This window comes from Enterobacter cloacae complex sp. IR5401 (genome assembly GCF_049238425.1).
Taxonomy (GTDB): domain Bacteria; phylum Pseudomonadota; class Gammaproteobacteria; order Enterobacterales; family Enterobacteriaceae; genus Enterobacter; species Enterobacter hormaechei_C.
Genome location: NZ_JBMKHN010000001.1, coordinates 345,373 through 576,058, shown reverse-complemented (window position 1 = coordinate 576,058; position 230,686 = coordinate 345,373). Strand labels below are relative to the sequence as shown.

Here is a 230,686-nt window from a genome sequence, read left to right as displayed (position 1 = left end):
ATTGCTGGCGGTAGGTTACATGGTGCTGAAAAAAGAGATTTTTCGTCTGGTGGCGATGCTGAAAGATCCGGTGCTGGTCGCGTTTACCACCAGCAGCTCTGAAGCGGCATACCCGAAAACGCTGGAGCAGTTAGCGCGCTTCGGCTGTTCACGGAATATCGCCTCTTTCGTCCTGCCGATCGGCTACTCGTTTAACCTGGTCGGCTCCATGGTGTACTGCTCGTTCGCCTCAATGTTTATCGCCCAGGCGTACAACATTCACCTGAGTTTCACCGAGGTGACGGTGCTGATGTTAACGCTGATGCTGGCCTCGAAAGGCATTGCGGGTGTACCGCGCTCGTCGCTGGTGGTGCTGGCGGCAACCATTCCGAGCTTTAACATTCCGGTGGCCGGGATCCTGCTGCTGATGGGGATTGATCATTTCCTGGATATGGGACGGTCCGCCATTAACGTGCTGGGGAACGGGATTGCGACAGCGATGCTGTCGCAGAATGAAGGGGCGCGGGAAGCGGAGGCAGAGCTGGTGGAGCAGGAGGCGTAAGGATACAAAAGAGCCGGGTGGCGCTGACGCTTACCCGGCTTCATTTTATGCTACATGATTCGCCGCAATATCCAGCAGCGCCATCTCTTCACTGTTCAGCAGCTTCTCAATATTCACCAGAATTAGCATACGCTCGCCGAGCGCACCCAACCCCGTCAGGTATTCCGTCGACAGCGTGACCGCAAACTCCGGCGCAGGACGGATTTGATCTGCGGTCAGCGACAGTACATCAGACACGCCATCCACCACGATCCCCACCACGCGCTGCCCCAGATTCAGGACGATCACCACCGTGTTATCGTTGTACTCCACATCGCCCTGGCTGAACTTTACGCGCAGGTCCACGATAGGCACAATCACACCGCGCAGGTTGGTCACACCCTTGATAAACGCTGGCGTGTTCGCAATGCGCGTTACCTGGTCGTAACCACGAATTTCCTGCACTTTCAGGATGTCGATACCGTACTCTTCATCACCTAAAGTGAAAACCAGGAATTCCTGCCCCGATGGCTCGCCCGCCAGTTTCGTTACGTTACTCATACCGGTCATGTTATTACCTTTTACTTAATCAGGCGGCTGTGTTCGCCACACGTTGTTCACGATTTAATCCCTGAAGTGCCGATACATCGACGATCAGCGCGACGCTACCATCACCCAGGATGGTGGCAGCAGAGATCCCCGGCACTTTGCGGTAGTTGCTTTCCAGGTTCTTAACCACCACCTGATGCTGACCAATCAGCTGATCAACCAGCAGCGCGTAGCGGCGTCCGGCGCTTTGCAGGATCACAACGATACCCTGCGTGGCCTCGGTTTTTGCCCCGTCCACTTCGAACACTTTCCACAGTTCCACCAGCGGCAGATACTCGCCGCGTACTTCGAGCACGCGCTCCCCGCCCGCCAGCGGATGCAGATCTTCTTCACGCGGCTGGAGGGACTCCATCACCGCGTTCAGCGGCAGAATAAAGACTTCGTCCGCCACTTTAACGGACATGCCGTCAAGAATGGCCAGCGTCAGCGGCAGCAGGATACGAATCGTGGTGCCTGCACCCTGCTTAGACTGGATCTCAACGTGACCGCCCATCTCCTGAATGTTACGTTTCACCACGTCCATGCCCACGCCACGGCCGGAAACGTCGGTGACCTGCTCTGCGGTTGAGAAGCCCGGGGCAAAAATCAGCATGCCCACTTCTTCGTCCGTCATGTTTTCGTTGACCGCCATTCCCTGCGAGATCGCCTTCGCCAGAATGCGCTCGCGGTTCAGGCCCGCGCCGTCATCGGTCACTTCGATGCAGATGTTGCCGCCCTGATGTTCCGCTGACAGGATCAGGTTGCCCACGGGCGATTTTCCGGCTGCCACGCGATTTTCCGGCAGCTCGATGCCGTGGTCGAGGCTGTTACGCACCAGGTGCGTTAACGGGTCGATAATGCGTTCGATCAGGCTCTTGTCCAGCTCGGTGGAGCTGCCCATCAGCGTGAGTTCGATCTGTTTGTTGAGCTTGCCGGCCAGGTCGCGCACCAGGCGCGGGAAGCGGCTGAAGACATATTCCATCGGCATCATGCGGATGGACATCACCGATTCCTGCAAATCGCGGGCGTTACGTTGTAACTGGCCCATGCTGGTGATGAGATCGCCGTGAGTCACCGGGTCCAGCTCGTTGGAACGCTGGGCCAGCATCGACTGGGTGATCACCAGTTCACCCACCAGGTTGATTAGCTGATCCACTTTCTCCACCGCCACGCGAATGCTCGTGGACTCGCTGGAACGCGCCGCCGGTTTTTCACCGCGGGCCGGGGCAGCCGTCTCTTTTGGCACGGCTTTCAGTGCCGGGGCAGCGGCAACTACCGCAGGGGTATTCTCTGCCGGAGCTGGCGCTTCAACGGCCGCCGCCTCGGTTTCAAACGCAATCTGATCCGCTTCAATGACGAAGCAGAGCACTGCCACGATGTCATCCTGACCGATCCCGCCGTCAAGCGTCGCGGCCAGGCTGTCTTTGCCCTTCACCACGTTGCTGAGCGTCGCCAGGTTCCCCAGCTCCTCTTCCAGCAGGTTGACCTCGTTCTCCTTCAGACGTGACAGCACCACGCGCAGTTTTCCTGCGGGCGCGTCAGGCGCCGTAGCGGGTTCGGCCACGGCGTCAACAACGCTCAGTTTTGCCGCAGGGACAGCGGGCGCAGACGCCTCACCTTTGGCTTCCAGCGCTAACTGACGCAGCGCGTTGCAGATGTATTCAAAGCTGGCGGCATCAGGCTCTGCCGAACTTTTATAGGCGTCGAGCTGTTCCTGCATAATATCTTTCGTTTCCAAAAACAGGTTGATAATGTCGGTATTGAGCTGCATCTCACCGCGTCGTGCTTCATCCAGCAGGTTTTCCATTAAATGGGTGGTTTCCTGCAAAATGGTAAATCCAAACGTTCCGGCTCCGCCTTTAATGGAATGCGCCGCACGGAAGATGGCATTGAGCTGTTCTGAGTCCGGCGCCTCGGGCACCAGATCCAGCAAATGTTGCTCCATATCGGCCAACAATTCGTCGGCTTCATCAAAAAATGTCTGGTAAAAATCGGTAATATCCATGCTCACGCTATCACCTCGGATTGGCTGGTGGCGATGTTGGAACGGCAGCCGAAGGGACGGCCCCAGGCTGTTTTAAATCGTCCAGTGACTCATTCTGACTTTCGGCGTTTTCATGCAGGATGGCCTGCTCCGCCTGCTGGTTCAGCACTAAAAGACTGATACGACGGTTGATGGCGTCATCCGGTCCGCGGTCGGTAAGGCGCATGGTTGCAGCCATGCCGACCACGCGCAGGACCTTGCCATCATCAAGCCCACCCGCCACCAGCTCGCGACGCGAGGCGTTGGCGCGATCGGCAGAAAGCTCCCAGTTGCTGTATCCTTTCTCTCCCGTGGCGTACGGGAAATCATCCGTGTGTCCGGACAGGCTAATGCGGTTAGGAATACCGTTCAGTACCGGTGCAATCGCACGCAGAATATCGCGCATGTAGGGCTCGACATCGGCGCTGCCGGTTTTAAACATCGGCCGGTTCTGGCTGTCGATGATCTGAATACGCAGCCCTTCCTGTACCAGGTCAATTTTCAGATGCGGACGCAGCGCACGCAGCTTGGGGTCCGCTTCAATCAGCTGATCCAGGTCACCGCGCAGTTTTTTCAGGCGCGCCTGCTCCATCCGTTTTTTCAGCTCGTCGATGTTAGGCTGTTTTTTCACTTCGCCCTGCTGCTGGGTGTAATCGTCACCGCCGCCGGGGATCGGGCTGTCGCTATTCGAAATGCGCGGCCCGCCGGTGACCGCCGTCGCCAGCGGCGTCCTGAAATATTCCGCAATCTGGATAAGCTCTTTCGGGCTGGAGATGGAGATCAGCCACATCACCAGGAAGAACGCCATCATGGCGGTCATAAAGTCGGCGTACGCGATCTTCCAGGAGCCGTGAGAACCGTGCCCGTGCCCCTTATGCTTGCGCTTTTTTACGATGACGATCGGATGGGACTGGTTTTTCATGCGTCCTCAGTTGTCGTCTGTTGGTTGGGGTTTTTCACCGCGCGCACGTGCTCTTCCAGTTCGATAAACGACGGACGTTCGCTGGAGTAGAGCGTCTTACGACCAAATTCGACGGCGATCGGCGGAGCATAACCGTTGAGGTTTGAGAGCAGCGTAATTTTCACGCACTGCATCATTTTGGTGGTTTCGGCGCTCTTCTGGCGCAGCACGCTCGCCAGCGGGGAGATAAAGCCGTAGGCCAGTAAAATACCGAGGAACGTCCCCACCATCGCGTGGGCAATCAGCGCGCCCAGCTCAGCCGCCGGGCGATCCGCCGAGGCCAGAGCATGTACCACGCCCATTACCGCCGCCACGATGCCGAACGCCGGAAGCGAGTCGCCCACCAGCGCCAGGCTGTTGGCCGGCACTTCGGATTCGCTCTCATGGGTTTCAATCTCTTCGTCCATCAGGGCTTCAATTTCGAAGGTGTTCATGTTGCCGCTGATGATCAGGCGCAGGTAATCGACGATAAAATCGAGCATCATCGCGTCGGCCAGAATACGCGGGTAGCTGGCGAAAATTTCGCTCTCTTTCGGGTTTTCGATGTCCCGCTCCAGCGAGAACATCCCCTGCTGACGTGACTTCGCCATCAGGCGATAGAGCAGCGCCAGCAGATCCATATACATGCTTTTGGTGTATTTCGAGCGACGAAACAGCAGCGGAATCGCCTTCAGCGTGCCCTTGATCGATTTACCGTTGTTACCAACGATAAAAGCCCCTACCCCTGCACCGCCGATGATGACAAGTTCAGCCGGTTGATAGAGTGCTCCAAGGTGCCCGCCGGTCATCATGTAACCGCCGAAAACTGTACCGAGAACTACCAGGTAACCTAATAAGATAAGCACGACATCATCCTTCCGCTAGTGACTATGGCAGGACGTTCATTTCGAGCGCGAGACCTGAACGCAGGGTAAAAAAAAGCAGCGGTAATCGCTTACCGCTGCTGGAATCTTGCCCACAGGTTCGGGTTAAACAGCGTGTTCGATCTGTTCATCCAGCAGTTGTGGAATAATATCGGCAGCATCCCGGGAAAGTTTACGTCTTTTTACGGCTCGGGATGGAGGCTGGCACAAACTACAGGCGAAGCTGCCCGCAGGCTGATGCGCGTGGGTAATAAAATTGCCGTCACAGCAGTTGCAGCGCGACAATTCAAGCATGCCGCTTTCAACAAAACGCACCAGCGTCCAGGCGCGGGTCAGCGCCAGCAGAGGTCCCTCTTCCTGCTGCGGGCATTGCTCAAGGTAAAGTTTGTAGGCTTTGATCACGGCATCAACGCCGCTGCATAACCCCGTTTTAAGCAGGTACTGCCAGGCGTTACAGAACATGGAAGCATGAATGTTCTGCTCCCAGGTCATGAACCAGTCAGTGGAAAACGGCAGCATGCCTTTTGGCGGCGGGCTACCACGCAGTTCTTTGTACAGCTTGATCAGACGACCACGGCTCAACTGCGTCTCGCTTTCCAGCATTTGTAAACGCGCGCCCAGCGTGATGAGTTCCATTGCCAGCTGGATATCACGGGCTTCCTGAACAATGCTTTTTTCGCTCATTGTTAAGCCCTTTTCTTCCGGGCTACGTCATCAGGCTGGCTGATTTCGTTGAGCAGACGGGTGGAGAGAAGAATACCGGTGTGGATTTGTTGCAGATCGTCCACGCGAGATTCCTGAGTCAGACGCGTAATGGTCTGCGGGTTATCAAAACGGAACTGGCAGACAAGTTGATTGGTTTCAGCCAGCTTGACCATTTGCGGGAGGGTTAATCCACCCAGCATGGTTGCCATCTCTTCGTTAACACCCAGACGAAACATCGCTGACGGTTTGTCCTGACTAATCAAACGCTGCGCGAGCAATAAATACGACAAATTGATGTCATAAATATGTTTTAGCAACTCGGATGTATGCATTTTTCCCATCCCGAATAACCAACTATTATTTTTATGCGGAAAGACCGCACCCCGTGATGTCGCCGGGAAATCACCCGGTATAAAAAGAAAAGGCCAAATGCATAGTTGAATTTAGGTTTGTACGTCGTAAAGCGCGTGACCGGTTAACATGGCCAAAATGTCGGTTACACATTTTATCTTTTCTTACAAATAACTAAGATTTTTCCTAATTCGACGCAAACTCTACTCGTCAGTTTTGACACATACAATGCAGCCCCCCCTGGAATTTAAAAAAAATGTGATCTTCGTCACATAATTTACGCGAATGTAACCCATAAATCCATCAGCGTGACTTGTAATTTGACTATTTATTGAGCAACCGAAGCTTGGTTATATTCTTATGGAACGAATACTCATGCAGAGGGATGAGTGGATCGGGTATGAAAATTGCTATGTCGGAGAAGCGCTGCCCTTCCGCGTCTGAACGGGCGCGAACGTCAGGGAACAGCCAGAGTTAATTAAGTAAAAACAGCAGGTTAAGCTTTCAATTCGAGACAGGAGCTTCCAGGGGTCAGCATCACGCTTGCGTTGACGATCGGTTAACGCGATTTAACAGCACGGAAGGCTAAATGTGTGATTTACGTTAAGTTGTTAATTACTTTCATTTAGCGCCGCCATTTCGTTATTCTTCTTATAAGAATAATTAATGAATAATTATGATAAGGTTCACACTATTGTCGCATGTACCTCTTGCAGAAGCGGCAGATTCGCGGTAAAGCTTGAGAAACGTGTCATTCTGACATAAAAGGAGTGTGTGATGAGTTACTCTCATCTTCTTGTTTCTGTTGCGGTTTCCCCAGAAAGTCATCAACTCGTCGCCCGTGCCGTTTCCATTGCCCGCCCGAACAACGCCCGCATAAGTCTGATCACCCTGGCAGCTGAACCCGAAATGTATAACCAACTGGCAGCGCCTATGCTGGAAGATATTCGTGAGGTTCTTCAGGAAGAAACGCAGCAATTTCTGCGCGAGCTGGTTGAGCGGGCAAACTATCCTGTCCATCAGACGGTGATAGCCACCGGGGAATTAAGTGAACATATTCTCGACATTTGTCGGAAACAGAATATTGACCTGGTCATTTGCGGAAATCATAACCAGAGCTTTTTTTCCCGGGCGGCATGCTCGGCAAAATCCATCGTTTCGTCAAGCCAGGTGGATGTCCTGCTGGTGCCTCTCGGGGGCAATTAATGCCCCCGAAGGAAATCAGGCGAGTTTAGGGAAGGTCGCGATCTTTTTTTGCAGATCACCTTCCTGACTTTGCGGCTGGATCGCGCGCAAATCGTCAATAAAACGCGCCTGCCAGCGGTTGATATCATTCTTGACGATGGTCTCCATCATTTCCGAATGACGTGAAATGCGTTCCGCAAGCGGCATGGTTAACGCGCGATTCAGGGCATTTGCCACGTCATCGCGATCGTAAGGGTTCACAATCAGCGCTGAGGTTAACTCGTTTGCCGCACCGGCAAATTGGGACAGCACCAGCACGCCCGGGTCAGCAGGATCTTGTGCTGCGACATACTCTTTTGCCACCAGATTCATCCCGTCGCGCAGCGGCGTGACCAGCCCGACGTCCGCATAGCGGAACACTTTCATCAGGATTTTGCGCTCAAAATGCTGATTCAGATAGAAAAGTGGAGTCCAGCCGAGCTGGCCATAGCGCCCGTTGATGCGCCCTGCTTCGGTCTCAAGCTGGTGACGAATATCCTGGTAGGCCTGAACCTCACCGCGCGAGGTCGGCGCTATCTGGGTGTAGCGGATCTTGCCATGATGCTGCGGGAATTTATCCAGCAGGGTTTCATAGGCGAGGAATCGCTCCGGCAACCCTTTGGAATAATCCAGTCGTTCAACCGAAAAGATATTCTTAACGTGCTTGAGTTCGTCCTTGAGCTGGGCAAGCTTCGGCGGCAGCGGACCGGAGGCCTGCTCGGCAATTTCGTCTGGCTCAATACCGATTGGGTAGACTTCGGTATGGAAATTTCGTCCCCACGCAGTATGAGATTTACCGCCGTGAGTGACCAGCCGGGTTTTGCCCGACACGCTGTCGAGGAAGGCCAGCCTGTCATTTTCCGTCTGGAAACCGAGCAGGTCGTAATCTGACAGCGCCTCCAGGATCTCCTCGTGCTGCGGCAGCGCCGTAAAGATCTCCGGGGTCGGGAACGGAATATGCAGGAAGAAACCGATTCGGTTATTCACACCCCGTTTCCGCAACTCCCTGGCGAAGGGCAGCAGATGATAATCGTGGATCCATAAAATATCGTCTTCTTCGATCAGCGGCAGTAGTTTATCTGCCAGCAGCGCGTTGACGCGCATGTAGCCTTCATAGGATTCACGCTGGAATTTCACCAGATCCAGACGATAGTGAAACGCTGGCCACAGCACGGCGTTTGAGAACTCGGAATAATATTCATCATAGTCCTTCTCGCTAAGGGCGAAGGAGGCCCACGTGATATTGCCCCGTGACACCTTTTTTAGCGGTTTTTCTTCATTACTGATTTCCCCGCTCCAGCCAAACCAGAGACCACCCGCGGCTTTGAGGGCACCTAATACCCCGACCGCCAGGCCACCGGCACTGGCTTTTTTATCATCCGGCGGTGCGATGCGATTAGAGACGACGACTAAGCGACCCATAATGATTTCTCCCGTTGTTTTGCGCTATTTGTTGTTGTTGCTGGTTAGCGACGTCAGATATCCACTGCCAGACGCTGGCGACATTTTCCAGCCGCCATCCGGCAATGGTTTCACCAGATCCAACCTTGACAGACATGCCCTGGGCCTGGTTTACCACCCTGAACCCGGCCTCGTCGGTCAGGTCATCCCCAAAAAAGACTGGCGTACGCCCTTTGAACGGCGCTTCCGCCATAAACGCTGCAATGGCAGCGCCTTTGTTAATTCCTGCCGGTTTAATCTCGACCACACATTTACCCGGCTGTAACGCCAGCTCCGGATGGGCTTCGGCCACGCTTCTTGCTATCGAAAATATCGCCGCCTCATGATGGGGCGCCTGACGGTAGTGCAGCGCAAAAGCCATGCCTTTGGCTTCCAGTTCCGTACCGGGAAGCATTTCCAGAGCCGAAGAGAGTTGCGCATGCAGCGCCTGAATCAGCGTGTCGGGGAGTGAAACTATATGCAGTTGATCATGGATATCGCGGCGCTCCGCTCCGTGCACACCGGCCAGCGGAAAGTGATAAGGACTGGCGAGCACGTCCAGCTCGGCCATTGAGCGCCCTGAAATCAATGCCAGTGCCCCCTCGTTCTGTCGGGAGAGCTGCTGCAAATTCTCTAACACCGTGTCCGGTACAACAACGTCATCCGGATGCGGTTCAATCCCGGCGAGCGTCCCGTCGAGGTCAAAAAAGAAAGCAAATTTTCCGGGCAGTACAGGCGGTGCGGTTAACAAGTCAGCCACCCTAATCCTCCTTACAGTGAACAAAACAGCCATGTAAGTATAGACAGTGTGACGGTGCTCGCCATTTAGCAACCGGCCCGTCAACAAAACTGGCGGGCCGGTCAGGGGGTCAACTATGGTTAATAGTTGAGCAGGTTAGTGGCTAAAAATAAATCAGACGGTACGCTTCGCTTTTTGCTTGTAACGGTCGAAGATCACCGCTGCCAGCAGGATCAGGCCGCGTACGACGTACTGAGAGAACGGAGAAATATTGAGCAGGTTCATGGCGTTCTCTACGGTCCCCAGAATCAGGATCCCCGCCACCACATATGAGATTTTTCCGATGCCGCCCTTGAGGGAAACGCCCCCCAAAACGCAGGCTGAGATGACGATCAGCTCATAACCAATGGAGGTCATAGGCTGGCCGCTGGTCATGCGCGACGCCAGAATAATCCCCGCCGCCGCCGATACCAGCCCGGAAAGCACGAAGATAATGATCTTGGTCCGTACGACCGGGACACCCGCCAGACGCGCCGCCTCTTCATTGCCGCCAATCGCCAGGGTATTTCGGCCAAAGGTGGTGCGGTTGAGCAGGAAACCGAACAGGATCAAACAGCCTACCGTCAGCCAGATTGGCGCAGGCAGCCCCAGCCAGTTGGCATAGCCCAGCGTGAAGAAACGCTCGTCTTCGATCCCGACCGCTTTGCCGTCGGAGATGATATAGGCCAGACCGCGCACGATTTGCATGGTCGCCAGCGTCGTAATCAGGGCGTTAATCTTCAGGCGCGCAATGACAAACCCGTTCACCAGGCCGCTCAACACGCCGAGCAGCAGCCCGGCCAGCACGCCGATCCACAGGCTTTCGGTCATGTTGATCACCACGGCAGTGGTGACGCCTGCACAGGCAATCACCGAGGCGACCGACAGGTCAAAATCACCGGAGGCCAGGCAGAACAGCATTCCGCAGGCCACCATGCCGGACATGGAGATAGCCAGCCCCAGCCCCTTCATATTGATGAACGTGGCGAAGTTCGGCACAAAAATCGCGCAGGCGACGAAGAGGGCAGCAAAGACCACCAGCATGCCGTACTGGTCCCAGATGCGGCCAAAACTGAAAGCCGACTTCGGCGCTCCGGATGTAGTAACAGAGGACATCATTGACTCCTTACTCAGGCGACAGCCTGGCTAACTTTAGGCATGGCGAGACTCAACGCCTGTTGTTCATTCGCCTGTTCATGCAGCAATTCACCGGCAATTTCGCCTTCACGCATCACTACAATGCGGTCGGCGACGCCCAGCACCTCGGGCAGATCGCTGGAGGCGAACAGGACCGCCACACCACGTTTTGCCAGTTCATAGATGACGTTATAGATTTCGTGTTTCGCCCCCACGTCAATACCGCGCGTTGGTTCATCCAGCAAAATGACCTTCATATCTTCCGACAGCCAGCGCCCCAGAATGGCTTTTTGCTGGTTACCGCCGGACAGGTTCATGATCAGCTGTTCAGCGCCGGGGGTTTTAATGTTCAGCGAACGGATATGGTGATCCGCGTTGCTCGCCTCCCAGCCGTCGTTAATCAGACATCCCGCGCGGATGAACTTGCGCCGGGCAGAGATGTTGATGTTGTCGCGCACCGAGTGCACCGGAATAATGCCCTCTGCCTTTCGATCCTCCGGGCAGAGCATAATCCCCGCGTTAATCGCCTGCGCAGGCTTCTGAATATCGACCTTTTTCCCGTCGACGAAAACCTGGCCCTGGGTTATGCGCGTCCCGCCAAACAACCCTTTCATCAGCTCGCTGCGCCCTGCCCCCACAAGGCCAAACAGCCCGACGATTTCGCCGCTGCGCACCGAGAGTGAAATGGGCGTGCGCACGCCTGGGGCTTTGACGTTATCCAGACGCAGACGCTCCGGGCCATACTCGCGCGGTTTCCAGTGGTAAATGTCACCCAGATCGCGTCCGACCATCGCCTGCACCAGCTGATCGTGATTAACCTGCTGCATATCGGTGAAGGTGCGCACGTAGCGTCCATCTTTAAACACGGTGATGGCATCGCTTAAGGCAAAAATCTCTTCAATACGGTGAGAAACGTACAGAATGATGCGGCCCTCTTTGCGCAGCTCGCGGATCACGCGAAAGAGATTTTCTATTTCACGCGCCGAGAGCGAGCTGGTTGGCTCATCGAAGGCGATAATTTTGGCGTTACGCGCCAGCGCTTTGGCAATTTCCACCATCTGCCACTGGCCGATGGAGAGATACTTAAGGGGCGTTTGCGGATCGACATCCAGCCCAAGGTGCTTGAGCTGCAAGCCCGCTTCATAATTGAGCAGCGAGCGGTTGACCACGCCGCTTTTATGCGGAAGCTGGCCCAGATAGATGTTCTCCGCCACGGTCATTTCAGGAATGAGATGCAGCTCCTGATAGATGATGGCGACGCCCGCATTTAACGCTGCCGTGGTGTCGGCAAAGGCCACCTCTTCGCCGCGAATAGCCAGCGTGCCGGTGGTGGGCGTGTAGTTGCCGCTGAGAATTTTTAGCAGCGTGGATTTTCCCGCGCCATTCTCCCCCATCAGGGCGTGAACCTGGCCGGCATAGCAGTCGAAGCTGATATCGGTCAGCGCGTTTACACCGGGGAAAGTTTTACCGATGCCGCGGAAAGAGAGATACGGATCAGACTGTTGCATAACGACTCCGTGATTCCTGTAGTGTGTACGTCTGGCCCCTCACGGTGAGGGAGGGGCGCAATCACAGCGTATTACTTACCGCCCAGTCCTTTTTTCGCCAGCTCCTCTTTGAAGTTATCGCGGGTGATCAGCACCACATCGGTCACTTCAGTGAATTTCGGCGGTTCAGCCCCTTTGGTCACCCAGTTGTAGAGCATTTCGCTGGATTTATAGCCGTGGACATCCGGGCTTGGCAGCAGTGAGCCATAGAAGCCGGTCGCCTGCGCTTTAGACAGTTCGCTCACGGCGTCAACGCCGTTAATGCCGATCCCGATCACGTCCGGTGCTTTAAAGCCCTGGCCTTCCGTTGCACGCACGCCGCCCAGTACGGTGTTGTCGTTCATCCCCACCACCAGCCAGTGCTTCACTTCCGGATGCTGGACGAGCATGGAGTTTGCCGCATCAAAGGCGCCCGGAATATCGTTGGATTTGGTCGGGACTTTGTAGATCTGTTTTTCCGGGAAGCCAGCCGCTTTCAGGGCGTCCATGGACCCGGTGGTACGACGACGGGCGGTGTCCAGCTCGTCTGCGGTAATCGCCATCACGGCAGTCTCTTTGACATCCCAGCCGCGTTTTTGCATCTCTTTATAGAGCTCCTGGCCCTGACGCTCACCGATTTTAGTGGCCGCCATCATTACCAGCGGAACGGTATCCATCGGTTTGCCTTTGGCATTCACGAACTGATCGTCCACCGCAATCACTTTCATGTCGTAACCGCGCGCTTTCGCGGCAATCGCTGACCCCAGTTTTGGATCCGGCGTACAGATAACGAAACCTTTCGCACCGCTGGCCGCCAGGCTATCAATGGCGTTCAACGTTTTCTCACCGTCAGGTACGGCGATTTTAATTACCTCAAATCCCAAATCTTTTCCGGCTTTATCAGCAAATTTCCATTCGGTTTGGAACCACGGTTCTTCAGGCTGTTTAACCAGAAAACCGAGCTTTAAATTTTCAGCGATAGCGGATTGTGACATAACGGCAGCCAGGCCGATGGCCGCCAGCGCTTTAGTAAATTTGTGCATGGTAAACTCCAGCTTAAGCATTCTTATCTGTAGGGAATAATGGCGAACAACTTATTTAATCAGACTTAAAACAAGGCATTAGCGCTTACCTTGTTATAAGCGTTATTGCTGGAGATAGTTTTAGCGGGAAATTAATCATCCATAAGAGAGCGACATCACACCGCAGAATTACAGTAATTGCGTACATAAATTCAGCGAAAAATGACATAAAAAAGGACGTAATTGTCCTACAAATGGAAAGGAGTTAAGCAGGATTATCCATAAGGTCAGCTAAGAAATCCCTGTAAGCCGGACGCCTTAGCGTCCGGCAGAAAATTTACCAGCGGTAATAGATGTGTTCAGCATGATCGCGCACGGGGGCGTCGACACCCAACAAACGAGCAGAGAGCGTCAGCGCAAAGTCAAAAGCGTGCCCCAGCCCCTTGCCGCTGATGAGGTTATTATCCTCCACGACCGGCGCATCTACATATACTCCATCATCAACGCTCTGCCACAGATCGCCGGAACAGACGTAGCGGCGCCCCTTCAGTAGCCCGTTACCGCCCAGCACCCGCGCGGCCGCAGAGCAGATCGGGCAGATAAGTTTGCCGTGCTCGTCATGCGCGGAAACAAAGCGGATCACCTCCTGGTTAGCAGCAAGATTGACGCTCCCCTGCGGCCCACCGGGCAACACGACCGCGTCATACAGCCTATTAATGCGCTCCGTTAACGTACTGTCAGCCACCATGGGGATATTATGGTAACTCACTACCGCACGGGACTCCGCGCAGGCCAGCGTCTCCACCTCAATCTGTAAACGCCGCAGAATATCAATAGTGATAATCGCTTCTGCTTCTTCAAAACCAGGTGCCAGCAGCACCGCAACGTTAGCCATCATAAACCTCAAATAATGAAACAATGTAAAACATCGTTTCATTTTCCCGCGTTATCAGATCACAATCTTGCGCCGCGATCACAGAACCGTATATTGAGTGAAAATTGATTTAGCTCAAATTTGATACGACAGGATATATTTGCAAATATTATTTCTGATTTATCACTTTTACAGAATTTCCCGCCAAAGAACGTTTCCTGAAACGATAAAAATGAGCAAAATTGATTTTACACCCTTTTAAATCAACATGTTATATAATTACCAATCTCGTAACCTTCTTTCTATTCTGGGCTATATTTAAATTTGTAATCTATGGTAAACACAGCCCAATTAAGAGTTTTCTTAAGTCGAAGAGAAGCGTATGCTTATTTAAATCGAACACAGGAAGTGAATTTTCGAGTTTTTACCTTGCAGAAATCTATTTCCGCCATTCAATCGTGAATACCTGCCGGGTCAGGTTAAGTAGCGGACATCAAGTCCCACAGTCAATAAGGATATGAGAATGACTACCCAAACGATGATGCAAAAACTGAATGCCCAGATGAACCTGGAGTTTTATGCTTCAAATCTGCATCTGCATTTGAGCGCGTGGTGTTCCAGAAAAAGCCTCAACGGCACTGCCACCTTCTTTCGTACTCAGGCGCAAAGTAACGTCACGCACATGATGCGTGTCTTTAACTTTTTGAAAGCTGTCGGGGCAAACCCTACCGTCAAAGAGCTTGAAACGATTGAAGATAATTACACTTCTCTGGAAGAACTGTTTCAGAAAACGCTCGAAGAGTACGAGCAACGCTGTGCGAAGCTGAGCAAACTGGCTGACGAAGCCAAAGCGCAACAGGACATCATTACCCTCACGTTTTTACGCGATATGGACAGAGAGCAGCAGCAGGATGGCATGCTGCTGAAGACGCTCGCAGATGAAATCCGCAACGCGAAACGTGCGGGGATTTGTCTGGAGCAGACGGACCGCCATCTTCTCGACATAGCTACCGTGCAACACCACTAAGTCCCTTCACCCGCTCCCGTCAGGGGGTGGGTACCAACTCCCTGCTTTTGCTGACATTTAACAAATCAGATCTTGCTCCCAATGAATAACCACACATCGTGTAATGATTTGTTTAATTACATTCATTGACGAGGGAGCATCATGATCACCATTGAGTTTATTGTCATTATCCTCTGCCTGCTGATAGGCACCCGCTTCGGCGGGATGGGCCTGGGGCTGATAAGCGGTATCGGCCTGTTTATTTTAAGTTTTGTCTTTGGTCTGCAACCCGGTAAACCACCGGTTGACGTGATGCTAACAATCCTCGCCGTCATCGGCTGTGCGGCCACGCTACAGACCGCCGGTGGCCTGAATGTAATGATGCAATTCGCAGAGCGCCTGCTGCGTAAACACCCCCAGCACATCACCCTTCTCGCACCGTTTACCACCTGGATGTTGACCTTCCTCTGCGGGACCGGTCACGTCGTCTATACCATGTTTCCCATTATCGCGGATATCGCCCTGAAAAAAGGCATTCGCCCGGAACGGCCGATGGCGGTGGCCTCGGTGGCCTCTCAGATGGCGATCACCGCCTCCCCCGTTTCCGTGGCTGTCGTTTCGCTGGTCTCGATTCTGGGTGCGCAGCACGGCATCGGTCACGCGTGGGGGATCCTCGAAATCCTCGCCGTTTCCGTACCGGCCTCACTGTCTGGCGTCGCCATTGCGGCACTGTGGAGCCTGCGCCGGGGGAAAAACCTCGCAGACGATACTGAATTTCAGGAAAAGCTGAAAGATCCGAAACAGCGGGAGTTTATCTATGGAGGAACGGAGACGTTGATGGATCAGCGTTTCCCGAAACAGGCCTACTGGTCCACGTGGATCTTCTTCACCGGAATTGCCGTAGTGGTCCTGCTGGGTGCGCTGCCCGAGCTGCGTCCGGCGTTTGAGATCAAAGGGAAAATGACAGCCCTGTCGATGAACCTTGTCATTCAAATGATGATGCTGATCGCCGGGGCCATCATGCTGATGACCTGCAAGGTGAATGCGTCGGCCATTTCAAACGGGGCGGTATTTAAGGCGGGGATGGTCGCGATTTTCTCGGTGTTTGGCGTGGCGTGGATGAGCGATACCTTTTTTCAGGCGCATCTCGACGAGCTGAAAATGGCGCTGGAGGGGGTGGTGAAGAGTCATCCCTGGACGTATGCCATCGTGCTGTTCCTGGTATCAAAACTGGTCAACAGCCAGGCTGCGGCCTTGACCGCGGTCGCCCCGATGGGGTTGATGCTGGGCATCGATCCGAAAATGCTGGTGGCCTTCTTCCCGGCATCCTACGGCTACTTTGTGCTGCCGACCTATCCGAGCGATCTGGCCTGTATCGGATTCGATCGCTCCGGTACCACCCGCATCGGTAAATTCATCATCAACCACAGCTTTATTCTGCCGGGGCTGATTGGCGTCAGCTGTGCCTGCGTGGTGAGCTATCTGCTGGTGCAGACGTTCTTCTGATCCTTCTGCGGGCGACAGGTTTTGTCGCCCTTCGACGTAAAAGCAGAAAAGGGTTTCTAATTTTAAAACATCGGTTTATTTTAGTGTGACTCACCCTGCGGTGTGAAGCGGAGTTCAATCAGCGCAATCGCTTTCTGGATCGCGCGGAGCGTAACCGGGTCCGCCGCAGCAGGATGGTTGGTGAAATCGATGTTTTTCAGTTGGGTCGACATCTTTTCGCGTACCTCAACCGGCGCGATAACGTCAATCACATCAAGGATTTGTTTGATAACCAGCTGGCAGGCGACGACGTCAGATACCAGTTCCTGATCGGCGCTCAGGTTTTGTGACATGGGGTTCTCCTTATTCAAAGGCCGCCATAGTAGCAAAACAGACGCCCTTCCATCTCCCTCTCGTCGTCCGCAGACATAAAAAAACCTGCCGAAGCAGGTTTTTTTATCAGAACATCGCACCCGGTGGGACGTCTTTAAACGTTGTGCAGTAGTTTGCCCACATGCTTTTCAGGATTTTGCGCAGTTTCATTATGTTGCTCCAGTAACGTGTTATGCAGGTGTTATTGTCAATACGCTTATAATATGACCACCATCACAAAAATCAACCATTTTGTGACCTGCATCACGGTTATTAAACCCTCAGTGCTGCTGGTTTGTTAAAAAAAGCCATGATAAATCTGCACGTTACAGTCTTATAAATTCCAGTAAATGTTTATAAAATTTTTTGAGCGGGCAGGAAGAGAATGAGTGAAAACGTATCCGGCAAAGAGAGCCGTGGATTATCGCCTGCGGCGCTGCTGGTGGCCGGTGCTTTCTTTATGGAGTTTCTGGACGGGACGGTGATTGCCACCGCGCTGCCGGACATGGCAAAAAGCTTCGGTGTACAGGCCGTGGATCTGAATATCGGCATCAGCGCCTACCTGATCACCCTGGCCGTGCTGATCCCCGCCAGCGGCTGGATCGCCGACCGCTTCGGCGCGCGAAAAGTGTTTGCCCTCGCGCTGGCAATCTTCACGCTGGCCTCGGTATTTTGCGGCCTGTCCACCACGCTCGATCAGTTCGTCGCGATGCGCGTCCTTCAGGGCATGGGTGGCGCGCTGATGGTGCCCGTGGGTCGCCTGGCCGTGCTACGCACCACGCCAAAACATCAGCTCATCACGGCGATCGCCACCCTGACGTGGCCTGCGCTGGTCGCGCCGATCATCGGCCCGCCGCTGGGTGGGTTCATTACCAGCTATGCCGACTGGCGCTGGATCTTCTTTATTAACGTGCCGCTGGGGATAATCGCCATTTTGCTGGCACTGCGCATCATTCCAGACCTGCATGAAGATACGCGCCGACCGTTTGATTTACCGGGTTTTGTTGTCACCACCCTTGCCATGGTGAGCCTGGTTTATGCGATGGAGTTGATGGGCGGAGAGCCTCTGCGGACAGGATTAACCGCCACGCTGTTTATCGTTGGTATTGTCGCGTTGAGCCTGGCGCTGCGTCACTTTAAGCGGGCAACCTGGCCGATGATCAGGCTCGATGCGATGCAGGTGCCGACGTTTCGCGTCACCCTGTACGGCGGATCGCTGTTTCGCGCCTCCATCAGCGCGGTTCCGTTCCTGCTACCGCTGATGTTCCAGGTCGGTTTTGGCATGAACGCGTTCCATTCGGGCCTGCTGGTGCTGGCGGTTTTCGTTGGCAATCTCACCATTAAACCGGCGACGACGCCGCTGATCCGCAGCCTGGGGTTTAAGCGGCTGTTGCTGATTAACGGTGCATTGAATGTCCTGGCGTTGCTGGCCTGCGCGTTTCTTACGCCGCAGACGCCCGCGTGGCTCATCATGCTGATCCTCTATCTGGGCGGCGTTTTCCGTTCGATTCAGTTTACAGCCATCAGTACGCTGGCTTTTGCGGATGTGCCATCGGCGCAGATGAGCTATGCCAATACCCTGTTTTCAACCGCAACGCAGCTTGCCGTGGGGCTTGGGATCACGCTCGGGGCGATTGGTATTCGTATCGGGGAAAAAGTCAGTGAGGCGATGGGGATTGCCGGTATGCCGGGAATGAGCTTCCGGCTGGCATTTGTGGCAATCGCGCTGATCTGCCTGGTGGGAATGGTTGACACGCTGCGTCTGACCAAAGATGCAGGCAGCGCGGTCTCATCGAAAAAGTAACGCTATCTGCCGGGCAGGCAACGCACCGCCCGGCAAAGTAAATCAGCCAACAATACCGCGCACGAAGGCTTCGATCTCTTTGTCCTGGCAGTTCTCGAAGAAGCACTGCTGGAAGCGCTGGCCCGAGACGGCGGTTTTAACCAGCTCAGGATCGATTGCACGCAGGGTATCCAGATAGTTTTCTTTCACCACCGCCGCTTTCACCTGGTTCAGGATCCCGGCGTTACGCACCTGCGGCTCTTTACGCTCTGGTGGATAGCCTTCGCCATTGCGTCCGGTAAACGCTTTCTCAAAGATAAAGCGTACGTTCAGTTCTGCCCCCCAGCCGAAGCCCTTCGCAAACGGCAGAGAAAGCGCGTTACCGTTGTTGATTTGCGCAAACAGGAAAGCATCCGCAGGATCGATGCAGTAACCGCAAATCACACCCGGATGGATGTTCAGGGACATCAGCGCGCCCTGCCCGGTACCGCAGCCGGTAACAACAAAATCAACGGCTTTAGCGTTAAGCAGAATGCTCGCCATGATGCCCAGGTGAATATAGGTGAGATGATGATCGTTCTCATCACTCATACCGACGTTATAGACCGGGAAACCTTTCTCATCAGCAACGGCTTTCAGCTCATTAAGGATGATGGGATTTTTAGCGGCCTGGCTGTTTTCCATCATCAGTGCAATTTTCATCTTGTCTCTCCTGAATGCATGGCGGGCGATCCCGCTGTGGATACTTTTTCCACTTAACCTTACTATCAAACAAACACACTTTCAAATTAAGTGAAAACTTGTTTTAAAAAACAAAGATGCGCTCACAATTTCGCGCGGTGGCCCGGCTCGTTGCACAGTGAGAGGGCAGATCCTCCGGCTATTCCGGCCATTGCGTCACATCGCGTTGGTTACAATGGCGTATTTCCCGTCACGCAGAGTGAACCATGAAACGTATAATCATAGCCGGAACGATCCTGTTGCTCGCTGGGTGCAGTATCAACCGTCAGGCAGAAATCAGCAGTACGGATGCCCCAAACGGAATTGTGCGCCTCGACTATGGCCAGGCCATGCTGCAAAACGCCTGGTCTGATGAGTATGTTAATAACGGTACGGCAACCAAAGCCTGTCAACATATGGGCTACGCCACCGCGTCAGCCTACGGGCAGCCAATTAAAACCTGCACCCTGATCAGCGGTTCACTCTGTCTGAACGAAAGTGTGACCATTCAGTATAAATGTCAGGGATATGCTGTTACCTCTTCCAGCCAGAATCCGTGGTATTAACCGCTACTGCCAGTCACGCTGGCAGTTTATTTAATAAGAACTAAAACAATTCTCATTAATAAATATAAATAGCGGCAATGCGTTTTATTCCCATTCGTATTTTTAATAAAGAAATATTTATTTTACTTTTTGCAAATAATTAAATAACAAATTATAGTGTCGCTCATCGTGAACCAGAATTAATAAACCGGAGCTGCACCATGTTAAAAACTGAAATGATCGACAAGCTCAATGCGCAAATGAATCTTGAGCTTTTTTCTTCCCTGCTTTATCAGCAGATGAGCGCCTGGTGCAGCTATCACAGCTTTGAAGGAGCGGCCGCCTTCCTGCGTCGTCATGCCCAGGAAGAGATGACGCACATGCAGCGTCTGTTTGATTACCTGACGGACACCGGCAGCCTGCCGCGTATTGATAACGTGGCATCCCCCTTTGCCGAATACGGCTCTCTTGATGAACTGTTCCGCGCCACCTATGAGCACGAACAGCTGATCACCCAGAAAATTAATGAACTGGCTCATGCCGCCATGACCAGCCAGGATTATCCAACCTTTAATTTTCTTCAGTGGTATGTGGCTGAACAGCACGAAGAAGAGAAGCTGTTTAAATCCGTGCTGGATAAATTATCTCTGGCAGGTAAATCCGGGGAAGGTCTGTACTTCATTGATAAAGAGCTGTCGACGCTCGACACGCAGAATTAACAGAAAAGCGGTGCTGAGTTTTCAGCACCGTTTTATTTAATGACGGCAAATTTTACTTTCGTGAGTGGAAAATCCGTCTGCTGCCGGAATGAATTTTCCGCGCGCCGCCAGAAACGCCACCAGCTCCGCGGCCGTCATCTCTGAAGCTGAACAGGTATGGAAACGCGCCGCTTCGCCAAAGCGGGCATGTATCGCCTCAACCAGACTCTCCTCAGTATACCGCTCACCTGACTCAATCATCATATTCAGCACGTCGTGTCCGTGAATTGACATGGTTACCTCTCGTAAATAAAAAAGCAGACTAAACGCTCCCTCCACGGCACGCTTTGCGCTGGCTCAGGTTACCCTTTTCTTTTTGTAAATTAATTTTTACACCCTATGTAACGGTGATTTGACGAGACCGGGCTTTTCCCTTACTCTGCGCCGCAGAATGAGTCGCGGTATGGAAGCGTTGTAGAGGAAAGCGTGAAGAACAGAACTCTGGGAAGTATTTTTATCGTCGCCGGAACGACAATTGGCGCAGGAATGTTGGCCATGCCGTTGGCTGCCGCTGGCGTCGGGTTTGGGGTTACCGTAGTGCTGCTGGGCGGTCTGTGGGCCCTGATGTGTTACACCGCGCTATTATTGCTGGAGGTTTATCAGCATGTCCCTGCCGATACTGGCTTAGGCTCCCTGGCTGCACGCTATCTTGGACGCTACGGGCAGTGGATCACCGGTTTCAGCATGATGTTCCTGATGTACGCCCTGACTGCCGCTTACATCAGCGGCGCCGGGGAGCTGATTGCGTCAAGTATCAATGACGGCTTCGGTGCGTTGCTTTCACCGGAAACAGGCGCCATTGTCTTTACGCTGATTGGTGGCGGCGTGGTTTGTGCGGGCACATCGCTGGTCGATCTGTTTAACCGTTTTTTGTTCAGCGCCAAAATTCTTTTCCTTGTTGTGATGCTGGTGCTGCTGGCACCGCATGTTCACAAGATTAACCTGCTCTCCCTCCCGCTGGAGAAAGGTCTGGCGCTTTCGGCCATCCCGGTTATTTTCACCTCCTTCGGTTTTCACGGCAGCGTACCGAGCATCGTGAGCTATATGAACGGTGATATTCGCAAGCTACGCCGCGTCTTTGTTATCGGCAGCGCCATTCCGTTGATTGCTTACCTGTTCTGGCAGCTGGTGACGCTGGGCAGTATTGATTCCAATACCTTTATCGGCCTGATGGCAGAGCATTCTGGTCTGAATGGATTCCTGGTTGCCCTGCGTAACGTGGTGGCCTCTTCACACGTGGAGCTGGCGGTACATCTGTTTGCAGACCTGGCGCTGGCAACCTCCTTCCTCGGCGTGGCGCTTGGTCTGTTTGACTATATGGCGGATCTGTTCCAGCGTCGCAATACCGTTGCGGGACGCTTACAGACGGGGGCGATGACCTTCCTGCCGCCGCTGGCCTTCTCGCTCTTTTACCCGCGCGGGTTTGTGATGGCGCTGGGGTATGCCGGCGTGGCGTTATCGGTACTGGCCCTGCTGCTGCCTTCCCTGCTGGCGTGGAAGAGCCGCCAGCAACATCCGCAGCAGGGGTATCGCGTAGCGGGCGGTACGCCAATGCTGTGCGTGGTGTTTGGGTGCGGTGTGGCGATTATTCTGGTGCAGATTTTGATTGCAGCGGGGATGCTGCCGGAAGTGGGATAACTTATTTATACAGGTCCTGAGGTACTGTTCCGTTCACCTTAAGATCAACAGAATATAATTTTTTCACAGCATGTGAACGGGATAAGGGGGCCGCCGCGGCCCCCTTATCAATCCCCGCGGCCCCGCGGAAAATCGGTGCTTCGCACTGCGCTCACCTCCCGACCATCTGCCTGCGGTCGGCTCAACTCGACATCCTGTCTCGATTCGCCTCTGGCCGCCATCCATGGCGTCCAGCCCTTGTCATCTGGTCTCCGGTTCGCCGATTTTAGCGGGGACTCAACACCCGTGCCCCATTCAGGCCACAGTAATTAATGATTTAATGCAGGCAGCAGCTTTTAAACTTCTTCCCACTCCCGCACGGGCACGGGTCGTTACGCCCCACCTTCGACCCGTTCACGATCGGCTTTTTCGCTTCCGGCTGCTGCGGGTTAGCCACCCAGTAGTTATACAAGCGCAGCGCCGCAGGCTGAATGCTCTCGATGCTGGCCATATACTCCTCTTCGGTCAGCGCATCCAGCTTCTCGCTGTTCTCTTCCGTCCCGTGCAGGGCAATCACCGCCAGGTCCGCTTCCAGCGCTTCCGGCAGGGATGACCAGTCCGTCAGCGCCACGCCGCGCATGTAGCCATAGCACCACTCTTCCACCACGGTATAGCTCTGACCGTCAACGTCGTTATAGCCAAACAGCGGTTCAAACTGATCCGGGTATTCGCTCAAACGCTCGGCAATATCGTTCATGTGCTTAAAGCAGAGATCGATAAAACGGTTCATCTCACGATCGTTTTTCCAGCGAGGAATATATTTCTCACCACCCCAGACCGCCACCAGCCAGGTGTCGGGCTCCACCACAACGGGACCGGAAAGTACTGCGGTAAGCATGCCGTCCAGTTCGGACACGTCAATAACGGATGCATCGTCGTGACCGTAAGAGATTAATGTCTCTTCCAGCCACGCCATCTCGCTTTCATTTAATGGGCCTTCAGCCATTGCTGATACTCCTGATAAAAAAAACGATCCTGACATATATCGCCGCGCGTGCCTATCTGAAGTTTAGGTCTTTATTGCTGCAAAAACGTGCAAATCGTGACCGTTGCACAACTTATGGGCTTTGTTGTTAAGGAGATGTGATCTCCGCTGTAAATTCATATCATCCCGCAAAGGCGCATAAAACGGCGCTCTATACTCAACGTGTTGTGACCGGGTCAAGGGATTAACCATTCTGGCAACCTTTTTGCTTAATGTTCTGCGCGCTTCGCGGTGCGTGGGATCCTCGCCGTATTAAGCATGAGATTGCTTCTAAAGTGCATTTTGTTCTCGCTCTTGTTTTTGGATTTACGATGCCATCAGGCGTTCGGGTTTATACCTGGTGCAAAAACCTCTTTGCTAAGGAACATAATAATGTCGCTGAAATTTACCAAAACTCCCCTCTCCCTGGTGCTGGCCGGTTGTTTGGTGACGGCCTTTTCCGCGCAGGCCGATATCGTCATCGGCGTGGCCGGGCCGTTCACAGGCCCGAACGCAACCTACGGCGATCAATACTGGCATGGCGCTACGCAGGCGGCGGAAGACATTAACGCCGCCGGCGGGATCAACGGTGAGAAAATCAAACTGGTTCAGGGCGACGACGCCTGCGAGCCCAAACAGGCCGTCGCCGTTGCCAACCGCTTAGTCGATCAGGATAAGGTGAAAGCGGTCGTCGGCCACTTCTGCTCTTCGTCGACCATGCCCGCCTCCGAGGTCTATAGCGATGCCGGGATCCTCTCCATCACTCCCGGCTCAACGAACCCACTGATTACCGAACGTGGCATGAGCGACATATTTCGCATGTGCGGACGTGACGACCAGCAGGGCCAGGTCGCCAGCGATTTTATTCTTGATAAGCTGAAAGCCAAACGGGTGGTCATCATCCACGATAAAGACACCTACGGTCAGGGGCTGGCGGATGCCACTAAAGCGGCGCTGGCGAAACGCGGCGTTAAGGAGGTGATGTACGAAGGGTTGTCCCGCGGGGAGAAAGACTTTAACGCGCTGGTGACCAAAATCGGCGCACAAAAACCGGACGTGGTGTTCTTCGGGGGCTGTCACCCGGAAGCGGGCCCGCTGGTTCGCCAGATGCGTGAACAGGGCGTGCAGGCGAAGTTCTTCTCGGGAGACTGTATCGTCAATGAAGAGATGGTCACCGCCGCCGGTGGGGCACAGTACACCAACGGTATTTACATGACCTTCGGTAAAGATCCGCGCCTGATCCCGGACGGAAAAGCCGTCATCGAGAAATTCCGCACCGGTAAATTTGAACCTGAAGGGTACACCCTCTACGCCTACGCGTCTGTGCAGGCTATCGCGGCGGCATTCAAGGCCACGAAAGGGACGGATTCCGCAAAAGCCAGCGAGTGGCTGAAGGCCAACCCTGTCGACACGGTGATGGGTAAAAAAGCCTGGGACAGCAAAGGTGACCTCAAAGTCTCTGACTACGTGGTCTACCAGTGGGATGACAAAGGCAAATATAAAGAAGTGCCATAACGGGACGGAATCTGCTCAGCGCCGGCAGGTCTGACTGTCGGCGTAACCCTTTATTCAGGTGCGCGACCATGAGTACATTCTTTCTGCAACAATTAATTAATGGCTTAACGCTGGGGTCGGTCTACGGTCTTATCGCCATCGGCTACACCATGGTGTACGGCATCATCGGTATGATCAATTTCGCCCACGGCGAAGTGTATATGATCTCCGCCTATCTCTCGGCCATTGGCCTGGCCCTGCTGGCGTTTTTTGGACTCCACTCCTTTCCGCTGCTGATCCTGGGGACGCTGGTTTTCACCATCGTGGTCACTGGCGTTTATGGCTGGACGATTGAGCGCATCGCCTATAAGCCGCTACGCAACTCGACGCGTCTGGCGCCGCTGATTTCGGCCATCGGGATGTCGTTGATACTGCAAAACTACGTCCAGCTCAGCCAGGGCCCGCGCCAGCAGGGCGTGCCCACCATGCTTGATGGCGTGCTGCGTTTTCACCTTGGCGAAGGGTTTGTCCAGATAACCTATACCAAAGTCTTTATCCTCATCGCCTCGTTCGCGGGCATGCTGGTGCTGACCTGGATTATCAACCGTACCCGCTTAGGACGCATGTGCCGTGCGGTACAGCAGGATCGTAAGATGGCCTCCATCCTGGGTATCAACACCGACAGAATAATTTCGCTGGTGTTTGTTATCGGCGCAGCCATGGCCGGGCTGGCGGGCGTGCTGATCACCATGAATTACGGCACCTTTGATTTTTACGTCGGGTTTGTTATCGGCATCAAGGCCTTTACGGCGGCGGTGCTGGGCGGCATCGGCTCTTTGCCCGGTGCGATGCTTGGCGGGCTGATTCTGGGCGTTGCAGAAGCGCAATTCTCCGGGATGGTGAACTCGGATTATAAAGACGTGTTCTCGTTTGGATTGCTGGTCTTAATTCTGATCTTCCGTCCTCAGGGGCTGCTGGGCCGCCCTGTCGTGGCTAAAGTGTAAGGAACAACGCGATGACCTCTGACGGTTTTTCCCTGAAGCGCTGCATTCTGGACGCAATTTTTTCCGGAATGATCGCCCTGATTATTTTCGGCCCGATTGCGGGTGTGATACTGGATGGTTACAGCTTTACCTTTGACGGCCAGCGGCTGGCGTGGATTGTTGGCACGGTGATGGTGGGACGTTTTTTGCTGAGCGCCTTTTCAGCTACAGCGGCCGGAAGACGTTTACAGACGCGGTTTGAATCCGACAATGCGGGCGTGTATGTCCGGCCGCCGGCGTATAAAAGCCGCATGCGCTGGATCATTCCGCTGATTGTCACGCTGGCGATCTGCTTCCCGTTTGTAGCAACGAAATACCTTCTGACGGTTGCCATTCTCGGACTGATCTACGTCCTGCTCGGTCTTGGGCTGAACATTGTTGTTGGCCTGGCAGGGCTGCTGGATCTGGGTTATGTCGCCTTCTATGCCATCGGCGCTTACGGGCTGGCGCTCGGGTATCAGTATCTGGGGCTTGGGTTCTGGAGCATGCTGCCGCTGGCGGCGCTAATGGCCGCGGGCGCAGGCGCCCTGCTTGGCTTTCCGGTGTTGCGCATGCACGGGGATTATCTCGCCATCGTCACGCTCGGGTTTGGCGAGATCATCCGCCTGGTGCTGAACAACTGGCTCACCTTCACCGGCGGGCCAAACGGCGTTTCAGCCCCTGCCCCAACCTTTTTTGGCCTTGAGTTTGGCCGACGCGCCAAAGAAGGCGGCGTCCCCTTCCACGAGTTCTTCGGCCTGACCTATAACCCCAACATGAAGTTTATTTTCATCTATGCGGTACTTTTCCTGGTAGTCATGCTGGTGCTCTACATTAAACACCGGCTGACCCGAATGCCCATTGGACGGGCGTGGGAAGCGCTCCGTGAGGATGAGATTGCCTGCCGTTCCATGGGGCTGAATCACGTTCTGGTCAAACTCTCGGCCTTCACCCTGGGCGCATCGACGGCAGGTATCGCCGGGGTGTTTTTTGCCACCTACCAGGGGTTTGTTAACCCGACCTCTTTCACCTTTTTTGAATCGGCCCTGATCCTCGCCATTGTGGTCCTGGGCGGGATGGGCTCCACCGTCGGCGTCGTACTGGCCGCCTTTGTGCTGACCGTCACGCCGGAACTGCTGCGCAGCTTTGCGGAATACCGGGTGCTGCTGTTTGGCATGCTGATGGTGGTGATGATGATCTGGCGTCCTCGCGGTCTGATCCGCATCAACCGCAGCGGATTTACCGTGCGTAAAGGAGTGGCGCCATGAACGCAACGATTTTACGTGTAGAACATCTGATGATGCACTTCGGCGGGATCAAGGCCTTAAACGACGTCAATCTTGAGGTGCAGCGCGGCTCCATTACCGCACTCATTGGGCCTAACGGCGCAGGAAAAACGACCGTCTTTAACTGCCTGACCGGTTTCTACCGGGCCTCCGGCGGCAACATTCTGTTCAATGCACGAAATAAAACCACCAATGTCATTCAGGTGCTCGGCCAGAAATTCCAGCCGGGCGACTGGCTCAACCCGGCGCAGCTTGGTCAACGCCTGTTCTATAAAATGTTTGGCGGCACGCATCTGGTGAACCGCGCGGGTCTTGCGCGCACGTTTCAGAACATCCGCCTGTTCCGCGAGATGTCTGTTGTGGAAAACCTGCTGGTGGCACAGCACATGCGCGTCAACCGCAATCTGCTGGCGGGTGTGCTGAATACCCCTGCGTATCGTCGGGCAGAAAACGATGCGCTGGACCGGGCGTTTTACTGGCTGGAGGTGGTGGATCTGGTGGATTGCGCGAACCGTCTGGCCGGGGAAATGTCCTATGGTCAGCAACGACGCCTCGAAATCGCCCGCGCCATGTGTACCGGCCCGGAGATGATTTGTCTCGATGAACCTGCTGCCGGCCTGAACCCGGTGGAGACGCACAAGCTGAGTGAGATCATCCGGTTCCTGCGCGACCACCATGACATCACGGTTTTGCTGATCGAGCATGATATGGGGATGGTGATGGGCATTTCAGATGACATCATTGTGCTCGATCACGGCGATGTAATTGCCAGAGGTAAACCGGCTGAGATTCAGCACAATGAAAAAGTGATTGCCGCGTATCTGGGCACCGACGAAAGCGAGGTAAATCTGTGAGCGAACCGATGCTTCAGTTTCAGGATGTGGATGTTTTCTACGGGGTGATCCAGGCGTTGAAGCAGGTTTCGCTTGAGGTTAACAAAGGGGAAACCGTGGCCCTGATTGGCGCTAACGGCGCGGGGAAGTCAACATTACTGATGTCTGTCTTTGGTCAGCCCCGGATCCGCAACGGGCAGATCCTCTTCTGCGGCGAGGATATCAGCCACAAATCTACCCACTATGTTGCCACCGGCGGCATCGCGCAGGCACCTGAGGGACGACGCATTTTCCCGGATATGTCTGTAGAAGAGAACCTGCTGATGGGGACAATCCCCGTCGGCAATCAGCATGCAGCGGAAGATATGCAAAGCATGTTCGACCTCTTCCCTCGCCTCAAAGAGCGACGTAACCAGCGGGCGATGACGCTTTCAGGCGGTGAACAGCAAATGCTGGCTATCGCCCGCGCGCTGATGAGCCGTCCTAAACTTCTGCTGCTGGATGAACCCAGCCTCGGCCTCGCGCCAATCGTGGTTAAACAGATCTTCCAGACGCTGCGCGAACTGGCCCGTAACGGAATGACGATTTTTCTGGTCGAGCAGAATGCGCACCACGCGCTGAAGTTGTCCGACCGCGGCTATGTGATGGTTAACGGCCAGATTCGGTTAAGCGGCAGCGGCGAGGCGTTGCTGAAGGATCCGGAGGTGAGGAAGGCGTACCTGGGTGGAGTGTGAAACGAAAAGGCTATAGTGAGAAAAACTCACAGTGATTGCCATTATTAATCGTTTTTCTGATGCGACCGCATTCAAATATCATCTTCACGACCCGCCTTTGCGCGGGTCGATAAAACGTTCAGCCGCAAACTGAATAATAATGATAAGAGGATCCGGGGCAAATATGACACTTGATGCGTTATATCAGTTATTGAAAACTGTATTACCACCTGACACCGATTCAGCCGATGATTTACAGGATTTTATGGCCATGCTTATGGCGACGAAACATCACTCTGAGGCTCTGTCACCGTTTGCGCAGCGCGTATACATGCTATCCGTTGCCCATCGCGACCCTAAGCAAGCGGCTGCGCTGATTTCAGCCTGTCATCCTGAAGCAGGAAAGCCCCTTCCGCTGCTCGACTTCTCCGGCTGGCCGGACGTGCGTTACGCCACGTCGGGTGAATTACAGACGCCCGAGACTGAAGAATATTTTCACAGAATTTCGTCTGCCGCCACGCTATTACGCGCGGCAATCATTGACGCTGAGCAACAGAAAAACACGCCAGCATTTTATATTCTGGATAAGGTACTCAGCCTGAACAGCGCTTTGCCAGAACGTTATAAAAAGATGGCAAACATATCTTATTCATAACGGTATTAATAAACCCGACTGTCATCGTATTCCAGATAATCGATATCCAGCGCCGGAACGACCGGGGTATGGTTTTGCAGCCAGGCCAGAAGATGCTGAATGCTCTCTCTTTTGAGTGAATTTTTTGGCCAGACGAGGTACTAGCCATCCCCTGTCGCAATAGCTTCCCTGAACGGCAGGCCCAGCAGGCCGCTTTTCAGGGCATCAAGCGTGAGATGCAGGTCGGCGATAGCGATGCCGTGCCCGTTCATCGCGGCAATACTTCCCTGTTCAAGGGTATCGAACACCATACCGCTGCTCATATCGAGCCCCGGGAACAATCCTGTTCTTCGCAGCCAGCGCCGCCAGTCACGTCTGTCGGGTGAAGGATGGATCAAATCACATTGCGGAAGCCGTTGCCGGGCCGGTTCGATAAGTGATGGAGTACAAACCGGGATAAGCCATTCATGAAAAAGCAGCTGACTTTCCGTTGTGTCACCAAAACGGCCATTACCAAGAAGGATGGCGCAGTCGTAGGGCTCAAGATTGAAATCAACGGTATCAATGTCCATCCAGACGCTGGCAATCTCAACCTGTGGTTTTGCATGGTTGTTGCGAAAAGATCGCAGCACGTCGAGAAGCCATCTCATGGTCAGGGTGCTGGGTGCTTTTAACCGCAGCAGGTGGTTTTCACTGCGAAATGCCCGGCAGGCCCATTCAATGCTCGTGAAGCTCTCGTTCAGCTGTCCGGCAAGCACTCGCCCGGCTTCAGTGACCTCCACGCGAGGACCTTGCCTTTTGAAAAGCTCGCAGTCGAACCACAGTTCAAGGGTACGAACATGTCTGCTGACCGCACCCGGCGTAATATTGAGCGTTTCAGCGGCTTTACTGAAGGAGTTCAACCGCGCAGCAACTTCAAACGCACGCAGTGCATACAATGGCGGTAAAGACATAACGTCCCTTAAATGAAAATTTCATTATGCTAAAACTTGTTCCGGGGCAACGCCAGCAAGTAAATTATGGAGAAAAACAATGATCCCCAATATACCGAGTCATATCGATAGGGGTCAAAATCGATATGCAAAAAGCTGCGGACAAACTCGTAGCCATTAGCAAAGATGTTTATCTGAACGGCTGCAACAGCGATTACAAACACCATATATGCGATAAATAGCGGGTATTTATGCAGCCTGTTAACTTTTAGTTTCCCGAGATAAAGCAAGAAAAAAATTGCAAAAGATACAACAAAATAGACGATGGCAGGCCAAACGGGTGGATGAAGCGAAAATTCTAATTCTTGTGACATAATCAGTTCTCTTTAGCTATCTGGTACATCTGCCATCCCGTAATGCTCCCAGTGGTCAAATCCAGCGCCATTGCGGTTTTAGATGCCTCTTGCCAACCGTACTTCATATCCTGTACGTTCGAGAGCTTGTCGCCGGAGAACAATGTTTTGATCATTTGTTGATACCCTTGCCCAGCCTATTTGCAAGCTCTTCCACTTTTTCTAAGGAAAATCCAAATGAAGTTATCTGCGAAGCTGCCGCAGGGCAATCGATGAAACGGAGATATAAGAATTTACGCGATAAGGAAACGCCCTCAACGCATAATGATCGAAAAATTATGGTTGTGCATGGGTCAGGCACGAAAAATAAGATTTGTTGTCAGGAAGGGGGAATTGCAGGCACAAAAAAACCACCTTTCGGTGGTTTCACGACACTGCTTATTGCTTTGATTATTCTGCTTTTCCCATGGTAGCCGGAGTGGGACTTGAACCCACACAGCGCGAACGCCGAGGGATTTTAAATCCCTTGTGTCTACCGATTCCACCATCCGGCCAGGGAAGAAAGTGGAGGCGCGTTCCGGAGTCGAACCGGACTAGACGGATTTGCAATCCGCTACATAACCGCTTTGCTAACGCGCCTTAAATCTGTTGTCTTTCGACCTGCACCCGCAAACTGCCGATGCTTTAATCTGGAGCGGGAAACGAGACTCGAACTCGCGACCCCGACCTTGGCAAGGTCGTGCTCTACCAACTGAGCTATTCCCGCATGTCATCAAGTAACTATTTAACGACTTCCTAACCACTTGATTTCATTATCGTCCGGCTAACTGTGCCGCCGTTCGATGCGTTGCATTCTACTGATATGACGTTATGAGTCAACGTTATTTTTTGCATCTCAGGATCGTTTGCTGAAAATTAAGCCGAAACGATCACTGTTCAAGCAAATCACCGCGCGCAGCGTTCAAATATTGCAGCATTGACCACAATGTCAGCACCGCCGCAACCCACAGCAGACCAATGCCGGCCCACTCAACCCAGGCATTCGGACGCCACAGCATCCACACCAGCGCCGCCATCTGCGCAGTGGTTTTAACTTTACCGATCCAGGACACCGCCACGCTGCTGCGTTTACCCAGCTCCGCCATCCACTCGCGCAGGGCAGAGATAATAATCTCACGTCCAATCATGGTCGCGGCAGGCAGCGTCACCCACCAGGTATGATAATGTTCCGCCACCAGCACCATCGCGATTGCTACCATCACCTTATCCGCAACCGGATCGAGGAATGCGCCAAAGCGGGTGCTCTGGTTCCAGCGACGCGCCAGATAACCGTCAAACCAGTCCGTCACGGCAGCGATCAGGAAAATAAGCGCACAGGCAAAAGGCGCCCAGACGACCGGCAGGTAAAATGCCAGGACGAAGAATGGAATGAGCACAACGCGAAAGAGAGTGAGCAACGTAGGGATATTAAATCGCATGATGACGGTAACTGTCTGTTGTCAGTAAAATTTAGCTCTATGTTGCTACAGAGCCCTCAATGTTTCAACGAGTAGTAGATCTTTTCTGCCAGCCCTTGCGAAATACCCGGCACTTTTGCAATTTCTTCCATACTGGCGTTGAGTAATCCTTGCAATCCGCCCATATACTTCAACAGCATCTGGCGACGTTTTGGCCCGACGCCTTCAATCGTCTCAAGGGTACTGGTATTTTTCACTTTCGCCCGTTTTTTACGGTGCCCGCTGATGGCATGATCGTGCGACTCATCGCGAATATGCTGGATCACGTGCAGCGCAGGGGAATCCGGCGGCAGGCTAAAGCCCTCGCCTTCCGGCTCAAAGAACAGCGTTTCCAGGCCAGCCTTACGATCTGCCCCCTTCGCTACCCCTAGCAGCAGCGGATGGTTCTTGTCCCACTCTACGTCGAGCGATTCGAATACCGCCTTCGCCTGCCCCAACTGCCCTTTCCCGCCGTCGATAAGGATAACGTCCGGGATTTTGCTCTCTTCAATCGCTTTACCATAGCGACGGCGCAGCACCTGGTTCATGGCGGCATAATCGTCACCGGGCGTAATGCCGGTGATGTTATAGCGACGATACTCTGCCCGCAGGGGGCCATTCGCATCAAAGACCACACACGACGCCACGGTCTGCTCACCCATCGTATGGCTGATGTCGAAGCATTCCATGCGTTTCACTTCCGGCAGCTTGAGCAGCGTAGCAAGGGCGGTTAAACGCTGGCTGACGGTCGACTGCTGGGACAGTTTGGTGGTCAGCGCCGTGGCGGCATTGGTTCGCGCCAGCTTCAGATAACGTGCGCGATCGCCCCGCGGTTTCGTCTGGACATTCACCCGGCGGCCTGCCAGCTCTGAAAGCGATTCCGCCAGCAGGGTTTTATCGTCGAGCGTGAAGTCTAGAAGGATCTCCGAGGGCAGCGTACGCATCTGGCTGCCCTGCAAATAAAACTGGCCGACGAAAGTCTCCACCACTTCACCCAGCTCGGTGCCGCCAGGCACTTTCGGGAAGTAGCTGCGGCTGCCGAGCACTTTACCCTGACGAATAAACAGCACGTGAACGCAGGCCAGACCGGCGTCAAAGGCTACGCCGATAACATCGAGGTCGTCGCCCGTATTAGAAACAAACTGCTTCTCGGTCACCCTGCGCACCGCCTGGATCTGGTCGCGGATGCGTGCGGCCTCTTCAAATTCCAGCGCCGCGCTGGCTTTTTCCATACGAGTAATCAGTTGCGTCAGCACCTGATCGTCTTTCCCGGCTAAAAACAGGCGGACATATTCCACCTGCTGCGCGTACTCTTCTTCGCTTACCAGCCCTTCAACGCACGGCCCCAGGCAGCGGCCAATCTGATATTGCAGGCACGGCCGGGAACGGTTGCGGTAGACGCTGTTTTCACACTGGCGAACGGGGAAGATTTTTTGCAACAGCGCCAGCGTTTCGCGTACGGCATAACCGTTCGGGAAAGGGCCAAAGTATTCACCCTTCGCATGCTTAGCGCCACGATGCATCGCCAGGCGAGGATGGGTATCACCGCTCAGGAAGATAAACGGGTAGGACTTATCATCACGCAGCAGGACGTTGTAGCGCGGCTGATACAGCTTGATATAGTTGTGCTCAAGCAGCAGCGCTTCCGTTTCCGTATGCGTTACGGTGACATCAATGTTGTGTATAAGTGCGACCAGCGCTTCGGTTTTACGGGAGGCAAGGTTGCTGCGGAAATAGCTGGAAAGGCGTTTTTTCAGATCTTTTGCCTTACCGACATAGATAACCGTACCGCCAGCGTCGTACATTCGGTAGACGCCCGGCTGGCTGGTGACGGTTTTCAGAAATGCTTTTGAATCGAACGCTTCACTCACTGACTTATTAACGACTCCGCATTGCACAAACCATGGCGAATGGCCAGGTGAGTCAGTTCGACATCACCGTGAATGTTCAATTTACTGAACATCCGATAGCGATAGCTGTTGACCGTTTTCGGGCTGAGATTCAACTGCTCTGAGATCTCATTCACCTTCTGACCTTTAGTGATCATCAGCATAATCTGCAATTCGCGCTCAGACAAACTGGCAAACGGAGATTCCGTTTTTTCCGGTTCAATCTGACTCAGAGCCATCTGTTGAGCAATATCAGAAGCGATGTAACGCTGCCCGGCGTATACGGTGCGGATCGCATTGACAACTTCCTGCGGCGCGGCGCCTTTACTGAGATACCCGGCAGCACCCGCCTGCATAACCCTGGCAGGCAGCGGATTTTCGGTATGGACGGTCAGCATGATAACTTTGGTATCAACGAACATGCGCGCGATTTTGCGCGTGGCTTCAAGCCCGCCAATACCGGGCATGTTCATATCCATCAGCACCACGTCTGCGGAGTTAGCGCGACACCATTTGACGGCATCTTCGCCACAGCACGCCTCGCCGGCAACTTTAATACCCTTTATATCTTCAAGAATGCGTCGTATCCCTGCGCGCACCAGTTCGTGGTCATCAACAAGAAGGACGTTGATCAAAGGAAATGTCTCCAGAATAGGGATAACGCTACTGACTGCTAATTGGGTTTATATTAACGGTTTTCCATGCAAGATTAAAACGCTAAAAAATCGGCTATACGATTCTGGTCTCGTTTTTGGAAATTAGGCTGTACAGCAAGTGGAAAGAAAACCCTTGTCCGCTGGGCTTTTACCGCTATTTTCTAGCATCGATATTCAAAAAGTTACTAAAACAGTTGTTAACCCAAACGAAAAAGAGCGCGCGATTTTTTGTAACAACAATTAACGAATGACGAACCGGGGATAAACATTTAATTGCCGCTAACATATTGGACAGAGTACCTTCATAATCCGCGCCGCCCAATAATCACTGCGCGATAAGTATAAAAAACAACCACTGCATTTTTTGCCGTAGCTTGTGGTATACTCCGCCGCCTTAACTTTCATCGTCGCGCTCATGCGCTGTTTTATAATGAGGAAAATAAATGAGCACACCTGAATTTGCCACTGCCGAGAATAACCAGGAACTGGCACAGGAAGTAAACTGCCTGAAGTCGCTGCTGACGCTTATGCTACAGGCGATGGGCCAGGCTGATGCTGGTCGTGTGATCATTAAAATGGAAAAACAGATCGCGCAGATGGAAGACCAGGCGGAATCCGCTGTTTTTGCCAATACGGTTAAGCAAATTAAACAAGCCTACCGCCAGTAACAAAAACGGCTGGATGCAAAGCATTCAGCCGTTTTCTCGTCTGACACGCAGAACATGATATCAGTCAGATAAGTCCCGTCGCCGCGGCATAACACGCTATCTGGATCTTATTCGGTGCGTTGAATTTCTTCTGCATATTCTTCTGGTGGAAATTGACGGTATTTTCCGAGATGGAAAGAATGATGGCGATTTCTGCCGACGTCTTCCCTTCTGCGGTCCACTTCAGAATTTCCCGTTCACGCTTGCTGAATTTCATTTCAGGCGGCATCACCGTCTCATGTTCAAAGCGCAACAGCGTAGTGAGCGCCATCTGGACCAGCATTTGTAAACGCAGCTCAACTTCTTCACTGGATATCGAGTGTGCCTGTAAGCTGGTACATGACACGGAAAGGAAACCGAGCGCATGATTTGGCATCATCAGACACTGCGTTATTCCCTTGCGTAAACCGTGGTCCCGCGCGCCGTCCCATAATTGCTGGGCATCCGTGAATAATTCATCCGTCCAGGGCAAATGTCCCTGAATGAAATTCTCCGGCTTCAGTACCGGGTCAATGGCGAAATAATTCTCGGACTGATATTGCGCCATCCATTGTTGCGGATAACTGGAATGGACGGATGTTCGCGGGCGGGTAAATGGCACAGGGTGTCGAACACAAAGCGCATAATAATCGAATTCAAGCGCCTGCGTTTGTCGCTGAAGTTCCTGATATACCTCGTCAGCACAGGTCATTTGCTGAAACCGGAGGACGCATTCCCGTCGCCAGGTGAAAAAGTCTATATCCCTCATACTTGCCGAATGAAGCCTCTGATAAAGATAATCATTATTATGGTGAATATAACCTAACACATTTAGCATGATTATTTATATAAAATATCGGCCACAGGCAGATTATCTTTAATTTGGCGATGGCTTATCCACTTCAGGCGGAATAAAAAAGCAACAGAACGGAGTTTAAGGGAGGATAATTTGCTCCAGAAGCGACATCTGGAGCAAATTGAACGCTAAAATGCTACTGCATTAAGAATTTTTCAAGGAACTGACGGGTACGTGGCTGCTGCGGATTGGCAAACAGCGCTTTAGCTGGCCCCTGCTCAACTATTCTCCCCTGATCCATGAAAATAGCCCGATCGGCAACGTCGCGGGCGAAGCTCATTTCATGCGTCACAATCACCATCGTGCGTTTCTCCTGCGCCAGCTGTCGGATGGTGTTCAGCACTTCCCCGACCAGCTCAGGGTCGAGCGCGGATGTGGGTTCGTCAAACAGGATCACATCAGGGCGCATCGCCAGCGCGCGTGCAATAGCGACACGCTGCTGCTGCCCGCCAGATAAGCGACGCGGATAGCTCGTCTCCTTCCCTGCCAGGCCAACCTTCGCCAGCAGCTCGCGGGCGCGGACCGTGGCGTCTTCCTTAGGTTCCCCCTTGACGATGACCGGCCCTTCAATAATGTTTTCCAGCACCGTGCGGTGCGGGAAGAGATTAAAGCTCTGGAACACGAAGCCGACATGCTGGCGCAGGCGGCGAATCAGCCCTTTTTGCTGGCTGATAGGTTTCCCGGTATCAATGGTGATATCACCCACGCGGATCGTCCCGCCTTCGGGCTGCTCCAGTAAATTGATGCTGCGCAGCAGCGTGGTTTTGCCTGACCCGCTCGGGCCGATAATTGCCACCACTTCGCCCTGCTCAACCTCAAGATCAATGCCATGCAGCACCGTTTGCCCGTGGAATTTTTTCACCAGGTTTTTGACGTCAATTGCACTCATTTTGGATCACGCTCCTGGCGGTTAAGCTGGTTTTCAAAATAGTTTTGCAGAGCGGACAGCACCGTCGCCATCACCCAGTAAATCAGCGAGGCCGCCAGATACATAGTAAACACTTCCAGCGTACGCGAGGTGATCAGCTGCGCCTGACGGAACAGCTCCGGCACCTGAATGGTCGCCGCAAGGGAGGTGTCTTTCACCAGGCTGATAAAGCTGTTGCTCAGCGGCGGCAGCGCCACGCGCGCCGCCTGGGGCAGGATCGCCCGGCGCAGCGTCTGCCACGGGGTCATCCCGATACTGGCCGCCGCTTCCCACTGCCCTTTATCGATGGAGGAGATCGCCGCACGCAGCGTTTCAGAGGTGTACGCCGCTGTATTCAGCGACAGGCCAATCATCGCCGCCGGGATCGGATCCAGCTCGATACCGAACTGTGGCAGCCCGTAGTAAATCATAAACAGCTGGGCGATAAGCGGCGTTCCGCGGAACACGGAGATGTAAAACCGCGCCAGCCATCGCACCGGCCAGATGTTGGACATGCGCATCAGTGCCAGCACAAACCCGAGCACCAGCCCGAAGAACATCCCGCCGATACTGAGCTGTAAAGTAAACACCGCGCCTTTAAGCAAGAACGGCAGCGAATCAATAACCAGTTGAATACTTTCTTGCATTATTATTTTTCTACCTGATTTTTAGACATGAGGATGATAGGCAAACAGCGCAGGCGCTCCGCCAGTATGAACAAACAAAATGGGTCCTTCATCCTTAAAGCGCTTGCGGGCGATGCCGTCGATCAGGCCCGCCATTGCCTTACCGGTATAGACCGGGTCAAGCAGAATACCTTCGAGACGGGCCAGCAGCTTAACGGCCTCCATCCCTTCATCATTGGGGGTGCCATAGCCCGGCGCGAAATAGTCATCCCACAGCAATATTTCCGCCTTCGCCTGAAGCGCAAGCTGTTCAGCCACCGCCTGTTGCAGGGTGACGACTTTCGGCTTTTGGTCCGCAACGCTTCTGGAAACCGTCACGCCAATCAGCTCGACCTCCGGCATCAGCTGCTCAAGCCCGACCGCTAAACCGGCATGGGTCCCCGCACTGCCGGACGCCACCACCACCGAGGATAAACTTACCGCGCCTTCGCACTGCTGAGCGATTTCCAGCGCGCTCTCAACATAGCCGAGGGCACCCAACGCATTCGAGCCGCCAACCGGGATCACGTACGGACGAAAACCCTGCGCTTCCAGACGCGTCGCCAGCTCGTCGAGCTGTGCTGTCGGGTCGGTCAACGCGTCGACCATTTCAACCTGCACGTTGAACAGATCCAGCAGCAGACGGTTACCGTTAGTCAGGTAATTCTCTGCCTGCGTCCCGAGCGGGTTCTCCAGCAGGGCTACGCAGTGGAGTCCCAGCTTCGCCGCCACTGCCGCCGTCTGGCGAACGTGGTTAGACTGAATTGCCCCGGCGGTGATCAGCGTATCCGCCCCCTCGCGCAGGGCATCGGCGGCGAGAAATTCCAGCTTGCGCAGCTTATTCCCGCCCATCGCCATGGGCGTCACATCGTCACGCTTAATGAAAATATCGCGCCCCAGATAGTCAGAAAATCTCGGGAGAAACTCCAGCGGCGTGGGTGCGCCGATAAATTCCAGACGGGGAAAGCGCGTTAAATTCTGTAGTGACATGGTTCCTCCGGTCACGCAAACAATTGTTATTTCATTATGCACGCAGACGCGCGAGAAATAAAAAAGGCGCTTTTAAAAGCGCCTTTTTTTGTCAGTCAGCGACTTATTTCGTCACGTCTGCGCCGAACCACTTCTCAGAAAGCGCCTTCAGGCTACCGTCTTTCTGCATCTCAGCAATGGCACCATCGATGGCTTTCAGCAGTTCCTCGTTACCCTTACGCACCGCCACGCCGGACTCCTGACGGGAGAACGCATCACCAGCGACAGCCAGGGTATTGTTGGTTTTCTTCACCAGATCCAGCGCTGCCAGGCGGTCAACCAGAATGGCGTCAATACGGCCTACGCGCAGATCCTGGTATTTCGTCGGGTCATCATCGTAGGTACGGATGTCCACGCCCTGCACGTTCTGGCGCAGCCACTCTTCGTAGTTGGTGCCCAGACCGACGCCGACTTTCTTACCTTTCAGATCCGCTGCGGACTTGATGCTGCCTTCGTTACCTTTCTTCACCAGCGCCTGAATACCGGACACGGTGTACGGCGTGGAGAAGTCATACTTCTTCTTACGTTCGTCAGAAATGGTTACCTGGTTAATCACCACGTCAATACGTTTGGAATCCAGTGACGCCAGCATCCCATCCCATTTGGTGGGTTTCAGGGAGGCTTTAACGCCGAGGTGTTTTGCCAGCTCCTGCGCAAACTCCACTTCAAAACCGGTCAGTTTACCGTCGTCACCCTGGAAGCTGAACGGAGGATAGGTTCCTTCCAGCCCAACCAGCAGCGTGCCGCGCTCTTTAACTTTGTTGAGCAGATTCTCTGCCGCGAACGTTTTCACGCTCATCCCCGCGACCAGCGCAACGGCCATCATCCCCATCAGCGCCTGACGACCCAGAAGTGCTAATTTCATAAGTACTCCGATACAGTGGAATTTTTGAGTAGTGTAGAGAAATCGCCTGCAACGTCAAAGGCGGCTGCGCTACATCTTATTCTTTTTTAATATATATCAGAAGTTGTTCCGGCGCGGACTTTCTGCTTTATGACGCCCGGCATCTGGACTTTATATTGTGCATACTTTCGCAGCGCGATGCGGTAATTGTTGGTACTGGTGGCGGGCAGCCAGGGCTCCAGATTTTCATCCAGGTATCCGGTCGTCAGCAGATCGCGGGAGATATTTTGCATGGTCAAATGCTGACCCAGGCGGCGCAGGCGAACCACGTATTCACGCACGGTGCCGTGACTCATCTCGGTTTGTTCAAACAGGAACTGCTTGAAGCCGATAATATCGAAGAAGTCGCTTTGCTCTTTGCAATGGAGATCGCCACAGAAACGGCAAAGCGCTACCCACTCTTTTTGCTCTTCAAGCCAGGCGGCTTCATCCATCAGCGTATCGAGGCGGGAAATCGCAATCTTATTCACGATTTCACCGCGACGAACCAGCGTGATGCGGTCGAGTAATTTTTTACAGTGGGCGCAATGCGTCTGGCTGTGTTTAAAGTCTTTCAGGTAGCGGCTTAAAGGCCGTCTTTTAGATTGCTGCACCGTCATGATAACTCCTGGTTGTCAATACGTTGTGCGGCATTTCCAAGGCGAATGACTCACCTATAACTTACCCAGTTTTGTGCGCAGGCGTTTAATGGCCTGGCTGTGCAGCTGGCTCACCCGTGACTCGCCCACCTCCAGCACAGCGCCAATCTCTTTGAGATTAAGCTCTTCCTGGTAATAGAGGGTTAACACCAGTTGCTCACGTTCCGGTAAAGCTTCAATCGCTTCCATCACGCGCTGGCGTAAATTCCCTTCCAGTAAGTGGTGTAACGGGTTTTCTTGCTGATGTTCATCCGTCACCAGTTCGATGCTATCGCCATGCTCTTCGCGCCACTCATCATAAGAGAAGAGTTGGCTGTTATTGGTATCGAGCAACATCTGACGATATTCTTCAACAGGAATGCCCAGACGTTCCGCCACTTCGGTTTCCGTCGCGTTGCGCCCCAGTTCCTGTTCCAGCTGCCCCATCGCATGCGCCACTTCGCGGGCGTTGCGGCGAACGCTGCGCGGCACCCAGTCGCGGCTGCGCAGCTCGTCCAGCATCGCACCACGAATACGCTGCACTGCGTAAGTCGTAAATGCCGTTCCTTGCAGAGCGTCGTACCGGTCAACTGCATTCAATAACCCGATACCGCCCGCCTGTAGCAGATCGTCCAGTTCCACGCTCGCCGGCAAACGCACCTGGAGGCGCAATGCTTCGTGACGCACCAGCGGAACATAACGCTGCCACAGCGAGTGTTTATCCATTACACCTTCAGCGGTATAGAGTGAATTCACGATAAACAGCCCTGCGTTAGTTGAGTTATCGGCATGATTATCCGATTCTGGAGGGGTTTTAATCGGGTGAATAGTGGGTGAAATGAGGGGTTATTTGGGGGGTTACGCGTAAATACGGACAGAAAAAACCCCGCCGAAGCGGGGTTTAAGCGTAATCAGGCGATTAGCCTTGCAGCAGAGACAGAACCTGCTGAGGAACCTGGTTAGCCTTGGCCAACACGGAGTTACCGGCCTGCTGGATGATCTGCGCTTTAGACATATTTGACACTTCGGTCGCATAGTCGGCGTCCTGAATACGGGACTGCGCTTCAGACAGGTTGGTGGTGGTGTTGTTCAGGTTGGTGACAGCAGAACCCAGGCGGTTTTGGATGGCACCTAAAGAAGAACGGAACTTATCGATGGAGCTGATAGCATCGTCCAATGCTTTCAGTGGATCGGTAGTAGTAGCAGCTTTAGTCGCTGCGTCGGTAGTGAATTTACCTGCTGCGTCAGTGTAAACAGCTTTTCCAGAACCATTGGTCACGCTGCCATCAGTTTGCAGGAAGTAATCAACGGTATTGGTAGTAGTCAGAGTACCATCAGTCGCTGTATAAGTAGCCGCGCCCCCAGTGGTAACAACGCCAGTTGCGCTAATAGAAATATCGTCAGTACCATCAGCGTCATTATCTATATTGAGAGCAGTACCTTTAGCAGCGGATTGCAGAGCATCAGCGCTGATACGAACGTTGCTCAGTGTAATTGTACCTGATTGAGAACCTGTTGCTGCGTCAGCAGAACCCGCCAGAGCGATAGTTGCGCCATCAGCCGTAGTAATTGAAACACCCACTGCACCTGTAGCGTCATGGTTTTTAGTCAGACCATCAAGCGTTGCCGCGGCAACTGTACCGGCGCTGTTTTGAGTCAAGTTACCTGTTGAATCGATAAACAGTGCTGAACCATCTTTAGCAGTAATTTTACCATCACTCGCCAGCACAACATCAACAGAAGTACCACCAATCTTAACGCTCAGGTTAGCAGTATCCCCTGCTTTCGGCGTCAGGAAGGATTGCAGTGCAGCGCTATTGCTGTCACCAGCTGCCGCACCAGCAGCGATGGTCGCCCCGAAGCTGAAATCATTTGTTGCTTTGTTGTAGGTATAGTTAGTCGCTGTCGCTGTCCCAAAACCATTAGAAATTGTGGCATCGACAATTGCACCATCAGACAGATTTGCAAATACGTTTGCAGCAGTGGCTTTATTCAGACCTGCGTCTACAGTGTATTTGGTTACACCGGCAGCATCGGTGGATGGTGTTGTACCTGCTGTAGCTGCTGCCGCTGCCAGTTCATCCTTGGTAGCAGCAGTGTTTGCCACAGAGCCCTGACCATTAACGTTAAAACCGGTCAGACCAAGAGTTTTAGAGTCGATTTGTTTCAGGTCGATAGTGATGGTCTGGCCATCGTTCGCTCCAACCTGAATTTTCATGGAACCGTCTTTAGCCAGCACATTAACACCGTTAAACTGAGTCTGACCAGACACGCGGTCAATTTCGTCCAGACGGGATTTGATTTCATCCTGAATTGAGTCCAGATCAGACTTAGAGTTAGTACCAGTAGAAGACTGAACGGTCAGCTCACGAATACGCTGTAAGTTGTTGTTGATTTCAGACAGTGCGCCTTCAGTAGTCTGTGCAACAGAGATGCCGTCGTTAGCGTTACGTGCAGCCTGAGTCAGACCTTTGATGTTGGAGGTGAAGCGGTTAGCAATCGCCTGGCCTGCTGCGTCATCTTTTGCGCTGTTGATACGCAGACCGGATGACAGACGCTCAATGGCAGTAGACATTGAAGACTGGTTCTTGTTGATGTTGTTCTGAGTGATCAGCGAGAGGCTGTTGGTATTAATGACTTGTGCCATGATTTCGTTTCCTGTTGTTCATCAAATCTGTGGATTAGATTTGGGTTTCCACCCTTCGGCTTCATCGCCGTCAAAGGTGTTATCGTCTGGTCCAAAACAACCTTTAGATTTTTTTTCAGGATCGCATCATTTTTTTAGCCACAGAAATACTCTTCTCTATTAGCGCTATTCTCGCCATTAAAAAAAAGAATCTAACCGTAAACTTTCCTGAGTTGAGGCCGATAACCCCACTATTCGTTCTACGTGTCGTTACATTAAGGAATAAATATGGCAAGTATTTCTACGTTGGGAGTCGGATCAGGTTTGCAGTTAGGCGACATTCTGGACAGTCTGACCGCTGCACAAAAAGCACAGCTGACGCCGATCTCTAAGCAGCAAACTTCCTATACAGCAAAACTTAGTGCCTACGGCACGCTGAAAAGTGCATTGGAATCCTTCCAGACGGCAAATACTGCACTTAGCAAAGCCGATCTGTTTACAGCGACTACCACCGCCAGCAGCAGCACAGCCTTCAGTGCCACAACCAGCGGCAGCGCGATTGCGGGTAAATACACCATTAACGTATCGCAGCTTGCGCAGGCGCAAACCCTGACAACAGCTAAAACGCAAAGTGATAATAAAACGGCGATTGCGACAGCGGACAGCACCATCACCATTCAGCAAGGTGGTGACAAGAAACCTGCCACTATTAATATCAGTGCGGAAAACTCATCTCTGAGTGGTATCCGAGATGCGATCAACAAAGCGGATGCTGGCGTAAGTGCCAGTATTATTAACGTCGGTAATGGTGAGTATCGTCTGTCCATTACGTCGAAAGATACCGGTAAAGACAATGCCATGACTATTAGTGTCAGCGGCGATACGGCACTTCAGTCCTTCATGGGCTACAACGGTAATAGCGCAGATACCGCTAACGGCATGATGGAAAGCGTTACGGCCCAAAATGCGCTATTGAAAGTTAATAACGTTGATATTGAAAACAGCAGCAATACAATCAGTGATGCGCTGGAAGATATCACTCTCAACCTGAACGACGTGACAACCGGTAATCAGACCTTAACGATCACTACCGATAACACTAAAGCGACCAAAGCGATAAACGACTGGGTGACGGCGTATAACTCCCTGCAAGATACTTTCAGCAGCCTCACAAAATATACTGCTGTGGACGCGGGTTCAGACGCTCAGAATACCAGCAACGGCGCGTTATTAGGCGACAGTACGCTACGCACTATTCAGACTCAGTTGAGAAGCGTGCTGAATAACCCTCACACCAGTTCCAATATCAAGACCCTTGCTCAAGCTGGCATCACTACCGACCCAAGCACCGGTAAACTGGAAGTGGATGATGACAAGCTTAGCGCGGCAATGAAAAACAGCGCGGCTGGTATCAAAGACCTGCTGATCGGTGACGGGAAAACATCCGGTATCACCACCACCGTTGGAACAAACCTTACAGGTTGGCTCTCCAGCACCGGCATCATTCAGGCTGCCAAAGATGGCGTCAGTAAAACCCTGAACAATTTAACTAAGCAATATAACGCGGCCAGCGAGCGTATCGACACCATGGTAGCGCGGTATAAAGAACAGTTTACGCAATTAGACGTCATGATGAACTCGCTGAACTCTACCAGCAGTTACCTGACGCAGCAGTTCGAAAATACGTCCAGCAACAAGTAGTAAACGCTAATCAGACACTAGGGGGATAACATGTACGGCGCAAAAGGCACGCAAGCCTACGCAAAGATAGAAGTTGAAAGCGCGGTGATGAGCGCCAGCCAGCAGCAGCTGGTTATCATGCTATTTGATGGAGCCCTCAGCGCACTGGTACGGGCACGTCTGTTCCTTGCAGACGGTAATATCCAGGCAAAAGGGCTGGCGCTCTCCAAAGCGATTAATATCATCGAAAATGGCCTGAAGGTCGGATTGGATGAAGAGAGTAAAGACGAGTTAACACAAAACCTGATCGCTCTCTATGCCTATATGGTTCGTCGCCTGCTTCAGGCCAACCTTCGCAATGATGCCAGTGCCATCGAAGAGGTGGAAAATTTACTGCGCAATATTGCGGATGGCTGGAAGGAGGCAGCAGGTATACCAACTCTTGTCCAGGACGCCGTCTAATGAGTAACGCACCGCAACTTTATGCCCTTTATCAGCAACTCCTTGAGCAGAGCCAGTTGATGTTGCGACTGGCCCGGCAGGGACTATGGGATGATCTGATCATCTGTGAAACCGACTATGTTAATGCGGTGCACTCACTGGCTCGTCTCACTCAGGAAAGTGAACCTTCGACGCAGATTCAGGAGCAGCTTCGCCCGACGCTGCGGGTGATCCTGGACAACGAAGGCCAGGTAAAAACGTTGCTGCAAGCCAGAATGGATGAGCTGGCGAAGCTGGTCGGGCAATCTTCCATCCAGAAAACCGTTCTCTCCACCTACGGTAACCAGGGCGGTCATGTCCTGGTTCCGCAAAGTAATAGCGATATCAATTAGCCATTTAACTGGCGGGCAAACGTTAACCGTTTCGTTCGCCAGGCATTTCTGCCAAACCTGCTCCATACTTGAGTTTCGCGACCTCATGGAGATGGTGCATGCGCAACCCAACACTTTTACAATGTTTTCACTGGTACTACCCCACCGGCGGTGAACTGTGGCGAGAAGTCACGGCATTAGCCCCCAATCTGAACGAAATCGGCATCAATATGGTCTGGTTACCGCCGGCCTACAAAGGGGCATCCGGCGGCTATTCCGTCGGGTATGACTCTTATGACCTTTTCGACCTCGGTGAGTTTGACCAGAAAGGCAGCGTCGCCACCAAATACGGCGATAAAGCCCAGTTGCTGGAGGCCATCAACGCCTTAAAAAGTAACCAGATTGCGGTGCTTCTGGACGTGGTGGTCAACCACAAAATGGGGGCCGATGAGAAGGAACCCGTCCGCGTGCAGCGCGTGGATGCGCAGGATCGCACCCAAATCAGCGATGAGATCATCGAATGTGAAGCCTGGACGCGCTACACCTTCCCCGCTCGGGCCGGCCAGTATTCGCAGTTCATCTGGGATTACAAATGCTTTAGCGGTATCGACCACATTGAAAACCCCAATGAGGACGGTATCTTCAAAATCGTGAACGACTACACCGGCGAAGGCTGGAACGATCAGGTCGACGATGAGATGGGCAATTTCGATTACCTGATGGGTGAAAATATTGATTTTCGCAACCATGCGGTAACGGAGGAGATCAAATACTGGGCGCGCTGGGTGATGGAGCAAACTCACTGCGACGGCTTCCGCCTTGACGCGGTAAAACACATCCCGGCCTGGTTCTATAAAGAGTGGATTGAGCACGTCCAGGAGGTGGCCCCGCAGCAGCTGTTTATCGTGGCGGAATACTGGTCACACGAAGTGGATAAATTGCAGCACTACATCAATCAGGTGGACGGCAAAACCATGCTGTTTGATGCGCCACTGCAAATGAAATTTCACGAAGCCTCACGCCAGGGACGCGACTACGATATGAGCCAGATTTTCACCGGTACGCTGGTGGAAGCCGATCCGTTCCATGCCGTGACGCTGGTTGCCAACCACGACACCCAACCCTTGCAGGCGCTGGAAGCCCCGGTTGAAGCCTGGTTCAAACCGCTGGCCTACGCGCTCATCCTGCTGCGTGAAAACGGCGTGCCGAGCGTGTTCTACCCGGATCTTTTTGGCGCCAGCTATGACGACACCGGCGGGGATGGCGAGACGTATCACATCGATATGCCGGTGATTGAACAGCTCCACGAGCTTATCCTCGCCCGGCAGCGTTTTGCCCACGGCGTGCAGACGTTGTTTTTCGATCATCCAAACTGTATTGCGTTCAGCCGCAGCGGGACTGAGGAACACCCGGGCTGTGTTGTGGTGCTGTCGAATGGCGATGACGGCGAGAAGACGATCTGCCTCGGGGAGAATTACGGCAACAAGACCTGGCGTGATTTTTTAGGCAACCGCGAGGAAACCGTGACCACGGCGGCGGATGGCGAAGGGACGTTCTTCTGTAACGGGGGAAGCGTCAGCGTCTGGGTGATTGAGGACGCGCTGTAGTGCTGGAACAGTGCGGTCTGCGGACCCGCTCCCGAAGCGTACGCCATCCTCACAAAATAATGTCTGCACAGACGGCCCCCTCTCCCTTGAGGGAGAGGGCTGGGGTGAGGGGGAACATACGGCTCTGGTGGTCATTCCGTTCACGTTATGTTCCTTGCTACTCTGTCACGACATGGCCGGTGAACGTGCCAGGGTGGCTCAGTCGCCACCACCCTGGCGACCCGGGCTTCCGGCGGAAAATCGCCGCTTCGCGGTGCCTTCGGCTTATTCCTTCCGGCTTATCGGGGACGGGCGGAGGTAACATCCCTGTAAAGCCCGCCCTCTCGGCGCATCCCTGCGCCTCGCCCCGGCCTACAGGAAACGCCTCAGCGATTTACAGCCGGACCAGAGCATCGCTGAAAGCCTTCAGTCGTTCTCAAACAAGTTTTTTGCTTCGGGTTAAAAGTTACGGAAGCTTACTCTCCAGCGGATTCTTGCTCAGGTAATCTGCGCATTCCACCGTTGGGCGGTCAACCTTGTACAGTTCCATGCCGTCATACTCCAGCGCCGCCCCATCACGATCGAGCGGATAGACGTCTCGTTTTTCGGTCACGTTATAATAATCATCTGAACGCAGCATGATCTTACCCGGCACCGCGATAACGCGCTGCCACTGACGGCAATCCAGGGTATCACCCTCTGGCGTCACCACCAGCGTGGCAATCGCCTCCGGGCTCACCATCGCGCTCTGCGGCCCTTTCGACTGCCAGTAACCTGCCAGATGCGAAGGTGCCGGATGCTTAACCACTTCCTGATAGTTTTCGACCTGAACGCATCCCGCTAACGTCAGCATTGCAGCCACAATTGCTACTTTTTTCATCATCTTTCCTGCATGCGAAGAAAAAAATATTGTGGCATTAAAGCCATCAGGCTGCCAGCGTAAGATTGGAAGGTTTACACCTGCATCCCCATCACGTCCTGGTATGCCGACACCAGCTTATTACGCACCTGCAACCCCATCTGCAATGACACCGACGCTTTTTGCAGATCGGCCATCACATCGTTGAGCGCCACGCCGGGTTCGCCAAGGGTAAATCTCTCAGCCTGGGTACGGGCCGCGTTTTGCTTGTCGCTGATCCGGTCCAGCGCCGCATGCAGTTGACCGGCGAAACTGACGCCCGGCGGCTGGTCAGCCACGCTCTGATTACGGGCGGTCATCGCCGTTGCCTGTAACTGACTGAGTACCCCTTCAATGCCCTGTATAGCCATGACTCTCCCCTGGATGGTTTTTTACGAGGTCAAGACTAACAGCTTGTCAATAAGATAATGGCGGTAAATAGCGTTAAAAAACCAGGTTATTTGACGCATAGAAAATCCCGAATCATCAAATAATGGCAGGGCCATCAGTATGGAACTTTTGTCGTGTTTGCCGACCCGGGAGTCAGTTTTGTTTCTCTACACGAATAACGTAAACCACCAGGATTTAAGAGGTGCGCAATGAGTGCGACAGCAGCATCGACAGCGCCACAGAATAAATCACTCGAGTGGATGAACCGCCTTCGCGCCAACCCTAAGATCCCGTTGATTGTGGCAGGCGCTGCCGCCATTGCGATCGTTGTCGCGATGGTCTTATGGGCAAAAAGCCCGGATTACCGCACGCTCTACAGCAACCTTTCCGACCAGGATGGCGGTGCCATCGTCACCCAGTTAACCCAGATGAACATCCCGTATCGCTTTGCCGATAACGGTGGTGCGCTTGAAGTACCGGCAGATAAAGTGCACGAGCTTCGCCTGCGTCTCGCCCAGCAGGGGCTGCCGAAAGGCGGCGCGGTTGGGTTTGAGCTGCTGGATCAGGAAAAATTCGGCATCAGTCAGTTCAGCGAGCAGGTTAACTACCAGCGCGCGCTGGAAGGTGAGCTGGCCCGTACGATTGAAACCTTAGGCCCGGTGAAAAGTGCCCGTGTGCACCTGGCGATGCCTAAGCCGTCCCTGTTTGTCCGCGAACAAAAGTCCCCTTCTGCCTCTGTGACCGTTAACCTCGAACCTGCCCGTGCGCTGGATGAAGGGCAGATCAGCGCCGTCACGCACCTGGTCTCCAGCGCGGTGGCCGGTCTGCCGCCAGGTAACGTCACGCTGGTGGATCAGAGCGGTCATCTGCTGACGCAGTCCAACACCGCCGGGCGCGATCTCAACGACGCCCAGCTGAAATACGCCGCCGACGTGGAAGGCCGTCTTCAGCGTCGCATTGAAGCGATTCTGGGCCCGGTGGTCGGCAGCAGCAATGTGCACGCGCAGGTCACCGCGCAGATTGATTTCTCGAATAAAGAACAGACCGAAGAGCAGTACGCTCCGAACGGGGATGCCTCCCGCGCCGTGTTACGCTCGCGTCAGATCAATGAGTCGGAACAGGTCGGCGGCCAGTATCCTGGCGGTGTGCCGGGCGCGCTCTCTAACCAGCCTGCGCCTGCCAACGCCGCGCCAATCTCCACCCCGCCGGCAAACCCGCAGAACGGTCAGCAAACGAATCAGCAGACGACCTCGACTGCGAACAGTGCCGGCCCGCGTAACAGCAGCCGTAACGAAACGACCAACTACGAAGTCGACCGGACCATCCGCCATACCAAACTGAACACGGGCGATATTCAGCGTCTCTCTGTTGCCGTGGTGGTGAACTACAAAACGCTGCCGGACGGTAAACCGCTGCCGCTCACGGCGGAGCAGATGAAGCAGATCGAAGATTTGACCCGCGAAGCGATGGGCTTCTCTGAAAAACGTGGCGATACCCTCAACGTTGTGAACTCACCGTTCAACCCGGTGGATGAGACCGGTGGCGAACTGCCGTTCTGGCAACAGCAGGCGTTCTTCGATCAGCTGATGTCCGCAGGCCGCTGGCTGCTGGTGCTGATTGTCGCGTGGCTGCTGTGGCGTAAGGGCGTTCGTCCTCAGCTACAGCGTCGTGCTGAAGCCGAGAAAGCCGCGCTGGAACAGAAGAACGCGCGTCCGGACGAGGAAGAAGCGGTTGAAGTTCGTCTCAGCAAAGATGAACAGATGCAGCAGCGTCGTGCTAACCAGCGCATGGGCGCAGAGGTGATGAGCCAGCGCATTCGCGAAATGTCAGATAACGATCCGCGCGTCGTCGCGCTGGTCATCCGCGGTTGGATGGGTAACGAACATGAGTAATACGCTTACAGGCACCGATAAGAGCGTCATCCTGCTGATGACCATTGGGGAAGATCGCGCGGCGGAGGTGTTTAAACACCTCTCCCAGCGAGAAGTGCAGATCCTCAGCGCGGCGATGGCCAACGTGCGCCAGATCTCTAACAAGCAGCTGACCGAGGTGCTGGCGGAGTTTGAGCAGGAAGCCGAGCAGTTTGCCGCCCTCAACGTCAACGCCAACGAATACCTGCGCTCCGTGCTGGTTAAGGCGCTGGGCGAAGAGCGCGCCGCCAGCCTGCTGGAAGATATTCTCGAAACGCGCGACACCGCCAGTGGGATCGAAACGCTCAACTTTATGGAGCCGCAAAGCGCCGCCGATCTTATTCGCGACGAGCACCCGCAGATTATCGCCACCATTCTGGTCCACCTCAAACGGGGCCAGGCGGCCGATATTCTTGCGCTGTTCGACGAGCGCCTGCGCCACGACGTGATGCTGCGTATCGCCACCTTCGGCGGCGTCCAGCCAGCCGCGCTGGCGGAGCTGACCGAAGTGCTGAACAACCTGCTCGACGGCCAGAACCTCAAGCGCAGCAAAATGGGCGGCGTGAGAACGGCAGCGGAAATCATCAACCTGATGAAAACGCAGCAGGAAGAGGCGGTTATTACGGCGGTACGCGAGTTCGACGGCGAGCTGGCGCAGAAAATTATCGATGAGATGTTCCTGTTCGAAAACCTGGTCGAAGTGGACGACCGCAGCATCCAGCGCCTGCTCCAGGAGGTGGACTCCGAATCGCTGCTTATCGCCCTCAAAGGCGCCGAGCAGCCGCTGCGCGAGAAGTTCCTGCGCAACATGTCCCAGCGTGCGGCCGATATCCTGCGCGACGACCTGGCCAACCGTGGCCCGGTACGTCTGTCTCAGGTGGAAAACGAACAGAAAGCGATCCTGCTTATTGTTCGTCGACTGGCCGAAACCGGCGAGATGGTGATTGGCAGCGGAGACGACACCTATGTCTGATGAACTGTCGTGGAAGCGCTGGACGCCTGACGACCTCTCCCCTCCCAGCGCAGAGTTCACCCCTGCCGTTGTGTCGTCCGACGAGGGCGACGCCGGGGCGGGCGAACCCGAGCTGAGTGAAGAGGAACAGCGCGCCCAGTTGCTGGCCCAGATGCAAATGCAGGCGCACGAACAGGGCTTCAATGCAGGGATGAACGAAGGCCGTCAGACCGGGCACGCACAGGGTTATCAGGAAGGGCTGGCGAAAGGTTTAGAGCAGGGCATCGAGCAGGCGCGCCAGCAGCAGGCGCCGCTACATGCCCGCATGCAGCAACTGGTGAGCGAGTTTCAGCACACGCTGGATGCGCTCGACAGCGTGATTGCCGCGCGCCTGATGCAGATGGCGCTGGAGGCGGCCCGTCAGGTGATCGGCCAGACGCCGATAGTGGATAACGCCGCGCTGATTAAGCAGATCCAGGCCCTGCTCCAGCAGGAGCCGCTGTTCAGCGGCAAACCGCAGCTGCGCGTGCATCCTGATGATTTGCAGCGCGTGGAAGAGAGCCTCGGCGCGACGCTGAGCCTGCACGGCTGGCGGCTGCGCGGCGATCCGTCACTTCATCATGGAGGCTGTAAGGTCTCGGCGGATGAGGGCGATCTGGATGCCAGCGTCGCGACCCGCTGGCAGGAACTGTGCCGCCTGGCGGCACCGGGAGTCGTCTGATGACCGCTCGCCTTACGCGCTGGCTTAACACGCTTGATAATTTTGAAACGAAGATGGCGCAGCTGCCATCCGTTCGTCGTTATGGACGCCTGACGCGCGCCACCGGTCTGGTTCTGGAAGCCACGGGGCTGCAACTTCCGCTCGGCGCCACCTGCGTGATTGAGCGTCAGGACGGGGGCGACACGCGTGAAGTGGAAAGCGAAGTGGTCGGGTTCAACGGTCAGCGCCTGTTTCTGATGCCCCTTGAAGAAGTGGAAGGGATTTTGCCCGGCGCCCGCGTCTACGCGAAAAACATTAGCGGTGACGGCCTGCAAAGCGGCAAACAGCTCCCGCTCGGTCCGGCGCTGCTGGGCCGCGTCCTGGACGGAAGCGGCAAACCGCTCGATGGCCTGCCCTCTCCTGATACCACCGAAACCGGCGCGCTGATCACCCAACCCTTCAACCCGCTGCAACGCACGCCAATCGAGCACGTACTGGATACCGGCGTGCGGCCGATTAACGCCCTGCTCACCGTGGGACGCGGCCAGCGTATGGGGCTGTTTGCCGGTTCCGGCGTGGGTAAATCGGTCCTGCTCGGCATGATGGCGCGTTATACCCAGGCTGACGTGATCGTCGTTGGCCTGATTGGTGAGCGTGGTCGCGAAGTCAAAGATTTCATCGAAAACATTCTGGGTACGGAGGGCCGCGCCCGCTCGGTGGTGATCGCCGCGCCTGCGGACGTGTCGCCGCTGCTGCGTATGCAGGGTGCCGCCTACGCCACGCGTATTGCGGAAGATTTCCGCGACCGGGGCCAGCACGTGCTGCTGATTATGGACTCCCTGACCCGCTACGCGATGGCGCAGCGTGAGATTGCGCTGGCCATCGGCGAGCCGCCCGCGACCAAAGGCTACCCGCCGTCGGTCTTCGCCAAGCTCCCGGCGTTGGTTGAGCGCGCGGGGAACGGCATCAGCGGCGGCGGCTCCATCACCGCGTTCTATACGGTACTGACCGAAGGTGATGACCAGCAGGACCCGATTGCCGACTCCGCGCGCGCGATCCTCGACGGCCATATCGTGCTGTCGCGCCGTCTGGCCGAAGCCGGGCACTACCCGGCGATTGATATTGAAGCGTCGATCAGCCGTGCGATGACGGCCTTGATCACCGAGCAACACTACGCCCGCGTGCGTAACTTCAAACAACTGCTCTCCAGCTTCCAGCGCAACCGCGATCTGGTAAGCGTCGGGGCGTACGCCAAAGGCAGCGACCCGATGCTCGATAAAGCGATTGCCCTCTGGCCGCAGCTGGAGGCATTTCTGCAACAGGGTATTTTTGAACGCGCCGACTGGGAAGATTCCCTCCAGGCACTGGAGCTGATTTTCCCGCAGGTGTAACACAGGTGGAGGGCGAAGGTCATGGCGCAGAACAGCGCGTTATCAACGCTGAAAGATCTGGCTGAAAAAGAAGTTGATGATGCCGCATTGCAGCTTGGCGCAATGCGACGCGGGTGCCAGCAGGCTGAAGAACAGTTGAAGATGTTAATCGACTATCAGCATGAATATCGCACCAACCTTAACACCGACATGACGCAGGGCATTGGTAGCCAGCGCTGGATTAACTATCAGCAGTTTATCCAGACGCTGGAAAAGGCGATTGAGCAGCATCGCCAGCAGCTTAACCAGTGGACGCAAAAAGTCGATACCGCGCTGAATTTCTGGCGCGAGAAAAAACAGCGGTTGCAGGCCTGGCAAACCCTACAGGACCGGCAGATTGCAGCCTCGACCCTGGCGGAAAACCGTCTGGATCAGAAAAAAATGGATGAGTTTGCCCAGCGCGCATCAATGAGGAAACCTGAATGATCACACTGCAACAACTGCTGATGACCGACAGCGACCCGTCCGGCGGCACGCTTGCCGGGAAAGGCGCTGAGGGCGCGCAAGATTTTCTCTCTCTGCTGGCGGGCGCGCTGACCGAGACCACTGGCAAAGGCAAAGATGCCCCGCTGACGCTGGCGGATCTGAAAGCGGCGGGCAGCAAGCTCTCGACAGCGGCAAAGGAAAAAAACGGTGATACCACGCTCCAGGCCAAAATCGCCGAACTGCTCTCCCGTCAGGAGACTCTAACTGATGAAGATACCGCCGTCTCCCTGCAAAGCCTCGTCTCCGCCCAAAAACCCGCCGCGAATACGGATGCGCTGAAGGCGCTAACCCAGCCGGAGGCGAAAACAAACGGCGAGACCACGACTGAAGAAGAGGAGCTGGCCGGGTTAAGCGCGCTGATGGCGATGTTACCGCACCAGCAGACCACCACCCCGGTAGCGACGCAGCCTGCGAGCACCGGGGAGATCGCCCCCCGTGCCGCCCTCCCCTCTGCGCTAGCCCAGACGGATAACGGCCAGCATCAGCCGCTTAGCCATGCGTTAACGGGTCAGGAAAAAATGCCGGTTCAGGACAGCGACACCTCGCTGCCCGCCACGGCAGCCGTTACGCCAGCCGTCGCCGCCGTCGCGGAGAAGCAGGACGTAGCGAGCGCGGCATCGCCTGCCGCCAGCCCAACCGCGACGCTGGCCCCGATCGTCAGTCACCTGGCGCCTTCACAGCCTGCCGCTACAGTTGCGACAGCGCCGGTGTTAAGCCAGCCGCTGGGCACGCACGAATGGCAGCAGAATCTGAGCCAGCACATCACCCTGTTCACCAGACAGGGACAGCAGACCGCAGAGCTGCGTCTGCACCCGGAAGATCTGGGTCAGGTGCAAATTTCGCTTAAGCTGGATGACAACCAGGCACAGTTGCAGATGGTTTCGCCCCACAGCCACGTTCGCGCGGCGCTGGAAGCGGCCCTGCCGATCCTGCGCACGCAGCTTGCGGAAAACGGCATTCAGCTTTCCCAAAGCAGCGTCAGCAGCGAGGGCTTTGCCGGGCAGCAGCAGTCCTCATCCGGGCAGCAACAGCACGCTTCGCGTTCCGGCCAGCATGGCGGGTTTAACGATGAGAGTGAAGAGTTATTGCCTGCCCCTGCCGCCCTGCAATCCGCCGCGCGCGGCAGCCGTGCCGTAGACATCTTTGCCTAAACGCCAGAGGTAACGTGATTATCCCCGTCTTTTCCACGCTTTGACCTAAGCCGGACACGGGATAATCACCGTATTAAGCTGTACCGAAACAGGAAGCTCGTATCAGATGACAGACTCCGCTATCACCAAAAAAAGCAAGCGTTCCATCTGGATCCCGCTGCTGGTGTTGATTACCCTCGCGGCCTGCGCCACCGCAGGCTACAGTTACTGGCGTATGCAGCAGGAACCCTCCAGCGCGGCCGCCAAAGCTGAAGCGCCGCCTCCACCGGCGCCGGTCTTCTACCCGCTGGATACGTTCACCGTGAACCTGGGCGATGCGGATCGCGTGCTTTACGTGGGTATTACGCTGCGTCTGAAAGATGAAGCGACCCGTGCACGTCTGAACGACTACCTGCCAGAAGTGCGTAGCCGTCTGCTGCTGCTGTTTTCTCGTCAGGATGCCTCCGCGCTCGCCACCGATGTGGGCAAGCAAAAGCTGGTCGATGCCATCAAACAGACGCTGGCGACCCCGCTGGTAAACGGCCAACCTAAGCAGGAAGTCACTGACGTTCTGTATACAGCCTTCATTCTGCGGTAACGACATGGGCGACAGTATTCTTTCTCAGGCAGAAATCGATGCGCTGCTCAACGGCGACAGCGATAAGAGTGACGAACCGAAACCGGGTCTGACCGGCGACGATAATATTCGTCCCTACGATCCCAATACCCAGCGTCGCGTGGTGCGCGAGCGTTTACAGGCGCTGGAGATCATCAACGAACGTTTCGCACGTCAGTTCCGTATGGGGCTGTTTAACCTGCTGCGTCGTAGCCCGGATATCACCGTCGGTGCCATCCGCATTCAGCCGTATCATGAGTTTGCCCGCAACCTGCCGGTGCCAACCAACCTTAACCTGATCCATCTGAAACCGCTGCGCGGTACCGGCCTGGTGGTGTTCTCGCCAAGCCTGGTGTTCATCGCAGTGGACAACCTGTTCGGTGGCGATGGCCGTTTCCCGACCAAAGTGGAAGGCCGGGAGTTTACCCATACCGAACAGCGCGTGATTAACCGCATGCTGAAGCTGGCGCTGGAATCCTACAGCGACGCGTGGAAAGCGATTAACCCGCTGGAAGTGGAGTACGTGCGTTCCGAGATGCAGGTGAAATTTACCAACATCACCACCTCCCCGAATGACATCGTCGTGAATACCCCGTTCCACGTCGAGATCGGCAACCTGACGGGTGAGTTCAACATCTGCCTGCCGTTCAGCATGATTGAACCGCTGCGCGAACTGCTAGTGAACCCGCCGCTGGAGAACTCACGTCACGAAGATCAGAACTGGCGTGAGAACCTGGTGCGTCAGGTGCAGCACTCGCAGCTGGAGCTGGTAGCCAACTTTGCCGACATCTCCATGCGGTTATCGCAGATCCTGAAATTACAACCCGGCGACGTTTTGCCGATAGATAAACCCGACCGCATTATTGCCCATGTGGATGGCGTACCCGTGCTGACAAGCCAGTACGGCACGATTAACGGCCAGTATGCGTTACGCGTTGAGCACTTGATCAACCCGATTTTGAATTCGCTGAATGAGGAACAGCCCAAATGAGTGACATGAACAATCCGTCCGATGAAAACAGCGGAGCACTGGACGATCTGTGGGCTGACGCGTTAAACGAGCAGAAAACGACGCCGACGAAAAGCGCGGCAGACGCGGTCTTTCAGCAGTTAGGCGGCGGCGACGTCAGCGGCACGTTGCAGGACATCGACCTGATTATGGACATTCCGGTCAAGCTCACCGTTGAGCTGGGTCGCACCCGCATGACCATTAAAGAGCTGCTGCGCCTGACGCAGGGTTCCGTGGTGGCGCTTGACGGTTTAGCGGGTGAGCCGCTGGATATTCTGATCAACGGCTACCTGATTGCACAAGGCGAAGTGGTGGTGGTGGCCGATAAATACGGCGTACGTATCACCGACATCATTACCCCTTCCGAACGTATGCGTCGTCTGAGCCGTTAAGTATGAAAACCCAGGCAACACTGTCCGCGCCCTCCGCCGTACCCGGCTCACCGCTGCTCCAGGTGAGCGGCGCGCTGTTCGGTATTATTGCCTTTATCCTTATCGCCGCCTGGCTGGCAAAGCGTTTCGGTCTGGCGGGGAAAACGGCCGGTACCCGCGGGTTGAAGGTCAGCGCCAGCACCCCGCTAGGACCGCGTGAACGCGTGGTCATTGTGGAGGTGGAAGATGCGCGACTGGTGCTGGGCGTGACCGCCTCCAGCATTAACGTTCTTCACACGCTGCCCCCTGCGCCTGCCACGGTGGAGGCTAACGCCCAGGCCCCTGCGGATTTCCAGTCCGTTATGAAGAGTTTGCTCAAGCGTCCCGGGAGATCCTGATGCGCCGTTTGTTATTCCTTACGCTGGCAGGCCTGGGCCTGTTCGCGCCCTCTGTGTATGCGCAACTGCCGGGGCTGGTTTCCACGCCGCTGGCGAACGGGGGACAAAGCTGGTCCCTGTCCGTGCAGACGCTGGTGTTCATCACCTCGCTGACCTTTATCCCGGCGATCCTGCTGATGATGACCAGCTTCACCCGCATCATCATTGTGTTTGGTCTGCTGCGAAATGCGCTCGGCACACCGTCCGCACCGCCCAATCAGGTGCTGCTGGGTTTAGCCCTGTTCCTGACCTTTTTCATTATGTCGCCGGTTATCGACAAGATTTACACCGAGGCGTACCAGCCGTTCAGCGAAGATAAAATTTCCATGCAGGTTGCCCTGGAAAAGGGGGCTCAGCCATTACGTGAATTTATGCTTCGCCAGACGCGCGAAGCGGATTTGGCCCTGTTTGCCCGTCTCGCTAACACGGGCGAGTTACAGGGACCGGAAGCGGTGCCGATGCGCATCCTGCTGCCAGCGTATGTCACCAGCGAGCTGAAAACCGCGTTCCAGATTGGCTTCACCATTTTCATTCCGTTCCTGATTATTGACCTGGTGATCGCCAGCGTCCTGATGGCGCTCGGGATGATGATGGTTCCGCCCGCGACCATTGCCCTGCCCTTTAAGATCATGCTGTTCGTGCTGGTCGACGGCTGGCAGCTGCTGGTCAGCTCGCTGGCGCAGAGTTTCTACAGTTGAGGAGCGCGCAATGACGCCTGAGTCGGTCATGATGATGGGCACGGAGGCGATGAAAGTCGCGATTGCCGTCGCCGCGCCCCTGCTGCTGGTTGCGCTAGTCACCGGTCTGATTATCAGTATTCTCCAGGCCGCCACGCAGATTAACGAAATGACCCTGTCGTTCATCCCGAAGATCATTGCCGTCTTCGTGGCGATTATCGTTGCCGGGCCATGGATGCTCAATTTGCTGCTGGACTATATGCGCAACCTGTTCACCAATCTGCCTTACATCATCGGCTGACGGACGATGCTGCATTTCACCAGCGATCAGTTTGTTCAGTGGCTCGGGATCTATTTCTGGCCGATGCTGCGCATCATGGCGCTGATCTCCACCGCCCCCATACTCAGTGAAAAGTCGGTGCCTAAACGCGTCAAAATTGGGCTGGGCATGGTTATCACGATTATCGTTGCCCCTTCCCTGCCGGCGGTGGATATTCCGATTTTTTCCCCGAACGCCGTCTGGATTGCCCTGCAACAGGTGATGATTGGCGTGGCGGTCGGGTTCACGATGCAGCTCGCCTTCGCCGCGGTACGAACGGCGGGTGAACTTATCGGTTTGCAAATGGGCCTGTCTTTCGCGACGTTCGTTGACCCGGGCAGCCACCTGAATATGCCCGTGCTGGCGCGTATTATCGACCTGCTGGCGATGCTGTTGTTTCTCTCGTTCAACGGCCACCTGTGGCTCATCTCGATGCTGGTGGACACCTTCCACACGCTGCCGATTGGCGACAACCCGGTAAACAGCAACGCGTTTCTGGCGCTGGTGAGGGCTGCCGGGCTGATCTTCCTCAACGGGCTGATGCTGGCGCTGCCGATCATTACCCTGCTGCTCACCGTTAACCTCGCATTAGGTTTACTCAACCGAATGGCTCCGCAGCTGTCGGTATTCGTCATCGGCTTTCCGGTGACTTTGACGGTTGGCCTTTTATTAATGTCATTATTGATGCCACTTATCGCCCCCTTCTGCGAACATTTATTCAGTGAGATATTCAATCTGTTAGCGGATATTGTTAGCGAACTTCCACGCAAATAATAACCCGCAGTGTTTGCAATGTCTTCCTGAGGATATTCCTAAAAATAATCTCGAAAAACATCTACCAGGATATATCTGACGCGGTTTAAATGTTTCTAACCACCTCACAATACTTAATATTTACTTTACTTTAAGATGATTCCTGGCAAATTATACGTAACTTTACGGGATAGTGAGTTCGCCTGAAAGTCTTTGCCATGCTCACAGGTTTTATTAGATTTTTCCATCCCGTATGGCTGTTTATGAGCTCTCAGGCAGGTGGTGAATTATCGTTACGCATTGAGTGAGGGTATGCCATGTCAACGATCATTATGGATTTATGCAGCTACACCCGGCTAGGGTTAACCGGGTACTTAGCAAGCAGAGGGGTTAGAAAGAGAGACATCAACGATGCACACACCGTTGAAGAACTCGCAGCCGCTTGTGACGCCCACAAGCCCGGCGTGGTGTTTATTAATGAGGACTGTTTCATTCACGACCCCGCTAACAGTCAGCACATTAAGCAGATCATTAATCAGCATCCTAAGACCCTGTTCATTGTTTTTATGGCGATCGCCAATATTCATTTCGATGAGTATTTGTTGGTGCGTAAAAACTTATTAATCAGCTCGAAATCGATTAAACCAGAGTCACTTGATGACATTCTGGGCGATTATTTGAATAAAGAAGTTAAGAATGTAGGGGCGATTAACTTACCCACCCTATCATTAAGCAGAACTGAATCAAGTATGCTAAGAATGTGGATGGCTGGACAAGGGACAATTCAGATCTCAGACCAGATGAATATCAAGGCAAAAACAGTATCGTCACACAAAGGAAATATTAAAAGGAAAATTAAAACGCATAATAAGCAAGTGATATACCATGTCGTACGCCTGACAGATAATGTGACGAATGGGATTTTCGTTAATATGCGCTAATTTGCACGGCCATGTTGTACCCTACCTTGATCTCTGGCCTGGCCAGAGATTTTGCTTTTAAGCAGCCGGAGCCGGGGAGAAGACGCCCCCGACGCCGCCCTATTCCGCCGTTTCCACAAAGATCCCATCCGGGTGCCCCAGTTCGTTGAAGAACCAGATGCCGAGCGGGTAATCTTCCAGCGACACCAGATACATTGTGCCTTCATTAAACTCTTCTATTGCCAGAACCACGCCCGGGCGGCGCGGCCCACCGTCCGTTTTGACGGTTACCCGATCGTTGACCTTCATACATTCCTCCTGTGGTTTTGAGCCAGTGTAGAACAAATTACATTGCCTGGCATCGCCGCCTGGCGCGAATGGCGTTTTTGTGTGCGGTCTATACTTAGCTGTTGAGACGGTTAAATGAGGAGCCCGCCATGAAGACTGACAAAGAGTACAGCGACACCATTAAGCGTGAGGTTGAAGTGGATGTCGATGCCCTGCTTGCCGCCATCAATGAAATTAGTGAGTCCGAAGTTCATCGCGCGGAGGATAATTCAGACCGTGTCGTGGTCAATGGTCGGGATTACCATACCTACCGTGAACTGGCTGAAGCATTCGAGCTGGATATCCATGACTTTAGCGTCTCGGAGACGAACCGCTAAGACGAAAAAAATCCCGGTCATGGGGATGACCGGGATCAAACTTGCTTATGCAAGAAGCACTTGTAAATTCGTTACACCAGGAAATCTGATGCAGGTAAGACATTATCCCCAACAGAATTGTCTTACAAGCATATATTCTCTTAGCGAATATTATATTTTATACATGTGAATTTTGGTTATGAGTATAAACCTGCGCCGCGTGTGGGTTTGTCGGGATCGTTTCCACTTAAACGGCGCTTCAATGCCTATTTTTTTTAAGATTTTTCTTAGGAAAAATCACCATCCGGGAGACATTATGCCTTCGCTTGAGGAGACTCTTCTTGTCTTTACCGACCTCGACGGCACGCTGTTGGATTTTCACACCCTTGACTGGCAGCCTGCGGCCCCGTGGCTGGAAAAATTAATGGATGAACAGATACCGGTCATTCTGTGCAGCAGCAAAACCGCTTCCGAGATGGATGACATCCAGCAGGAACTGGGGCTTGGCGGGCTGCCCTACATTGCGGAAAACGGCGCGGTGATCCAGCCTGACGTACGGTGGGAAAACGCCGCACGGTTCATCTCAGAAAAGAAGCATGACGATATCCGGCAGTGTATTGCCCGGGTACGCCAGGAGATGCATCTGAAATTCACCACCTTCGATGATGTGGACGAGCACGTAGTCGCCGAATGGACCGGGCTGAGCCGTCCCCGTTCGGTGCTTGCGCGCAAGCACGAGGCTTCCGTGACGCTGATCTGGCGTGACAGTGATGAACAAATGAGATACTTTGCCGCCGAACTCGCCCGGCAGCGGCTGAAGATCGTCCAGGGTGCACGCTTCTGGCATATTCTGGACACCTGCTGCGGCAAAGACGTGGCGGTTCACTGGCTTGTGGACCAGTATCGCCTGCACGAGGGCTACGAACCGACGACGCTGGGCCTGGGCGACGGCCCCAATGATGCCCCGCTGCTGGACAGCGTAGGCTTCGCCGTGGTGGTGAAAGGCTTCAACCGGGAGGGTATCAGCCTTATAAACAACGATCCAGCCCGGGTTTATCACACTCAGCACACCGGGCCGACCGGCTGGTGCGAGGGACTTGATTACTTTTTGAGGTGATCTTGCCAGATGACCCGGTTACGCCCGCGCTGTTTCGCCTCATACAGACGCGCATCGGCGGTGGATTGCAGATTTTCGAAGTGATAATTGCCCTTCTCCTGCGCACCAGAGACGCCAAACGACGCACTCACGCGCAGGGTGGTACTTTTCTTAATCAGAATCTCTTTGCTGTCGATACGCTCGCGGATCTGCTCTGCGACTTCCGCCGCCTCTTCAAGCGTCATGCCGGGCAGCACCACACAGAACTCTTCCCCCCCGACGCGTCCGGCAATATCTTTAACACGAAGGGTGCTGGCAATCAGCCCCGCGGCATGGGACAACACCTTATCACCCGCCTGATGCCCGAACCGATCATTGATACTCTTGAAGCAGTCAAGATCGATCTGAATGACCGAGAAAGGCAGCGACTGCTGTTCACACTGCTTCGCCAGTATTTTCGCCTGATCAAACAGCGATCCACGATTATTCAGCCGGGTCAGAGGGTCATGCCAGGCCTGCCATTGCAGCGAGTTCTGCATCGAATACATATTAATGACCATGCGCCGGATCACCAGCCATGAGATGAGCAGCATCGCGGTGAACAGCGCCCAAAGCAATGCCAGCACAATGCTGATGCTACCGAAATCGCCGCGCACCCCTTCATCCAGGGTGTGCACGCGCAGGATGACGCCATCAAAATGGTCAAGACGCTCCCAGCTGACAAAACGACTCCCCAGACGAATGCCGCCTTCGGAATCCGATTCTATCGCGTGCGCTATCTGAGCTAATTCGCGCGCGTCAAAATGATTAACGTCCACAGCAGGTGACTCAGATGTCGCAAGCAGGGTAAGCCGGCTGTCATACAGCTGGTATTCCCCTTCCGGGTTATCGCCCACGGCTTCCACCAGCAGGCGACGCAGGGTGGCAAAGGTGAAATCCATCGCCACCACGCCATACCAGACGTGATGGTAATAAACCGGCACGCTGGCGGTAATCAGCGGCTTTTTGCCCACAAAGGAGGAAGGCGGCGAGATAAACCAGCGCACGGCACGCGCACGGTTTTCACGCTCGGACTGTTGGGTAAACCAGGGCTGAGTGACCAGATGATAATAGCGCTGCACGATATCGCTGGAATTTCCCGGCGTATCCGTTTCCAGAAAGAATCCGGCGCGAGAGACATAAATCACGCGCTCTTCGTTGCGGGAAGGGCTGGATGCCAGACGCAGTAAATACCCCACTTCAAGCGCCGCGGACAATTCATTATCAAGGTACTCATCATCACGGTTCAGAAGAGTGGTCTTTTCAACGAAGGCATCCGAAACACCGTTGATCGGTAATGTGCGCCGTTTATCAACCGCAATTTGCCAGGTGGGAGACGTGCGCAAATGCGCAAAACGCTTTACCGCATCATGCAGCGCGCCAAACGCCAGCGGCGTTTCCAGCGCATCATGCATGCTGTGGCGAAAAAACAGCATTTTATCGACGCTGAACTGAAGCTGTCTGTCCAGCGCACTGGCAACCGTTTCCAGATGGTTACGCTGGCTGGAGATATAAGCATCTTCCAGTACCACAACTTCGCGCCAGGTCAGGAGAGTGGAAAAAATCAGGACAACGATAAAACAGAGGTTAACAATCAAACTGGGATTGCTACGCTTATGCAGCCACTGCAAAAAAGATTGTTTTACAACAATGGTATCGTGCTGCACACACACTCCCTGATTGTCGCTCACCATCCGATATGATAAGTCTTCTGCCAGTAAAAACGCCCGGCAAGGCCGGGCGTTGTGTGATTAAGCCTTGTCGCGTTTTTGCCTTTTATTAGCAGGCTGAAGCTCGTCTTCACGAAAAGCCTCCCGCTTAATGCCGTATCCATCATGCCACCGACACTCCACCATTCCGCTGGAATACCCGGTGACGATCATGCCTGGACCACCATTTTTAGGCTTAACTTCATCACTGATCAAAAAGACCATACCTGCCTCCTGTATCAGGGTGAAACGTTTTCAATTTAGACGAGGAATAGTCTTTTTGCACCCGGGGTCAGCAATAATTAATGCGATTTCCCGCGTACTTTTTCAACCAGCTTAACAACGGCTACCACAATCAGACCGACGATAAAGCCCAGCACGAGGTTAAGCAGTGTGGGCAGGATCGCAGCGACTACCGCTCCCTGGGCTGACGCAAAATGTTCAATCATGTGATGCAGCGAAGCAACACCGTGCACGATAATTCCACCGCCGACCAGGAACATTGCCAGGGTTCCCACCACCGATAAGGTTTTCATCAGCCACGGCGCTACCACCAGCAGGCTTTTCCCGATGCCGCGCGCAATTGCGCTGGATTTTTTTTCCAGCCAGAAGCCGATATCGTCCAGCTTGACGATCAGCCCGACCAGACCATAAACCCCTATCGTCACGAGGATCGCAATGCCGGACAGGATCAGCACCTGGTTCATCAGAGGGGCTTCTGAGACGATCCCCAGCGTAATCGCCACAATTTCGGCCGAGAGGATGAAGTCAGTACGGATCGCGCCTTTGACCTTATCGCGCTCGAACGTTTTTGGATCCTGCGCGGCCAGCGCTTCCAGACGCTGCTGGCGCATTTCCGGGGTGTCTTTCTCTTTGCGTGCAGCGAACATATGCAACACTTTTTCGGCACCCTCGAAGCACAGGAACGCCCCGCCAATCATCAGCAGGGGCGTAATGGCCCAGGGTATAAAGGCGCTAATCAGCAACGCCAGCGGAACGAGGATCACCTTGTTAATAAAGGATCCTTTCGCTACGCCCCACACCACCGGCAACTCACGGTTCGCCCGCACGCCGCTGACCTGCTGCGCGTTCAACGACAAATCATCTCCCAGTACCCCGGCGGTTTTTTTCGCCGCCAGTTTTCCCATAACCGAAATGTCATCCAGCAAGGTGGCGATATCATCCAGCAATGTTAATAAGCTACTTCCTGCCAAAATCTCTATCCTTCTTTTTTTGCTAATTAAGTGAATAGTATGGAACAAAACTCACCGCCCGGAAACAGGCACCTCACGTCAACAAAAATTTCACATTAACTACACAATTAAAGCACTCGCCAGCCCGATAGTTTTGGCGTTAACTATGAGCGAACTTTTTATTTCGTCGTGAGGGACTATGCGTTTTCGGCATTTATTACCGCTCATTGGAGCACTCTTTTCTCTTTATATCATCTGGGGATCCACCTATTTTGTCATTCGTATAGGCGTGGAAAGCTGGCCCCCGCTGATGATGGCCGGTATTCGTTTCCTTACGGCCGGCGTGCTGCTGATGGCATTTTTATTGCTGCGCGGCCACAGGCTACCGCCGCTGCGTCCCTTGCTTAACGCCGCCCTGATTGGCCTGCTGCTGCTGGCGGTGGGCAATGGCGCGGTAACCGTCGCCGAGCACCAGAACGTACCGTCGGGCATCGCCGCCGTGGTCGTCGCGACCGTGCCGCTGTTTACGCTCTGCTTTAGTCGTCTCTTCGGGATCCGCACCCGTAAGCTCGAATGGCTGGGCATCGCGATTGGGCTTGTGGGTATCATCCTGCTGAACAGCGGCGGTAACCTGAGCGGGAACCCCTGGGCTGCCGTTCTGATCATGATCGGCTCCATGAGCTGGGCCTTCGGCTCGGTCTACGGTTCCCGCATCGAGCTGCCTTCCGGGATGATGGCGGGTGCCATTGAGATGCTCGCGGCAGGCATTGTGCTGCTGATGGCCTCCGCGTTGACGGGTGAAAAACTGACGGCGATGCCAGACCTTTCAGGTTTCCTGGCCGTCGGGTATCTGGCGCTGTTTGGCTCCATTATCGCCATTAACGCCTATATGTACCTGATCCGCAACGTCTCACCGGCGGTTGCCACCAGCTACGCCTACGTTAACCCGGTGGTGGCCGTGCTGCTGGGTACCGGTTTTGCGGGCGAAGTGCTGTCGACGATTGAATGGCTGGCGCTGGGCGTGATTGTCTTTGCCGTGGTGCTGGTCACGCTGGGTAAATATTTGCTGCCCGCGAAACCGATTGTTACGACGTGTGAGGTGGAGAAACCGTGATCGGGTGAATGCCCTGGGTATCGATCTGCGCGGCCTGACCGCCGCCGCAGATCCACTCTTCCAGCCGCTCCGTCAGTTCCACGTCATTCAGCTTCATTCTTCCGCGCAGCGCGCACTCCCAGACAATCATCACCCGCCAGCCCTGAGCGTAAAGCTGCGAAACATCGCGTTTATCACGCTCGACGTTCCTGCCAATTTTGTCCAGCCAGAAGTCGGTGCGTGTCGCCGGGACTTTAAACAGATAGCAGTCATGATGATGCCAGAAACAGCCGTGGGTAAAGATGATGCACTGGTACGCGTCGATGACGAAATCAGGACGCCCGGCAAGCGTGGCATCCTGAACCCTGAATTCAAACCCGACGGCGGTCAGGAGGCCCGCGATCCGTTTTTCGATCGCGGTATCACGCGTGCCGATGGCACGCATGTTTTTACTGCGCGTGGCCTTATTGTGAACGTCCGCCATTGACGGCCTCACTCTGACGAAGCTGAACGGCCTTGCTGATACGTGAGGCCAGCAGTTTAGCTACGGCGGCAAAGGCGGGCACTACCACCGAGTTGCCAAACTGACGATAGGCCTGGGTGTCCGACACGGGGATGCGAAAACTGTAGCCCTGCGGCGTCTCAAAGCCCATTAAGCGAGCGCACTCGCGCGGCGTTAAGCGCCGCGGTCGGTGCTGTTGGTTTTGTGGATCGTCGAAATCTTTTTCGCCCAGCGCCTTATCCCAGCCCCGATCGATAAGAATTTCCGCGCCATCTTTGTAATAGCGCGCCGACAGCGTACGCGTCACGCTGTCAGGATTAAGCGGATTGACCATGCCAAACCCAAAGCCATTGCCTTTGGCCTGATGCTTTTTGGCATAGCGATAGAGGTATTTCCACAGCACCGGGGTCAGAATGAATTTCGCATCGACGGCGGGCTCCAGCAGATCGGCCACCGTCGGGCGGCGCGCCGGATACAGCGAAGGCAAATCACGCAGCGTAAAATCGCCTTTCAGGTTGAGATCGCGGCGGAAGCCCACCAGCACAATACGTTCGCGGTGCTGTGGCAGGAAGTGTTTGCCGTCGATAATTTTCGGATCGTCCGGCCCCATATCCTCTGCATCCGCCACGTCGTAACCCAGTTCATCCAGCGTTTGCATGATAATGCGGAAGGTTTTGCCGCCGTCATGACTCTTTAAATTCTTGACGTTCTCCAGAACAAAAATTGCCGGGCGGCGGGCATCAATAATCCGGGCAACGTCAAAAAACAGTGTGCCCTGCGTATCACAGGCAAAGCCGTGTGCGCGTCCCAGCGCGTTCTTTTTCGACACGCCAGCCAGCGAGAACGGCTGACACGGAAAGCCTGCCAGCAGCACATCGTGCGCCGGAATGGTATTGCGAATGTGTTCGGCGGCCTCTTCATCGCTGACGCCAGTTTTGTGGCTCAGCGTGACATCACGAATATCCGCGTTGAACTGGTGCGCGTCGGGGTCGCAATACCAGTTGGCTTTATAGGTACGGACGGCATGTTTATTCCATTCACTGGTGAACACACACTGCCCGCCAATAGCTTCAAAGCCATGGCGAATGCCGCCGATACCGGCAAAGAGATCGATAAATCGAAAGGCATAATTCGGATGCGCAGCAGGAGGACGCGGCAGCAGGTTGCGCAGATAACGGAACTCGCCGTCGCTCAGGCGGTGCCCTGCCCTGTCGCTTATCAGCAACCGCTTGAGTATCGCCGGGCTCCAGTGACTCTCGCCATGGGCCACCAGCTGGTTTGCCAGCGTTTTAACATCATACATTTCCAGCAGCTGACGCAGGAGTGCCTGCACGGCTGCCGTTGATTTCTCAACCCGCTCAGGCGCGGGCACAGTCACTGATCGATTTTCCTGCATTCTCTTAACCGGACAATAAAGACAGAAAACAGAGTACCACAGTTCAGGATCGCACACTGCGACGGAAATGGGTCAATATCTGGCTGTCGGTTCCGAGGTAATCGCCCTGTAATTCGGCACTCAGCTTCGCCATAAACTGGATCAGAAAATCGGCATTGTGACGCGCAAGTTTGCGCCCCCGCGCGGTTTGCATAGTGTCCGGCAGGCGCAGGAGTTTGGTCTGAAAGTGGTCGAGCGCGAAGGCTTTATCATCCAGCCCTCGTGTTCCGGCGAACGGGTCGTCGGCATCAAACAGCGCGGCGCCCAGCGCACCGGAGACGGCAAAGACGCGCGCCAGGCCGATAGCGCCTAACGCCTCCAGCCGGTCGGCATCCTGCACAATTTTGGCCTCCAGGCTTTGCGGCGCGATACCGGCACTGAAGCTGTGCGCTTCAATAGCATGCTCAACGGCCGCATAACGATCCGGCGGAAAATCAGGAAAGTCGCGACTGAGGATCTCGCGCGTTTTTCGCGCTGCCAGCCGCGAGGAGTGGCTACGTTCCGGGTGATTTTTCGGCAGGCTGACAATGTCATGGAAGTAGCATGCGGTCAACACAACCAGCGGATCGCTATCCTCGTCAGCCATAATACCCTGCGCCGTCATCCAGACGCGGCGAAAATGGGCGATATCGTGCGCCGCATCATCAGTAAAATGATTTTCGTCGAGCCAGCGCTCATAACGGTGCTGCCACTGCGCAAGTTCCATCATCCCATCCTGTTGCTCAAAAGAGAGTGAATTATAATACATCCGAATCAAAATCTTTAATAAATAGAATTACGAAATACTTAATAATAATTACCCGCTATATTTTCAATTAATTAATTCACATGAAAAATAAAGAGATAAAAAGAAATATTTTGTAATATTTTTACCAGTTTAATTACATTTATTTTTGAACCTAAATAATAATCCATAGAATAGTATCAGCCATGTAGTTACGGAGGGTAATTACATATATTCAGACAATTTATATTTAAAGGGAATATATAATGAAAAGAAAAGTTCTGGCAATTCTCGTACCCGCGTTATTAATGGCTGGCGCAGCAAATGCAGCGGAAATGTATAACAAAAACGGCAACAAAGTTGACCTGTACGGTAAGGTTGATGCGCGTCATACCTTCTCCGACAACCCAGGCGACGACGGCGATGAAACCTATGTACAGGTGGGTTTCAAAGGCGAAACGCAGATCACGAACGACCTGACAGGTTACGGCCAGTGGGAATATAAAACCTACGCTAACGATAACGAAGGCGCAGGCGACACCTCTTTTAACCGTCTGGCCTTTGCTGGCCTGAAATACGGCGAATATGGCTCATTCGATTATGGCCGTAATTACGGCGTCGTGTATGACGTTGAAGCCTGGACCGATATGCTGCCGGTATTTGGTGGCGACTCCTATACCTGGACCGACAACTATATGGTTGGCCGTACTAACGGTGTAGCGACCTACCGTAATAATGACTTCTTCGGTCTGGTCGACGGCCTGAACTTTGCGCTGCAATACCAGGGTGCTAACGAAGGTGCTAACGCAAACGAAAATCAGGAAGGCACCAAAAACGGTCATGATGATGTTCGTTTCCAGAACGGCGACGGCTTCGGTATGTCTACCACCTATGACTTCGATTTCGGCCTGACGCTGGGTGCGGCTTATTCTTCCTCTGACCGTACTAACGACCAGGTCGCTTACGGCGCTGGCACCTATAACCGCTTCAGCAAATATGCTGGCGGTGAACGTGCGGAAGCGTGGACAATCGGCGCTAAATACGATGCTAATGATGTCTACCTGGCCATGATGTATGCGGAAACCCGTAACATGACTCCGTACGGCAACGGTGGCATCGCCAACAAAACCCAGAACTTTGAAGCCGTAGCACAGTACCAGTTTGACTTCGGTCTGCGTCCATCCCTGGCGTGGGTCTATTCTAAAGGCATCGATTTGGGTGGTAACGATTATCATCCAGGCAATGGTTATGACTATGTAGACCAGGATCTGGTTAACTATATCGACGTGGGCATGACCTACAGCTTCAACAAGAACTTCTCCACCTACGTTGATTATAAAATCAACCTGCTGGACGAAGATGATGCCTTCTACAATGACAACGGTATTGCTACCGATGACATCGTTGGCATCGGTATGATCTACCAGTTCTGATCCCCATAAATAGCAAAGCCCGCAACGCGGGCTTTTTTATTTGACGCTGAAATGTTATGGCGCTTCCTGCAAGGCCAGGCGAACAAACCCGTTATTCTGCGCCAGCAATTCATGCGCTTTCCAGGCATTCAGACCCGTCAGCACCATCAGTACCGCCGTTTTGCACTGGTGGTTACAGCTTTCCAGCGCGGCCTTCGCCTGCGCCCGGCTACATCCCCCCGCTTCCATCACAATGGCAATTTGTCGTTCGGCCCATCTGGTGTTGCTTGCCTCCAGATCAACGCGCAGGTTGCTGTACACCCGTCCTGTCCGTACCGCCAGACCGGTGGTGATCATATGCAGGATCATGCTTTGCGCAATGCCTGCTTTAGCGTTGGTATACCCGGCCACCACATCCGCGCCCAGATTGGGAGCAATGACCATACTCGCCAGCTGCGCCGCTTCACTTTGCGCATCCTCAGTAATGAGCGCAACCGTTGAGCCCAGAGACCACGCATGACGCATCGCGCCCCAAACCCATGGCGTTTTGCCGCTGACGGACAGCGCCAGCATCATGTCATGCTCGCCAAATTCTATCGTCTGAAGGTCGGCAACGCCGCGCGCGTAGCTTCCGGCGTTATCACCTGCTGTTAACGCAATGACGGGGTGTTTGCCCGGCGCAAACGCTTCTGCCGCCTGCTCAGCCATGCGTCCGGACGCGCCCGCGCCGGTCAGCACCAGACGTCCGCCGTGGCTAAGCGTCGCCGCCGCGTTATCCACCACGCGGGCCAGCATACTTAAGTGTGGGGTAAGTGCAGAAGAGATTTGCGCGTCATCCTGGTGTATGACGTTAAGCATATCCAGCGTCGATAATCTGTCGATGTTCATCGTGCTGGCGTGCCGTCTTTCCCTGGCCGTACCGGTAAGCATAATGCTCATAAACTGCCTCCTTATTATGAGTACCCACACACTATAAAGTGTTTTATATAGGTCACCTGAGAGGAGGCTCACGAAACGCCTCTCTTTACATGGCTTTATGAAACGCCCGTCATCAGCGATAATTAGCCCTTTCTTTTTCATCGCGGAGTGTTAATGAGCGATTTGCAGCCCTTCCCCCCGACGCGCAAGCGCCCTATGAAGCTGAATACGCTGGTTACGCTGATGGTGTGCGCGATTATCGGCTCGGTGCTGCTGGTGGTCTTCGCGCTCTACTCTGTGCAGATCACCCGCGCCACGCGCGATGACGTGAAAGATACCGCGCTGGGTATCGCCCGGACGCTGGCCGACAGCCCGGAGATCAAGCGTGGCCTGATGGAATCGCCGCAGGCTGGCATCATCCAGCCGATAGCCGAGGCGGTGACGAAGCGCAACGACTTGCTGTTTACCGTGGTCACCGACCTGCGTGGGATCCGCTATTCCCATCCAAACGAAGCGCTGTTAGGTTTGCATTTTATTGGCGACGATCTGACGCCCGCCCTGGAAGGGAAAGAGAACGTCTCCGTTAACCGCGGTGCGCTCGCGGAAGCGCTGCGCGTCTTTACCCCCGTGTATGACGACCAGCACGACCAGATCGGCGTGGTGGTGGTGGGTATTTCGCTGAATAAAGTTGAAGATCAGATTGCCCGCGGGCGGCTCAACGCCGTGTGGACCATCTTATTCAGCGTTCTGATGAGCTCGGTGGCGATATGGGGTCTGGTCCGGGTGCTGAAGCGTATCCTCTTTGGGCTGGAGCCTTACGAGATCTCAGCCCTCTTTGAGCAGCGCCAGGCCATGTTGCAGTCCCTGCGCGAAGGCGTGATGGCCGTGGATATGCACGGGCGCGTGACGATGATTAACCACACCGCCAGAGAGATTTTGCTCCTGAGCTCGGGTGAGCACTCCGAGAGCAGCGGCGAACCACTGCTGGCCAGCCTGCGGGAAGTGGCGAAAACCGGCATTGCTCGCCAGGATCAGGAGATCGGCTGTAACGGACGGCTACTGCTGTGCAACATGGTCCCCGTGAAAAGCCAGAATCAGGTGATCGGGGCAATCAGCACCTTCCGCGATAAGACCGAAATCAGCCAGTTAATGCAGCGTATCGATGGCATGGTCAACTATGTTGATGCCCTGCGCTCCCATACGCATGAGTTTATGAACAAGCTGCACGTGATCCTCGGCCTGCTGCACATGAAGCGCTACGATAAGCTGGAGGAGTACATCATCCAGACCGCGCAGAATTATCAGACGGATATCGGCGCGATACAGCGCAGAGTTAAATCGCCGGTCATTGCGGGTTTCCTGCTGGGTAAAATTAACCGCGCCAAAGAGGCTGGAGTGACCCTGACGCTGGCGGAGGAGAGTCAGCTTCCTGACACCGCCAATGAAGAGCAGGTTGCGGTGCTGATCACCGTGCTGGGCAATTTAATCGAAAATGCCCTGGATGCGATGGAAGGCCAGCCGGAAGGCGAGATCGGCCTGCTGCTGCATTATCAGAACGGCTGGCTGAGCGGTGAGGTCAGCGATGACGGTCCCGGTATTGATCCCGAGCGGCTGGAGGCTATTTTTACAAAGGGCTACTCAACAAAAGGTGAAAACCGCGGCGTTGGGCTGTTCCTTGCGCGTCAGCAGATCCAGAATCTGGGCGGAGATATTACCGTCGAGTCTGAACCTGGCGTATTTACCCAATTTTTTGTTCAGATCCCCTGGGATAGCGAGAGGAATATCGCGTGATAAATGTGTTAATTGTCGATGATGACGCCATGGTAGCCGACCTCAACCGTCTGTATGTTAACCGCGTTGAGGGTTTTAGCTGCTGCGGCGTCGCTTCCACGCTCAACCAGGCCGAGGCGTTGATCGCCAACCCAGGCCAGCCGATCGATCTGGTGCTGCTGGATGTCTATATGCAGCAGGATAACGGGCTGGATCTGCTGCCCATCATTCGCGCGTCGGGCCGCCCGATTGACGTCATCATGATCTCGTCGGCCTCCGACGCCGCAACAATCCAGACGTCCATGCACTATGGCGTGGTGGATTACCTGATTAAACCATTCCAGTTCCCGCGTTTTGAAGAGGCGCTGAACGGCTGGAAGGCAAAGCGCAGCCTGATGGGATCGCATCAGTATTATGAACAGGCCGACGTCGACAGGCTGATCCACGGCGGCGCGCCGGAGCTGGCTGACAGCAAAAAATTACCGAAAGGCCTAACGCCGCAGACGCTGCGCACCATTTGCCAGTGGATCGACAGCCATCCGGAGATAGAATTTTCCACCGACGATCTGGCGAATGCGGTGAACATTTCCCGCGTCTCCTGCCGCAAATACCTGATCTGGCTGGCGCAAATTAATATCCTGTTCACCAGCATTCATTACGGCGCTACCGGCCGACCGGTATATCGCTACCGTTTGCAGCCGGAACAGGTCGGACTGCTCAAACAGTACTGCCAGTAATTCGGTAGCTGTCGTCCAGAAGGGTAAAACGGAAGTGGTGCATCGAGGAGATCACCACTTCTTTTGTTTTGGTGACAAAGATGGCTTCAATATCGGGGCGCGAACGCAGCGCGGCGCAGCCCTTTTCCACACCCATGCCGTAGATCAGCGTGGTCCAGATATCGCCGTCGAGAGAGTCTGGCGAAATAATCGTCACGCTGTCCAGTTCGTTATCCAGCGGGTAGCCGGTGCGCGGGTCAAGTATGTGGTGATAACGTTTGCCGTTCTGCTCGAAATAGCGCTCATAGGTGCCTGACGTCACCACCGACCGGTTCTCTACCGTCATAGCGCCAATCAGCGCGTCACCGGCGAACGGTTTTTTCAGGCCGACGCGCCAGCCGCCCTCCGGCGAACCTAACGTCTGGACGTTGCCGCCAAGGTTGATCAACCCGAGTTCGGCGCCCTCTTTATGCAGGTAATCCCGCACCCTGTCGGCGATATAGCCTTTAGCAATAGCACCCAGATCGATCTCCATTCCCTGGCGAGTAAGAAACACGCTGCTGTTGGCTTCATCCAGTACCACGTCCGCAGGATCCGTGATGCCCATCAAGGCGGCGATCTCGTCCGCGGGCGGTACCGCGTCCCCCTTAAAGCCAATTTTCCAGCATTTCACCAGCGGGCCGATCGCCAGGTTAAAGGCGCTGTCTTTAAGCAGGCTTGCCGCTTTCGCGCAGCGGATCAGCTCAAACACCGGACGACTGACGGCAACCGGATGCTGGCCGGCCGCATGGTTGATGTCCATTACCTGGGAGTGCGCACGGTTAACGGTGAGCAGATCTTCGTACTGTTTGATCAGGCGAAACACGCGGGAGGCAAGCGCTTCGTCATGGGAAAAGAGTTTCAGGAGGATGGGCGAGCCCATCAGAACGGCGGAGTAGCTGTAAACGCGATGGCTATCAGGCATTGCATGAGTCCTCAGGTGTAGCCCCGGCAGGCACCGCGCCGCCGGGGAAACAGGAGCCTTACCGTGTTTTCGAACGCATAGCCGCCTGATGTCCTGCAAGCGTACCAAAAATAATGATATCTGCCACCGCATTACCGCCGATGCGGTTACCGCCGTGGATGCCCCCGACAACCTCACCCGCAGCAAACGCTCCCGGCAATACGTTGTGGTTGCTGTCCAGCACGCAGGTATCGGTATTGATGGTCACGCCGCCCATGGTGTGGTGAACCCCTGGTGCAATCTGAATGGCGTAGAACGGCCCTTCGTTGATTGGCGCACGCAGCGCGGTGGTACGTCCAAAGTCGTCATCGTGCTGTTTCTCCACAAAGACGTTGTAGCGTTCCAGCGTTGCCAGGAACTGGTGGTGATCCATCCCCAGCGCTTCCGCCAGGGCTTTTGGCGAGCTGGCGCTGGTAACAAACCCTTTCGCGATGTACTCATCCGCGGCTTTATTTTTGACGCGAACATGCTCGTCAAAGACGATGTAAGCGTATTTCTCCGGCAGCGCGATGATTGACGCCGAGACTTTATCGCGGGTCGACATTTCGTTATAGAAGCGGTTGCCCTGCTGGTTTACCAGAATCGCCCCGCCGCCGCGGATGGATTCGGAAATCAGATACGACGTTTTCTGCTCAACGGTTGGGTGGATCTGAATTTCGCCCATATCCACTGTGCCCGCACCGATACGCTCCAGCAGCGCGATACCGCCCCCGGTCGCCCCTTTGTGGTTGGTGGTAACGAACCCTGCCAGATCCGGACGGTATTTCACCACCATCTGGCTGTTGGCGCTGAAGCCACCCGTTGCGACAATCACGCTTTTGGTTGCCACGGTGAGGGTTTCGTTCTCTTCGGTGGTCAGACGCACGCCGGTCACTTCGCCGTTTTCGAAGATGATGTCGCTCACGGAGGTATCCAGCATCACCTCGATGTTGCGCTTGTTGACGTTACGCACCAGGCCGCTGATCAGATACCCGCCCACTGCGGAACCGTCTTTCGGACGGTGCGTACGGTCGATGCTCATCCCGCCGGTGGTGGTGATGTCGTTCAGCATAATGCCGCGCGTTGCCAGCCATTCGATGGCCTGCGGCGCGTTCTCGACAAAGCGACGCAGCAGTTCAGGGTTGTTCTTGTTGCCACCGCCTTTCAGGCTTTCCTGGTAGAACAGCTCTTTGCTGTCCTGAATACCTTTCACGCGCTGGAAGCGGGTCTCCGCCGCGTTCATCCCGGCCGAGGCTTTAATGGTGTTCCCGCCGATGGTTGGCATTTTCTCGACGATCAGCACGCTCGCGCCTTCGTCATGCGCCTGAATCGCCGCCGCAAGACCGGCGCCGCCGCTGCCGACCACTACAACATCCACGCTTTTAGTCTCATTCGGGTCAGCGCCCTCTTCCGCTGCCAGCGCTTTGCTGGATTTCAGCATCGCCTTCGAGACCGCTTTTTTCACCGCCTCGCTTTGGCTGGTCGCGCCGGTGATAGCATCCACGTGCGGAGTGTTGGCATCAAGAATACGGGAGCGGATCTCTTCGAAGCTGGTGACAAACTCGACGTCTTCACTCGGGCCGGAGGCCAGTTCGATATCGGCAATACGATCGGTTTCGAGGCTGACGTTAATCACCAGTTCGTTAGCATCGTCCTGCACTTTTTCAATAAAGGTGCCCGGTTTGAATTTAGATTCGCCCATGCTCATGTCGCGGATCATCGCTTCCACCAGCGAGAAGCGCCACAGCGGTTCCGGGATGCTCAGTTCTTCGCGTCGGGTACTGTCCATAAACAGCTCCAGGCTTTCGCCCGCCGCGATGCGATCGGTCCAGTCCGGATAGGCGATGGTGGCACGACCAACGGCAATCAGGTCGTAACCGTAATCCAGCGCTTCATTCACATCCGTGGCATTCACCACGCCGCCAACGCCCATCACCGGTACCTGAGCCAGCGTGTCTGAGCGCATGGCGCAGTATTTTTCGATAAGTGGCGTCGGGTCCTGAGTATCGACGATAGAAGGACGCAGGGCGTCGCCGAGGGAAAAGTGGAGATAATCCACCCCGCGCGCGGCCAGTTTTTCCAGCAGATACAGGGTATCTTCGAAGCGAATGCCCGGGACTTCCAGCTCTTCCGGAGAGAAACGGTAGCCAATGATAAACGCGTCGTCCGCGTACTGGCGCACCATCTTGTGGGTAATGTCCAGCACCGCCAGCGGGAATTTCGCGCGGTTTTCGCGGCTGCCGCCCCACTCGTCGTCGCGCTGGTTGGAGTTCGGGGAGAAGAACTGCTGGATCAGATAGGTATTCGCCCCGTGGATTTCGACGCCGTCGAACCCGGCCTGAATTGCGCGGCGCACGGCTTCGCCAAACTTGCCGATCATGCCTTCCACCTCTTCCGCGGTCAGGGCAACCGGCGTGGCGGCACCGTCACGCGGCGCGGCAACGGCGCTTGGGCTAACCGGCGTGCGACCGCCGATCAGTTTTGGGTCGACCATACGGCCGCCGTGGTAGATTTGCAGCAGGGCTTTGGAGCCTTTTGACTTGATGGCGTCAGCGATTTTTGCCAGCCCGGCGATTTTCTCGTCGTTATCAATGCCAATTGCGCCCGGGAACGCCAGGCCGAGATCGTCAACAAAACAGCACTCAACGATGATGGTGCCGATGCTGCCCGCGCGGGCGCGGTAGTACTCCACCAGCTCGCTGGTCACGGTGCCATCGTAATAACCGGTACAGGTTGTCATCGGGGCCATTAACAAACGGTTTTTCAGTTCAGTACCATTCGGTAATGTGAAGGGGCTTAAAATACGTTCGTTAGTGCTCATAATAGAAACTCCAAACTTTAAAAAATTAAGAATTCGTTATCGGGATGATTTTTTTATTTCGAGTCTTTTGCCGATGTCATGATAGTAATATAAAGCTTTTTTTAGTTTACAAAGCCATTACGTTAGTTAATAAACTATTTAATCCCTTCGATAACATTAATAACACATTGGTGTTAGCGGGAATGTTTCACTCGTTCACAATAATTTAAAAAAAGTTAAATCACAAAAGGTCAAACCAATACACCACAACTATCAAAAAACCAAATAAAACAACAACAAGCAAAAACACCAAAATTTAAATGTTATAGTTTTGATAAATAAAATGCGTAAAATCAGCGAATAACCACACTACTCAGAGTGGTTATTATAAAAAATATAAAAATAGCCATTCAGTTCCGTTTTTTTGATCGTGATCAATAGTTATGGCATTCAAAAGAGCAATATAAAAACATCATCATTTTTTATTTAGCGCAAACAAAAATGCGTTAAATCGCTATTACTGAAAACACAAAAACGCACCTTAAATAACTAAAAAAAGCAAAACGAATAAAGCAATCGAATTTGTGTTTTCGCTGTACGACGAATTTTTGACAACTTAAGACGTGAAACTATGAATACAAAAACTGCTGTAACGCCTCCTGCGGCGAATCTGGCATCAAATGGAACAGCAAAACGCCTGCTGATGATGGCCCTGCCCGTCATTGTTGCCGTCCTGCTGTTGTTTGTTCCCGTTCCGGACGGGCTGCCGCCTTATGCGTGGCACTACTTCGCCATCTTTGTCGGCGTCATCGTCGGGTTAATTTTCGAACCGCTGCCGGGCGCCGTGATCGGTCTTACCGGCGTCGTGGCGATTGCGCTGTGCAGCCAGTGGGTGCTCTTTAGCCCGGAACAGCTGGCTGACCCAAAATTCAAGCTGGCGGGCGCCTCCTTTAAATGGGCGGTCAGCGGGTTTGGTAACTCCACCGTGTGGCTGATCTTCGGTGCCTTTATGTTTGCTGCGGGCTACGACAAAACCCGCTTCGGCCGCCGCCTGGCGCTGATACTGGTGAAATATCTGGGCCGTCGCAGCCTGACGCTCGGTTACGCCATTACCTTCGCAGACCTGCTGCTGGCCCCGTTTACCCCGTCCAATACCGCGCGCAGCGGTGGGACCATCTACCCGATCATCGCCAACCTGCCGCCGCTGTACGGTTCAAAACCCAACGACCCAAGCGCGCGCAAAATCGGTTCGTATCTGATGTGGGTGGCAATTACCGCGGCCTGTATCACCAGCTCGATGTTCCTTTCCGCTCTGGCACCTAACCTGCTGGCGCTGGCGCTGGTAAAAAGCACGGTCGGAATTGATATCTCCTGGGGGACCTGGTTCCTCGCCTTCCTGCCGCTGGGTATTCTGCTGATCCTGACCATGCCGCTGCTGGCTTACTGGTTCTACCCGCCGGAAGTGAAGGTAAACAACGAAGTACCGTTGTGGGCGACCCGTGAACTGGAAAAACTGGGCAAACTGTCGCGCAATGAGATCCTGCTGCTGGTGTTCGTGTGCTGTGCGCTGCTGATGTGGATCTTCGCCGCGGCGTGGATTGAACCGGCCATGGCTGCCCTGCTGATCGTTGGCCTGATGCTGTGGACCGGCGTGCTGGAGTGGAACGATATCACCGGTAACAAAGCCGCGTGGAATACCTTCGTGTGGTTCGCCACCCTGGTGGCGCTGGCGGATGGCCTCTCCTCCACCGGCTTTATCAGCTGGCTGGGTAAAGAAGGCGGCCTGCTGATGAGCGGTATTTCTCCGGGTGTCGCCACCATCGTGCTGCTGCTGGCGTTCTACCTGCTGCACTATCTGTTCGCCAGCACCACCGCGCACACCACGGCGCTGCTGCCTGCGATGCTGACTATCGCCTCCACCATTCCGGGCATGAATATGGAAGTGTTCGTCCTGCTGATGGTGACCTCTCTGGGCGTGATGGGGATCATCACCCCCTACGGTACGGGTCCAAGCCCGATTTACTACGGTAGCGGTTACCTGCCAACCAAAGACTACTGGCGCCTCGGCACCATCTTCGGCGCCATCTTCCTGGCGGCCCTGCTGCTGATTGGCTACCCGTGGATGTCCATGATGTTCTGATTCCTGACCGCCGGACATATCCTCCGGCGGTTTTATTTTTGTGGAGCAAGCTATGTCAAACAAACCCTTTATTTACCAGAACCCCTTCCCTCTCGCGCATGACGACACCGAATACTATCTGCTGACCAAAGAGCATGTCTCCGTTGCCGAGTTCGACGGTCAGGAAATGCTGAAAGTGGAGCCGGAAGCCCTGACCCTACTGGCGCAGCAGGCTTTCCACGACGCCGCGTTTATGCTGCGTCCGTCTCATCAGAAGCAGGTTGCCGCCATTCTTAACGATCCGGAAGCCAGCCAGAACGATAAGTACGTTGCCCTGCAATTCCTGCGCAACTCCGAAATTGCGGCGAAAGGCGTGCTGCCCACCTGTCAGGATACCGGTACGGCAATCATTATGGGTAAGAAAGGCCAGCGCGTCTGGACCGGCGGCGGCGACGAAGCGGCGCTGAGTCAGGGCGTGTATAACACCTATATTGAAGACAACCTGCGCTACTCGCAGAATGCGGCGCTGGATATGTATAAAGAGGTGAATACCGGCACCAACCTGCCCGCGCAGATCGACCTCTACAGCGTTGATGGTGACGAGTATAAATTCCTGTGCATGGCGAAAGGCGGCGGTTCCGCCAACAAAACTTATCTGTATCAGGAAACCAAAGCGCTGATCACCCCGGCGAAGCTGAAAAATTATCTGGTTGAGAAGATGCGGACCCTGGGCACCGCGGCCTGCCCGCCTTACCATATCGCCTTCGTTATCGGCGGCACCTCTGCGGAAGCCACGCTGAAAACCGTCAAGCTCGCCTCTGCGCGCTACTACGATGGCCTGCCAACCGAAGGCAACGCGCACGGCCAGGCGTTCCGCGACGTCCAGCTCGAGCAGGAACTGCTTCAGGAAGCGCAAAACCTCGGCCTGGGCGCGCAGTTTGGCGGGAAATACTTCGCGCACGATATTCGCGTGATCCGTCTGCCGCGCCACGGCGCCTCCTGCCCGATCGGCATGGGCGTCTCCTGCTCCGCTGACCGCAACATCAAGGCGAAGATTAACCGCGAGGGGATCTGGATTGAGAAGCTGGAGCACAACCCGGGCCAGTATATTCCTGAATCCCTGCGCCAGCAGGGGGAAGGCGACGTGGTAAGCATTGATCTGAACAAGCCGATGCCCGACATTCTGGCGCAGCTTTCCGCGCACCCTGTCTCCACCCGCCTGTCGCTGAACGGCACCATTATTGTGGCGCGCGACATCGCCCATGCGAAGCTGAAAGAGCTGCTCGACAACGGGGAAGAACTGCCGCAGTACGTTAAAGATCACCCGATTTACTATGCTGGCCCGGCGAAAACGCCAGAAGGTTACGCGTCTGGCTCCTTAGGCCCGACCACCGCCGGGCGTATGGACTCCTATGTAGACTTACTGCAATCCAACGGTGCGAGCATGATCATGCTGGCCAAAGGTAACCGCAGCCAGCAGGTCACCGACGCCTGCCATAAGCACGGCGGCTTCTACCTCGGCAGCATTGGCGGCCCGGCGGCGGTACTGGCGCAAAACAGCATCAAGAGTCTGGAGTGCGTGGCCTATCCGGAATTGGGTATGGAAGCGATCTGGAAAATTGAAGTGGAGAACTTCCCGGTGTTTATCCTGGTGGATGACAAAGGCAACGACTTCTTCCAGCAGATCCAGAATAAACAGTGCAAAGGGTGCTCACAGCGCTGAGCGTTTCCATAACGCCGGAAGCTGCGAGAGCGTATCGTTGATCAACCCGCGCTTGTCGCTGCCCGGCTTCCAGATGGTGACCATCGTCTGGCTTATCCCCTGGCTGCCCACTTCGGTGGGCAGCCTTTTTACGTTTTTCCACTGCGTTGCGTGAAGATGGGTCGGCAAAAATCCCCAGCCGCAGCCCTGCTCCAGCAGGCCGCGCAGCATCTCCAGTTCGTTAGTGAAAAGCGTGTGCCCTGAAATTTGCAGGCGACGGGCAACCGGCTCGTCTGACGCGGCATGCATAACCACCTGTGGAACCAGAGAGAGATCGAGCAGCGACACCGGCGACGCAACCTCCGCAAAAAGCGCCGTTGCGGCGTAAAAATCCATTTCGATCGCCCCCAGCGCCCGCCACTCCATCTCATTGCCCACGCTGCGGTTGCGCGCCTGGCAGATCCCCAGATCGGCCTGACCGTTCGCCAGCATGGCTTCCGCCTCATCGCGCGATGCGCTGGTCAGGCTCAGGCGGATCTTTTTCGTCGCCAGCGTAGCGATCAGCGCCTGCAAAAAGGCTCTGGGGGTGAACGGATCGTAAACGAGGGCAATGTCCTGCGTCGCGCTGTCCGGCACCGTACGGGCAAACGCCTCAAACGCTTTGACCTGCCGCATCAGCAGGTGCGCCTGCCGCTGAAGCTGCTCCCCCTCCGGCGTCAGGCGCAGGCTACGCCCCTCCCGCAGGAACAGCGCGTAGCCCAGCCCATCCTCAAGGAAATCGATCAGATCCCGCAGGGTTGTACGATCTTTGCCGAGTTTACTGGCCGCCTTCATCAGGCTGCCGTGCTCAGCGACGGCGGTGAACGCCTCAAGCTGGGCAAAGGAATAGATCAGTGATGCCACGTCATTCTCCACGCGATTTTTCCGGGGGATTTTCCCCCATAACGCGTTTTTTATTATAGGCCTCAGGTTCTTAAACTGAAGTCCTTCCTGAGCCAAACGAGATAAATATGAAAATCAAAACAAACCGCACACTGCTCGCGGCGCTGGTTATCAGCAGCCTGCTCTCGCCCGCCGTCATGGCGGCCTGCAACGGTACCGAACTCACGACCTGTCCGGCGCCTTTCGATGCCAGACTCCCGGACGCACATACCATGCTCACCTGGAGCCAGGCCGATCGCGTGGTGGGCTTTCGCAATGACTACCGCAACTACGCGGGCGATGTGTTCCGCCACGGCAACGCTACGCCACTGCTGCCCGCAGAAAAACCGCTCACCGATGCCCGCTATCAGGTGAAGGGTAAGATTTACAATCTTCAGGATTACCTGAAACGCCAGAACGTCAGCGGCATGCTGGTGCTGAAAAATGGCAAAGTGGCCTATAAATATCTGGGAGAAGGCAATACCGACTCTACGCTCTGGACGTCGCGTTCCGTGGGCAAATCCGTGGTCTCCGCGCTGGTGGGTGTTGCGATTAAAGAAGGGAAAATCCACTCCCTGGACGACCTTGTCACCCAATACGAACCGGATTTAAAAGGCACCGCCTGGGAGGGCGTAACGCTGAAACAGCTCATCACCCACACCTCGGGCGTGGCGTGGACTGAAGATTACACCAACGGGCAATCTGACTTCGCCCGGCTTACCGAATGCGAAGCGAAACCGGGCACCTACGACTGTGTGCGCACCCTGGTGAAGGGGTTACACCGTGAACACCCGGCGGGCGAAAACTGGTCCTATTCCTCGGGTGGTGCCTGGCTGTTAGGCGATGTGCTTGAGCGCGCCACCGGCATGACGCTCGCGGCGTATCTTGAGAAAAGCATCTGGCAGCCGTACGGTATGGCGAGCGACGGCGTGTGGCATGCCTACAGCAAAGGCCAGCACGACGTGGGTGCGCATGGGTTCAACGCCACGCTGGAAGACTGGGGGCGTTTCGGGGAGTTTATCCTGCATAACGGTACCCTGCCGGACGGAAAGCAGATCCTCCCCGAGGGCTGGGTGAAACAGTCCTCAGCCTGGACACAGGCCAAAGGATCGGTGTCCGAGGCGCATCCGAAGGGGTTGTACGGCTACCAGTGGTGGAACAACGAAGTGCCAGCCATCGCCACAAATGTGGAGCCGAAAGTCGAAAATTCGCTGAAGGATTCCCTGTGGGCGCTGGGTATTTTTGGGCAGATGATCATGGTTAATCAGAAAGAAAATCTGGTTATCGTCCAGTGGTCCACCTGGCCGCAGGCAGAGCCGTCATTCAGCGCCCAGCCGCTGGAAGCGTCGCTGATGTTTAGCGCGATTGCGAACGCGCTGCGCTGATAATCCCAAGCCAGGCCCCGCCTGGCTTCTCATCTGCGCGGTGTCACAAAACTGATATATCAGCGACTTAGCGAAACGTGGTAAATAAAAGATCATCGAAATGTTAAGTTATTGTTGAATATGTAAATACTGGTCAACGCATTGTCATTAATGCACCACACGCATCGGTTTATGCGCTATTTGCGCTTATTAATTTCCACTTCCTGATCCAGTTTTCAGAAACAGACGAGCGTAACGTCGCTATAAAACTGGAGATAATCATGGTTTCCTCAACCTCACCTGCAACGGTTCGTGCGAAAGCGGGCGCGATTTTCCGCGTCACGTCGGGCAACTTTCTTGAGCAATTCGACTTCTTTCTGTTCGGCTTTTATGCCACCTACATCGCCCATACTTTTTTCCCGGCAAGCAGTGAATTTGCGTCACTGATGATGACCTTCGCCGTCTTTGGCGCGGGCTTCCTGATGCGTCCGATCGGGGCCATTGTGCTGGGGGCTTACATTGATAAAGTGGGCCGCCGTAAAGGGCTGATCGTCACCCTGTCGATTATGGCCGCCGGAACCTTTCTGATTGTGCTGATCCCTTCTTATCAGAGCATTGGCCTGTGGGCACCGCTGCTGGTGCTGACCGGCCGCCTGTTGCAGGGTTTTTCGGCAGGTGCCGAGCTGGGCGGGGTTTCGGTTTATCTGGCGGAGATCGCCACGCCGGGCCGCAAGGGTTTCTATACCAGCTGGCAGTCAGGTAGCCAGCAGGTCGCCATTATGATCGCGGCGGCGATGGGCTTCGCGCTGAATGTGGTGCTGGAAGAGAGTGCCATTCGCGAATGGGGGTGGCGTATTCCGTTCCTGTTTGGCTGTCTGATTGTGCCGTTCATCTTTTTCCTGCGCCGCAAGCTCGAAGAGACCGAGGAATTCAGCGCCCGTCGCCACCATCTGGCGATGCGTCAGGTCTTCACAACGCTGCTCGCCAACTGGCCGGTCGTCGTCGCGGGCATGCTGATGGTGGCGATGACCACCACCGCGTTTTACCTGATCACCGTTTACGCGCCGACCTTCGGTAAAAAAGTCCTGATGCTCAGCGCGTCGGACAGTCTTCTGGTCACGCTGCTGGTGGCGGTGTCCAACTTCATCTGGCTGCCGGTGGGCGGCGCGCTGTCGGATCGCTTCGGGCGTAAACCGGTGCTGATCGCCATGACGCTGCTGGCGCTGGCAACCAGCTATCCGGCGCTGACGATGCTGGCGGCAGCCCCGAGCTTCTCAATGATGCTGACCGTGCTGCTGTGGCTCTCTTTCCTCTACGGTCTGTATAACGGCGCGATGATCCCGGCCCTGACTGAGATCATGCCAGCAGAGGTGCGCGTGGCGGGCTTCTCGCTGGCTTACAGCCTGGCAACGGCGGTCTTTGGCGGTTTCACGCCGGTGATTTCGACCGCCTTAATTGAGTACACCGGCGACAAAGCTTCCCCGGGCTACTGGATGAGCTTTGCCGCCGTTTGCGCCCTGCTGGCAACGCTCTATCTCTATCGTCGTCGCACGTTAATCCTGCAAACTGCCGTTAAGGAGTGATCCCTCATGCTTACATTCAGAACGGTGATTGCCGCCCTGACCTTCGCCACCCTCAGCGCGGGCGCGCTTGCGCAGGATGTGACGGTGATGATTTCTGGCGGCTTCAAAGCGGCGCTGGAGAAGCTGACGCCGCAGTACGAAGCGCAAAGCGGCGACAGGCTCATTGTGATCTCCGGCCCGTCGATGGGCAAAACGCCGCAGGCCATTCCGGCCCGGCTCGCCCGGGGCGAAAAAGCGGACGTGGTGATTATGGTGGGCGATGCGCTGGCGAAACTGGAACAGGATCGCAGGACGGCGGCGGGCTCCCGCGTGGAGCTGGCGGATTCGCCCGTCGGGATGGTCGTCAAAGCGGGCGCGCCGGTGCCGGATATCAGTACGGTGCCTGCCCTGCGGCAAACGCTGCTGAAGGCGCATTCCATGGCTTATTCCGACAGCGCCAGCGGCCGGTATGTTGAGAGCCAGCTGTTCCGTAAGCTGGGCATAGACGGCCAGGTCCACGATAAAGCGCACCGGGTTGAGCGTATCCCGGTGGCGTCTGAAGTGGCAAAAGGGAAATACGACCTCGGCTTTCAGCAGGTGAGCGAGCTTCTGCCGGTCCCGGGGGTGACGTTTGTCGGTAAGTTGCCTGACGACATTCAGTACATTACCCGTTTCGCCGGAGCCGTAACGCAGAAGGCCGACCATCCTGAACAGGGAAAAGCGCTGCTGACTTTTCTCGCCTCGCCACAGGCCGCCAGCGTCATTACGGCAACGGGCTTAACGCCCGTCAGTGCACCTCGCGATACTGCTCGGTAATCAGCGTTTCGAGTTCGGCAGCAATATAGGACTGGATCCGACCGCGGCGGCGGATCAGCCCCACGGTTCGCCTGACTTCAGGCTCGGTTAAAGGTACCGACGTCAGCAGCGAATGCTCTGCGCGGGGCATTGACATGGCGGGAACGGCCGCAATGCCGATCCCGGCTTCAACCATCCCCAGCATGGTCGTCACGTGCCGCGTTTCGCAGATGCTGGGGCGCTCAGGCCGAATATGCCCGACCCGCTGGTCGAGAAGATTGCGGTTGCCGGAGGTCTTATCCAGACCGATATAATCCTGCTGATAAAAAGCCTGCCACGTCAGGCTTTTTCTTTTTGCAAGCGGGCTGTCGCGTCGGCAGGCGGCCACGTAGACATCCTCCACCAGCGGGACAAACTCGATGTCGGGCTGCAAACTCCGGGCAAAGCAGATACCAAAATCCGCCTGTCCGCGGGTGACGGCCTCGATAACATTTCCGGCGCTGCTGTCGATCAGTTTTATGCGCACGCGGGGGTAACGGGACTGAAAGCGGCGGATCACATCCGGCATAAAGTAACAGGCGGCTGACGGCACCGTCGCCACGGTGATCAGCCCCGTGCGCTCTTCGCTGGCCTTATCGATATCCGAAAGCATGGACTCCACGTCAGCAAGCAGTTGCCCGCACCGGTCGGCAAAGGTCTGTCCATACAGGGTCAGCGTGACGCGCCGGGTGGTTCTGTCGAACAGTTTTGTCCCCAGTGCCGCCTCCAGCTTTTCAATTCTGCGACTCAACGCCGACTGGGAAAGGCAGATAGATTCTGCCGCAAGCCGGAAATTGCCGTATTCCAGTAAAGCGCGGAAGGCATAGAGATCGTTGAGGTCAAAATTGACGGGCATACTGACGGGATCCTTAAGCATGGTAGGGTAAGAAGAGATTTATCATAGCCGCGCACGACATACTTCACAAAATGAAGGGGATACCCCTAAAGCGCTATCAACCTGACGGCACATAGTGATAGTTTATGCGGGCTGGATTCCTCTTAAACAGGCCGCCACTCTGCATGCAGCCGATGAGGAGTGTCATACTGCTTAACAGAGTATGTTGGCATGCTAACAGCCCCTGACCTTTCCATTTTGTTCACGTGCGAGTAACGAGCAAAGCGATGATTAAGTGGCCCTGGAAAACGAACGACGCTGGTCGAAATATGGCGCTCCCCTGGGATGAGGCTCTGGCGATCCCCGTGCTGGCGAATCTCTTGCCTGAAGAGCAATCAAAGCTGATTCAGCTGGCCGAGCGTTTTTTACAGCAAAAACGGCTGGTACCGCTACAGGGCTTCGAACTGGATCCGCTTAAAAATTCGCGCATCGCCCTGCTCTTCTGCTTGCCGGTGCTGGAGCTGGGTATCGAATGGCTGGATGGCTTCCACGAAGTGCTGATCTACCCGGCGCCGTTCATCGTCGATGATGAGTGGGAGGATGACATCGGGCTGGTGCACAACCAGCGTATGGTGCAGTCCGGGCAGAGCTGGCAGCAAGGGCCAATCATCCTCAACTGGCTGGATATTCAAGACTCGTTCGATGCCTCGGGCTTCAACCTGATCATTCACGAAGTGGCGCATAAGCTGGATACCCGTAACGGCGATCGCGCCAGCGGCGTGCCGCTGATCCCGCTGCGTGAAGTCGCGGGATGGGAGCACGACCTGCACGCGGCGATGGAAAACATTCAGGATGAGATCGACCTGGTGGGTGAAAGCGCGGCCAGCATTGATGCCTACGCCGCGACCGATCCCGCCGAGTGCTTTGCGGTGCTGTCCGAGTATTTCTTTAGCGCACCTGAGCTTTTTGCCCCGCGCTTCCCGGCGCTGTGGCAGCGTTTTTGCCAGTTTTATCAGCAGGATCCACTCCAGCGTCTGCGGCAAAGTGAGGACGCAGCCAGCACATCCTCTCATCCGTTCCACTAATGTTTAAGGGGTACGATCGGTCGATCGTACCCACACGCTCACCGCGAGAAACAGCAGTGCCAATCCCCATGCGGCAGTAATCAAAAACTGCTCACCGTAAAAGCGCGTCACCACGGGTACCAGCAGCGCGCTGGCCCCGTAGCCCAGCGTATGGCTGGTGGCGATCACCCCTGCGCCTTTGCCCGTCGTCAGCCGATCGTTGAGCAAAAGCTGGTATCCCGGCGTTGCCATGGCGGCCCCCAGCGAAGTGATGACAATGCCCACGTAGAACAGGGCTAAACTGGCGAGAGACATCAGCCCAAGACCCGCCACCATCAGCACTGCGGCAATTAAGAGTAAAACTCTCGGGATAAAATGCTGCGGGCGTACCACCAGAAACTGCGCCGCCAGGGTCGCCAGGGCGGCCAGACTTAGCAGCAGCGCGACATGATGGCTGATTTGCACGGCATCGCCATTGAATAACGGATGAAGATGCGGCGATAAGCCAAGCTGCATCAGGCTGACCAGCGCTGCCAGCAGCAGCGCCAGCACCAGGAAAGGCAGCATGGAGGCCTGTAACCGCGTCGACTGGTGCGCCACCGGCGGCAGCGGGGGATCGGCGGCTTCGCGCAGCACCAGCAGTAGCGCGATCAACGGCGCCAGCGCCATCAGCCAGAGCGGTGCGACCGGGCTGACGCCGAGCATCAGCGCGGCAAGAGGCGGTCCCAGCAGACGCCCGCAGCTCAGGCCAGAGCTTATCGTCGCCAGCGCCGCCATCCTTTTATCCAGCCCCGCGCGTTGAATGGCCCACGTCTGGGCCGCAGGCACCAGCCCTGATACCGTCAGGCCGTACAGCATGCGCGACAGAACCAGGCCCGCCATTCCCCAGAGGGCATTCAGCGCGCCGTTCGCCATCGCCCAGACTACCAGCGCCATCACGAGGAAGCTCGCCAGGTAGCCGCCCAGCGAGGCCAGCATAACGATCTTACAGCCGTGCCGCTCGCTCTGGCGTCCCCACCAGGGCGATGCGGGTAAAAAGAGCATCGAGCCGAACATCAACAGCCCGGCCCAGACGGAGAGCGACAATCCGGTCAGGGAGACCAGCTGCGGCAGCATGACCAGCAAACCGTTTTGTCCAATACCTAATAAACCGGCGCCCAGTGCCAGGGGCCAGTTAGCTTTGGGGGCCACAACGTCAGTGAGATTCTCGGTACGGGTGCGCATAAAATTGTGAAGATAATGTCAATAAATGTGTGGAAATTATGAAGTTTATGAAAACAAATATTGCAAAAATAGTTGCCACTGTAAACAGAATGAATATCATAACGAGAATTATTATCAGTCATGGAATGAGGTACAACTATGCGTACTCTGCTCCGCTCCGCCGGTACAGATGTTGCGGCCCAGTGTTTTTTGAACGCGCTGCTGCGCGAAACGAAGGACTGGCACTATCTTCCCGCAACCCGTGCGGATGAGTTATCACTGATTCATATCCCGCTCTCCCCAACCCAGGCCATTCGGGTTCCGGTACGCTATTTCTCCCCCACACAGCATCACCAGTATCTTTTCCCGGCAACGCTGATTCAGGCCGACAGCGACGGCGGTGACACGGTCACATTCCATCAACTGATTGATTTAATTATTGAAAAAGAGACGGTTAAAGGCGCTCTGGATGCCGATACGCTGGCTCGCTTTAAGCAGCGCGTCCTGGAAAGCCATACACACACCTGGCAGGCCATTGATTTACGCCACAACTGGGCAAACCTGCGCGATAAGCCGCTGACCTTTGCCGAAGCGGAACAGGCGCTGCTGGTCGGCCATGCTTTTCATCCTGCCCCAAAGTCGCACGAGCCGTTTAACGAGGCCGAGGCGCGTCGCTATCTGCCGGATTTCGCCTCCCGCTTCCCGCTGCGCTGGTTTGCGGTTGAGCATGAGCTGATTACCGGCGACAGCCTGAATGTCTCCCTGCGGGAACGTCTGCTGCGCTTTGCAGCGCAGAGCGCGCCGGCTCTTCTCGGTCACTTCACCGACACCTGCTGGCTGCTGCCGATGCACCCGTGGCAGGCCGACTATCTGCTGGAGCAGGACTGGTGCCAGCGTCTGGTAGAAAAAGGCGCCCTGCGCGATCTGGGCGAAGCCGGTGCGCCATGGCTACCCACCAGCTCTTCCCGCTCGCTGTACAGTGAAACCAACAGCGACATGATTAAATTCTCCCTGAGCGTGCGCCTGACCAACTCCGTGCGCACGCTGTCGGTGAAAGAGGTTAAGCGCGGCATGCGCCTGGCGCGGCTGGCGAAAACGGCACGCTGGCAGGAACTTCAGGCGCGCTACCCGACCATGCGTGTGATGCAGGAAGACGGCTGGGCGGGGCTGCGCGATGAGCACGGCGTCATTCAGGAAGAGAGCCTGATGGCCCTGCGCGTCAATCTGCTGTTCGATACCCCTGAAACGCAAACCAACGTGCTGGTGAGCCTGACCCAGGCCGCGCCGGACGGCGGCGACAGTCTGCTCGCCGCGGCGGTGCGTCGTCTGAGCCAGCGTCTGGACTTACCCCTCGCCCAGGCCGCGCGCTGCTGGCTGGATGCCTACTGCGACCGCGTATTGCTTCCGCTGTTCAGCGCCGAGGCGGACTACGGTCTGGTCCTGCTGGCGCACCAGCAAAATATCCTCGTTGAGATGCAGCAGGATTTCCCCGTTGGACTGATCTACCGTGACTGCCAGGGCAGCGCCTGGACCGAAGGGGCCGACGCGTGGCTGAATGAGGCAGGTGAAACCGAAGTTGAAAACCGCTTCGGTGAGAGCCAGCTGCTGCGCTACTTCCCTTATTACCTGCTGCTGAACTCTACCCTTGCCGTCACCGCCGCGCTCGCCGCTGCCGGTTTCGACAGCGAAGAGAACCTGATGTCCCGCGTGCGTGACGCGCTGGCCGAACTGCGCACGACGGCGAAGCAGACCCGCTGCCTTGATTATGTGCTCGACAGCCCGACCTGGAACTGTAAAGGCAACTTCTTCTGCTATCTGCACGATCGCAACGAAAACACCATCGTCGATCCGGCGGTGATCTATTTCGACTTCAGCAACCCGTTTTATAAGGAGAAGGCGTGATGGCAAACGCGAATATCGTCCATTCCGGCTACGGCTTTCGCTGCACGGTCACGGAACAAAACCTGCCGCTGACGCTGGGTCTCGACGGCAGCGCGGTGATGGAGCGGCTGATCGGGCTCCCGGACGGCTGGCTGGTGGACGCCCTCGACCAGCTGTTTGTTGCCGCGCCCGCCCTGACCGGCATTACCCTGCCGTGGGCAGCCTGGCAGGATGAACCTCAGGCGCAGGCGCTGTTTAGCCTCGTTCACGGAGATTATCTGGCGCGTGAAATTTTCTGGCAGCTGCCGCTGTGGCTGAAAGGCGAACGCCCGCAGGCGAGCGGCGGAATGCAGTTTGACGAAAGCCGTCAGCTGTACTTCCCGCTGCGCCCTCACCGCCCACAGGGCGAGGTGTATCGCCGTTACGATCCGCAGATTAAGCGCACCCTGAGCTTCCGCGTGGCGGACGTGGCGCTGGACGGCGAGCGTTTTACCCGCTGGATGAACACCCCACGCGTGAACGCTTTCTGGGAGATGGCCGGCCCGCAGGCCGAGCAGGAGAACTACCTGCGTCGCCAGCTCGACTCGACCTATTGCTATCCGGTGATCGGCTGCTTTGACGATCAGCCATTCGGCTATTTTGAACTCTACTGGGCGGCGGAAGACCGCATTGGCCGCCACTATCGCTGGCAGCCCTTTGACCGCGGGCTGCATATGCTGGTGGGCGAAGAGAACTGGCGCGGAGCGCAGTATATCCGCAGCTGGCTGCGCGGCCTGAGCCACTATCTGTATCTCGATGAACCGCGCACGGCGCGCATTGTGGCGGAACCGCGCTTCGACAACCAGCGTCTGTTCCGCCATCTGGCGTCCGCCGGTTTCGACACGGTGAAAGAGTTCGACTTCCCGCACAAACGCTCCCGTCTCATCATGAGCGAGCGTCATCGCTTCTTCCACGAGGTGGAACTGTGAACGCGCTCTGGCAGAAAGTGAACCGTGAGATGGTGGCGAAGATCCTCGCCGAACTGGAATATGAACGCACCCTGCGCGCCGAGCCGGTTTCGACGGACTACTGGCGCATCAGTATGGGCAACGCGTGCTGGCAGTTTCGCGCCACGCGTGGGATCTGGGGCTGGCTGCATATTGACCCTGATACCCTGACCACCACCAGCGGCGCGGCGGTCGAAGCGGAAAACGCGCTGCTGCAACTGGCCACCGTACTGGAGATGAGCGACGCGCAAACGGCGGAGCACATGGAAGATCTCTACGCCACGCTGCGGGGCGACATGCAGCTGTTGCAGGCGCGTGAAACGCTGGATGCCGATGCGCTGATCCACCTTGACCCGGACGAGCTACAGTGCCTGATGCGCGGTCACCCGAAGTTTATTTTCAATAAGGGACGCCGCGGCTGGGGGCTGGATGCCCTGCGCCTGTACGCGCCGGAATATCGCGGGCGTTTTCGCCTGCACTGGGTCGCCGTGCAGCGCGATCGTCTGGTCTGGAGCAGCGACGCCGATTGCGATATTAACGCCCTGCTCTCCAGCGCCATGGACGATGCCGAGCGCGAGCGGTTCGACGCCCGCTGGCAGGAGCTGGATCTGGATGATAGCTGGCTGCCGGTGCCGCTGCACCCGTGGCAGTGGCAGCAAAAAATTGCCATTCATTTCCTGGCGCAGCTCGCACGCGGTGAAATGGTGGAGCTGGGTGAGTTCGGCGATGAGTATCTGGCGCAGCAGTCCCTGCGCACGCTGACCAACGCCAGCCGTCGCGCGCCGTATGACATCAAGCTGCCGCTGACCATCTACAACACCTCCTGCTATCGCGGTATTCCGGGCAAGTATATTGCCGCCGGTCCGCTGGCCTCGCGCTGGCTACAGCAGCAGTTTGCCAGCGATGCCACGCTGATTCGCTCCGGGGCGCAGGTGCTTGGCGAACCCGCTGCCGGATATCTGTCGCATCCGGGTTATGCCGCATTGCCTGAGGCGCCGTACCGCTATCAGGAGATGCTGGGGGTGATCTGGCGCGAGAACCCATCCTGCTATTTACAGGATGGTGAACAGGCGGTGCTGATGGCGGCGCTGATGGAAACCGATAATCAGGGGCGCTCGCTGATTGACGCATGGATCAAACGCTCGGGGTTAACCGCTGACGCATGGCTGGAAAAGCTGTTTGAGGCGACGGTGATCCCCTTCTATCACCTGCTCTGTCGCTACGGGGTGGCGCTCATCGCCCACGGCCAGAACGTCACGCTGGTGATGAAAGATTACGTTCCGCAGCGCATTTTGCTGAAGGATTTCCAGGGCGATATGCGCCTGGTGGATGAAGATTTCCCGCAGGCGCAGAGCCTGCCGGAGCAGGTAAAAGCGGTGACGGCGCGCCTCAGCGCGGATTACATCATCCACGACCTGCAAACCGGCAACTTTGTCACGGTGCTGCGCTTTATATCCCGCCTCACCCTGCAATGCGGCGTGAATGAAACCCGCTTCTATCAGATCCTGGCGCTGGTGTTACATCGTTATATGGCCGCCCATCCGGATCTTGCGGCGCGCTTCGCGAAGTTCGACCTGTTTAAGCCGCAGATTATTCGCGTGATCCTCAACCCGGTCAAACTAACCTTCTCTGAACACGACGGCGGCAGCCGCATGCTGCCGAACTACGTCTGCGATCTTGATAACCCTCTTTTTCTGGTCTCCCGGGAGTCAGCGCAATGAAAACCTATGATTTCATCGGCATTGGTATCGGTCCGTTCAACCTCAGTATTGCCGCGCTGGCGGAGGGGCTGGACGGTTTTAGCTCGCTGTTTCTTGAACGCAAGCCGCACTTCTCCTGGCACCCGGGGATGATGGTGCCGGACTGCCATATGCAGACCAGCTTCCTGAAGGATCTGGTCAGCGCCGTAGAGCCAACCAACCGCCACAGCTTCCTGAACTACCTGGTACAGCGCAAAAAGTTCTACCGTTTCCTCACCACCGAGCAGCGCACCGTGTCGCGCGAGGAGTTTGCCGACTACCTGTGCTGGGCGGCGGATAACCTCACCAACCTGGCCTTCAGCCAGCAGGTACAGCAGGTCAGCTTTGATGAGCAAAACGGCCTGTTTGAGATCGTGACCCAGCGGGATCGCTTCCTGGCGCGGCACGTCTGCGTGGGGATTGGGAAGCAGATCAATCTGCCAGACTGCGTCACCGCGCAGGACGATACCTGCTTCCACGCCAGCGAAATGATGCTGCGCACGCCGGATTTAGCGGGCAAGCGCGTCACCGTCGTCGGCGGCGGCCAGAGCGGTGCGGATCTGTTCCTGAATATCTTCCGTGGGGAATGGGGCCAGCCGCTGAGCCTCAACTGGGTGTCGCGCCGCAACAACTACAACGCGCTGGATGAAGCCGCGTTTGCTAACGAGTATTTCACGCCAGAGTATGTGGACAGCTTCTCGACCCTCGGTGACGACGCCCGACGTCAGATGTTGCAGGAGCAGAAAATGACCTCCGACGGGATCACCACCGAGTCCCTGCTGGCGATTTACCGCGCCATGTACCACCGTTTCGAAGTGCTGCGTGAAAAACCCTGGGCGCACCTGATGCCGTCCCGCTCGGTGACGGCGCTGACGCGCCAGGAAACCGGACCTCGCCTCAGCATCCAGCATCACCTGGACGGCGGGCGCGAACAGCTTGAAAGCGACGTGGTGATTTTCGCCACCGGCTACCGCGCCGTGCAGCCTGCTTTTCTCGCCCCGCTCTCTTCCCGACTGCGTCTGGATGAGGATGAAGCCTTCTGCATCAACAACGATTTTACCCTTGAATGGGACGGCCCGCAGAGCAACCGCCTGTTTGCCGTGAATGCCGGGATGCACCGTCTCGGTATTGCCGAACCCCAGCTCAGCCTGATGGCCTGGCGCGCGGCGCGAATTTTGAATCGCGCTCACGATGACGAGCCGTTTGAGCTGGCAACCACCCCCGGCGTGATCCACTGGCGGAGCACCACCAGCCCGGAGAGCAGCCAGGTTATTAAATCATTAATAAAGACCACCGAGTACTGACACACACATTCAGGATCAACATAACAATGAAAAGTTCTCATCTTTGGGTTTTAAATCCGTGCTTGCTTACCATGCTTTCTACCTCTGCGTGGGCGGAAGAACAAAAGGAAGAAGATATTGTGGTCTCCGCCAGCCGGGCACATCGCAGCGTGGCAGAGATGGCGCAAACCACCTGGGTTATTGAGCGGGCGGAAATTGAGCAGCAGGTTCAGGGCGGGAAAGAGATTAAAGACGTTCTGGCCCAGCTGATCCCCGGCATGGACGTCAGCAGCCAGGGACGTACCAACTACGGCATGAACCTGCGCGGTCGCTCCATGATGGTGATGGTGGACGGCGTACGTCTGAACTCGTCCCGCAGCGACAGCCGCCAGCTCGACTCTATCGATCCGTTCAACATTGACCGCATCGAAGTGATCTCCGGCGCCACCTCGCTGTACGGCGGCGGCAGTACCGGCGGGCTGGTGAACATCGTCACCAAAAAAGGCCAGCCGGAGACCGAAGTGGAGTTCCAGACCGGGGCAAAAAGCGGGTTTAACAGCCATAACGACCATGATGAGAACGTCTCCGCAGCCGTGAGCGGCGGCAATGACAACGCCTCTGGTCGTCTGTCGGTCTCCTATCAGCGCTACGGCGGCTGGTATGACGGCAACGGCGACGAGGTGATTATCGATAACACCCAGACCGGCTTGCAGTATTCCGACCGTATCGACGTGATGGGGACAGGCACCATCAACATCGACGATCATCAGCAGCTCCAGTTAACCACGCAGTACTACAAGAGCGAATCTGACGGCAAGCACGGCCTGTTCCTTGGGGAGAATTTCGCTGCGGTCACGGGCGATGCCAAAGCCTATAACAAAGACAACCTGAACTCTGACCGTATCCCGGGCACAGAGCGTCACCTGATCAACCTGCAATACTCGAACACCGATTTCTGGGGTCAGGATCTGGTTGCGCAGATTTACTACCGTGACGAGAGCCTGACCTACTACCCGTTCCCGACGCTGAGCAAAGGCGCGGTGACCAGCATTGGCGCGTCCCAGCAGAAAACCGATTTTTACGGCGGCAAGCTGACGCTGAACAGCAAGCCGATGGACGACCTGACCCTCACCTGGGGCGTGGATGCCGACCATGAAACGTTCGATGCCAACCAGCAGTTCTTCGACTTAAGCAAAGCGGCGGCGAGCGGCGGCATGGAGCTGGACAATGCCTACAACGTGGGCCGTTATCCGGGTTACAGCATTACCAACCTCGCGCCGTTCCTGCAAGCCAGCTATGACATTGACGCCATCACCCTGAGCGGCGGCGTGCGTTATCAGTACACCGAAAACAAGGTGGACGATTTTGTCGGTTACGCCCAGCAGCAGGCAATCGCCACGGGCAAAGCCACCTCCGCTGACGCGGTGCCGGGCGGGAAAACCGACTACAACAACTTCCTGTTTAACGCCGGGATCCTTGGACGTCTGACCGAACAGCAACAGCTGTGGTTTAACTTCTCCCAGGGCTTCGAGATCCCGGACCTGGCGAAGTACTACGGCTCCGGCACCTATCAGCTGGTCGATGGTCACTATCGTCTGCAAAACAGCGTCAATGTGAACGACTCAACGCTGGACGGGATTAAGGTCAATGCTTACGAGCTCGGCTGGCGCTTCACCGGCGATAACCTGCGTACTCAGGTGGCGGCATACTACTCGCTCTCGGATAAAACCATCACCATCAACAAGAGCGACATGACCATCAACCTGGAGGACGACAAACGTCGTATCTATGGGGTTGAAGGCCAGGTGGATTATTTCTTCACCGACAGCGACTGGAGCACCGGGGCGAACTTTAACGCCATCAAGTCCGAAACGCGTGAAAACGGTAAATGGGAGAAGCTGACGGTCGACAGCGCCAGCCCGTCTAAAGCCAGCGCATGGGTCAACTGGGCGCCGGGCGACTGGACGCTACGCGTGCAGAGCACACAAACCTTTGACGTGTCTGACGCCGACGGTAAGAAGATTGATGGCTATAACACCGTTGATTTCCTGGGTAGCTACGCCCTGCCGGTGGGCAAAGTCAGCTTCAGCGTGGAGAACCTGCTGGACAAAGACTACACCACCGCCTGGGGCCAGCGCGCACCGGGGCTGTATAGCCCAACCTACGGCGCACCGGGTCTTTATACTTATAAAGGCCGTGGACGTACGTTTGGTCTGAACTACTCCGTTCTGTTCTGATCCTGCGCGCCGCCTGTCTGCGGGCGGCGCGATTTGCTGTGCAATTTGAAAGCAAATTTGCTATTAAATCATCGGTTTGCTGAAATTGTCGACAAACGAACAAAAACGGTGTTTTCCCCTTTGACAAGGCGCACGCAGGTCGATAATATGCGCCTCGTTCACACGATTCCTCTGTAGTTCAGTCGGTAGAACGGCGGACTGTTAATCCGTATGTCACTGGTTCGAGTCCAGTCAGAGGAGCCAAATTTGAAAAGCCTGCTTTTAAAGCAGGCTTTTTGCTTTTGTGGGTTCGGTAAGTTTGCCGGGTGGCGGCTGCGCCTTACCCGGCCTACTGATTAGCGACTAAATCTGATAATCAATCGCCACCTCTTCCGGCTCCATCACCTGGCGTTTGATCTCATCCACCGACAGCCCCGCGTTGCATAGCTCAATAAAACGCCACACGTAGTTACGCTGAAGCTGCCCGCGCTTTAGCCCCAGCCAGACGGTATTCGCATCGAACAGGTGACGCGTATCCAGACGCACCAGATTTCCGGCCTCATATTCTCCGCCAGACTGCTCGGCCACCAGGCCAATCCCCAGCCCTAACTCGACGTAGGTTTTGATCACGTCGGAATCCTGCGCGCTCAGCACCACGTCCGGCGTGAGCCCTTTACGCTTGAACGCTTCATCAATGCGCGAGCGCCCGGTAATGCCCTGCCGGTAGGTGATAAGCGGCCATTTGACGATCTCTTCCAGCGTCAACGGCGAAACCTGATTCAGCGGGTGATCGGCGGGTAACAGCAGGCTGTGGTGCCAGCGGAACCACGGGAACGCCACCAGCAGCGGGTCGTTGCTCAGCCGTTCACTGGCGATACCGATATCGGCCCCGCCGTTATGCAGCAGCACTTCGATTTCCTGCGGCGTGCCCTGGATCAGTTCGAGACGTACGTCCGGGAAGATCTCACGAAATGCTTTGATAACCGTCGGAAGACTGTAGCGCGCCTGTGTATGGGTGGTGGCGATAGTCAGCACACCGGAAGCGTCGTTGGTAAAGAGATCCGCCAGCCGGCGAACGTTGCTGGCCTCGTTGAGAATGCGCTCAGCGATGGTCAGCAATGCCTTGCCTGGCTCGGTCATACCCAGCAGGCGCTTGCCGCGACGGATAAAAATCTCAATGCCTAACTCCTCCTCCAGCTCGCGGATATGCCGGCTGACGCCCGACTGAGAGGTGTAAAGCATATTGGCGACTTCGGTCAGGTTGTAATCCCGCCTGGCCGCCTCACGAATAATTTTAAGTTGCTGGAAATTCACAATTCACTCCGGCGCATCTGACATAAGGCTATTGTTAGAGTCAGCCGGGCTGGAGAACAAATAATAAAAACCAGCATCTTATGCTTATTTGGAATATCAGCTGACCAGTTGCAGCTCGCGATTTTCCAGCGACGGCTTACTGACCAGAGACATCAGGATCTCTTTCACCGCCTGCGCCTGCGGTGACAGGGAGCCGCGCGCGGACATATTTAACGACAGCGGTAAGCTCATGGATGGCGTGGTGATACGCGCCATCCAGCCGTTTGCCGCGCTGCACAGTGAACGTGCGGCAGACTCGGGCAGAACCGTTACACCCATGCCGCTGGCAATGGCGGCAGTCAGCGTGGAGATGGAGTCGATCTCGCCGATGATCTTCGCCGTCAGACGGCGCAGCGAAAACGCTTCGTCAACGCGCACGCGCACGGCACTGTAGTCGCGCGGCAGAAACAGGTTCATCTCTGCCACAGCGGTTAAATCAATGCTCTGGCCAGGGCAATCACGGGTACCGACCAGATAAAGATCTTCCTTCAGCAGCGGCTGGCTGGTGATCCCGGCAACCGGGGAGCGATCGTACAGCACCGCCATATCCAGCTGACCGTTGAGCAGTTTGTCATTGAGCACGGAACCACTGTTCTCATGCAGATAAACCAGCACTTCCGGTAGCTCTGCTCGCACCGCCTGAAGCAGCGGCATGGTTACCGACGATGCGGCCGTTCCCGGCGCCAGCCCGATAGAGACATGGCCACTCAGGGTCTGACCCACATTGTGCACGGCCAGCTGCGCTTGTTCACACTGACGCAGGATCGTGCGGGCATGGGTATATAAAATTTTTCCCGCTTCGGTAGGCGTTACGCCGCGCTTGGTGCGGATCAACAGTTGCTGGTCCATTTCGCCTTCCAGAGTCGCGACCTGCTGGCTCAGCGCAGGCTGCGCGATATGCAGCACTTCAGCCGCCTGGGTCAGGCTGCCGATATCGACGATTTTTACGAAGTATTTCAGTCGTCTTAAGTTCATGTTGCCCCCTGTTCGAAAATAGCGTGCCGGTAACGGCTGTGTTGTTAAACAGGTTTTGCAATATAGATGCCAGTTTTTTGCAGCGGGTGTATGTCTCTGCTAAGCGGCTGAAAATAAGGAAAGCCAATCACTGATGCCTGTTTTGAGACGGGGACAACGGTTTCCGATCTGCCCCATTCGGGGTATATCTGCACAATAATGGTGCATTCCGTTGGCAAAAACGTCACTTTGCTGGTTTTGTCAGCAAACAGTCTGAAGTGGGCGATACATCCTTTGACAAGGCGTACGGAGGTCGATAATATGCGCCCCGTTCACACGATTCCTCTGTAGTTCAGTCGGTAGAACGGCGGACTGTTAATCCGTATGTCACTGGTTCGAGTCCAGTCAGAGGAGCCAAATTCAAAAAAGCCCGCTTTTTAGCGGGCTTTTTGCTTTTCTGCGTTTACCAGGCGCGAAGCGCATTCCCGATACGTATCTGCTTTTCCTGTACATCCGGCGTTTGGGCCATTTATGCCGATGACGCGATCATCCCCCTGATTTACAGCACAAACCCGTAGTGAGATCCGTCCGGAAGTTCAATATCCAGGCGTAGCTTGCCGCCTGTCGCCTCAACGTAGCGTTTGAGCGTGGAAAGCTTCAGGTCGCGGCCCGGTTTTTCCATTACTGCAACGGTAGGCTGTTTGATACCCAGCGCCTGCGCCATTTCAACCTGCGTTTTCTGTACTTTTTCCCGCAGTTCGGCAAGGTGAATGTTGAGCAGGATCTCCGTCGCCACCCTCTGTGCTTCGGCTACGACTTCAGGTTTTTCAGCCGCAATAAGCTGTTCCAGCGTTCTGCCCATCGCGTTACTCCTTCTTTTTTAATGTGTTCAGCCAGTGCGTCAATTCCCGCTCTGCGATCGGGAGCATCTCATCGTAAAAACGTTTCTCATTGCCAACCTTATTTCCGGCACAAAGCACAATGCCAGTACGGGTCGGGTCGAAAGCGAAAAACGCCCGTATGGCATCGCCCCGGCTCTGAATACGCAGCTCTTTCATGTTGCTGTAGCGAGAGCCTTTGAGCGTATCGGCATAAGGTCTGGACAAACCCGGCCCTTTTTCCCGCAGAACTAACAGTGCAGCCAGCACGCTTGCCCGTTCGGTATCATTGAGCGAGGTAAACCAGCGATCAAACAGATCCGTTGTTTTAATCGTCCACACGGGATCTCCTCATCAATATAGGTAAAAGACTATATAGGTGTAAAGCTATAAAAGTGATTATGAAGAGATAAAATGAGGGGGTCATGTGTCGTGACTGCAAAGCTGAAAGTACATTCAGATATTTCAGAGGATGGCATGCAAGGCATTCACCCTTTTACGACCTGTACCGTAAACCCGCTCAGGCAGTAAGGCAGTGTGGAGAGTGAACTTAGCTGCAGCGCAGTGCGATGCTTTCAGCTGTATTGTTGGAAGCAGAAACAATCAGCCAGAAATCGGGGCGGTGTTGCTGGTTATGAAGCCTAAGGGCTGCTCGTTTATTGTTCTTAGCGCAGAAAAGCTGATGTGAATATGACTGGCAGGTATTTGACATTGTTCCGCTGAGCTTACAAGAAATGCCGCATCCGATTTGTCGGTCATTGCGCGTTTTCCGCTCCATCCGCAAATAAATCGTTTCCTCCTGTCGCCTGTCGCGGTAGTCTCATTGCCTGCGTCGTTAAGACCCGCGCAGTGTGAGTAACCTTTCAATATTCTAATAACTAAAAAACTAAAGACAGGACAACTATGGACTCCACTCTCTCATCCGATCGCCTGGCCGAGGAGACCCTTTCGCTTAACCGTGCCCGCCGCGCTGCCCTGGGCAGCTTCGCGGGCGCCGTCGTCGACTGGTATGATTTTCTGCTGTATGGCATTACCGCCGCGCTGGTGTTTAATCGCGAATTTTTCCCGCAGATCGGCCCGGCTATGGGCACGCTGGCGGCATTCGCGACCTTTGGCGTCGGCTTTCTCTTTCGTCCGCTCGGCGGGGTGATCTTCGGTCATTTCGGGGACCGGCTGGGCCGCAAGCGCATGCTGATGCTCACCGTCTGGATGATGGGTATCGCCACGGCGCTCATTGGCCTTCTCCCCTCCTTTGCCGCTATCGGCTGGTGGGCGCCCGTGTTGCTGGTAACGCTGCGCGCCGTTCAGGGCTTCGCGGTGGGCGGCGAATGGGGCGGCGCAGCGCTGCTCTCCGTTGAAAGCGCGCCAAAGCATAAAAAAGCGTTCTACAGCAGCGGCGTCCAGGTGGGCTACGGGGTGGGGCTGTTACTCTCCACCGGGCTGGTCTCGCTTATCAGCGTCTATACCACGGATGAGCAGTTTCTGAGCTGGGGATGGCGGATCCCCTTCCTGTTCAGCATCGTGCTGGTGCTGGCCGCCTTGTGGGTGCGCAACGGCATGGAAGAGTCGCAAGAGTTCGAGCAGCAGAACAAGCCCGCAGCAAAACGGTCGCTTCCGGTGGTGGAAGCGCTGGTGAAACATCCCGCCGCCTTCGGGAAAATCATCGCCCTGCGCCTGTGTGAACTGCTGACGATGTATATCGTCACTGCCTTCGCGCTTAACTACTCCACCCAGAATCTCGGCCTTCCGCGTGAGCTTTTTCTGAATATTGGTCTGCTGGTGGGCGGACTGAGCTGCCTGACCATCCCCTGCTTCGCCTGGCTTGCGGATCGGTATGGCCGTCGGCGTGTTTATATTACCGGGGCGCTTATCGGCACCCTGAGCGCCTGGCCCTTCTTTCTGGCACTGGAGGCGCAGTCGCTGTTCTGGATTGTCTTTTTCGCCATTATGCTCGCCAACGTCGCCCATGACATGGTGGTCTGCGTGCAACAGCCAATGTTCACCAGCATGTTCGGCGCCAGCTACCGTTACAGCGGCGCCGGGGTCGGTTACCAGGTGGCGAGCGTGGTGGGCGGCGGCTTTACGCCGTTTATCGCCGCGGCGCTGGTCACTTTCTCCGGCGGCGACTGGCACAGCGTGGCACTCTACCTGCTGGTCGGCTGTCTTATCTCCGCCGCGACGGCGCTGCTGATGAAGGAGACGCCCTGAACTCTGACTTTTGTTTCACAAACGTGTGACATACTATCGGGTAAGCCGCACACCTGTGGAACAAGGAGACAGAGATGATTAACAAGGGCTCCGGCCTGACCCCGACTCAGGCGCTGGATAAACTGGAAGCGTTATATGAGCAGTCGGTCAACGCGTTACGCGACGCGATTGGCCGTTACATTGAGGAAGGTACGCTTCCCGAACAAGAGGCCAGAAACAACGGCCTCTTTGTCTATCCCTCCCTCTCGGTCACCTGGGACGGCAGCACCACCAATCCGCCCAAAACCCGCGCCTGGGCCCGCTTCACCCATCCCGGCTGTTTTTCCACCACTATCACCCGTCCGTCGCTCTTTCGTGCCTACCTTGAAGAGCAGCTGACCCTGCTCTACCGGGATTACGGCGCGCATATTGCGGTAGAACCGTCCCGGCATGAGATCCCCTATCCCTACGTGATTGACGGCTCGGCTCTGACCCTGGACCGCTCGATGAGCGCGGGGCTGACGCGCCACTTCCCGACTACGGAGCTGTCGCAGATTGGCGATGAGACCGCCGACGGGATCTACCACCCGGCAGAGTTCGCCCCGCTGTCGCATTTTGACGCCCGCCGCGTCGATTTCTCTCTCGCGCGCCTGCGTCACTACACCGGCACTCCCGCAGAGCATTTCCAGCCCTTCGTGCTGTTTACCAACTATACCCGCTACGTGGATGAGTTTGTGCGCTGGGGATGCAGCCAGATCCTCGACCCGGACAGCCCCTACATTGCCCTCTCCTGCGCGGGCGGGATCTGGATCACTGCCGAAACCGAAGCGCCGGAAGAGGCCATTTCCGATCTGGCGTGGAAAAAACATCAGATGCCCGCCTGGCATCTCATCACCGCCGACGGTCAGGGCATTACCCTTATCAACATCGGCGTTGGCCCGTCAAATGCCAAAACCATCTGCGATCACCTGGCGGTATTGCGCCCGGACGTCTGGCTGATGATCGGCCATTGCGGCGGGCTGCGTGAAAGCCAGCTGATTGGCGACTATGTGCTGGCCCACGCCTACCTGCGCGACGACCACGTGCTGGATGCGGTGCTGCCGCCGGATATTCCTATTCCAAGCATCGCGGAGGTGCAACGCGCCCTCTACGACGCCACCAAAGAGGTGAGCGCTATGCCTGGGGAAGAGGTAAAACAGCGCCTGCGCACCGGCACCGTGGTTACCACTGACGATCGTAACTGGGAGCTGCGCTACTCCGCCTCCGCCCTGCGCTTTAACCTGAGCCGCGCGGTGGCGATCGATATGGAGAGCGCCACCATCGCCGCCCAGGGCTACCGTTTTCGCGTCCCTTACGGCACGCTGCTCTGCGTCTCCGACAAACCGCTGCATGGCGAGATCAAGCTGCCGGGGCAGGCAAATCGCTTCTACGAGGGGGCGATTTCCGAACATTTACAGATCGGCATCCGCGCTATCGATCTTCTGCGGGCGGAAGGCGATCGGCTCCATTCGCGCAAGCTGCGCACCTTTAACGAACCGCCGTTCCGCTAACTAAAAGGCCACCCTATGCAAACCACTTCAGCTTTATCCTCGCTGCGCCGCTGGTTACAGGAAAACCGCCTGGACGGAATGATCGTCCCGCGCGCCGATCCGTGGCAGAGCGAGAACAGCGCGCCGCATGATGACAAGCTCGCCTGGCTGACCGGCTTTGACGGCTCCGCCGGGCTGGCGCTGGTATTACCCGATCGCGCCCTGCTGTTTGTGGACGGACGCTACCAGGTGCAGGCGCGCCTGCAGGTTAATACCGATGCGTTTGAGATCCACCATCTGCATAACGAGCCGCTGGCGCAGTGGTTGCAGGAGAACGTGGCTGCGGGCAGCCGAATCGCCTTCGAGCCGCTGCTGATGACCAACGCGGAATATGCGCTGCTGGCCGCCACGCCGTGCCAGCTAACCCCGCTTAAGGCCTCGCCCTTTGATACCCTCTGGCACGATCGCCCGGCGGCGCCCGCAGGAGAAATCCGCGAGATGACGCTGGCGGTGAGCGGGGAAAGCAGCGCGGAGAAGCGCCAGCGGGTGGCGCAGCGGCTGGCCGAGGCCGGCGTGGATTATCTGGCGATTACCCTGCCGGATAATATCGCCTGGCTGCTGAACGTTCGCGGAACCGACGTGCCGATGAATCCGGTTCCGCTCTCGTTTGCGCTCCTCAGCCGCAGCGGGGAGGTGGAATGGTTTGTAGCCCAGGCGAAGCTGCGAACGTTGCCCGCCAGCGTGCTGGAGGGGGTCACCGTCTCCCCACAGGAGGCGTTTGTTGATCGCTGCCGCGAACTCAGCGCCGGAAGGCGCGTCTGGCTGGATGAAAACGCCGCCCCGGTGGCGCTGCGCTTTGCTATCGAGCCGCAGGGCGAAATTCTCTGGCAGGCGGATCCCATCACCTTTATGAAGGCGATCAAAAACCCGGTGGAGCTGGCGGGATATCGGGAGTGTCACCTGGCGGATGGGGCAGCGTGGGTGAACTTCCTGGCCTGGCTGTCGCGGGAGGTTCCCCAGCGGGAGGCTGACGGCAATCCCCTTACCGAGCTGGAGGCAGAGGACCGCCAGCTGGCGTTTCGCCAGCAGCAGGCGGGCTTTATTGAGCCAGGTTTTTCTACAATCTCCGCGGCAGGCAGTAATGCGGCGATGTGTCACTACCACTCCAGCGAGGCGACCAGCCTGCCGCTGAACCGCGACCAGTTTTATCTGAACGATTCCGGCGGCCAGTACCAGAACGGGACTACCGACGCCACGCGCACGCTTGCCTGGGGCAAAGTGACCCCGCAGCAGCGCCTGCACTACACTGCTGTGCTAAAGGGGTTTTTAGCGCTGATTGGATTGCAGTTTCCTTCCGGCACCCATGGCCACCAGCTGGATGCATTTGCGCGTCAGCCGCTGTGGGCGCTGGGGCTGGATTATGACCACGGCACCGGCCACGGCGTGGGGCATCAGCTGTTGATCCATGAAAATCCGCAGCGTATCGCCAAAAAGGTCAATCCATGGCCGCTTGTGGCGGGCAGCATTATGACCATTGAGCCGGGCTATTATCAGGAGGGAAGCCACGGCATCCGCATTGAGAACCAGGTGGAGATTGTCGACAGCGCGCCGGGCTTTTGTCGGTTCGCCTCCCTGACGCTGATCCCCATCGACCTCAACCAGGTGGAATTAAACCTGCTGAGCGATCGGGAGAAACAGTGGCTGGATGAGTATCACCAGCGGGTGCGGGAAGCGCTGTCGCCGCGAGTGGAGAGCGATGCGCGACCATGGCTCTTTGCCGCCACCGCCCCGATACGGGTTCAGGGCAGTTAAGATTTGCGCCGGGCGGCTGAGGCGGCGGGAAACGCAGAAAAGCAAAAAGCCCGCTAAAAAGCGGGCTTTTTTGAATTTGGCTCCTCTGACTGGACTCGAACCAGTGACATACGGATTAACAGTCCGCCGTTCTACCGACTGAACTACAGAGGAATCGTGTGAACGGGGCGCATATTATCGATGGCACTCCCCGTTGTCAAAGGTTGAATGCGCAAAACCGATCGTTTGCCGATTTATTCTCCACCTTGCGCATTTGGCAGCCGTTCTGCCGGGGCCGCTGACGCCAGCGCGGGTTTAACCCGCGGATATTTCCACAGCCAGCGGCCGCTGACCATCCGCCAGTAGAAGAGCACGCCACGCACCGCCCAGTCGAGGAACATCCCCAGCCAGACGCCGACTACGCCCCAGCCGAGCACAATCCCCAGCGTATAACCGGCTACCACGCGACAGCCCCACATCCCCAGCATCGAGACCCACATGGCGAAACGGGCGTCGCGCGCCCCTTTCAGCCCGGCGGGCAGCACCCACGACGCCGCCCAGATGGGCATAAAGGCGGCGTTGAGCCAGATGAGGATTTTCACCACCTCTTTTACATCCTCTTCATGGGTGTAAAACGAGGCCATTAGCCCGGCAAACGGCGCCGTTCCCCAGGCGATAAGGGTCAGCCCGATGGTGGAGAGCCAGAAGACGTGGCGCAGCTGGCGCTCCGCCTGGCCTATCTGCCCTTTTCCCAGCCGTTTGCCGGTGATGATAGTGGAAGCCGACCCGAGGGCGTTACCCGGCAGGTTGATGAGCGAGGCAATGGAAAAGGCGATAAAGTTACCGGCGATAACGTCGGTGCCCATACCGGCCACAAACATCTGGGTGAGCAGTTTACCGCCGTTGAACAGTACCGACTCAATGCTGGCAGGAACCCCGATGCCCATCACCTCCCAGATAATGGCGAAGTTAAGTGGACGGAAATAGCTTCTGAGGGTGATGCGCAGCTCCGGCTTAAAGCCCACCATCAGCACCACTACGATTGCCGCCGCGCCGATGTAGCGGGAGATGGTCAGCCCGAGGCCCGCGCCGATAAAGCCCAGCCCATCCCAGGAGAAAATGCCGTAGATGAGCACGGTGCTGATCATGATATTGAGGATATTCATGCCGCCGTTGATCATCAGCGGAATTTTGGTGTTCCCTGCCCCGCGCATCGCCCCGCTGCCAATCAGCGCGATGGCCGCCGCCGGATAGCTGAGAACGGTAGTCTCAAGATAGGTCAGCGCCAGCGCTTTGACCTCCGGGGTCGCTTCCCCGGCGATAAAGTCGATAATCTCCTGACCAAAATAGTGAACCACTCCCGCCAGGATGATGGAAAAGAGGGTCATGATCATCAGCGACTGGCGTGCCGCCTCGCGCGCCCGCTTCGGATCGAGCTTACCCAGGCTGAAGGCGACCACCACCGTGGTCCCCAGGTCGATGGCGGCGAAGAAGGACATCACCACCATGTTAAAGCTGTCAGCAAGCCCCACGCCGGCCATCGCCTCTTTACCCAGCCAGCTTACCAGGAAGGTACTTAACACCCCCATCAGCAGAACGCAGGTATTTTCCAGAAAAATGGGGATCGCAAGCGGGGTGATTTCACGCCAGAAAAGCACACGATAACTTTTGCGTTTGGCATACCAGGGCGTGCGTGCGACGGCCCGGTGTAAAGCGGCAGTGACGTTCAAAATGGACCTTAGGGATAAAGTTGAAACTTCATTTCAAATGATGGGGCAGAAACCCATATCCTGCAAAGTATTTCCTTAAAAAAATTGTTGGGAATTACAACAAACTGCCGACAGAATCGGCAGTTGAACAAAAGTACGTAAGATGGGGTTTGACAAAACTTTTTTCGCCGCTAAGATTAGCCTCCACAACGATTCCTCTGTAGTTCAGTCGGTAGAACGGCGGACTGTTAATCCGTATGTCACTGGTTCGAGTCCAGTCAGAGGAGCCAGATTCAAAAAAGCCCGCTTTTTAGCGGGCTTTTTGCTTTTCTGCGCGGTCAGAAAGAAAATAAAAAAGCTCCCTGAAGAGGGAGCCTTTCTCTGGCACTGAAAAGGATTATTCGCCTTTGGCTTCGGCGCTTTTCATTTCGCCCATTACCTTCAGCTTCTTAGAGATGTCGCGACGCTCTTTGGAGAGCTCAGCGTTTTTGATGATGTAATCATCCACACGGTCTTCATAGTCGCTTTTCATGCTGGCGATAATGCCCTGGATCGCTTCCACGCTCATGCCCGGCTTGATGTAGTCGCTCAGGTTGTCCAGCAGCAGTACGCGCTTCTGGTTGTCACGGATCTTCTTCTCTACGTCCTGAATTTCACGCTGCAGTTTGTTTTTGCGGCGGAACAGACGCACGAACTCCAGAACATCCTGGAACGAAGGTTTAGTAGTTTCCATTTTTACACCCCTGATAATGTGAGATTCGGATTCGTTAAAGCAACCACTGTGGCCATCACCTTAACTGACAGCGGTTGCGAATGACAATGTCTATAGCGTTTGAATCTATCATAACCTCAAACGGTGCTGAATCGAAGCAGCCTGCATCACATCGGAAAATGGCTGCTTTTTATTTGCGCAACGCGCGGCAGATCAGATGGGAAAGCAGCTCCAGCTGACGCGCCAGCTCCATACTCAGCCAGACATAGCTGTGGATCGGTGTCTCCGCTACGTTATCCCCCTTATGCTCGCTGATAAGCTGCCGCAGCTCCACCACGATGTCGTTCAGACGCTCGGTATTGGCCAGCACCGGCTGCGGATTCCCCTCATACAAGGCGTGGGCGATAGTGAGCAAAGTTTGCTGCGTCATCTGCTGCGTCTCCCTGAGGGTATGCGCGTTAAGCAGTACAAAGTGGCTGGCGCGCGAGGCCCAGTGCGCGTTGATTTGCAGCTCCAGCATGCAGACCAGATTGCGGCTGACGGTCTGGATCGCCTCAAAGATGGCCTTCTGGACGTGGGTCTCTTTACTGGCGGGAGTGATTAAACCGCGCATTTTCACCACATCGTTGAGAATTTTTTGCAGATGTTTTTCCAGACGTGGCCGCTCGACCAGATTGGGCGAAAATCCCGCCTGATAGACGCGATTAAAGGCGGTAACGTAGCTCGCCATCTGAATGCGCCAGTGCAGAAAGGCCCGCTGTGGCCAGATGCCGGTAAAGAGCATCGCTAGTAACGATCCTAATATGACATCGCCGCTTCGCCAGAGGGCAGTTGCCATATCCCCCGCCGGAGCGCCGACCACCACCGCCAGGGTGATGCCAATCAGCAGCGCCTGGTAGGGCCTTTTTCCCAGCGCCAGAAAGCCGCAGAGAAACATCGCGGCGGCGCACCACACCAGCATAACCGGCATGGAGAATAGCTCCAGGCGAAGCGCGATCAGGCCGAGCGCGGAGCCAAATATGGTGCCGCCAATCCGCTCAAAGGCGCGGGGCACCACGTTTCCCCAGAAGGAGATGGGCCCCATCACCACCACCAGCGTAATCAGCGGCCAGGTGCCTTCGGGGATCGCCGCCATGCGCACCAGTACAAAGGTGATAATAAACGCCAGGGCGATGCGGCACCCGTGCACGATTCGATAGTGTTGATACAGCCTGATTTCGAAAGGGGTTAAAGATTTGTCCGGACGCACACCTGCTCTCCAGCAACACGGCAAACCACAATTGTACTGCGTTTTGTGTAAGGCGCATCACCTGCGCCGCTTAACCCTACGGAGATCAGGCACAAATCGCTTAAACCGCCCTGTTCTGCACCGGCACGTACATTTCGATCTGCCAATAGCCGTCCGCCTTGCCATCATTCAGATAGCGCTCAAAACAGGGCCGGGGAGCGATTTCATAGTGCGTATCTTGCAGCAGACTGTTGAAGAATTGATACCAGGGGGTGGCGAAGTCATGATCTTCGACGCGCGCGGTAGCCACGGCATATTCCCCGCCCGCCAGTTCAGTGAGGATGACCCCTTCGCTGTTTTCAGGAATAACGAAATCTTCCGGGACGGTTACCGAGGTATTACAGCGCAGCTTTTCAGCGGGAACCTCATCGGGATTATCATAGTAGACGGCCACCCACTCCAGCGGCTCAATGTGACGCCCGTCCACCCACATGACAAGCTGCTCAAAGCCCTGCGCAAGGGTTTGATCCCACGGCCCGACAAGATGAAAGCCAGCTATTTTACGTTTTTGCTGCGGTCTGATGTTGTAGTCCATATCGCCTCCCACGCATACTGTATGAATAGCCAGTGTAGAATGGGTACACCCGCCCGACAACAAGGTATTCGATAGTATGCGAGCAGACTCGCAGAACCGCCAGTCTGCCCGGGAGGTGTGTCTTACAGCTTCTGATGCAGATAGTCGCTAAAGCGGGAGAAGATGCCCCCTTTTTTCACGCTCTCCAGCGTGACCAGCGGCCAGTGGGCTAAAATCTTATCGCCATCGTAGAGCTCAATCTCTCCCACGCGCTGGTTAGCGCTGATGGGCGCATCAAGCTCTTTTTTGTCCAGCACATATTTCGCTTTGATTTTCGCCACTTCATTTTTCGGCAGCGCCATCCAGTAGTCACGATCGGTGCCGAGGGCGATTTTCTCTTTATCGCCATACCAGATCCGCTCCGTTCCTACCTGCTTACCGCTACGCAGGATCTGCACGGTGTCGAAATTCCGCTGTCCCCACAGCAGCAGCTTACGCGCCTGCTCTTCGCGCCCTTTAGAGCTTTCTGCGCCCATCACCACGGCAATCAGGCGACGCTGCCCGTCCACCGCCGAGGCGATAAGGTTAAAGCCCGCGCCTGAGGTGTGCCCGGTTTTCAGCCCGTCGACGTTCATCTCTTTGTCCCACAGCAGGCCGTTGCGGTTCTGCTGGGTAATGCCATTCCACGTCAGGCTTTTCTGGCTGTACATGTGATAAAACTCAGGCTCGCCGTGAATAATGGCGCGGGAGAGGACCGCCAGATCGTAGGCGGAGCTGTGCTGCCCCGGCGCGTCCAGACCATGCACCGTTTCAAAGTGGGTATCCTGCAGGTGCAGCTTCTGCACGTAGTCATTCATCATCTGCACAAACTGCGGCTGTCCGCCCGCCACATAGTCAGCCAGCGCCACACAGGCGTCATTGCCGGAATCAACGATCAGGCCACGGCTCAGATCGCGCACGGTGAGACGGTCGCCTGGTTTTAAGAACATCAAAGAGGAGCCGTCAAAGACCGGATTGCCCTTCGCCCAGGCGTCACGTCCGACGGTTACGACATCATCCGGGGTGATGCGGTGGCTGTCGATGGCGCGGTCGACCACATAGCCCGTCATCAGCTTGGTGAGGCTCGCTGGATTGCGCTGCTGATGCTCATTGCCTGCCGTCAGTATTTGACCAGTCGTGTAGTCCATTAGCACCCAGGAACCGGCCTGAATCGCAGGCGGTTGCGGTGTAAAATCCATCAGGTCAGCAGCTCGTGCGGATGAGAGGCTGAGAGTAAGTAAAGAAACAGCAATAAACAGGCGGCGTTTCAACGGTGTATCCTCGGGGTCGTTTAAAATCGCAGACCTTTTTACGGAACTTCCTGTGTCCTTACCTGAGTAAATTGCAAAGAAATGTGACAGACAGCAAGTTTTTACCGGAACAGGCCTCGCATTTTTGGTCTCCGGTCACGCTTTTCCTGCGCGTGTTGAGAGGGATGGTTTACCATAGAGGTGAAACTTTTTAACAGGATGGTATTACCGGTGTCTGATTCCGCCCCGCGCCCCACATTTCTCTTCCATGACTACGAAACCTTTGGCACCAGCCCGTCGCTGGATCGGCCCGCCCAGTTCGGCGCGATCCGCACCGACGCCGACTTTAACGTCATTGGCGAGCCGGAGGTGTTCTACTGCAGGCCCGCCGACGACTACCTGCCGCAGCCCGGCGCGGTGATGGTTACCGGGATCACGCCCCAGGAAGCGCGGGAGAAAGGGGTTATTGAGGCGGAGTTCGCCCGCCGCATTCACGACCTCTTCACCGTTCCCGAGACCTGCGTGGTGGGCTATAACAACGTGCGCTTCGATGACGAGGTAACGCGTAATATTTTCTACCGCAACTTCTACGATCCCTACGCCTGGAGCTGGCAGAACGGCAATTCGCGCTGGGATCTGCTGGATGTGATGCGCGCCTGCTATGCCCTGCGCCCTGAGGGGATCAACTGGCCGGAAAACGACGACGGCCTGCCGAGCTTCCGCCTGGAACATCTGACCCGCGCCAACGATATTGAGCACGGTAACGCCCACGACGCGATGGCGGACGTCTATGCCACCATCGCCATGGCAAAAAAGGTAAAGGCCGCCCAGCCGCGCCTGTTTGATTATCTGCTGAGCCACCGCAGCAAGCAGAAACTAATGACACTAATCGATGTGCCGCAGATGAAGCCGCTGGTGCATGTCTCCGGCATGTTTGGCGCCCTGCGCGGCAATACCAGCTGGGTCGCTCCGCTGGCCTGGCATCCCGATAACCGTAACGCGGTGATTATGGTCGATCTCGCGGGTGATATTACCCCCCTGCTGGAGCTTGAGAGTGCAGAGCTGCGCGAGCGGCTCTATACCGCGAAAGCGTCGCTGGGGGATCGGGCAGCCGTCCCGCTCAAGCTGGTGCATATCAACAAATGTCCGGTGCTGGCGCAGGCTAATACCCTGCGTCCGGAGGATGCCGAACGGCTGGGCATTGACCGGCAGCAGTGTCTGGAGAACCTGAAGATCCTCCGGGAAAACCCGCAGGTAAGAGAGAAGGCGGTCGCCCTCTTTGCCGAAGCGGAGCCTTTTGTTCCCCAGGATAATGTTGATACGCAGCTCTATAACGGCTTTTTCAGCGACGCGGATCGCGCCGCCATGAAGATTGTGCTGCAAACCGATCCACGTAACCTGCCGGCGCTGGATATCACTTTTGTCGATCCGCGTATCGAGAAGCTGCTTTTCAACTACCGGGCGCGAAATTATCCCGGCACGCTCGACGAGGCAGAGCAGGCGCGCTGGCTGGAACATCGCCGTGCTCTCTTCACACCAGCGTTCCTCGAGGCGTATGTGGGTGAGCTGGAAAGTTTGTTTGTCGAACATCAGGGAGATAGCGAGAAACAGGCGCAGCTGAAGGCGCTCTGGCAGTATATGCAGGAGATTGTTTAGCCCTCCCGGCTGGCGGGAGGGCGGCGTATTACGCTTTCTGAACGGTGATGCTCCAGGCGGCATCGCCGACCTGCTGATAGTCGGTAATGGCGTGGCCCTCTTCTGCCGCCCACTGCGGAATGGCTTCCGTCGCCTGGGTGCAGTCAAATTCAATAACCAGTTCATCACCGCTGGCCATCTCTGCCAGCGCCGCTTTTGCTTCAATCAGCGGAAAGGGGCACACCTGGGTGACCACATCGAGTTTTTTTACAGCCATAACAGCTCCTGTTTTCAGTTAAGCCGTCGCCGCCGCAAGTTTCGCCTTGCGCTGCGGACGAACATACAAGAACCATGACGCGGTCCATACGCCAAGGATCATAAATACCAGACCCACCCAGCCCTGCCAGGTCATCATAGCGGTCATCACCAGCCCGTTGCCGATAGAACAACCGCCCGCCATGCTCGCCCCGACGCCCATCAGCAGGCCGCCAGCCGCGCTGCGCAGCGTGGTTTGCGCATCCGCGGCGCGCACGCGAAACTCCCGGCTGGCTTTGGCGGCAATAAACGACCCGAGAAAGATCCCCAGCACCAGGAACACTCCCCAGTTGAGGAACTTGCTCTGCCCGGCCACCAGAAACTGCAGGATGTTTGCCGTCGGTGAGGTGATGCCTAAACCGAACATACGCCCGGTTGCCTCGCTAAGCGGCCACGCCAGCAGCGCAATCAGCCCGATCAGGACAGCGGTAACAAACGGATGCCAGCGTTTTTCAAACAGCAGGTGCGCCAGCCCGCGACGACGCGGCGGCAGCGTGGCGACCCTGAGCTTCGGTTTTTTCAGCTCTTTGCGCACCACCCACAGCGTTACGGCCACCAGCAGCGCGATAAGCGGCCAGACGGAGAGGCCCAGGGTTGCGGCAATAGAGTTATGTTCAGTGCTGTAGGTTTTCAGCACCTGATTCAGCCCCTCCGCATGCGGGGAGCGCATTACGGCGCTCATTACCATATAGGTCGCGAGCGCAATCCAGCTGCCGATCAGCCCCTCGCCCGCACGATACCAGGTACCGGTGGCGCAGCCGCCAGCATAGACAATACCGAGACCAAAAATGTAACCACCTGCGATCGTGCCGAGCCACGGAAATGCTCCCGCGTCATATTGCACCACGCCAAGCTGAATAAGGGTAAATACCCCTACACTCTGAATGGCAATAGCGATCAGCAGGGCGTAAAACATACGGTTGTTTTTAGCGATATACATATCGCGAAAGCCGCCGGTCAGACAGAATCGTCCGCGCTGCATAACAAAACCCAGCAGCGCGCCGCAGAACAGTCCGCTTAATATCATTGAAGGCATCATAATTAATAAGTGAGCAATATATCAGAATGCGAATTATTAATGAGGTGAACGCATGGAACCAATAACCAAATTGTCTAACATAGTCCATTTGGTTATTACTCTTTGTCAGACATGAAATTACAGGCATAAAAAAACCGGAGAATATCTCCGGTTTTTTCTTTAAGCGAAACGCTAAACGTTACGCGACATCTTCATATTGCGGAACCGGATTACGGAAGCTTTTGGTTACGCAGGCGAGATAGACCAGACCGATACCGGCCCACACCAGGCCGAGGATCATGGAGCTCTCTTCCAGGTTGATCCACAGCGCACCAACGGTCAGAGCACCGCACACCGGCAGAAGCAGGTAGTTGAAGTGGTCTTTCAGCGTCTTGTTACGCTTCTCGCGGATCCAGAACTGGGAGATCACCGAGAGGTTCACAAAGGTAAAGGCCACCAGCGCGCCGAAGTTAATCAGTGCCGTTGCAGTTACCAGGTCAAAGTTGATCGCCAGCAGCGCAATCGCGCCCACCAGCAGCACGTTCCAGGCCGGGGTACGCCACTTCGGATGAACATAGCCGAAGAAACGGGTCGGGAAGACGCCGTCGCGGCCCATGACATACATCAGGCGAGAGACGCCCGCATGTGCCGCCATACCGGAAGCCAGTACGGTGACGCTGGAGAAGATCAGCACGCCCCACTGGAAGGTTTTACCCGCCACGTAAAGCATGATCTCCGGCTGTGACGCATCCGGATCTTTAAAGCGCGAAATATCCGGGAAGTAGAGCTGCAGGAAGTAAGAGGCGCAGATAAAGATCAGGCCGCCAATCAGCGCCGTCAGGAAAATCGCGCGCGGAATCACGCGCTCCGCGTCTTTGGTCTCTTCAGAAAGTGAAGAGATACCGTCAAAGCCGAGGAACGAGAAGCAGAGGATAGTCGCGCCGGTAATCATCGGCACCACGTGCGCCCCTTCTGACCAGAACGGACGGGAGCTCACCAGGGTGCCAGCCCCTTCCCCATGCGAAACGCCATAGATGATAAGGCCGACAATCACCGCAACAATCCCCATCTGCAGTACGACAATCAGGGTGTTGAAGTTAGCTACGGTCTTGATGCTGCGCAGGTTAGAGATGGTCATAAAGGCCACCAGCGCCACAACGAAGATCCACGACGGCACGGACGGCACCAGCGCTTCGAAGTAAATTTTCGCCAGCAGAATATTGATCATCGGCATGAACAGATAGTCCAGCAGGGATGACCAGCCCACCATAAAGCCCACGGTCGGGCTGATGGATTTCTGCGCGTAGGTGTAGGCAGAGCCCGCCGACGGGAAACGGCGAACCAGTTTACCGTAGCTCAGGGCGGTAAAGAGAATGGCGACCAGCGCAAAGGCGTATGCCGTTGCGACGTGACCGTCAGTGAGGCCTGAAACGATACCAAACGTATCGAACAGCGTCATCGGCTGCATATAGGCGAGGCCCATCATGACAACCGGAATTAACGTAAGCGTTTTACGTAATTCCACGCGAGAGGTTTTTGGAGTTGCATTAAGCGACATGGTGATTCTCCTTTACGGTGAACTCCGCCGCGTAAGCGAAATATTGCCCCATTTTGTTTATTCCTCAGCGACAACAACTGTCGGTTTTTAGTAAATATCTATCCGGTACGAGCCCGGCCTCTTGGATTAGATGACATTTCTTACATGCAAAAAAAAATAACCGACGCCTTTTATATCGTCGATTATTCCTGTGTTTTGCAGCGGCGCATTCTGCATCATTTTTGATACAAAAGGCAATACTTTACGAAGCTGATTACAATTTTTTCTTTCCTAACCGACTGATTACTCACAGTCGGCCGGGGCGTAGACGGTGGAAATAGCACTATTTGCTAAAATCTCATCACGCCACCAGGCGCTGGCCAGCCCGGCGGTCTGTTCATTCCACCCCACCCATACCGCTTCGTTACGGTTTTGCGACTGCACCTGTTTTTCAACCAGCGCTCCGCTTTCAATAAACCGCTGCGCCAGATACCGCGGAAGATAACCGCATCCCAGCCCGCTTATCTGTAACTCAAGTTTAGTCTTAAAATCGAAAACCGTGATCGCTTCCTGATCGTCCAGCAGTTGAGACGAGACGGCACAGCCCGCCGCGGAGCTGTCGCCCACCACAATGGCGCGATGCTGTTTTATCAGACGGCGGTTCAGCGGCTCGGGCTCCTGGGCCAGCGGATGGTGCGGGGCGACGACAAAGACCTGCTCCAGCGTCCCCAGACGGGCAAAGCCGAAGGCGCTCAGCTCGGGCGGCTCATGCAGCGCGCCGACGATAATATCCGCCCGCCCCTGGGTTAACGCCTCCCAGGAGCCCCCCAGCACGCCGTTGATAAACTTGAGCCGGGTAACGCTGTGGCGCTGGTAAAACGCTTCAACAAGCGGCGTCAGCAGGGAGAAGGGAAAAGTATCATCCACCCCGATCACCAGCTCATTTTCCCAGCCCTGATGTAGCTTGACGGCCTGCTTTTCCAGCTCCCGCACCGTCTGCAGCACCTCCCGCCCCTTCTCCAGCAGCATCTGACCGGTGCGGGTAAAACGCGCCCGGTGACCGGAGCGGTCAAGAAGCTGGATATTCAGATCGTTTTCCAGCTTGTGCACGGTATAGCTCAGCGCCGAGGGCGTTTTATAGAGCCTGGCCGACGCCGCGGCGAAGCTGCCCTCTTTTTCCAGCGCATCGAGAATGATCAGAACGTCCAGCAGCGGTTTCATGCTCGCCCCCTCGCGGTGTGCGATCGCGCCCGCGGGTGACGTTACTCCATCGGCATCACCAGCGGATCGGGATATTGATACTCAAATCCCAGCTCATGGCAGATACGGCTGCCGTCGATCAGCTTGCCCTGCCCTTCCCCGGCCACATCACGGAACTGCGGCGGCTCCAGCCCCAGTTGCCGGGCCATGACGGGATAGAAGGCGCTGCGGGCCGGATGAACGGGTGCACATATATTATAGATGTGTCCGCCTTTTGGAGCCTGCAGCAGTAAGGTAATGGCGGCCACCACATCATCCAGATGAACCAGGTTCACCCCGTGCCCGCCGTTCGGCGCGCTTTTTCCGGCAAAGAAACGGCCAGGGTGACGCCCCGGGCCAACCAGCCCCGCCAGACGAAGGATATCCACCTGGGTGCCGGGAAGATTATGCAGCCAGTCCTCCAGCTCCTTTAGCACGCGCCCGCTGCCGGTCACCGGGTTGCGCTCGCTGCTCTCTTTAACGTTGCCCTCGGCCTCGCCGTAAACGGAGGTGGAGCTGGTAAAAATGATGCGCGGAATATGATGGGCTAACGCGCTATCAACAATCTCCTGCACCGCCTGCAGGTAAAAGGTCTCTCCCGGGCCGGTGCGCCGGGCGGGCAGCGTGATAACCAGCGCATCGACATTCATTAACGCGTCCAGATCGTCGGTATCGCATACCAGCTCCGGCTCCAGGCGCAGCTCCACGCTCTCGATGCCGCACATTCTGGCGGCTTCGACGCCATCCACCGTCGTTTTGCTGCCGGTTACCTGCCATCCTTTGGCCGAGAGCGACATCGCTAACGGCATGCCTAACCATCCTAAACCGACAATTGCGACCTTTTTCATGCGTTTTCTCCTGGCTTTCACGCGTCTGCTATAAGGCTACGCCAGCACTGCGGAGCTGACAATTCATAGCATCAATATGAAATGAATTAATGATTAAAAAAAGCCCTTGCTTTCTGCAGCCTAAGTGGTTTAGGTTAAAAGGCATCAAGTGAATAAGCATTCATCGAGAATTTATATGACACGCGTTCAATTTAAACACCACCATCATCACCATCATCCTGACTAGTCTTTCAGGCGATGTGTGCTGGGAGACATTCAGATCTTCCAGTGGTGCATGAACGCAAGAGAAAGCCCCCGGAAGATCTTCTTCCGGGGGCTTTTTTTTGGACCGCATTCAGACAGGCTTTAACAGGATTACGAGGATAAAAAATGTTAGATAACTCACGTTTACGCATAGCTATGCAGAAATCAGGCCGACTGAGCGACGATTCACGCGAACTGCTGGCGCGCTGCGGGATCAAAATCAACCTGCACACCCAGCGTCTGATTGCGCTGGCGGAAAACATGCCTGTCGATATTCTGCGCGTGCGCGATGACGATATTCCGGGGCTGGTAATGGATGGCGTGGTGGATCTCGGCATCATCGGCGAAAACGTGCTGGAAGAGGAGTTGTTAACCCGCCGCGCCCAGGGCGAAGACCCGCGCTATTTTACCCTGCGCCGTCTCGACTTCGGCGGCTGCCGCCTGTCGCTGGCCACGGCGGTGGATGAGGCGTGGGACGGCCCGGCGTCGCTGAACGGGAAACGCATCGCCACCTCCTATCCTCACCTGCTTAAGCGCTATCTCGATCAGAAAGGGATCCAGTTTAAATCCTGCCTGCTAAACGGCTCGGTGGAAGTGGCTCCCCGCGCGGGGCTGGCTGACGCCATCTGCGACCTGGTCTCCACCGGCGCGACGCTGGAGGCCAACGGCCTGCGGGAAGTGGAGGTGATTTATCGCTCCAAAGCCTGTCTGATCCAGCGCGACGGCGAGATGCCGGCGGCGAAACAGCAGCTGATCGATAAGCTGCTGACCCGTATTCAGGGGGTTATCCAGGCCCGCGAGTCAAAATATATCATGATGCATGCCCCTACCGAGCGCCTGGACGAAGTCATCGCCCTGCTGCCGGGCGCCGAGCGCCCCACCATCCTGCCGCTGGCGGGAGATCAGCAGCGTGTGGCAATGCATATGGTCAGCAGCGAAACCCTCTTCTGGGAAACCATGGAGAAACTAAAAGCGCTGGGGGCCAGCTCCATTCTGGTGCTGCCGATTGAGAAGATGATGGAGTGATGGCCATGAGCTTTAATACTCTCATCGACTGGAACAGCTGTACCGAAGCGCAGCAACGTGAATTACTGATGCGTCCGGCGATTTCCGCCTCCGACAGCATCTCCCGCACCGTGGCGGAGATCCTGGATAATGTGAAGGCTCGCGGCGACGATGCCCTGCGGGAGTACAGCGCGAAATTTGATAAGACCGACGTGGAGACGCTCCGGGTCACCGAACAGGAGATGGCCGAAGCCAGCGCGCGGCTGAGCGAGGAGCTGAAGCAGGCGATGGCGGTGGCGGTCAATAACATCGAAACCTTCCATAATGCCCAGCAGCTCCCGCCGGTGGATATCGAGACGATGCCCGGCGTGCGCTGCCAGCAGGTGACCCGTCCGGTTGACTCGGTCGGCCTCTATATTCCGGGCGGCTCGGCGCCGCTCTTCTCCACCGTGCTGATGCTGGCAACCCCGGCGCGCATTGCAGGCTGCCGCAAGGTGGTGCTCTGCTCTCCGCCACCGATTGCCGATGAGATCCTCTACGCGGCAAAACTGTGCGGCGTCCAGGCCGTCTATAAAGTGGGCGGCGCCCAGGCGATTGCTGCGCTCGCCTTCGGCACCGGGTCCGTACCGAAAGTGGATAAAATTTTTGGCCCGGGCAACGCCTTTGTCACCGAAGCCAAGCGCCAGGTGAGCCAGCGGCTGGATGGCGCGGCGATTGATATGCCCGCCGGGCCATCCGAGGTGCTGGTGATTGCCGATAGCGGCGCCACGCCCGATTTTGTCGCCTCCGACCTCCTCTCCCAGGCCGAGCACGGCCCCGATTCGCAGGTGATCCTCCTGACCCCGGACGCAGAGATGGCCAGACGGGTGGGCGAAGCGGTGGAGCGTCAGCTCGCCGCGCTGCCGCGTGCGGAAACGGCGCGTCAGGCGCTCTCCGCCAGCCGGCTTATCGTGACGCGCGATCTGCAGCAGTGCATCGCCATCTCTAATCAATATGGCCCGGAGCACCTGATTATTCAGACCCGTAACGCGCGTGAGCTGGTGGAGAGCATTTCCAGCGCCGGCTCGGTGTTTCTTGGCGACTGGTCGCCGGAATCGGCAGGCGATTACGCCTCCGGCACCAACCACGTGCTGCCGACCTACGGTTACACCTCCACCTGCTCCAGCCTGGGGCTGGCGGATTTCCAGAAGCGGATGACGGTGCAGGAGCTCTCCCGCGACGGGTTCGCCGCCCTGGCCTCCACCATTGAAACGCTGGCGGCGGCCGAACGCCTTACCGCCCACAAGAACGCCGTTACGCTGCGCGTTGCAGCCCTGAAGGAGCAAGCATGAGCATCGAAGAGTTAGCCCGGGAGAACGTCCGCCGCCTGTCCCCGTATCAGTCCGCCCGTCGTCTGGGCGGTAACGGCGACGTCTGGCTCAACGCCAATGAATTTCCGACCGCGGTTGAATTTACCCTGTCGCAGCAGACGCTGAACCGCTACCCGGAGTGTCAGCCCAAAGCGGTAATCGAAAACTATGCCCGCTACGCTGGCGTCAAACCGGAGCAGGTGCTGGTCAGCCGCGGCGCGGACGAAGGCATTGAGCTTTTGATCCGTGCCTTCTGCGAGCCGGGGCAGGACGCGGTGCTCTACTGCCAGCCGACCTACGGCATGTACAGCGTCAGCGCTGAAACCATTGGCGTGGAGTGTCGCAACGTGCCGGCGCGGGAAAACTGGCAGCTTGATCTGGAAGGCATTGCCGCAAACCTTGACGGCGTAAAAGTGGTCTTTGTCTGTAGCCCCAACAACCCGACCGGGCAGCTTATCGACCCGCAGGATATCCGTACCCTGCTGGAGATGACGCAAGGTAAAGCGCTGGTGGTAGCGGATGAAGCCTATATCGAATTTTGCCCGCAGGCGACGCTCGCCGGCTGGCTTACGGAGTATCCGCATCTGGTTGTCCTGCGCACGCTCTCCAAAGCTTTCGCCCTGGCGGGGCTGCGCTGCGGTTTTACCCTGGCGAATAAAGAGGTGATCGATCTGCTGTTAAAGGTCATCGCCCCCTACCCGCTCTCCACCCCGGTGGCGGATATCGCCGCCCAGGCGCTGACCCCGGCGGGCATTAGCGCCATGCGCGAGCGAGTGGCACAAATCCTGGCCGAGCGTCAGTATCTCGTAGAGGCGCTGAAAACCATTCCCTGCGTCGAGCGGGTATTCGATTCCGAAACCAATTACATCCTGGCGCGCTTCACCGCCTCCAGTACGATATTTAAATCGTTATGGGATCAGGGCATTATTCTACGAGACCAGAACAAACAACCCTCCCTGAGCGGCTGCCTGCGCATTACCGTTGGCACCCGGGAAGAGAGCCAGCGCGTGATTGACGCCCTGAAAGCGGAGAAAGTATGAGTCAGAAGTATCTCTTTATCGATCGTGACGGCACGATCATTGCCGAGCCGCCGAGCGACTATCAGGTCGATCGCTTCGACAAGCTGGCCTTTGAAGCGGACGTGATCCCGGTGCTGCTGAAGCTGCAAAAGGCGGGCTTTAAGCTGGTGATGATCACCAACCAGGATGGGCTGGGCACCGACAGCTTTCCGCAGGCCGACTTTGACGGCCCGCACAACCTGATGATGCAGATCCTTACCTCGCAAGGGGTGGTCTTTGATGAAGTACTGATCTGCCCGCACCTGCCAGCGGACGAATGCGACTGCCGCAAGCCGAAAGTGAAGCTGGTGGAGCGCTATCTCGCCGATGAGGCGCTGGATAAAGCTAACAGCTACGTGATTGGCGATCGCGTCACCGACATCACGCTGGCGGAGAATATGGGCATCACCGGGCTGCGCTACAGCCGAAACGATCTCACCTGGCAGCAGATTGGCGAACAGCTGACGAAGCGCGACCGCTACGCCCACGTGGAGCGTAACACCCGCGAGACGCAGATTGACGTGAAGGTCTGGCTGGATCGCGAAGGGAGCAGCAAAATCAACACCGGCGTCGGCTTCTTTGACCACATGCTCGACCAGATTGCCACCCACGGCGGCTTTCGCATGGAGATTACCGTCAAGGGCGATCTCTATATTGACGATCACCACACCGTAGAAGATACCGGCCTGGCGCTGGGGGAAGCGCTGAAGCTGGCGCTGGGCGACAAGCGCGGCATCAATCGCTTTGGCTTTGTGCTGCCGATGGACGAATGCCTGGCGCGCTGCGCGCTGGATATCTCCGGCCGCCCGCACCTGGAGTATAAGGCAGAGTTCACCTACCAGCGGGTGGGCGACCTCAGCACCGAGATGGTGGAACACTTTTTCCGCTCGCTCTCCTATACCATGGGAGTGACGCTGCACCTGAAAACCAAAGGCAAGAACGATCACCATCGCGTGGAGAGCCTCTTTAAGGCGTTTGGCCGCACGCTGCGCCAGGCGATCCGCGTGGAAGGCGATACGCTCCCCTCCTCCAAAGGAGTGCTGTGATGAACGTGGTTATCCTGGATACCGGTTGCGCCAATCTTCACTCCGTGAAGTCGGCCATTATCCGTCACGGCTATGAGCCTGTGGTCAGCCGCGACCCGGATGTGGTGCTGCGCGCCGACAAACTCTTTCTGCCGGGCGTCGGCACCGCGCAGGCGGCGATGGATCAGATCCACCAGCGCGATCTGGCGGATCTGATCAGAGCCTGTACCCAGCCGGTGCTGGGGATCTGCCTCGGCATGCAGCTGTTAGGGCGCCGCAGCGAAGAGACGCGCGGCGTCGATCTGTTGGGCATTATCGAGGAGGATGTGCCGAAGATGACCGACCACGGCCTGCCGCTGCCCCATATGGGCTGGAACCGTGTCTACCCGAAAGCGGGGGATCGGCTGTTCCGCGGTATTGAGGACGGCTCTTACTTCTATTTTGTCCATAGCTACGCCATGCCGGTTAATCCCTACACCATCGCCCAGTGCCATTACGGCGAGCCGTTTACCGCCGCGGTGCAGAAAGATAACTTTTTTGGCGTGCAGTTCCACCCGGAACGCTCCGGCGCCGCGGGCGCGCAGCTGCTGAAAAATTTCCTGGAGATGTGATGATTATTCCCGCGTTAGATTTGATTGACGGCACGGTTGTCCGTCTCCATCAGGGAGACTACGGCCAGCAGCGCGACTATGGCAACGATCCGCTGCCGCGCCTGCAGGCCTATGCGGACCAGGGCGCAGAGGTGCTGCACCTGGTGGATTTAACCGGCGCGAAAGATCCTGCCAGGCGCCAGATCGCGCTGCTGAAAACGCTGGTGGCGGGGGTAAACGTGCCGGTGCAGGTTGGCGGCGGCGTGCGCAGCGAAGAGGATGTGGCCGCCCTGCTCGCGGCTGGCGTGGCGCGCGTGGTGGTCGGCTCCACGGCGGTAAAAGATCCTGAGACCGTTAAGGGCTGGTTTCGCCGCTTCGGCGCCGACGCGCTGGTGCTGGCGCTGGACGTACGTATCGACGAACAGGGCAACAAGCAGGTGGCGGTGAGCGGCTGGCAGGAAAACTCCGGCGTCACGCTGGAGGCGCTGGTTGATACCTACGCCACGGTCGGGCTGAAGCATGTGCTCTGCACCGACATCTCCCGCGACGGCACGCTGGCGGGCTCCAACGTCGCGCTGTATGAGGAGATATCCGCCCGCTATCCGCAGGTGGCGTTTCAGTCCTCCGGCGGCATCGGCGGCCTTGATGATATCGCCGCCCTGCGCGGAACGGGAGTACGCGGCGTGATCGTCGGGCGCGCCCTGCTGGAAGGCAAATTTACGGTAACGGAGGCGATTCAATGCTGGCAAAACGGATAATTCCCTGCCTGGACGTGCGTGACGGCCAGGTGGTTAAAGGGGTGCAGTTCCGCAATCATGAGATCATCGGCGATATCGTGCCGCTGGCGAAACGCTACGCCGAAGAAGGCGCCGACGAGCTGGTCTTTTATGATATCACCGCCTCCAGCGATGGCCGCGTGGTGGACAAAAGCTGGGTGGCGCGCGTGGCGGAGGTGATCGACATCCCCTTCTGCGTGGCAGGCGGCATTAAGTCCGTGGATGATGCCGCCAAAATTCTCTCCTTCGGCGCAGATAAGATTTCCGTCAACTCCCCGGCGCTGGCTGACCCGGAGCTTATTACCCGCCTCGCCGACCGCTTTGGCGTACAGTGCGTTGTTGTGGGTATCGATACCTGGCACGACGCGGCAACCGGCAAATACCATGTGAATCAATACACCGGCGACGAGAGCCGCACCCGCATCACCCGGTGGGAAACACCCGACTGGGTGGAAGAGGTACAAAAGCGCGGCGCGGGCGAAATCGTGCTCAACATGATGAACCAGGACGGCGTGCGCAACGGCTATGATCTGGCGCAGCTGAAAATGGTGCGCGAGCGTTGCCATGTCCCGCTGATCGCCTCCGGCGGCGCAGGTACGATGGAGCACTTTCTGGAAGCGTTCCGCGATGCGGACGTGGACGGCGCGCTGGCGGCCTCGGTATTCCACAAACAAATTATTAATATTGGCGAGTTAAAAACGTACCTGGCAAGTCAGGGCGTGGAGATAAGGATATGTTAACAGAGCAACAACGCGCACAGCTGGACTGGGAAAAAACCAACGGGCTGATGCCGGTGGTGGTTCAACACGCCCTCTCCGGGGAAGTGCTGATGCTGGGCTATATGAACCGCGACGCCCTCGACAAAACGCTGGAGTGCGGCAAGGTCACCTTCTATTCCCGCACCAAAGCGCGTCTGTGGACCAAAGGCGAAACTTCGGGTCATTTCCTGAACGTGGTCAGTATCGCCCCCGACTGCGACAACGACACCCTGCTGGTGCTGGCGAACCCCATTGGCCCCACCTGCCACCTCGGCCACTCCAGCTGCTTTGGCGACACCAGCCACCGCTGGCTCTTTCTCTACCAGCTGGAGCAGCTGCTGGCAGAACGTAAAACGGCGGACCCGGCAAGCTCCTACACGGCGAAGCTCTATGCCAGCGGCACCAAGCGTATTGCCCAAAAGGTAGGTGAGGAAGGCGTCGAAACCGCGCTGGCCGCGACGGTCCACGATCGCGAGGAGCTTACTAACGAGGCCTCTGACCTGCTCTACCACCTTCTGGTTCTCCTGCAGGATCAGGAGCTCGATTTAACAACGGTAATCGACAATCTGCGTAAGCGGCATAAATAACAAAAGACCGGGGAGACCCGGTCTTTTTTGGATAACAATGCTGGTTTTGTTCATGTCGGTCGGGTGGCGGCTGGCGCCTTACCCGACCAACAATTAGAGCTTTTGTAAGCCCTCTCCTGGCAAGCGTAATTATCAGGCTCTTGCCTGGTAGTTACGCAGCGCGTTACGCCCCAGCACGACCCCGGAACCGATAATCCCGCCCAGCAGAACGGCAAGGATAAGGGTAATCGCTTTTTTCGGGCTATCGCGACGAATCGGCAGGTTCGGCTTCATGACATAACGATAGGCATGGATGGTTGCCGGATCGACCTTCAGCTTCTCGATATCAAGCAGGTTCTGTTTGTTCTGATAGTAAGCGCCCGAATAGGTGACCGGACGCGAAGCTTCATTTGCTATCATGGAGCTGAGCGCATCGCTCCCCAGCAAGAACATACTCTCCTGAGTCACATCCTGAGTCTGCTGGATACGTGGCGTAGTCACTTTGGCCGCTTCAGCATACTTCAGCGCTTCGGCAATCTGCTTGATGCGCAGATCTTTCTGCTCTTGCGACACCTTCTCCATGTTCTCGATAGAGTTGTTGAGCGTAGTGATCTGCTGCTTAATGTTATCGTTAAGGTCAACCACCAACTCTTTAGCGATCTGTTCATCCACCTGCTGAATATACTGGGCAAGCTGCTTTTGCGCCGCCTCGGCGGACTCCCCTACGTAACTAACATTCAGCGGCAGACTTTGTCCTTTAACAGCGGGTTCTATCGCTAGCTTTTCAGGAACTTCCTGATTATCCAGCGCTTCGGCAAGGGCGCTAAAGGCGGAGTTGAAACGCCCAATAGCTCGCCCTTGCACATCAGACATGCTGGGCGCAGCTCCACCATAAATAATGTTTAACGCAGTACTATAGGTGGAAATTTGCGCAGCATCGGGCTGGGTGATAATCGCTGTAGAGGTCCATTTCTCTTTGGCAACAGCCAGATAGCCTACAGCAAGAATAATAAAGGCGATGATAAAGGCACCGATTATCCACTTACCGCGCCATAACTGCATCACTAAATCAATCAGGTCGATCTGTTCGGGGTCATTATTGCGGCTGACCACATTATTGTTCTGCGTCATACGATCCTTAAAGAGAAAAAGCGCAAAAAGAAATTTATTCATCTAGTGTATCGCCTGATGAAGATTTTTCTATAGGAATTCGGTTAGTTATATCGAAAAGATTGGTTTGGTGAGGGGCGTGCAGCAGGCTATGATAACCGCCATCCTGGTACCCCTCAGGTACCCGTAAGATAGAGTATAAAAAGAGGATTAATATGAAATTTCTGGTCACCGGCGCGGCAGGTTTTATCGGCTCACACGTCAGCAAGCGTCTGCTGGACGCCGGGCATCAGGTCGTTGGTATTGATAACCTGAATGATTACTACGACGTCAGCCTTAAACAGGCGCGCCTCGATCGCCTCGCAGACGAGCGTTTTACCTTCCGTCAGCTTGATCTGGCGGACCGCGAAGGCATGGCTACGCTGTTCGCTGAAGAGCAGTTCGACCGCGTCATCCACCTGGCCGCCCAGGCCGGGGTGCGCTACTCGCTGGAAAACCCGCATGCCTATGCGGATGCCAACCTGGTGGGCCATCTTAACGTGCTGGAAGGCTGTCGCCACAACAAGGTGCAGCATCTGCTCTACGCCTCGTCCAGCTCCGTCTATGGCCTGAACCGCAAGATGCCCTTCTCTACCGATGACTCAGTGGATCATCCGGTCTCCCTCTATGCGGCGACCAAAAAAGCAAACGAGCTGATGTCACACACCTACTCCCATCTCTACGGTTTACCGACAACCGGCCTGCGCTTCTTCACGGTCTATGGCCCGTGGGGTCGCCCGGATATGGCGCTGTTTAAATTCACCAAAGCTATGATTGAAGGCAAGCGCATCGACGTTTACAACTACGGCAAGATGAAGCGTGACTTTACCTATATTGATGATATTGCCGAGGCGATTATTCGCCTGCAGGATGTGATCCCGCAGGCCGACGCCAGCTGGACGGTGGAAAACGGCTCTCCGGCCACCAGCTCTGCGCCGTACCGCGTCTATAACATCGGCAACAGCTCGCCGGTTGAACTGATGGATTACATCACAGCGCTGGAAGAGGCGCTGGGCATTGAAGCGGAAAAAAATATGATGCCGATCCAGCCAGGCGACGTGCTGGAGACCAGCGCCGATACTCAGGCACTGTATGAGGTGATTGGCTTTAAGCCGCAGACCTCCGTCAAGGAAGGGGTGAAAAACTTCGTGGAGTGGTATCGCGAGTTTTATAAGGTATAAGCATTAATATAAAAAAACCCGGTACGATACCGGGTTTTTTTGGCCTGATCAAAATCAGTCGCTGCCGAACAAATCGCGGGTATAGACCTTATCCGCCACGTCAGTTAAGTCGTCTGCCATCCGGTTAGAGATGATGACATCCGCCTCTTTCTTGAACGCATCCAGATCGCGCACCACGCGGGAGTGGAAGAACTCATCTTCGTTCATTGCCGGTTCGTAAATGATAACCTGCACGCCTTTGGCCTTGATACGCTTCATGATCCCCTGAATGGAGGAAGCGCGGAAGTTATCGGAGCCGCTCTTCATGATCAGGCGGTAAACGCCCACCACTTTCGGCTGACGTGCCAGAATGGAGTCAGAGATAAAATCCTTGCGGGTGCGGTTCGCATCGACAATTGCAGAGATCAGATTATTAGGCACCGACTGGTAGTTGGCCAGCAGCTGCTTGGTATCTTTCGGCAGGCAGTAACCGCCATAGCCAAACGACGGGTTGTTGTAATGGTTGCCGATACGCGGATCGAGACAGACCCCTTCGATAATCTGGCGGGTATTCAGCCCCAGGCTTTCCGCGTAGCTGTCCAGCTCGTTAAAATAGGCAACGCGCATCGCCAGGTAAGTGTTAGCGAAGAGCTTAATGGCTTCGGCTTCCGTAGAGTCGGTAAACAGCACCGGGATCTCTTTTTTGATGGCTCCTTCCTGCAGCAGCGCGGCAAAACGCTCTGCGCGCTCAGAGCGCTCGCCAATCACAATACGTGACGGATGCAGGTTGTCATAGAGCGCTTTACCCTCGCGCAAGAACTCCGGGGAGAAGATGACGTTGTCGATGCCGAGTTCTTCTTTGATCGCTTTGGTAAAGCCGACCGGAATGGTGGATTTAATGATCATCACCGCGCTCGGGTTAATGGCGATCACATCCTTAATCACCGCTTCAACGCTGGAAGTGTTGAAGTAGTTGGTTTTAGGATCGTAATCGGTCGGCGTGGCGATGATGACGTAATCCGCATCGCGATAGGCATCTTGCTTATCGGTGGTCGCGCGGAAATTGAGCGTCTTGTTGGCGAGGTAATCCTGAATCTCTTTATCGACAATCGGAGAGATCTTCTGATTCAGCATGTCCACTTTGGCCTGCACAATATCCAGCGCCACCACTTCGTGATGCTGGGCAATCAGAATACCGTTTGAAAGGCCAACGTAGCCCGTTCCTGAGATAGTTATCTTCATTATTTCACTTCTTCAATGATGAATGTGATGCGGCGCTATCGCGCCATCGCAATAAAAACTGTTTTGGTTTTTACCTCTTCCATTGAGTCACTGTCAAGGCAAAGACTCTGTTAAGAGAATGAGGTTATTCAGTTATTTATTCTGTTAAGAGAACAATCTCGCGCCAAATATGAAACAAATAAGCAGCGAGGTGATAAAAAAAGCCCGGTGAATTTCACCGGGCTTGGGAAGTAAATGAGGCTAAATCAGATTAATCCAGCCACTCGGTGTGGAACACACCTTCTTTATCGGTGCGCTTATAGGTGTGGGCACCGAAATAGTCGCGCTGGGCCTGGATCAGGTTAGCTGGCAGCACTGCTGCACGGTAGCTGTCGTAATAGGCAACGGCTGCGGAGAAGGTCGGAACCGGAATACCGTTCTGCACCGCATAAGCGACTACGTCACGCAGCGCCTGCTGGTAATCGTCCGCGATTTTCTTGAAGTACGGAGCCAGCAGCAGGTTCGCGATAGTCGCGTTCTCTGCATAGGCATCAGTAATTTTCTGAAGGAACTGCGCGCGGATAATGCAGCCGGCACGGAAAATCTTCGCGATTTCACCGTAGTTCAGATCCCAGTTATTTTCATCAGACGCAGCACGCAGCTGGGAGAAGCCTTGTGCGTAGGAGACGATTTTACCCAGGTAGAGGGCGCGACGCACTTTCTCAACGAACTCCGCTTTGTCACCGGCGGGTTTAGCCTGCGGGCCAGAAAGTACTTTCGAGGCGGCTACGCGCTGCTCTTTCAGGGAGGAGATATAACGCGCGAATACCGATTCCGTGATCAGGGAGAGCGGTTCACCCAGATCCAGCGAGCTCTGGCTGGTCCACTTACCGGTGCCTTTGTTCGCCGCTTCATCAAGGATTACATCGACCAGGTAGTTACCCTCTTCATCTTTCTTGGTGAAGATGTCTTTGGTGATGTCGATCAGGTAGCTGCTCAGCTCGCCGTTGTTCCACTCGGTGAAGATCTCTGCCAGCTCTTCATTGGAGAGATTCAGGCCGCCTTTCAGCAGGGAGTAAGCTTCTGCAATCAGTTGCATATCACCATATTCAATGCCGTTATGCACCATCTTCACATAGTGGCCCGCGCCGTCCGGCCCGATATAGGTAACGCACGGCTCGCCATCTTCTGCGACAGCGGCGATTTTGGTCAGGATAGGCGCAACTAGCTCATAAGCTTCTTTCTGGCCGCCAGGCATAATGGAAGGCCCTTTAAGGGCACCCTCTTCACCGCCGGAGACGCCGGTGCCGATGAAGTTGAAGCCTTCTTCGGAGAGTTCACGGTTACGACGAATAGTGTCCTGGAAGAAGGTGTTACCGCCATCAATAATGATGTCACCTTTTTCAAGGTAAGGCTTCAGGGAGTCGATGGCTGCATCGGTACCCGCGCCCGCTTTTACCATTAACAGGATACGACGAGGCGTTTCAAGAGACTCAACGAACTCCTTCACCGTATAGAACGGAACGAGTTTCTTGCCTGGGTTCTCAGCGATGACTTCTTCGGTTTTTTCACGGGAGCGATTGAATACGGAGACGGTATAACCACGGCTTTCGATGTTGAGCGCCAGGTTGCGCCCCATCACTGCCATACCGACAACGCCGATCTGTTGTTTGGACATTATATACTCCTGTCAGGTGTGGATTTTGCTTGCTTGAATGATACAATACTTTAATCTAATAAATGAAATAATTATAAAATCTATATAGTCTTTTGTTTTTTGAAGGCGCGTCTAATCATCATTTTAATCCCAAAAAAACAAATATCATCTTGTCATTTTATAAAGCAATTTCCTTATAAAGATAGGAGAAAGTCTAAATACAGCCCTAATAAAAATGCTAAAAAAATATTCTCTCAATGTGAGGAACTTTATTTTACGCTGATACCCTAATACTTTTATTTCATTCTTAAAGTGTTCAATTCCACGTCTTGCAAGTAGTTCTTTACCTGTTCTCATTTTCAAAAAAAAATCATCGCAATTGGCCAATTTGTATCCAGAAACTAACAGAAGGCTCCAAAGCGCATAATCTTGAGATTTTCTAAAATTTGGATAACCGCCAAGTTTAATAATAACACTTTTCTTAAACATAACAGTAGGGTGATTCATTGGACTACGCGACTTTGCATATTTTAAAACGTTATTATAAACTAACGGCACTTTCCGTTCGCTAAGAATTTTTTCTGATACTGCATCAATCTCTAAAATATGTCCCCCACATACATCAATATCATGATTAGATAACATAAAATAGTATTGTTTAGAAAATCTTTCTGAGAGAGCGATATCATCGGAGTCCATTCGAGCTATCAATTCATAACGACAATGAATAATACCTTCATTCAAAGCTGCTGCAAGCCCAACATTACTGTTGAGAGGGACAAAATTTACAACATTACCTCCAACATTTTTTTTAAATTCATCGATGATTTTTATGATAGATTGTGGTAGTGGACCATCACCTACAATCACTATGTCCCGCGGTTTTAAACATTGATCATTAAAGATACTTTTTAAAGCGCTCAATAAATATAAAGGATCATCTTTCTTATATACACTCATCAAAACTGAAAAATCACCCTGCGTGCATAAATGATTCACTCATTTCTCCAATAACATTTATAATTATTTATTAAAACTGTTCATTATGCTAAGCAGCACATTTTTCCAGTAATCAGCTAATGAAACATCACGCATTTTTAACGCACCTTCAGAAAGTTGAGAATATAGATCCTTATCCGTGATTTCATATAACTTACAAGCCAACTCTCCTTCATTATGGTTATCATATATCAAACCATTCGAACGATCTTTTACAAGAGCATTAATCCCACCAACATTTGATACTATGACAGGCTTACCAAATAACCACGACTCAAGAATGACGCGTGGAAAACCTTCATATTTATTATTCGAAGGTACAACTATAACATGAGAGTTTAGTATAGCTACTGGTATTTTATTATTACTTAAACTGCCCCAGAAAAAAATATTCTTTACATCCTTGTATTTCTCTTTGAGATGTTTTAATAATTTACCTTCACCAACAACATTAAGTGTAATGTTATCTTTTGGTATTTTAACAAAAGCGTCAAGTAATTCAACGATGCCCTTATCAAATTGGACGCGCCCAATAAATAAAAAATTAAAGGTGTTTTCCGTTTTAGCATGCTTATTATATTGCTCTAAATCTTTAATATGGTGAAGGCCCAAAGATGAATCAATGAAATGAAAAGAATTTTTATTATATTGTAAGCAAAATTTATGCAATTCATCGCCAGTACATAAATTAATGCCCCTTTGATAAGATGAGACTTTAATAACCATTTTTTTTAAGCAAACAGAAAACATTCTTGCAAAAAAACTTGTTACTCCATTGTACTTTGGGTTATCCCAGGCATTCATTATATTTGCGCACATATGATTTAATATTTGGCGGTTACGTCTCATTGCGCATAGCGAAAAAATTAAAGCACCGACACTTGGATTTCTTATCCAGACAGGAACATCAGGATTTGCGTCTAAAATAGCAAAACATTTAACAATATATTTTTTTAAAAAAAATGGATTAAGAATGCTTTTCTTTACAAAACCAATAGTTGTTGTAGCATACGGAATAGAATAAAAATCTTCGCAATCAATTCTTGCGCTTATTTTATCATCGCTTAGTTCTGTAATTTCATAACCAACCACTTTTATAGGTTCTGAAAAAGCAAATTTTAGAAAAGAAAGAGAATTTTTTGCGGTAAAAAAGGATGTACCTTTTTTCCAGAAGGGCTCACCTAAAAAGACTAACATTTTTTAACCTATTCTTGTAGTTGGCACTATAGCAACTGTATAGTTACGAAATATTTTTTCGAAACCGGTTCCTTAGCTAGAATTTCATAAGAGCTAATTATTACAACCGGTAAAATATTCCTGTTATAACTAATCCAAAATTAATCTCATCTCGAATAGCTTTTCTTGTTGGCACATAAACATCTTAACAAAGGGAAGGTTATAATTATTAAACACGCGGCTTTAAGCTTGACTACGATATTTTAGTCAAAGTGATTATTATAAGCATTTAAATCACTCTGCTCTATTACCCATGTTTGCCTGTGGTAATATAAATGAATGTTACACTCTAATATTTCATCAAATATATTTAAAATTTTCAAAGACATCTTTCAAATACAATTACATCCATAACTTTTTAATTATCCCGTTACGAGGTTAAAACTTTTAAAGTAAATTTTGTTGTGGGAATGCCATTTAAAAAATGTATAAAAATTAATTTAAAACCAAGCTATACACATATGGAAAAAGCTTAATTAGCGAGATAAAGAAATATAATATAAACAGACTAACATTATATCGAGCAATGACTGATGCTGTTATAGATTCCATAATAATATTGATCAATAAATAGCGACCAGATAAAACAGCTACACTTGATGTTGAGATTATCAATAAAAGAAGAATAATATTAAAGAGTGAAATATATTTATCTTTATAGTTCTGATTAATTCTTCCAGCATACGATGTGATAAACACAAACATTATAACAAACTGAGCAATAGCATATAAAAAAGAAATAAATGATTTACTTTCTAAATAAAAAGAATCCAAATAATAACTAAATCTTGTAAAAGGTAATAAATAGATTACTACCGCTTTAGATATAAAAAAACTAGCACATGCCCCCAAAACTACTTTATAACGTAACTTTAATATATGCTCAATTGAAAATGTTTTTAGCAACCAAGTAAGGAAAAGGTGGAGCACAAAAAGCAATATAAGACCATAATGAAGTAATGACGTAATAAATAATAAAATGGTTTGTAGTTTTCCTTTTTTTGTATTTAGTAAAAAAATAAATACAACTCCTCCCAAGAAAAACCTCACTTGCGTCCCAAAGACTTCCGACAGAAAAATAAAATTAACAACTAAAAATGGTAACTTTTCTATCTTATATGAAATAAGGAAGAAAAAAAAACAAATAAGGAACAAAGTGACTAACCAGAACTGCTGAAAATTCAAGCCTAGCAAATCACGAAGTAATGATTGATAAAACTCGTAACCGATGTCATAAGACCAGTTTTTTGATATAAAATTGTTGTAATAATTACTAATATCAGGATTTAGCTCCGCAGGGTAGTTAACCATATTAAAAAACAAACAAATAAAAGAGCCACATAATATAGCGCTAATATAATTCAGGAAGGATTTAATAGACATATATTTAGCCGCTATATTTATCAGAAATTAATAAGGATATATATTGCGAAGCAATGGCCTTTGGCGAATGTAGTTTCTCGGCATAAGATTTGCTTTGCCTTTTGATATCCGCTAAATGATTTTTATCCATAGCAAGTAATGATTCTAGCTTTTCAACTATATCTGCAACATCGTTTTTTATTGGAATAATCGGATGTTTACCATTTACATTGATTTCTTTTTGAGCATTAGTGTTAAAGGCAGTTAAAACAATCTTAGAATCCAGCATACCGTAGATTGCATTCATACCGTATGAATTTGACTTACATTGATCAATTAAAATATCTGTTTTTTCAAGCAGCACAAGATATTCTTTATACGGCATTCTCTCTATCACATTAATTTCAACCCGATTAATGTACTTATTTTTAATAATCTCCAGAGCGTTTAAGATTGTTGGTGTGCCTTTGACATCAGCTCTAGTAATTCCATGTGTAATATTGATTTTGTCAGAACACATATCATTATTGCTTTTACTAACCCCATCACACGCTAAGGGGATAGTTTTAGTCACTTTATTTTTATAGGGTGATAAGCGCCAAGCTTCTGCATAATCATACATAACAGGAACAATAAAATTTGCAGAACTTGCGACTATATTATTTTCGACTTTGTCTATCATTCTTTTAAAATATAGCTTTTTTGGCAATGCTATTGCATCATACATCCAAGGGCCAAGTAAACCTTTTTCACCAGATCTAATATACTCTACATCATCACCACAACATACTAATATTATTTTTTTTCTGAAAATTTTAAACAACAATATTATCAAGGGCCCTAAATAGATAAACCGAAAAAAAACTGGGTTGAGAATCAATATGATATCAAACTTAAGAAAACATGGAATAAGCCGCAAAAGTTTTAAATTCTTAGTTATCAGACTGTCTTTTTTATTAAGAATATAGTCACTGTCTATATTTTTAAAACCATCACCACCAAATGGACTGAAAACCTTACTATAATGACCTAACTCATTAAAACCTTTCGCAAGAGATTTACCTAACGCGCTATACTCACCATAAATTAAAAATTTTAGTTTTTTATCTTTCATCATTGCACCATATTATTTCATAATGTATTTTATATTAAAAGCGGCCAGCAAAAAGTAGATTATATAAGAAATACAATATGCATAAGTAGCTCCAATTAAACCAAACACATTTATACATATATAACCTGTCATTATGAAAACTATTGCAAAAACCGCCTCCAGAATTAAATAAGTTTTGATATATCCTTTTGCAATTACTGGATAAGCAAAAAGCCAAGATATTATTTTAAAAAAATCACCAATTAACTGAACGGGAAACAGTTGTTTTGCTGGCATGAATTGCTCAGTAAACAAAAATGTAATGATATAGTCTCGACTCACTAAGATTACTAGTGCAGCTAATATTACTGCGGGACATAAAAACTTAGCTAGTTGTAATATTTCCTTTTGAATTTCTTTAATTTCATGAAGTTTAGCAAGTCTCGGCAAAGCATATGTACTTAAAGCTGTAGTGAAAATAGCTAAATAAACTTCTGAAATTTTCCATACAGCTTGCCAATATCCCGCCTGCACCCACCCATTATGGTTTACAATAAAATTTCTGATCAATATCAGGGTTAATGGTAAGCTTATCGCACCAACCACCGAGATTAAAACATAATTAAAAACTTTTTTGAGGTGAACGCTTTCAATTTTGCCAAAAAAATAAGTTATTTTGCACCATGGTTGTTTTAGCGTTAATAAGATAAGCAAACATCCCATCATACCTAGTTGTATTGCAGCCGCATAAAACGCACCTATTAATCTAAAGTTGTAGATCATTAAGCACATAAAAACTGTTGATACTCCAACTGAAATTAAGCCATATGAAATATAACGCTTATAGTCTTGATGCCCATTTATTATTGAAGTTATAAAAACTCCAATGCTGGAAAATGGTAAAAAAAACGCGAGAGCGTAAATTACTGACTTATATTCCTCAGTTTTCCAAATTAATTTAGAAATATATGAATTAAAAGCAAGCAAAAACAAAAAAGAAACTAGACAAAATAATGCAGCCCATAATGAAATTGCTCTCCACCACGGTTTACATTTTTCGTATCCATACTCATAATTTTCTGAGGTGTAACGTACAGCGCCAGTTGCAACTGGAGAATTAACCAAACCAGTAACTAGAGAAACTAAATTTTGGAGTTGGCCTAACATGGCCAACCCATATGGTCCGATATACAGTGCCACAACCTTAGAAATCAAAAAACCAGATCCCATTCGGGTCAAAGTTAATAATGCAGAAAAAGCCGTAACACTGAATATTTTTTTCATTTACTATAACCATTAACTATTTCGATGACTGCTTTAACCTGTTCATCCGTCATTGTGGGATCCATAGGTAAGGATAATACTTCTTGATGTATTTTTTCCGTTTTTTCTAAATGTAAATGATTTAGTTTGGAATAGGCTTTTTGTTTGTGTGGCGGAATCGGATAATGGATTAAACTCTGGATATGATTTTCATCTAAATATTTTTTAAAATTATCGCGCTCTGCTGTTCTAATGACAAATAAATGCCATACATGATTTCGCGCTTGATATAGATTCGGAAGTTCAATGGACTGATTAGTTATGCCGTTAATATATAGTTTAGCTATCTCTAACCGTTTTGCATTATCGTTATCTAAGTCGGCTAGTTTGACACGCAATATAGCTGCTTGCATTTCATCTAAACGACTATTATATCCTTGATAAATATTTTCATATTTCACATGAGAGCCATAATTCCTCAATGCGAAAAGAGTTTTTGCTAACTCTTCATTCGAAGTAGTAATAGCACCTGCATCGCCTAATGCACCAAGATTTTTACCTGGATAAAAACTAAAGCCAGCTGCATGCCCCCAGTTTCCTGCTTTTTTACCAGCAAGCATTGCACCGTGTGCTTGTGCACAATCTTCCAATACAAGTAAATTATTTTCTTGAGCGATTGTCATAATTTCATCCATAGGTGAAATTAATCCGTAGAGATGCACAGGAAGAATCGCTCTGGTTTTTGGTGTAATAGCTGCACGAATGTTTTCAGCATTAAGATTAAATGTATTAGAATCAGGTTCGACAAGTACCGGAACCAAATTATTATTAGTGATAGCGAGAATCGAAGCGATGTAGGTATTAGCCTGGACAATTACTTCGTCGCCATCCTTTAATTTGCCAAGCTCTTTCCAGGCTTTCAGGACCAGGAATAATGCGTCTAAGCCATTAGCAACTCCAATACAATATTTCGTGCCACAGTAATCAGAAAATTCTTGCTCGAAAGCTTTTAGCTCCTCGCCCATAATATACCAGCCAGAATCGATAACACGCGTACAGGCTTCAATTAATTCATCCCTTCTATTACTATTGATTTTTTTTAAATCTAAAAACTGAATCATGATTAATCCTTAATTTTTTTAATAGCTTTCGCTGGGTTACCGACTACTACTGTATATGGCGCGACATTTTTGGTCACGACTGATCCCGCTCCTACCATCGCACCTTCGCCTATTTCTATTCCTGGTAAAATAGTCGCATTAGCACCTATTGAGGCGCCTTTTTTTATAATTGTTCTAAGAAATTCTTCAGGATACTGCTTAGATCGTGGATTTTTATCATTCGTAAAAGCGACACACGGACCGATAAAGACTTCATCTTCTATAATGATGCCGTCCCAAATAAACACACCCGATTTTATCGTAACGCTATCACCAATTATCACATCATTTTCAATAAACGTATGCGCGCAAATATTACAATTATTACCAATTTGTGCACCTGGTAAAATTACTGCATACTGCCAGATAGTTGTATTAACACCAACTGATTTAGTTTGGACATCGCTTAGTTTATGAATCATATTTTCACCGAAGCAAGAAACTCGTCGTAACTTCTGATATAGTCACTTTCATCATAAGCATCACTTGCTAATACTAGCAGTATACAATCAGAAGAATAGTCATACATTTCATGCCAAACTGATGGCTCAATAAGTAATCCTTGGGAGGCATCATCCAGAAGAATATCGATTTTTTCCAAACCATTATCTAGATGAAAACGGCAAGAACCGCTAACGGGTATAGCTAATTGCCGTAATTTTTTGTGTGCGTGATATCCTCGACGCACATTTGTTTGAGTCCCAAACATATAATAAACACGTTTTATTTCGAACGGTACATTTTTAGCTTGCTCAAGAGCAACTAACATGCCACGTTCATCCCCATGTTTTTGAAAAGGAATTAAATCAATTTTCATTATGTCTCACTAGATTCATTAAATATTTCCCATAATGATTTTTTTCAATTTTTTTACCAAGATTATATAAATCATCATCTGAGAGCCAACCATTACGCCACGACACTTCTTCTGGACATGCCACCATCATTCCCTGCCTTTTTTGAACAGTCTCGACAAAGCTGCCTGCTTCAATAAGACTGTCATGAGTGCCAGTATCCAACCATGCAAAACCACGACCTAATAACTCTACTGACAAAGAATTATTCTTTAAATAAACCTCATTAACAGAAGTTATTTCTAATTCTCCACGTGGCGAGGGTTCTATATTTCGTGCGATTTCAATAACATCATTATCATAAAAGTATAAACCCGTGACCGCCCAATTCGATCGGGGCTTAAGCGGTTTTTCTTCGATAGTAAGAGCTTTGAAATGTTCATCAAACTCAACAACTCCGAAACGCTCTGGGTCCATAACCTGATAACCAAAAATTGTTGCACCGTTTTGCTGTTCTGCTGCGGTTTTTAATTTCGGAGAAAAGCCCTGACCAAAAAATATATTATCACCTAAGACTAGACATACAGAATCAGCGCCAATAAATTTCTCTCCAATAATAAAAGCTTGCGCCAGACCATCAGGAGTTGGCTGGATAGCATAACTTATATTAATTCCCCAATGACTACCATCTCCCAGCAATCGAATAAACCCTGACTGATCTTCGGGCGTAGTTATTATTAAGATATCTTTGATCCCCGCCAGCATTAATACTGATAAAGGATAGTAGATCATTGGCTTGTCATAAATAGGCAACAGCTGCTTCGATACTCCCATCGTAATGGGATATAATCGCGTTCCTGAACCACCAGCTAAAATAATTCCTTTCATTTTATATTAACCCCAGACGTTCACGTTGATAACTTCCATCCAGTACCCGCATATACCATTCTTTGTTGTTTAAATACCATTCCACGGTCTTACGAATTCCGCTTTCGAATGTCTCCTGCGGCTTCCATCCCAGCTCTACCCCAATTTTATGCGCATCAATAGCATAGCGGCGGTCATGTCCTGGACGATCGGCAACATACGTAATTTGATCGCGGTAAGAGCCTTCTTTCGGCACGATCTCATCCAGCAAATCGCAAATCGTGTGTACAACGTCCAGGTTCTGCTTTTCGTTATGACCGCCGATGTTGTACGTTTCACCCGCCTTACCCTGAGTAACAACGGTATAAAGCGCACGTGCATGGTCTTCCACGTAGAGCCAGTCGCGGATCTGGTCGCCTTTGCCATAAATCGGCAACGGTTTGCCATCCAGCGCATTCAGGATCACCAGCGGGATCAGTTTTTCCGGGAAATGATACGGACCGTAATTGTTAGAACAGTTAGTCACTATGGTCGGTAATCCGTAGGTTCGCAGCCATGCGCGTACCAGATGATCGCTGGATGCCTTGGAGGCTGAATAGGGGCTGCTTGGCGCATAAGCCGTTGTCTCAGTAAACAGCGGTAGCTCGCCAGGTTGCTCATCCGGGTGCGGCAGATCGCCGTAAACTTCGTCAGTGGAGATATGGTGAAAACGGAACGCGGCTTTCGCGGTATCGTCCAGAGATGTCCAGTAGCCACGCGCCGCTTCAAGTAGAACATAGGTGCCGACAATGTTAGTTTCAATAAAAGCTGCAGGCCCGGTGATAGAACGGTCAACGTGACTTTCTGCCGCCAGATGCATCACTGCATCCGGCTGATGCGCAGCAAAAATACGCTCCATTGCCGCTTTATCACAGATGTCGGCTTGCTCGAAGGCATAGCGTTCGTTATTACTCACTTCCGCAAGTGACTCAAGATTACCGGCGTAAGTTAATTTGTCGACATTAACCACTTCATCCTGAGTATTATTAATAATATGTCGTACAACTGCTGAGCCGATAAAGCCAGCACCGCCCGTAACAAGAATTTTCACGTTATTTATTCCGTCCGTAAAATATAGCGAGATATTGCAGCCCGGTTAGACGTTAATTTCGCGGATTAGAAATTATGCACGCTACCGCCCCTGGCTCGACAGCTACCAGTGGACTGACTTCTCTGGAAATGTAAAAACGGCGTTTAGGCTATAGATGCAAAGCCCATTCAGCCACTACAAACAGGCGTCAATTGTCGTCTTAATTGATATAAGAAACAAGTGAAAATCTGCGACGGGCAGCGCAAAAAAAAGGCATATAACTCATTGAAATTATTAATTTTTAAAGAAAAACGGCAACCAGTGTTCATCCATTTTACAATGAATGAAACAGTGGTTGCCGTCAGATTGGGTAGGACTGAGAAAGGGCAGGCTGGCTTAGTTATCCGCCAGCAGCTTCTCAATACTCTCCCTGAACTTCGCCCCTTCCTTCAGGTTGCGCAGCCCATAGTTCACAAACGCCTGCATGTAACCCATCTTCTTACCGCAGTCGTAGCTGTCACCGGTCATCAGCATCGCGTCAACGGACTGCTTCTTCGCCAGTTCGGCGATAGCATCGGTTAGCTGGATACGGCCCCAGGCGCCCGGCTCGGTTTTTTCCAGCTCGGCCCAGATATCGGCGTTCAGCACATAGCGGCCTACAGCCATCAGATCAGATTCCAGCGTCTGCGGCTGATCCGGTTTTTCGATGAACTCTACGATACGGCTGACCTTGCCTTCGCTGTCCAGCGGCTCTTTGGTTTTGATAACGGAGTACTCGGAGAGATCGCCTTTCATGCGTTTCGCCAGCACCTGGCTGCGGCCGGTTTCGTTGTAGCGGGCCAGCATTGCTGCCAGGTTGTAGCGCAGCGGGTCAGCGGAGGCGTTGTCCAGAATGATATCGGGCAGAACAACCACAAACGGGTTATCCCCTACCACCGGACGCGCGCAGAGGATAGAGTGGCCCAGACCCAGCGGCTGCGCCTGGCGCACGTTCATGATGGTTACGCCTGGCGGACAGATAGACTGTACTTCAGCCAGCAACTGACGCTTCACACGCTGCTCCAGCAGCGCTTCGAGTTCATAAGAGGTGTCGAAATGGTTCTCTACCGCGTTCTTGGAAGAGTGGGTAACCAGTACGATTTCTTTGATCCCTGCAGCAACAATCTCGTCGACGATGTACTGGATCATCGGCTTGTCAACGATCGGTAGCATCTCTTTAGGAATCGCTTTCGTGGCAGGCAGCATATGCATGCCCAGACCCGCTACCGGAATGACTGCTTTCAAATTAATCATTATTTCTTCCACCTTAAAATGGTTGACGAATTATAGCGCTTAAAGCCATTTTCGCCAGCATGTTTTGTCTTGTTTGCAGGTCAGATATTACTTATTTGCCCCACCAATAAAAGTAGTTCTTATCTGAATCATTCGCGATGCCTTTCCGGGATTTATCCCAAAATACCCCCGGCTTATCGATGCGGCAGCGCAAAATTCAACCGTTCCGTATTCACCACCTGCTGATCCACCCGGTCGATATCCACCGAACTCTGCCCTTTCTCATTCACTGCTTTGATGTTTGCCAGGGAGAGGAGCGTCTCCTCTTTCGCCATAAACTTGCCGCGCACATCCTTGCGCAGGTCGAAGTGCATTTTCAGTGCCGGGCCGGTTTTGGCCTCCTGCATCACATTGATATTCCGCAAAAAGAGATGCTGTGGCTTGTTGTGCAGCTCCAGCGTCGCACGCTGCATCTCCACGTTGGTGATCGCCACGAAGGAGGTAGCATTGCCGGAGGAGATCTGAATGCCTCGCAGCGTGTAGGGAAGCTGGCGGTTGTCCATGCGGATAGCATTGAGCTTAAAGTTTTGCGGGATGGAGAGATAATTCCCTTTGATTACGCCGTAGCCAATCAGCATGCCGGCGCTATTCACCATATCAATATTATCTATGACGAAATTATCACACCCATAAATAGCCACCGTGGCGTTATCAATTCCCGCTTTTTTACTGAACTCCGGGGTGATGTTTTTGGCCTTGACGTTTCGGATGACAAAATGCTTACCGTTTTCCACATGCACCAGCTGGCGACAGTTGCTGCCGATGATGTTCGCCACTACGAAATTTTTTACCGCCTGATGCTCCGGATAGTCGTTGTCGTAGGTACTCCCGGCCAGACCGATGCCGATCCCCCAGTTGATTTTGCCATTGGTGCAGTTGATGTTGTCGATAACGTGGTCGGAGATAAGGATATTATGGTCGTTGATCGCCACGTTCCACTCTATCGCATCCCCTTGCAGGTGGCTGAAGTGGCTGTTGGTGATGCGCGCCCCATCCACCTGGTTATGGAATCCCTGGCGCAGAATGGCGTAGTTGGCCTTGCTGACGCGAATGTTGTCGATGAGGAGGTTACGCATCACCCGTGGCTTTTTTCCGCCGATGTAGATCTGGGTGACCGGCCCGTAGCCGCTCATCGCCAGCCCCTGGATCACGCAGTCGGAGCCGCGCACGTCGAGGGTGATATTCTCCATCCGCCCTGCCCCTTCCCCCACCACTTTACTGCCATCCTGCAACACAAAGCGTCCACGCCCGTTGCCGGTCAGCGCGCCGCGGATGAGCAGCGTTTTGCCCGCCGGAATAAAGATAGCGGTATTGATGTTTTTACAGGTCAGGTCGGCGGGCACCACCACCGTATCGCCTTCGGTAAAAGCCTGTTTAAAGGCGGCGATCCAGTCGCGATTGTTATACTGGCGGATGTTAACCGTGCCGCCCGCCGCACGAGCCAGCCCGGGATTCAGCAGCGGCGTGGCCGCCAGCAGGGAAAAGGCGGAGACAAAGGTGCGTCGGGAAATCTTTTTTAGCATACAACCTCGCGGTTAAAGCGTTTGCAGCAGGCTTGCCAGCTGTCGGTTGATCACCTGCTGATTAAACTCGGCCTCGACTTTTTGCCGGGCGTTTTGCAGGACCGGCGCCAGCGCCTGCGGAGGAATGTCGCTGAACGCAGCCAGACACTCCGCCAGCGCGGCGGCGTCGTTCTCCGGCACCAGCCAGCCGGAGCGGCCCGGGTCGATAAGCTCAGGAATGCCGCTGTGAACCGTGGAGACCACCGGGATCCCCACCGCCATCGCCTCCATCAGCGCCACGGGTATCCCCTCCATGTCGCCGTCTGCACCGGTCACCGACGGCAGGAGGAAGACATCCGCCTCATCCAGCATCGCTTTGACCTCGTGGCTCGGTTTAAAGCCCGGCATCTCCACGTAGCCTTCCAGCTGATACTGCTCGATGAGCGTGCGCAGACGTCGCTCCCACGGCCCCATCCCCAGAATGCGGTAGCGGAAGTCGACGCCGCTGGCTTTCATCTGGCGGCACGCCTCGATCGCCACGTGCAGCCCTTTTTTCTCGGTCAGACGGGCTACAGAGATGATCTGTAGCGGCTTACCCGGCGCTTTGACCGGCCGCTGGGTGAAGCGCGCCATATCCACGCCCATGCGCGAGACGGTGATTTTATCCACCGGACAGCCCATATTTTTCAGGCGACTGGCCCAGAGTTCGCTGATGGGCAGCATCATGTCGCCCCGGCGGAACAGCTGCTGGTACTCCGGGGTGTAGTGGTTGAGCACCTCGCGGCTGGAGATGTCGATACCGTGGAAGATGGTAGCGATCTTACCTTCCAGCACCCCCAGCTCGCGCAGCTTGGCGGCCGTCACGCCGGCCGGGCCGAAATGGGCGATAAAGACGTCGGCGCGATATGGTTTTGCCGTCTGGCCGCAGATGGCAGAGAGAATGAGGTTACGCGACTCATCGCCATAGCGGGCAACGTTCAGCGCCCGCCAGGTGGCCGGACGGTGCAGCCCCAGCAGCGTCTGCCCGGCGCGATGGCGCAGCTTGTTGAGCTTGCCCGGCGGCTCATCCTGCAGCCAGCGCGTTTTGGCCTCCAGCCCGTATTGCGTCCATGCCGCATGGGTATTCTGCGTATCGCCCTTTTGCAGGGCGACAATCTCCACCTCATATCCCATGTCGATAAAGGCGGTAATCTGATTGAGCACAAAGGTTTCAGACGAGAGCGGAAATTTCAGCAAGAAGAAACCGACCTTCATTTCCCCTCCCCGATACGCGCCAGCACGGATTTGACCATCTCCAGGCCATTGGCGCGCTCGGCGCTGACCGCCTGCGCTAGCCGGGCGTTGATGGCGGGAAGCTGGCCGAGCGTATCGGCTACCATCGCCTCCAGCGAACCGTCCAGCAGATGACGAATATCCACCGCCATCTCCGGCATGCCGAGCTGCTGCATAATGCCCGCCGACTTGTGTTCGTAGTTAATGGCGATAGCGGGAGTGCCGAAGTTCATGGAGATGATTGCCGAGTGCAGGCGGGTCCCCACCGTCAGGTCACAGGCGGCGAGCAGCTTGCCCATCTCCAGATCGTTAAGCTCATCCATTACCACGTGATAGCGCGACGGATCGCTGACGTGCTGGCGCAGGTTGAGCGCTACCATACGGTCATCTTTGTTGTAACTGTCGATACCGGTACAGGTGGAGAGCGCCAGCACCTGGTAGCCTGCATCCAGTACACGGTTCACTACTCCCGCAAAGGCCTTTTCATAGGCGGCCTGGGTGGTGCCCAGTCGTTTATCGAAGGGCGCTAGTTCGCGCAGGGTAATGGCGACGGTTTTCTGCCTGCCCGCCACCCCCAGCCAGTGCCGGACGGCGTAGCTCGGCTGGAAATGGTCGTGCTGATGGTCCACCAGCCAGGCGGTATCAACGCCGTGTTCCACTTTACGGGTGTCGATCTCGCTGCGCTTCATCATCTCCAGGCTGACCGATTCACGCAGGATCAGCGCGTCGCAGTGGCCGAAGACGTAGTTCGCCAGCTGGTTAAACTGCGGATCCTGGAACGGGCCGACGCTGTGGCCAATCATAAAGAGCGGCTTTTTGGCCATAAAGGTGCAGAGGGCATGTTCAAACTGCGGCACGCCGTAGAGATCCACGAAGAACGAACCGCCCACCTGAATAATGGCGTCATAGCCCGACAGCAGACGGACAAAGTCGGTAAAGCCCTGGGCGATGGCGATATTGCGCAGCCGGCCGGTGTCGGTGACACGGGAAAGCAGCACCTGATGCTGATAGCGGCGGCGCAGCACCTTTTTCACGCGGCCCATCACGCCGGCAGCGCTGTTGTGCTGCTTCATCTGGCCGTAGAGCGGATCGCCCATCACCGGGCGGTTCAGCAGCCAGGAAGAGCTCACCGGATAGCGACTCATCACATCAACGTCAGTCTCAGGCCGCAGGGTGTTAATGGCATCCAATAACCCACGCAGAATGGCGCTGTCGCCGCGGTTGCCGCAGGTATGGTTGCCCAAAATCAGTAATTTCATAATGACCTCATAAAATTGTATGTTGCTCGCTGCCGCCACTCACCCTGCGCGCAGCAGCGTTTTCATCTTCTCGTTACGGCAAAACTGACGTTTCATCTCCACCACCAGCGCGTTGCGCGACAGCACAATCATCAGCGCAAAGGCCAGCGCTCCGGCGGCAATCTGTACCGCCAGCAGCGTCCCCAGCGCCATCTGGCCCTTCAGCGCCACGCCCAGACCATAGCTCGCAACCAGCGTAGGGATAGAGAGCCAGAACGGCAGCCAGAGGCTCAGGATGTACTGCCGATAGCTGGAGCCCAGCACCGGTTTTATCATCACGAAATAGCTCAGCACGGTATTGACGATCTGCACCGCCAGGAAGCCGAGCGTTACGCCGATGGCCCCCGCCAGGTGGCCGCCGACGATAATCGCCGGTACAAACAGAAATGTTTTAAAGACGTTGAACTTAAAGCTGATATCGACGCGCGCCTTCGCCATCAGCAGCGAGCCGATAGGGTTGCCCACCGAGCGCAGCAGCCCGACGACGCAGAGCAGCTGCAGGATCGGTACAATCCCGGTCCACTTTTCGCCAAAGACCAGCGGCACAAAGTTATTCGATACCACCATCAGTCCGAGCAGCGCCGGAAAGTTAATAATCCCCACCACCGAGAGCAGCTTGTAGAAGTTGACCCGCAGCTTTTCCGTGTCGTCCTGAATCTTGGCGAACGCCGGGAAGAGCACGCGGGTAATGATCGGGTTAAGCTTCATCGGCGGCACCACCGCCACGTTGTAGGCGAGGTTATACCCGCCCGCGACGCTGGCGCCGAGAATGCGCGCCAGCACCAGCGTGGAGAGGTTGGTGTTAACGTAGTTGATCAGGCTGTCGGCGGTGAGCCATGCGCCAAAGCGCAGGTTGGAGGAGACCGACGCCAGCGAAAAATGCAGGCCGGGACGGTAGATTTTGCGGCCAAAGTAGCCAAAGAGCAGCGTGCGCACGGCGGAGTTGACCAGATAACCCAGAATGGCGGTTAACGCCAGCGGCCAGAAATGGGCGCTGATTACGGTAAAGGTAAAGCCTGCCAGCACCGCGCTGGTTTCAATCATGCCGATCTTGTTAAATTCCAGCTCCTTTTGCATCAGCGCGCGGAACTGCTGCCCGTGGGGGATCAGCACAAAGGCAAAGGAGAGCGTACGGATAAGCGGCGCCAGGTCCGGGTTATGCAGTACGCCAGCGATGACGCCCGCCAGCAGAAAGACGGCGGCAAAGACCACTATCCCCAGCCCGACGTTGAGCCAGTAGAGGGTGGTCAGCTCCAGATGGCTGATCTCTTTTCGCTGGATGATGGAGTTGGCGATGCCAAAGTCCGACAGGGTATCGGCCAGCGCGATAATCACCAGCGAGACGGTCAGCAGGCCGAACTGGTGGTTATCGATGATGCGCGCCAGCACCGTCATCTGCACCAGTCCCAGCCCGATAATAATGATGGTCGCCATCGCCGACCATTTGGCGCCGCTGATGGTTTTTTCTCGTAAGCTCATCTTAGTACGCCGCTTTATTGACGAAGCCTTTGAAAATGGTCAGAAAGACGATCTTGATATCGAACCAGACGCTCCACTCGCGGATGTACTCCAGATCGAACTCGATGCGTTTTTCCATTTTCTCCAGGGTGTCGGTCTCCCCGCGCCAGCCGTTGATCTGCGCCCAGCCGGTAATGCCCGGCTTCACCTTGTGGCGCAGCATGTAACCTTCAATCAGGGCGCGATACTGCTCGTTATGCGCCACCGCGTGCGGGCGCGGCCCGACGATAGACATTCCGCCGGTCAGCACGTTGATAAACTGCGGCAGCTCGTCAAGGGAGGTGCGGCGCAGGAAGTTCCCCACCCGGGTTACGCGGGGATCGTTCTGCGTCGCCTGGGTCACGACCTTATCGTTCTCCATCACCTTCATGGAACGGAACTTCCACACCATAATCGGCTTGCCGTCCATACCGTAGCGGGTCTGGCGGAAGATGACCGGGCCCGGCGAGCTCAGTTTTACCGCCAGCGCAATGCAGCAGAGAACCGGGGAGATGAGCAGCAGGATGAGCGAAGAGAGCACGATATCCTCGATGCGCTTTAGTATGCGGTTAGTGCCCGACAGCGGCGTGTCGTAGAGCGGCACCACCGGCACGCCGTTCACCTCTTCCACGCGCGAGTGCAGGATATTAAAGGTAAAGACATCGGGGATCAGGATCACGGAACAGGTGGTATCCGCCAGCTCGCGCACCAGCTTTCTGATGCAGGCTTCGTCGCGCATTGACATGGCAATATAGACGTTATGGATCTTCCCGGCTTTGGCATCCTCGACGAGCTGTTCGTAATTCCCCGCCCAGTCCGCCGTTACGCCGCCAGGTTTGGCGTCATGGTAAATCCCTACCACCTCGTAGCCGAGCCACGGCTCCTTACGGAAGCTCTCCAGCAGAACGCCGCCGACCGGCAGATCGCCCGCCACCGCCACGCGGCGCGTGTTGTAGCCACGATTGCGCAGCCAGCCCGCGCCAAAGCGAATCAGAGAGCGGCAGACCACCATTCCCACGCTGGTCAGCAGATACCAGCTAAACCAGGTGATAAAGGGATTATCAAAGTCGTTATTAAACGCCATCAGCCCGGCGCTAAAGATCAGGCTTAAGGTCCAGTTCTGTAACAGCAGCAGCAGTTCAGTCGAGATTTTAACGCCGCGCCAGGAGCGATAAAAATCGGTCATCCCGCCCAGCATCTGGAACACCACCAGCGTGAGGAGTGCCATCAGCAGGTGCATATATAAGAACGGCAGCCCGCTGACCTGACACACCACCCATAGTCCACCGAACATGATGGTGATATCAGAAAAACGCTGCACCATAGAGATTAACGATGCATTCGTTTTGGCTCGCTCGCGCTTTTTTAGATTTGTCATCGTTGTTCCTGTTTTATTATTCCCCTCACCCTAACCCTCTCTCCAGAAGGGAGAGGGAACTTTGAGACCCTTTCCTGTCTGGGGAGAGGGCCGGGGTGAGGGGTAAACGTTACTGATTCAACAGCGCCAGAATGTCCTTCGTTCGCGCTTCCATGAGCGACACATCGCCGCGGGACTCCACGTTCAGGCGCACCACCGGCTCGGTGTTGGAGGAGCGCAGGTTGAAACGCCACTGGGGAAAGGTCATGCTGATGCCGTCGGTGCGGTCGCTCTCCAGCGCGTGCAGGGCGAAGTGGTGCTCCACCCGGGCAATCGCCTCTGCGGGAGCCGCGAGCTTGCTGTTGATCTCCCCGCTCGCCGGATAGGCCGCCATCCGGTCCGTCACCAGTTCACCCAGGGTTTTCCCCTTCACGCAGAGCAGCTCGGCCACCAGCAGCCACGGGATCATGCCGCTGTCGCAGTAGGCGAAGTCGCGGAAATAGTGGTGGGCGCTCATCTCGCCGCCGTAGATGGCATCCTCTTCGCGCATGCGCTCCTTGATAAAGGCGTGCCCGGTTTTCGACATGACCGGCGTGCCGCCTGCCGCTGTCACCACATCAACCGTGTTCCAGGAGAGGCGCGGGTCGTGGATGATTTTCGCCCCCGGATTTTTCTCCAGGAACGCCTGCGCCAGCAGACCGACGATGTAGTAGCCCTCGATAAACTGCCCTTTCTCATCGAAGAGGAAGCAGCGGTCGAAGTCGCCGTCAAAGGCGATACCCATATCGGCGCCGTGTTCGATGACCGCGTTACGGGTGTCGTCGCGACACTCCGGCAGCAGCGGGTTGGGAATGCCGTTCGGGAAGCTGCCGTCCGGGGTGTTGTGCACCTTGATAAAGGTCACCGGCACCTTCAGCGCCTTAAAGCGTGCTTCCAGCGCATCCACCACCGGGCCCGCCGCGCCGTTGCCGGAGTTAATGACCAGCTTCAGGGGTTTGAGGTTCTTCACGTTGATGTAGCCGAGCAGGTGGTCGATATAGTCGCTGCGCGGGTCGATGCGGGTGTAGCTGCCGCGCGTCGCCTCGTTCACCGGCGGGAAGTCGTTGGCTTCCGCCAGGCGCTGCACGTCGCGCAGGCCGGTGTCGCCGCTGATGGGACGCGCGCCCTTGCGCACCAGCTTCATGCCGTTGTAGTCCATCGGGTTATGGCTGGCGGTCACTTCGATACCGCCGTCAACGCCCAGATGGAAGGTGGCAAAGTAGATCTCTTCGGTGCCGGACAGGCCGATATCGAGCACATCCACGCCCGCGTCCTGCAGCCCTTTCGCCAGCGCCAGCTTGAGGGATTCGCTGGTGAGGCGCACGTCGCCGCCCAGCACGATGGTTTTCGGCTTTAAATATTCGCCGTAGGCGCGGCCAATGCGCCACGCAATCTCTTCGTTCAGCTCTTCGCCCAGTCTGCCGCGGATATCGTAGGCTTTGAAACAGGTTAATTTTGTCATGTTTTTACCCTTCTTCAGGCAACAGTTAGCCCTGCCACTTAATGGCCAAATTTATTTTTGTCATTCGCAGGCCCGGTCAGCGCAGCGCCACCGGGCATGATTCGGCGCGCTACACCCGCCCGTAGCGATCCTCGAAGCGGACGATGTCGTCCTCTTCCAGATAGGAGCCGGAGCGCACCTCGATCAGGTCGAGCGGAATTTTGCCGGGGTTTTCCAGGCAGTGGGTCGCCCCCAGCGGAATGTAGATCGACTCATTCTCGCCCAGCAGCTTCACCTCGCCGTCGATGGTCACTCTGGCGGTCCCCGCCACTACCACCCAGTGTTCGGCGCGGTGGTGATGCATCTGCACCGACAACCCCTCGCCCGGCTTCACGGTGATGCGCTTCACCTGATAACGGTCGCCGGCGTCGATGGAGTCATATTTCCCCCACGGGCGGTAGACCTCCCGGTGAATGTGGTGCTCGTGGCGGCCATCGGCCTTAATCTGCTCCACCACTTTTTTGACGTCCTGCACGGCGTTGCGATCGGCGATCAGCACCGCGTCCTTGGTCTGCACCACCACCAGATCCTTTACCCCGACGGTGGTCACCAGCCCCGATTCCGCGTAGACGTAGCTGTTTTCGGTTTTGTGGCTGATAACATCCCCGTGATGCACGTTGCCCTCCGGCGTATGGGCGCTGATCTCCCACAGGGAGGACCAGGAGCCGACGTCGCTCCAGCCGGCATCCATCGGCACCACCACCGCATCCGCCGTACGCTCCATCACCGCGTAGTCGATGGACTCTTCCGGGCAGGCGAGGAACGCCTCCTCATCCACGCGGATAAAGTCGAGATCCGGGTCGACGGTGCTCATCGCCTTTTCACAGGCGCTGAGGATATCGGGGCGATATTTCTTCAGCTCCTCCAGATAGCGTCCGGCGCGGAAGAGGAACATGCCGCTGTTCCAGTAGTACTCGCCGCTCGCCACATAGGCCTGGGCGGTCTCCAGATTCGGTTTTTCCACAAACTGCGCCACGTCGAAGGCGACGCTGTCGCCCTCGCCCGGGGTCACTTCGCCGCGGCGAATATAGCCGTAGCCGGTTTCCGGCAGATCCGGCACGATGCCGAAGGTGACCAGCTTGCCGCTCTCGGCATAAGGAATGGCGGCATGTACCGCGTCGCGGAAAGCCTCTTCCTGCTGAATGACATGATCCGCCGCCAGCACCAGCATCAGGGGATCGCTCTGCGGGCTGGCCCGTTTCGCCGCCAGCGCCGCGAGGGCGATGGCCGGGGCGGTGTTACGTCCGGCAGGCTCCAGAATGATATTTTCCGTGAGTTTGTTGAGCTGGCGCAGCTGCTCGGCAACGATAAAGCGGTGCTGTTCGTTACAGATCACCACCGGGCTTTCACACTCCACGCCGTTCAGACGGCAGACCGTCGTTTGCAGCATGGTGAGATCCCCTTTCAGGCAGAGGAACTGTTTGGGATAGAGCACGCGGGAGAGCGGCCACAACCGGCTGCCAGAGCCGCCAGCCATCACGACCGGAAAAAGTTTGCTATGACTCATGATTCATCCCCGTATATCTGCAATAAATTGGCTAAGCACGTTCTCTTTCTCGAGGGTGCGTTCGGCATACTCACGTGCCACCGTGTTCTCCTTTGGCATGGCAAGCGCCTGTTCAATGCCCGCGACCAGCGCCGATACCGATTCCGGCTCGACGCAGACGCCAATACCCGGCCAGTTCTGGCAGAGCTGGCCTAATTCCGTCTCAGGCTCGGCGGTGATCACCGCGTTACCGCCCACGGCCAGAATATTGGTCAATTTGGAAGGCAGAACCGCATCCGCCGCGCCGCGTTTCTGGACCACCAGATGGCAGTCGCCCATCTTCAGCAGGACGGGCAGCGTCTCGTAGGGCTGAAGCGGGAAAAATTTCACATTGGTCAGACGGCGTTCAGCCACCATCTTCTCCAGTCGCGCCTTACCGCCCCCCTGCCCGACAATGACAAACATCCAGTCGTGGTTGCGAAGCTGGGTGGCCGCCTCGATGACGTTTTCCAGCCCCTGCTTTTCCCCGATGTTCCCCGAATAGAGGATGATTTTTTGCGAGGCGGGCAGCCCCAGCTTGGTGCGTAGCGCCGACACGTCGCTGGCGGCCACGTCACGAAAGCGCGCCACTTCAGACCAGTTGGGGAAAAAGATCACCTTTTCCGCCGCTACCCCCTTCTCCTGCGCTTTATTCATCATCGAGCGGGAGATGGTGGAGACATAGTCGACGTTATGCAGGCCGCTGCGCTCAAAGGCGCCGGCGAGCTTCGCGACTTTGCCGCCCTTGCCTTTGCCCGCCATACCCAGACCGAGCATGGCGTCCACTTCATAATCCTGGATGTGCAGCAGGGTGCGGGCGCCGGAAAGTTTGCCGAGCAGACGCATTCCCGGCGTGCAAAAGAGCGTCGGCACCACGCCGATAATGCGGTCCGGCTTCCAGCGGCGCTGCGCCATCAGCGGGAAAAAGCTGCTGAGGGCGAAGCTGCCAAGATGAATTAAACGTTTCAGCGTCGAAGGCTGTTTCGGCACATAAAGCGGGCAGCGCCAGACGGTGGCGTTGCCCTCTTCCCGGCGGTAGCGCCAGCTGGAATAGCGCTCGCCCACCTTCCACTCCGGGTAGTAAGGCGGGGCCGTAATGACCCGCACCTCGTGCCCCTGGCTTGCCATCCACTCCACCATTTCGCCGGTGTATTTGCCGATCCCGGTGAGCTCCGGCGAGTAGTTGATGCCATACACCAGTATTTTCATAACCCCACCGCCTGACGCTCAGAGAGAAAATAGGCGCGGCTGTTGTCATGGACATTGTCGCTCGCCAGCAGCGCGGTGGGCGTCAGCCAGCGGTAGTCGTCATGCTGCGCGTCGGGCAGACGCAGGTCGGCCTGGCTGACCTTCAGGCGAAAACCGAGCACCACGTAGTGGGTGGTGAACCCGGTGCCGGAAAAGTTATCGTCATAGAAGTGCTGCCAGACGCCATAAAACTGCCCTGCCGTAAGCGGCAGGCTCAGCCCCAGCTCCGCCCCGGTGAGGCGCGCGAACGCATCGGCAAGCGTCTCATCCTTTTGTACGCGTCCGCCCGGCACAAACCAGAAGCCCTGCGCAGGACGGTTGGTGCGTTTACCGAGCAGGTACTCGCCCCGTTCGTTCTCCACGATCAAATCGATGGAGATCAGCGGGGTCGAGCGTACTACCGTGGCAAAATCTTCCTGACTTAAAAACATGGTTACCCCCGGAAGCGGTGCTGGTTTTCCAGGAACCACTGGTATGTGCTTGCCAGCCCCTGCTCAAGCGAGACCTCGTGATACCAGCCAAGCTGATGCAGACGGGTGACATCCAGCAGCTTGCGCGGCGTGCCGTCCGGCCTGGTGGCGTCAAAGACCACGCGGCCCTTATAGCCCACCACCTTCGCGATGGTCTGCGCCAGCTCGCGAATGGTGCAGTCCACGCCAGTGCCAACGTTGATGTGCGACAGCATCGGCTCGGTGTTCTCCTGCCACACCTCGCGATCCAGCTCCATCACGTGAATACTGGCCGCAGCCATATCATCCACATGCAGGAACTCACGCATCGGCGTGCCGCTGCCCCAGACCACCACGTCCGCGGCGTTGTCGGCGGTCGCCTCGTGGAAACGACGCAGCAGCGCCGGGATCACGTGGGAGTTGCTCGGGTGGAAATTGTCGTGCGGCCCGTAGAGATTGGTAGGCATCACCGAACGGTAGTCGCGACCATACTGGCGGTTATAGGACTCGCACAGCTTGATCCCGGCAATTTTGGCGATGGCGTACGGCTCGTTGGTCGCCTCCAGGGTCCCCTGCAGCAGCTCGCTTTCCGCGATCGGCTGTTTGGCCAGCTTCGGGTAGATGCACGAGGAGCCGAGAAAGAGCAGCTTATTCACGTTGTGCAGATGCGCGGCGTGAATGATGTTGCTCTCGATCATCATGTTCTCGTAGATGAAATCCGCCGGGTAAGTGTTGTTGGCGACAATGCCACCCACCTTCGCCGCCGCCAGATAGACCTGATCGATGCGCTCGCTGGCGAAAAACGCTTCCACCGCGCGGCTGTCCAGCAGGTTCAGTTCGTCACGGGTGCGCAGCACCAGCTCCACATCGCCGCGCTGTTCGAGCTGGCGTACAATCGCGGAGCCGACCATTCCGCGATGGCCGGCAACAAAGATACGTTGTTTGCTCATTCTTAAGACTCCAGCGCGATGGCGACCTCATAGCCGTGAGACTTAAGCAGGGAGTGTTTCTTCGCCGCTTCGAGATCCTTGGCGACCATCTCAGAGACCATCTCCTGCAGCGTGGTTTCCGGCTTCCAGCCCAGTTTTTCGTGCGCTTTGGTCGGGTCGCCCAGCAGGGTTTCCACTTCCGCAGGACGGAAGTAGCGCGGGTCGACTTCCACAATCACGTCGCCTGGCTGTACGCCCGGGGCGTCATGGCCGGTCACGGAGACCACAATGCCCTTCTCTTCAACGCCGGTGCCTTCAAAGCGCAGCTTAATGCCGAGCTGAGCCGCCGCCATCTCCACGAACTGGCGTACGGAATACTGCACGCCGGTGGCGATAACGAAATCTTCCGGCTGCTCCTGCTGCAGCATCATCCACTGCATCTTCACGTAGTCTTTGGCGTGGCCCCAGTCGCGCAGGGAGTCCATGTTGCCGAGGTGAAGGGTTTTCTCCAGGCCCTGAGCGATGTTGGCGATCGCGCGGGTGATTTTGCGGGTCACGAAGGTTTCGCCTCGACGCGGGGATTCGTGGTTAAAGAGGATGCCGTTACAGGCGTACATGCCGTAGGATTCACGGTAGTTCACGGTGATCCAGTAGGCGTAGAGTTTGGCCACGGCGTACGGAGAGCGCGGGTAGAACGGCGTGGTCTCTTTCTGCGGGATCTCCTGCACCAGACCGTACAGCTCGGAGGTGGAGGCCTGGTAGAAGCGGGTTTTCTTCTCAAGACCGAGGAAGCGAATCGCCTCCAGCAGGCGCAGGGTACCCATGGCGTCAACGTCGGCGGTATATTCCGGCGATTCGAAGGAGACCGCAACGTGGCTCATCGCTCCCAGGTTATAGACCTCATCCGGCTGCACTTCCTGCAGGATACGGGTCAGGTTCGAGGTATCGGTCAGATCGCCGTAGTGCAGATGAAATTTCGGGTTAGCGGCATGCGGATCCTGGTAGATGTGATCCACGCGCTCGGTGTTGAACGACGAGGCACGACGCTTGATACCGTGCACTTCATACCCTTTTTCCAGCAGGAGTTCTGCCAGGTAAGAACCATCCTGCCCGGTAACGCCGGTGATGAGAGCGACTTTAGACATGTTTATATTCCTCTGTACTTATCAAATTTATTCAGCTTCTACGCGTTCGCGTATCACCACTGCGGGATTGCCACGGCAAATTTTATTTGCCGGTAGCGACTTAAAAACGCTGCTGCGGGCGCCGACTACGGTGCCGTCGCCAATCGTGACGCCGGGCGCCACAAAAACATCTGTCGCCAGCCAGCATTTTTCGCCAATCACAATTGGGGTGGCGTTAATATCAAAATGCTGGCTCATAAAATCGTGACTGCCGGTGCAGAGATAACATTTCTGCGACACCACGGCATGGGCGCCGATGGTAATTTCCCCGAGGGTATATAACACCGCGTCATCCCCCACCCAGGCGTAATCCCCGAGGATTAATTTCCAGGGGTAGGTAATTTTTACCGACGGGCGAATCACTACGTTTTTTCCGATTTTTGCGCCGAACAAACGTAACAGAAATGCCCGCCAGCGATAGAGCACCTGTGGCGACCAGGCGAATAACGTAGCCTGTACCGCCCACCAGATTTGTACTTTAATTCCACTGGCGCCGCGAAAATCTTTCGGCACGGAAAATCCATCAAGCTGCTGCATAATGCGTCCTTATATTCAGGCTTTGTTATATAAGGCTTTCGTTTTACCGGTCGTTTTCAGGCGAAATAACCAGGATAATTCCGCCCAGAACCCTGGCACATGCAAAATCTGGCGCTGGACTTTTCGCGCATCCTGACATAATTCCAGATTATTGGAAGTTGACACGCCGCCCATGGAAAATTCAGAAACCAGCCCTTTAATTCGGCGAAACGGATAACCCGCTTTATAGAGACTGGCCGCCAGCGCATAATCGGACGAAACCTTAAACTGCAGATCGTAAGGGTGTTTTTTAAGCCCGGCGGTCGGAAAGAAAATAGCCTGATGGCTCGCCGGCAGGCTGTGGTAAATATACCAGCCGGGCTTGGCGTTACGGCTCACCTTATGACCATTACCGAAATCGAGCAGCGCATCGCCGGTAACCATCGCCTCTTCCTTCTGGCGCGACAGCTTGCGGGCAAACAGCGCCACATCTTCATGAAAAACATCCCCGGAATTGAGGAAGATGGCATAGCGCCCCTGGGCCATGTCGATCCCTTTATTCATGGCGTCGTAGATGCCTTTGTCCTTTTCGCTGATATAACGTAAGTTGAACTCCCCGTTCAGTTTTTCGAGAAATTCCGCCGTACCGTCGTCGGAGCCGCCATCCACTACGATCCATTCAAACGTGAGGCTGGGATCGCGTGCCAGATGGCGCAGCGAGCGCCAGGTTTTTACCACCCCTTCGTAGTTACGAAAGGCGACAGTAATGACGCTAAGAAACATAAATCACCTCGTCATCTGTTCGTAATATTAAGCGCCTTGCGCAAAATAAACGGACATACAATTAAGAACGCATATTCCGGGCTAAATATTGAGCCGGTAAAAAACAGCGACACCGGCGTAAAAAGATAAAGCTGAACGCGAAAATTCTGATTATCACCAAACGCGTTGATCATCATTTTGACCACTTTAAACATGTACCACAGGGTCAATATCACTGCGAACCAGGAAAAATAAATAATGAGCAGATACAGTCCATTGTCTATTGTTTTACCCACATCCGCACCGTTAAAGATTCCGAATGATGCGACATATTCATAAAGTGAGCCAAATCTGACTACACCATCAATATGGGTTAAAGAGTGACCTACCATTGCCAGCGGCCCGATAATACGATAATAGGATGACGAGCCTTCCGTTCCTAAATCACCGAGACGCTCGGCAATATAAGGAAACGCAAAAATTACGCCCACTAAAAACATGGTTAATGAGATAATCGCCAGCGGCAGCTTTTTCTTAATAGCCTCCCGGTTCAGATACTGAAAAGCCCACTCCAGAAGATAAAACAGGATAAATGTCATCACTCCTGAAAACGAACCTGACAGAACGATTCCTGCAAGAATCATAGCATCTGTCTTCGGCGTTTTGATACCAAACTGTTTGATGCTGAGCCAAATTGAGATTAACGCCAGAGCAAAAAATGCCGGTTCGAAATAGAGCGCGGTGGTACGTTTTCCGCCGAACTTAATGAAATTCAGAACATAGCTGTTACTGTAAATCAGATATTTCGAAATTGTCTCCATCAGGCTGCTGCCGCCGGTCAAAATAATTTGTGCCATTTCCATCGCGGCCAGCATGACAATTAACGCAACCACAATATAAAAGAACCTAAGGATTTTCTTATAATTGTGTGGCGATATAGTTTTAAAGCGAATACTCCAGACCATGCCCATAATGATCACGATATAGACAAAGAGCATGGTGGAGGTGACATACTTGCTGGCGTCCAGCGAGAGACCAAATACATAGTTAAACGCCGTCAGCCCTGCCCCCATGCCCAGCGCAATCATCAGTTTTTTAACGCTGATCTTATCCACATAGAGCAGAAGCAGCACCGGCAGGAAGGTCACGATGGTTATCGGGAAGCTTTCGCCCAGCTGTGCCAGTTTGACGTTGACCAGCAGATAGATAAGCGGCAGCAGCAGATAACTACAGATTCTGATAGAACGAGACATACTCCTCCAGCATCTGTTGACCGCTATAGGCCCGGCGGCTGCGGCTGCGGAACGATTCCAGGCTGGTGCCAAATACGGCCTGCGCGATCTCTGCCTTCGGCAGTTGCACCAGCGCCAGCACCTGCTGCTCGTTAAACGTTTTGCCCCCGGATTTTTCCAGCACTTCCCGCGCCGCGTCGCTGTGGGTGGCGAGCACCGGCACGCCGATGGAGAGCGCCTCGCACAGAATCAGCGGATAGTTATCCACCCGGGAGCTAAAGACCAGCGCGTCCATCCCGTTAAGGGCGCTCATCAGCTTGCGCTTATCGGTTTCAAAGCCGTGGTTCACCACGTTCGGCCCCTCAAACGGAGAGAATTTGCCGAAGGTGTGCAGCTCAATTTGCTCGCCGAGCGCCATCATGTCGCGCACCAGCTGCTGGTTGGTTTTACCGTCGTAGCGCAAATCGTGCGCGACCACGGCGATTTTCGGCCTGCCTGCGGGCTCAGTCACCGGCGTCAGCTCGGCAAGGATCGCTTCCGTCGCCACGTCGATACCATTATTGATGATGTGGCAGCACCCGGCTCCGTAGAGGCTGTTAAACGCATCGGCCACATGCTGGCTGGGGGAGATAAAATGGCAGCCCAGGGCGAGCATCTCGCGAAAGAGCTGGCGCTTGCCCGCCACAAGGCTATGCGCCCTGTCCACCTTAACCGGCGGATAGTTGTCGAGCGTCGGGCACTTCCGGCACTCCGTTTTCCACCCTTCGCAGCCGTCGGTAAAAGCGCAGCGGCCGGTCACGCTCCATTGGTCGTGCAGGGTCCAGACGAAAGTGGTCTCCGGCTTAAGGGCTTTGACCTTTTTACAGAACGCCACCACTTCTTCCAGGTTTAACCAGTAGCTGTGCAGCACGTGAAAGTGCAGCACCACCGGCCCGGTGCTGCGGGTGACGGTGCGACAGAGATTGTTCAGGTTGCCGAACAGATCGCGGTTGAAGAGACGGAACAGCGCAATATTGGCCATGGAGGTCAGGCGCGGCGTCTGTTTGATTACCTGCGGATAGTTATCATGGCTGACGCTTTTTTTGCCGCCCTTGCCGTAGCCGTAAACAAAACGCGACGACAACCCTTTTTGCAGCGCCCGCTGGTGCAGATCCAGCGCCACGCCTGCCGCGCCGCCCTCTGCCAGGCGGACGTTAAATTGCAGAATATTCATTTGATCACCTTCACGCGGGCCTTTTCCCCTACCACCAGCGCGTTATCGGGAATGCTGTCCAGCACCACGCTTCCGGCCCCCACGGTGACGTTATTGCCTACCGTGATATCGCCAATCATCACCACGTTTGCGCCCAGCTCGACGTTATTGCCAATCACCGGGCAGGCCAGACTCTCCGGCCCGCGGTTGCCAATGGTGACGCCGTGGCGGATGGTAAAATCATCCCCGGCCACCACACATTTATTGATCACCACGGCGTAACCGTGATGGATGGTGAAGCGGCGGCCAATGGTGGCGGCGGCCTGGATCTCATAGCCAAAAAGAGACTCGGTTATCAGGCGGTAGAGCACCAGCACCGGCGCGGCCCAGAGATTATTCAGTACATTCTTTTTGCGCCAGACGGAGCAAAAATGCGCGATCCGGTAGGCCAGAACCATGCAGCACGGGCGCAGGCTCCAGCTGTTTGCGCGACAATCTTCCAGCAGCATTATTTCCCCCGCAGCCCGTCAGCCAGACGCTTGGTGTTACGTACCGAAAAGAGCGTGACCAGCGTGCGCCAGTTCATGCGCTTGTTGCGGATCTGGTAGAGGGTAAAGAGCTGATACTTGCGGCTCGCCCGGTCAAATTTGTCCTTGTGCTTGCGGTAAAAATGGAAATAGCCGGAAAACTTCTTCGGCGACGAGGTGATCTGCATCTCCCCGTGGTTGATATGCAGGATCTGCGTCGCCTCTTCCACTTTCCACGGCTCGCCATACTCCACCACCATCCGCAGGAAGATGTCGTAATCCTGCGCCGCCTTCAGTTCGGTATCGAACAGGCACTCCTTAAAGCGCCAGGCCCAGGTAAAGACCTGGTTGCCGATGATGTTGCGCTTGTAGAAGAGGCGGCGGGAGTACGGCGACTTGGGATAAAGCGGCAGACTCGCCGGCTGGGAGTAGACCTCCCCCTGGCAGACATAGTCGTTGGCGTATAAAAAGGCGTGGGTGACCAGCTGCGCCTGGTGCGACAGAAAGACCGACAGGCGGTTTGGCGTCCACTCATCATCATCGTCGATGCCGGTAAGATACTCCCCGCGCGCCTGCATGATGGCCTGATTACGTACCGCGCAGGCGCCAGAGTTAATGGCGTTACGGGTATAGCTCACGCGCGGATCGTTCAGCCCGGCGACAAACTGCGCCAGCTGCTCATAAGAAGAGGAGCAGTCGTCCACGATGATCAATTCCCAGTTATCGTAGTCCTGGCGCAGCACCGATTTAATCGCGCGGATCGCCAGCTGCTGCCGGTTCCATGTCGGCATATAAATTGAAATTAACGGGCGTTGTGTGGTCATATTATTCCCCGAATAGCTGTTTTGCCCCTCACCCCGGCCCCCTCCCCGGAGGCGAGAGGGTTAGGGTGAGGGGAAATGTTTTACTTACTGTCAGACTTATATTCGTACTCGTAGTACCCGTAATCCTGATACCCGGTGGCGCGGCGGAAGATGGAGTTAAGGATCACCCCTTTCACCTCAATGCCGTTCTGCTCAAAGCGGCTGAGGCTGGTCTCCACCTCTTTCAGGGTGTTGACCGCGTAACGCGCCACCATCAGGGTGGTGCCCGCGTGACGGCCGACAATTGCCGCATCGGTCACCGCCAGGATCGGCGGGGTATCGATCAGAACCAGGTCGTAGTTTTTACTGGCCCACTCCACCAGCTGGGTGAAGCGTTCGCTCATCAGCAGCTCTGACGGGTTCGGCGGCACCTGCCCGCGCGGCACGAGGTCAAAGTTGGTGATGGAGGTCGGCTTGGCGCACTGGGCGATATCCCCTTTGCCGAGCAGGATCTCAGAGAGGCCGTTGACGTTGTTGGTGCCGAGCAGCTCGTGGGTGTAGCCTTTGCGCATATCGCAGTCGATCAGCAGCACCCGCTTGTTGGTCTGGCTTATCACCGCAGCAAGGTTGGCGCAGACAAAGGTCTTACCGATGGAGGGGCTGACCCCGGTCATCATCAGTACATTGTTCTTAGCCTGCATCATGGCGAAGTGGAGGCTGGTACGCAGGCTGCGAATCGCCTCGATCGCCAGGTCGGTCGGATTACCCACCGCCAGCAGCTGGCTCTGCTTGTAGCGTTTGACCCCTTTGATGGTCTTGACGCTGTCACGCGATTTTTGCCACTCCGAGAGCGGGATGCTGGCATAAACGCTGATGCCATGCTCTTCCAGCGCCTGCGGGCTTTCGATACCGCGGTTAAAGAGCGAGCGCAGCAGTACGCCGACAATAGAGAGCATCAGGCCGAGAATAATGCTGCCCAGAATAATCAGCATTTTCTTCGGCTTCAGCACGCCCGGCTGGGCAATGGCCGGGTCGACGATACGTACGTCGCCTACGGTACTCGCTTCGGTGATCTTCAGCTCCTGCTGTTTATTCAACAGCTGCATATAGACCTGCTGGCCCGACTCCACGTCGCGGGTCAACCGCAGGATCTCCTGCTGGGTCTTCGGCATCGCGGTCACGCGGTTGTTCAGCTTCGCCTTCTCCTCCTCCAGCGCCTGGCGTTTTTCCATCAGGGTGCGGTAAGCCGGGTGGCGTTTGGTATAGAGTTTGGAGATCTCCGCCTCTTTAAAGGTCAGTTCGTTGAGCTGGGCGTCGATGTTGACCATCGAGTCGAGCACCGATTTGGCCTCCAGCGGCAGATCCACCGAATCCTTATCCTGACGGTAGGCGTTCAGCTTGTTCTCGGCGTCATCCAGATGCGCGCGCACTTCCGGCAGCTGCTTCGCGAGAAACGCCAGGCTTTTGCCCGCCTCTTCCGACTTGCGCGCCACGTTCTGCTCAAGGTAGTTGCGGGTAATGCTGTTGAGGATGTCGCGGATCTGATCCCGGTCTTCACCGGTAAAGGTGAGGCTCAGCACGCCGGTATCTTTACCGTTTTCCGTTACGGTCAGGTTGTTTTGCAGGTTGTTGATCATCCCCAGGGTGGAGAATTTAGTGACGGTAAACTCGCTCCCTTCCTGCGCCTGAATGGCGCTGACCATCATCTCCACGCCCGCTTTACGCAGCGGCTGACCTACCTCGCCGCGGGCGTCAAACCCGGCGTCGCTGGTGAGCTGATACTGTTTCGGCCCCAGCACCGTCAGGGTAAAGACCGTGTCGCCCGAGCCTTTCGGCAGGTTAAAGGTGGTGACCTTCACCGTGTCGTTCTGACGGCCCATCAGCCGATCCCAGCCTGCCCCAAAAATCGGGAAGGTATTTTTGGTCACGGAGATATCGAGGTCGAGTTCGTCGACGGTTTTGCCCAGCACCAGACGCGACCGAATCAGCTGTATTTCTGCTTCCGATGCGGGCGGCTTATTGGAGAGCGCCGAGCCAATATCCTGCACCAGCGAGTTACCGGTATCCTGTTCAATCTGCACCAGCGCGTCGGCGCTGTAGATAGGCGTGGCGAAAAGGGTATAGATGAAGGCGCAGACCGCAAACAGGGCGGTAATGCCCAGCACCCACCATTTCGCCTCGACGACGGTGCCAATCAGGCGGCCGATATCAATTTCATCACTGCCCGACGTCGGGGCGGCAGAAGGTTTTGTCTTTTCTGTCATTGTTATCCCTGCTGAGCTTTCAGTGCCTGCGCCCACTGTTGGGCAGACCGATCGAGTAAGGTGTAAACCGCTTCAAACGCCTCGCGGCTTTTGCGATAGGGATCGGGGATCTCACATTCGTTATCCCAGTGACCAAACAGCATCACTTTGCCGCGCATCTCGGGAGCAATCTCACAGAGCGCGTGGATATGGCGTTTTTCCATCGTGAGGATCAGATCATATTCGCGGCACAGGCGGGCGGTTATCTGACGGGCGCAATGCCCGTCCAGCGAGAGGTCGTGCGCGGTGGCAACCTCCGTCGCCCGCTGGTCGGCACATTTGCCCACCAGTGCTCCCAGCCCGGCGGATTCCACCGTCAGAGCGGGCAGATACTGTTTGAGCAGTCTTTCTGCCGTAGGGGAACGGCAAATATTCCCCACACAGACCACCAGAATTTTGTTAAACATCGCGCATTACCAGGTGTGAAGGTCGCTTGCCGTGTCCGTCATGTAGCGAACGCCACTGATGGTTGGCAGCAACTGGTTGATCAGACGGTTCCAGCGGGCAACCGGTGCGGTGGTGACATAAACCACGTCGTAAGGCTGCAGGCGGAACTCGGTCGCCATCACCAGCGAGGTCGCGTCGGACATATCGAGCTGGTAGATATTGGCGATCTTGCCGTCGGTCCCCTTGCCTTTCAGCGGACGGATAACAAAGATGCCGCTGGCGTTGGAGGAGGTCAGATCGATACCTTCGGCGTTGCCCAGCGCTTCGGTGAGCGTCATGCCGCTGAAGTCCATCTTGAGCGTGCTCTGCTTTTTCACCTCGCCCATCACGAACACTTTCAGATCGTCATTACGCGGCACGTAGAGAATGTCGCCCGGGTAGAGCAGGCGGTTCTGGCTCAGATCGCCGTTTTGCATCAGCGCCTGTAGCGAAATACGCTCCTCTTTTCCGTCATGCGTAAGCACCACGTTGCGCCAGTCGGCATCTTCCGTCAGGCCGCCCGCGGCGTTAATCGCATCCAGCACCGTCAGCGGCACGTTGGTGATCGCCTGCTGGCCCGATTTATTCACCTGGCCGGAGATATAGGCTTTCTGCGAGCGGAACGCGGCGATATTAACGTCCACCTGCGGGTCAGCGATGTACTGCGCTAAACGGCCGGTAATATCACTACGAATTTCCGCCAGAGTTTTGCCTACGACGCGGACTTTGCCGACATAGGGATAGAACATGGTGCCGTCCGGCTGGACCCAGTTGCCGGTATCACTCGAGCTACGGTACTGACCGGCTGGCGTCGTCAGCTCCGGGTGATCCCACACGGTAACGTTAATCACATCACCCGGCCCAACGCGGTACTGATAGGTGGAGATCTCCTGATCCAGCGACACATTCGGCTGCGCAACGTTAGGACGAGGCCGTAATTGTTCGACGAGGCGCGGGGTTAATGGATAGACATTCACCATGCGGTCAAGGTCGAAATCCGCGTCCTGTTGCTTTATCACATCTTTGCCGATGGTTGACATATTGCTGCCGGGAAAGACCGTGCAACCACTCATCAAGGTCACAGACACCAATAATGGCATCAATTTCATTTTGGATTTCATCATTGATTATTTATCACTTTGGCAGAGTAATTATCCTGTGCAATTTAAATAAGCGTACTTGCAGAAGAGATTCACGATGCAGTTAATCTTTTTGAAATATAACTGGCATCAGTCCTAAAAAATGCTTATTCATCCATTGGCTATTGACAGAATAATCGAGGCTGATTCTCACGCTTTCAGGCACGCTACCGCCCTTGGCTTTCAGTTACCAATCCACTGTCTTAACAATATCTTATGGATAAACACCCTCTCAGATATGGCCGCGCAGGTTTATATCAGGCAAATTAATTGCCCGGCTGAGAAAGAATTTCAGCCCTGTTGGCCAGATGAAAAATAGCAGCAAAAACTTTTAACATTTGATGCTGGAAGAATTGTTGCAGCTAACCTAATAGCAGGCAAGGAGACAACTGTCCGAAGTTTTGCTTTTAAGAATAATATTAAGAGCAAATTTCTTTGGTTTTAGGATTTTCTTTATATTGACAATTAACCGGAAAGAAAACAGCTCGGTGAAATTTATCCGCGTCATTCTTTTTAATGATGATGATACCACCCGGAAATAATAAGGTTATTTGATCAGCTATTATTATTATGTTCTGCAAGAGAAATTCCGGGCTGGCATTGAAATTTGCTCCAGCTTTATCCATGATCAAAGTGTGACATTAGTCATATAACAGAAGGTATTGCTTACGCTATGGAATGGATTGCCGATCCATCAATCTGGGCCGGGCTGGTGACGCTTGTCGTCATCGAGTTAGTGCTCGGTATCGATAACCTCGTCTTTATTGCTATCCTCGCCGAAAAGCTTCCTCCGGCCCAGCGCGACCGCGCCCGGGTAACAGGGCTGCTGCTGGCGATGGGAATGCGCCTGCTGCTGCTCGCTTCGATCTCCTGGCTGGTGACGCTGACGACGCCCCTCTTCACCGTGCGCGGCCTGAGCTTTAGCGCCCGCGATCTGATTATGCTCGTCGGCGGGTTTTTCCTGCTGTTTAAAGCGACGGTGGAGCTTAACGAACGGCTGGAGGGGAAAGACAGCGAAAACCCGACCCAGCGCCGGGGGGCAAAGTTCTGGGCCGTGGTGGCGCAAATCGTGGTGCTGGATGCGGTCTTTTCGCTCGATTCCGTGATAACCGCCGTCGGGATGGTCGATCATCTGGCGGTCATGATGGCCGCGGTGATTATCGCTATCTCCCTGATGGTGATGGCGAGCAAGTCGCTGACGCGCTTTGTCAACAGCCATCCCACCATCGTGATCCTCTGTCTCAGTTTCCTGCTGATGATCGGCTTTAGCCTGGTGGCGGAGGGATTTGGCTTTCATATTCCGAAGGGCTACCTGTACGCCGCGATTGGCTTCTCGGTGATAATCGAAGCGCTGAACCAGCTGGCGATCTTTAATCGCCGCCGCTTCCTTTCGGCGAACCAGACGCTGCGCCAGCGCACCGCCGAAACGGTGATGCGCCTCTTAAGCGGCCAGAAGGAGGATGCGGAGCTGGATGCCCAGTCCGCCTCTCTGCTGGCCGATCATGACGATAGCCAGATATTTAACAGCCAGGAGCGGCTGATGATCGAGCGGGTGCTGAACCTGAACCAGCGCACCGTCAGCAGCATTATGACCTCGCGTCACGACATTGAGCATATCGACCTGAACGCGCCAGAAGCGCAGGTTCGCGCCCTGCTGGACAAAAACCAGCACACCCGCATCGTGGTGACCGGCGGGGAGGAGTCTGACGATATGGTGGGCGTGGTACATATTATCGATCTGCTTGACCAGCAGCTTCGCGGCGAGCCGCTTGATCTGCAGGTGCTGGTGCGCCAGCCGCTGGTTTTCCCTGAAGGGTTGCCGCTGCTCTCTGCGCTGGAGCAGTTCCGTAATGCCCGCACCCACTTCGCCTTTGTGGTGGACGAGTTTGGTTCCGTTGAAGGGCTGGTGACGCTCAGCGACGTCATGGAAACCATCGCCGGGAATCTGCCCAATGAAGTGGATGAGATTGACGCGCGGCACGATATACAGAAAAACGCCGATGGCTCCTGGACCGCCAACGGGCATATGCCGCTGGAGGATCTGGTGCAGTTTGTCCCGCTGCCGCTGGATGAACGCCGGGAATATCACACCATCGCGGGCCTGCTGATGGAGTATCTGCAGCGTATACCGAAGCCGGGCGAAGAGGTGACGGTGGGCGACTACCTGCTGAAAACCCTGCAGGTAGAGAGCCACCGCGTTCAGAAGGTGCAGTTGATTCCGTTGCGTAAAGAGGAGACGCTGGATTACGAGGTGTAGGGAAACGGTAGGTTGGGCGGGTTTCCCCTCACCCTTTCCCCCTCTCCCCTTTGGGGAGAGGGGGAAAGGGTGAGGGGCAATCAGACTTAAAGCTTATCCAAAAACTTCTTCACATCCTTGCCATTCTGCGAATCTTTGTTCTTATCCGCCCAGTCGTTGAGACGACGCTTCGCCTCGCCCTGAAGCTGTTTACGCAGCACCTGGTCCACCTGCAGGCTGTAGTTCAGCTCCTGCCATTTGCCGTAGACGCGCAGAGGAATTGGCGTCTCCTTCAGGAAATCCACCAGCTTCCCTTCGCCTTCCCAGCCGTTGAGCACCCGCACGTTAAAGTGTGTGTCGGCGCTCTCCTGCACCAGATCCAGCGTACCGCTGCCGGTCAGCGCGAGCATGGACGACTCCCCTTCCATCGCGTTCAGCGCCAGCTGCCCATCGTCGAGAGTCAGATCGCTGGTAAAGCGATCCAGACGCGTCGCGTTATCAAAGCTCTCGCTCCCCTTAACGCTGCTGCTGCGCTCCACCGCCTGCTGCACCAGCTGCTGGAAGTTAAGCCCCTCCATGCGGGTGCCGGTGAGCGAGACCTTCGCCTGCCCCTGCCAGCTGCGGCGGAAGGCGTCGGCGTCAATGCGGCTACCGGAGAAATCCCCGGCCATCGTCAGGTGGCCGGTCAGGGAGATGGGGTAGTTAAACGCCTTCAGGATAGTGCCAATCTCAACGTTATCCAGCCGCGGCTGAAACTCCGCTTTGGCGGTCTCATTGCGCACATCCAGCGAGCCCGGCAGCGAAAGGCGTCCGTCACCCAGCTGACCGCTCAGCTCGGTGATGGTTAACAGCCCCTCATGATTCAGCATCTGCGCGTTGACCTGGGTAAAGTCCATCCCGCGCCAGCGCACGCTGTTGGCCTTCAGCCTGATGTCGGCGGTAAAGCCGCGCAGACCGTTATATTCCGGCTGGTCAACCGCCGAGGAGATGACCGGGCGCGTCTGTCTCGCCGCCTGCCCCGTCTGCGCCGCTCTGCTCTGCGGGGCAGCATCGCCCTGCGGCGCAAGCAGATTTTCGAGATTGAGCCTGTCAAACTGCAGATCAAAGACCCACTTCGGCGCCTCGTCAAGAATAACGTTCGCCTGCCCCTGCAGCTTGCTGTCGTTGGCCTGGAGCTGCAGATTGTTGAGCTGAAGCTGCTTCTGCTCTTCAAGCCAGACCGCCTGCAGCGTTCCTTGTCCGGTAATCCCCTGCGCAGGCAGATCCGCGCCGGAAAGGGTCCAGCCAAGCTGCTGGATATCCGCCGTCAGCCGGTGCGGGTAATCGGAGGCGTCGACGTTCGCCTTCATGGTGATGTTCATGTCGCGCTGGTTGCGGTTCACCCGCCCGGAAAACTCCACCGCGGCCCGGTGACGTTCATCCTGGTCCATTTGCAGGTTGATGTTGCGCACCGTCACCTGCTCGTCATCCTCATGCTGAAAGACCAGCAGGCTATCAGCCACCTTCAGGCTGCCGATATCAAAAGACCAGCCCGCATCCTCAGGCGCATCCGGCAGGGTGTTCTCGTGCGGCACCACCGGCGCGGTCTTGTCGCGAACGGCCTCGGTCTGCGGTGTCAGCTGAATCACCGCCCCTTTGAGCATTACCTGCTGCACCTGGAGCTGATGCGACAACAGCGGCCAGAGCGTAACGTCCAGCCGCATGTTGTCGGCGCTCACCAGCGGCGCCGAGGCGCCAGGGGCGGTTAACGACATCCGACCGGAAAGAATGCTGAGCTGCGGCCAGACATGCCAGCGCAGCGGCCCTTCCAGCTTCAGTTCATATCCACTGCGCGCTTCGACCTGACGCACCATGTAGGCGCGAAAATCGTTCGGGTTAACCAGCAGCACCAACGCGGAAAGGCCAGCAACCAGCACCACCAGCAAGATCATCAGCGTTGTCAGAACTCTTCTCATGGCATCCTCAGTGGACCGGCCTTACGCTCAGTCTTTATCAATACGGCTGGCCACCGCACCCTGCTGATCGCGATATTTCGCATCCTGGCGGCGATTATAAGGGCGTTCTGCCGGGCCGGTCAGCGGCTCAAAGCTGAGCGCGCCGATCATCATGCCCGGTCGCAGCGCCAGCGGCAGTTTACCCGCATTAAAGAACTCCAGCACGATACGGCCTGACCAGCCTGGATCGATACGGTGAGCGGTGACGTGAACCATCAGACCCAGGCGCGCCAGGGAGGAGCGCCCGTCGAGCCAGCCCACCAGATCGGCAGGCAGGGTCACCGACTCAAAGGTGACCGCCAGCGCCAGCTCGCCCGGATGGAGATAAAAGGCGTCGCCATCCTCAATCACGATTTCGTCGCTCATCACCCGATCCAGCGCGGCGCTGACTTCGTCTTTCGGCCCGCTCAGATCGATAAACGGCGCGGTGTGGCCGCTAAAGGTACGGAATTTGTTCCCCAGACGCACGTCAACGGTGACGCCGTTAATACGCTCCACGGGAGGCCGCGGCGTAATAGAGAGGCGGCCTTCATCCAGCCAGGCTTCTATATCTCGGTCACAAAGACGCATGGCACTTTCTCCTTTCGTGCATCACGCCCTGCTGCAGGAGGCGCGCAGGGCAAACGGTTACCTTTGAACGGTACACAATTCGGGCGGTTTATTCAAAAAACTGACTGATCTTCGCCTTCAGGATATCGATAGCGATGCGGTTTTTACCCCCGCGCGGCACGATAATGTCGGCATACTGTTTGGACGGTTCGATAAATTGCAGGAACATCGGACGTACCGTTTTCTGGTACTGCGCCATCACCGAATCCATAGAGCGGCCGCGCTCGTTGACGTCGCGCTTGATACGGCGCATCAGGCAGATGTCGAGCGGCGTATCCACGAAAATGGAGAAGTGCATCGACTCCCTGAGGCGGGCGTCGGTGAGCAGCAGGATCCCTTCCAGAATAATGACTTTTTTCGGCTCAATGCGCACGGTTTCTTGCGTACGGGTATGTTCAACGTAGCTGTAAACCGGCAGTTCAATCGCTTTGCCGCTCTTTAGCGCTTCCAGATGCTGGAACAGCAGGCTGTGATCCATCGCGTTAGGATGGTCGTAGTTGGTTTTAACGCGTTCTTCCATCGAAAGATGGGATTGGTCTTTATAGTAGCTGTCTTCGGGAATTACGCCGATGTGCTCATCACCAACCTGTTCGCGCAGTTCGCGGTAGAGCGTACTGGCAATAAGACTTTTACCTGAAGCGGATGCGCCGGCAATGCCTATAATGACGCACTGATGAGACTTATCAGTCATAAATTTAGCGACCTGATTAACCTGGATGTAAGGAAGGACGACGCCGGAGCGTCAAACGCGGCAATTATAGGGATTTCGGGGGCGTGATACCAGTCGAATGCGCAGGTTATGCGAGGCGGGCTGAAAAGCGCCGTTTCACGCCTTTAGCGAAATTTTTACGCGCGGATTTTCACCATTTCATCACCATTCTTCGCAGAGTAACTATTTTATAAGTCTATGAAGTCAAAATCTGAGCACTCGGCATATGAATTGTAAAATGTTTGTACTAGCATAAACCAAATTATTAATTTCACGCGTCCGGACCTGGCTCCTGACAACATGGCGTCCCTGGATAGAGCGGTAATGAATAAACAATACCAGCGGGTTTTGGTTACTACCCCACATCCTTTACTGCGGCTTGTCTTTCTGGGTCTGGTCACGTTCATCTTCACCTTATTTTCCCTCGAACTGACTCGCTTCGGTACGCTGCTGGCGCCATTGTGGTTCCCGACTTCAATAATGATGGTAGCGTTTTACCGCCACGCGGGAAAAATGTGGCCCGGCATTGCCCTCGCCTGCTCTTTTGGCAATATCTTTGCCTCGTGGATGCTCTTCTCATGGGAATCGCTCAACATCACCTACACGGCGATTAATATCATTGAGGCCACGGTTGGCGCGCTGTTACTGCGTAAACTGCTCCCCTGGTATAATCCGCTGCAAAACCTCAACGACTGGGTCCGGCTTGCCCTCGGCAGTGCCCTTGTGCCGCCGCTGGTGGGGGGCGTTCTGGTTCATTTTCTGGTGCCGAGCGCGGAGCCGCTGCGTAATTTCCTTGTCTGGGTACTTTCAGAGGCCATTGGCGCGCTGGCGCTGGTGCCTTTAGGTCTGCTGTTTAAACCGCATTACCTGCTGCGCCACCGCAATCCGAAACTGCTGCTGGAAACGCTGGTGACCCTGGTCGTTACGCTGGTTCTTTGCTGGACGGCAATCACCTGGCTGCCGTGGCCATTCACCTGCATCATCGTTCTGCTGATGTGGAGCGCGGTACGTCTGCCGCGTATGGAAGCGTTCCTGATATTTTTATTCACCATCATGATGGTGTCCCTGATGATGGCGCGAAATCCGCTCTCCATGACGCCCTCCTCCATGATCGTCACCTTCAACGCGCCGTGGCTCCCCTTCCTGATGATGCTGCTCCCCGCCAATATTATGACGATGGTGATGTATGCCTTCCGGGCCGAGCGTAAACATATTACGGAAAGCGAAGAACGTTTTCGTAATGCGATGGAATATTCCGCGATTGGTATGGCGCTGGTGGGCATTGAGGGCCAGTGGCTCCAGGCCAACAAGGCGCTGTGCAATTTTCTCGGTTACAGCCAGTCTGAACTCCAGTCGCTCACGTTTCAGCAGTTAACCTGGCCAGAAGATTTAAATACCGACCTGGAGCAGTTGGGACAGCTGATTAACGGGGAGATCAATAGCTACAGCCTCGAAAAACGCTACTACACTCGCAGCGGCGCGGTGGTGTGGGCGCTGCTGGCCGTCTCCGTTGTGCGCCATACCGACGGCACCCCGCTCTACTTTATTGCCCAGATTGAAGATATCAACGACCTGAAACAGACCGAGTGGGTCAATAAGCGCCTGATGGAGCGTATCACCCTCGCGAACGAAGCCGGTGGCATCGGGATATGGGAGTGGGATCTCGAGCCGGACGTGATCAGCTGGGATAAGCGGATGTTTGAGCTGTACGAGATCCCCCCGCACATTAAACCCACCTGGCAGCTCTGGCATGCGGCCATGGTGCCTGAAGATCGCACCCACGCCGAACAGGTGCTGCGAGAATCCCTTCAGGCCAGGGTGCCTTTCAAGCTGGAATTTCGCATTCGCGTCAAGGATGGCATCCGCCACATTCGTTCGCTGGCGAACCGGGTACTGAACAAACAGGGCGAAGTGGAGCGGCTGTTAGGGATCAACATGGATATGACCGAGGTGAAGCAGCTGAACGAGGCGCTGTTCCAGGAAAAAGAGCGCCTGCATATCACCCTCGACTCCATCGGCGAAGCGGTGCTGTGCACCGATATCGACATGAACATCACCTTTATGAACCCGGTCGCCGAGAAGATGAGCGGCTGGTCGCAAAGCGAAGCGCTGGGTCAGCCCGTTCTGAAGGTGCTGCACATTACCTTTGGCGAGAACGGTCCGTTAATGGAAAACATCCACAGCGGCGATATGTCCCGTACCGATATCGAACAGGACGTGGTGCTTAACTGCCGCAATGGCGGCAGTTTCGACATTCATTACAGCATTACCCCCCTCAGCACTCTGGAAGGTAACACCATCGGCTCGGTGCTGGTGATTCAGGACGTGACCGAGTCGCGCAAAATGCTGCGCCAGCTGAGTTACAGCGCCTCACATGACGCCCTGACTCACCTGGCGAACCGCGTCAGCTTTGAAAACCATCTGAAGCGTCTGTTGCAGACAGTACAGGAGACCCATCAGCATCACGCGCTGGTCTTTATCGATCTTGACCGTTTTAAGGCGGTGAACGATACGGCAGGCCACGCGGCGGGCGACGCGCTCCTGCGCGAACTCTCTTCGCTGATGCTGACCATGCTGCGCTCCAGCGACGTGCTGGCGCGTCTGGGCGGCGACGAGTTTGGCCTGCTGCTGCCGGACTGCAACGTCGAAAGCGCACGCTACATTGCGGGCCGGTTGATCGACGCCATCAACAACTATCATTTTTCCTGGGAAGGACGCCTGCACCGTATTGGTGCCAGTGCGGGGATTACGCTGATTGACGACACCAATTATCAGGCTGCGGAAGTGATGTCTCAGGCCGATATCGCCTGCTACGCCTCGAAAAACAGCGGGCGCGGCGTGGTCACCGTCTACGAACCCCAGCAGGAGAGGATCCACAGCACGCGCAGCATGATGTCGCTGGATGAGCAGTGGCACATGATTAAAGATAACCATCTGCTGATGATCGCCCGCAGCGTCGCCTCGCCGCGCATTCCCGAGAGCAGTAGCTTCTGGCTGATTTCCTTGCGGCTGTGGACCAGCCAGGGGGAAGTGCTGGAAGAGCATGCCTTCCGCGCCGGGCTGGCGGAGCCGGAGCTGCTGCACGCCCTGGACCGACGTATCTTCAGCGAATTCTTCCGTACCTATGCCGCACAGGTGGCGGCCAAAGGAATGGGCGTCGCGCTGCCGCTCTCAGAAGCGGGTTTAGCCAGCGTCACGCTGGTGGATGAGCTGCTCGACCTCATTTCCAAAGGTCCGCTGCCGGCGCGGCTGCTGCATCTGGCGATTGCCGCTGATGTGCTGAGCAATACGGATGAAAACGTGCAGCAGGGTCTGCAAAAGCTTCGTCAGGCTGGCTGTCGCGTGGTGCTGACGCGGGTTGGACGCGATATGAACGTCTTCAGCCAGCTCAGCGCCAACACCGCTGATTATCTGCTGCTGGATGCAGACGTGGTGACCAACGTCCACGGCAATCTGATGGACGAGATGATGGTGACCATCATTCAGGGCCATGCCCAGCGTCTGGGCATAAAAACCATTGCCGGGCCATGCCATCAGTCGATCATGATGAATACGCTGTCGGGCATCGGCGTTGACTTTATCTACGGCGACACCATTGGGGAAGCGCAGCCGCTCGATCTACTGCTGAATACCAGCTATTTCGCCATCAACTGACGGCGACCAGCCGTCGGTGTACCAAATATGTAACAGCGCATACGAGCGCCACGGCTGCCAGCGCTCGGCGTAGCGACGGATCTGCGCGGGCGTCATACCGGCAAAGCGCTGTTTAATCAGATAATCATCCGGCAGGAAAACATCCTTCGCCTGCCAGCCGCGCAGGGCCAGATAATTCGCGGTCCAGCGCCCGATGCCGGGGCGCTGCTGTAGCGCCTTCATCCCGTCCTCAACGTTCGCGGGCGGGAACAGCGGGAATTCACCGTCCACCACCGACTGCGCCAGATGAATCAACGACTCCGCACGCTTGAGCGGCATCCCGAGGGCTTTCAACGCCAGCGGATCCACCGCGGCCAGTACCTCTGGCGGAGGAAAGCAGAGGTAGCCCGGCGCGTCCTGGATGGGTTCACCGCACAGCGCCACCACCCGTGACGCCAGTTTAGCCGCCATCGCCACGCTTACCAGTTGTCCGAGAATGGCGCGCACGCCCTGCTCGTAAGCATCCATTGCGCCGGGCAAACGTAACCCCGGCCGCGCCGCGCCGAGATCGCCGAGGGTCTGTGCAATGTGCTGCGGGTCGCAATCGAGGTCAAAAAGGCGGGCAATGCGGTACAGGCAGATATCCGCCACCGGGATCAGGCCAGGGCTAAGCGACACCGCAAGCGTATGGGTTGCGCTGTCTGGCGTAACCCGGAAAACGCCCTGGTGCCCGGCATAGCCAAAACTGCGCTCGTAGTAATCCTTCGTAACGGTCTCAACCCCCGTGACCGCACGCTCGGCAAGAAAGCCAAACATCCACGACCAGTCGTAAGGCGGTTGCCAGTTCAGGGTGTACATTGTCTCTCCTTTTGAATTTACCTCAGCATAAACCGAAAGATCGCGTTGCGCCTTGCTTTCATATTCCTGTTGTCGCCTGGCAGACATTTCGCTAAAGTCTCGCCCCTTCTCACCGGCATGGGGATTTATTGTGTTTATTGGATTCGACTACGGCACCGCAAACTGCTCGGTTGCGATAATGCAAAACGGACAACCGCAGCTCCTGAAAATGGAAAACGGCAGTACGCTGTTGCCGTCAATGCTCTGTGCGCCGACGCGTGAAGCGGTGAGCGAGTGGCTGTTCCGCCATCATCAGGTTCCTGCTACCGCAGCGGAAACCCAGGCGCTGCTGCGCCGTGCGGTCAGCTTTAACCGCGAGGAAGATATCGACGTTACCCCTTCCAGCGTGCAGTTCGGCCTCTCTTCCCTCGGGCAGTACATTGAAGATCCGGAAGAGGTCTACTTCGTTAAATCGCCGAAATCCTTCCTCGGCGCCAGCGGCCTGAAGCCACAGCAAGTGGCGATGTTTGAAGATCTGGTCTGCGCGATGATGCTGCACATCCGCAATCAGGCGCAGTCCCAGGTGCCGGATGCCATCACCCAGGCGGTGATTGGCCGTCCGATCAACTTCCAGGGGCTGGGCGGCGACGAAGCCAACCAGCAGGCGCAGGGGATCCTTGAGCGTGCAGCGCACCGGGCTGGCTTCCGTGACGTGGTATTCCAGTATGAGCCGGTTGCAGCGGGGCTGGATTTTGAAGCCACGCTGACGGAAGAACAACGGGTGCTGGTAGTGGACATCGGCGGCGGAACGACGGACTGCTCATTACTGCTGATGGGTCCGAAGTGGCATCACCGTCGCGATCGTGAAAACAGTCTGCTGGGGCACAGCGGCTGCCGAGTGGGCGGTAACGATTTGGATATTGCCCTGGCATTCAAGAGCCTGATGCCACTGCTCGGCATGGGCGGTCAAACCGAGAAAGGCATCGCCCTGCCGATCCTGCCGTGGTGGAACGCGATTGCCATCAACGACGTCCCTGCCCAGAGTGATTTTTACAGCACCGCGAATGGCCGTTTCCTCAACGATCTGGTGCGTGATGCACAGGATGCAGAGAAGGTCGCGCTGCTGTATAAGGTGTGGCGTCAGCGCCTGAGCTACCGCGTGGTGCGCACCGCCGAAGAGAGCAAAATCGCCCTTTCCGATCGTCCTGAGCATGCGGTTTCGCTGCCGTTTATCAGTGACGATCTGGCTACGGCTATCACCCAGGAAGGGCTGGAAATGGCGCTGACTCAGCCGCTTCAGCGTATTCTGGAGCAGGTGCAGCTGGCGCTTGAGAATGGCAAAGTGAAGCCGGACGTGATTTACCTGACCGGCGGTAGCGCCCGTTCGCCGCTGATCAAGAAAGCGCTGGCGGAACAGCTGCCGGGGATCCCGATTGCCGGCGGCGATGACTTTGGCTCCGTTACAGCAGGGCTGGCGCGCTGGGCGCAGGTGGTGTTTAGCTAATGGAGTTGTGCCGGGTGGCGGCTTCGCCTTACCCGGCCAACAAGATCCTTCAACCGTTGGCCGGGTAAGCGCAGCGCCACCCGGCGAAGGCGAAACCGCGGCACCACACTCAGACCATTCCTGACAGTCTTCCATATTTCCTCCATTTTTCCACTGTGTTACCTGACTAAACTAGTATCATTCCCCGAAAGAGTTTCAGGATGAGAACGTATAACGATGAAAGGCAGTAACAAATCCCGCTGGGCAATCGCCGCTGGTCTGATTGTGGTGGTCCTGGCCGCCGCCTGGTACTGGCACAGCCAGTCCGCGAACTCCACGGCACCTGCTGGCGCCAGTAGCCCCTCACAACGCCCAACGGGCGGCGGGCGCCACGGTATGCGCGGCGGTGCGCTGGCACCGGTGCAGGCGGCAACGGCGGTGAATAAAGCGGTGCCTCGTTATCTCTCCGGGCTGGGAACCATTACTGCCGCCAACACCGTGACGGTACGTAGCCGCGTAGACGGTCAGCTGATGGCCATCCACTTCCAGGAAGGTCAACAGGTGAAAGCGGGCGATCTGCTGGCGGAAATCGATCCAAGCCAGTTTAAGGTGGCCCTGGCGCAGGCGCAGGGGCAACTCGCGAAAGACAAAGCCACCCTCGCCAATGCCCGCCGCGATTTAGCCCGCTATCAGCAGTTGGTAAAAACCAACCTCGTGTCGCGCCAGGAGCTGGATACCCAGCAATCTCTGGTCAGTGAATCTCAGGGCACCATCAAGGCCGACGAAGCCGCGGTCGCCAGCGCCCAGCTCCAGCTCGACTGGAGCCGGATCACCGCGCCGATTGACGGCCGCGTGGGCCTGAAACAGGTTGATATCGGGAACCAAATCTCCAGCGGCGATACCACGGGCATCGTGGTGATCACCCAGACGCACCCTATCGATCTCGTCTTTACCCTGCCGGAAAGCGACATTGCGACGGTGATACAGGCGCAGAAGGCCGGAAAATCGCTGGTGGTTGAAGCCTGGGATCGCACCAACAAGCAGAAGCTGAGCGAAGGTTCGCTGTTGAGCCTGGATAACCAGATCGACACCACCACCGGCACCATCAAGTTAAAAGCACGCTTCAACAATCAGGACGATGCCCTGTTCCCGAATCAGTTCGTCAATGCGCGAATGCTGGTCGCGACCGAAGAAAACGCCGTGGTGATCCCGACGGCGGCCCTGCAAATGGGCAGTGAAGGCAACTTTGTCTGGGTGCTGAACAGCGAAAACAAGGTCAGCAAACACCTGGTGAAAACCGGGATCCAGGACAGTCAGACGGTGGTGATCAGCGCCGGGCTGTCCGCAGGCGACCGCGTCGTAACCGACGGTATTGACCGGCTGACCGAAGGGGCGCAGGTCGAGGTGGTGGAAGCGCAGAATACAGGAGCAAAAGCCTGATGCAGGTGATGCCGCCGAGCTCTACAGGTGGGCCATCACGCCTGTTTATTTTACGACCGGTTGCGACGACCCTGTTGATGGTGGCGATCCTGCTGGCCGGGATCATTGGCTACCGTTTTCTGCCCGTGTCGGCGCTGCCGGAAGTGGACTACCCGACTATTCAGGTTGTCACCCTCTATCCGGGCGCCAGTCCGGATGTGGTGACGTCCGCCATCACCGCCCCGCTGGAGCGTCAGTTTGGCCAGATGTCTGGCCTGAAGCAGATGTCCTCCCAGAGCTCGGGCGGTGCCTCGGTCGTCACGCTTCAGTTCCAGCTCGCGCTGTCGCTGGACGTCGCGGAACAGGAGGTGCAGGCCGCCATTAACGCCGCCACCAACCTGCTGCCGTCTGACCTGCCGAACCCGCCGGTTTACAGCAAGGTGAACCCGGCAGACCCGCCGATCATGACGCTTGCCGTCACCTCCTCCGCCATGCCGATGACGCAGGTGGAAGACATGGTCGAAACCCGCGTGGCGCAGAAGATTTCGCAGGTGACAGGCGTCGGGCTGGTGACGCTCGCAGGGGGACAACGCCCCGCGGTGCGCGTTAAGCTCAATGCCCAGGCCATTGCCGCGCTGGGGTTAACCAGCGAAACCATTCGCACCGCCATCAGCAGCGCCAACGTTAACTCAGCGAAGGGCTCGCTGGACGGCCCGACCCGCGCGGTCACGCTCTCCGCCAACGACCAGATGCAGTCCGCCGATGAATACCGTCAGCTGATTATTGCCTACCAGAACGGCGCACCGATCCGCCTGGGCGACGTGGCAACCGTCGAACAAGGCGCGGAAAACAGCTGGCTCGGGGCGTGGGCTAATAAGCAGCAGGCGATTGTCATGAACGTTCAGCGCCAGCCGGGCGCGAACATTATTGATACCGCCGACAGCATTCGCACCATGCTGCCGCAGCTGGTGGAAAGCCTGCCAAAATCGGTCAGCGTGAAAGTGCTCTCTGACCGCACCACGAATATTCGCGCGTCAGTGACTGACACCCAGTTCGAGCTGATGCTGGCGATTGCGCTGGTGGTGATGATCATCTACCTGTTCCTGCGCAACGTTCCGGCAACCATCATTCCCGCCGTTGCCGTGCCGCTCTCGCTGGTCGGGACGTTCGCGGTAATGGTATTTCTCGACTTCTCGATTAACAACCTGACGCTGATGGCGCTCACCATCGCCACCGGGTTTGTGGTGGACGACGCCATCGTGGTAATCGAAAACATCTCGCGCTATATCGAGAAAGGTGAAAAGCCGTTAGCCGCCGCGCTGAAGGGCGCGGGGGAGATCGGCTTTACCATTATTTCGCTCACCTTCTCGCTGATTGCGGTGCTGATCCCGCTGCTGTTTATGGGCGATATCGTCGGGCGGCTGTTCCGCGAGTTTGCCGTGACGCTGGCGGTCGCCATTCTGATCTCTGCCGTGGTGTCGCTGACGCTGACGCCGATGATGTGCGCCCGCATGCTGAGCCACGAATCTTTGCGCAAGCAAAACCGCTTCTCCCTCGCCTCCGAGCGGATGTTCGAGCGCATTATTGCCGCCTACGGCCGCGTGCTGGCGAAAGTCCTGAACCATCCCTGGGCGACGCTCGGCGTGGCCCTCGGCACGCTGGCGCTCAGCGTCATGCTGTGGATTTTCATTCCGAAAGGCTTCTTCCCGATTCAGGACAACGGCATTATTCAGGGCACGCTTCAGGCGCCACAGACGGTCTCCTTCGCCAACATGGCGCAGCGCCAGCAGCAGGTGTCTGAGATCATCATGAAAGATCCGGCGGTGGAAAGCCTGACTGCCTACGTGGGCGTGGACGGCACCAACCCGTCGCTTAACAGCGCGCGCCTGCAAATTAACCTTAAACCGCTCGATGACCGTGACGATCGCGTCAACGCGGTTATTGAGCGTCTGCAAAGCGCTGTGGCGCGCGTACCGGGCATTGAGCTGTATCTGCAACCGATCCAGGATTTAACCATTGATACGCAGGTGAGCCGCACGCAGTACCAGTTTACGCTCCAGGCCACCTCGCTTGATGCACTCAGCACCTGGGTGCCGCAGCTGGTGGACAAGCTGAAAGCACTGCCGCAGATTTCTGACGTCAGCAGCGACTGGCAGGATAAAGGGCTGGCGGCGTACGTGAACGTCAACCGCGACACCGCCAGCCGTCTGGGCATTACCATGTCCGACGTGGATAACGCGCTGTATAACGCCTTTGGCCAGCGCCTTATCTCCACCATTTACACCCAGGCGAACCAGTATCGCGTGGTGCTGGAACATAACACCGAGAACACGCCCGGGCTTGCCGCGCTGGACTCGATACGCCTGACCAGCAAAGACGGCGGGATTGTGCCGCTCAGCGCCATTGCCAGCGTGGAAGAGCGTCACACCCCGCTGTCGATTAACCATCTCGATCAGTTCCCATCCACCACCATTTCGTTCAACGTGCCGGACGGTTATTCCCTGGGCGAAGCGGTGGAGGCCATTCTGGGTGCGGAGAAAGAACTCAGCTTCCCGTCCGATATTCAGACCCAGTTCCAGGGCAGTACTCTGGCGTTCCAGGCCGCGCTGGGCAGCACCGTCTGGCTGATTGTCGCGGCGGTGGTGGCGATGTATATCGTGCTTGGCGTGCTGTATGAAAGCTTTATCCACCCGATCACCATTCTCTCCACCCTGCCGACGGCGGGCGTGGGGGCACTGCTGGCGCTGATGCTGGCGGGGAGCGAACTGGACGTGATTGCGATCATCGGCATCATTCTGCTTATCGGCATCGTGAAGAAAAACGCCATCATGATGATCGACTTTGCGCTGGCCGCCGAGCGCGAGCAGGGTATGGCGCCGCGCGAGGCCATTTACCAGGCCTGTCTGCTGCGTTTTCGCCCGATCCTGATGACCACCCTCGCCGCCCTGCTGGGCGCGCTGCCGCTGATGCTGAGCACCGGCGTGGGGGCCGAACTGCGCCGTCCGCTGGGCATCGGGATGGTCGGCGGCCTGCTCGTAAGCCAGGTGCTGACGCTGTTTACCACGCCGGTTATCTACCTGCTGTTTGACCGTCTGGCCCTGTGGACGAAAAGCCGCTTCCCGAAACGTGAAGAGGAGGCGTAAGTGAAGTTTTTCGCCCTCTTCATTTACCGTCCGGTGGCGACGATTTTACTCTCCGTCGCTATCACCCTGTGCGGCGTGCTGGGCTTCCGGCTGCTGCCGGTGGCCCCGCTGCCGCAGGTCGATTTCCCGGTGATCATGGTCAGCGCCTCGCTGCCGGGTGCCTCGCCGGAAACCATGGCCTCATCGGTGGCGACGCCGCTTGAGCGCTCGCTTGGTCGAATTGCCGGGGTTAACGAGATGACCTCCAGCAGTTCGCTGGGCAGCACGCGCATCATTCTGGAATTCAATTTCGACCGGGACATCAACGGCGCGGCGCGTGACGTGCAGGCCGCGATTAACGCCGCCCAAAGCCTGCTGCCGAGCGGCATGCCGAGCCGTCCAACCTATCGCAAGGCCAACCCCTCCGACGCGCCGATCATGATCCTGACGCTTACGTCAGAGACCTACTCCCAGGGCGAGCTGTACGATTTTGCCTCCACCCAGCTGGCGCAAACCATCGCCCAGATTGACGGCGTGGGCGACGTGGACGTCGGCGGCAGCTCCCTGCCCGCCGTGCGCGTGGGGCTGAATCCGCAGGCGCTGTTTAACCAGGGCGTGTCGCTGGACGACGTGCGTTCCGCCATCAGCAACGCCAACGTGCGTAAGCCGCAGGGCGCGATTGAGGACAACAGCCACCGCTGGCAGATCCAGACTAACGACGAGCTGAAAACCGCCGCCGAGTATCAGCCGTTGATTATTCACTACAACAACGGCGCGGCGGTGCGCCTGAGCGACGTCGCCAGCGTTACCGATTCGGTGCAGGACGTGCGTAACGCCGGGATGACCAACGCCAAACCGGCGATTTTGCTGATGATCCGCAAGCTGCCGGAAGCCAACATCATTCAGACGGTGAACAGCATCCGCGCGCGCCTGCCGGAGCTTCAGGAAACGATTCCGGCGGCCATCGATCTCCAGATTGCGCAGGACCGCTCCCCCACCATCCGCGCCTCGCTTGAGGAGGTAGAGCAAACGCTGATCATCTCCGTCGCGCTGGTGATCCTGGTGGTGTTCCTGTTCCTGCGCTCGGGGCGCGCGACGCTGATCCCGGCGGTGGCGGTGCCGGTATCGCTGATAGGCACCTTTGCCGCCATGTACCTGTGCGGCTTTAGCCTTAACAACCTGTCGCTGATGGCGCTGACGATTGCCACCGGGTTTGTGGTGGATGACGCCATCGTGGTGCTGGAGAATATCTCGCGCCATCTGGAAGCGGGCATGAAGCCGCTCCAGGCGGCGCTTCAGGGGACGCGCGAAGTGGGCTTCACGGTCCTGTCCATGAGCCTGTCGCTGGTGGCGGTATTCCTGCCGCTGCTGCTGATGGGCGGCCTGCCGGGGCGACTGCTGCGCGAATTTGCCGTCACGCTCTCCGTCGCCATTGGTATCTCACTGGTGATTTCGCTGACGCTGACGCCGATGATGTGCGGCTGGATGCTAAAGCGCAGCCAACCGCACTCGCAGCCGCGCAGGAAAGGCTTTGGCCGCGTCCTGATGGCGATGCAGTCCGGCTACGGCAAATCGCTGAAATGGGTGCTGAACCACACGCGTATTGTCGGGCTGGTGTTGATCGGCACCATCGTCCTCAACGTCTGGATGTATATCACTATCCCGAAAACCTTCTTCCCGGAGCAGGATACCGGCGTGCTGATGGGCGGCATTCAGGCGGACCAGAGCATTTCGTTCCAGGCGATGCGCGGCAAACTGCAAGACTTTATGAAAATCATCCGGGAAGATCCGGCCGTGGATAACGTCACCGGCTTTACCGGCGGCTCGCGCGTTAACAGCGGGATGATGTTTATTACCCTTAAGCCGCGCGGTGAACGTCACGAAACGGCGCAGCAGATCATTGACCGCCTGCGGCTGAAGCTTGCCAAAGAGCCGGGGGCAAATCTGTTTTTGATGGCCGTTCAGGATATCCGCGTCGGCGGACGACAGGCTAACGCCAGCTATCAGTACACCCTGCTCTCGGATGACTTAGCCGCCCTGCGCGAGTGGGAGCCGAAGATCCGTAAAGCGCTGGCCGCGCTGCCGCAGCTGGCGGACGTGAACTCTGACAGCCAAAACAACGGTGCGGAGATGGCGCTCACCTACGATCGTGAAACCATGGCCCGCCTGGGCATTAACGTGGAGGCGGCCAACAGCCTGCTGAACAACGCCTTCGGGCAGCGTGAAGTCTCTACCATCTATCAGCCGATGAACCAGTACAAGGTGGTGATGGAGGTGGATCCGCGCTACACCCAGGACATCAGCGCGCTGGACAAGATGTTTGTGATCAATGATGACGGTAAGGCGATTCCGCTGTCGTACTTCGCCAGCTGGCAGCCGTCGAACGCCCCGCTGTCGGTGAACCACCAGGGGCTTTCCGCCGCCTCGACCGTCTCGTTTAACCTGCCAACCGGCTCGTCGCTGTCTGAGGCCAGCGATGCCATTAATCGCGCCATGACCCAGCTCGGGGTGCCCTCCTCGGTGCGCGGCAGCTTTGCCGGTACGGCGCAGGTGTTCCAGGACACCATGAACTCGCAGGTTATTTTGATTCTGGCGGCCATTGCCACGGTTTATATCGTGCTGGGCGTGCTGTACGAAAGCTACGTGCACCCGTTGACCATTCTCTCCACGCTTCCCTCTGCGGGCGTGGGGGCGCTGCTGGCGCTGGAGCTGTTCGGTACCCCATTCAGTCTTATCGCGCTTATCGGGATCATGCTATTGATTGGCATCGTGAAGAAAAACGCGATAATGATGGTCGACTTTGCCCTGGACGCCCAGCGCAACGGCAACCTGACGCCGGACGAGGCGATATTCCAGGCCTGTCTGCTGCGTTTTCGCCCGATCATGATGACCACGCTGGCCGCGCTGTTCGGCGCGCTGCCGCTGGTCATATCCGGCGGTGACGGCTCTGAACTACGCCAGCCGCTGGGGATCACGATCGTTGGCGGCCTGGTGATGAGCCAGCTGCTGACGCTCTACACGACGCCGGTAGTCTATCTGTTCTTTGACCGCCTGCGGCTGCGTTTTTCGCGTAAAAAGAGAACCACGGTGACCGAGTAAATGACCGACCTACCCAGTAACGTTCGCTGGCAATTGTGGATCGTCGCGTTCGGCTTCTTTATGCAGTCGCTGGACACGACTATCGTGAACACCGCCCTCCCCTCGATGGCGAAAAGCCTGGGGGAGAGCCCGCTGCACATGCATATGGTGATTGTCGCCTATGTGCTGACGGTCGCCGTGATGCTGCCTGCCAGCGGCTGGCTGGCGGATAAAGTCGGCGTGCGAAACATCTTCTTCACCGCCATTGTGCTGTTTACCACCGGGTCGCTGTTTTGCGCCCAGGCCAATACCCTCGACCAGCTGGTGATGGCGCGCGTGCTACAGGGCGTCGGCGGCGCGATGATGGTACCCGTCGGGCGGTTAACGGTGATGAAAATTGTTCCGCGCGCGCAGTATATGGCGGCGATGACCTTCGTCACCCTGCCCGGTCAGGTCGGCCCGTTGCTTGGCCCGGCGCTGGGCGGGATTCTGGTGGAGTATGCCTCCTGGCACTGGATCTTCCTGATCAACCTGCCGGTCGGTATTATCGGCGCGATTGCCACCCTGACGCTGATGCCGAACTATAAAATGCAGACCCGGCGCTTTGATTTCTTTGGCTTCATCCTGCTGGCAGCTGGCATGGCGACGCTTACCCTCGCGCTCGACGGGCAAAAAGGGCTGGGGATCTCCTCCCTGTCGCTCGCCCTGCTGGTAGCGCTGGGTGTCACCGCCATTCTCTGGTATCTGTGGCATGCCAGAGGTAACGCTAACGCGCTGTTCAGCCTAAATCTGTTCAAGAATCCCACCTACCGTCTTGGTCTGTTCGGCAGCTTTGCCGGACGCATCGGCAGCGGCATGTTGCCGTTTATGACGCCGGTATTTTTACAGATTGGGATGGGCTTCTCGCCGTTCCATGCCGGGCTGATGATGATCCCGATGGTACTTGGCAGCATGGGGATGAAGCGTATTGTGGTGCAGGTGTTGAACCGCTTTGGCTATCGCCGCGTGCTGGTGGCCGCCACGATCGGGCTGGCGCTGGTCTGCCTGCTGTTTATGGCCGTGGCGCTGCTGGGCTGGTACTACATCCTGCCGCTGGTGCTGTTCTGCCAGGGGATCATCAACTCCATGCGCTTCTCGTCGATGAACACCCTGACGCTGAAAGATCTGCCGGACGAGCTGGCAAGCAGTGGTAACAGTCTGCTGTCGATGATCATGCAGCTCTCCATGAGCGTGGGGGTCACGGTCGCCGGATTGCTGCTCGGCATGTACGGTCAGCACCATCTCAGCGCCGACACCCCCGTCGCGCATCAGGTCTTTTTATACACTTACCTCAGCATGGCGGTAATTATCGCTCTGCCCGCTTTTATCTTTGCCAGAGTGCCGAATGACACGACCAAAAACGTCGTGATCCGACGCGGCAAAAGGAGTGCACCATGAAATTCTGGCGTCCGGGGATCACCGGTAAGCTTTTTGTGGCGATTTTCGCCACCTGTATCGTCCTGCTGATTACTATGCACTGGGCGGTGCGGGTCAGCTTTGAGCGCGGCTTTATTGACTACATCAAGCACGGTAACGAACAGCGTTTACAGGGCTTAAGCGACGCGCTGGGGGAACAGTATAGCCTGCACGGTAACTGGCGTTTTCTGCGCAACAACGATCGCTTTATATTTCAAATTCTGCGCTCGCTGGAGCACGATAATGACGACGACCGTCCGGGACCGGGCATGCCGCCGCACGGCTGGCGCACCCAGTTCTGGGTGATTGATCAGGAGATGCGCGTGCTCGTTGGCCCACGCTCTCCGGTACCGCCGGACGGCACAAAGCGCGCCATTACCTCGAACGGCGCCACGGTGGGCTGGGTTATCGCCTCCCCGGTCGAGCGGCTGACGCGCAACACCGACATCAACTTTGACCGCCAGCAGCGTCAGACCAGCTGGTTGATTGTCGCGCTTTCTACCCTGCTTGCGGCGCTCGCCACCTTCCCGCTGGCGCGCGGCCTGCTGGCGCCGGTTAAGCGCCTGGTGGAAGGCACGCACAAGCTGGCGGCGGGTGATTTCTCGACCCGCGTGGACACCCGCAGCCAGGATGAACTGGGCAAGCTGGCGCAGGACTTCAACCAGCTCGCCAGCACGCTGGAAAAAAACCAGCAGATGCGCCGCGATTTTATGGCCGACATTTCGCACGAGCTGCGCACCCCGCTGGCGGTGCTGCGCGGCGAGCTGGAGGCGATTCAGGACGGCGTGCGGCAGTTCACCCCCGAGTCGGTGGCCTCGCTTCAGGCGGAAGTCGGTACGCTGACCAAACTGGTGGACGATCTGCATCAGCTTTCCATGTCCGACGAAGGCGCCCTGGCTTACCAGAAAGCACCGATCGATGTGATCAATATCCTTGAAGTCGTGACCGGCGCATTCCGCGAGCGCTTCGCCAGCCGTGACCTGAAAATCAACCTTTCGCTACCGGACAGTGCGGTGGTGTTCGGCGACAGAGATCGCCTGATGCAGCTGTTCAATAATCTGCTGGAGAACAGCCTCCGCTACACCGACGGCGGCGGCGCGCTGCATATCTCCGGCAGGCAGGAAAACGGGCGCTTTGCCCTGACCTTTGCGGACTCCGCCCCTGGCGTGAAGGATGCGCAGCTGGAAAAACTGTTCGAGCGCTTCTATCGCACCGAAGGTTCACGCAACCGCGCCAGCGGCGGTTCCGGCCTTGGGCTGGCCATTTGCGTTAACATTGTGGAGGCCCATGGCGGCACCATCCGCGCCGCCCATTCGCCTTTTGGCGGGGTTAGCATTACAGTAGAGTTACCTCTGGAACGGGATTTATCGAGGGAAGCATGACCGAGTTACCGATTGACGACAACACACCGCGTATTTTGATCGTGGAAGACGAGCCTAAACTTGGGCAACTGCTGATCGACTATTTGCGCGCTGCGAGTTACGCGCCAACGCTTATCAGCCACGGCGACCAGGTGCTGCCCTACGTGCGCCAGACGCCGCCGGATCTGATCCTGCTGGATCTGATGCTGCCGGGTACCGACGGCCTAACCCTGTGCCGCGAAATTCGTCGTTTCTCCGATGTGCCCATCGTGATGGTGACGGCCAAAATCGAAGAGATCGATCGTCTGCTGGGGCTCGAAATCGGCGCCGACGATTACATCTGCAAGCCTTACAGCCCGCGGGAGGTGGTCGCTCGGGTGAAAACCATCCTCCGCCGCTGTAAGCCGCAGCGTGAATTGCAGGTGCTCGATGCGCAAAGCCCGCTGATCGTCGACGAAAGCCGTTTCCAGGCGAGCTGGCGCAGCAAACTTTTGGATCTCACCCCCGCAGAGTTTCGCCTGTTGAAAACGCTCTCCCACGAGCCGGGCAAAGTGTTTTCCCGCGAGCAGCTGCTCAACCATCTGTATGACGATTACCGCGTGGTGACCGACCGCACCATCGACAGCCACATCAAAAACCTGCGCCGCAAGCTGGAGGCGCTGGACGCCGACCAGTCGTTTATTCGCGCGGTGTACGGCGTGGGGTATCGCTGGGAAGCGGATGCGTGCAGGATTGCCTGAATAACCCCCCTCACCCTGCCGTCTCCCCAGAGGGAGAGGGTTCCCCAGCAATTTGAAAGCAAAAGCTATAACGTTGCCTCAGAATAACTGAGGGCTTTCAGCGATGCCCTGGTCCGGCTGTAAATCGCTGAGGCGTTTCCTGTAGGCCGGGGCGAGGCGCAGGGATGCGCCGAGAGGGCGGGCTTTACAGGGATGTTACCTCCGCCCGTCCCCGATAAGCCGGAAGGAATAAGCCGAAGGCACCGCGAAGCGGCGATTTTCCGCCGGAAGCCCGGGTCGCCAGGGTGGTGGCGACTGAGCCCCCCTGGCACGTTCACCGGCCATGTCGTGACAGAGTAGCAAGGAACATAACGTGAACGGAATGACCACCAGAGCTGTATGTTCCCCCTCACCCCAGCCCTCTCCCTCAAGGGAGAGGGGGCCGTCTGTGCAGGCATTATTTTGTGGGGAACCCTCAGCCCCAAAGGGGAGAGGGCTAGGGTGAGGGGCAAAGCTTTACCTCTCTTCCCCGCAGCGCTACAATGCCCGCCCTTAAAGTGGGGGATCTCCCCTTACCGCTGCATCAGGTGCATGCGGATCTGACCTGTCATCAGAACGAGAACAAACATGTTTAAACCGGAACTCCTTTCCCCGGCGGGAACGCTGCAAAATATGCGTTACGCTTTCGCCTATGGCGCCGACGCCGTCTACGCGGGCCAGCCGCGCTACTCGCTGCGCGTGCGTAACAACGAATTCAACCACGAGAATCTTCAGCTCGGCATCAATGAAGCGCATGCCCTGGGCAAAAAATTCTACGTGGTGGTGAACATCGCGCCGCACAACGCCAAGCTGAAAACATTCATTCGTGACCTGAAGCCGGTCGTGGAGATGGGGCCGGACGCGCTGATCATGTCGGACCCGGGTTTAATCATGCTGGTTCGGGAGAATTTCCCGGAGATGGACATTCACCTCTCAGTGCAGGCTAACGCCGTCAACTGGGCAACGGTGAAATTCTGGAAACAGATGGGGCTGACCCGCGTCATTCTGTCCCGCGAGCTGTCCCTCGAAGAGATCGAAGAGATCCGCACCCAGGTGCCGGATATGGAGATCGAAATCTTCGTTCATGGCGCGCTGTGCATGGCCTACTCCGGCCGCTGCCTGCTCTCTGGCTATATCAACAAGCGTGACCCGAACCAGGGCACCTGCACCAACGCCTGCCGCTGGGAATATAACGTTCAGGAAGGCAAAGAGGATGACATCGGTAACATCGTGCATAAACACGAGCCGATCCCGGTCACCAACGTTGAGCCAACGCTGGGTATCGGCGCGCCTACCGACAGCGTGTTTATGATCGAAGAAGCCAAACGTCCGGGTGAGTACATGACCGCCTTCGAAGACGAGCACGGCACCTACATCATGAACTCTAAAGATCTGCGCGCCATCGCGCACGTCGAGCGTTTAACCAAGATGGGCGTACACTCCCTGAAAATTGAAGGCCGCACCAAGTCTTACTACTACTGCGCCCGTACCGCACAGGTATATCGCAAAGCCATCGACGATGCCGCTGCCGGTAAACCGTTCGACACCAGCCTGCTGGAAACGCTGGAAGGTCTGGCGCATCGCGGCTATACCGAAGGTTTCCTGCGTCGTCACACTCACGACGACTACCAGAACTACGAGCATGGCTATTCGATTTCCGAACGCCAGCAGTTTGTAGGCGACTTCACCGGCGAGCGTAAAGGCCCGCTGGCCGCCGTCGCCGTAAAAAACAAATTCACTAAAGGCGACAGCCTGGAGCTGATGACGCCGCAGGGCAACATGAACTTCCGACTGGAGCACCTGGAAAACAAAAAAGGTGAGGCGATTGAGGTCGCACCTGGCGACGGCCATGTGGTCTGGCTGCCGGTTCCTGAAGAGGTGGAGCTGGAGTTTGCGCTGCTGATGCGTAATTTTGAAGGTGAAAATACCCGAAATCCACACGGCAAATAGTCAATCAACGGGATTTTTTCACGCTGGGATAATTCTTAGAATCGGATCACATACCGCTTCGTTCAATACGGGTATTATCCCCCCCGCTGAAAAACATAACCCATAAATGCTAGCTGTACCAGGAACCACCTCCTTAGCCTGCGTAATCTCCCTTACGCGGGCTTATTTTTTTGTTAACTCCTGAAATTTTTCCCCCTGATAAATATGGCGTTGCATTGACCCGGGAAAGGTTGTGTCAGCATTAGGCGTATCATCTAAGCAAATCGAACGAACAAAGGATCCTAATCACATTTTTTAATGGATTTGAGAGGGATGAACACTATTCGGAACATTCCTAATTTTAAGTGTTAACAGGACCTTTACTCTTGATTTATTAACAATCAACGTTTCACACGGACGGAGAGATGAAGTGACATTCACAGGACAATTTTCAAAGGATCTTCCAGATTACGAACTCGCACGCAGTCTTGGTCTTGCCTCTGGCGGCGATATAAATTTCACAGCACTTGCAGGTCAACTGGACTGTAGCAGAAATTTTAGCCAGGCCGGGATTATCTACTCAGACGGTACACGTCAGTGGCTAGTACGGCCATCAAGAAGGATTGCGACACCAAACGAAAGCTCGGTTAGTCATGTAGTCATAACCAAAGTAAATGCCGCATTAGTTAACCCTGTTCAGGCAACAACGGCGACGATTAATTCCCCTTCCCTGGCAACTGAAATTGGTTCAACGGCAATTTCCTGCGGAGCCGCAATTCTTACTGTTGTACTTGCGGCAGGGGCCGGTATGGCTATACCTCTCACTGCAGGGTCTTCCGGTGCTATAGCCGCTGTGATTTTAGCCGGTGGTTTAGCAACTGGAATTCAATGTGCAAATGGGCTTGGCCGACTATCGTTGATTGCTATGAATCATGATGATTACGTTGCGTGGATGGATTCCCAGGAGTGGTATACAGCAACCAACACAGCCCTGGATGCGATTTCTCTTGCCGGGGCTGCTGCGGGTTTAAAAAGCGCTGCATTAACATATCGCCTTCTTAACCGTTCATCGTCTGAGAGTTTGCTCTCCTTATTACAAAAAATGAGCCGGGCCGACCGTACGCGATTAACAGAGGAGATTATTCGTATCCGCAATCCCGGCATCTCGAATTCAGGTGTAAAAGCAGCAATGAAGGCAGGCGTGTATCCCAAACGTTATCCGTCAGAAGCGTTGCAGTTGCTCTTACAGCGTGAGTTGCTGAATACCATTTCAAATACTTCTGCCTTCGTTGGAAGTGCCATCTCAGGAAATATCAGAAATCCACAGAATGTTGCACAAACGGGTAAATACATTTTTGGTTTAATTCAGTCTTTTTCATTTACAGGAAATTATTGACCCGTCCATGATGAAATACATTAGAGATAGCCTTGCATTAAGTGCTTTGGTTAAAAGTAAAATGGCGACCGATGATCTCAACCAGCTTGAAACATTAAAAGAACAGTTAAAAGATCGGTTCGGCGTTCCTGTGGGCGTCCATATGACAGGAATTCCTTTGGCAGTGAGCACGTTACTGGCTATTTTTTGCTACGCCATGCTGCAAGTGTCCCTCTGGTTGTTGCTGTTTCGCTGGCTCGGCTTACCCGAATTTAAGGTTATGATGGGAGTATTCATTGCAGCGATTGTGTATTGTCTGGTAGTGATGAGCACGATGTTTCTGACTACACGAGGTTCTTTACCTGGATATAAACTGCATATTTTCGTCATTACGCTGACAGGCATAATGAGCATCATTTATTTCATCTGGACGGGGATTTCGCTTTTATTCGGCCCTGTTGAGAACTACACACCGCAAATAACCTCTTTGCTGGGGCTGGGATGTTTCTTTCTGAACATTATGTGGATGAATTCATCGATTTTTTACCGCTCCATTGCGCTAACGCTACATAATCGGGTCTGGCGTAAGCAGCTCAAAATCGAGGCAAGGCCAATGTCACACCTCAAACGTTGACCACAATAGTCAATTGAGCGGCAGTAGTATGCACTGTAAGCGCTACGGGGTTCTTTAGTCGATTTCAAAGCCCTTACGCGGGCTTATTTTTTGCCTTTCATCCTGTTCTTACCCGCTTTTTCCCTCTCTGGGATACACTCTTTCTATAGCTAAAAAAGGGAGCAACCCGGATGGCAACCTATCCAGACAGTTTATTAATTCTTAACGGCAAGAGTGCAGGCAACGATCTGCTGCGCCAGGCGATTACCGAATTGCGTGAAGATGGCGCGCGCATTCACGTGCGGGTGACCTTTGAAAAAGGCGATGCGGCGCGCTATATCGATGAAGGTATCAGGTTAGGCGCTGAGACCATCATTTCCGGCGGCGGCGACGGAACGATCAACGAGATCGCCGGTGCGCTCATTGACCTCAACGCCGCAGCTCGCCCGGCGATGGGGATTTTACCGCTCGGTACCGCCAACGATTTTGCCACCAGCGCCGGTATACCTGAGGATTTAGGCAAAGCACTGCAACTGGCTATCCTCGGGAAAGCGACCGCCGTCGATATTGCGCAGGTGAATGAAAGAACCTGCTTTATCAATATGGCAACGGGCGGTTTCGGCACGCGGATCACCAGCGAAACACCGGAAAAACTGAAAGCCGCGCTGGGCGGCGTTTCGTATCTCATCCATGGCCTAATGCGCATGGACACCCTCAAGCCCGACAGCTGTGAAATTCACGGTGAGAACTTCCACTGGCAGGGCGACGCGCTGGTGATTGGTATCGGCAACGGGCGGCAGGCGGGGGGCGGTCAGCAGCTTTGCCCGGAAGCATTGATCAACGACGGTCAATTACAGCTGCGTATTTTTACCGGCGACGGGCTGCTGCCTGCGCTGTTTACGACGCTGACGCAGCCAGAGGAGAGCCCCAATATCATCGACGGGAAATCCGCGTGGTTTGAAGTGATCGCCCCACACGGCATGACCTTTAACCTCGACGGAGAGCCGCTCAGCGGCGAGCGATTCCGCATTGAGGTCTTGCCCGGTGCGTTGCAGTGCCGGTTGCCGCCGGACTGCGTGCTGTTGCGCTGATGTTTGACAGGGTGCGCGATAATGCCCTCTCCTTTGAGGGAGAGGGATACGGTGGCGTCAGGCAATCGTGACTTTACTGTCCAGATAGACATCCTGAACCGCATTAATCAGCTTCACGCCGTCGGCCATGGATTTTTTAAACGCCTTACGGCCCAGGATCAGCCCCATACCGCCCGCACGTTTGTTAATGACCGCCGTGCGCACCGCGTCGGTCAGGTCAGTTTCACCGCCTGCCGCACCGCCGGAGTTAATCAGCCCGGCGCGGCCCATGTAGCAGTTCGCCAGCTGGTAGCGCACCAGATCGATCGGGTTGTCGCTGGTCAGCTTGCTGTACACGCGGTCGTCGGTATAGCCAAAGTTCACCGCTTTATAGCCGCCGTTATTCTCGGCCATTTTCTGCTTCACGATGTCCGCGCCGATGGTTGCTGCCAGGTGGTTTGCCTGACCGGTCAGATCCGCTGATACGTGGTAATCCACGCCGTCTTTCTTGAATGACGCGTTACGCAGATAGGCCCACAGCACGGTTACCATGCCCAGCTCGTGGGCACGCTCGAACGCCGCGGAGATTTCTTCAATCTGACGTCGCGACTGTTCAGAGCCGAAATAGATGGTTGCCCCGACCGCCACCGCGCCCATGTTGAACGCCTGCTCGACGCTGGCGTACAGCGTCTGGTCATATTCGGTTGGGTAGCTCAGGGTTTCGTTGTGGTTCAGCTTGACGAGGAACGGAATGCGGTGAGCATAGCGGCGAGAAACGGAGGCCAGCACGCCATACGTCGATGCCACACAGTTACACCCTGCTTCAATCGCCAGCTCGACAATGTTTTTCGGGTCAAAGTAGAGCGGGTTAGCAGCAAACGACGCTCCCGCCGAGTGCTCTACGCCCTGGTCAACGGGCAGAATGGAGAGATAGCCGGTCCCGCCCAGACGGCCGGTATTGTAAAGCGTCTGCATGTTTCGCAGTACGGCAGGCGGACGGTTGTTGTCGACCATGACCCGGTCTACGTAATCATGGCCAGGCAGATAAAGCTGGTCGGCTGGAATGGTCATACAACGATGCTGTAAAAGGCTGTCGGCGTCTTTGCCAAGCAGCTGCGCAATATCAGTCATAGTGATGCTCCCGTAAGTCCGACATGATGTCGGAGCGTGTGATCCAAGCCCACGTTTTTGCAGGCAGACTAAGCCTGGTACCGACTTAACCTATTTTCCACCATTTGCAACTTTTTTAAGCACAATCTGCTGGCTCGTTTCGTGTACAACATTTTTGTTACACTGATCAAACAATCGCCTTAAAGGTATTTAAAAGGTATTATCACATGGTATGTTACATGCGTACCTCTGACATGCAGGATTAAAAAATGAAAACGAAAGTCCAACTGTCATTCATGATGTTCGTTGAATGGTTTATCTGGGGCGCATGGTTTGTGCCGCTGTGGCTGTGGCTGAGTAAGAGCGGGTTTACCGCCGGGGAAATTGGCTGGTCGTATGCCTGTACCGCGATTGCCGCGATCCTCTCTCCTATCCTGGTCGGCTCGCTGACGGACCGTTTCTTCGCCGCCCAGAAAGTGCTGGCCGTGCTGATGTTCGCTGGCGCGATTCTGATGTATTTCGCAGCACAGCAAACCCAGTTCAGCACCTTCTTCCCGCTGCTGCTGGCCTACTCCCTGACCTATATGCCGACCATCGCGCTGACCAACAGCATCGCCTTCGCGAACGTCGATGACGTAGAGGCTGATTTCCCGCGCATCCGCGTGATGGGCACCATCGGCTGGATTGCCTCCGGCCTGGCGTGCGGCTTCCTGCCGCAGATGATGGGCTATAGCGACATCTCTGACACCAATATTCCGCTGCTGATGACCGCTGCCAGCTCCCTTCTGCTCGGCGTCTTCGCGCTGTTCCTGCCGAACACGCCACCAAAGAGTACCGGCAAGCTGGATTTCAAAGTGATGCTGGGGCTGGATGCGCTGATCCTGCTGCGCGATAAAAACTTTCTGGTGTTCTTCTTCTGCTCGTTCCTGTTCGCCATGCCGCTGGCCTTCTACTACATCTTTGCCAACGGCTATCTCACCGAAGTGGGAATGAAAAACGCCACCGGCTGGATGACCCTCGGCCAGTTCTCTGAAATCTTCTTCATGCTCGCTCTGCCGTTCTTTACCAAACGCTTTGGTATTAAGAAGGTCTTGCTGCTGGGCCTGATCACCGCCGCCATTCGCTACGGTTTCTTTGTTTACGGTGGCGCCGAGCAATACTTCACCTACGCCCTGCTGTTCCTCGGCATTCTGCTGCACGGCGTAAGCTATGACTTCTATTACGTTACCGCGTACATCTACGTGGATAAAAAAGCGCCCGTGCATATGCGCAACGCGGCGCAGGGCTTGATCACGCTGTGCTGTCAGGGCTTTGGTAGCCTGCTGGGTTACCGTCTCGGCGGCGTGATGATGGAAAAAATGTTCGCATATAAAGAGCCGGTGAATGGGCTGACCTTCAACTGGGCCGGAATGTGGACGTTTGGTGCAATCATGATTGTGGTGATTGCCGTGCTGTTTATGCTGTTTTTCCGCGAATCGGATAAAGAGATCACCGCAATTGAGGTGGTTGATGGCGATACCGCGCTGACACGAGGGGAAGTTAAATGAAACAAGACCGTATTCTCGGTGCTCTTTACGGGCAGGCGTTAGGGGATGCGATGGGAATGCCGTCGGAGCTGTGGCCGCGCAAGCGGGTGAAAGCGCACTTCGGCTGGATCGACCGTTTCTTACCCGGCCCGGCTGAGAATAATGCCGCCTGTTACTTTAAGCAGGCCGAATTTACGGATGATACGTCGATGGCGCTGTGCCTGGCCGATGCGATTATCGAATGCGAGGGGGAAATTAACCCTGACGTTATCGGTAAGCATATTCTGGACTGGGCGCTGGATTTTGACGCGTTCAATAAGAATGTACTCGGCCCGACCTCCAAAATTGCCCTGAACGCCATCCGTGACGGCAAGCCGGTGAGCCAGCTGGAAAACAACGGCGTCACCAACGGTGCGGCGATGCGCGCCTCCCCGCTGGGATGCCTGCTGCCGGCCACGCATCTGGCGCACTTTGTGGAACAGGTTGCGTTAGCCTCCAGCCCGACCCATAAATCGGATCTCGCCATCGCCGGTGCGGTGGTGATCGCCTGGGCGGTTTCACGCGCTATCGACGGCGAGCGCTGGCAGAACATCGCCGATGCCCTGCCGGGTATTGCCCGTGCGGCACAGGAGGCGAACACGACCACCTTCAGCGCATCACTTTCCGCTCGTATTGAGCTGGCCCTGAAAACCGTGCGCGAAGCCAACGGTACCGAGTCCGCCAGCGAGCAGATCTATCAGCTTATTGGCGCGGGCACGAGCACCCTTGAGTCCGTTCCGGCGGCGATTGCGATGGTCGAACTCGCGGGCACCGATCCGAACCGCTGCGCGGTGTTATGCGCCAACCTGGGCGGTGATACTGACACTATCGGCGCGATGGCAACGGCCATCTGCGGTGCGCTGCACGGTGTACAGGCCATTGATCCGGCACTCAAAAACGAACTTGATGCCGTAAACCGGCTCGATTTCGGCCACTACTGTGAAAAACTGCTGCACTTCCGGGAGCACAGGGAGGGCGTATGAGTGCTTTTGCCCGCCGTCTCGAAACCCTTCACGCCACGCGTCCCGTAACGGTGCTCGGCGCGGCGGTCATCGACGTGATTGCCGACGCCTACGCTCTGCCCTGGCGCGGGTGTGATATCGAACTGAAGCAACAGGGAGTGAATATTGGCGGCTGCGCGCTGAATATCGCCATCGCCCTGAAGCGGCTCGGCATTGCTGCGCAAAACGCGCTTCCTGTCGGCCACGGCGTGTGGGCCGATATTATCCGTAACGCCATGGCGAAGCAGGATCTGCACAGCGCCGTGGAAGCGGAAACGGGCGATAACGGCTGGTGCCTGGCGCTGGTGGAGCCTGACGGTGAACGGACCTTTATGTCGTTCAGCGGCGTGGAGAATCAGTGGCAGCAGCGCTGGCTGGACGGGTTAAGCGTGCCGGCAGGGAGCCTGATCTCTTTGTCCGGCTACCAGCTGGCGTCCCCCAGCGGTGAGCTGCTGACGGCCTGGCTGGAAAGTCTTCAGGATGCGACGCTCTTTATCGATTTCGGTCCGCGCATCGCGGATATTCCCGACCCGCTGATGGCAAGGATTATGGCCTGCAAACCGATGGTCTCGCTTAATCGTCAGGAGGCGGAACTTGCCGCAGAATGGCTTGGCGTAAGCGTGGAAGAGCTCGGCACACGGTGGCAGCAGAGGTTTGGCGCTGCGCTGATCGTACGCCATGATAAAGACGGGGCGGTCTGGTATGACGGTGACGCTTCCGGACACGTTCCGGCGTTTCCTGCTACCGTGGTCGATACCATCGGCGCGGGTGACAGCCATGCGGGAGGTACCCTTGCCGGTCTGGCCGCGGGATGGTCACTGCCAGAGGCGGTGCAGCTTGGCAATGCCGTAGCCGCCTGGGTAGTCAGCCATCGCGGTGGCGACTGCGCCCCCACGCGCGAGGCCCTACTCCTCGCACACAAAGACGTATAGGTCGCTGCGGCAGTAGCTGATGCTGTACTCAATTGGCCGGTGCTGTTGATCGAGCGCGACTTGCTTGATCACCAGCACCGGTATCTTATCGTCCATCTTGATATGCGCCTGAAACTCGCTGTCCGGCATCCGGGCGCTGACGCGGGACCGGGTGCGCTGCGGAAAGATATTCTGGCTGCGGAAGTAATCATAAAGCGAGACGCCAATGTCGTCCGGGTTGGGAATTAATCCTACTGGTACCCAGGACTCCTCTATCGATACTGCATCGTCATCCACATAGCGGATGCGCTTAAGCAGAAATACATCACTGTCTGGCGCAAGGGAAAGGTGGCGGGCGATCTCCTCCGGACATTTCACGACGCGTTTATTAACCCACAGCGTGTTGGGCGTTTTGCCCCGCAGCACCACCTGCTGAGAAAACCCGCGCGCCTCTTTTAGCGAATATTCAAAGATATTGTTGATTTGCGTACCGTATCCACGCGCGCGGGTGACGACGCCAGCCTCTTCCAGCGCCTGCATCGCTTTACGCACCGTAATGCGCGACACACCGGCAAGCTGGCTCAGATCGCGCTCGCCAGGCAAAATATTACCGTGCGCGAGCACGCCGCTGCGTACCGCGTTTTTAACCGTTTCGGCAAATTTCAGATACAGCGGCGTGTTGTCCGGTGCGGCAATTCGTTCCTTGAGTTGAGCAATTAACCGGGTATGCGCTTGTTCCATCTCTGTTTTTCTCTGGCATAAGGTTTTATGCCAGTATACGGCTTACCACCATGCATGAAAATGGTGAACCGGCCCAATACCGTGACCCACTTCCAGAGAATCGGCTTTTGCCAGCGCGTCCGAGAGCCAGATCTTCGCCTCCTGTACCGTATCCGCCCAGTTCGCGTTTCGGGGACGCAGCGCCGCCAGCGCCGCCGAGAGCGTACAGCCCGTGCCGTGGGTGTTTTTGGTCTGTACGCGCGGGGCGGTGAAACGTTGCGCGCCATCGTGGGTGAAGAGCCAGTCCGGGCTTTCTGCATCATCGAGATGACCGCCTTTCATCAGTACCGCGCGACACCCCATCGCCAGCAGCGCATTGCCCTGCTCTTTCATTTCACGTTCGTTTTGCGCGTGTGGCGCATCCAGCAGCGCGGCGGCCTCAGGCAGGTTTGGCGTGATCAGCGCCACCTGCGGCAGCAGCTTTTTACGCAGGGTGTCGACGGCCGAGGCGGAGAGCAGCGGATCGCCGCTTTTGGCCAGCATCACGGTATCGAGCACCACGTTTTTTATCTGATAACGTTTGAGACGTTCCGCGACCGCTTCAACAATGTCCGCCTCTGCGAGCATGCCAATTTTGGTGGTGTCGATACGTACATCGCTGAATACCGAATCCAGCTGTGCGGCGACAAAATCCGGCTCAATGCGATACACCGACTGTACACCGCGCGTGTTTTGCGCCACCAGCGCGGTGATAACCGAACATCCGTAAGCGCCGAGCGCAGAGAAGGTTTTCAGGTCTGCCTGGATCCCCGCTCCGCCGCTGGGATCGGTTCCCGCAATAGTCAGGGCATTTATGCGTGTCATACCTGTTCCTCCAGCGCGTAAAGCGCGTCCAGAAACGCGGAGGAAAAGCTGCCGGGCCCCCGGCTTTGAGTCAGGGCAACTGACCCTGCGCGCTTCATAAAGCCGCAGGCAGCCGTCGCGTTATCAAGCCTGTCGCCAGGCAGCGAGCAGCATGCGGCGACGACCGCCGAGAGCGCACAGCCAGTTCCTACCACGCGGGTCATCAGCAGGTCGCCGCCCGCGACCGTACGGGTTCGCTGAACATCAGTGATGTGATCCACTTCTCCTGTGACGACCACAACGGCATGGGTCTGACGGGCGAGCGTCTGCGCAGCGGTCAACGCGCTCGCTGCCGTATCGGTGGAATCAACCCCGCGCCCGCCCGCACTCATTCCGGCAAGGGCGAGGATTTCGGAGGCGTTTCCACGAATGGCCGCAGGTTTAAGGGATAATATTTGCTGGCAAAAACGGGTGCGGAACGCCAGCGCGCCAACCGCAACCGGATCCAGAACCCAGGGTGTGCCCGCGGCTACAGCGCTCTCAATAGCCCGACGCATCGACTGGGCGCGCGGTGCGGTGAGTGTACCCACGTTGATGAGCAGAGCATCGGCAAGCGCGGCAAACTGTTCCGCTTCCTCGGCTTCGATCACCATTGCCGGGGAGGCGCCCAGCGCGAGCAGCACGTTGGCGGTGAAGGTCTGCACGACATCGTTGGTCATACAGTGCGTGAGCGGGGAACGGGTTCGGAATTGATGTAAAACGTGTGAGTCGAGCAGGTCAGGCTGCATGGTTTCGCTCCTGCCGTGCGTGAAGAAGCGATGACCGGGTAGGCATCTGACTTCCCTACGCTGGCATTATCCAGATCAGGTAATACGGGTATTTCTCAGCCTTCACAAAGAAGGGCACCCCGAGTCAAATTACTTATAAAACAGTTACTTACAAAATGGCATTTCGTAGTCATGTAGTGTAACCGGGGGGTAACCCGGGTGCAAGGAGTTTTGGGCTGTCCGTTAACCCCCTGTAACGAACAATAAACGACAAGATATTAACTACGCTCAATATGTATACATTATTGTTCAGTTAATTATCCCGCCATATTTGTTAAGAACTCATTAAATATAATATTCACTTTCTGTGCTGAGAAATTTTATTTTTATCCATAATGACTCACCGGGAGTGATTTTATAAGACAGCCCACCTGCTTTCGTATGAAATAAACTCAGGCATCAATGTAAACATTTATTTTGCAGAAATTTATTTCTGTCAATTACTTAATCTGACCCTCTCATTTTCCTCGTCATTTTCACTTTAATGTTTACATTAATAACAACCGCAAAATGACTTTTACGCCCTCGGAACTATTCATAGTATTTATGACTTAGATCAACATCATTGGTTTGCGTTTAATTGATAGTTCACTCTCGTTACTAAATAAGATTTAGATAATCTTCAACCGTTTTGTAAATCCAAAAAATAAAGCTGTTCAGCTTCAGTATTTTCGATAATTAATGATGTGAGCTTTTTAAATGAAATCTATGAATAAAAACTTTACTGCTATTTTTGTAATGGGCATTGTCTTAGCGGGTACAATGAGCCAGGCTGAAGCCGCGAATACGGTTTGGGACGATCAGCAAATCACTAATATTGTAAATGACCATCAGGATCAAATTACACAAAACAACGCTGATAGTATTAACCGTGATAGCGCAACGGATAACCGCTTAACGCAGGTTAACGACGACCTTCAGTCCACAAAACTGGGCGTGTTAGTCGTGGATAAAATGGCTAACGACGCACATCAGAAAGCGTTGCTTGCTGGCGCACTTGCCGATACCGCCAGTCTGAAAAGTGAGACGGCCTTACAGGGTGTGGCGACTAACGGCACAGCCATTATCAACCTTCAACACGTCGATAATATTCAGGATAGCCGCCTTACTGCTCTCGAAAATGCACCTAAACCCATCAACGGTACAGATGGAGCGAAAGGTGATAAAGGGGATACCGGTGCGACTGGCGCAAAGGGTGATAAAGGGGATACCGGTGCGACTGGCGCAAAGGGTGATAAAGGGGATACCGGTGCGACTGGCGCAAAGGGCGATAAAGGGGATACCGGCGCGACTGGCGCAAAGGGCGATAAAGGGGATACCGGTGTAACTGGCGCGAAGGGTGAAAAAGGCGATGCTGGCGCGACAGGTATGAAAGGTGATAAGGGTGATACTGGCGCACAAGGCATTGCGGGAAGAAACGGTCGCGACGGTGCAGACGGTCATAACGGTAAAGATGGTGTGACAACCACCGTGACACAACGACAGCTGGATACAGCTACCCAGGCGAAGGTCGCTAAAAATAGCCTGGCTGTTACTGCCGCCACGCAGGATCTGCAAGCCACCAGGCAGTCATTACAGGCAATGAATACTAACACCAGCCAGCAATTTAAATCTCTGCGTGATGAAGTGGACAATAATAAGAAGCAGGCTAATGCCGGTATTTCAGGGGCGATGGCGATGGCGGGTTTGCCACAAGTGCAAACCAATCAGCGCGTCATGTTCTCTGCTGGTGGTGCGACTTACAACGGTGAGAGCGCGCTTGCTGTCGGTGCGTCCGTTAACTTTAATTCCCATGTCATCGCGAAAGTGAGCTTCTCAGATGACACTGCGAATAATATGGGCGCTTCGGTTGGGATTGGTATGGGCTTTTAAAGCGTAAAAAAATCGTCGGGACAAGTATAAAGCCTCATTTTGCGGATAAGCATTTCGTTGATACAAAAAGATGTCTAAATATATTTTTATTTCGGTAGCCCTGTATCTAATGCTGATTTCGGTCGGGATCTGGATCGGCGTGATGTATGTCTCCTGGTATTTGTGTCGTTTTTAAGGCAATAAAATGAAAAAATTAATGATGTTAGTCATAAGTGGTACCGTGCTTGCAGGTTGTGTCTCGCCTGCGCACGCCATAAACGCCCATTATCGCGCTCAATTAGAACGTTCGGGATGCACGCAAATTAGCGCTGGCGATGGCTCTTGCGATGTCAGCAAAACCAAAGCGGAAAACACGGCACAACACGAACCAACGGCATCCGTTCACGATCCCCTGCGTGAAGCCTCGTTCTCGTCGGATACGGTTAACGCCACGCTTTCTAACGGCTTTTTTAGCGCTACCGTGAACGGCAAAAAAGCCAGCGTTAAACGTCTGAATGCGAATTTCTATGAGATCCATGGTAACGGTTTTGTGATATCGATAAGCCTGGATGAAAACGGTATTACGGACGCGTCATGGAATAAAACGAAGGGACGCGAACACGGCGTTTTACGCGTTAGTCAGAAATAAACAGCGTAAGGAGGCTCTCTGCCTCCTTTTCGCCTGCCAATCGCACGATTTGTCACACTCTTTTGTCTGATTTTACAATGCTGACAAATCATACGTAAGCTGCTGTTTTTATTTAGCATAAAGTGCAATCTTCCCCATACAAACGGCGTTCTTCCCTGCCCTGTGCCCTGTGTCACAAAACAGTAAACAAATTAACCATTGAGCCCGGTGACAAAAGGCTCTATATTGGCGGCGTTTTTTTCAGGCCCCATCTGTTTTTTAACTTTTTATTCAATCGTGGCTCATAACGAAGCGGCGGTTGTAGGAGTGATATGATGACGGATAAAGTCCGTATTGACACCGTAGATGCCCACAAAAGCAACGAAACCTATCTGGCCCGTCAGGCCGAATTTGAATCTAACGTCAGGAGTTATCCGCGCAAACTGCCTTTAGCGATCACAAAAGCAGAAGGCGTGTGGATCACCGATGCAGATAATAATGAATACCTTGACTGTTTAGCAGGCGCAGGCACCCTCGCGCTTGGACACAATCATCCTGATGTGCTGAAAAGCATCCAAAATGTCATTACCAGCGGCTTGCCGTTACATACCCTGGATCTGACCACGCCGCTGAAAGACGCGTTTTCAGAATACCTTCTCTCTCTGTTGCCTGGTCAGGGCAAAGAGTACTGCCTGCAATTCACTGGCCCGTCCGGGGCTGACGCCGTTGAAGCGGCGCTGAAGCTGGCGAAAAAAGTGACCGGTCGTAGCGGTATCATCAGTTTCTCTGGTGGTTACCACGGTATGACCCACGGCGCACTGTCCGTCACCGGCAACCTGTCTCCTAAAGAAGCGGTTGACGGTATGATGCCAGAAGTCCAGTTCATGCCTTACCCACACGAGTACCGTTGCCCACTGGGTATCGGTGGTGAAGCGGGCGTGAAGGCGCTGACCTACTACTTCGAAAATCTGATTAACGACGTTGAAAGCGGCGTGCGTAAACCTGCCGCGGTGATCCTCGAAGCCGTTCAGGGTGAAGGTGGCGTGAACCCGGCACCTGTTGAGTGGTTGCAGCGCATCCGTAAAGTCACTCAGGAACACGCTATCCTGCTGATCCTCGACGAAGTCCAGGCTGGCTTTGCCCGTACCGGTAAATTCTTTGCCTTCGAACACGCAGGTATCGAGCCAGACATCATCGTGATGTCTAAAGCAGTCGGTGGCGGTCTGCCGCTGGCCGTGCTCGGTATCAAAAAGCAGTTCGATGCATGGGCGCCAGGCCACCATACCGGTACCTTCCGCGGCAACCAGCTGGCGATGGCAACCGGTCTGACGACGCTGAAGATCCTGAAAGACCAGAATATCGCGAGCAAAGTGGCCGCACAGGGCGAATGGCTGAAAGGCCAGCTGAAAGAGATGGCGAAACGCTATCCGGTTATCGGTCACGTTCGCGGTCTGGGCATGATGATCGGTATTGAGATCGTTAAGCCGCACGAAGCCGCTGACCAAATGGGTTGCTTCCCGGGCGACGGCGAGCTGTCTGCACTGATTCAGAAGAAGTGCTTCGAAGCAGGCTTGATTCTGGAGCGTGGCGGCCGTAACGGTATCGTTCTGCGTCTGCTGCCTTCTCTGCTGATCAGCGATGACGAGCTGAAAGTCTTCCTGGATAAATTCGAGCAGGCACTGCTTGCTGCGGGCGTTAGCCCGGCGTAACCGGAGTTATTGATTACGATGTCTGATTCAAACCCAATTTTGTTCTCCTCTGCGCAGAGCATTGAAGCTTACCAGCAGGCGATTGAACAAAGCACTCAGGCTGTGATGCAGTGGCTTAAACAGCCTGAGATGTACCAGGGCAAAACGGTCGCGGAGCTGCGCGACCGTATTAAGCTGGATTTCAACCCGAAAGGGCTGGGCAACGAAGCGGCGATTGAACGCGCCGTGGAGTTCTTCCTGAAAGACAGCTTGTCCGTTCATCACCCGCAGTGCGTGGCGCATCTACACTGCCCAAGCCTGGTGGTTAGCCAGGCGGCGGAAGTACTGATTAACGCCACCAACCAGAGTATGGACTCCTGGGATCAAAGCCCGTCCGCAACCATCATTGAGATCAAACTGATCGAGTGGCTGCGTACCCGCGTGGGTTATCAGGCTGGCGACGCAGGCGTCTTCACCAGCGGCGGTACCCAGAGTAACCTGATGGGGCTGATGCTGGCGCGTGACGCGTTCTTTGCGCGTCAGGGCCATTCTGTTCAGCAGGACGGTCTGACAGGCGATCTGCGTAAGATCCGCGTTCTGTGCTCGGAAAACGCACACTTCTCCGTGCAGAAAAACATGGCGCTGATGGGTCTGGGCTACCAGTCCGTGGTGCAGGTGAAAACGGACGAATTTTCCCGCATGGATCTCACCGATCTGGCGGCGAAAATCGAACAGTGCAACGCGAACGGCGAGCAGATCCTGGCGATTGTGGCCACGGCCGGTACGACCGATGCGGGTGCTATCGATCCGCTGCGTGCTATTGCTGAGCTGGCTGCGAAACACAATATCTGGGTGCACGTTGATGCGGCCTGGGGCGGCGCGCTGCTGATGTCTGAGCAGTATCGTCACTACCTGGACGGTATCGAGCTGGTGGATTCCGTCACCCTGGACTTCCACAAGCAGTTCTTCCAGACCATCAGCTGCGGTGCGTTCCTGCTGAAGGAAGCGCGTCACTATGAGCTGATGCGCTATCAGGCGGCCTATCTGAACTCTGAGTTCGATGAAGAAGCAGGTGTACCTAACCTGGTCTCCAAATCTCTGCAAACCACGCGCCGTTTCGACGCGCTGAAACTGTGGATGAGCCTGGAAGCGCTGGGTCAGGAGCAATACGCGGCAATCATCGATCACGGCGTGACGCTGGCACAGCAGGTTGCGGCTTACGTGAAAGAGCAGTCTGCTCTGGAACTGGTGATGCAACCCCAACTGGCAAGCGTGCTGTTCCGCTTCCGTCCGCAGGCGCAAATGGATGACGCCGGTATTGCCCTGCTGAACCAGAAAATTGGCGATGCGCTGCTGGAGTCTGGCCGTGCAAACGTCGGTGTGACCGAGCATAACGGTATCACCTGCCTGAAGCTGACTCTGCTGAACCCAACCGTGACGCTGGAGGATGTTAAAGTCCTGCTGTCTCTGGTTGAGCGTACCGCGCAGGAAGTGATGGCGAAGTAATGCTTATCCCTCTCCCACCCGGGAGAGGGATTGTTTTTCCCGCTCTAACGCCTGTCTCCTTTTTTCCTCGAAGCATAACCGTAATCACACTGGCTGTACCCCGAGCTGTAAAACAGCGCTGCGGATTTAACAATATCGTTGAGGATTGTGCCGCTGACCTTCACACCAACATGCTGGAGACGTTTAACAGTATTCTCCATCTCTTTCACGCTGGTTTTATCGAAACGGGCAACCATTAGCGTTGTTCCGGCTGCTCTGGCGACCAGCGAGGCATCGGTGACGGCCAGGACTGGCGGTGTATCGATGATGACAATGTCATATTGCTCGTTAACCCAGGACATGATGTCAAGGAAGCGTTCGCTTAACAGCAATTCTAACGGACGCAGGGGTTCCGGGCCGCAGGTGATGACGTCAATCCCCGCTTTTTCAGCATGCTGAATGACCTCTGTAAAGTCGCATTTCCCTTCGAGCAGGCAGGACAATCCGTAGCGGTTCTCCAGGCCAAAAATATTATGAACATAGCCCTGGCGCATATCCGCATCAATAAACAGCACCCGCTGACCGCTCTGCCCGGCGACGGCCGCCAGATTCGTCGCCACGAGCGTTTTTCCGCAGTCCTGAGTGGGGCCAGAAATCATCACAATGCGGTTCTCAGCCTCCATCATGGCGAAATACAGACTGGTTCGCAGCCCGCGTACCGCTTCAACAAACATATCAGCAGGGCGATCGACGGGCAGGAAAGGCACATCCGAGGTTTTGTGTTTCCAGCGACGAGAGAACGGATTTTTTCTGCGCAAATGCGTTTTACTCCACAGCCACTGGGAACGTGGCAACGTAGCCAGAACCGGCAGCCCCTGCGCTTCCAGCTGCTCGGAAAGCGTGATCCCACGTTTGAACGCCTGGCGTACCAGCACGGTCCCCATTGCGAGCATTAGGCCGAACAGCGCACCAAGAATGATGATTAACGCTTTTCGCGGCTTTATCGGATCCGGGTGCGTAACCGCCTCATCAATGATCCTCACGTTCCCGACAGCGCTGGAGCGGGAAATATTCAGCTCCTGCTGACGCGTCAATAGCTGTAAATAAATGGTGCGGCCCGACTCAACATCGCGGCTCAGGCGTAAAATCTCCTGCTGCGTGGAGGGCATAGCTGACACACGGTTATTCAGGCGATCCCGTTCCCGCTCAAGGGTCTGTCTCTTTTCATGCAATGCACGATAGGTAGGGTGACTCTTTTTAAAGAGCTGGGAGATCTCTGCCTCCCGGAACGTCAGCTCATTTAGCTGGTTCTCAACGTTCACTACCTGATCCAGTACGGATTTTGCCTCTAAAGACAGATCCACCGAGTCACGCTGCGCCCGATAAGCATTCAGCCGTGCTTCAGCCTGATCCAGATCCGCTCTGATTTTCGGCAACTGCTCTTGTAAAAAATCCAGACTACGAGAATCCTGAGCCTCCTGGCGCGCGATATTTTGCTGAAGATAATTGTCAGCAATCGCATTCAGCACCCGGGCGATGTTGTCAGGATCTTCACCCGTCAGGGTTAAGGTCACGATACCACTCTGTTTCTCCGACTCCGCAACCGTGAGGCTCTTCTTCAGGGCGTTGATCGTCTCCAGCCGCGTCAACGATTTAAGCGAAAATTGCGTGCCTGGCGTCGCCTCAATCGACGTCACCAGCAGAACGATCCCTTGCGTGACCAGCGTTTTCCCAACCCGACCGTCTGCCTTAATGTTTTCGCCCGTCAGGTGATATTTTCCCGCTTCCTGTACGGTCAGCGTGAGCTCTTGCGCTTTGCCTTCCACCTGCGGGATCTGGAGTTCGCCTAACGTGATCTTACCCTGCCCACGCCCTTGCAGACGCTGCCAGAGACGCCCCACCACAGGCAAAACGCGCTGCTTTGCCTGCTGCGTCAGACCTAATTTGTCGACGGTCTCGCCGAGGATCATGCGTGATTTCAGCAGTAAAATTTCAGGGGCAACATCCGGCGAAACATCGGTGCCCAGCTGACTCAACCCTTTAAGCAGACTGTTATCCTGTTTGCTTTCTATTTGCACCATGGCATCCGCCTGATAAACAGGGGGTGTAACCCAGGCATAGAGACCGGCGCATAGAGTGAACAGGAATATTACGCACAGAATCATCGTGCGGTGGTCGATCATCTCGACGAGCAAACGAACGAGATCGACTTCATGTTGTTGGGGTGCCGCTGCACCATAATTGTCTGTTGTGTAAGACGACATTAATGCTTCATTCCTTTCTGACCTAAACGACGTGCCCATTCCTGGCTGGCTTTACCCAATAGCCCGAACACATATTCAAACGCTTCCCGGCTTTTACGGTAGGGATCGGGGATATCCTGCGGCTCCAGCCATTGCCCAAAAAGCAGCGACTTTCCCCTGCTCTCCGGCGCCATGGCCGCAATGAAGCGAAGATGTTCCGGCTCCATCACCAGGATAAGATCGGCTCCCTGCATCAGATTGCGTGTCAGCCGGCGCGCCACATGACCGTCGAGGGAGATCCCATGCCGCCAGGCCACGTCCTGGGCGCTGTCATCCGCCGGGCACCCCTCAAGCCCGTATATCCCCGCCGAGGCGATATGTCTGTCGGGCAGGTGCTGGCGTAAAAGCCGCTCCCCAATCGGAGAACGGCAGATATTTCCGGTGCAAACCACGAGTATTGATTTGAACATTATTGCGGCCACGATCTGATGTAACGAACCGTTTCGGTAAGGTCATGCACCCCGCTGATGGTCGGAACAAGCTGTGATATCACGCGATTCCAGCGGGACAGTGGTGCAGTGGTGACATAGACAATGTCATAAGGCTCAAGCTGAAACTCGGTGCCTAACACCATGGCTGATGCGTCCTGAGCATTGAGCTGGTAGATGTTGGCAATTTTCTCTGAACGCTCGCTTTTCGGCAGCGAACGAATGACAAAAATTCCGGTGGCATCGGCCATATTCTGGTTCAGCCCACCCGCATTGCCCAGCGCTTCGGCCAGGGTCATGCCGCTGCGATCCATTTTCAGCGTGCTCTGTTTAACGACCTCGCCCATGACGAACACTTTCAGCGCATCGTTACGGGGGACAAACAGAATATCGCCGGGATAGAGCAGCTTATTTTGGGTGAGATCGCCATGCTGCATCAGCGCATATAGCGAGAGGCGCATATCCTTCCCATTATGCGTCAGCACGACATTGCGCCAGTCCGCGTCGGCAGAGAGCCCCCCTGCGGCGTTCACGGCATCCATTACCGTTAACGGGATATTGGTGATAGCCTGCTGCCCCGACTTCACCACCTCGCCCGTCACATAGGCTTTTTGCGAGCGGAAAGAGGCGACGCTGACGTCCACCTGCGGACTTTCAATGACATTGTTCAGCCGGGCCGTGATCTCCTCGCGTACCCGTGCGACCGTTTTGCCTGCCACCTGCAATTTACCGACATAAGGATAGAAAAGCGTACCGTCGGCATTAACCCAGTTACCGGTGTCACTGGCGCTGCGATACTGCCCTGCCGGGGTTGTCAGTTCAGGGTGATCCCAGACGGTGACGGTCAAAATATCCCCAACGCCGATACGGTATTCCCAGTTTTTGACCTGTTCATCCAGCTTAGGATTTGCCTGAGATTTAAGGGCCGATGGTCGCAATTTTTCAATTAACGAAGGCGTAAGAGGATAAACATCAATCCGCTTCTCCAGACGATCGTTTGCATTTTCTGTGGTCATCACCTGTTTTCCAGCAAGATCCAGATGCTGACCCGGTGAAAATACGCAGCCAGATAATGGCGTAATAATTAAAAACAATATCGAAAAGACTGTTGTGTTTTTCATTGAGTAAAAATTTCTTTTTATAGTATTGATTATCGAATACGTACCGAAATGATTCTTTCCATTCTAAAACAACCGCTTACCGCTAAATTAATTAACAGTGATGGCAGTAACATTTAAAAAACCACAGCATTCCTGCGGCCTGGCTTTTACAGCCATGCATCGTCTGACTTACGGATTAGGAAAGAGGGTTTCGGGCAATCTTAAATGTTCTATTCGTTTAATGCATGCCTGGATCTTTGTAAATTTGCTTTGAAAAAGTTTTTTCAGAATTAATTAATAAACCCATAATTATGTTATCTGCGTAAGCCAATATTTATTCATCGAAGAAATAATTAATGACGGTTGCGACTACACAAAACCGTGCGCTTTTGTTACATTTTTTGCAAACTCACCCTGTGAGGATACTTAAAATGAACTGTCTGCCATCCGTTTGCGGATCTGCACACAAAAAGTATCAGTAACGATATGACTGGAGAAAAAATGGCTAAGCGTAAATTGTTGCTTCTGGGTGTATTAGTGTCACTGGCGGGGGCCGCGCACGCTGCACCGCAAGCGTCGACAGCGCCTTCCGGCATCAAGGCCTACGAAGAACAAGAGTTTATTGCCGATTTTACGAAGTTCAAAATTGGCGACACCGCGCCCGCGCAGTATCAGACGCCCGAGTACACCATCAAACAGTACCAGCTACGTAACCTTCCTGCGCCCGATGCCGGCACACACTGGACCTACATGGGCGAGAATTATGTTCTGATTGGCGATGCCGATGGCAAAATCTACAAAGCCTATAACGGAGATATTTTCTATCACCGCTGATACGATCCTAATCCGTCCGTGGCAGGAGAGCGATCGCCCTTTCCTGCGCACGCTGTTCCTCCACGCCCGGCGTGAAGCCTGGCCGTGGCTGGACAGTTCTGCGTGGCAGCTTGAAGATTTTGACGCGGCAACCCTGGACGAAGAGATTTGGGTGGCGGAGCAGGATGGGCACCGACTTGGCTTTGCCTCAGTCTGGACGAACGATAATTTTCTGCACAACCTGTTTGTCGATCCGCAGTATCAGCGTCTGGGAGTGGGTCATTTGTTACTGGAACAGGTACAGAAGACATTTACCAGTACAGGCGCGCTGAAGTGTCTGGTGAAGAATGAACGGGCTATTGCGTTTTACCATCGCCACGGCTGGCACATTGAAGCGACGGGAGATTCTCCGGACGGGGAGTATTATTTGATGCACTATCGGCTTGGGTAAAGTCAGGTGGCGCTATGCTTACCTGACCTACAAAATCGAGGTAGGCCGGGTAAGGCAAAGCCGTCACCCGGCACTAACGCGCAGAGGCGTTACACCGCGCGGAAGGCGATTTCACCCGGGATCACTTCCCCCTGCCAGTAGAGCTGCGCCGCAACGCGCCCTGCAAGCTGGCGATACATCTGGGCAAATTCGCTGTCCGGGCGGCTGACCACCGTTGGTTTCCCGCTGTCCAGGTCTTCACGCAAGGAAATATGCAGCGGCATCTGCCCCAGCAGCTGGGTGTGATACTGCGCAGCCAGCTTCACCGCACCGCCGGTACCAAAGATGGGCTCATGGTGCCCGCAGTTGCTGCAAATATGCATGCTCATGTTCTCGACGATACCCAGTACCGGCACCTCTACCTTCTCGAACATGACGATGCCTTTTTTGGCGTCGATCAGCGCGATATCCTGCGGCGTGGTGACTACGACGGCGCCGGTAACCGGAATGTTCTGCGCCAGCGTCAGCTGGATATCACCGGTGCCCGGCGGCATGTCCAGCACCAGATAATCGAGGTCAGGCCACATTGTCTCCTGCAACATTTGCAGCAGCGCTTTGCTGGCCATCGGGCCACGCCAGACCATCGCGTTATCGTCAGTAACCAGATATCCAATGGAGTTGGTCGCCAGACCGTGCGCCACGATTGGCGCCATGTGGGTGCCGTCCGGCGAAGTTGGACGCTGGTTTTCCGCCCCCAGCATGTTTGGAATGGACGGGCCATAGATATCCGCATCCAGAATGCCGACCTTCGCCCCTTCTGCCACCAGTGCAAGCGCCAGATTCACGGCGGTAGATGATTTACCCACCCCGCCCTTGCCAGAGCTGACGGCGATGATGTTCTTCACGCCGTTAACGCCCGGCTGATTTTTCACGCGCTTGAGCGTGGCGATGCTGTGGCTTAGCTTCCAGTCAATTGCTTTTGCGCCAGTAATGCGCAGCAGCTCAGAGCTGGTTTGCTCTTTCAGGGCATCAAAGGCGCTGGTCCAGACGAACGGTATCTGTAGCTCGATGTGAAGCGTATCGTCCAGCCATGCGACGTGATGAAGCGCTTTCAGCGTCGTGAGATTGTGCTTCAGGGTTGGATGCTGAAAATTAGCCAGCGTCCCGGCGACCATTGCTCGTAAGGCTTCCGGTGATTTGGCCTGGGATTGAGAACTCATCCCGACTCCTTTGTTCTTGTGAATAAGACCTTAGACAAACAAGTTTACCTGAAAGGCCGCGGTTTGTGCTTACTTAATAATGCCCCTTTTGGTAATATCGAAAACCCTTTTCACAGTTAAAAGAAGTAATGCCTACTATGACTCAAGTCGCGAAAAAAATTCTGGTAACGTGCGCCCTGCCGTACGCCAACGGCTCAATCCACCTCGGCCACATGCTGGAGCATATCCAGGCTGATGTCTGGGTCCGTTACCAGCGAATGCGCGGCCACGAGGTGAACTTTATCTGTGCGGACGATGCCCACGGCACGCCGATCATGCTGAAAGCGCAGCAGCTGGGCATTTCCCCGGAACAGATGATCGCCGAAATGAGTCAGGAGCATCAGACCGATTTTGCTGGCTTTGACATCAGCTATGACAACTATCACTCCACACACAGCGACGAAAACCGCGAGCTGTCAGAGCTGATCTACACCCGTCTGAAAGAGAACGGTTTCATTAAAAACCGCACCATTTCTCAGCTGTACGATCCGGAAAAAGGCATGTTCCTGCCGGACCGTTTCGTTAAAGGCACCTGTCCGAAATGTAAATCCCCGGACCAGTACGGCGATAACTGCGAAGTGTGCGGCGCGACCTACAGTCCGACCGAGCTTATCGAACCGAAATCCGTGGTTTCCGGCGCGACGCCGGTGATGCGTGACTCCGAGCACTTCTTCTTCGACCTGCCGTCGTTCAGCGAAATGCTGAAGGCATGGACCCGCAGCGGTGCATTGCAGGAGCAGGTCGCGAACAAAATGCAGGAGTGGTTCGAATCCGGTCTGCAACAATGGGATATTTCCCGCGATGCGCCATACTTTGGCTTCGAAATCCCGAACGCGCCGGGCAAATATTTCTACGTCTGGCTGGATGCGCCGATTGGCTACATGGGCTCCTTCAAGAATCTGTGTGACAAGCGCGGCGACACCGTAAGCTTCGACGAATACTGGAAGAAAGATTCCGATGCCGAGCTGTATCACTTCATCGGTAAAGACATCGTTTACTTCCACAGCCTGTTCTGGCCAGCAATGCTGGAAGGCAGCAACTTCCGCAAGCCGACCAACCTGTTCGTACATGGCTACGTAACGGTGAACGGCGCGAAGATGTCTAAATCTCGCGGGACGTTTATTAAGGCCAGCACCTGGCTGAACCACTTCGACGCGGACAGCCTGCGCTACTACTACACCGCGAAGCTCTCTTCCCGCATCGACGATATCGACCTGAACCTGGAAGATTTCGTGCAGCGCGTGAACGCGGACATCGTCAACAAGGTGGTGAACCTGGCGTCACGTAACGCAGGTTTTATCGCCAAACGCTTTGACGGCGTGCTTTCTGCCGAACTGGCCGATCCTGAGCTGTATAAAACCTTCACCGACGCCGCCGCTGCGGTTGGCGAAGCCTGGGAAAGCCGTGAATTCGGTAAAGCCATTCGCGAAATCATGGCGCTGGCAGACGTGGCCAACCGCTATGTGGACGAGCAGGCGCCGTGGGTGGTGGCGAAACAGGAAGGTCGCGACGCCGACTTGCAGGCGATCTGCACCATGGGTCTGAACATGTTCCGCGTGCTGATGACCTGGCTGAAGCCGGTTCTGCCGCAGCTGGCAGCCCGCGCGGAAGCATTCCTGAACACCGAACTGACCTGGGATGCCATCCAGCAGCCGCTGCTCGGCCACAAGGTGAACACCTTCAAGGCGCTGTATAACCGCATCGAGATGAAGCAGGTTGACGCGCTGGTGGAAGCATCCAAAGAAGAGGTGAAAGCGGCTGCCGCACCGGTGACCGGCCCGCTGGCGGACGATCCGATTCAGGAGACCATCACCTTTGATGATTTCGCTAAAGTCGACCTGCGCGTGGCGCTGATCGAAAACGCGGAGTTCGTGGAAGGCTCTGACAAACTGCTGCGTCTGACGCTGGATCTGGGCGGCGAGAAACGTAACGTCTTCTCCGGCATTCGTTCCGCGTACCCTGATCCGCAGGTGCTGATCGGTCGTCAGACCGTGATGGTGGCAAACCTGGCGCCGCGTAAAATGCGCTTCGGCATCTCCGAAGGGATGGTGATGGCCGCAGGCCCGGGCGGAAAAGACATCTTCCTGTTAAGCCCTGACGAAGGCGCGAAGCCGGGTCAGCAGGTGAAGTAATAAAAAAGCCGGATGAGAATCCGGCTTTTTTTTGCCTGGCGGCGCTACGCTTGCACGGGCCGACGGGTTTTGTAGGCCGGGTCAGGCGAAGCCGCCATCCGGCTAAAAATCACCCCTTCTGGTTATGCACCCGCTGCGTCAACCCACGCAGGAAATAACGCAGAAATTGATCCCCACACTCGCGGTAATTCTTATGATCCGGCGCGCGCATCATGGCGGTGATTTCCGGCATCGACACGCGAAATTTCTGCTCGGTCATGATCGCCAGAATGTCGTCAGTTTTCAGGCAGAAAGCAATACGCAGTTTTTTCAGCACCGTGTTGTTATTCACCCGACGCTCCAGCGCCAGCTCAGGAGCAGATTCATCTTTGCCGCGCTTGTCGTAGATCAGGCCGTTCAGAAAGCCCGACAGAATGATGTCCGGGCAGCGAACAAAACCCTCTTCATCTTCTTTAGTCATCCAGGTGTCGAACCCGGCGGACGTGGATTCCATGTCGGAGAGCGCAAGAATGCGCACCATGTCATTATTGTTCGCTTTCAGGGTGTAGCGCAGGCTACGAAGAATATCGTTACTTAGCATAGAGCCTTCGAATGTCGATGATGCAATGGCGCGCAGTGTATCAGTTTTACAGCCCTATCGCCTCTTTCAAACTTTTCAGGTAGCGACGACTGACGGGAACGGTTTGCCCGGCACGTAACACCAGCTCGGCCTGGCCGTTATCTTCCAGGCGGATCTCCTTCAGGTGCGCCATGTTCACCAGATACTGACGATGGCAGCGGATCAGCGGCGTGCGGCTCTCCAGCGTGCGCAGGGTCAGCTCGGTAAAGCCTTCGTTGCCTTCGGCGCTGGTGACGTATACCCCGCTCAGACGGCTGCTGACAAAAGCAACGTCGTCCATTTGCAGAAGGTAAATCCGGCTGTGCCCGGTACAGGGGATAAACTTCAGGGGCTGCTGATGCTCCGGCAGCAGCGTCACGTCCTGCGCGGTACGCTCCTGGCGCAGACGGGTCAGGGTCTTTTCAAGCCGTTTCTCTTCAATCGGTTTCAGCAGATAATCAAACGCGTGCTCTTCAAACGCCTTTACCGCGTACTCATCAAAGGCCGTCAGAAAGACGATATAGGGACGGTGCTCCGGGTCGAGCATGCCGACCATCTCCAGCCCGCTGATGCGCGGCATCTGAATATCGAGGAACAACACGTCAGGGCGCAGTTTATGCACCGCACCGATGCCTTCAATGGCATTGGCACATTCCCCCACAACCTCGATATCACTCTGCTCCTGCAACAGGACACGCAGGTTTTCCCGTGCTAACGGCTCATCATCAACAATCAGCACTCTTAACATGCGTTCTCCTCCAGCGGCAATCGTAAGGTAATTCGGGTATAGCGGTCTGGCTCACAGGCAACGGTGATACCGCAGTCGTCACCAAAATGCGCGCGCAGGCGTTTATCCACCAGGCTCATGCCCAGACCGCCTGACGCGGAAGCTTCATACAGCCCCGCGTTGTCTTCAATATCCAGCACCAGATGGTGGTTAAAACGGGAAGCGGAAATCATGATTTCTCCGGTACCCAGCAGCTGCGAGGTTCCATGCTTAATGGCGTTCTCTACAATCGGTTGCAGGGTAAAGGCCGGAAGATGCTGATACGCCAGTTCATCCGGGACGGATAACGACACCTGTAAACGTGACTGGAAGCGCGCTTTTTCAATTTGCAGATAGGCGTTTACGTGCTCAATCTCGTCCGCGAGGGTGACGATCTCCGAGGGACGCTTCAAATTTTTGCGGAAAAAGGTCGACAGAAATTGCACCAGCTGCGCGGCCTGATCGCTGTCGCGGCGGATCACCGCCTTCAGCGTATTAAGCGCGTTAAACAGGAAATGCGGATTCACCTGAGCGTGCAGGAGCTTAATTTCTGACTGCGTCAGCAGCGCTTTTTGCCGTTCATACTGCCCCGCCAGGATTTGCGCCGAAAGCAGCTGGGCGATCCCCTCCCCCAGCGTGCGGTTGATGGAGCTGAACAGGCGGTTTTTGGCTTCGTAAAGCTTAATGGTGCCCATAACGCGCTGATTTTCGCCCCGCAGGGGAATGACCAACGTAGAGCCGAGTTTGCACTGCGGATGCAGGGAACAGCGGTACGGCACTTCATTTCCGTCGGCATACACCACTTCACCCGTTTCAATAGCGCGCAGGGTATAGGCCGATGAGATCGGTTTGCCCGGCAGATGGTGGTCGTCGCCGGTGCCGGTAAACGCCAGCAGCTTTTCGCGATCGGTAATCGCCACGGCCCCGATATCCAGCTCTTTATACAGCACCTGCGCCACCTTCATGCTGTTCTCCTCGTTGAATCCCTGCCTCAGGATCCCTTCCGTCGACGCCGCAACTTTTAAGGCGGTGGCAGAAAATGCCGAGGTGTATTTTTCGAACATGGCGCGTTTGTCGAGCAGAATGCGCATAAACAGCGCCGCACCTACGGTATTGGTGACCATCATCGGTGCGGCAATGCTGCTGACCAGATGTAACGCATCGTCAAACGGGCGCGCGATCAGCAGGATGATCGCCATCTGCGCCATTTCCGCCACGAAGGTAATCGCCCCTGCGGTAAAGGGACTGAACACTTTATCCGGGCGTCCGCGCTTAATCATATAGCTGTGGACGAGACCACCGAGCAGCCCTTCGACGATGGTGGAGATCATGCAGCTTAGCGCCGTCATACCGCCCATCGAATAGCGGTGCAGGCCGCCGGTTAACCCCACCAGACCGCCCACGACCGGGCCTCCGAGCAGCCCGCCCATTACCGCGCCGATGGCGCGCGTATTGGCGATGGAATCCTCAATATGGAGACCAAACCAGGTCCCCATAATGCAGAATATGGAAAATACGACGTAGCAGAGGAATTTGTGCGGCAGACGGACGGTGACCTGCATCAGCGGAATGAACAGACGCGTTTTGCTCATCAACCAGGCGATGACAAGAAACACGCACATCTGCTGAAGCAACAGCAGCACCAGATTAAACTCGTACATACTCACAAACCGCACATTCTAAAAACGCGTAACATACACTGATAGCGGTTAACTTTCTTTGAAACGTGCCAAAAAAGCGATAAATCGTGTCCGTCATCACACCTTTTGCCGGAGATAACCTTTCTTTCGTATAATTTGTACAAAAAAGAATCAAATCTTCCTGGTTCCGCAAAGTGGGTCTACAGTTAAGCTGGGGACGCGCAAGCCTGGGGGCGAAAATGGCGCTTTACACAATAGGTGAAGTGGCACTCCTGTGTGATATCAATCCCGTTACGCTACGGGCGTGGCAGCGACGGTATGGATTGCTTAAGCCGCAAAGAACGGACGGCGGGCACCGCCTGTTTAACGATGCGGATATTGACCGGATCCGCGAGATAAAAAGCTGGATCGACAACGGCGTACAGGTCGGCAAGGTAAAATCGCTTCTAAGCCAGGACGATCCTGATACGCAGCATCTCTGGCGCGAGCAGCAGGAAACCCTGCTGAGGCTGTTGCAGAGTGGCAATTTGCAGCGTCTGCGCGGCTGGATCAAAGAACAGGGTCGAGACTACCCGGCGCAAACCCTGATCACTCATCTTTTTATTCCCCTACGGCGTCGGCTTCAGTGTCAGCAAACCACCTTACAGGCGCTGCTCAGCATGCTTGATGGCGTGCTGATTAACTATATTTCCGTCTGTCTTGCCTCAGCGCGGAATAAAAACAGCAAAGATGCACTGGTGATCGGCTGGAACGTACACGATACCACCCGGCTGTGGCTCGAAGCCTGGATTGCCACCCAGCAGGGCTGGCGCGTTGACGTGCTTGCCCACTCCCTGGCCCAGCTCAGGCCGGAACTGTTTGAGGGACAGACGCTGCTGGTCTGGTGCGGCGAAGTCCCCTCCGCTTCCCAGCAGCAGCTCCTTACGGAGTGGCGCGAACATGGTTATCCCGTTTACTCACTGGGTCCAAATGCGTCGTAACGGCATTTAATGGTTCATTAACAGCTGCGCTTCACCGTATAATTGTTCCGTTAACAACAGGAGCACATGATGAAGGCAACGAAACTGGCCGTAATTACCCTTTTTGCACTGATGGCTGTCAGCGGTATCGGTGGCGTTATGCTTGCAGGTTATTCATTTATTGTTCGCGGCGGTGTTGGCTGAGGTATCCGGCCAGGCGTTCAAACAGGCGATCCACCACAATTGCCGCCAGCGCAACCAGAATCGCCCCCTGAATAATGTAAGCCGTATTAAACCCGCTTAACCCGATAATGATCGGCGTTCCCAGCGTATTGGCTCCGACCGTCGAGGCGATGGTTGCCGTACCAATGTTGATTATCACGGACGTTCGCACGCCAGCGATAATCACCGGAGCGGCCAGCGGCAGTTCGACCTTCACCAGCCGCTGCCAGGCGCTCATCCCCATTCCTTCCGCTACGCTCAGCACCGATGCAGGCACCGCCGCAATCCCTGCCAGCGTCCCTTGCAGAATGGGCAACACGCCGTACAAAATCAGCGCAATGATGGCAGGCTCCTGCCCAAAACCGATCGCCGGCACGGCAATCGCCAGCACGGCCACCGGCGGGAAGGTCTGCCCCGTTGCGGCGATGGTCTCCACCAGCGGACGGAACTCCCTGCCCGCAGGCCGCGTCACCGCAATCCCGGCGCCTGTGCCCAGCACGATAGCAATCACGCTTGACACCGCCACCAGCCAGAAGTGCGCCAGGGTGAGATTAACAAAGCTCTCCTGCTGGTATACCGGACGTGGCAGCCCGGGAATAAGCGCATTAAACAGCGCCGCGCTGTGCGGCATCAGGTAGAGTAAGGCGATAAACAGCCCTGTCAGCCAGAGTAACGGATCACGGACCCACTTCACGCGTCACCTCCCCCGCCAGCAGATCGCGAAAATGGATCGTCCCGCATGGTGTCCCCTGCCCGTCCGAAACGGGTAACACCTCACACTGCCGGGCGACAAACGCCGACAGGGCATCGCGCAGGCTCATCCCATCGTGCAGCGGTTCACCACCGATTTGCGCATCCTGCGGACGCAGATAGTCCCTGACGGTGCGCAGCGAGAGCAGCCTGACGCCCAGCTCGCTGCGGCCAAAAAATTCACGCACAAAATCATTCGCCGGCGAGGTTAACAGCTCAAGCGGCGTACCCTGCTGGACGACTTCGCCGTGATCCATCAGTACCAGACGATCGGCCAGCCGCAGTGCTTCGTCGATATCATGCGTCACCAGCACGATGGTGCGCCCGAGAATACGGTGGATGCGGCTCATCTCGGCCTGAAGTGCGCCGCGGGTGACCGGATCCAGTGCGCCGAAGGGCTCATCCATCAGCAGTACCTGCGGGTTAGCGGCCAGCGCGCGCGCCACCCCGACCCGCTGCTGCTGTCCGCCGGAAAGCTGGTGCGGATAGCGGTTACGAAGCGACGCGTCCAGGCCCAGCAGCGCCATCAGTTCGTCGACACGCTCATTGATCTTCCCCCGGGACCATTTTTCCAGCTGTGGCACGGTGGCAATGTTCTGCGCCACCGTCCAGTGGGGAAACAGGCCGATGGACTGAATGGCGTAGCCCATACGCCGCCGCAGCTCCAGCACCGGCAGGCTGCGGATCTCCTCTCCGGCAAAGCGAATCGTCCCGCTGTCGTGTTCCACCAGCCGATTGATCATCTTCAGCGTCGTGGATTTTCCCGACCCCGATGTCCCGATCAATACCGAGAACGCCCCCTCGGCAAAATGCAGATTAAGGTGGCTTGCCGCCGGACGGCCCGCAAAGGTTTTACTCACATCATGAAATTCAATCATTGGCTCTTCTCCTGAGCAGCGCGAGCCACAGGGCAAACAGGGCATCCAGTACGACCGCCAGCGCAATTGTGGGCACGACGCCCAGCAACACCAGATCCAGCGCGCTACTGAGCAGCCCCTGGAAGACCAGTGCCCCAAAGCCGCCCGCCCCGATCAGCGCGGCAATCACCGCCATCCCCACGGTTTGCACTGTCACCACCCGCAGGCTGCGAACCAGCAGCGGAAGCGCAAGCGGCAGCTGTATTTTCCAGAAACACTGGCGCGCGCTCATCCCCATCGCATGGGCGCTTTCCAGCACGTCGGGCGGAACCTGGCTTAACCCCGCCACCACGCCGCGCACCAGCGGCAGCAGCGCATACAGCACAAGGGCAATCAGCGCTGGCGTCAGCCCGGTTCCGGCAATGCCTGCCGCAGCCAACGCAGGGAAGGATTTCACCAGACCGGCGAGGGGGGCAATCAGCAGGCCAAACAGGGCGACGGAGGGGATGGTCTGAATAACGTTGAGCAAGGTAAAGACGGCGCCCTGGCGGCTGGTATGTCGGTAGCACCACATGCCCAGCGGCACGCCCAGCAGCAGCGCCGGGATCAGCGTCCCGAACAGGATCGTCAGATGTTGCGCCAGCGCGTTGTCAAATACCTCCTGGCGGTTGACGTACTCTTTTAACAGCGAGAGCTGATTCAGATCGCCGCTGAAGAGGATCAGCAGAGGGATAACCCAGAATTGCGCGTTCAGCAGCCAGCGCCAGACGGGTTGCGGCGTCAGACGGCGAATGGCATCGCTACAGACCAGCAGACAAAGTGCCAGCCACAGCCACAGCCCGCTACCAACCGACGTGCGCGCCAGCGGGCTTTCAACCGCGGCCATCTGCGTTGCCGCCTGTCCCGCGCTCCAGAACAGTACGATAAACAGCGCTTCGCTGAGCAAAAACGTCAGCCACAGGGCGGTTCGCCCCGGCCAGAAGGCTAAAGCAACAGTACTCGCCAGCGCCGCGCCCAGCAGCAGCGGCGTAAATGCCCAGATCTGCCAGAGCGCGCGCGGTTCGCCCGACACCAGACGGTTTGGCGCGACATTCACAAAAGGTAACGCGACCGCCGCGATGGCCACACAGGCCAACAGCAGCAGGACGCGGTTATGGCATTTTATTGGCACAGCCTTATCCCGTTACTTCACAAGCCCTTGTTGTTTCAGGAAGTCGGCAGCCACTTTTTTGGCATCCAGCCCCTCAACGGCAATGCTGGCATTCAGCTGTTGCAGCGTTTTCGCATCCAGTTTTTCAAATACCGGTTTGAGCCATTCCGCAATATCCGGGTAGGCTTTCAGCACCGCCTCGCGCACGACCGGGGTTGGGGCGTAAATAGGCTGAACGCCTTTCGGGTCGGTCAGGGTTTGCAGGCCAAGCGCCGCGACCGGGCCGTCTGTGCCGTAGGCCATCGCCGCGTTGACGCCGGAGGTTTGCTGCGCCGCCGCCTTAATGGTCACTGCCGTGTCGCCGCCTGCCAGAGAGAGCAGCTGTGCCTGATCGAGCTTGAAATCATAGGCTTTTTCAAACGCTGGCAGGGCATCAGCGCGCTCGATAAACTCTGCCGAGGCCGCGAGCTTAAACTCGCCCTTCTCTTTCAGGTAGCGGCTGAGATCGTCAAGCGAGGTGAGCTTGCCTTTCTCGGCGATATCTTTGCGCACCGCGATGGTCCAGGTGTTGTTGGCCGGTGCCGGCGTTAGCCAGACCAGCTTATTTTTTTCTGCGTCCAGCTTTTTGACTTTTTCGTACCCGGCTTTGGCATTTTTCCAGGCCGGATCGTTTTCATCCTTGAAGAAGAATGCCCCGTTGCCGGTGTATTCCGGGTAGATATCCAGCTCGCCGGAAGTGATGGCACCGCGCACGACAGGCGTGGTGCCAAGCTGTACTTTATTGACCGTTTTCACGCCGTGACTTTCGAGTACCTGCAAAATGATATTACCGAGCAACGCGCCCTCGGTATCAATTTTGGAACCCACCTTAACCGGCTCTGCGGCCTGTAACGGCAGGCTCAGCGCCGCCAGAAGCACCGCCGACCCTGTTATCCCCTTAATCATCGTCATTCTGCTTTCCTCATTATTTTGTGGCCTTTTTCATAGGCTTGAGAGAAAAGCGTAGCTTAAAACAGTGAATTTAACCGTTTTTCGTACAAGATGAGAGGCATCCCCCGCCAGGCGGGGGAAAGGGAGAAAGGTAAGATTATTGCAGTTCGAACTCGGCTTTGTTCACGCGGGCGGAATCCACGCCGATGAAGACGTTGAATTTGCCAGGCTCAGCATCGTATTTCATCTGCTGATTCCAGAACTTCAGCGCATTTACGTCAATCGGGAAGCTGACCGTTCTGGTTTCGCCCGGTTTCAGGTTGACCTTTTCGAAGCCGCGCAGCTGTTTCACCGGACGGCTCATGGAGGCCGTGACGTCCTGAACGTACATCTGGATCACCGTCGCGCCTTCGCGTTTGCCGCTGTTGGTCACCTCTACGCTGGCGGTCACTTTGCCGTCACGCTTCAGGGTCGGCGCCGACATTTTGACGTCAGACACCTTGAAGGTGGTGTAACTCAGGCCATAGCCAAACGGATAGAGCGGGCCGTTAGCTTCGTCGAAGTAACGGGACGTGTACTTGTTCGGCTTGTCGGCGTTATACGGACGACCGGTGTTCAGGTGGCTGTAGTAAACCGGGATCTGCCCGACGGAGCGCGGGAAGGACATCGGCAGCTTGCCGGACGGGTTGTAATCGCCAAACAGCACGTCGGCAATGGCGTTACCGCCTTCGGTTCCGGCGAACCAGGTTTCCAGAATGGCGTCAGCCTGCTGATCTTCTTTCACCAGCGCCAGCGGACGCCCGTTCATCAGCACCAGCACCAGCGGCTTGCCGGTGGCTTTCAGGGCCGCGATCAGATCGCGCTGGCTCTGCGGAATGGTAATATCGGTACGGCTGGAGGCTTCGTGCGCCATCCCCTGCGCTTCACCCACCACGGCGACCACCACGTCGGACTGCTTCGCGGCGTTAACCGCTTCGTCGAGCATCTCTTTCGGCGTGCGCGCATCCACCTTCACCGCTTCCTCATACTGGTTGAGGAAGGTCACGATGTCTTTATCGTCGGTGACGTTCGCACCTTTGGCGTAAACCACTTTTGCGTTATCACCCACGGCGCTCTTAATGCCGGTCAGCACGGTAACGGACTGATCCGCCACGCCTGCGGCGGACCAGCTGCCCATGACGTCGCGCTTGCTGTCGGCCAGCGGACCGACCACGGCAATGGTGCCGGATTTTTTCAGCGGCAGCGTGTCGAGACGGTTTTTCAACAGCACCAGGCTTTCGCGAGCTACTTCCCGGGCTTCTTTACGGTGCAGACGGCTTTCGGCGTTGGTGTCCGCCGGGTCTGAATCCTTCGGCCCCAGATGGCTGTAAGGATCGTTAAACAGTCCCATGTCATATTTCACGTTCAGCACGTGGCGAGCGGCGTCGTCCAGCTCTGCCATCGTCACCTTGCCGCTCTTCACCAGCCCCGGCAGGTATTTGCTGTAGTACTCGTCGCTCATGCTCATGTTGATGCCGGACTTGAGCGCCACGCGTACCGCATCTTCCGGGTCAGACGCCGTGCCGTGTTTGATCAGCTCTTTAATCGCGCCGTGGTCAGAAACGGTGATGCCCTTGAAGCCCCACTGGTCGCGCAACACGTCTTTCAGCAGCCACGAATCGGAGGTGGCAGGCGTGCCGTTCAGCGAGTTCAGCGCTACCATCACCGCCCCGCTGCCCGCGTCCAGCCCTGCCTTGTATGGCGGCATGTAGTCGTTAAACAGGCGCTGCGGGCTCATGTCGACGGTGTTGTACTCTTTACCGCCCTCCACCGCGCCGTAGGCGGCGAAGTGCTTGACGCTGGTCATTACCGAGTAACGATCTGCCGGACTTTTGCCCTGCATCGCTTCCACCATGGTTTTGCCCATCGTGGCGGTTAAATACGTGTCTTCTCCAAAGCCCTCCGAAGCGCGGCCCCAGCGCGGATCGCGAGAGACGTCAACCATCGGCGCCCAGGTCATGTTCAGGCCGTCGTCTGCGGCTTCATATGCCGATACGCGCCCGACGGTTTTCACCGCATCGAGGTTAAAGGAGGAGGCTAAGCCGAGGCTAATCGGGAAGACGGTACGCTGGCCGTGCACCACGTCATAAGCGAAGAACAGTGGGATTTTCAGGCGGCTCAGCTCCATCACCTGATCCTGCATCTTGCGGATATCCTGGCGGGTAACGGTGTTAAAAATGGCTCCTACCTGCCCGTCTTTGATCATCTCGCGAATTGCTTCTTTCGGGTTATCCGGGCCGACGCTGATCAGGCGCAGCTGGCCGATTTTCTCATCGACCGTCATCTTTTTGAGTAAATCCGTGACAAAGGCGTCGCGGGCTTCGGGCGTGAGCGGGTGATTACCAAACAAATCCTCTGCCAGCGCAGGTTGCAGCGCCAGGCTGACGGCGACACCTACAGAACATAGCCATTTCATGTTGTTATTCTCTCTCATCAATAACCGCGGGAAGCACCCGGCCAGACCGTGCGAAAAGCGCAGTGTGCCACAAAGCCTGAAAACCTTGCAGGGTTATTCTCTGATTTTTCTCATGAATACCCGACCGCTCAACGGCTAATCGCGCTATGCTTTACAGCGAGAAATTTGCCCCACCACAAGGAGTGGAAGATGTCTTCTGTTCGAACTGACGATAACACTACATTTATTAACGAACTGTCGCGCCTGGTTGGTCACTCTCACCTGCTTACCGACCCGGCTAAAACCGCCCGCTATCGCAAGGGCTTCCGCTCCGGTCAGGGCGAGGCACTGGCGGTGGTCTTCCCCGGTACGTTGCTCGAACTGTGGCGCGTGCTCAGCGCCTGCGTTGCGGCAGACAAGATTATTTTAATGCAGGCTGCTAACACCGGCCTGACTGAAGGCTCCACGCCGAACGGCAACGATTACGATCGTGACATCGTGATTATCAGCACCCTGCGCCTCGACAAACTGCACCTGCTGGACAAGGGCGAACAGGTACTCGCCTTCCCCGGCACCACGCTCTACTCGCTGGAAAAGGCGCTTAAGCCGCTGGGTCGCGAACCGCACTCGGTGATCGGCTCGTCGTGCATTGGCGCCTCGGTGATCGGTGGGATCTGCAATAACTCCGGCGGCTCGCTGGTGCAGCGCGGCCCGGCCTACACGGAGATGTCGCTGTTTGCCCGTATCGATGAAAACGGCAAGCTGACGCTGGTTAACCATCTGGGGATCGATCTGGGCGTAACGCCAGAGCAGATCCTCAGCAAACTTGACGATGACCGCGTGAAGGACGAAGACGTTCAGCACGATGGCCGTCACGCGCATGACCACGATTACATCACCCGCGTGCGCGATATCAATGCCGATACGCCGGCGCGCTATAACGCCGATCCGGATCGCCTGTTTGAATCCTCCGGCTGCGCGGGCAAGCTGGCCGTTTTTGCGGTGCGCCTCGATACCTTCCCGGCAGAGAAAAAGCAGCAGGTGTTTTACATCGGCACCAATCAGCCGGAGGTGCTGACGGAGATCCGCCGTCACATTCTGGCCGAGTTCACTCACCTGCCGGTGGCGGGCGAGTATATGCACCGGGACATTTACGACATCGCCGAGCGCTACGGCAAAGATACCTTCCTGATGATCGACAAGCTCGGCACCGACAAAATGCCGTTCTTCTTCACCATGAAGGGCCGCACCGATGCGATGCTGGAGAAAGTGTCGCTGTTCAAGCCGCACTTCACCGACCGCTTTATGCAGAAGCTGGGCAACGTCTTCCCGGCGCATTTACCGGAGCGGATGAAGACCTGGCGCGACAAGTATGAGCACCATCTGCTGCTGAAAATGGCCGGGGACGGAATTGACGAAGCGCAGAGCTGGCTCACCGAATTCTTCAAAACCGCCGACGGGGATTTCTTTGCCTGCACGCCGGAAGAAGGCAGCAAAGCCTTCCTGCATCGTTTCGCCGCGGCGGGTGCCGCTATCCGTTATCAGGCGGTGCATTCCGAAGAAGTGGAGGATATTCTGGCGCTGGATATCGCCCTGCGTCGCAACGATACCGAGTGGTTTGAACATCTGCCGCCGGAGATCGACAGCAAGCTGGTGCATAAGCTCTATTACGGCCACTTTATGTGCTATGTCTTCCACCAGGATTACATCGTGAAAAAAGGGGTTGATGCACACGCGCTGAAAGAACAGATGCTGGCGCTGCTGCACGAGCGTGGCGCGCAATATCCTGCCGAGCACAACGTGGGACACCTGTATAAAGCGCCGGAGACGCTTAAACAGTTTTATCGCAAAAATGACCCTACAAACAGTATGAACCCCGGCATTGGTAAGACAACGCGGAAGAAATACTGGAAAGAGAGTGCCGAATCAGAGCAGCACAATACGCAAGCCTCTGATGAACTCATATAGCCAAATTTAAGAGATTGTTAAGCTCTCCTCAAACGTACTAGAGTATCTGCCTGTTGCCAGAGAAACGTTTCTCTGGCTTTCCAAACAAGGAGCGGGCAGAACATGTCGGCTGTAGAAACTTTCCCCGAAACTGAAATCGAGGTGCGCGACGCCCTTCCTGACGATGCGCATGCCATCTCGGCGATATACGCCTGGCATGTGCTTCATGGCCGTGCGTCCTTCGAGGAAGTTCCCCCCACCGTCGATGAGATGCGTCAGCGGATGAAGAGCGTGACCGACAGCGGTTTACCGTGGCTGGTTGCGCTGTATCGCGGCATTGTTGTCGGCTACTGCTACGCCACGTTTTATCGTCCACGCCAGGCTTATCGCTATACCCTTGAAGAATCCATTTATGTGGATGCCAGCACCACCGGCCGCGGGTTTGGCTCGGCCTTACTCCAGGCACTGATCGCCCGTTGTGAACAAGGACCGTGGCGGCAGATGATTGCCGTGGTCGGCGACGGGCAAAATAACCCCGGATCGTTGCGGCTGCATAAAAAGCACGGTTTCGAAATTGTGGGTCAGCTCAGAAGTGTGGGATATAAAAAAGGCGACTGGCGGGACACGGTGATGATGCAGCGCCCGCTCAACGACGGGGACTGGACGCTGCCGGAATAAACGCAGTGCGGTCTGGTGCCCTCACCCCGGCCCTCTCCCACAGGGAGAGGGAGAAAACATAAAAAACGGTAACATGCGTTACCGTTTTGCTTTTTCCTAATCGTTCTGCGCCGTCGCCATCTGTTCCGCTTTCTGCTTTTTATACGCCAGCGCTGAAGCCGGCACCGGCTGCACTTTCCCGGTTTCAATCCAGGTACGCAGGCGGCTGGCATCCGCGAAGTGGGTATATTTGCCGAAGGCGTCCATCACCACCAGCGCCACTGGCTTACCGTTAAATACGGTGCGCATCACCAGGCAGTGTCCTGCCGCATTGGTGAATCCGGTCTTGGTTAACTGAATATTCCAGTTATCGCGATAAACCAGATGGTTAGTGTTGCGGAACGGCAGCGTATACGCCGGGTTCGAGAATGTCGCCATCTCCTCACGCGTGGTGCTGAGCTGACCAATCAGCGGGTATTGCTTACTGGCGATCAGCAGCTTTGTTAAATCACGCGCCGTCGAGACGTTATGGATCGACAGACCGGTTGGCTCCACGAAATGGGTATTTTTCATCCCCAGCGCTTTGGCTTTGGCATTCATCGCGCGGATAAACGCGTCGTAACCGCCAGGATAATGGTGGGCAAGGCTCGCCGCCGCGCGGTTCTCTGAGGACATCAGCGCCAACAGCAGCATATTTTTACGGCTGATTTCACTGTTCAGACGCACGCGAGAGTAGATCCCTTTCATCTCTGGCGTGTGGCTGATATCCACTTTTAGCTTTTCGTCCAGCGGCAGTCGTGCATCAAGCACCACCATCGCGGTCATGACTTTGGTTATGGAAGCGATCGGGCGCACCAGATCCGGATGACTGGCGTAGATCACCTTGTTGGTATTCAGGTCAACGATCATCGCGCTGCCGGACGCAATCTGGGGTTGCGCAGCAGCGGTGGCGACTGCGGTCGTTTTGGCGATGGCTGGCGCGGTAGCGGAGACGCCCAACAGCAGCGCAAGACTAAGGAGTGACACTCGAAATTTCAGCATGATGAGACTTCTGATAATGATTCACGCACGTTATGACGTACACCGCCTGTGTCGACGGATAAACACAGGCTGGCTTCGGCATCATAGCGGTCACCGTGCGTTGTCGCCAGCGGAGAATCATGACCAGATGCTGCATTGCTGGCATTTACGCCAGCAATGCAGGGAACTTAGAAGAGACGGTATCCATAACCCCAAAGAATAACTGTCAGGGCCAGTAGCGCCTCCAGGACCAGTACGCCGATGGCAAGCGTAGAGCTGGAGAAGCTCAGGCCCTCTTCTTTATTGATATTGAGGAAGGTTGGCACCCCTACATACAGCAGATAACCGGTATAAAAGAGGGCAACCGTACCGATCAGCGCGCACAGCCAGACCAGTGGATAGAGCGCGACAATACCGCTTAAAAACAGCGGGGTCGCGACGTATCCGGCGAAGACCATACAGTGTGCCAGCGACGGGCGCTGCGGATAGTTGCGCGCCATCCAGTGGATGACCCGCCCCATCACCGCCACCCCGGCCAGCATCAGGCCATAAAACAGAATGGCCAGGTACAGTCCGGTGAACCAGGAAAGCTGAACCACGGTGCCGTCACCAAAGTTCCAGCCTATCTGCGTAGTACCAATAAATGCGCAGACCACCGGCACCGCTGCCATCAGCAGGACATGGTGGGTATAGTGATGCGCGACCGTTTCGTTCTCGTTACGGATGACCTGCATTTCACGATCGGGATGGGAGAAAAGTCCCCAGACATGGTTCATAACGCCCCCTTGTTGTCTGCCCGTCAGCGATAGCTTAAGTATAATGCAGGCTTTAGATTATTTTATGTACAGTGGGAAATTTCTGTTGATTGCCGCGCGGTTAATGGATGGGGTATATGATTAACGCAGGCACAGTAAGGGAGACGACGTTTACGTAATGGATATCAACGGTCTTATTGAACAATATGGATACGCCGCGCTGGTGATCGGCAGCGTGGCGGAAGGCGAAACTATCACGCTGCTGGGCGGGGTGGCCGCACACCAGGGATTGCTGAAATTCTCGCTGGTGGTCGCCGCCGTCGCGTTGGGCGGTATGATTGGCGATCAGCTGCTCTACTTTCTGGGGCTGCGCTTTGGCCCGACGCTTTTGCAACGTTTTGCCAGGCATCAAAAGAAAATTCGCCGTGCTCAGCGGCTTATCCAGCGACGTCCCTGGCTGTTTGTGATTGGCACCCGCTTTATGTACGGCTTTCGCATCATTGGGCCAATATTGATTGGCGCGAGCCGCTTACCGCCGAAAATCTTTCTGCCGCTGAACATTCTCGGGGCGATTGCCTGGGCGTTGATTTTCACCACGCTTGGCTACGCGGGTGGCGAAGTGATTGGCCCATGGCTGCATAATCTTGACCAGCACCTGAAGCACTGGGCGTGGTTGATCCTGGTGGTTGTGGCGGTGATTGGGGTACGGCTGTGGCTGAAGCATCGTGAAAAGCGGCGGGATGAAGAGTGAGTTCGGCCTGCTGCCCTCACCCCGCCCCTCTCTCACAGGGAGAGGGAGAAGGGTATCTACCCTTCCGGCTTAAACTGCGGATTCGCCAGCATAAAACCGCCGTCAACGATAAACGACTGCCCGGTGGTGTAGCTGGCGTCACTGTCACACAGCCACGCCACCAGGCTGGCAATTTCTTTGGTATGCCCTGGCCGTGCCAGCGGGATTTCCGGCATTGAGCCTTCTTTCACTTCGCTGTCGTCCATATCATTCATCGGCGTAGCGATCGCACCGGGCGCAACGGCGTTCACCAGGATCTTATGCTGCACCAGTTCCAGCGCCATTGATTTGGTTAACCCGCCCAGAGCGTGCTTTGCGGCGGTGTAGGCGCTGGCATCCGGCAGCGGAGTATGTTCATGAACCGAGGTGATGTTCACGATCCGCCCCCCTTCCCCCTGCTTCACCATCTGACGCGCCGCGATTTGCGAGCAGAGAAACGCACCGTCCACGTCAACGGTGAAAATGTTTCGCCAGTCATCAAATGACAGTTCCAGAAAAGGCGCTTTGTTCATCGCCCCGGCATTGTTAACCAGCACGTCCAGCCGCCCGAAGCGGGAAATCAGCGTTTCAATGGCCTTTGCGCCTTCTGGCAGAGTACCCAGGTCGAGATGGATGGCCTCGGCACGCTGACCGCGCGCTTCAACCTCACGGCAGGTTTCCAGCGCCCCTTCCTCATCTGAGTGCCAGGTCACCCCGATATCAAACCCGCGCTCGGCCAGCATCAGGGCCGTCGTTTTGCCAATTCCTGAATCCGATGCGGTAACAATTGCGACTCGCGTCATACTCACCTCCTGAAAATCTGCAAAGAGGTAAGTATAGATAATGCGCAATGTTAGCCGTGATGATATCCGCCACCCAGCGCGGAGGTGAGCTGGAGCGTGGCATCCACGTACTGACCTTTCAGCATCAACCCGGCAATACGCTCTTTGAGCGCCGGAATTTTTGCTTCACTCACCCGGGAGCCGGCAATGATCCCCGCCCTGAAGCGCGCCTGCGCCAGCGCGACGACGCGCGCCGCATCTTTTTCGATCTGCTGCTGGTGCTGATTTTTGGCGGTCAGCGTTTCCACTTCGCTGGCCGTCCGGGCGACCTGGTTTACGGCATCTACCACGGCCTTGTTGTAGTTCGCCACGGAGAGGTTGTTTTGCGCCTGGGCGATATCCAGGTTCGCATTCAACCGACCGCTGTCAAAAATTGGCAGCGTCAGCCCCGCGGTTACGCCCATTTGCTGCGCAGATGAGCGGAACAGGTCGCTCAGGTGCAATGCATCCTGCTGCAAAAACGCCATCAAATTGATGTCAGGGTAGAACGCGGCTCTGGCGGCATCGACTTCGCTCATGGATGCTTCGATATACCAGTGCGCCTCCTGCAAATCCGGGCGCCGAGCCAGCAGTTCATAACCGAGCGTTGATGGCAGCGATGCCTCTGCGTCAGGTAAGGCATGCCGTGCGAGCGTGACTGAAGGGGTATTGGTCAACGCATTCAGACGCGCCTCAATGGCCTTCATTTTGCCGTGCACGTCAGCGAGCTGTTCATCGGTTTTGCTGGCACTGATATCCGTTTCAACCCCTTCCACCGAGGAGGTAATGCCGTGCTGATAAAGCTCCCTATCGGCACCGATGATATTTTCCTGCTCCCGTTTGATCTGCGCGAGCACGTCACCCACCGCGGCCTCGGTCTGCCAGTCCCAGTACAGCCGCGCGACGCTGCTGGCGAGCAGCTGGCGGGTCTGCTCCAGCTCCGCTTTTTGCGCATTCACCTTACCGATGCGGGCCTCAATTTGGGCGCGGTTTTTACCCCATAAATCCAGATCCCAACCCGCCGTCAGACCAAAGGTGCCGTTGGTATACCAGGGGCCGGTGGTCCCCTCTTCCGGGTCGGTCAGTGCAAATGGCCCCATCAACCCCTCTGCCGACATCTTTTGCCGTTCCACATCTGCGGAAAAATCCAGTTGTGGACCCTCAGCAGCGACAGCGGCTTTCGCCAGGGTGATACGCTGACGGGCAATTTGCATATCCGGCGCATCCGCCAGCGCTTTGTCGATCAGCGCGTTGAGCTGGGGGTCGTTAAAGTCTTTCCACCATTCGCTTTTTGGCCAGTCGGCATGACGCAGTTGGGTATTTACAGTTGCGGCGGCGGCTTGCGTTTTTACTGGTGACACCGTGGCATGTTCCGGCGCGCAGGCGGCCAGCATAAAAACAAGAGGAGCACTCAGAGATAAAGTAAGAGAACGTTTCATTACGCCATGAACTCAAAAAAAATAAAGGCGCAACTTACGCTTACTGACGTTCCGTTTTTTAGTAACGCGTGGCAATCCGCATATTGTTATACATTTTCATATCCGGAAATTTATTCCCCAAGACAATGAGTTAATTTCATGTATTCATGCTTATTATGAATTGACTGCTACACTTACTTCGACAGACATACGCAGGAGAGGCGAATGAAAATATTATTGTGGGTTATTTT

At 55.2% G+C, this 230,686-nt stretch carries 209 protein-coding genes, 7 tRNA genes, 4 pseudogenes, 1 riboswitch and 1 other annotated feature (1 of these 222 cut by a window edge); of the genes and pseudogenes, 96 read left to right on the top strand and 124 right to left on the bottom strand.

Going from position 1 to position 230,686, the window contains the following annotated elements:
* Positions 1–541: the final stretch of a dicarboxylate/amino acid:cation symporter gene (locus tag ACOTX1_RS02675; RefSeq protein WP_003859700.1), read on the top strand. The gene continues 719 nt to the left of window position 1, outside the view; the window shows 541 of its 1,260 coding nt (coding positions 720–1,260); the start codon falls outside the window, past its left edge; it ends in the stop codon at positions 539–541.
* Between the two features lie 45 nt (positions 542–586).
* Here ACOTX1_RS02675 and cheW read toward each other — a convergent pair whose 3' ends face one another.
* The 6 genes from cheW to flhD all read right to left on the bottom strand — a co-directional run bounded on the left by cheW (position 587) and on the right by flhD (position 5,992).
* Positions 587–1,090 carry a chemotaxis protein CheW gene (gene cheW, locus ACOTX1_RS02670; RefSeq protein ID WP_003859699.1) on the bottom strand — a complete coding sequence of 168 codons (504 nt, stop codon included), beginning with the start codon at positions 1,088–1,090 and terminating at the stop codon, positions 587–589.
* A 19-nt stretch (positions 1,091–1,109) separates the two neighbouring features.
* Complete coding sequence (cheA, locus tag ACOTX1_RS02665) at positions 1,110–3,119, bottom strand: chemotaxis protein CheA (protein ID WP_003859698.1); 2,010 nt, start codon at positions 3,117–3,119, stop codon at positions 1,110–1,112.
* 4 nt (positions 3,120–3,123) lie between these two features.
* Complete coding sequence (motB, locus tag ACOTX1_RS02660; protein WP_003859697.1) at positions 3,124–4,053, bottom strand: flagellar motor protein MotB; 930 nt, start codon at positions 4,051–4,053, stop codon at positions 3,124–3,126.
* Complete coding sequence (gene motA, locus ACOTX1_RS02655; RefSeq protein WP_003859696.1) at positions 4,050–4,937, bottom strand: flagellar motor stator protein MotA; 888 nt, start codon at positions 4,935–4,937, stop codon at positions 4,050–4,052. Before motA ends, motB begins: the two co-directional genes overlap by 4 nt.
* Positions 4,938–5,060: 123 nt before the next feature.
* On the bottom strand, positions 5,061–5,639 hold the full coding sequence (flhC, locus tag ACOTX1_RS02650) for a flagellar transcriptional regulator FlhC (protein ID WP_003859695.1): 579 nt from the start codon (positions 5,637–5,639) through the stop codon (positions 5,061–5,063).
* Between the two features lie 2 nt (positions 5,640–5,641).
* On the bottom strand, positions 5,642–5,992 hold the full coding sequence (gene flhD, locus ACOTX1_RS02645) for a flagellar transcriptional regulator FlhD (protein WP_003859693.1): 351 nt from the start codon (positions 5,990–5,992) through the stop codon (positions 5,642–5,644).
* A gap of 796 nt (positions 5,993–6,788) precedes the next feature.
* Here flhD and uspC point away from each other — a divergent pair.
* Positions 6,789–7,217, top strand: a complete 429-nt coding sequence (uspC, locus tag ACOTX1_RS02640) for a universal stress protein UspC (RefSeq protein ID WP_003859692.1) — start codon at positions 6,789–6,791, stop codon at positions 7,215–7,217.
* Between the two features lie 15 nt (positions 7,218–7,232).
* Here the strand turns inward: uspC and otsA are convergent, their stop codons facing one another.
* The 6 genes from otsA to ACOTX1_RS02610 all read right to left on the bottom strand — a co-directional run bounded on the left by otsA (position 7,233) and on the right by ACOTX1_RS02610 (position 14,033).
* Complete coding sequence (otsA, locus tag ACOTX1_RS02635; RefSeq protein ID WP_003859691.1) at positions 7,233–8,657, bottom strand: alpha,alpha-trehalose-phosphate synthase; 1,425 nt, start codon at positions 8,655–8,657, stop codon at positions 7,233–7,235.
* Positions 8,632–9,435, bottom strand: coding sequence for a trehalose-phosphatase (gene otsB, locus ACOTX1_RS02630; RefSeq protein WP_023314361.1), 804 nt, complete (start codon positions 9,433–9,435; stop codon positions 8,632–8,634). Before otsB ends, otsA begins: the two co-directional genes overlap by 26 nt.
* Before the next feature lie 153 nt (positions 9,436–9,588).
* Positions 9,589–10,569 (bottom strand): arabinose ABC transporter permease AraH, encoded by a 981-nt coding sequence (gene araH, locus ACOTX1_RS02625; protein WP_003859689.1) that lies wholly within the window; start codon positions 10,567–10,569, stop codon positions 9,589–9,591.
* 14 nt (positions 10,570–10,583) lie between these two features.
* The gene (gene araG / locus ACOTX1_RS02620) at positions 10,584–12,098 is read right to left on the bottom strand and encodes an L-arabinose ABC transporter ATP-binding protein AraG (protein ID WP_023314362.1); all 1,515 of its coding nucleotides are present in this window, start codon (positions 12,096–12,098) and stop codon (positions 10,584–10,586) included.
* A gap of 71 nt (positions 12,099–12,169) precedes the next feature.
* Positions 12,170–13,159, bottom strand: coding sequence for an arabinose ABC transporter substrate-binding protein AraF (gene araF, locus ACOTX1_RS02615; protein ID WP_003859687.1), 990 nt, complete (start codon positions 13,157–13,159; stop codon positions 12,170–12,172).
* Between the two features lie 316 nt (positions 13,160–13,475).
* Entirely contained in the window at positions 13,476–14,033 is a 558-nt protein-coding gene (locus ACOTX1_RS02610) for a DJ-1/PfpI family protein (RefSeq protein ID WP_023314363.1), read from the bottom strand.
* A 502-nt stretch (positions 14,034–14,535) separates the two neighbouring features.
* Between ACOTX1_RS02610 and ACOTX1_RS02605 the strand changes: the two genes are divergently transcribed.
* Positions 14,536–15,039: a non-heme ferritin-like protein gene (locus ACOTX1_RS02605; protein ID WP_003859685.1), complete on the top strand. Its 504-nt coding sequence runs from the start codon at positions 14,536–14,538 to the stop codon at positions 15,037–15,039.
* A gap of 141 nt (positions 15,040–15,180) precedes the next feature.
* Positions 15,181–16,524, top strand: a complete 1,344-nt coding sequence (locus tag ACOTX1_RS02600; protein WP_023314364.1) for an anaerobic C4-dicarboxylate transporter — start codon at positions 15,181–15,183, stop codon at positions 16,522–16,524.
* 80 nt (positions 16,525–16,604) lie between these two features.
* Here the strand turns inward: ACOTX1_RS02600 and ACOTX1_RS02595 are convergent, their stop codons facing one another.
* Complete coding sequence (locus tag ACOTX1_RS02595; protein ID WP_003859683.1) at positions 16,605–16,856, bottom strand: DUF2766 family protein; 252 nt, start codon at positions 16,854–16,856, stop codon at positions 16,605–16,607.
* 106 nt (positions 16,857–16,962) lie between these two features.
* Positions 16,963–17,046 (bottom strand): stress response protein AzuC, encoded by an 84-nt coding sequence (gene azuC, locus ACOTX1_RS02590; protein WP_003859682.1) that lies wholly within the window; start codon positions 17,044–17,046, stop codon positions 16,963–16,965.
* 214 nt (positions 17,047–17,260) lie between these two features.
* Here azuC and ACOTX1_RS02585 point away from each other — a divergent pair, with 214 nt between their 5' ends.
* A complete protein-coding gene (locus ACOTX1_RS02585; protein ID WP_023314365.1) occupies positions 17,261–18,679 on the top strand; it encodes an MFS transporter in 1,419 nt (472 codons plus the stop codon).
* A gap of 42 nt (positions 18,680–18,721) precedes the next feature.
* On the opposite strand, the gene ACOTX1_RS02580 is transcribed toward ACOTX1_RS02585, so the two are convergent.
* On the bottom strand, positions 18,722–19,360 hold the full coding sequence (locus ACOTX1_RS02580) for an RpiB/LacA/LacB family sugar-phosphate isomerase (RefSeq protein ID WP_003859680.1): 639 nt from the start codon (positions 19,358–19,360) through the stop codon (positions 18,722–18,724).
* A gap of 245 nt (positions 19,361–19,605) precedes the next feature.
* Here ACOTX1_RS02580 and yecR point away from each other — a divergent pair, with 245 nt between their 5' ends.
* The gene (yecR, locus tag ACOTX1_RS02575; RefSeq protein WP_003859678.1) at positions 19,606–19,944 is read left to right on the top strand and encodes a YecR family lipoprotein; all 339 of its coding nucleotides are present in this window, start codon (positions 19,606–19,608) and stop codon (positions 19,942–19,944) included.
* Between the two features lie 200 nt (positions 19,945–20,144).
* Entirely contained in the window at positions 20,145–20,642 is a 498-nt protein-coding gene (ftnA, locus tag ACOTX1_RS02570; RefSeq protein WP_003859676.1) for a non-heme ferritin, read from the top strand.
* A 36-nt stretch (positions 20,643–20,678) separates the two neighbouring features.
* Here ftnA and ACOTX1_RS02565 read toward each other — a convergent pair whose 3' ends face one another.
* Positions 20,679–20,915, bottom strand: a complete 237-nt coding sequence (locus ACOTX1_RS02565; protein WP_003859673.1) for a YecH family metal-binding protein — start codon at positions 20,913–20,915, stop codon at positions 20,679–20,681.
* A gap of 192 nt (positions 20,916–21,107) precedes the next feature.
* On the opposite strand from ACOTX1_RS02565, the gene tyrP reads away from it, so the two are divergent.
* The gene (gene tyrP, locus ACOTX1_RS02560) at positions 21,108–22,319 is read left to right on the top strand and encodes a tyrosine transporter TyrP (protein ID WP_032634191.1); all 1,212 of its coding nucleotides are present in this window, start codon (positions 21,108–21,110) and stop codon (positions 22,317–22,319) included.
* Between the two features lie 316 nt (positions 22,320–22,635).
* Here the strand turns inward: tyrP and ACOTX1_RS02555 are convergent, their stop codons facing one another.
* Positions 22,636–23,304: a YecA family protein gene (locus ACOTX1_RS02555; protein WP_003859671.1), complete on the bottom strand. Its 669-nt coding sequence runs from the start codon at positions 23,302–23,304 to the stop codon at positions 22,636–22,638.
* 411 nt (positions 23,305–23,715) lie between these two features.
* Between ACOTX1_RS02555 and ACOTX1_RS02550 the strand changes: the two genes are divergently transcribed.
* From ACOTX1_RS02550 to ACOTX1_RS02525, 6 genes are all read left to right on the top strand, one after another.
* Positions 23,716–24,837 carry a branched-chain amino acid ABC transporter substrate-binding protein gene (locus ACOTX1_RS02550; protein ID WP_003859669.1) on the top strand — a complete coding sequence of 374 codons (1,122 nt, stop codon included), beginning with the start codon at positions 23,716–23,718 and terminating at the stop codon, positions 24,835–24,837.
* Positions 24,838–24,905: 68 nt separating this feature from the next.
* Positions 24,906–25,820, top strand: coding sequence for an ABC transporter permease subunit (locus ACOTX1_RS02545; protein WP_003859667.1), 915 nt, complete (start codon positions 24,906–24,908; stop codon positions 25,818–25,820).
* 11 nt (positions 25,821–25,831) lie between these two features.
* On the top strand, positions 25,832–27,106 hold the full coding sequence (livM, locus tag ACOTX1_RS02540) for a high-affinity branched-chain amino acid ABC transporter permease LivM (RefSeq protein WP_003859664.1): 1,275 nt from the start codon (positions 25,832–25,834) through the stop codon (positions 27,104–27,106).
* Positions 27,103–27,978 carry an ATP-binding cassette domain-containing protein gene (locus ACOTX1_RS02535; RefSeq protein ID WP_003859662.1) on the top strand — a complete coding sequence of 292 codons (876 nt, stop codon included), beginning with the start codon at positions 27,103–27,105 and terminating at the stop codon, positions 27,976–27,978. The genes livM and ACOTX1_RS02535 overlap by 4 nt, the downstream gene beginning before the upstream one ends.
* Entirely contained in the window at positions 27,975–28,691 is a 717-nt protein-coding gene (locus ACOTX1_RS02530; RefSeq protein WP_017384431.1) for an ABC transporter ATP-binding protein, read from the top strand. The genes ACOTX1_RS02535 and ACOTX1_RS02530 overlap by 4 nt, the downstream gene beginning before the upstream one ends.
* 163 nt (positions 28,692–28,854) lie before the next feature.
* The gene (locus ACOTX1_RS02525; protein ID WP_023314369.1) at positions 28,855–29,325 is read left to right on the top strand and encodes a hypothetical protein; all 471 of its coding nucleotides are present in this window, start codon (positions 28,855–28,857) and stop codon (positions 29,323–29,325) included.
* A 5-nt stretch (positions 29,326–29,330) separates the two neighbouring features.
* Here the strand turns inward: ACOTX1_RS02525 and ACOTX1_RS02520 are convergent.
* The 9 genes and pseudogenes from ACOTX1_RS02520 to uvrY all read right to left on the bottom strand — a co-directional run bounded on the left by ACOTX1_RS02520 (position 29,331) and on the right by uvrY (position 34,609).
* Positions 29,331–30,257: pseudogene (locus tag ACOTX1_RS02520) on the bottom strand (LysR substrate-binding domain-containing protein).
* Between the two features lie 29 nt (positions 30,258–30,286).
* The gene (locus tag ACOTX1_RS02515; RefSeq protein ID WP_023314370.1) at positions 30,287–30,610 is read right to left on the bottom strand and encodes a hypothetical protein; all 324 of its coding nucleotides are present in this window, start codon (positions 30,608–30,610) and stop codon (positions 30,287–30,289) included.
* A 2-nt stretch (positions 30,611–30,612) separates the two neighbouring features.
* On the bottom strand, positions 30,613–30,765 hold the full coding sequence (locus ACOTX1_RS02510; protein WP_023314371.1) for a hypothetical protein: 153 nt from the start codon (positions 30,763–30,765) through the stop codon (positions 30,613–30,615).
* Between the two features lie 291 nt (positions 30,766–31,056).
* Positions 31,057–31,143: transfer RNA gene (locus tag ACOTX1_RS02505), tRNA-Leu, on the bottom strand.
* An 11-nt stretch (positions 31,144–31,154) separates the two neighbouring features.
* Positions 31,155–31,228: transfer RNA gene (locus ACOTX1_RS02500), tRNA-Cys, on the bottom strand.
* A gap of 51 nt (positions 31,229–31,279) precedes the next feature.
* Positions 31,280–31,355: transfer RNA gene (locus ACOTX1_RS02495), tRNA-Gly, on the bottom strand.
* A gap of 163 nt (positions 31,356–31,518) precedes the next feature.
* Positions 31,519–32,067: a CDP-diacylglycerol--glycerol-3-phosphate 3-phosphatidyltransferase gene (pgsA, locus tag ACOTX1_RS02490; RefSeq protein WP_003859652.1), complete on the bottom strand. Its 549-nt coding sequence runs from the start codon at positions 32,065–32,067 to the stop codon at positions 31,519–31,521.
* 56 nt (positions 32,068–32,123) lie between these two features.
* Positions 32,124–33,956, bottom strand: coding sequence for an excinuclease ABC subunit UvrC (gene uvrC / locus ACOTX1_RS02485; RefSeq protein WP_003859650.1), 1,833 nt, complete (start codon positions 33,954–33,956; stop codon positions 32,124–32,126).
* Positions 33,953–34,609, bottom strand: a complete 657-nt coding sequence (gene uvrY, locus ACOTX1_RS02480; RefSeq protein ID WP_003859647.1) for a UvrY/SirA/GacA family response regulator transcription factor — start codon at positions 34,607–34,609, stop codon at positions 33,953–33,955. Before uvrY ends, uvrC begins: the two co-directional genes overlap by 4 nt.
* A 397-nt stretch (positions 34,610–35,006) precedes the next feature.
* On the opposite strand from uvrY, the gene ACOTX1_RS02475 reads away from it, so the two are divergent.
* Both ACOTX1_RS02475 and ACOTX1_RS02470 read left to right on the top strand, forming a co-directional pair.
* Entirely contained in the window at positions 35,007–35,087 is an 81-nt protein-coding gene (locus tag ACOTX1_RS02475) for a hypothetical protein (RefSeq protein WP_418235935.1), read from the top strand.
* The gene (locus ACOTX1_RS02470) at positions 35,074–35,298 is read left to right on the top strand and encodes a DUF2594 family protein (RefSeq protein ID WP_003859644.1); all 225 of its coding nucleotides are present in this window, start codon (positions 35,074–35,076) and stop codon (positions 35,296–35,298) included. The genes ACOTX1_RS02475 and ACOTX1_RS02470 overlap by 14 nt, the downstream gene beginning before the upstream one ends.
* Positions 35,299–35,362: 64 nt before the next feature.
* Here ACOTX1_RS02470 and sdiA read toward each other — a convergent pair whose 3' ends face one another.
* The 8 genes from sdiA to ACOTX1_RS02430 all read right to left on the bottom strand — a co-directional run bounded on the left by sdiA (position 35,363) and on the right by ACOTX1_RS02430 (position 42,941).
* A complete protein-coding gene (gene sdiA, locus ACOTX1_RS02465; protein ID WP_003859639.1) occupies positions 35,363–36,085 on the bottom strand; it encodes a transcriptional regulator SdiA in 723 nt (240 codons plus the stop codon).
* Between the two features lie 223 nt (positions 36,086–36,308).
* The gene (gene tcyN / locus ACOTX1_RS02460) at positions 36,309–37,061 is read right to left on the bottom strand and encodes an L-cystine ABC transporter ATP-binding protein TcyN (RefSeq protein WP_003859634.1); all 753 of its coding nucleotides are present in this window, start codon (positions 37,059–37,061) and stop codon (positions 36,309–36,311) included.
* Entirely contained in the window at positions 37,058–37,726 is a 669-nt protein-coding gene (gene tcyL / locus ACOTX1_RS02455) for a cystine ABC transporter permease (protein WP_003859632.1), read from the bottom strand. Before tcyL ends, tcyN begins: the two co-directional genes overlap by 4 nt.
* Before the next feature lie 21 nt (positions 37,727–37,747).
* Positions 37,748–38,734, bottom strand: a complete 987-nt coding sequence (dcyD, locus tag ACOTX1_RS02450; RefSeq protein WP_023314394.1) for a D-cysteine desulfhydrase — start codon at positions 38,732–38,734, stop codon at positions 37,748–37,750.
* A 103-nt stretch (positions 38,735–38,837) separates the two neighbouring features.
* Complete coding sequence (gene tcyJ, locus ACOTX1_RS02445; protein WP_023314395.1) at positions 38,838–39,638, bottom strand: cystine ABC transporter substrate-binding protein; 801 nt, start codon at positions 39,636–39,638, stop codon at positions 38,838–38,840.
* Between the two features lie 86 nt (positions 39,639–39,724).
* On the bottom strand, positions 39,725–40,276 hold the full coding sequence (fliZ, locus tag ACOTX1_RS02440) for a flagella biosynthesis regulatory protein FliZ (protein ID WP_015570235.1): 552 nt from the start codon (positions 40,274–40,276) through the stop codon (positions 39,725–39,727).
* Positions 40,277–40,330: 54 nt separating this feature from the next.
* Positions 40,331–41,050, bottom strand: coding sequence for an RNA polymerase sigma factor FliA (locus ACOTX1_RS02435; RefSeq protein WP_003859623.1), 720 nt, complete (start codon positions 41,048–41,050; stop codon positions 40,331–40,333).
* Positions 41,051–41,213: 163 nt separating this feature from the next.
* Positions 41,214–42,941 (bottom strand): FliC/FljB family flagellin, encoded by a 1,728-nt coding sequence (locus tag ACOTX1_RS02430; protein WP_023314396.1) that lies wholly within the window; start codon positions 42,939–42,941, stop codon positions 41,214–41,216.
* Between the two features lie 267 nt (positions 42,942–43,208).
* Here ACOTX1_RS02430 and fliD point away from each other — a divergent pair, with 267 nt between their 5' ends.
* The 4 genes from fliD (at position 43,209) to amyA (ending at position 47,019) form a co-directional block, all read left to right on the top strand.
* Positions 43,209–44,621, top strand: a complete 1,413-nt coding sequence (fliD, locus tag ACOTX1_RS02425) for a flagellar filament capping protein FliD (protein ID WP_023314397.1) — start codon at positions 43,209–43,211, stop codon at positions 44,619–44,621.
* 30 nt (positions 44,622–44,651) lie between these two features.
* A complete protein-coding gene (gene fliS / locus ACOTX1_RS02420) occupies positions 44,652–45,062 on the top strand; it encodes a flagellar export chaperone FliS (RefSeq protein ID WP_006811147.1) in 411 nt (136 codons plus the stop codon).
* A complete protein-coding gene (gene fliT, locus ACOTX1_RS02415) occupies positions 45,062–45,433 on the top strand; it encodes a flagella biosynthesis regulatory protein FliT (protein ID WP_003859615.1) in 372 nt (123 codons plus the stop codon). Before fliS ends, fliT begins: the two co-directional genes overlap by 1 nt.
* Before the next feature lie 98 nt (positions 45,434–45,531).
* Positions 45,532–47,019, top strand: coding sequence for an alpha-amylase (amyA, locus tag ACOTX1_RS02410; RefSeq protein ID WP_023314398.1), 1,488 nt, complete (start codon positions 45,532–45,534; stop codon positions 47,017–47,019).
* A 445-nt stretch (positions 47,020–47,464) separates the two neighbouring features.
* On the opposite strand, the gene yedD is transcribed toward amyA, so the two are convergent.
* Positions 47,465–47,878, bottom strand: coding sequence for a lipoprotein YedD (gene yedD / locus ACOTX1_RS02405; RefSeq protein ID WP_022648547.1), 414 nt, complete (start codon positions 47,876–47,878; stop codon positions 47,465–47,467).
* Between the two features lie 74 nt (positions 47,879–47,952).
* On the bottom strand, positions 47,953–48,267 hold the full coding sequence (gene fliE / locus ACOTX1_RS02400; protein ID WP_032667237.1) for a flagellar hook-basal body complex protein FliE: 315 nt from the start codon (positions 48,265–48,267) through the stop codon (positions 47,953–47,955).
* 228 nt (positions 48,268–48,495) lie between these two features.
* Here fliE and fliF point away from each other — a divergent pair, with 228 nt between their 5' ends.
* The 14 genes and pseudogenes from fliF (at position 48,496) to rcsA (ending at position 60,017) form a co-directional block, all read left to right on the top strand.
* Positions 48,496–50,178 carry a flagellar basal-body MS-ring/collar protein FliF gene (gene fliF / locus ACOTX1_RS02395; RefSeq protein ID WP_023314413.1) on the top strand — a complete coding sequence of 561 codons (1,683 nt, stop codon included), beginning with the start codon at positions 48,496–48,498 and terminating at the stop codon, positions 50,176–50,178.
* The gene (gene fliG / locus ACOTX1_RS02390; protein WP_003859608.1) at positions 50,171–51,169 is read left to right on the top strand and encodes a flagellar motor switch protein FliG; all 999 of its coding nucleotides are present in this window, start codon (positions 50,171–50,173) and stop codon (positions 51,167–51,169) included. The genes fliF and fliG overlap by 8 nt, the downstream gene beginning before the upstream one ends.
* Positions 51,162–51,869, top strand: coding sequence for a flagellar assembly protein FliH (gene fliH, locus ACOTX1_RS02385; RefSeq protein WP_023314414.1), 708 nt, complete (start codon positions 51,162–51,164; stop codon positions 51,867–51,869). The genes fliG and fliH overlap by 8 nt, the downstream gene beginning before the upstream one ends.
* Positions 51,869–53,239, top strand: coding sequence for a flagellar protein export ATPase FliI (fliI, locus tag ACOTX1_RS02380; protein WP_003859604.1), 1,371 nt, complete (start codon positions 51,869–51,871; stop codon positions 53,237–53,239). The genes fliH and fliI overlap by 1 nt, the downstream gene beginning before the upstream one ends.
* Before the next feature lie 21 nt (positions 53,240–53,260).
* Entirely contained in the window at positions 53,261–53,704 is a 444-nt protein-coding gene (fliJ, locus tag ACOTX1_RS02375) for a flagellar export protein FliJ (protein ID WP_006811155.1), read from the top strand.
* Complete coding sequence (gene fliK / locus ACOTX1_RS02370) at positions 53,701–54,915, top strand: flagellar hook length control protein FliK (protein WP_023314415.1); 1,215 nt, start codon at positions 53,701–53,703, stop codon at positions 54,913–54,915. Before fliJ ends, fliK begins: the two co-directional genes overlap by 4 nt.
* Positions 54,916–55,021: 106 nt before the next feature.
* A complete protein-coding gene (gene fliL / locus ACOTX1_RS02365; RefSeq protein WP_003859598.1) occupies positions 55,022–55,492 on the top strand; it encodes a flagellar basal body-associated protein FliL in 471 nt (156 codons plus the stop codon).
* Between the two features lie 4 nt (positions 55,493–55,496).
* Complete coding sequence (fliM, locus tag ACOTX1_RS02360) at positions 55,497–56,501, top strand: flagellar motor switch protein FliM (protein ID WP_003859594.1); 1,005 nt, start codon at positions 55,497–55,499, stop codon at positions 56,499–56,501.
* Positions 56,498–56,911 (top strand): flagellar motor switch protein FliN, encoded by a 414-nt coding sequence (fliN, locus tag ACOTX1_RS02355; protein ID WP_003859592.1) that lies wholly within the window; start codon positions 56,498–56,500, stop codon positions 56,909–56,911. The genes fliM and fliN overlap by 4 nt, the downstream gene beginning before the upstream one ends.
* Positions 56,912–56,913: 2 nt before the next feature.
* Positions 56,914–57,288, top strand: a complete 375-nt coding sequence (gene fliO / locus ACOTX1_RS02350; protein WP_003859591.1) for a flagellar biosynthetic protein FliO — start codon at positions 56,914–56,916, stop codon at positions 57,286–57,288.
* Positions 57,288–58,025, top strand: a complete 738-nt coding sequence (fliP, locus tag ACOTX1_RS02345) for a flagellar type III secretion system pore protein FliP (protein WP_003859589.1) — start codon at positions 57,288–57,290, stop codon at positions 58,023–58,025. Before fliO ends, fliP begins: the two co-directional genes overlap by 1 nt.
* Before the next feature lie 10 nt (positions 58,026–58,035).
* Entirely contained in the window at positions 58,036–58,305 is a 270-nt protein-coding gene (gene fliQ, locus ACOTX1_RS02340; protein WP_003859587.1) for a flagellar biosynthesis protein FliQ, read from the top strand.
* Between the two features lie 6 nt (positions 58,306–58,311).
* A pseudogene (gene fliR / locus ACOTX1_RS02335) lies at positions 58,312–59,104 on the top strand (flagellar biosynthetic protein FliR); the annotation flags it as partial.
* A gap of 289 nt (positions 59,105–59,393) precedes the next feature.
* Positions 59,394–60,017, top strand: coding sequence for a transcriptional regulator RcsA (gene rcsA / locus ACOTX1_RS02330; RefSeq protein ID WP_003859584.1), 624 nt, complete (start codon positions 59,394–59,396; stop codon positions 60,015–60,017).
* Between the two features lie 99 nt (positions 60,018–60,116).
* Here rcsA and dsrB read toward each other — a convergent pair whose 3' ends face one another.
* Positions 60,117–60,305, bottom strand: a complete 189-nt coding sequence (gene dsrB / locus ACOTX1_RS02325; protein WP_003859583.1) for a protein DsrB — start codon at positions 60,303–60,305, stop codon at positions 60,117–60,119.
* 128 nt (positions 60,306–60,433) lie between these two features.
* On the opposite strand from dsrB, the gene yodD reads away from it, so the two are divergent.
* Both yodD and ACOTX1_RS02315 read left to right on the top strand, forming a co-directional pair.
* On the top strand, positions 60,434–60,661 hold the full coding sequence (gene yodD, locus ACOTX1_RS02320) for a YodD family peroxide/acid resistance protein (protein ID WP_017383339.1): 228 nt from the start codon (positions 60,434–60,436) through the stop codon (positions 60,659–60,661).
* Positions 60,662–60,956: 295 nt separating this feature from the next.
* The gene (locus ACOTX1_RS02315; RefSeq protein ID WP_003859579.1) at positions 60,957–61,757 is read left to right on the top strand and encodes a mannosyl-3-phosphoglycerate phosphatase-related protein; all 801 of its coding nucleotides are present in this window, start codon (positions 60,957–60,959) and stop codon (positions 61,755–61,757) included.
* On the opposite strand, the gene dgcQ is transcribed toward ACOTX1_RS02315, so the two are convergent.
* From dgcQ to ACOTX1_RS02300, 3 genes are all read right to left on the bottom strand, one after another.
* Positions 61,742–63,442, bottom strand: a complete 1,701-nt coding sequence (gene dgcQ / locus ACOTX1_RS02310; protein WP_059288300.1) for a cellulose biosynthesis regulator diguanylate cyclase DgcQ — start codon at positions 63,440–63,442, stop codon at positions 61,742–61,744. The genes ACOTX1_RS02315 and dgcQ overlap by 16 nt on opposite strands.
* Positions 63,443–63,526: 84 nt before the next feature.
* Positions 63,527–63,709 carry a YodC family protein gene (locus ACOTX1_RS02305; RefSeq protein WP_003859574.1) on the bottom strand — a complete coding sequence of 61 codons (183 nt, stop codon included), beginning with the start codon at positions 63,707–63,709 and terminating at the stop codon, positions 63,527–63,529.
* A gap of 77 nt (positions 63,710–63,786) precedes the next feature.
* The gene (locus ACOTX1_RS02300; protein WP_023314417.1) at positions 63,787–64,698 is read right to left on the bottom strand and encodes a DUF808 domain-containing protein; all 912 of its coding nucleotides are present in this window, start codon (positions 64,696–64,698) and stop codon (positions 63,787–63,789) included.
* Positions 64,699–64,876: 178 nt separating this feature from the next.
* On the opposite strand from ACOTX1_RS02300, the gene yedA reads away from it, so the two are divergent.
* Complete coding sequence (yedA, locus tag ACOTX1_RS02295; protein WP_003859569.1) at positions 64,877–65,791, top strand: drug/metabolite exporter YedA; 915 nt, start codon at positions 64,877–64,879, stop codon at positions 65,789–65,791.
* Here the strand turns inward: yedA and ACOTX1_RS02290 are convergent.
* The 3 genes from ACOTX1_RS02290 to ACOTX1_RS02280 are packed head-to-tail and all read right to left on the bottom strand — an operon-like array spanning position 65,763 to position 68,413.
* Positions 65,763–66,254, bottom strand: a complete 492-nt coding sequence (locus ACOTX1_RS02290; protein WP_003859567.1) for a very short patch repair endonuclease — start codon at positions 66,252–66,254, stop codon at positions 65,763–65,765. The genes yedA and ACOTX1_RS02290 overlap by 29 nt on opposite strands.
* A complete protein-coding gene (locus ACOTX1_RS02285; protein WP_113706007.1) occupies positions 66,235–67,668 on the bottom strand; it encodes a DNA cytosine methyltransferase in 1,434 nt (477 codons plus the stop codon). The genes ACOTX1_RS02290 and ACOTX1_RS02285 overlap by 20 nt, the downstream gene beginning before the upstream one ends.
* 43 nt (positions 67,669–67,711) lie before the next feature.
* Positions 67,712–68,413, bottom strand: a complete 702-nt coding sequence (locus ACOTX1_RS02280) for a phosphohydrolase (RefSeq protein WP_023314419.1) — start codon at positions 68,411–68,413, stop codon at positions 67,712–67,714.
* A gap of 284 nt (positions 68,414–68,697) precedes the next feature.
* Between ACOTX1_RS02280 and ompC the strand changes: the two genes are divergently transcribed.
* Positions 68,698–69,864 carry a porin OmpC gene (ompC, locus tag ACOTX1_RS02275; protein WP_023314420.1) on the top strand — a complete coding sequence of 389 codons (1,167 nt, stop codon included), beginning with the start codon at positions 68,698–68,700 and terminating at the stop codon, positions 69,862–69,864.
* 54 nt (positions 69,865–69,918) lie between these two features.
* Here ompC and ACOTX1_RS02270 read toward each other — a convergent pair whose 3' ends face one another.
* Entirely contained in the window at positions 69,919–70,782 is an 864-nt protein-coding gene (locus tag ACOTX1_RS02270; protein WP_023314421.1) for an N-acetylmuramic acid 6-phosphate etherase, read from the bottom strand.
* Between the two features lie 153 nt (positions 70,783–70,935).
* Here ACOTX1_RS02270 and ACOTX1_RS02265 point away from each other — a divergent pair, with 153 nt between their 5' ends.
* Together ACOTX1_RS02265 and dcuR are read left to right on the top strand one after the other, a co-directional pair.
* Positions 70,936–72,552 (top strand): sensor histidine kinase, encoded by a 1,617-nt coding sequence (locus ACOTX1_RS02265; protein ID WP_023314422.1) that lies wholly within the window; start codon positions 70,936–70,938, stop codon positions 72,550–72,552.
* Positions 72,549–73,268 (top strand): two-component system response regulator DcuR, encoded by a 720-nt coding sequence (gene dcuR, locus ACOTX1_RS02260; RefSeq protein ID WP_003859556.1) that lies wholly within the window; start codon positions 72,549–72,551, stop codon positions 73,266–73,268. Before ACOTX1_RS02265 ends, dcuR begins: the two co-directional genes overlap by 4 nt.
* On the opposite strand, the gene ACOTX1_RS02255 is transcribed toward dcuR, so the two are convergent.
* Both ACOTX1_RS02255 and ACOTX1_RS02250 read right to left on the bottom strand, forming a co-directional pair.
* A complete protein-coding gene (locus ACOTX1_RS02255; RefSeq protein WP_023314423.1) occupies positions 73,249–74,211 on the bottom strand; it encodes an FAD:protein FMN transferase in 963 nt (320 codons plus the stop codon). The two genes, dcuR and ACOTX1_RS02255, sit on opposite strands and share 20 nt — an antisense overlap.
* A gap of 58 nt (positions 74,212–74,269) precedes the next feature.
* Entirely contained in the window at positions 74,270–77,050 is a 2,781-nt protein-coding gene (locus tag ACOTX1_RS02250) for a flavocytochrome c (RefSeq protein WP_194303509.1), read from the bottom strand.
* Between the two features lie 610 nt (positions 77,051–77,660).
* On the opposite strand from ACOTX1_RS02250, the gene ACOTX1_RS02245 reads away from it, so the two are divergent.
* On the top strand, positions 77,661–79,169 hold the full coding sequence (locus ACOTX1_RS02245) for an anion permease (protein ID WP_023314425.1): 1,509 nt from the start codon (positions 77,661–77,663) through the stop codon (positions 79,167–79,169).
* Positions 79,170–79,221: 52 nt separating this feature from the next.
* On the top strand, positions 79,222–80,871 hold the full coding sequence (gene fumA, locus ACOTX1_RS02240; RefSeq protein WP_023314426.1) for a class I fumarate hydratase FumA: 1,650 nt from the start codon (positions 79,222–79,224) through the stop codon (positions 80,869–80,871).
* Here the strand turns inward: fumA and ACOTX1_RS02235 are convergent.
* Positions 80,860–81,765, bottom strand: a complete 906-nt coding sequence (locus tag ACOTX1_RS02235; RefSeq protein ID WP_032609605.1) for a LysR family transcriptional regulator — start codon at positions 81,763–81,765, stop codon at positions 80,860–80,862. The two genes, fumA and ACOTX1_RS02235, sit on opposite strands and share 12 nt — an antisense overlap.
* A gap of 95 nt (positions 81,766–81,860) precedes the next feature.
* Here ACOTX1_RS02235 and ACOTX1_RS02230 point away from each other — a divergent pair, with 95 nt between their 5' ends.
* The 3 genes from ACOTX1_RS02230 (at position 81,861) to ACOTX1_RS02220 (ending at position 85,513) form a co-directional block, all read left to right on the top strand.
* Positions 81,861–83,156 carry a serine hydrolase domain-containing protein gene (locus ACOTX1_RS02230; RefSeq protein WP_023314427.1) on the top strand — a complete coding sequence of 432 codons (1,296 nt, stop codon included), beginning with the start codon at positions 81,861–81,863 and terminating at the stop codon, positions 83,154–83,156.
* Between the two features lie 260 nt (positions 83,157–83,416).
* Positions 83,417–84,718 (top strand): MFS transporter, encoded by a 1,302-nt coding sequence (locus tag ACOTX1_RS02225; protein WP_003859542.1) that lies wholly within the window; start codon positions 83,417–83,419, stop codon positions 84,716–84,718.
* Positions 84,719–84,724: 6 nt separating this feature from the next.
* Positions 84,725–85,513, top strand: a complete 789-nt coding sequence (locus ACOTX1_RS02220; RefSeq protein WP_032609610.1) for a substrate-binding domain-containing protein — start codon at positions 84,725–84,727, stop codon at positions 85,511–85,513.
* Here ACOTX1_RS02220 and ACOTX1_RS02215 read toward each other — a convergent pair.
* Entirely contained in the window at positions 85,485–86,387 is a 903-nt protein-coding gene (locus tag ACOTX1_RS02215) for a LysR family transcriptional regulator (RefSeq protein ID WP_003859540.1), read from the bottom strand. The two genes, ACOTX1_RS02220 and ACOTX1_RS02215, sit on opposite strands and share 29 nt — an antisense overlap.
* A 266-nt stretch (positions 86,388–86,653) precedes the next feature.
* Between ACOTX1_RS02215 and mtfA the strand changes: the two genes are divergently transcribed.
* Positions 86,654–87,451: a DgsA anti-repressor MtfA gene (mtfA, locus tag ACOTX1_RS02210; RefSeq protein ID WP_003859539.1), complete on the top strand. Its 798-nt coding sequence runs from the start codon at positions 86,654–86,656 to the stop codon at positions 87,449–87,451.
* 3 nt (positions 87,452–87,454) lie between these two features.
* Here the strand turns inward: mtfA and ACOTX1_RS02205 are convergent, their stop codons facing one another.
* Entirely contained in the window at positions 87,455–88,654 is a 1,200-nt protein-coding gene (locus ACOTX1_RS02205; protein WP_023314429.1) for an MFS transporter, read from the bottom strand.
* Between the two features lie 138 nt (positions 88,655–88,792).
* Here ACOTX1_RS02205 and ACOTX1_RS02200 point away from each other — a divergent pair, with 138 nt between their 5' ends.
* From ACOTX1_RS02200 to ACOTX1_RS02175, 6 genes are all read left to right on the top strand, one after another.
* On the top strand, positions 88,793–90,535 hold the full coding sequence (locus ACOTX1_RS02200; RefSeq protein ID WP_023314430.1) for an IucA/IucC family protein: 1,743 nt from the start codon (positions 88,793–88,795) through the stop codon (positions 90,533–90,535).
* Complete coding sequence (locus tag ACOTX1_RS02195) at positions 90,535–91,482, top strand: GNAT family N-acetyltransferase (protein ID WP_023314431.1); 948 nt, start codon at positions 90,535–90,537, stop codon at positions 91,480–91,482. Before ACOTX1_RS02200 ends, ACOTX1_RS02195 begins: the two co-directional genes overlap by 1 nt.
* Positions 91,479–93,221: an IucA/IucC family protein gene (iucC, locus tag ACOTX1_RS02190; RefSeq protein WP_023314432.1), complete on the top strand. Its 1,743-nt coding sequence runs from the start codon at positions 91,479–91,481 to the stop codon at positions 93,219–93,221. Before ACOTX1_RS02195 ends, iucC begins: the two co-directional genes overlap by 4 nt.
* Positions 93,218–94,543 (top strand): lysine N(6)-hydroxylase/L-ornithine N(5)-oxygenase family protein, encoded by a 1,326-nt coding sequence (locus tag ACOTX1_RS02185; protein ID WP_023314433.1) that lies wholly within the window; start codon positions 93,218–93,220, stop codon positions 94,541–94,543. The genes iucC and ACOTX1_RS02185 overlap by 4 nt, the downstream gene beginning before the upstream one ends.
* 26 nt (positions 94,544–94,569) lie before the next feature.
* Positions 94,570–96,759 (top strand): TonB-dependent siderophore receptor, encoded by a 2,190-nt coding sequence (locus ACOTX1_RS02180; RefSeq protein WP_421766817.1) that lies wholly within the window; start codon positions 94,570–94,572, stop codon positions 96,757–96,759.
* Between the two features lie 167 nt (positions 96,760–96,926).
* Positions 96,927–97,002: transfer RNA gene (locus ACOTX1_RS02175), tRNA-Asn, on the top strand.
* Between the two features lie 99 nt (positions 97,003–97,101).
* Here the strand turns inward: ACOTX1_RS02175 and cbl are convergent.
* Positions 97,102–98,052 carry an HTH-type transcriptional regulator Cbl gene (gene cbl, locus ACOTX1_RS02170; RefSeq protein WP_003859532.1) on the bottom strand — a complete coding sequence of 317 codons (951 nt, stop codon included), beginning with the start codon at positions 98,050–98,052 and terminating at the stop codon, positions 97,102–97,104.
* Positions 98,053–98,148: 96 nt separating this feature from the next.
* Positions 98,149–99,066 (bottom strand): nitrogen assimilation transcriptional regulator NAC, encoded by a 918-nt coding sequence (nac, locus tag ACOTX1_RS02165; RefSeq protein WP_003859531.1) that lies wholly within the window; start codon positions 99,064–99,066, stop codon positions 98,149–98,151.
* A 320-nt stretch (positions 99,067–99,386) separates the two neighbouring features.
* Here nac and ACOTX1_RS02160 point away from each other — a divergent pair.
* A tRNA-Asn gene (locus ACOTX1_RS02160) sits at positions 99,387–99,462 on the top strand.
* Between the two features lie 142 nt (positions 99,463–99,604).
* On the opposite strand, the gene ACOTX1_RS02155 is transcribed toward ACOTX1_RS02160, so the two are convergent.
* Both ACOTX1_RS02155 and ACOTX1_RS02150 read right to left on the bottom strand, forming a co-directional pair.
* Complete coding sequence (locus tag ACOTX1_RS02155) at positions 99,605–99,907, bottom strand: helix-turn-helix domain-containing protein (protein WP_421766816.1); 303 nt, start codon at positions 99,905–99,907, stop codon at positions 99,605–99,607.
* A gap of 4 nt (positions 99,908–99,911) precedes the next feature.
* Positions 99,912–100,265 (bottom strand): type II toxin-antitoxin system RelE/ParE family toxin, encoded by a 354-nt coding sequence (locus ACOTX1_RS02150; protein WP_194303505.1) that lies wholly within the window; start codon positions 100,263–100,265, stop codon positions 99,912–99,914.
* A 561-nt stretch (positions 100,266–100,826) separates the two neighbouring features.
* Here ACOTX1_RS02150 and shiA point away from each other — a divergent pair.
* The 3 genes from shiA to ACOTX1_RS02135 all read left to right on the top strand — a co-directional run bounded on the left by shiA (position 100,827) and on the right by ACOTX1_RS02135 (position 105,451).
* Complete coding sequence (gene shiA, locus ACOTX1_RS02145) at positions 100,827–102,131, top strand: shikimate transporter (protein WP_194303504.1); 1,305 nt, start codon at positions 100,827–100,829, stop codon at positions 102,129–102,131.
* A gap of 74 nt (positions 102,132–102,205) precedes the next feature.
* Positions 102,206–103,660, top strand: a complete 1,455-nt coding sequence (locus ACOTX1_RS02140; protein WP_194303502.1) for an AMP nucleosidase — start codon at positions 102,206–102,208, stop codon at positions 103,658–103,660.
* Positions 103,661–103,675: 15 nt separating this feature from the next.
* Positions 103,676–105,451: an aminopeptidase P family protein gene (locus tag ACOTX1_RS02135; RefSeq protein WP_194303500.1), complete on the top strand. Its 1,776-nt coding sequence runs from the start codon at positions 103,676–103,678 to the stop codon at positions 105,449–105,451.
* A gap of 77 nt (positions 105,452–105,528) precedes the next feature.
* On the opposite strand, the gene ACOTX1_RS02130 is transcribed toward ACOTX1_RS02135, so the two are convergent.
* Positions 105,529–105,604, bottom strand: a tRNA-Asn gene (locus ACOTX1_RS02130).
* A gap of 80 nt (positions 105,605–105,684) precedes the next feature.
* A complete protein-coding gene (locus ACOTX1_RS02125; protein WP_194303498.1) occupies positions 105,685–107,160 on the bottom strand; it encodes an EmmdR/YeeO family multidrug/toxin efflux MATE transporter in 1,476 nt (491 codons plus the stop codon).
* Positions 107,161–107,353: 193 nt separating this feature from the next.
* Here ACOTX1_RS02125 and ACOTX1_RS02120 point away from each other — a divergent pair.
* Positions 107,354–107,429 (top strand) — tRNA-Asn (locus ACOTX1_RS02120).
* Between the two features lie 107 nt (positions 107,430–107,536).
* Here ACOTX1_RS02120 and ACOTX1_RS02115 read toward each other — a convergent pair.
* The 4 genes from ACOTX1_RS02115 to dacD form a co-directional block, all read right to left on the bottom strand.
* On the bottom strand, positions 107,537–107,872 hold the full coding sequence (locus tag ACOTX1_RS02115) for a DUF496 family protein (protein WP_061709620.1): 336 nt from the start codon (positions 107,870–107,872) through the stop codon (positions 107,537–107,539).
* Between the two features lie 169 nt (positions 107,873–108,041).
* Positions 108,042–109,100 (bottom strand): FUSC family protein, encoded by a 1,059-nt coding sequence (locus tag ACOTX1_RS02110; RefSeq protein ID WP_194303496.1) that lies wholly within the window; start codon positions 109,098–109,100, stop codon positions 108,042–108,044.
* Positions 109,101–109,200: 100 nt separating this feature from the next.
* Complete coding sequence (gene sbmC / locus ACOTX1_RS02105) at positions 109,201–109,674, bottom strand: DNA gyrase inhibitor SbmC (RefSeq protein ID WP_194303495.1); 474 nt, start codon at positions 109,672–109,674, stop codon at positions 109,201–109,203.
* A gap of 122 nt (positions 109,675–109,796) precedes the next feature.
* Positions 109,797–110,963, bottom strand: a complete 1,167-nt coding sequence (gene dacD, locus ACOTX1_RS02100) for a serine-type D-Ala-D-Ala carboxypeptidase DacD (protein WP_194303493.1) — start codon at positions 110,961–110,963, stop codon at positions 109,797–109,799.
* A 198-nt stretch (positions 110,964–111,161) separates the two neighbouring features.
* On the opposite strand from dacD, the gene sbcB reads away from it, so the two are divergent.
* Positions 111,162–112,598 carry an exodeoxyribonuclease I gene (sbcB, locus tag ACOTX1_RS02095; RefSeq protein ID WP_194303528.1) on the top strand — a complete coding sequence of 479 codons (1,437 nt, stop codon included), beginning with the start codon at positions 111,162–111,164 and terminating at the stop codon, positions 112,596–112,598.
* A 28-nt stretch (positions 112,599–112,626) separates the two neighbouring features.
* On the opposite strand, the gene tsuB is transcribed toward sbcB, so the two are convergent.
* The 6 genes from tsuB to ACOTX1_RS02065 all read right to left on the bottom strand — a co-directional run bounded on the left by tsuB (position 112,627) and on the right by ACOTX1_RS02065 (position 117,534).
* A complete protein-coding gene (gene tsuB / locus ACOTX1_RS02090; protein WP_049848280.1) occupies positions 112,627–112,854 on the bottom strand; it encodes a thiosulfate utilization sulfurtransferase TsuB/YeeD in 228 nt (75 codons plus the stop codon).
* 18 nt (positions 112,855–112,872) lie between these two features.
* A complete protein-coding gene (gene tsuA / locus ACOTX1_RS02085; protein WP_061710052.1) occupies positions 112,873–113,928 on the bottom strand; it encodes a thiosulfate utilization transporter TsuA/YeeE in 1,056 nt (351 codons plus the stop codon).
* A 181-nt stretch (positions 113,929–114,109) separates the two neighbouring features.
* A complete protein-coding gene (locus ACOTX1_RS02080; protein WP_194303491.1) occupies positions 114,110–115,468 on the bottom strand; it encodes an APC family permease in 1,359 nt (452 codons plus the stop codon).
* Positions 115,458–115,520, bottom strand: a complete 63-nt coding sequence (gene yoeI, locus ACOTX1_RS02075; RefSeq protein ID WP_148381825.1) for a membrane protein YoeI — start codon at positions 115,518–115,520, stop codon at positions 115,458–115,460. The genes ACOTX1_RS02080 and yoeI overlap by 11 nt, the downstream gene beginning before the upstream one ends.
* A gap of 230 nt (positions 115,521–115,750) precedes the next feature.
* Positions 115,751–116,668 carry a LysR substrate-binding domain-containing protein gene (locus ACOTX1_RS02070; RefSeq protein WP_061709626.1) on the bottom strand — a complete coding sequence of 306 codons (918 nt, stop codon included), beginning with the start codon at positions 116,666–116,668 and terminating at the stop codon, positions 115,751–115,753.
* 41 nt (positions 116,669–116,709) lie between these two features.
* A complete protein-coding gene (locus tag ACOTX1_RS02065; RefSeq protein ID WP_194303490.1) occupies positions 116,710–117,534 on the bottom strand; it encodes an SDR family oxidoreductase in 825 nt (274 codons plus the stop codon).
* 175 nt (positions 117,535–117,709) lie between these two features.
* Here ACOTX1_RS02065 and hisL point away from each other — a divergent pair, with 175 nt between their 5' ends.
* From hisL to hisIE, 9 genes are all read left to right on the top strand, one after another.
* Entirely contained in the window at positions 117,710–117,760 is a 51-nt protein-coding gene (gene hisL / locus ACOTX1_RS02060) for a his operon leader peptide (protein ID WP_001364200.1), read from the top strand.
* Positions 117,736–117,859 (top strand) — a sequence feature (His leader region). (Overlaps the previous gene by 25 nt.)
* Before the next feature lie 44 nt (positions 117,860–117,903).
* The gene (gene hisG, locus ACOTX1_RS02055; protein WP_194303488.1) at positions 117,904–118,803 is read left to right on the top strand and encodes an ATP phosphoribosyltransferase; all 900 of its coding nucleotides are present in this window, start codon (positions 117,904–117,906) and stop codon (positions 118,801–118,803) included.
* Positions 118,804–118,808: 5 nt separating this feature from the next.
* The gene (hisD, locus tag ACOTX1_RS02050; protein ID WP_194303486.1) at positions 118,809–120,113 is read left to right on the top strand and encodes a histidinol dehydrogenase; all 1,305 of its coding nucleotides are present in this window, start codon (positions 118,809–118,811) and stop codon (positions 120,111–120,113) included.
* On the top strand, positions 120,110–121,171 hold the full coding sequence (hisC, locus tag ACOTX1_RS02045; protein ID WP_194303484.1) for a histidinol-phosphate transaminase: 1,062 nt from the start codon (positions 120,110–120,112) through the stop codon (positions 121,169–121,171). Before hisD ends, hisC begins: the two co-directional genes overlap by 4 nt.
* Positions 121,168–122,235, top strand: a complete 1,068-nt coding sequence (gene hisB / locus ACOTX1_RS02040) for a bifunctional histidinol-phosphatase/imidazoleglycerol-phosphate dehydratase HisB (RefSeq protein WP_061709630.1) — start codon at positions 121,168–121,170, stop codon at positions 122,233–122,235. Before hisC ends, hisB begins: the two co-directional genes overlap by 4 nt.
* Complete coding sequence (gene hisH, locus ACOTX1_RS02035) at positions 122,235–122,825, top strand: imidazole glycerol phosphate synthase subunit HisH (protein WP_194303482.1); 591 nt, start codon at positions 122,235–122,237, stop codon at positions 122,823–122,825. The genes hisB and hisH overlap by 1 nt, the downstream gene beginning before the upstream one ends.
* Positions 122,825–123,562: a 1-(5-phosphoribosyl)-5-[(5-phosphoribosylamino)methylideneamino]imidazole-4-carboxamide isomerase gene (hisA, locus tag ACOTX1_RS02030; protein WP_194303481.1), complete on the top strand. Its 738-nt coding sequence runs from the start codon at positions 122,825–122,827 to the stop codon at positions 123,560–123,562. Before hisH ends, hisA begins: the two co-directional genes overlap by 1 nt.
* Positions 123,544–124,320 carry an imidazole glycerol phosphate synthase subunit HisF gene (gene hisF, locus ACOTX1_RS02025; RefSeq protein WP_061709633.1) on the top strand — a complete coding sequence of 259 codons (777 nt, stop codon included), beginning with the start codon at positions 123,544–123,546 and terminating at the stop codon, positions 124,318–124,320. The genes hisA and hisF overlap by 19 nt, the downstream gene beginning before the upstream one ends.
* Positions 124,314–124,925: a bifunctional phosphoribosyl-AMP cyclohydrolase/phosphoribosyl-ATP diphosphatase HisIE gene (gene hisIE / locus ACOTX1_RS02020; RefSeq protein WP_194303479.1), complete on the top strand. Its 612-nt coding sequence runs from the start codon at positions 124,314–124,316 to the stop codon at positions 124,923–124,925. Before hisF ends, hisIE begins: the two co-directional genes overlap by 7 nt.
* Before the next feature lie 132 nt (positions 124,926–125,057).
* On the opposite strand, the gene wzzB is transcribed toward hisIE, so the two are convergent.
* The gene (wzzB, locus tag ACOTX1_RS02015) at positions 125,058–126,035 is read right to left on the bottom strand and encodes an LPS O-antigen chain length determinant protein WzzB (RefSeq protein WP_194303477.1); all 978 of its coding nucleotides are present in this window, start codon (positions 126,033–126,035) and stop codon (positions 125,058–125,060) included.
* A 194-nt stretch (positions 126,036–126,229) separates the two neighbouring features.
* Here wzzB and ACOTX1_RS02010 point away from each other — a divergent pair, with 194 nt between their 5' ends.
* Positions 126,230–127,234 carry an NAD-dependent epimerase gene (locus ACOTX1_RS02010; protein WP_194303475.1) on the top strand — a complete coding sequence of 335 codons (1,005 nt, stop codon included), beginning with the start codon at positions 126,230–126,232 and terminating at the stop codon, positions 127,232–127,234.
* A 54-nt stretch (positions 127,235–127,288) separates the two neighbouring features.
* Here the strand turns inward: ACOTX1_RS02010 and ugd are convergent, their stop codons facing one another.
* The 34 genes and pseudogenes from ugd to ACOTX1_RS01840 all read right to left on the bottom strand — a co-directional run bounded on the left by ugd (position 127,289) and on the right by ACOTX1_RS01840 (position 163,952).
* Entirely contained in the window at positions 127,289–128,455 is a 1,167-nt protein-coding gene (ugd, locus tag ACOTX1_RS02005) for a UDP-glucose 6-dehydrogenase (RefSeq protein ID WP_194303474.1), read from the bottom strand.
* Between the two features lie 250 nt (positions 128,456–128,705).
* Complete coding sequence (gndA, locus tag ACOTX1_RS02000; RefSeq protein ID WP_061709638.1) at positions 128,706–130,112, bottom strand: NADP-dependent phosphogluconate dehydrogenase; 1,407 nt, start codon at positions 130,110–130,112, stop codon at positions 128,706–128,708.
* Positions 130,113–130,256: 144 nt separating this feature from the next.
* Complete coding sequence (locus ACOTX1_RS01995; protein WP_232936300.1) at positions 130,257–131,090, bottom strand: glycosyltransferase; 834 nt, start codon at positions 131,088–131,090, stop codon at positions 130,257–130,259.
* A 24-nt stretch (positions 131,091–131,114) separates the two neighbouring features.
* Positions 131,115–132,287 carry a glycosyltransferase family 4 protein gene (locus ACOTX1_RS01990; RefSeq protein WP_194303472.1) on the bottom strand — a complete coding sequence of 391 codons (1,173 nt, stop codon included), beginning with the start codon at positions 132,285–132,287 and terminating at the stop codon, positions 131,115–131,117.
* Positions 132,288–132,761: 474 nt separating this feature from the next.
* Positions 132,762–133,709, bottom strand: coding sequence for an EpsG family protein (locus tag ACOTX1_RS01985; RefSeq protein ID WP_194303470.1), 948 nt, complete (start codon positions 133,707–133,709; stop codon positions 132,762–132,764).
* A gap of 4 nt (positions 133,710–133,713) precedes the next feature.
* Positions 133,714–134,805, bottom strand: a complete 1,092-nt coding sequence (locus ACOTX1_RS01980; RefSeq protein ID WP_194303468.1) for a glycosyltransferase — start codon at positions 134,803–134,805, stop codon at positions 133,714–133,716.
* 9 nt (positions 134,806–134,814) lie between these two features.
* Complete coding sequence (locus ACOTX1_RS01975; protein ID WP_194303466.1) at positions 134,815–136,065, bottom strand: O-antigen translocase; 1,251 nt, start codon at positions 136,063–136,065, stop codon at positions 134,815–134,817.
* Entirely contained in the window at positions 136,062–137,165 is a 1,104-nt protein-coding gene (locus tag ACOTX1_RS01970) for a DegT/DnrJ/EryC1/StrS family aminotransferase (protein WP_194303464.1), read from the bottom strand. Before ACOTX1_RS01970 ends, ACOTX1_RS01975 begins: the two co-directional genes overlap by 4 nt.
* A 14-nt stretch (positions 137,166–137,179) precedes the next feature.
* Positions 137,180–137,452 (bottom strand): annotated as a pseudogene (locus tag ACOTX1_RS01965) (acyltransferase); the annotation flags it as partial.
* Between the two features lie 54 nt (positions 137,453–137,506).
* Positions 137,507–137,626 (bottom strand): annotated as a pseudogene (locus ACOTX1_RS01960) (N-acetyltransferase); the annotation flags it as partial.
* Positions 137,623–138,021: a sugar 3,4-ketoisomerase gene (locus tag ACOTX1_RS01955; RefSeq protein WP_194303461.1), complete on the bottom strand. Its 399-nt coding sequence runs from the start codon at positions 138,019–138,021 to the stop codon at positions 137,623–137,625. The pseudogene ACOTX1_RS01960 and the gene ACOTX1_RS01955, both read right to left, overlap by 4 nt.
* Positions 138,011–138,886, bottom strand: a complete 876-nt coding sequence (rfbA, locus tag ACOTX1_RS01950) for a glucose-1-phosphate thymidylyltransferase RfbA (RefSeq protein WP_194303459.1) — start codon at positions 138,884–138,886, stop codon at positions 138,011–138,013. Before rfbA ends, ACOTX1_RS01955 begins: the two co-directional genes overlap by 11 nt.
* Before the next feature lies 1 nt (position 138,887).
* Positions 138,888–139,955 (bottom strand): dTDP-glucose 4,6-dehydratase, encoded by a 1,068-nt coding sequence (rfbB, locus tag ACOTX1_RS01945; RefSeq protein WP_194303457.1) that lies wholly within the window; start codon positions 139,953–139,955, stop codon positions 138,888–138,890.
* A gap of 375 nt (positions 139,956–140,330) precedes the next feature.
* The gene (galF, locus tag ACOTX1_RS01940) at positions 140,331–141,227 is read right to left on the bottom strand and encodes a GalU regulator GalF (RefSeq protein WP_194303456.1); all 897 of its coding nucleotides are present in this window, start codon (positions 141,225–141,227) and stop codon (positions 140,331–140,333) included.
* A gap of 173 nt (positions 141,228–141,400) precedes the next feature.
* Complete coding sequence (gene wcaM / locus ACOTX1_RS01935; protein ID WP_194303454.1) at positions 141,401–142,789, bottom strand: colanic acid biosynthesis protein WcaM; 1,389 nt, start codon at positions 142,787–142,789, stop codon at positions 141,401–141,403.
* 12 nt (positions 142,790–142,801) lie between these two features.
* Positions 142,802–144,022 (bottom strand): colanic acid biosynthesis glycosyltransferase WcaL, encoded by a 1,221-nt coding sequence (gene wcaL, locus ACOTX1_RS01930; RefSeq protein ID WP_194303453.1) that lies wholly within the window; start codon positions 144,020–144,022, stop codon positions 142,802–142,804.
* Positions 144,019–145,299, bottom strand: a complete 1,281-nt coding sequence (gene wcaK, locus ACOTX1_RS01925) for a colanic acid biosynthesis pyruvyl transferase WcaK (RefSeq protein ID WP_194303451.1) — start codon at positions 145,297–145,299, stop codon at positions 144,019–144,021. Before wcaK ends, wcaL begins: the two co-directional genes overlap by 4 nt.
* Positions 145,300–145,338: 39 nt before the next feature.
* Entirely contained in the window at positions 145,339–146,817 is a 1,479-nt protein-coding gene (gene wzxC / locus ACOTX1_RS01920) for a colanic acid undecaprenyl disphosphate flippase WzxC (protein ID WP_194303450.1), read from the bottom strand.
* A gap of 1 nt (position 146,818) precedes the next feature.
* Positions 146,819–148,213 carry an undecaprenyl-phosphate glucose phosphotransferase gene (gene wcaJ / locus ACOTX1_RS01915; RefSeq protein WP_194303448.1) on the bottom strand — a complete coding sequence of 465 codons (1,395 nt, stop codon included), beginning with the start codon at positions 148,211–148,213 and terminating at the stop codon, positions 146,819–146,821.
* 109 nt (positions 148,214–148,322) lie between these two features.
* Positions 148,323–149,693 carry a colanic acid biosynthesis phosphomannomutase CpsG gene (cpsG, locus tag ACOTX1_RS01910; RefSeq protein ID WP_194303447.1) on the bottom strand — a complete coding sequence of 457 codons (1,371 nt, stop codon included), beginning with the start codon at positions 149,691–149,693 and terminating at the stop codon, positions 148,323–148,325.
* Positions 149,694–149,802: 109 nt separating this feature from the next.
* On the bottom strand, positions 149,803–151,239 hold the full coding sequence (cpsB, locus tag ACOTX1_RS01905; RefSeq protein WP_061709656.1) for a mannose-1-phosphate guanyltransferase: 1,437 nt from the start codon (positions 151,237–151,239) through the stop codon (positions 149,803–149,805).
* Between the two features lie 3 nt (positions 151,240–151,242).
* Positions 151,243–152,466 (bottom strand): colanic acid biosynthesis fucosyltransferase WcaI, encoded by a 1,224-nt coding sequence (gene wcaI, locus ACOTX1_RS01900; RefSeq protein ID WP_194303445.1) that lies wholly within the window; start codon positions 152,464–152,466, stop codon positions 151,243–151,245.
* Positions 152,463–152,936 (bottom strand): GDP-mannose mannosyl hydrolase, encoded by a 474-nt coding sequence (locus tag ACOTX1_RS01895; RefSeq protein ID WP_194303443.1) that lies wholly within the window; start codon positions 152,934–152,936, stop codon positions 152,463–152,465. The genes wcaI and ACOTX1_RS01895 overlap by 4 nt, the downstream gene beginning before the upstream one ends.
* A 2-nt stretch (positions 152,937–152,938) precedes the next feature.
* Positions 152,939–153,904, bottom strand: coding sequence for a GDP-L-fucose synthase (gene fcl, locus ACOTX1_RS01890; protein WP_194303441.1), 966 nt, complete (start codon positions 153,902–153,904; stop codon positions 152,939–152,941).
* A gap of 2 nt (positions 153,905–153,906) precedes the next feature.
* Entirely contained in the window at positions 153,907–155,028 is a 1,122-nt protein-coding gene (gene gmd, locus ACOTX1_RS01885; RefSeq protein WP_061709660.1) for a GDP-mannose 4,6-dehydratase, read from the bottom strand.
* Positions 155,029–155,055: 27 nt separating this feature from the next.
* On the bottom strand, positions 155,056–155,604 hold the full coding sequence (gene wcaF / locus ACOTX1_RS01880; protein ID WP_194303439.1) for a colanic acid biosynthesis acetyltransferase WcaF: 549 nt from the start codon (positions 155,602–155,604) through the stop codon (positions 155,056–155,058).
* 15 nt (positions 155,605–155,619) lie between these two features.
* Positions 155,620–156,366, bottom strand: a complete 747-nt coding sequence (gene wcaE, locus ACOTX1_RS01875) for a colanic acid biosynthesis glycosyltransferase WcaE (protein ID WP_194303438.1) — start codon at positions 156,364–156,366, stop codon at positions 155,620–155,622.
* An 11-nt stretch (positions 156,367–156,377) separates the two neighbouring features.
* Positions 156,378–157,598 carry a colanic acid polymerase WcaD gene (gene wcaD, locus ACOTX1_RS01870; protein ID WP_194303524.1) on the bottom strand — a complete coding sequence of 407 codons (1,221 nt, stop codon included), beginning with the start codon at positions 157,596–157,598 and terminating at the stop codon, positions 156,378–156,380.
* The gene (wcaC, locus tag ACOTX1_RS01865) at positions 157,573–158,790 is read right to left on the bottom strand and encodes a colanic acid biosynthesis glycosyltransferase WcaC (protein ID WP_194303436.1); all 1,218 of its coding nucleotides are present in this window, start codon (positions 158,788–158,790) and stop codon (positions 157,573–157,575) included. The genes wcaD and wcaC overlap by 26 nt, the downstream gene beginning before the upstream one ends.
* Positions 158,787–159,275: a colanic acid biosynthesis acetyltransferase WcaB gene (gene wcaB / locus ACOTX1_RS01860; RefSeq protein WP_194303522.1), complete on the bottom strand. Its 489-nt coding sequence runs from the start codon at positions 159,273–159,275 to the stop codon at positions 158,787–158,789. The genes wcaC and wcaB overlap by 4 nt, the downstream gene beginning before the upstream one ends.
* Before the next feature lie 2 nt (positions 159,276–159,277).
* The gene (gene wcaA, locus ACOTX1_RS01855; RefSeq protein WP_194303434.1) at positions 159,278–160,120 is read right to left on the bottom strand and encodes a colanic acid biosynthesis glycosyltransferase WcaA; all 843 of its coding nucleotides are present in this window, start codon (positions 160,118–160,120) and stop codon (positions 159,278–159,280) included.
* Between the two features lie 80 nt (positions 160,121–160,200).
* Entirely contained in the window at positions 160,201–162,363 is a 2,163-nt protein-coding gene (wzc, locus tag ACOTX1_RS01850; protein WP_194303432.1) for a tyrosine-protein kinase Wzc, read from the bottom strand.
* A 2-nt stretch (positions 162,364–162,365) separates the two neighbouring features.
* Positions 162,366–162,809, bottom strand: coding sequence for a low molecular weight protein-tyrosine-phosphatase Wzb (gene wzb / locus ACOTX1_RS01845; RefSeq protein ID WP_061709668.1), 444 nt, complete (start codon positions 162,807–162,809; stop codon positions 162,366–162,368).
* A 6-nt stretch (positions 162,810–162,815) separates the two neighbouring features.
* Positions 162,816–163,952 carry a polysaccharide export protein gene (locus ACOTX1_RS01840; protein ID WP_061709669.1) on the bottom strand — a complete coding sequence of 379 codons (1,137 nt, stop codon included), beginning with the start codon at positions 163,950–163,952 and terminating at the stop codon, positions 162,816–162,818.
* A gap of 688 nt (positions 163,953–164,640) precedes the next feature.
* On the opposite strand from ACOTX1_RS01840, the gene ACOTX1_RS01835 reads away from it, so the two are divergent.
* A complete protein-coding gene (locus tag ACOTX1_RS01835; RefSeq protein ID WP_194303425.1) occupies positions 164,641–166,224 on the top strand; it encodes a TerC family protein in 1,584 nt (527 codons plus the stop codon).
* Between the two features lie 86 nt (positions 166,225–166,310).
* Here the strand turns inward: ACOTX1_RS01835 and asmA are convergent, their stop codons facing one another.
* The 3 genes from asmA to udk all read right to left on the bottom strand — a co-directional run bounded on the left by asmA (position 166,311) and on the right by udk (position 169,497).
* The gene (gene asmA / locus ACOTX1_RS01830; protein ID WP_194303423.1) at positions 166,311–168,158 is read right to left on the bottom strand and encodes an outer membrane assembly protein AsmA; all 1,848 of its coding nucleotides are present in this window, start codon (positions 168,156–168,158) and stop codon (positions 166,311–166,313) included.
* Positions 168,159–168,185: 27 nt separating this feature from the next.
* Positions 168,186–168,767 (bottom strand): dCTP deaminase, encoded by a 582-nt coding sequence (gene dcd, locus ACOTX1_RS01825; protein ID WP_061709672.1) that lies wholly within the window; start codon positions 168,765–168,767, stop codon positions 168,186–168,188.
* 88 nt (positions 168,768–168,855) lie between these two features.
* Positions 168,856–169,497 carry a uridine kinase gene (gene udk / locus ACOTX1_RS01820; RefSeq protein WP_061709673.1) on the bottom strand — a complete coding sequence of 214 codons (642 nt, stop codon included), beginning with the start codon at positions 169,495–169,497 and terminating at the stop codon, positions 168,856–168,858.
* Between the two features lie 342 nt (positions 169,498–169,839).
* Between udk and ACOTX1_RS01815 the strand changes: the two genes are divergently transcribed.
* Positions 169,840–173,169: a diguanylate cyclase gene (locus tag ACOTX1_RS01815; protein WP_023314476.1), complete on the top strand. Its 3,330-nt coding sequence runs from the start codon at positions 169,840–169,842 to the stop codon at positions 173,167–173,169.
* Here the strand turns inward: ACOTX1_RS01815 and alkA are convergent.
* Complete coding sequence (alkA, locus tag ACOTX1_RS01810; RefSeq protein ID WP_023314477.1) at positions 173,134–174,006, bottom strand: DNA-3-methyladenine glycosylase 2; 873 nt, start codon at positions 174,004–174,006, stop codon at positions 173,134–173,136. The genes ACOTX1_RS01815 and alkA overlap by 36 nt on opposite strands.
* 130 nt (positions 174,007–174,136) lie before the next feature.
* On the opposite strand from alkA, the gene yegD reads away from it, so the two are divergent.
* From yegD to yegS, 11 genes are all read left to right on the top strand, one after another.
* On the top strand, positions 174,137–175,489 hold the full coding sequence (gene yegD / locus ACOTX1_RS01805; protein ID WP_023314478.1) for a molecular chaperone: 1,353 nt from the start codon (positions 174,137–174,139) through the stop codon (positions 175,487–175,489).
* A 216-nt stretch (positions 175,490–175,705) separates the two neighbouring features.
* Positions 175,706–176,908 (top strand): MdtA/MuxA family multidrug efflux RND transporter periplasmic adaptor subunit, encoded by a 1,203-nt coding sequence (locus tag ACOTX1_RS01800; RefSeq protein ID WP_022651490.1) that lies wholly within the window; start codon positions 175,706–175,708, stop codon positions 176,906–176,908.
* Complete coding sequence (locus ACOTX1_RS01795) at positions 176,908–180,030, top strand: MdtB/MuxB family multidrug efflux RND transporter permease subunit (protein WP_022651491.1); 3,123 nt, start codon at positions 176,908–176,910, stop codon at positions 180,028–180,030. Before ACOTX1_RS01800 ends, ACOTX1_RS01795 begins: the two co-directional genes overlap by 1 nt.
* Positions 180,031–183,108: a multidrug efflux RND transporter permease subunit MdtC gene (gene mdtC, locus ACOTX1_RS01790; protein ID WP_023314479.1), complete on the top strand. Its 3,078-nt coding sequence runs from the start codon at positions 180,031–180,033 to the stop codon at positions 183,106–183,108.
* On the top strand, positions 183,109–184,524 hold the full coding sequence (locus ACOTX1_RS01785; RefSeq protein ID WP_126497797.1) for an MFS transporter: 1,416 nt from the start codon (positions 183,109–183,111) through the stop codon (positions 184,522–184,524).
* Positions 184,521–185,924, top strand: coding sequence for a two-component system sensor histidine kinase BaeS (baeS, locus tag ACOTX1_RS01780; protein WP_006811258.1), 1,404 nt, complete (start codon positions 184,521–184,523; stop codon positions 185,922–185,924). The genes ACOTX1_RS01785 and baeS overlap by 4 nt, the downstream gene beginning before the upstream one ends.
* On the top strand, positions 185,921–186,643 hold the full coding sequence (gene baeR / locus ACOTX1_RS01775; RefSeq protein WP_015572364.1) for a two-component system response regulator BaeR: 723 nt from the start codon (positions 185,921–185,923) through the stop codon (positions 186,641–186,643). Before baeS ends, baeR begins: the two co-directional genes overlap by 4 nt.
* Before the next feature lie 606 nt (positions 186,644–187,249).
* Positions 187,250–188,611, top strand: a complete 1,362-nt coding sequence (yegQ, locus tag ACOTX1_RS01770; RefSeq protein ID WP_022651495.1) for a tRNA 5-hydroxyuridine modification protein YegQ — start codon at positions 187,250–187,252, stop codon at positions 188,609–188,611.
* A gap of 409 nt (positions 188,612–189,020) precedes the next feature.
* Positions 189,021–189,986 carry a hypothetical protein gene (locus tag ACOTX1_RS01765; RefSeq protein WP_421766815.1) on the top strand — a complete coding sequence of 322 codons (966 nt, stop codon included), beginning with the start codon at positions 189,021–189,023 and terminating at the stop codon, positions 189,984–189,986.
* A 7-nt stretch (positions 189,987–189,993) separates the two neighbouring features.
* Positions 189,994–190,599 carry a hypothetical protein gene (locus ACOTX1_RS01760; RefSeq protein WP_023314522.1) on the top strand — a complete coding sequence of 202 codons (606 nt, stop codon included), beginning with the start codon at positions 189,994–189,996 and terminating at the stop codon, positions 190,597–190,599.
* Positions 190,600–190,769: 170 nt separating this feature from the next.
* Complete coding sequence (yegS, locus tag ACOTX1_RS01755; RefSeq protein WP_023314523.1) at positions 190,770–191,669, top strand: lipid kinase YegS; 900 nt, start codon at positions 190,770–190,772, stop codon at positions 191,667–191,669.
* 57 nt (positions 191,670–191,726) lie between these two features.
* On the opposite strand, the gene fbaB is transcribed toward yegS, so the two are convergent.
* On the bottom strand, positions 191,727–192,779 hold the full coding sequence (gene fbaB / locus ACOTX1_RS01750) for a class I fructose-bisphosphate aldolase (protein ID WP_000129585.1): 1,053 nt from the start codon (positions 192,777–192,779) through the stop codon (positions 191,727–191,729).
* Positions 192,780–193,027: 248 nt separating this feature from the next.
* Between fbaB and ACOTX1_RS01745 the strand changes: the two genes are divergently transcribed.
* Genes ACOTX1_RS01745 through ACOTX1_RS01735 form a run of 3 tightly spaced genes read left to right on the top strand, consistent with a single transcriptional unit; the run spans position 193,028 to position 196,256 of the window.
* Positions 193,028–194,305 (top strand): nucleoside permease, encoded by a 1,278-nt coding sequence (locus ACOTX1_RS01745; protein ID WP_003859236.1) that lies wholly within the window; start codon positions 193,028–193,030, stop codon positions 194,303–194,305.
* Positions 194,302–195,306, top strand: a complete 1,005-nt coding sequence (locus ACOTX1_RS01740) for an ADP-ribosylglycohydrolase family protein (protein ID WP_194303420.1) — start codon at positions 194,302–194,304, stop codon at positions 195,304–195,306. Before ACOTX1_RS01745 ends, ACOTX1_RS01740 begins: the two co-directional genes overlap by 4 nt.
* A complete protein-coding gene (locus ACOTX1_RS01735; protein WP_003859240.1) occupies positions 195,303–196,256 on the top strand; it encodes a PfkB family carbohydrate kinase in 954 nt (317 codons plus the stop codon). Before ACOTX1_RS01740 ends, ACOTX1_RS01735 begins: the two co-directional genes overlap by 4 nt.
* On the opposite strand, the gene ACOTX1_RS01730 is transcribed toward ACOTX1_RS01735, so the two are convergent.
* The 3 genes from ACOTX1_RS01730 to thiM are packed head-to-tail and all read right to left on the bottom strand — an operon-like array spanning position 196,230 to position 198,586.
* Positions 196,230–196,976, bottom strand: a complete 747-nt coding sequence (locus tag ACOTX1_RS01730) for a GntR family transcriptional regulator (RefSeq protein ID WP_003859242.1) — start codon at positions 196,974–196,976, stop codon at positions 196,230–196,232. The two genes, ACOTX1_RS01735 and ACOTX1_RS01730, sit on opposite strands and share 27 nt — an antisense overlap.
* 42 nt (positions 196,977–197,018) lie before the next feature.
* The gene (gene thiD / locus ACOTX1_RS01725; RefSeq protein ID WP_003859244.1) at positions 197,019–197,819 is read right to left on the bottom strand and encodes a bifunctional hydroxymethylpyrimidine kinase/phosphomethylpyrimidine kinase; all 801 of its coding nucleotides are present in this window, start codon (positions 197,817–197,819) and stop codon (positions 197,019–197,021) included.
* On the bottom strand, positions 197,816–198,586 hold the full coding sequence (gene thiM / locus ACOTX1_RS01720) for a hydroxyethylthiazole kinase (protein ID WP_023314525.1): 771 nt from the start codon (positions 198,584–198,586) through the stop codon (positions 197,816–197,818). Before thiM ends, thiD begins: the two co-directional genes overlap by 4 nt.
* A gap of 35 nt (positions 198,587–198,621) precedes the next feature.
* Positions 198,622–198,718, bottom strand: a riboswitch (TPP riboswitch).
* A gap of 615 nt (positions 198,719–199,333) precedes the next feature.
* Here thiM and ACOTX1_RS01715 point away from each other — a divergent pair.
* The 4 genes from ACOTX1_RS01715 (at position 199,334) to ACOTX1_RS01700 (ending at position 204,298) form a co-directional block, all read left to right on the top strand.
* The gene (locus tag ACOTX1_RS01715; protein ID WP_072253469.1) at positions 199,334–200,497 is read left to right on the top strand and encodes a YadA-like family protein; all 1,164 of its coding nucleotides are present in this window, start codon (positions 199,334–199,336) and stop codon (positions 200,495–200,497) included.
* A gap of 184 nt (positions 200,498–200,681) precedes the next feature.
* Positions 200,682–201,125 carry a hypothetical protein gene (locus tag ACOTX1_RS01710; RefSeq protein WP_003859249.1) on the top strand — a complete coding sequence of 148 codons (444 nt, stop codon included), beginning with the start codon at positions 200,682–200,684 and terminating at the stop codon, positions 201,123–201,125.
* Between the two features lie 311 nt (positions 201,126–201,436).
* Positions 201,437–202,813 carry a diaminobutyrate--2-oxoglutarate transaminase gene (locus ACOTX1_RS01705; protein WP_032634206.1) on the top strand — a complete coding sequence of 459 codons (1,377 nt, stop codon included), beginning with the start codon at positions 201,437–201,439 and terminating at the stop codon, positions 202,811–202,813.
* Positions 202,814–202,831: 18 nt separating this feature from the next.
* Positions 202,832–204,298: a pyridoxal phosphate-dependent decarboxylase family protein gene (locus ACOTX1_RS01700; RefSeq protein ID WP_023314529.1), complete on the top strand. Its 1,467-nt coding sequence runs from the start codon at positions 202,832–202,834 to the stop codon at positions 204,296–204,298.
* A gap of 44 nt (positions 204,299–204,342) precedes the next feature.
* Here ACOTX1_RS01700 and ACOTX1_RS01695 read toward each other — a convergent pair whose 3' ends face one another.
* Genes ACOTX1_RS01695 through ACOTX1_RS01685 form a run of 3 tightly spaced genes read right to left on the bottom strand, consistent with a single transcriptional unit; the run spans position 204,343 to position 208,129 of the window.
* Entirely contained in the window at positions 204,343–206,541 is a 2,199-nt protein-coding gene (locus ACOTX1_RS01695; protein ID WP_023314530.1) for a polysaccharide biosynthesis tyrosine autokinase, read from the bottom strand.
* Positions 206,541–206,990 (bottom strand): phosphotyrosine protein phosphatase, encoded by a 450-nt coding sequence (locus ACOTX1_RS01690; RefSeq protein WP_023314531.1) that lies wholly within the window; start codon positions 206,988–206,990, stop codon positions 206,541–206,543. Before ACOTX1_RS01690 ends, ACOTX1_RS01695 begins: the two co-directional genes overlap by 1 nt.
* Positions 206,990–208,129: a polysaccharide export protein gene (locus ACOTX1_RS01685; RefSeq protein ID WP_032609687.1), complete on the bottom strand. Its 1,140-nt coding sequence runs from the start codon at positions 208,127–208,129 to the stop codon at positions 206,990–206,992. Before ACOTX1_RS01685 ends, ACOTX1_RS01690 begins: the two co-directional genes overlap by 1 nt.
* Before the next feature lie 480 nt (positions 208,130–208,609).
* Between ACOTX1_RS01685 and ACOTX1_RS01680 the strand changes: the two genes are divergently transcribed.
* Positions 208,610–208,942: an RcnB family protein gene (locus ACOTX1_RS01680; protein ID WP_003859260.1), complete on the top strand. Its 333-nt coding sequence runs from the start codon at positions 208,610–208,612 to the stop codon at positions 208,940–208,942.
* A complete protein-coding gene (locus tag ACOTX1_RS01675) occupies positions 208,893–209,372 on the top strand; it encodes a GNAT family N-acetyltransferase (RefSeq protein ID WP_032609688.1) in 480 nt (159 codons plus the stop codon). Before ACOTX1_RS01680 ends, ACOTX1_RS01675 begins: the two co-directional genes overlap by 50 nt.
* 89 nt (positions 209,373–209,461) lie before the next feature.
* Here ACOTX1_RS01675 and apbC read toward each other — a convergent pair whose 3' ends face one another.
* A complete protein-coding gene (gene apbC, locus ACOTX1_RS01670) occupies positions 209,462–210,571 on the bottom strand; it encodes an iron-sulfur cluster carrier protein ApbC (RefSeq protein WP_194303419.1) in 1,110 nt (369 codons plus the stop codon).
* Between the two features lie 137 nt (positions 210,572–210,708).
* Between apbC and metG the strand changes: the two genes are divergently transcribed.
* Positions 210,709–212,742, top strand: coding sequence for a methionine--tRNA ligase (gene metG / locus ACOTX1_RS01665; RefSeq protein WP_015572338.1), 2,034 nt, complete (start codon positions 210,709–210,711; stop codon positions 212,740–212,742).
* A gap of 109 nt (positions 212,743–212,851) precedes the next feature.
* Here metG and ACOTX1_RS01660 read toward each other — a convergent pair whose 3' ends face one another.
* The 3 genes from ACOTX1_RS01660 to ACOTX1_RS01650 are packed head-to-tail and all read right to left on the bottom strand — an operon-like array spanning position 212,852 to position 215,767.
* Positions 212,852–213,322, bottom strand: a complete 471-nt coding sequence (locus ACOTX1_RS01660; RefSeq protein WP_003859267.1) for a DUF1456 family protein — start codon at positions 213,320–213,322, stop codon at positions 212,852–212,854.
* A gap of 46 nt (positions 213,323–213,368) precedes the next feature.
* On the bottom strand, positions 213,369–214,088 hold the full coding sequence (btsR, locus tag ACOTX1_RS01655) for a two-component system response regulator BtsR (protein WP_022648676.1): 720 nt from the start codon (positions 214,086–214,088) through the stop codon (positions 213,369–213,371).
* Positions 214,082–215,767, bottom strand: coding sequence for a sensor histidine kinase (locus ACOTX1_RS01650; protein WP_023314534.1), 1,686 nt, complete (start codon positions 215,765–215,767; stop codon positions 214,082–214,084). The genes btsR and ACOTX1_RS01650 overlap by 7 nt, the downstream gene beginning before the upstream one ends.
* Before the next feature lie 218 nt (positions 215,768–215,985).
* Here ACOTX1_RS01650 and mlrA point away from each other — a divergent pair, with 218 nt between their 5' ends.
* Entirely contained in the window at positions 215,986–216,726 is a 741-nt protein-coding gene (gene mlrA / locus ACOTX1_RS01645) for an HTH-type transcriptional regulator MlrA (RefSeq protein ID WP_003859273.1), read from the top strand.
* 69 nt (positions 216,727–216,795) lie between these two features.
* Positions 216,796–216,909, top strand: a complete 114-nt coding sequence (locus ACOTX1_RS01640) for a protein YohO (protein WP_022648678.1) — start codon at positions 216,796–216,798, stop codon at positions 216,907–216,909.
* Here ACOTX1_RS01640 and ACOTX1_RS01635 read toward each other — a convergent pair.
* The 5 genes from ACOTX1_RS01635 to bglX all read right to left on the bottom strand — a co-directional run bounded on the left by ACOTX1_RS01635 (position 216,884) and on the right by bglX (position 223,069).
* Positions 216,884–217,621: an ABC transporter permease gene (locus tag ACOTX1_RS01635; protein ID WP_003859277.1), complete on the bottom strand. Its 738-nt coding sequence runs from the start codon at positions 217,619–217,621 to the stop codon at positions 216,884–216,886. The genes ACOTX1_RS01640 and ACOTX1_RS01635 overlap by 26 nt on opposite strands.
* A complete protein-coding gene (locus ACOTX1_RS01630) occupies positions 217,605–218,555 on the bottom strand; it encodes an ABC transporter ATP-binding protein (protein ID WP_003859280.1) in 951 nt (316 codons plus the stop codon). Before ACOTX1_RS01630 ends, ACOTX1_RS01635 begins: the two co-directional genes overlap by 17 nt.
* Complete coding sequence (locus tag ACOTX1_RS01625; RefSeq protein WP_023314535.1) at positions 218,548–219,705, bottom strand: ABC transporter permease; 1,158 nt, start codon at positions 219,703–219,705, stop codon at positions 218,548–218,550. The genes ACOTX1_RS01630 and ACOTX1_RS01625 overlap by 8 nt, the downstream gene beginning before the upstream one ends.
* A 12-nt stretch (positions 219,706–219,717) precedes the next feature.
* Positions 219,718–220,635, bottom strand: a complete 918-nt coding sequence (gene osmF / locus ACOTX1_RS01620) for a glycine betaine ABC transporter substrate-binding protein OsmF (RefSeq protein ID WP_003859284.1) — start codon at positions 220,633–220,635, stop codon at positions 219,718–219,720.
* A gap of 136 nt (positions 220,636–220,771) precedes the next feature.
* Entirely contained in the window at positions 220,772–223,069 is a 2,298-nt protein-coding gene (gene bglX, locus ACOTX1_RS01615) for a beta-glucosidase BglX (protein ID WP_003859286.1), read from the bottom strand.
* 189 nt (positions 223,070–223,258) lie between these two features.
* Between bglX and dld the strand changes: the two genes are divergently transcribed.
* A complete protein-coding gene (gene dld, locus ACOTX1_RS01610; protein ID WP_003859288.1) occupies positions 223,259–225,016 on the top strand; it encodes a D-lactate dehydrogenase in 1,758 nt (585 codons plus the stop codon).
* 102 nt (positions 225,017–225,118) lie between these two features.
* Complete coding sequence (locus ACOTX1_RS01605) at positions 225,119–225,673, top strand: GNAT family N-acetyltransferase (RefSeq protein WP_003859289.1); 555 nt, start codon at positions 225,119–225,121, stop codon at positions 225,671–225,673.
* Between the two features lie 96 nt (positions 225,674–225,769).
* On the opposite strand, the gene pbpG is transcribed toward ACOTX1_RS01605, so the two are convergent.
* Both pbpG and ACOTX1_RS01595 read right to left on the bottom strand, forming a co-directional pair.
* Positions 225,770–226,693 carry a D-alanyl-D-alanine endopeptidase gene (pbpG, locus tag ACOTX1_RS01600; protein ID WP_015572329.1) on the bottom strand — a complete coding sequence of 308 codons (924 nt, stop codon included), beginning with the start codon at positions 226,691–226,693 and terminating at the stop codon, positions 225,770–225,772.
* 167 nt (positions 226,694–226,860) lie between these two features.
* A complete protein-coding gene (locus ACOTX1_RS01595; protein WP_003859296.1) occupies positions 226,861–227,448 on the bottom strand; it encodes a Yip1 family protein in 588 nt (195 codons plus the stop codon).
* A gap of 157 nt (positions 227,449–227,605) precedes the next feature.
* Here ACOTX1_RS01595 and ACOTX1_RS01590 point away from each other — a divergent pair, with 157 nt between their 5' ends.
* On the top strand, positions 227,606–228,178 hold the full coding sequence (locus tag ACOTX1_RS01590) for a DedA family protein (RefSeq protein ID WP_023314536.1): 573 nt from the start codon (positions 227,606–227,608) through the stop codon (positions 228,176–228,178).
* Positions 228,179–228,234: 56 nt separating this feature from the next.
* On the opposite strand, the gene ACOTX1_RS01585 is transcribed toward ACOTX1_RS01590, so the two are convergent.
* Positions 228,235–228,999, bottom strand: a complete 765-nt coding sequence (locus ACOTX1_RS01585) for an SDR family oxidoreductase (protein ID WP_022651513.1) — start codon at positions 228,997–228,999, stop codon at positions 228,235–228,237.
* Between the two features lie 50 nt (positions 229,000–229,049).
* Positions 229,050–230,456 carry a multidrug resistance outer membrane protein MdtQ gene (gene mdtQ, locus ACOTX1_RS01580; RefSeq protein ID WP_023314537.1) on the bottom strand — a complete coding sequence of 469 codons (1,407 nt, stop codon included), beginning with the start codon at positions 230,454–230,456 and terminating at the stop codon, positions 229,050–229,052.
* Positions 230,457–230,686: the final 230 nt, after the last annotated feature.

Bases quoted from the DNA above. Each gene is read 5' to 3' on its own strand.
- wcaC (WP_194303436.1), bottom strand. From the start codon at position 158,790: ATGAATATTCTGCAATTTAACGTCCGCCTGGCAGAGGGCGGCGCGGCA.
- ACOTX1_RS02255 (WP_023314423.1), bottom strand. From the start codon at position 74,211: ATGCCTGATAGCCATCGCGTTTACAGCTACTCCGCCGTTCTGATGGGC.
- fliI (WP_003859604.1), top strand. From the start codon at position 51,869: ATGACCGCTCGCCTTACGCGCTGGCTTAACACGCTTGATAATTTTGAA.
- ACOTX1_RS02225 (WP_003859542.1), top strand. From the start codon at position 83,417: ATGGTTTCCTCAACCTCACCTGCAACGGTTCGTGCGAAAGCGGGCGCG.
- baeR (WP_015572364.1), top strand. From the start codon at position 185,921: ATGACCGAGTTACCGATTGACGACAACACACCGCGTATTTTGATCGTG.
- ACOTX1_RS02065 (WP_194303490.1), bottom strand. From the start codon at position 117,534: ATGAAAAAGGTCGCAATTGTCGGTTTAGGATGGTTAGGCATGCCGTTA.
- hisF (WP_061709633.1), top strand. From the start codon at position 123,544: ATGCTGGCAAAACGGATAATTCCCTGCCTGGACGTGCGTGACGGCCAG.
- pbpG (WP_015572329.1), bottom strand. From the start codon at position 226,693: ATGCTGAAATTTCGAGTGTCACTCCTTAGTCTTGCGCTGCTGTTGGGC.
- tcyJ (WP_023314395.1), bottom strand. From the start codon at position 39,638: ATGAAATTAGCACTTCTGGGTCGTCAGGCGCTGATGGGGATGATGGCC.
- wzxC (WP_194303450.1), bottom strand. From the start codon at position 146,817: ATGAGCTTACGAGAAAAAACCATCAGCGGCGCCAAATGGTCGGCGATG.
- fliO (WP_003859591.1), top strand. From the start codon at position 56,914: ATGAAAACCCAGGCAACACTGTCCGCGCCCTCCGCCGTACCCGGCTCA.
- ACOTX1_RS01990 (WP_194303472.1), bottom strand. From the start codon at position 132,287: ATGTTAGTCTTTTTAGGTGAGCCCTTCTGGAAAAAAGGTACATCCTTT.
- ACOTX1_RS02550 (WP_003859669.1), top strand. From the start codon at position 23,716: ATGTCGCTGAAATTTACCAAAACTCCCCTCTCCCTGGTGCTGGCCGGT.
- wzb (WP_061709668.1), bottom strand. From the start codon at position 162,809: ATGTTTAACAAAATTCTGGTGGTCTGTGTGGGGAATATTTGCCGTTCC.
- fliS (WP_006811147.1), top strand. From the start codon at position 44,652: ATGTACGGCGCAAAAGGCACGCAAGCCTACGCAAAGATAGAAGTTGAA.
- fumA (WP_023314426.1), top strand. From the start codon at position 79,222: ATGTCAAACAAACCCTTTATTTACCAGAACCCCTTCCCTCTCGCGCAT.
- dld (WP_003859288.1), top strand. From the start codon at position 223,259: ATGTCTTCTGTTCGAACTGACGATAACACTACATTTATTAACGAACTG.
- gndA (WP_061709638.1), bottom strand. From the start codon at position 130,112: ATGTCCAAACAACAGATCGGCGTTGTCGGTATGGCAGTGATGGGGCGC.
- ACOTX1_RS01605 (WP_003859289.1), top strand. From the start codon at position 225,119: ATGTCGGCTGTAGAAACTTTCCCCGAAACTGAAATCGAGGTGCGCGAC.
- ompC (WP_023314420.1), top strand. From the start codon at position 68,698: ATGAAAAGAAAAGTTCTGGCAATTCTCGTACCCGCGTTATTAATGGCT.
- amyA (WP_023314398.1), top strand. From the start codon at position 45,532: ATGCGCAACCCAACACTTTTACAATGTTTTCACTGGTACTACCCCACC.
- ACOTX1_RS01640 (WP_022648678.1), top strand. From the start codon at position 216,796: ATGAAGGCAACGAAACTGGCCGTAATTACCCTTTTTGCACTGATGGCT.
- ACOTX1_RS01740 (WP_194303420.1), top strand. From the start codon at position 194,302: ATGAAACAAGACCGTATTCTCGGTGCTCTTTACGGGCAGGCGTTAGGG.
- ACOTX1_RS02535 (WP_003859662.1), top strand. From the start codon at position 27,103: ATGAACGCAACGATTTTACGTGTAGAACATCTGATGATGCACTTCGGC.
- otsA (WP_003859691.1), bottom strand. From the start codon at position 8,657: ATGGGTCGCTTAGTCGTCGTCTCTAATCGCATCGCACCGCCGGATGAT.
- ACOTX1_RS01690 (WP_023314531.1), bottom strand. From the start codon at position 206,990: ATGTTCAAATCAATACTCGTGGTTTGCACCGGAAATATCTGCCGTTCT.
- ACOTX1_RS01735 (WP_003859240.1), top strand. From the start codon at position 195,303: ATGAGTGCTTTTGCCCGCCGTCTCGAAACCCTTCACGCCACGCGTCCC.
- wzc (WP_194303432.1), bottom strand. From the start codon at position 162,363: ATGACAGAAAAGACAAAACCTTCTGCCGCCCCGACGTCGGGCAGTGAT.
- ACOTX1_RS01680 (WP_003859260.1), top strand. From the start codon at position 208,610: ATGGCTAAGCGTAAATTGTTGCTTCTGGGTGTATTAGTGTCACTGGCG.
- ACOTX1_RS02580 (WP_003859680.1), bottom strand. From the start codon at position 19,360: ATGAAAATTGCACTGATGATGGAAAACAGCCAGGCCGCTAAAAATCCC.
- ACOTX1_RS02135 (WP_194303500.1), top strand. From the start codon at position 103,676: ATGCAAACCACTTCAGCTTTATCCTCGCTGCGCCGCTGGTTACAGGAA.
- ugd (WP_194303474.1), bottom strand. From the start codon at position 128,455: ATGAAGATAACTATCTCAGGAACGGGCTACGTTGGCCTTTCAAACGGT.
- rfbA (WP_194303459.1), bottom strand. From the start codon at position 138,886: ATGAAAGGAATTATTTTAGCTGGTGGTTCAGGAACGCGATTATATCCC.
- ACOTX1_RS01985 (WP_194303470.1), bottom strand. From the start codon at position 133,709: ATGTCTATTAAATCCTTCCTGAATTATATTAGCGCTATATTATGTGGC.
- ACOTX1_RS01895 (WP_194303443.1), bottom strand. From the start codon at position 152,936: ATGTTTTTAAGTCAGGAAGATTTTGCCACGGTAGTACGCTCGACCCCG.
- ACOTX1_RS01685 (WP_032609687.1), bottom strand. From the start codon at position 208,129: ATGAAAAACACAACAGTCTTTTCGATATTGTTTTTAATTATTACGCCA.
- tcyL (WP_003859632.1), bottom strand. From the start codon at position 37,726: ATGCAAGAAAGTATTCAACTGGTTATTGATTCGCTGCCGTTCTTGCTT.
- dcyD (WP_023314394.1), bottom strand. From the start codon at position 38,734: ATGTCACTACAGAATTTAACGCGCTTTCCCCGTCTGGAATTTATCGGC.
- metG (WP_015572338.1), top strand. From the start codon at position 210,709: ATGACTCAAGTCGCGAAAAAAATTCTGGTAACGTGCGCCCTGCCGTAC.
- livM (WP_003859664.1), top strand. From the start codon at position 25,832: ATGACCTCTGACGGTTTTTCCCTGAAGCGCTGCATTCTGGACGCAATT.
- wcaD (WP_194303524.1), bottom strand. From the start codon at position 157,598: ATGTCTCGTTCTATCAGAATCTGTAGTTATCTGCTGCTGCCGCTTATC.
- hisA (WP_194303481.1), top strand. From the start codon at position 122,825: ATGATTATTCCCGCGTTAGATTTGATTGACGGCACGGTTGTCCGTCTC.
- rcsA (WP_003859584.1), top strand. From the start codon at position 59,394: ATGTCAACGATCATTATGGATTTATGCAGCTACACCCGGCTAGGGTTA.
- wcaI (WP_194303445.1), bottom strand. From the start codon at position 152,466: ATGAAAATACTGGTGTATGGCATCAACTACTCGCCGGAGCTCACCGGG.
- mlrA (WP_003859273.1), top strand. From the start codon at position 215,986: ATGGCGCTTTACACAATAGGTGAAGTGGCACTCCTGTGTGATATCAAT.
- gmd (WP_061709660.1), bottom strand. From the start codon at position 155,028: ATGTCTAAAGTCGCTCTCATCACCGGCGTTACCGGGCAGGATGGTTCT.
- osmF (WP_003859284.1), bottom strand. From the start codon at position 220,635: ATGACGATGATTAAGGGGATAACAGGGTCGGCGGTGCTTCTGGCGGCG.
- hisIE (WP_194303479.1), top strand. From the start codon at position 124,314: ATGTTAACAGAGCAACAACGCGCACAGCTGGACTGGGAAAAAACCAAC.
- ACOTX1_RS01700 (WP_023314529.1), top strand. From the start codon at position 202,832: ATGTCTGATTCAAACCCAATTTTGTTCTCCTCTGCGCAGAGCATTGAA.
- ACOTX1_RS01980 (WP_194303468.1), bottom strand. From the start codon at position 134,805: ATGATGAAAGATAAAAAACTAAAATTTTTAATTTATGGTGAGTATAGC.
- yodD (WP_017383339.1), top strand. From the start codon at position 60,434: ATGAAGACTGACAAAGAGTACAGCGACACCATTAAGCGTGAGGTTGAA.
- ACOTX1_RS02610 (WP_023314363.1), bottom strand. From the start codon at position 14,033: ATGGCTAACGTTGCGGTGCTGCTGGCACCTGGTTTTGAAGAAGCAGAA.
- hisB (WP_061709630.1), top strand. From the start codon at position 121,168: ATGAGTCAGAAGTATCTCTTTATCGATCGTGACGGCACGATCATTGCC.
- flhD (WP_003859693.1), bottom strand. From the start codon at position 5,992: ATGCATACATCCGAGTTGCTAAAACATATTTATGACATCAATTTGTCG.
- alkA (WP_023314477.1), bottom strand. From the start codon at position 174,006: ATGTACACCCTGAACTGGCAACCGCCTTACGACTGGTCGTGGATGTTT.
- tsuB (WP_049848280.1), bottom strand. From the start codon at position 112,854: ATGGCTGTAAAAAAACTCGATGTGGTCACCCAGGTGTGCCCCTTTCCG.
- wcaL (WP_194303453.1), bottom strand. From the start codon at position 144,022: ATGAAGGTCGGTTTCTTCTTGCTGAAATTTCCGCTCTCGTCTGAAACC.
- ACOTX1_RS01795 (WP_022651491.1), top strand. From the start codon at position 176,908: ATGCAGGTGATGCCGCCGAGCTCTACAGGTGGGCCATCACGCCTGTTT.
- ACOTX1_RS01715 (WP_072253469.1), top strand. From the start codon at position 199,334: ATGAATAAAAACTTTACTGCTATTTTTGTAATGGGCATTGTCTTAGCG.
- ACOTX1_RS01675 (WP_032609688.1), top strand. From the start codon at position 208,893: ATGGCAAAATCTACAAAGCCTATAACGGAGATATTTTCTATCACCGCT.
- ACOTX1_RS02155 (WP_421766816.1), bottom strand. From the start codon at position 99,907: ATGGGCAGAACGCTGGAACAGCTTATTGCGGCTGAAAAACCTGAAGTC.
- fliK (WP_023314415.1), top strand. From the start codon at position 53,701: ATGATCACACTGCAACAACTGCTGATGACCGACAGCGACCCGTCCGGC.
- ACOTX1_RS02285 (WP_113706007.1), bottom strand. From the start codon at position 67,668: ATGCAGGAAAATCGATCAGTGACTGTGCCCGCGCCTGAGCGGGTTGAG.
- fliT (WP_003859615.1), top strand. From the start codon at position 45,062: ATGAGTAACGCACCGCAACTTTATGCCCTTTATCAGCAACTCCTTGAG.
- hisD (WP_194303486.1), top strand. From the start codon at position 118,809: ATGAGCTTTAATACTCTCATCGACTGGAACAGCTGTACCGAAGCGCAG.
- hisH (WP_194303482.1), top strand. From the start codon at position 122,235: ATGAACGTGGTTATCCTGGATACCGGTTGCGCCAATCTTCACTCCGTG.
- ACOTX1_RS01660 (WP_003859267.1), bottom strand. From the start codon at position 213,322: ATGCTAAGTAACGATATTCTTCGTAGCCTGCGCTACACCCTGAAAGCG.
- ACOTX1_RS02605 (WP_003859685.1), top strand. From the start codon at position 14,536: ATGACTACCCAAACGATGATGCAAAAACTGAATGCCCAGATGAACCTG.
- sbcB (WP_194303528.1), top strand. From the start codon at position 111,162: ATGGTATTACCGGTGTCTGATTCCGCCCCGCGCCCCACATTTCTCTTC.
- fliZ (WP_015570235.1), bottom strand. From the start codon at position 40,276: ATGACGGTGCAGCAATCTAAAAGACGGCCTTTAAGCCGCTACCTGAAA.
- ACOTX1_RS02250 (WP_194303509.1), bottom strand. From the start codon at position 77,050: ATGAGCACTAACGAACGTATTTTAAGCCCCTTCACATTACCGAATGGT.
- baeS (WP_006811258.1), top strand. From the start codon at position 184,521: ATGAAATTCTGGCGTCCGGGGATCACCGGTAAGCTTTTTGTGGCGATT.
- fliE (WP_032667237.1), bottom strand. From the start codon at position 48,267: ATGGCTATACAGGGCATTGAAGGGGTACTCAGTCAGTTACAGGCAACG.
- ACOTX1_RS01835 (WP_194303425.1), top strand. From the start codon at position 164,641: ATGGAATGGATTGCCGATCCATCAATCTGGGCCGGGCTGGTGACGCTT.
- fbaB (WP_000129585.1), bottom strand. From the start codon at position 192,779: ATGACTGATATTGCGCAGCTGCTTGGCAAAGACGCCGACAGCCTTTTA.
- sdiA (WP_003859639.1), bottom strand. From the start codon at position 36,085: ATGAGGGATATAGACTTTTTCACCTGGCGACGGGAATGCGTCCTCCGG.
- ACOTX1_RS02545 (WP_003859667.1), top strand. From the start codon at position 24,906: ATGAGTACATTCTTTCTGCAACAATTAATTAATGGCTTAACGCTGGGG.
- wcaE (WP_194303438.1), bottom strand. From the start codon at position 156,366: ATGTTTCTTAGCGTCATTACTGTCGCCTTTCGTAACTACGAAGGGGTG.
- araH (WP_003859689.1), bottom strand. From the start codon at position 10,569: ATGTCCTCTGTTACTACATCCGGAGCGCCGAAGTCGGCTTTCAGTTTT.
- ACOTX1_RS02200 (WP_023314430.1), top strand. From the start codon at position 88,793: ATGCGTACTCTGCTCCGCTCCGCCGGTACAGATGTTGCGGCCCAGTGT.
- ACOTX1_RS02185 (WP_023314433.1), top strand. From the start codon at position 93,218: ATGAAAACCTATGATTTCATCGGCATTGGTATCGGTCCGTTCAACCTC.
- fliF (WP_023314413.1), top strand. From the start codon at position 48,496: ATGAGTGCGACAGCAGCATCGACAGCGCCACAGAATAAATCACTCGAG.
- ACOTX1_RS02180 (WP_421766817.1), top strand. From the start codon at position 94,570: ATGAAAAGTTCTCATCTTTGGGTTTTAAATCCGTGCTTGCTTACCATG.
- ACOTX1_RS02290 (WP_003859567.1), bottom strand. From the start codon at position 66,254: ATGGCGGACGTTCACAATAAGGCCACGCGCAGTAAAAACATGCGTGCC.
- hisC (WP_194303484.1), top strand. From the start codon at position 120,110: ATGAGCATCGAAGAGTTAGCCCGGGAGAACGTCCGCCGCCTGTCCCCG.
- hisG (WP_194303488.1), top strand. From the start codon at position 117,904: ATGTTAGATAACTCACGTTTACGCATAGCTATGCAGAAATCAGGCCGA.
- galF (WP_194303456.1), bottom strand. From the start codon at position 141,227: ATGATTAATTTGAAAGCAGTCATTCCGGTAGCGGGTCTGGGCATGCAT.
- wcaK (WP_194303451.1), bottom strand. From the start codon at position 145,299: ATGAAATTACTGATTTTGGGCAACCATACCTGCGGCAACCGCGGCGAC.
- wcaM (WP_194303454.1), bottom strand. From the start codon at position 142,789: ATGCTAAAAAAGATTTCCCGACGCACCTTTGTCTCCGCCTTTTCCCTG.
- fliQ (WP_003859587.1), top strand. From the start codon at position 58,036: ATGACGCCTGAGTCGGTCATGATGATGGGCACGGAGGCGATGAAAGTC.
- ACOTX1_RS02230 (WP_023314427.1), top strand. From the start codon at position 81,861: ATGAAAATCAAAACAAACCGCACACTGCTCGCGGCGCTGGTTATCAGC.
- ACOTX1_RS02595 (WP_003859683.1), bottom strand. From the start codon at position 16,856: ATGTCACAAAACCTGAGCGCCGATCAGGAACTGGTATCTGACGTCGTC.
- mtfA (WP_003859539.1), top strand. From the start codon at position 86,654: ATGATTAAGTGGCCCTGGAAAACGAACGACGCTGGTCGAAATATGGCG.
- ACOTX1_RS01955 (WP_194303461.1), bottom strand. From the start codon at position 138,021: ATGAAAATTGATTTAATTCCTTTTCAAAAACATGGGGATGAACGTGGC.
- bglX (WP_003859286.1), bottom strand. From the start codon at position 223,069: ATGAAATGGCTATGTTCTGTAGGTGTCGCCGTCAGCCTGGCGCTGCAA.
- fliN (WP_003859592.1), top strand. From the start codon at position 56,498: ATGAGTGACATGAACAATCCGTCCGATGAAAACAGCGGAGCACTGGAC.
- ACOTX1_RS01695 (WP_023314530.1), bottom strand. From the start codon at position 206,541: ATGTCGTCTTACACAACAGACAATTATGGTGCAGCGGCACCCCAACAA.
- ACOTX1_RS01710 (WP_003859249.1), top strand. From the start codon at position 200,682: ATGAAAAAATTAATGATGTTAGTCATAAGTGGTACCGTGCTTGCAGGT.
- ACOTX1_RS02565 (WP_003859673.1), bottom strand. From the start codon at position 20,915: ATGTCAATTCACGGACACGACGTGCTGAATATGATGATTGAGTCAGGT.
- sbmC (WP_194303495.1), bottom strand. From the start codon at position 109,674: ATGGACTACAACATCAGACCGCAGCAAAAACGTAAAATAGCTGGCTTT.
- nac (WP_003859531.1), bottom strand. From the start codon at position 99,066: ATGAACTTAAGACGACTGAAATACTTCGTAAAAATCGTCGATATCGGC.
- wcaF (WP_194303439.1), bottom strand. From the start codon at position 155,604: ATGCAGCAGCTTGATGGATTTTCCGTGCCGAAAGATTTTCGCGGCGCC.
- shiA (WP_194303504.1), top strand. From the start codon at position 100,827: ATGGACTCCACTCTCTCATCCGATCGCCTGGCCGAGGAGACCCTTTCG.
- ACOTX1_RS01730 (WP_003859242.1), bottom strand. From the start codon at position 196,976: ATGGAACAAGCGCATACCCGGTTAATTGCTCAACTCAAGGAACGAATT.
- ACOTX1_RS02600 (WP_023314364.1), top strand. From the start codon at position 15,181: ATGATCACCATTGAGTTTATTGTCATTATCCTCTGCCTGCTGATAGGC.
- ACOTX1_RS01970 (WP_194303464.1), bottom strand. From the start codon at position 137,165: ATGATTCAGTTTTTAGATTTAAAAAAAATCAATAGTAATAGAAGGGAT.
- ACOTX1_RS02470 (WP_003859644.1), top strand. From the start codon at position 35,074: ATGAGCACACCTGAATTTGCCACTGCCGAGAATAACCAGGAACTGGCA.
- ACOTX1_RS01815 (WP_023314476.1), top strand. From the start codon at position 169,840: ATGAATAAACAATACCAGCGGGTTTTGGTTACTACCCCACATCCTTTA.
- ACOTX1_RS01590 (WP_023314536.1), top strand. From the start codon at position 227,606: ATGGATATCAACGGTCTTATTGAACAATATGGATACGCCGCGCTGGTG.
- ACOTX1_RS02305 (WP_003859574.1), bottom strand. From the start codon at position 63,709: ATGGTCTTTTTGATCAGTGATGAAGTTAAGCCTAAAAATGGTGGTCCA.
- yegQ (WP_022651495.1), top strand. From the start codon at position 187,250: ATGTTTAAACCGGAACTCCTTTCCCCGGCGGGAACGCTGCAAAATATG.
- ACOTX1_RS01975 (WP_194303466.1), bottom strand. From the start codon at position 136,065: ATGAAAAAAATATTCAGTGTTACGGCTTTTTCTGCATTATTAACTTTG.
- ACOTX1_RS01745 (WP_003859236.1), top strand. From the start codon at position 193,028: ATGAAAACGAAAGTCCAACTGTCATTCATGATGTTCGTTGAATGGTTT.
- asmA (WP_194303423.1), bottom strand. From the start codon at position 168,158: ATGAGAAGAGTTCTGACAACGCTGATGATCTTGCTGGTGGTGCTGGTT.
- ACOTX1_RS02265 (WP_023314422.1), top strand. From the start codon at position 70,936: ATGAGCGATTTGCAGCCCTTCCCCCCGACGCGCAAGCGCCCTATGAAG.
- uspC (WP_003859692.1), top strand. From the start codon at position 6,789: ATGAGTTACTCTCATCTTCTTGTTTCTGTTGCGGTTTCCCCAGAAAGT.
- ACOTX1_RS02515 (WP_023314370.1), bottom strand. From the start codon at position 30,610: ATGTCACAAGAATTAGAATTTTCGCTTCATCCACCCGTTTGGCCTGCC.
- btsR (WP_022648676.1), bottom strand. From the start codon at position 214,088: ATGTTAAGAGTGCTGATTGTTGATGATGAGCCGTTAGCACGGGAAAAC.
- fcl (WP_194303441.1), bottom strand. From the start codon at position 153,904: ATGAGCAAACAACGTATCTTTGTTGCCGGCCATCGCGGAATGGTCGGC.
- ACOTX1_RS01585 (WP_022651513.1), bottom strand. From the start codon at position 228,999: ATGACGCGAGTCGCAATTGTTACCGCATCGGATTCAGGAATTGGCAAA.
- cpsG (WP_194303447.1), bottom strand. From the start codon at position 149,693: ATGACAAAATTAACCTGTTTCAAAGCCTACGATATCCGCGGCAGACTG.
- ACOTX1_RS02070 (WP_061709626.1), bottom strand. From the start codon at position 116,668: ATGAAACCGCTGCTGGACGTTCTGATCATTCTCGATGCGCTGGAAAAA.
- ACOTX1_RS02080 (WP_194303491.1), bottom strand. From the start codon at position 115,468: ATGTCGCTTAATGCAACTCCAAAAACCTCTCGCGTGGAATTACGTAAA.
- azuC (WP_003859682.1), bottom strand. From the start codon at position 17,046: ATGAAACTGCGCAAAATCCTGAAAAGCATGTGGGCAAACTACTGCACA.
- ACOTX1_RS02315 (WP_003859579.1), top strand. From the start codon at position 60,957: ATGCCTTCGCTTGAGGAGACTCTTCTTGTCTTTACCGACCTCGACGGC.
- tcyN (WP_003859634.1), bottom strand. From the start codon at position 37,061: ATGAGTGCAATTGACGTCAAAAACCTGGTGAAAAAATTCCACGGGCAA.
- ACOTX1_RS01785 (WP_126497797.1), top strand. From the start codon at position 183,109: ATGACCGACCTACCCAGTAACGTTCGCTGGCAATTGTGGATCGTCGCG.
- motB (WP_003859697.1), bottom strand. From the start codon at position 4,053: ATGAAAAACCAGTCCCATCCGATCGTCATCGTAAAAAAGCGCAAGCAT.
- ACOTX1_RS02270 (WP_023314421.1), bottom strand. From the start codon at position 70,782: ATGAGCATTATGCTTACCGGTACGGCCAGGGAAAGACGGCACGCCAGC.
- yegS (WP_023314523.1), top strand. From the start codon at position 190,770: ATGGCAACCTATCCAGACAGTTTATTAATTCTTAACGGCAAGAGTGCA.
- fliH (WP_023314414.1), top strand. From the start codon at position 51,162: ATGTCTGATGAACTGTCGTGGAAGCGCTGGACGCCTGACGACCTCTCC.
- ACOTX1_RS02245 (WP_023314425.1), top strand. From the start codon at position 77,661: ATGAATACAAAAACTGCTGTAACGCCTCCTGCGGCGAATCTGGCATCA.
- mdtQ (WP_023314537.1), bottom strand. From the start codon at position 230,456: ATGAAACGTTCTCTTACTTTATCTCTGAGTGCTCCTCTTGTTTTTATG.
- ACOTX1_RS02010 (WP_194303475.1), top strand. From the start codon at position 126,230: ATGAAATTTCTGGTCACCGGCGCGGCAGGTTTTATCGGCTCACACGTC.
- ACOTX1_RS02525 (WP_023314369.1), top strand. From the start codon at position 28,855: ATGACACTTGATGCGTTATATCAGTTATTGAAAACTGTATTACCACCT.
- yecR (WP_003859678.1), top strand. From the start codon at position 19,606: ATGAAACGTATAATCATAGCCGGAACGATCCTGTTGCTCGCTGGGTGC.
- wzzB (WP_194303477.1), bottom strand. From the start codon at position 126,035: ATGACGCAGAACAATAATGTGGTCAGCCGCAATAATGACCCCGAACAG.
- thiD (WP_003859244.1), bottom strand. From the start codon at position 197,819: ATGACACGCATAAATGCCCTGACTATTGCGGGAACCGATCCCAGCGGC.
- ACOTX1_RS02195 (WP_023314431.1), top strand. From the start codon at position 90,535: ATGGCAAACGCGAATATCGTCCATTCCGGCTACGGCTTTCGCTGCACG.
- fliJ (WP_006811155.1), top strand. From the start codon at position 53,261: ATGGCGCAGAACAGCGCGTTATCAACGCTGAAAGATCTGGCTGAAAAA.
- wcaJ (WP_194303448.1), bottom strand. From the start codon at position 148,213: ATGACAAATCTAAAAAAGCGCGAGCGAGCCAAAACGAATGCATCGTTA.
- ACOTX1_RS02510 (WP_023314371.1), bottom strand. From the start codon at position 30,765: ATGATCAAAACATTGTTCTCCGGCGACAAGCTCTCGAACGTACAGGAT.
- dsrB (WP_003859583.1), bottom strand. From the start codon at position 60,305: ATGAAGGTCAACGATCGGGTAACCGTCAAAACGGACGGTGGGCCGCGC.
- ACOTX1_RS01760 (WP_023314522.1), top strand. From the start codon at position 189,994: ATGATGAAATACATTAGAGATAGCCTTGCATTAAGTGCTTTGGTTAAA.
- fliM (WP_003859594.1), top strand. From the start codon at position 55,497: ATGGGCGACAGTATTCTTTCTCAGGCAGAAATCGATGCGCTGCTCAAC.
- ACOTX1_RS01705 (WP_032634206.1), top strand. From the start codon at position 201,437: ATGATGACGGATAAAGTCCGTATTGACACCGTAGATGCCCACAAAAGC.
- dcd (WP_061709672.1), bottom strand. From the start codon at position 168,767: ATGCGTCTTTGTGACCGAGATATAGAAGCCTGGCTGGATGAAGGCCGC.
- yedA (WP_003859569.1), top strand. From the start codon at position 64,877: ATGCGTTTTCGGCATTTATTACCGCTCATTGGAGCACTCTTTTCTCTT.
- yedD (WP_022648547.1), bottom strand. From the start codon at position 47,878: ATGAAAAAAGTAGCAATTGTGGCTGCAATGCTGACGTTAGCGGGATGC.
- ACOTX1_RS02430 (WP_023314396.1), bottom strand. From the start codon at position 42,941: ATGGCACAAGTCATTAATACCAACAGCCTCTCGCTGATCACTCAGAAC.
- wcaA (WP_194303434.1), bottom strand. From the start codon at position 160,120: ATGACCACACAACGCCCGTTAATTTCAATTTATATGCCGACATGGAAC.
- fliG (WP_003859608.1), top strand. From the start codon at position 50,171: ATGAGTAATACGCTTACAGGCACCGATAAGAGCGTCATCCTGCTGATG.
- ACOTX1_RS02555 (WP_003859671.1), bottom strand. From the start codon at position 23,304: ATGGCTGAAGGCCCATTAAATGAAAGCGAGATGGCGTGGCTGGAAGAG.
- ACOTX1_RS01650 (WP_023314534.1), bottom strand. From the start codon at position 215,767: ATGTACGAGTTTAATCTGGTGCTGCTGTTGCTTCAGCAGATGTGCGTG.
- fliD (WP_023314397.1), top strand. From the start codon at position 43,209: ATGGCAAGTATTTCTACGTTGGGAGTCGGATCAGGTTTGCAGTTAGGC.
- ACOTX1_RS02215 (WP_003859540.1), bottom strand. From the start codon at position 86,387: ATGCCCGTCAATTTTGACCTCAACGATCTCTATGCCTTCCGCGCTTTA.
- tsuA (WP_061710052.1), bottom strand. From the start codon at position 113,928: ATGCCTTCAATGATATTAAGCGGACTGTTCTGCGGCGCGCTGCTGGGT.
- fliL (WP_003859598.1), top strand. From the start codon at position 55,022: ATGACAGACTCCGCTATCACCAAAAAAAGCAAGCGTTCCATCTGGATC.
- cheW (WP_003859699.1), bottom strand. From the start codon at position 1,090: ATGACCGGTATGAGTAACGTAACGAAACTGGCGGGCGAGCCATCGGGG.
- ACOTX1_RS02205 (WP_023314429.1), bottom strand. From the start codon at position 88,654: ATGCGCACCCGTACCGAGAATCTCACTGACGTTGTGGCCCCCAAAGCT.
- ACOTX1_RS01630 (WP_003859280.1), bottom strand. From the start codon at position 218,555: ATGATTGAATTTCATGATGTGAGTAAAACCTTTGCGGGCCGTCCGGCG.
- ACOTX1_RS01800 (WP_022651490.1), top strand. From the start codon at position 175,706: ATGAAAGGCAGTAACAAATCCCGCTGGGCAATCGCCGCTGGTCTGATT.
- ACOTX1_RS01840 (WP_061709669.1), bottom strand. From the start codon at position 163,952: ATGATGAAATCCAAAATGAAATTGATGCCATTATTGGTGTCTGTGACC.
- ACOTX1_RS01595 (WP_003859296.1), bottom strand. From the start codon at position 227,448: ATGAACCATGTCTGGGGACTTTTCTCCCATCCCGATCGTGAAATGCAG.
- fliP (WP_003859589.1), top strand. From the start codon at position 57,288: ATGCGCCGTTTGTTATTCCTTACGCTGGCAGGCCTGGGCCTGTTCGCG.
- cpsB (WP_061709656.1), bottom strand. From the start codon at position 151,239: ATGAGTCATAGCAAACTTTTTCCGGTCGTGATGGCTGGCGGCTCTGGC.
- ACOTX1_RS02280 (WP_023314419.1), bottom strand. From the start codon at position 68,413: ATGGAACTTGCGCAGTGGCAGCACCGTTATGAGCGCTGGCTCGACGAA.
- udk (WP_061709673.1), bottom strand. From the start codon at position 169,497: ATGACTGATAAGTCTCATCAGTGCGTCATTATAGGCATTGCCGGCGCA.
- thiM (WP_023314525.1), bottom strand. From the start codon at position 198,586: ATGCAGCCTGACCTGCTCGACTCACACGTTTTACATCAATTCCGAACC.
- ftnA (WP_003859676.1), top strand. From the start codon at position 20,145: ATGTTAAAAACTGAAATGATCGACAAGCTCAATGCGCAAATGAATCTT.
- araF (WP_003859687.1), bottom strand. From the start codon at position 13,159: ATGCACAAATTTACTAAAGCGCTGGCGGCCATCGGCCTGGCTGCCGTT.
- apbC (WP_194303419.1), bottom strand. From the start codon at position 210,571: ATGAGTTCTCAATCCCAGGCCAAATCACCGGAAGCCTTACGAGCAATG.
- pgsA (WP_003859652.1), bottom strand. From the start codon at position 32,067: ATGCGATTTAATATCCCTACGTTGCTCACTCTCTTTCGCGTTGTGCTC.
- flhC (WP_003859695.1), bottom strand. From the start codon at position 5,639: ATGAGCGAAAAAAGCATTGTTCAGGAAGCCCGTGATATCCAGCTGGCA.
- ACOTX1_RS02220 (WP_032609610.1), top strand. From the start codon at position 84,725: ATGCTTACATTCAGAACGGTGATTGCCGCCCTGACCTTCGCCACCCTC.
- ACOTX1_RS02115 (WP_061709620.1), bottom strand. From the start codon at position 107,872: ATGGAAACTACTAAACCTTCGTTCCAGGATGTTCTGGAGTTCGTGCGT.
- ACOTX1_RS02585 (WP_023314365.1), top strand. From the start codon at position 17,261: ATGAGTGAAAACGTATCCGGCAAAGAGAGCCGTGGATTATCGCCTGCG.
- araG (WP_023314362.1), bottom strand. From the start codon at position 12,098: ATGCAACAGTCTGATCCGTATCTCTCTTTCCGCGGCATCGGTAAAACT.
- ACOTX1_RS02140 (WP_194303502.1), top strand. From the start codon at position 102,206: ATGATTAACAAGGGCTCCGGCCTGACCCCGACTCAGGCGCTGGATAAA.